This is a genomic window from Paraburkholderia sp. J67 (assembly GCF_905220265.1).
Taxonomy (GTDB): domain Bacteria; phylum Pseudomonadota; class Gammaproteobacteria; order Burkholderiales; family Burkholderiaceae; genus Paraburkholderia.
Map to the genome: position 1 here is coordinate 1 of NZ_CAJMZK010000008.1, position 230,686 is coordinate 230,686.

Here is a 230,686-nt window from a genome sequence, read left to right on the forward strand (position 1 = left end):
TAAACCGCGAAAACAAAGCAAAAAAAATCTCTCGACAGGAACCAAACACACAGATGAATAGAATCAAACCCCAAGGTGCCGAAAGCGCTCCAACCTCCCCACTACGCCGCGAGTGGCTTCGAAAAGCCGCGCTAGCGACGGGCGCCACAGCCCTGGGCAGCCTATCACTCGGTCTAACAACAACCCGCGCGCAAGCCGCCGACACATCGAAACCGCTGAAACTCTCCTGGAACGCCGGAGCGATCTGCACGGCCCCGGTGCCCGTAGCGCTGAGCCAGGGCATCTTCAGCAAGCACGGCCTAAACGTAGAGCTAATAAACTTCGCAGGCTCGACAGACCAACTGCTAGAAGCGATCGCCACAGGCAAATCGGACGCAGGCGTGGGCATGGCGCTGCGCTGGATCAAGCCACTGGAGCAGGGCTTCGACGTGAAGCTCACGGCGGGCATCCACGGCGGCTGCATGCGCCTGCTCGCCACGAAAAGCTCGGGCATCGTCGACCTGCCAGGCCTCAAGGGCCGCACAGTAGGCGTGAGCGACATGGCAAGCCCGGCCAAAAACTTCTTCGCGATCACCCTCAAGAAGCTGGGCATCGATCCCGACGCCGATGTGCGCTGGCGTCAGTACCCAGCCATTCTGCTAGGCGAAGCGCTCAAAAAGGGTGAGGTGCAGGCAATTGCCGATGGCGATCCAACCATCTGGACGCTGCGCGAATCGGACCATCTCCACGAGGTGTCAAACAATCTCTGCGGTGAATACGCGAACCGTGTGTGCTGCGTACTGGGCGTGCGCGGCTCGCTGGTGCGCAAGGACCGCGCGACCGCGCAGGCGTTGACTGCTGCGCTGCTCGAAGCCACCGAATGGACGGCGGACCATCCCGACGCCGCCGCCAAGGTCTTCTCGGCCTATGCGCCGAATGCCGATGTGGGTCAGCTAACCGCGATGCTCAAGAGCCACACGGATCGCCATCATCCGGTGGGCGACGCGTTTCGCAAGGAGATCGCGCTCTACGCCGACGATCTCAAGACCGTGGGCGTGGTCAACGCGAGTACGGACTCCAACCGCTTCGCGTCGCGCGTGTTCGCCGACGTGCTGGCCTAACTTGTGAAGACTGCCGCGCTCATCGAGAGTTCGAGCCAGCGCGGCAGCGAGCCTTATATCAAGCCGCCCGCAGCGCAGCGTCTTCCTTCGCGACGGCCGCCCGCACGAGCGGCAGCAATTCGCGGCCATAGGCGAGTGCATCTTCGAGCGGATCGAAGCCGCGTATCAGGAACGTGGACACACCCAGCTTGCGGTACTCGAGCAGCGCGTCGGCCACCTGCTGCGGCGTGCCGACGAGCGCGGTGGAATTGCCCGCCGCGCGCGTGAGCGCTGTGATACCGGTCCACAGTCGCGTGTCGACGACCTCGCCTTTGGCGGCCTCGGCAAGCAGTCGTTTCGATCCGGCATTCTGCGGGTCTTTCGGGCGGCGCGTGAAATTAGGTGAGCGTGCAACGATATCTTTCGCGCGTGCGAGGATCGACTCGGCGCGCGCCCAGGCGGCGTCTTCGGTCGGCGCGAGAATCGGTCGCAGCGAGAGGCTGAAGCGAATCTGCTGCGCCCGCCCGTGGATGGCCGCTGCCGCCCGTACGCGCGCGATCGTCTCGCGCACCGCGTCGAGCGATTCGCCCCACAGCGCGAACACATCGGCATGTTTGCCCGCCACGGCAATCGCCGCCTCCGACGAGCCGCCGAAATAGACAGGCAGATGCGGTTGTTGCAGCGGTCTGACCTGCGAGCGATGACCGGCGACGCGGTAGAACGCGCCCTCATGATCGAACGGCGTATCGCTGGTCCAGGCGCGCTTGACGACGTCGAGGTATTCGTCGGTACGGCGATAGCGGTCGTCGTGCGTGAGCCAGTCGCCGTCGCGTTGCTGGTCGATGTCGTCGCCGCCCGAGATGATGTGCACGGCGGCGCGGCCCGCGCTGAAGTGGTCGAGCGTCGCCAGTTGGCGTGCGGCCAGCGTCGGTGCAATGAAGCCGGGCCGATGCGCGAGCAGGATGCCCAGGCGCCGTGTCTGGTGCGCCACGAACGACGCGATTTGCAGGCCGTCGGGCGAGGCGCTCGAATGGGCGATCAGCACGCGATCGAAGCCGCCATATTCGTGTGCCTGCGCAACGGCCGCAATCCACGGTGGATTGACGGCCGCGCCTTCGGGCAAGTGAATTTCACTGGACTCCTGATGACTGACGTAGCCGATAAATTCAACGCTCATGGCATGGCTCCTCTATTGATCGCGGGCGGGGTGATCGGCGTGTGCCGTGAATGCGGCGAAGGCTGCGCGGCCCAGGTTGCCGAGCACGGTGTCGTTCTGCGGCGTATGGATGCGCGCGCACAGCACGTCGCGGTAGTGGCGCTCCAGCGCGTTGTCGCGGCTCAGGCCGGGGTTGCTGCTGGCTTCGAGCGCGATCTCCACCGCGTCGATCGCATGACGGCTCACCAGGTATTTGAGTGTCTGGGCTTCGTCAGCCGGGATGTTGCCGTTCGCGCCTGAGTCGAGCAGCACGCGGTTGGCGAGCAGCAGGGCGTCGATGCGGCCGACTGTCTGCTGGAACCGGTCGAGGCTCGCGAGCGGTGCGTCGAGGCCCGATGGCACGCGCTTCGCGGCCCACTCGACGAACCAGTCGCGCGCGGCGCGCGCCACGCCGTCGTAGATCGCGGGCAACAGGACGTTCATCCAGACCGCCGTGACCGGGTCCATGCCGTTGGCGGGACCTGGCGCTTGCAGATCGACGGCCTGTTCGAGCGGGACTTCGACGTTTTCGAAGATCACTTCGTGGCTGCCCGTCGCGCGCATGCCCAGATGATTCCACGGCGCGCCGAAGCGGATGCCGGGCGTGTCGCGATGCACGAGCCAGGTGCCTACGCGCGGCTGCGCTTCGTCGGTGCGGCCCCACACGGCGAACCAGGTGAGCCCGGGGCTCCCGGTCGAATAGAGCTTGCGGCCGTTGAGGATCCAGCGCTCGCCGTCGCGGCGGCCTATCGTTGCGGGCAGTCCGCCGCGCGAGGGAGAGCCGAGTTCCGGTTCGACACGCAAGGAGTTGATCAGCGCGCCGTGCTCGACGGCGTCGCGTGCGAGCCGTTCCTTGAGCGCGGTGGGCCAGTGCGGATTGGCCTGCAAGCGCAGGTGGTAGAGGCACTGCATGACGAAGATGAGCGCCGTGGAGGGTTCGCCGCGCGCGATCGCCCGCACCACACGCAGGCTTTGGGCGAGCGTGGCTTCGTGGCCGCCCAGTGCGCGCGGCACGGTCAGTGCGAGCAGTCCCGCGCGACGCAGGCGCGCGAGATTGTCGTGGGGGAAATGCGGGCCGGCGTCGAGCGCGGCGGCCCCTCGTGCAAAATCGGCGCTCAGTTCGTCGAGCCATGCGGCGGCGGCTGGCGAGTCGAGATCGGCGAGCGCCGCAATGGCGGCGGCATCGCGTTCGGTGTCCTGAATGTCCCGGCGGTCCTGGTGAGCGGCGGCGAGGAGGGTGTCGGGCGGTCGGTGGGTCATGGGCGTAGGTGTGGCGGTTCTGGGCAGCGGGATCAACGCGCGTCGGTCGGGAACTGCTTGTTGAAGCTCGGCGTGACGTCCAGGCGCGTGCGGATCACGTCCGCGCGGTGGTAGAGGTCGGCGGTGCGCTGCTGTTCGGCGATCAGCCCGTCGTCGATCGGCACCGGGTGCCATTGGCCGCGTTGATAGACCGTCGTGAGCACGTCGGCGGGCAGGCCGGTCACCTTCGACTGGATCGCCGCCACTTCGGCCGGGTGCGAAAGCGCCCAGCGCTGCGCGGCTGCGACGCGGCGCAGGAAATCGGCCAGCTCGGCATGTTTGTCGCGGATCGCCGTATCGGTAGCGGCTTCGAAGCTCAGGCCCGACGACAAGCCGACGCCGTTTGCGACGCTGCGCGTATGGTCGCGCGCTTCAGAGAGCGCGACGTAGGGGTCCCAGGTCGCCCAGGCGTCGACACTGCCGGAGGCGAGCGCGGCGCGCGCATCGGCGGGCTGCATGAAGGACCAGGTGACGTCGGTGAGCTTGAGGTTCGCACGCTCCAGCGTGGCGACGGCGAGATAGTGGCCGATCGAGCCGCGCGTCGTGGCGATGCGTTTGCCTTTGAGATCGGCGGCGCTGCGGATGGGGGAGGCGCCCGGCACCACGATGGCGAGATCAACCGGCGTGTAGCGTGTGGCCGACACGGCGCGAATCTTCGCGCCCGCTGCATAGGCGAAGATGAGCGGCGCGTCGCCGAGTCCGCCCACGTCGATGGCGCCCGCGTTGAGGGCCTCACCAAGCGGCTGCGCAGCCGGGAAGTTGAACCATTGGATCTCGTAGGGCACTTCCTTCAGTTGGCCCGAGGCTTCGAGAATACCGCGCGTCTGCAACTGCTGGTCGCCGACCTTGAGCGTGGCCGCGCTCACGCACAGCGGAAACACGCTGGCGAGCGCCAGCAGGGCGCGCGACAGATGCCGCAGACGCGACAATGGGGCGTGACGTGACGAAGAATGGACGGAGCGACGGCGCATGAAGAAATCCTTGATCGGGCAGAATCTGGCGATGCCGGGGGCGTGCATGCCCCGAGCGAAATAAACACGATAAGGAGCGCGCCACCATAAGGCAAACGCATTGTTCTTCCATGCAAATATGCATACGTGAAATAGCAATGCTTGAAGTCTGGACCGCAAAGACGCTAAGCTAGACGGCACTTTTGCTGCGCGAGACACGCTGCGGCGCATGGACCCACTCGCATGGAAATAGAACAACACTCATGAAACTCGACGAAATCGAAGCCTTCGTCGCCGTCGTGCGCAGCGCCTCGCTGAGCCAGGCGGCCGAGGGGCTCGACCTCACGCAGCCCGCCGTCACGCGGCGCATCCAGAATTTCGAGGAAGCGCTGGGCGTCGCGCTGCTCGACCGCAATACCAAGCCGCTGCGCACCACGCCGATGGGCCGCGCCGTGTACGACCAGTGCCGCGCGATCCTGCGCGAGATGGAGGCGCTACGTCAGCTCGTCAACGACGGTGCGCCGCTCGCGGGCGTGCTGCGCCTGGGCGTTGCGCAGACCGTCGCGGACATTGCGATGCTCGATGCGCTCCAGGCCTTGCGTCAGGCGCATCCAGAGTTGCAGGCGCGCGTCACGACCGGTTGGGGGGCGCCGCTGCTGCAGAAAGTGGAGGATGGGGAACTGGATGCTGCCGTCGCGCTGTTGCCGGCCAATCGCACGCTGCCGGAAACACTCGCGGGCGAGTCGCTCGGTTCGCTCAAGCTCGCGGTCGTCTCGAAGAAGGGACTGCTCAAGCGGCGCGCGCATACGCTGGCGGAATGCCAGTCGTACGGCTGGGTGCTTAATCCCGATGGCTGCGGTTTTCGGGCGGGTCTGCAACACGCGCTCGCGGCGCAAGGGCATTCGCTCAAGCTCAATCTGGAGACGCTCGGCAGCGAACTGCAACTGGGCCTTGTTGCCGATGGTGTCGGGCTGGGTCTGGTGCCGCAGCCGCTCGTCGCGGCGAGCGCCTGGGCCGAGGCGCTCGACATCGTGCAGGTGAGTGATTTCAAGCCGGAAATCGCGGTCTGGATCGTGCGCTCACGCGCTATCGGCAAGATGGAATCGGCGCTTGCCGTGCTTGCGCAAAGCGTCGCGCGCAGCTTCAAGGCGGTGCGGGTCGCGCGCGCGGCCTGAGCGGCGCGCGCCGTGCAGCTTCAAACCGCAGGTTCAGACCGTAAAGAAACCGTGCGTGCCGTCGCGGCCGAGTTGTTCGACGAGCCCGTATTCCCACTCGAGGTACGCGTTCATCGCTTCGCGGGCGTTGTCGGTGCCCTCGTAGGGACGGCGGTAGCGGTCGATGCGCGGTGAGGCGAGTTGAGCGTCCCCGTTCTCGATCGGCAGACCGGCGCGCTGCCATGCCGTTGTGCCGCCTTCTAGCACCTCGACCGGCTTGCCGGTGAGCGCAGCGATCTCGGGCGCGGCGAATGGCGCGAGCGCATTCGTCATGCAGACCGCCACGTAACGCTTTGCATCGGGCAGTGCGCGCAGATCGTCGAAACCCGCCGCGAGATGCGAGCGCAAGGTCCACCATGCACCTGGGATGTGCGCCTTGACGTGATTCGCGCTCGACGTGAAATCGAGTATCACCGTTCCGTGACCCGGCTCGGCGAGACGCGCGGCGAGTGCTTCGGGCGTGATGGCCGTAATCGTTGAAGCGGGCGCGGGTTTGGCGGTGCGCCACGGGCCGGTTTCGCTGAGCGCATCGGCGCTTGCGGCGTCCACGACGTAGACCTCGATGTTCATCTGTGCGAGCCATGATGCAGTCATGTTGGCCCGCACGCCGTCGTCGTCGAACAGGACGATGCGTGCGCCGCGCACCGGCGCGAACATCTCCGTTTCCTGCACGAGCTGACCGCCCGGCGCACCCTGGAAACCCGGCGCGTGGCCACGTTCGTATTCGGCGGGTGTACGCACATCGAAACGATAAGTAGTCCGTGATGTGTCGCTCGACCACAGCGCTGCTTCTTCCAGCGTCGTGCGGCGCACGCCCGCGCGTTCGGCCAGTGCGTGCGCTGCCTCGCGCGATTGCGCGAGCGTGGCAGGATCGCGTCCGGCTTCGGCATCGAATTGCCGCGCAGCGCCGTGTTCGAGCGACTGGCCCGCGAGCGTCCAGCCGATCGTGCCATTGCGCAGGGCCGCCACCGGATTCGGCAGCCCCGCATTGACGAGCGACTGCGTACCGATGATGCTGCGCGTGCGACCCGCGCAATTGACGATCACGCGTGTGGCCGGGTCCGGCGCGAGCGCGCGGGCGCGCAATGCCAGTTCCGCGCCCGGCACGCTGATGCTGCCGGGAATGTTCATGGTCTGGTATTCGTCGAAGCGGCGCGCGTCGAGCACCACGACGGGCGTGTCGCCCGCGAGCAGCGCTTCGACTTCTTCCGCGGACAAGGACGGCGTGTGCCGCTGGCCTTCGACCAGTTCGCCGAAGGCCTTGCTCGGCACGTTGACGTCGCGAAACACCTCGCCGCCCGCGCGAATCCAGCCCGCGAGACCGCCATCGAGCAGCGCGACATCGGTATAGCCGAGCGCGTCGAGCTTCACGGCCGCGCGCGCGGCGAAGCCTTCGCCATCGTCGAGCAGCACGATGGGCACATCGCGGCGCGGCAGCTTCGTCCAGGCATCGAGTTCGATCTTCGCGAGCGGCAGATTCGCGGCGAACAGCGGATGGCTTTGTGCGTGCGGGTCTTCTTCGCGCACATCGAGCAGCGCGATTTCGCGGCGGGCGAGCAGGGCGTCGCGCACGTCCTGATACGAGCGCGTGGGGAATGACTTCATGAGGCGATGGATTCCTTGCTGAGGTCCCAGAGATTCGGGAGAACGTCGTTCGAGTAGCCTGAAATAAAGGGCTTGGGCGCACCGTCCGAGGGATAGGTCGAGCGCTTGATGGCGCCGATGTTGCCGCCATACACGTGGATGCTGATCGAGACGCGGTCATCGTAGGCGTTGCGCACGCGATGGATATCGCCGATCGTGGGCGAGACCGCTTCCACCGCGCCGCGCCCGAGCCGCACTTCGGCGCCGTGCGCGCGCAAACTGCCGTCGGCGTGGCGCGTATAGGGCTGGGCGTATTCCGCGCCGCGCAGCACGCCGATGAGACCCCAGACCGTGTGGTCGTGCACGGGTGTCTGCTGGCCCGGCCCCCAGACGAAGCTGACGACCGAAAAGCGCTGGCGCGCGTCGGCATGCAGCAGATATTGCTGATAGCGCTCGGGGGAAGGCACCGCGTAGGCCTCGGGCAGCCAGTCGTCCTCGCTCACGAGTTCGCGCAATGCGTCGAGCCCATCGGCGATCAGTTCGGATTCCTTTGAAAATCCTTTCGGCTGACGTTCGACCAGTTCCGCGATGGTGCCGACAAAGCGGCGAAGTTTACGAATCGCCATCAGTCGAGCAGGTCCGGTTCGCTTGCGACGAGTCCTGCATAAAGGCTCTCGAATGCATGACGCGCCCCCCCGGGGCGTCCCACCTGGCCATGCGTGAGCGTCGCGATATCGTGCGGGATGCGCTGCGGCGTGCCTGCGGCCTCGGCGAGCAGTTGCGCGTGGCAGGCGTTGTCGAGCGCGATGTACCACCATGCGGCCGCTTCGACGCTCGGCCCCGCCGTGAGGATGCCGTGATTCTTCAGGATGACGGCCTTGCGTTCTCCGAGCGCCTGCGCGATTCGCGCGCCTTCGTCGGTATCGAGCACCACGCCGCGAAAGTCGTCGAACAGCGCATGGTCTTCGTAAAACGCGCACGAATCCTGGGTTAGCGGATCGAGCGTGCGGCCGAGCGTGGACCATGCCTTGCCATAGAGCGAATGCGTGTGCGCGGCGGCGACCACATCGGGATGCGCTTCGTGGATCGCCGCGTGAATCGCGAACGCGGCCTGATTCACGGGGCCTTCGCCCACGACGATCTCGCCGTGCCGGTTCACGAGCAGCAGATCGGACACGCGAATGCGCCCGAAATGCAGGCCCAGCGGATTGACCCAGAAGTGATCGTGCCACTCGGGGTCGCGCGCGGTGATATGGCCCGCCAGGCCCTGATCGAAGCCGTAGCGCGCGAACAGGCGGAACGCACCCGCGAGGCGCGCCTGGCGGTAGCGGCGCTCTTCGGCGAGCGTGCGCGCGGGCTCGGCTTCATCGTCGAACCAGAACTTGCGGACGGGCGCGTGGCGGAAGTCCGCACGCGGGGCATCGGTGAGGAGGGTCGCGCTCATGTCGCTCCTTGTTTGGGCTTGGCGTGGTTATGCTGCGGCGCGCACGCGGCTCGTCAGCTCACGCGTGGCGGGGATCAGCACGCGGCCATAATCGACGGCGTCTTCGAGCGGATCGAAGCCGCGGATCAGGAACGTGCTCACGCCGATCTCGTGGTATTCGGCGAGGGTTTGCGCGACCTGCTCGGGCGTGCCCACGAGTGCCGTGGAATTCGAGCGGCCGCCGATCTCCTTCGCGACCGCGGTCCACAAGCGGTCGTCGGCGCGCACGCCGTCACCGCCTGCGGCGAGCAGGCGGCGTGCGCCTTCGCTTTCGAGCGGGCCGCCCTTGTCGAGCCCCTGAGCCACGCGTAGACGGCGCGTTTCGTCGAGGATGTGTTCGGCGCGTTCCCACGCGGCTTTTTCGGTATCGGCGAGGATCGGCCGGAACGACACGGAGAAGCGCACGTTGCGGCCATGCTTCGCCGCTTCGGTGCGCACGCGGGCGATCAGATCGGCTACGCCCTGTTTCGATTCGCCCCACAGCGCATAGACGTCCGCGTGCTTGCCCGCGACTGCGAGCGCCGCTTCGGACGCGCCGCCAAAGTAGATCGGCACATGCGGCTGCTGGCGCGGCTTGACTTCCGAAAACGCCTGCTCGAAGCGGTAGAAGCGGCCCGTGTGATCGAACGGCTTGTCTTCGGTCCAGACGCGTTTGAGGACTTCGAGGTATTCGTCCGTGCGCGCGTAACGCTCGTCGTGGCTCAGAAAATCGCCGTCACGGCGCTGGTCGGTGTCGCTGCCGCCCGAGATGAAGTGCACGGCGAGGCGCCCGCCTGAGAAGTGATCGAGCGTGGCGATCTGGCGAGCGGCAAGCGTCGGCGACACGAAGCCAGGGCGGTGCGCGAGCATGAAGTGCACACGCGAGGTCACGCTCGCGGCGTAGGCGATGGTCAGGGTGGCATCGGGGCTGCTCGAGCTATGCGGCACGAGGATGCGGTCGAAGCCCGCGCGCTCATGCGCCTGCGCGAAGTCGCGGACGTAGTCGACGTCGATCGCGGGGCCAGCGGCGAGGTGCGTTTCCGACACCTTGCGCTGCTGGATCATCCCGATGAATTCGATGCTCATGCTGGCTCCTTGAAGGACGGCGCAGGCCGTCCCGCGAAACAGATTGGACGTGTCCGAGGGCGTCTCGGGTACGAGCAGACTAGCATCGCGCTATGCGAGACTTAAATATTGAATACGTATAAATATTCCACACAAGCATCATGTGAGGCGGCGCGCTCACCTTGGCCATCTGCGATGTTGCGGGTATTGACGCTGCTGCGTCGGATGGTGCGGCGCGACAATATCGGTGCGATCGTCGTGCGCGGCTTATGCCATGCACGGGGAGAATCCGGCGAGACCTGAATGCGGGGCCGGTACGCCTATCGGCGGTATAGGAGCGTTCAATTGGGGCGTGTCATCGGTAACGGCTATATTAGGGCGTTTTCCCCCACGCGAATGGAGTCCACATGAGTACGCCCATCGATACACCTACGCCCGATGAAGCCAAATGTCCGTTCCATGCCGCTACGAAGCCGGTCGCCGGCGGCGGCACCGCGAACCTCGACTGGTGGCCCAAACAGTTGCGCGTTGATCTGCTGAACCAGCATTCCAACCGCTCGAATCCGCTCGGCGAAAGCTTCGACTATCGCGCCGAATTCAAGAGGCTCGATTACAGCGCGCTCAAGGCCGACCTCAAGACGGTACTGACCGACTCGCAGGACTGGTGGCCGGCCGACTGGGGCAGCTACGCGGGCCTCTTTATCCGCATGGCGTGGCACAGCGCGGGCACGTACCGGATGATCGACGGCCGCGGCGGCGCCGGTCGCGGCCAGCAGCGCTTTGCGCCGCTCAATTCGTGGCCGGATAACGTCAGCCTCGACAAGGCGCGCCGCCTGCTATGGCCGGTCAAGCAGAAGTACGGCCAGAAGATTTCGTGGGCCGATCTGATCGTGCTCGCGGGTAACGTGGCGCTGGAGAACGCGGGTTTTCGCACCTTCGGTTTTGCCGCTGGCCGCGAGGATGTGTGGGAGCCGGACCAGGATGTGAACTGGGGCGACGAGAAAAAGTGGCTCACGCACCGCAACCCGGAGACCCTCGCGAAGAATCCGCTCTCGGCCACGGAAATGGGCCTGATCTACGTGAACCCGGAAGGCCCGGATGCGAGCGGCGACCCGGTGTCGGCGGCGCCGGCGATTCGCGCGACGTTTGGCAACATGGCGATGGACGACGAGGAAATCGTCGCGCTGATCGCGGGTGGTCATACGCTCGGCAAGACCCACGGCGCGGGCTCGGCCGAACACGTGGGCACGGACCCGGAAGCCTCGTCGCTGGAGACGCAAGGTCTTGGCTGGACCAGCAGCTACGGCCAGGGCGCGGGCGCCGATGCGATCACCTCCGGTCTGGAAGTGGTCTGGACGCAGACGCCGACCCAGTGGAGCAACCACTTCTTCGAGAATCTGTTCAAGTACGACTGGGTGCAAACGCGCAGCCCGGCGGGCGCGATCCAGTTCGAAGCGAAGGATGCACCGGAGATCATTCCCGATCCGTTCGACCCGTCGAAAAAGCGCAAGCCGACCATGCTGGTCACCGACCTCACGCTGCGCTTCGATCCGGCATTCGAAAAGATTTCGCGCCGCTTCCTCAACGATCCGCAGGCCTTTAGCGAAGCGTTCGCGCGCGCGTGGTTCAAGCTGACCCACCGCGATATGGGGCCGAAGGCGCGTTACCTGGGGCCGGAAGTGCCGTCGGAAGATCTGCTGTGGCAGGACCCGCTGCCCGCGGCGGTGCATCAGCCGAACGCGGCCGATATCGCCGATCTGAAAGCGAAGATTGCGGCATCGGGGCTTTCGGTTAGCGAACTGGTTTCGGTGGCGTGGGCATCGGCATCGACGTTCCGTGGCGGCGACAAGCGTGGCGGCGCCAATGGCGCGCGAATCGCGCTGGCACCGCAGAAGGACTGGGAAGTCAACAAGCTGGCGGTTAGCGTGCTGCCGAATCTGCAGGCGATCCAGCAGGCATCGGGCAAGGCCTCGCTCGCCGATGTGATCGTGCTGGCTGGCGTGGTCGGCGTCGAGCAGGCTGCTGCGGCGGCGGGTGTGAAGGTCGACGTGCCGTTCGCGGCGGGCCGCGTGGATGCCCGCCAGGATCAAACCGATGTCGAGTCGGTCGGCGTGCTCGAACCGCTTGCCGATGGCTTCCGCAACTATCGTCGCGTGCAGGACGGCCCGTCGACCGAAACCCAGTTGATCGACAAGGCACAACTGCTGACGCTGACCGCGCCGGAGTTGACTGTGCTGATCGGCGGTTTGCGCGCGCTGGGCGCCAATTTCGATGGCAGCCGCCACGGTGTGTTGACCGAACAGGTGGGCGTGCTGAGCAATGACTTCTTCGTGAACCTGCTCGATATGGGCACGGTCTGGAAGCCGACGGATGCATCGGCCGAAGTGTTCGAAGGGCGTGACCGCAAGAGCGGCGAAGTGAAGTACACGGGTACGCGTGCCGATCTGGTGTTCGGTTCGAACGCCGTGCTGCGTGCGCTGGCGGAGGTCTATGCCAGCGGCGATGCGAAGGAAAAGTTCGTCAAGGATTTCGTGGCGGCCTGGACGAAGGTGATGAATCTCGATCGTTTCGATTTGAGTTAAATCTGGGCCGGGGTTGGATTGTCATTCATGCCCCGGCCTCACGTTTAATACGCTTTATCACTCGCTTTTCGTCTTACCGTCATGCGGACCGATTGGCCTCTCCGGCCAGTCGGTCCATCTGTCTTGACGCGTCGCTTCATAGGTCGCATTCAGCGGATAGCGAATGCGATTCTCTTCTTTCGGCGTCTCGCCAATCACCATCAAGCGCACTTCCTCAGCGGTATTGTTCAGGAAGGTGTGGCAGATACCTGTGCCAGCGGGAAAGGCCACGGAATCGCCGGGTTTCAGGCGGTGCAGATGGCCGTCGATCCACGCGTCGGGCGTACCTTCCAGCACGTACACGAACTCTTCTTCCGCGCTTTCCGCATGCGGGTACGAGGTCCGGCGTCCCGGCAACAGTCGCACGTGATGAATGCCGATGCGTGTGAGGCCGAGCTTTTGGGCTAATGGGGCGTCTAAGCCCATCAGTTCAGTGTCGCCGTTGTAGTGACCGGCTTCGGTTTCCTCTAGCTCGGTCCAATGCTTGATAAAGCTGGGGCGTGGCATGGGGTGTCTCCGGTGGAAGTTGGGCTTCAGTATTGCACAGGCGGTTGCGTCTTCCGTCGGCCAACCGTATTGCTCCCCGTCACGAGTTTGTGATTCGCGCAATGTCTAACGAACAATTGTTGAAATCGAACTGGGACTGCCCGCGCGCAAGGGCGCTAATGGATAGCGCTGCCGCCAGTCATGCGCAATGCGTATCTGCCTGATGTCACCTTGGCGATAGTCAGAGTTTGACGTTTTTCAATGACACCGTTCACGAATGCGGAGTAGCCTGAAATCTCCGAAAAATATGAGGGAGTCGTGATGGCAGATATTTTTATAAGCGGAGAGCAAAGAACGTCCGCCGAGGTGCGTTTCATTGCATCGAGAGTCCACGATGCGTCACGCTAAATTACAGACCGTCTTATCTTTAATCTATTTTTTTCTTTGCTCAGTGTCGATCGCAAAAACGGATCCAGTATGTCTGAAGCATCTTGGTGGCGGAAGCGGTGATGATCAATGCTACCAAGACCTGATCAATGATTTAATTTTGGATAATCAGAGATTGTTCAAGAGCATACTCACAACGATTCCAAATGGAAATATTCATGAAAAATTGCTTGAAGAGTACATGAAATCTCAAGATCGAGGTATTCAATATTGCGAGTTGCAGAGAAACGCCGGTGCCAAATGGAAAGTGGAACACGATGGCTCAATGTTTCCGGCTCTCTATGCGCAATGTGTCTACGATATCAGGAAGAATCAGAATCAATTTCTAAATGACCTCGCAGAAATGGCGTACTGGTAAAAATGCCCCGCTCAGCGGTAATACCGTTCAGCTAGGCCCGAACGCTATTTTTGCTTTCTGGGCAGGAAGTCGTTGTAAACACCGAGTCGGGCTGTTAACTTTTCGGCGCCGTCCTGTCTTGTACCCATTGCACCGCCGCCGTCTCGGTGATGCGGATCATACGCGAGCCGATGCGGATTTCTTCCGGGCCTTCGCCACGCTTGCGCATCTGGAAATACGTCGTTTTCGTCAGACGGTAACGTTCACAAAACTCCGTCACCGATAGCGATAAAAGCGGGGCGATCGGTTCATCGTCCGTCGCCGTCTGATTGTCCATCATCGTTTGTTCTCCCTATAGCAGTTCGGTTTAGTGGGATGTCTGCGCAACGGTAGCGAGCAACCGGAACGCTTTGCCGTCGAACGTGTACCAATAAGTACCGTGGTCACTGCTTTCGTTGCGACTCCCCTGGACGGATAGCAGACAGCTATTCGCGCGATAGGATAGCGGCTCAGACACGTCTAGCGGCCAGTCCGAGACGGTGAACGGTAGAGATGTAACGTGACCGCTTTTCGTGTCTATCGCTGCCGCCATGACGCAACCGGACCCGCACCCCCATTGTGCAAGAATGTAACGACCGGCGAAATTGACGGGGCCGTTAGAGGCTTCGCGTATTGCACTACGGTACTTGCGCGACCGCGCGTCAAACGTCAGGCGCGGGGGGCGGTGGTGTGCCTGGAGTGTTGACGGGCAATCCTCGAACTTCGGCACTTGCTGCGCGTGGGCGACACCTGACGCCGCGCACAGGAAAAGAAAAGCAACGGCTAACGAAGGCTTGCGCATGGCATTAGTACCAAAGATGGCTTTTCCAGAAGTCGCGCGCACGGCGAGCGGTGTGATAGCGCCCGTAAATGTAGCGTATTCCGCCTTGGCATTCTTCTACTGGGTCACCGAATGAGGCCTCACCGTGCGGGTTTAATTCGTATTGCGCGTGGAGTAACTGGAACAGACCGCGCGCGGATGAGCCGTGGTTTCTGGCATTGACGATACCCGCCGATTCCTGGGCCATGATCCATAAAAGATCGTTGTAATCCGCCGACGAAACGCCTTCTTTTTGCATCGCTTCCCGAAGTGCGAATTGCGAATTCAATGGAACAACGCTGACGGATTTTTCTTGCCATTTTCCCTTTTGGGCATGGATGGGATGATGCGTACGCGCATGAACAACGATCATTGACTTATCTCCTGATTTTGATGGAGCTGCCAAACTATCGCGAAATGGCGATACGCAATCTGTTCCCTGTCAAACAAGACTTATCTTTTGCGTCCTGAATACGCCGCCTCTCAAGCCGTGCGATTGTTATGACCCGTCTACGTCGATCTATCAGAGCATCAAGCATCCGCTAACGTTCGATCCCGCGCGACACTACGCATGCGCAACCGGTCAGCACTTTACGGAAATCACGCGCGAGGAAGTGGACGATATCGCTGAGGCCATGCGGATTGCACGGCTCGCCTTCCTCACGGGGAACGTGTTGCAGCGCGCGCCACCGGGCGAGAGCGACGATTTGCGCGCGGTGCCTGAAAGGAGGAAGCTGTTTGGCACCTGTGCGTCGGCGCCGGGATACATGGCCGCCCATCAAGTGATCGAGGAATTTGAACGCGCGAGCAAGCGCGGCCAACTGCGGTTTGTTCCCAGCCCGGAAGACTTGCACGACTGCGTAAAGGCACTCCAGCAGAATCGGGCGAACCGGCACGCGCATGCCGCGCCATCCAGGGCGGCTTCGCTAGTGCTGATCGCGCAAGCGTTCCAGCGGGCCGCTATTGGTCGGCTGTTGTGTCAGTCGCGTAACGCCGCCAAGCCCCTCACTCCGCCCTGACATGCACCCCAACATCCACCTGATGCGCCCCCCCACCCAGAATCACCCCGCGCAGCAGCGACACATCGGTGTAATCACGGCCAATCGCCAGCGTCACATGCCCTTGATCGGCTAACACGTCATTGGTCGGATCGAGGTCGACCCAGCCCACCGACGGCACGAACAGCGACACCCACGCATGCGATGCATCCGCGCCGATCATCGGCGGCGCGCCTGCTGGCGGATCATTGCGCAGATAGCCGCTCACATAGCGCGCCGCGAGCCCGATCGAGCGCAGGCAGCCGATCATCACCTGCGCGAAATCCTGGCAGACCCCATGCCGCAACTCGAACGCCCGCGCAGCAGGCGTGTCGAAGGCCGTCGCGCTCGGCTGGTAGGTGAAGTCCGCATGAATGCGATGCATCAGATCGATCGCGCCTTCCAGCACACTCACGCCAGGTTCGAAGCTCTCGAGCCCGTAAGTCCGCAACGCAGGCAATAACGCGATATTTGGCGAAGCGAAACAAAATTCGGACTCCGCATGAAATGCACCGCCCACTTCGTAACGCAACGCATGCGCGACGCTTTCCCACGCAGGCGTCGCGGCCACATCGAGCGACGCGTAGCGCGGTGCGAGCAACACCGTCGTCTCGCTCGTCATTTGCAGATGATCGTGCGGCGCATCGAACGAGAAATACAGCACCTCGTTACCAAAAGCGTCACACCGGCTCGTCTGATAAGAAGGCGCGGGTTCGATCTCCGAGCGATGCGCGAGCACGCGCTGCCACGGCAATTCGAGCGGCTGGATCGTGGCGAGATGCTGCGCGGTCTCGACCGGCGTCGAATAGCGATAGGTCGTGCGGTGCGTCACCGCGAGGCGCGTGCCGCTCATGACCACACCTGCGCGGCGGGCGGCGTGGCGTGGCTGAACCAGCGCGCGCTGATTTCGTTCGAGGTCGCGGCCATGCGCGCGGCCAGGCTGTCGCACAAGGCGACGAGCGCGGGATAGCGGTCGTCGTCGCCGGGCTCGCAGAGCGTTTCCAGCGTGGGCAGCGCCTCGATGGGCGCGAGTTGCGAGGCGAACGGTTCGCGGCGCGGGCCGCCTGCGGCCTGGGCGATTTCGTCGAGGCGCGTGCGCAAGCGGTCGTACACGCCGTAGAGGCCGCGCGGATTGGTCGGGTCCGTCACGATCAGGTCGAGCAGGGCAGGCACTTCGAGGCGTCCAGGGTACAGCGAGCGATAGGTGAGGGTGCTGTCGAACAGTTGCAGCAGCACGTCGAAGCCCGCGGGCGTCGCGAGCGTGCGCTCCTGCGCGGCGATGCGCAGCATCGTGGCCATCGCGGCGACACGCTCGATGTGGCGGCCCGCGAACAGCAGGCGCCACGCTTCGTCGCGGGTCATGCGGTCGCCCTGGCAGCCGCTGATCGCGCTCAGTTGCGTCGTCAGCGCATCGAGCGCGCGGATCAGCGCCATGCGGTCGTAGGGCGTGGGCCGGCGCAGCGGCGTGGCGGCGTCCTGGCGGGTGGGCGACGGCGAGAGCGACAGCGCTTGCAGTGCGTCGCGGAAGTCGTTGCGCGAGGCCAGCACGTTGCGCCAATGATCGCTCGACAGCCTGCCGCGAATTTCGCCGCAGGCATACGCCTGGCTGGCAAGCGTCTGGCCGATGCTGGCCGTGCCCGCGCTTTCGTGCAGGTTGGCCACCAGCGCGCGCTCGAAGGCGTCGAGCCCGCGGCGCACTTCGCCTTCGGCTTTCGGCACGAGGCCGCTCGCGGCGGCCAGTTCGATGAAGGTGCCGGACAATTCGGCGGCGTCGCTGCCTTCGAGCGAGCCGAGAATCAGGCGGCACAGGCGCACGCCGTTCTCGGCGCGCTCGCCGTAGCGGCCGGCCCAGAACAGGTTTTCGGCGGCGCGACTCGGCACGCGGCGGCGCTCGCGGCGCAGGTCGCCCGGTTGCATCGGCCGGGGCAGCAGGGAGAAGGCCGTGCCGGGCTGGCTCGACAGCACCCAGGTGTCCACGCTGCTGCCGCCCGTTTGCATCGACACCGATTCCTGATGCTCGGCCGCGAGGCGCGTGAAGCCGCCGGGCAGCACGCGCCAGCCGCATTGCGGGTCGGCGATGGCGTAGACGCGCAGCACGGCGGGACGCGCGCCGAGCACGGCCGCGCCGCTCTCATAGCGCGGCGTGTAGCTGTAGCGCAGCGGCTGCTGGACCGTGAAGGCGTCGGGCAACTGTTCGATGCTCGCCTGCCAGTCGGCGAGCGATTGCGGACCGGCCGCGAGTCCGGGCGCCGAGCCGGTTTTGTCCTGCTGCGTGGCGGGCGCACGATGGCTGCGCGGCCAGGTCGGCACCAGCAGCCCTTCGCTCAATTGCGCCTGTGCGTCCTGCCAGGCGGCTTCCTCGCCGCACCACCAGGTCGGCACGCCCGGCAGCGCGAGCGGCTCGCCGAGCAGCGCTTGCGCCATCGCGGGCATGAAGCCGTGCAGCGCGGGCGATTCGGCGAAACCGGCTCCCGGCACGTTGGAGACCATGACGTTGCCCGCGCGCATCACCTGGAGCAGGCCCGGCACGCCGATGGTCGAATCGGCGCGCAACTCGACGGGGTCGCAGAACACGTCGTCGAGCCGTCGCAGCACGGCATGTACGCGCTCCAGGCCGCCCAGGGTCTTGAGGTACAGCATGTCGTTGCGCACGGTCAGATCCTTGCCCTCGACCAGCGTGAGGCCGAGGTAGCGGGCGAGGAAGACGTGCTCGAAATAGGTCTCGCTGAACGGTCCCGGCGTGAGCAGGACGATATGTGGCGACGCGCCGCTTTCATCGTCGCGCATCAGCGCCCGCGCGGCGGCCGCGAGCGTCGCGACGAGTTGCGAGTACGACGGCGCGAGCCGGTGCACGCGCATCGCGCGAAACGGCTCGGCGAACAGGCTTGAGACGATCAGCCGGTTTTCCAGCAGATAGCCGAGCCCGGAGGGCGCTTCCGTGCGGTGCGAGACCACCGTCCACTGGCCGGCGGGCGAGCGCGCGAGATCAAGCGCCACGATCTGTAGATACTGGCGGTCGGGCGGCACGAAGCCTTTCACAGCCCGCAGGTAGCCGGGGTGGCCGAACACCAGCGCGGGCGGCAGCAGGCCGCGAGCGAGCAGCGTTTGCGGCCCGTACACATCGGCGACGATCTCGTTGAGCAGGCGCGCGCGCTGCGCCACGCCGCGCTCGATCTGCGCCCATTCGTCCTCGCCGATGATGAGCGGCAGCAGGTCCAGCGACCACGGACGCGGCCCGCCGCGATCGGCGTAGACGTTGTAGGTGATGTCGTTTTCGCGGACCTGGCGCGCCACCGAGGCGACCGCGCCGTCCAGACCCGCCACGCCCGCCTTGTCGAGCAAGCCGAAGAACTGCTGCCACGGCTCGCGCAACACGCCGTCCGGCGCGCTCAGTTCGTCCCAGTGCCCGCTGCGCACCGGTAGGGTGCGCAGCGGCGCGCGCGCCTCTTCGTCGTGGGCGGCGGCGTCGAACGGCACATCGAACGGCAGGGTGGTCTGAGTCGGCAAAATGGTGTGGCGCGCCCGTCGTCGGGGCGCGTTCGCAGTGAGGCTGAGTGGTGAGCGGCGTGGGCGTCAGGGCTGCCGCAGATCCAGCGTGAACGGAAATTCGAGGCTGCGCTTCGGTTGGGCGGCGTCGACCTGGCCGGGCGTGTGCCCGGTCGTGAAGAAGCGCGACCGACGCCGGCTTTCGGCCTCGTAGGCGTTGACCGGGAAGGTCTCGTAACTGCGCCCGCCCGGATGGGCAACATGATACTGGCATCCGCCGATCGCGCGGCCACTCCAGGTGTCGACGATGTCGATCGTGAGCGGCGCATGCACGCCGATGGTCGGGTGCAGCGACGAAGACTGCTGCCATGCGCGATAGCGCACGCCCGCCACGCTCTCGCCCGCGCGGCCGGTGGGCTGGAGAGGCAGCGCGTGACCGTTCACGGTGACGAGATGGCGGCTCTCGTTGATGCCGAGCACGCTCACCTCGATCCTTTCCACCGACGAATCGACGAACCGCACCGTGGTGCCCGCCGAGCCTTCCTCGCCCATCACGTGCCACGGTTCGAGACCGTGACGCAGCGTGAGCGCGATGCCGCTCGTGTGCAACTCGCCGACCAGCGGGAAGCGGAACTCGAAGTGCGGCGCGAACCAGGCCGCGTCGAGCGCGAAGCCGGCTTCCGCCGTTTCGGCCAGCACGTCGTCGAAGTCCATGCGCACGAAGGTCGAGAGCATGAAGCGGTCGTGCAGCGCCGTGCCCCAGCGCGTGAGGCGCTGCGTGTAGGGCGTCTTCCAGAAGCGCGCGACGAGGGCGCGCAGCAGCAGTTGCTGCGCGAGGCTCATGCGTGCGTGCGGCGGCATTTCGAAGCCGCGCAATTCCAGCAGGCCGAGACGCCCGGTCGGGCCATCGGGCGAGTAGAGCTTGTCGATGCAGAACTCGGCGCGGTGCGTGTTGCCGGTCACGTCGATGAGGATGTTGCGCAGCGCGCGATCGATCAGCCAGGGCGGCACGCGCGCGCCGCTGTCGGCCTGTTGCGACGCGCCGTAGCCTTGCAGCAGATCGACCTGGCGCTGGATCTCGGCAAAGGCGATTTCGAGTTCGTAGACCTGATCGTTGCGCGCTTCGTCCACGCGCGGCGCCTGGCTGGTCGGGCCGATGAAGAGGCCCGAGAACAGATAGGACAGCGACGGATGGTTGTGCCAGTAGGCCACGAGGCTTGCGAGCAGATCGGGGCGGCGCAGGAAGGGGCTGTCGGCGGGCGTCGCGCCGCCGAGCACGAGGTGATTGCCTCCGCCGGTGCCGGTGTGGCGTCCGTCGAGCATGAACTTCTCGGTGGACAGCGCGGTCTCGTGCGCGGCCTGGTAGAGGAATTCGGTGCGCTCGACCAGTTCGCCCCAGTTCGCCGAGGGGTGGATGTTCACCTCGATCACGCCGGGGTCGGGCGTGACTTGCAGCGTCTTCAGGCGCGGATCGCGCGGCGGCGGATAGCCTTCGATCACCACGGGCAGCGCGAGATCGGCTGCGGTCGCTTCGACGGCCGCGAGCAGGTCGAGATAGTCGTCGAGTTCGGCGAGCGGCGGCATGAAGACGTGAAGCTGGCCCTGGGCCTTGCCGAAAGCAGCCGCCTCGGCTTGCGGGCCGGCGGCGCGCGCGGGGTCGCGTACCTCGACGCACAGCGCGGTGCGGTGGATCCACGCCGCCGATTCGCCGCGCGCGGGGAATCGGCTCGTGGCGCTCGCGGCATCGGCGTCGCCCGTGGCGAGGGCGGCGGCCGCAGCGGTCGCCGCGCTTGCAGCCTGTGCGGCGCCCTGTGCGGCGGTATCAGCCTGCACGCCTTCGCCGCGATATTGCATGCGCAATTCGGCGGCGCTGCGCAGCGGCGCCTGGGCGGCGAACGGATCGCGCGTGTGCTGCCACGGATAGTCGGCGGCGGAGACCCACGGCAGCGAGTCGAGCGGCAACCGGTAGCCCATCGGCGAATCGCCGGGGATCAGATACATGCGTTCGTCGCGGAAGAACCACGGGCCGCTCACCCAGCGCGGCCCTTGCAAGGCGGGCTGCGAGGACGGCTGTGAAGCCGTGGGCGCGAGCGGCAGCACGTAGCCCGTAACCGCGTCGAGGCCCGAGTCGAACACGCGGCGCAGGCGCAGGCGCTCCATCTCGTCCTCAAGGCGCGAGTCGAACGGGTCGACGTTCACCGGCAGGCGGCGTTCGCGCCACAGGTAGTACCAGGTGTCCTCGTAGCCGGTTTGCACATGCTTCGGGTCGACCGCGAGCTTCGTCGCGAGATGCGCGATGAAGCGCTGCGCGTCAGCGGCCGAGTGATGTGTGCTGCTGCGCTCGTCGGCGAAGAGTGACGGATCGTGCCAGCACGGCTCGCCGTCCGCGCGCCAGAACAGCGACAGTGCCCAGCGCGGCAATTGCTCGCCCGGATACCACTTCCCTTGGCCGATATGCAGGAAGCCGAGCGCGCCGTAGCGCGCGCGCAGCTTGTCCATCAGCGAGATGGCGTAGCGGCGTTTGGTCGGGCCGAGCGCGTCGGTGTTCCATTCGGGCGCGTCGCGGTCGCTGGCGGCCACGAAGGTCGGCTCGCCGCCCATCGTCAGGCGCACGTCCGCTGCGACCAGCGCGGCGTCCACCTGGTCGCCCATCGCCTGCATCCGCTCCCATTGCTCGTCGGTGTACGGCAGGGTCACGCGCGGCGTTTCCTGCACGCGCGTGATGGTCATGGAGTGCGAGAACTCGACCTCGCAATCGTCGAGCGAGCCCGAGATCGGCGCGGCGCTGCCCGGCTCCGGCGTGCAGGCGACGGGGATATGCCCTTCGCCCGCGAGCAGGCCCGAGGTGGGATCGAGGCCGATCCAGCCCGCGCCCGGCAGATAGACTTCGCACCAGGCGTGCAGGTCGGTGAAATCGGCTTCGGCGCCTTGCGGGCCGTCGATCGCCTTGACGTCGGGCGTGAGCTGGAGCAGGTAGCCCGAGACGAAACGCGCCGCCAGACCCAGTTGACGCAGCGTTTGCACCAGCAGCCAGCCGGTGTCGCGGCACGAGCCCGAACCCTTTTCCAGCGTCTCTTCGGGCGTCTGCACGCCCGGCTCCATGCGGATGAGGTAGCTGATGTCGTGTTGCAGCCGCTGGTTCAATTCGACGAGGAAGTCGATCGTGCGGCGCGGCGTGCGGTCGATCGACTCGACGAATTCCGCGAAGCGCGGCGTCGGCGCGCTGCGCACGAGATAGGGCGCGAGTTCGGTGGCAAGCTCGGGCGAGTAGGCGAACGGAAAGCGCTCGGCGCTCGGCTCCAGGAAGAAGTCGAACGGGTTGTAGACGGCCATCTCCGCCACCAGGTCGACCGTGACGCGGAACTCGCGCGTTGGCTCGGGGAAGGCGAGGCGGGCCTGATAGTTGGCGAACGGGTCCTGCTGCCAGTTCACAAAATGATCGGCGGGCTCCACGCGCATCGAGTACGAGAGGATGGGCGTGCGGCAATGCGGAGCGGGGCGCAGCCGCACCACGTGGGGTGCAAGATGCACGAGCCGGTCATAGCGATACTGCGTGACATGGTTTAACGCGACACGGATGGACACACCCGACTCCTCGTTCGACAGGGATGAAATGATTGGAAACGCGCAGGGCGCGTGTACATGATGCGCACGGCGCGAGTGGCGCGTATGACAGCGCGCGCATTTGCGTGGCGCGGCACGCGGCGTGCTTCTGCTGCTTGAGCGATTTGAGCGGCTTGAGCGATTTGTGCGATCGACTGGCTTTGCGCACCCACTACAGAAGCGACAGGAAAGCGGCCATGAAGACGTTTCACTGCGACCACTGCAATCAACTGGTGTTCTTCGAGAACGAGCGCTGCGAGCGCTGCAATTCCCGGCTCGGCTACGTGCCGCAAAGCGGCGACATGCACGCCTTCGAGGACGCGGGCGACGGACGCTGGCGCAGCCTGCATCCGCAGACGCCGGGCGCACTCTTTCGGCAATGTAACAACTACGCGCTGGAAAACGTCTGCAATGGCATGATCCCCGACGACGAGGCGCACGCGAACGACACGCTGTGCCGCGCCTGCCAGTTCACGCGCACGATCCCCAATCTCACGCGCGCGGAGAATCGCCTCTACTGGTATCGGCTGGAAACGTCCAAGCGGCGGCTGCTCTACACGCTGGGCGCGCTCGGCCTGCCGCTGGTCACGCGCGCCGAAGACCCCGAACACGGCTTGCAGTTCGAGTTCCTCGAAGACATGGCCGACGGCCAGGCGGTCCTGACCGGCCACGATCACGGCCTCATCACCATGAACATCGCCGAAGCGGACGACGCGCACCGCGAAACCACGCGCGTCTCGCTGCACGAGCCCTATCGCACCTTGCTCGGCCATTTCCGGCACGAGGTCGGCCATTACTATTTCGACCGTCTGGTGGCGGGCACGCGCTGGCTCGAACCGTTCCGGCAGTGTTTCGGCGACGAACGCGCCGACTATGCCGAGGCGCTCGCCACGCACTACGCCAACGGCCCCGCCCCGGACTGGGCCGAGCGCCACGTGAGCGCTTACGCATCGGTCCATCCGTGGGAAGACTGGGCGGAGACGTGGGCGCACTATCTGCATATCGTCGATACGGTGGACACGGCGGCGGCCTGCGGCCTCACGCTCTTGCCCGCGAGTCCCGACGAGCCGGTGCTTACCGATCAGACGCCAGTCGACGAAGCGAGCTTCGACAGCCTGATGGCACGCTGGTTTCCGCTGACCTATGCGCTCAACAGCCTGAACCGTAGCCTCGGCATGCCGGACGGCTACCCGTTCACGCTGGCTTCGCCCGTCATCGACAAATTGCGTTTTGTTCATCGCGTCATTTCGGCGGCGGCACGAGGCGCTGACGATGCGCTCGCCTCAGGCGGCGGCCGCGATCGGCTCGGGGATGGCGGGGCGCACGAGATCCCGGCCGACCCGCCGCGATAGATCGTTCACGCGCGCGATCAGCGCGCCCAGCCAGCTGCGCAGCTCGCCGGGCTGGGCGGCCGTGAGCCATTGCGCAAGCGGCGCCTGCCGCACCTCGTCGCACAGCTGTAGCGCGAGGCGCTCGGTCTGCACCGATTGCCCGTTGCGCAGGCGCACGGCGATGCGGCGGATTTCCTCCAGACTCGCGGCAAGCGAGCCGGGCCAGTCCTGGCACTGGATCAACAGCGCGGCGATGCGGGCGGGCGCGATGGCGTCGCGATAGACCTCGCGATAGGCGTCGAGTGCCGAGACGGCTTGCAGCAGCGCGTTCGCGCCGTGATAGTCGAAGCTTTTTCCGGCGCGAGGCGGCTCCAGCAGCTCGCAATGCGCTTCGAGCGTGCGCGCCATATGATCGGCGCGCTCCACGCAGGCGCCCAGGCGCAGGAATTCGGCGGTCTCGTTTTGCACCGGGGCGGCCAGTTGCACGCCGCGCGCGAGATGCAGGCGCTGCTTGACCCATTCGAAGAAGGCGTACGGATCGTGCTCGTGCAGACCATCCGCGAGCAGGCGCTGCACGTCGAGCCACGTGGCGTTGAGCGACTCCCACAGCTCGGCGCTCACGCAACTGCGCACCGCGCGCGCATTTTCGCGCGCAAAACGCAGGCTGCTGACGATCGACGAGGGATTCGCCATGTCGGCGCCCAGATACGCGATCAGTTCATTGCGCTCGATGCCGTGCTGCGGAAGTCCGTAGTGCTCTCGATAGTGATCGGTGAGACCCACGATCGACAGGATCGCGAGCCAGCCTTGCGCGCTGTCCTCGCCCGGCGCTTCGTGCGCCGGCAGCAACGAGCGCTGATACTGCGCGTCTAGCAGACGCGCGAGATGATCGGCACGCGCCGTGTGGCGGGTCATCCAGAACAGATGTTCGGCAGTGCGGCTCAGCATGAGGCCTCCGGTTTGGCGTGGGCGCGTGCGTGCAATGTGAAGCGGTTCGATCGTTCGGATTGCAGATTGATGTGTGGCATGCGGGCGGTTATCGCTCCAGCACCCAGGTATCTTTCGTCCCGCCACCCTGGGACGAATTGACGACCAGCGAACCTTCGCGCAGCGCAACGCGCGTGAGGCCACCCGGCACCATTCGCACTTCCTGACCCGACAGCACGAACGGCCGCAGATCGATGTGGCGTGGCGCGATGCCGCTTTCGACCCAGGTGGGGCAGGTGGACAGCGAGAGCGTGGGCTGGGCGATGTACTTGTCCGGGTTCGCCACGAGCGCCGCGCGGAAGTCTTCGATCTCCGCGCGCGTCGCCGCCGGCCCGATCAGCATGCCGTAGCCGCCCGCGCCGTGCGTTTCCTTGACGACCAGCTCCGGCAGATGATCGAGCACGTAGCGCAGATCGTCGGGCTTGCGGCACATCCACGTGGGCACGTTGTTCAGCAACGGCTCTTCGCCCAGATAGAAGCGCACCATGTCGGGCACGTAGGGGTAAATCGACTTGTCGTCGGCGACGCCGGTGCCTACTGCGTTGCAGAGCGTGACGTTGCCCTTGCGATAGACGTTCATCAGACCCGCCGCGCCGAGCGTCGAATCCGGGCGGAACGCGAGCGGGTCGAGGAAATCGTCGTCGACGCGCCGGTAGATGACGTCCACGCGCTGCGGGCCCTGGGTCGTGCGCATGTAGAGGTGATCGTTCTCGACGAACAGATCCTGGCCTTCGACCAGCTCGATGCCCATTTGCTGCGCGAGAAACGCGTGCTCGAAATAAGCCGAGTTGTACATGCCCGGCGTGAGCAGCACGACCGTGGGATTATCCGTTCCCGCGGGCGCGGCGGCGCGCAAGGTGTCGAGCAGCAGGTCGGGGTAGTGCGCGACGGGCGCGATGCGATTGCGCACGAACAGGTCGGGAAAGAGCCGCATCATCATCTTGCGGTTTTCCAGCATGTACGAGACGCCCGAGGGCACGCGCAAATTGTCTTCGAGCACGTAGAACTCGCCCTCGCCCGCGCGCACGATATCGATGCCGGCGATATGCGCGTAGATGTCGCGCGCAACGTTGACGCCCTGCATCTCCGGCCGATACTGCGCATTGCGAAGTATTTGCTCGGCGGGAATGATGCCGGCTCGCACGATCTCCTGATCGTGATAGATGTCGTGGATGAAGCGATTGAGCGCATTCACGCGCTGGCGCAGACCGCGTTCCAGCTTCGCCCATTCCTCGCGCTGGAAGATGCGCGGGATCACGTCGAAGGGAATGGTGCGCTCGGTGCCCGCGCCAGTCACATCCTTCTCGCCATACACGGCGAACGTGATACCCACGCGCCGAAAGATCGTATCGGCTTCCGCGCGCTTCTTGTGCATCTGATGCTCGCTCTGGGCGCGCATCCACGCGAAGAACTCTCGATAGTGCGCGCGCGGCTCGCCAGTATCGGCAAATGCCTTGGCCGCCACGCCCCGAACATCGAACTCCCCGTACTCGAACATCTCGTTGAAGAATGTTTGCGTCATATCCGTTCTTCCGTTCGCTGCTTCCGTCGACTGTGTCTGGCAGATTGTGCCCTGACCAGCGTTGGCTCGTTGCGCGCAAGCGTGCTGCTCTCGATCGGTGACGCCTGAATGTCGTCGACGCACGCCGTTGAATGGCGTTTTTATCTGCGTCAGCGGATTCGCCGGATCGGAACATCGGTGCGCGGCACGCGTCGCGAGGACGCGGCCGGCACGCACGCCGCAGCTTCTGCTACGCCGGGTGATCGGGCTAAATGGTGCAATGCAACTTCCGTGCCGATGCGCTCTAAGTGATGCTGTGCAGCGCGTTTTGCGTGCACACCGGCGCGGCGCCCGCTGTGCACGATGCGTGACGCATCGAAAGCGGGGCTCGCGCGGATGCTCAGCGCGTACGAGGCACTAAATCGAGGCGTAATCCGGCGGTGAGCGGTAGAGGGCGCGGGGCGCCATGCTCGATGATGGTGCGCGTGACCCGATCGGCCGCCGGGTGCTGGCGGCGTGGGAGATCACGTGCTTCATGACGGGGCGGTTTGCGATGGCGGCGGCGCTGGCATGGCGCGGCCGCGTGGGTCGACCGGCAGTCGACGCGGGCTGGGGGCGGTTCGGAATCGCGGATGAGTCCATATGCGACAAATAATCGAAGAAACGGCGCGATGGCTGGCGCCCAATGCGCGCAGCCGCTGGCGTCAGCGCGCGTTCTTGTTGTCTTCGTATATAAGGCCCGCCGAGCGTTTCAGGATGATGACAAGGGGGAGGTTTGTCTGGATTCTCGAACGCCGAGTTGATCGAAGCGTCGCCCTTGAGCGCCTCGCTGCGAAAGGGCGTATCAACCCTTGCACGGTGGTTATGTCCGAAGCATTTTTTCTCTGCATTTCGGATTTCCCTGATTCTTACCGTCCCTTTCTCCGTTGAGTATCTTCAGCCGATCTGGTCGGAGAGACGCCCACAACCGGATCCAAAAGCGGGATTCAAAAGCGCGGGCCCTGGATGGCCCGCGCTCAACTCACTGCTGCGTGGCATCCTGCGCGTTGAAACCGCCGCCCAGCGCTTTGGTCAGGGCGACGTCCTGGCTCATCCGCGCGCCGTCGATCAGCAGCAACGCGGTTTGTTCCGCGATCAACGGCAGGCGCGCCGCTTCGGCGATGACGCGACTCGCCAGCCCTTGCGCGTAGGCCGCGTCGGCGGCATCCAGCGCGAAGCGCGCCGCCTCCACCTTCTGGCTTTGCAACTGGCGCTCCTCGTCGAGCGTTTGCAGGCGATTGCCGCTCACTGCTACGTCACGCACCGCGTCCAGCACCGCCTGGTTGTATTGATCGATGAGGATGTTGCTCGCAGCGCGTGCGCCATGCAGATTCGCGTTGAGGCGCCCACCGTCGAAGATCGGCAGATACAGGCCCGGGATCAGGTTGATCTGCTGGCTGGCGCTGCGAAACAGTTTGCTGAGCTGAATCGTGTCGAGGCCGAAGAACGCCTTGATGTCGATGCTCGGATAGAACGCGGCCTTGGCCGCATCGATTTCGCTGAACGAGGATTGAACGTACCAGCGCATGGCTTGCAGATCCGGGCGGCGCGCAAGCAACTGGTAGGACAGTTCGTGGGGTAGGCCGGTAGCGGCCTGGGGCAGCGGCGTCGCGACGATGTCAGGCAAGCCGTCGGCGCCGGCGCCGAGCAGCGCGCGCAGCGTTTCGCGCGTCTGGGTAATCTGGCCTTTGGTCGAGGCGATCTGGCGGTCCACCGCCAACAATTGCCCGCGTGCGCCACGTAGCGAAACTTCGGCTTCGAGCCCGGTTTTGCGTTTGCCCTGATGCGCTTCGGCGGCGTACGCCAATACCGTACGCGACTGTTGCAACAGGTCCAGCAAGGCGTAGCTGGCCTGCATGCTGAAATAGAGCTGGGCGACGCCCGTGGAGAGTTCGAGCTCAACGGCCGAGGCTTCGGCGGTACGCGCATTCTTCGCGCCGATGGCCGCCTCGACCAGCGATCGCTGGCGGCCCCAGAGGTCGATGCTGAGGTCGGCAAACAGGCCGATCGTGCCTTCGGTGTACCACGGTCCCGTCAAGCCCAGCTTGGGGTAATTCAGCGCGTAGGGACCGAGAAAACCATCTGCCGAAGCACGCTGCCGATTGAGAAAGCCGAGCGCCGACACCTGGAGATTGGAACCCGCCTTGAGGAGTTCGACCTGGGAGCCCGACTGGGTCACGCGGGCCTGCGCCGCGGCAAACGTCGGCGAGTCCTTGAGCGCGCGCTCGATCAGCATGTCGAGTTGCGGGTCGCCATAACGTTTCCACCATTGGGCGTCCGGCCAGCCGTCGCGAGCGAGGTGGATGTCGCTTGCCAACTGGATTTGTTCGGGGGCGAGCTGGGCGACGGGGGGCGTGTCGTGGTGCATCAGCGCACAGCCTTGCAGCAGGGCTGCGAGGCAGGCCGCCGCGATGACAGGTGTCTTGTTCATTTCGTGATGCGCTTGGGTGTGTTGCGGGTTTCAGTGCGAAGGCCGTCTGTTTCGGTCGGGTTGGCGTCGTTGGTGTCCCAGCCAGGAAGCGCCGCCGCGTGAAGCGCGAGGCGCTGCATGTGCGCGACCAGCGCCGCCGCAGCGGGTTCTACGGTTTGCCGGGCCTGAGTGCTCAACTGCGCCTGTTCCCGCAAGGGTGGCTCGCCGTGCTGGGCAATGCGTTGTGCGTAGAGTTCGATCAGGTTGGCGGTTTCGTCCTTCAGGCGCTCGACGGCCGCATCGGTGGCGATGGCCGCGCCGACGTTGGGCCGCCCGTCTGGCAGGCCGCTTGCCAGCGTCTGCGCACGGACCAGGTCCTGGGCCACGAGCAGATCGCGGCTGGCGGCGAGGAGAGTGTCGGCCTGCTCGACCAGCTTTGCCAGCGCGCCGCGCCTGAACTGACGCTCGTAACGCACGCGCTCGACCTGCATGGTGCAATCGTTCAGTGTTGACCAGCACAGCATGTTCTGCCGGTCGTAGGCCAGCTGCGCCATCGGATCGTTGCGACGCACCGGCGCGCGCACGAGCGCCGCGATCGCCTGCATCAGCGAGGCGAGTTTGCTGCGGGCGTTGCCGCCTTCGCTTTCGGGCCACAGAAACGAGTAGACGAGCCAACAGATACCGACGCCCAGCATGATGCCGACCATGCGATCGCGTATTTCGGTGAGGTCCGTGCTGGGTCCGAAATGCTCGAGCAGCGCCAGCGAGAAGGTTGCCGCTCCCTGTGTGCCGATGTAGGCGAGGCGTTCAGAACCTGCGGCTACCCAGGCGCCCAGGCCGATGACCGGGATCATCGCGAGCAAGAGGCCGAAGATCGTATCGATGCGAGGCATGACGAGGAGAAAGACCAGCAGGGCGCAGAGGCTGCCCGCGAGCGCGCCGTAAAACCGCAACGTCATTTGCCGCACCGATGTGCCGAGTCCCGGCAATGCGACCATGCCGCTCGTGATCAGAATCGTGTGGATGCCGGGCCATTGAAGGACATTGAAGACGAAGTAGCCTGACAAGCCGCAGATGAGCACCTTCAGCGCGAAACGCACGTAAGCCGGATTGGTCAGGGCGTCGGGTGCGACCAGCGGTTCCTTGACGGGCGCAGGCTCTCGTTCGGTCACGCCTGCATTGTCGAAGTGACCGAGCGCTTGCAGGGTGTGATAGAGATCCTCGGCCTGCGACAGTGTTTGCAGGGCCGCGCGCTCCTGCGGCGCCGGCGCCCAGGCGAGCTGAAAGGGTGTCCCGTGGGTGATCGCCGCGTCGAGTGCCAGCAACGCTTCCTGCAAGCCTTGCAGCGCGCTGCGCAGGGCGGGAGAGGAATCAGGCAGCGTGGCGGGCAGGGTATTGCAGACGCGCTCGACGTGCGACACGGCGGCCACGCAGGATTGCAGATACAGGCGTGCCGTGGCGTCCTTCGCATTGCCCATGCTCGCGAAGGGAATCAGGTTCTGCAACGTGGTCGATTGTCTTTGTAGCGCCTGCACGGACAACGGTGCGGCGGCAAGCTCGCCGGCCGCGAGCCGGCGCAGACGCTCGATCGCCCGCCCGAGCTGCCGATGCGTTTCGTCCCGCAGCTGACGCAGCGGATTGGCCGAAGGAAAGAGCGTATTCACGAGCAGCGCAATGACGCTGCCATAGGTGATGGCCGCGATGGACCACAACACCTGCTTCACGAGGTATTCGGCTTGCCCGGTGAGGTCGGCGAACGACTGGGCGTAGAGAATCACCAGCGCCGGGCCGAGCAGGATCGCGCCCGCCTTCGACACGCGAACGCAGAACATGAAACTGAAGAACAGCACCGCCGAGGTGACGATGCGCAACAGCGGATAGTCGTAGGTGAAGTTCAGCAGGATGACTAACAGGACAACGGCGATCGTGTCCGCGATGGTGAGCGCGGCGAAGATCACGCGCGTCATGGCGACGTTGGCCTGGACCGTGAAGAAGATGGCGACCAGCGCCATCACGGTGTACGGAATCTGGAGCGTTTCGCCGATGATGATGGCAATGGCCGAAGCGAGCGTCAGGCGCAACGCGAACTGGCCGCGGCCGGGGAAGGGCGCCAGTTCCGCGGCGAGCGCGCGCAGCCGGGTCAAGGTGCGGTCTGCAAGCGGAGTAGTCATGCGCAGCGTCCTGACTCAATGCGAAGACTTCGCGGTGCCGGGTTCGAGCCTGACCACGGCCGAGGCGCCGACGCGGAACAGGTCGGGGTTCGGTGCATCCACGCGGATCTTGACCGGGAAGCGTTGGGCCACGCGCACCCAGTTCAGGCTGCGCTGGATGCGCGGCAAGCCTTCGAGCACGAGGCCGCCGTCGTCCGGCAGCACGCCATAGCCGATCGAGTCGACGTGACCGCGAAATATCTGCCCCGTGTCGGCCATCAGATAGACGGCGGCGGGCGTACCGGCGCGAATGCGGCCGAGTTCCGTTTCGCGGAAATTGGCGACGATGAACCAGTTGCGCGTGTCGATCAACGTGAAGACGGGTTTGAGCGGAGACGCGAACTGGCCGGCTTTCGTCTTCAGCGACACCACGCGTCCGTCGAACGGGGCGCGCACCGTCGTCATGTCCTTGCGGTATTCGGCCAGGGCGATATCGGCGAGCGCGACCTCGCGCTGGGCGACCAGGGCGTCGACGCCGGTCACGGCGGCCGACGCCTGCTGTGCCTGCATGCGCGCGGCCTCCAGTTCCGCTTCGGCAGAACGCTGGGCCGTGCGGGCGCGGTCGACCTCCTCAGCGGAGACGTAACCTTTGGAGAGCAACGGTTCGGTGCGTTTGAGCGTCTGGATCGATTGTGCGGCGGCGGCCTGCGCGCGCGAAACGGCGGCGCGTGCGGAGTCGGCGCCGTACTGCTGGGCCTTGACCGTTCGCTGCATCATCGCGATCTGGGTATCGAGTGCGGCCAATGACGCCCGTGCACGTGCGAGTTCGTCGTCGTAAGGGCGCGGATCGACCTGGAACAGGATGTCGCCCTGCTTGACGGCCTGACTGTCGCGCACCGCCATCCCGACGATGCGGCCGTTCACTTCCGATACGACGTCGACCGAATCGGCGTAGGCATAGGCGTCGTCGGTGCGTGGCGAGGCGTCCAGCTTCCAGAGTACGTAGACCAGCACGAGGAGCGTGACGAGCACGAGGAGTGCCGGGACGATCCGGCTGGCAATGGGATTCGGCTTGCTAGCCATGAGGTCGATCCGAGATTTCAGGAGTTGAAGATGAACAGCCAGACGAGCAGCGAGAACAGCGTGATCAATGCCGAATTGACGATGAGGGGCGGACCTAACAGGCGTTCGCGTTGCAGGTGGACCAGCACGCCGTGCACGATCAGGGTTAGCAACAGACCGCCCACCAGGCTGAACATCCAGTCGGGGAAAAAAGCCCCCAACACGCTGATGGATGGCGACGCCGAGCAGCCAGCCAGCGCGGTCAATGACAGGGTGGAGAGTACGCGCGCGGCGGCGCTGCGTCGGCGCACAAGCCATGCGCCTGCCGGATTGCCGATGGGTTGAAAGCCGTCTGGTTTATTGAGTCGGAATAATCGTTCGGCGTGCTTGATAGTGAGGAATCTCATGGATAAAGAAGCTGCGCGAGTCGGACTGCGTAGGGTGGTCGAGGCGGGCGGTATGTGGCGCGAATCCGCGCGAATAGCGTTTGCTGCGCGGACTGGTATGCGTAGCCAAATCAGGTTTCCGCTATGTTAAGGAGAATTTCACAAAGCGGTTCCGGCGACGACAAAAACCTAGACGTACCGCAAACAAATGAGCTCTCGCTTGATTGCGAGCGGTGAAGTCTCCAGAAAAGTGAGCACGTTCTGGCGGTGACTTCACTCCTCTTCCTCACAACTTCTATCGTGGCGGTAAGTCACGTAGCGGCCCATCGGCCCGGAATAAATGCATTGAAAGTGCGCGATATCCTGCGCGCAAGCAAGGTGCCGATCAACAGGATCCGGATAATGCCGCCTGCTTGGGACTCTGAAATCATATTCGTCGCTATGCGAGGAAACACAAAATGAAGCGAAACGTGAAAAGAAAATTAGGCATGCTCTTCATTGCCGCGATTGCATCGTCGGCTGCGCAGGCCGAGACGTCGCCGAAGCCCGTCGTGCCGGTCACGGCCGATAACTTCAATCGCGCGGAATCCGACCTGTATTTCGCCGAGAGCGTCAAGGAGTCCGGTGGCGTGGGCATGATTTTTCATCATCGCGATGTCATGCCGATCGACAAGCAGACCGTAATCCGCGCCAATCGGGATACGGCTTATTCATCGGGCGTTTTCGATCTGGACGCGGGGCCGGTGACGGTGACGCTGCCTGACACGCATGGGCGGTTCATGTCCATGATGGTCCTCAACGAAGACCAGTATTCGATCGAGACCGTGTATGCGCCGGGTGCTTATACGTACTCGAAGGACAAGGTGGGAACCCGCTATGTGATGCTGGGGCTGCGTACCTTCGTCAATCCGGATGATCCGAAAGATCTTGCGAAGGCGCACGCGCTGCAGGATGCCGTCAAGGTCACGCAGCATAGCCGCGGTACCTTCGAAGTGCCCAACTGGGACAAGGTCAGTGAGAAGAAGGTTCGCGACGCCTTGTTGGTGCTTGGGTCCACCATCGGCGACACGGAAGGGATGTTTGGTCCAAAGGGCGCGGTCGATCCGATCCGTCATCTGATCGGCACAGCGACGGGTTGGGGCGGGAATGCTCCGAAGGATGCAACCTATATTGCCGTCGTGCCGGCGCGCAATGACGGCAAGACGATATACCGACTCAACGTGAAGGACGTGCCCGTGGATGGTTTCTGGTCGATCAGCGTCTACGATCGCGACGGCTACTTCCAGAAGAACACGCTAGGCGCATACTCGCTCAATAACGTGACTGCGAAGAAAAGTGCGGGCGGTGCGGTCGATATCCAGTTCGGTGGCTGCGATAGCCATGTGGCGAATTGCTTGCCGATCACGCCGGGCTGGAATTACTGGGTTCGCCTCTATCGTCCGCATGAGTCGATTCTCAACGGCACCTGGAAATTTCCCGAGGCTCAGCCGAAAGACTGATTGAGCGGTGCGGTGACCGGTAGCGGCATCAGATGAAAGATGCGCGGAAAGCACGGCAGCGAGTTCCCTCGACTCGCCCCGTGCGTACCTGTGTACCGCGGGCGGTCTGATCTACGTATTCCAGATCACGGGGCGGCCCAGCCTCGACCACTCCTCGAAGCGCGGTGCAAGCAGTTCCTCCACCCGGCTACGCTTGACTTTCAAGGTTGGTGTAAGCGCACCGTTCTCGACGGACCACGGTGTTTCGCAGATAACGATGCACTGAAGTCTTTCGTGCGGATCGAGACTGGCGTTGATCTGCTCCAGGTGCGCGGCGAGCGACTGCGCCAGGGCATCGCGTCCGCCAGCGTGGCGCGATCCGTTGAGCGCCGTTTCAGTGAGCACCGCGAGCGCCAGCGGTTGATGCAGCATCGCGCCGGCCACAAGGCAGTTCTCCAGTGCGGGATGCGTCAACAAGCGATTCTCGATCGGTGCAGGCGCAACATACTTGCCCTTGGTTGTTTTGAAATTGTCTTTCACCCGGCCCACGATCTTCAGGTTGCCGTGGGTGTCGAGTTCGGCCTTGTCGCCGGTACGAAACCAGCCATCGTGGGTATAGGCGGCGCGGGTGAGTTCCGGGGCCTCGAAATAGCCGAGCATGAGCGAAGGCCCCCGCATCTGCACTTCGCCGGTTGCCGGATCCAGACGCACGTCCAGTTGTGGATAAGGCTTGCCCACCGTGCCTGGATAGAACTCGCCTGGAAGCGTCGAATGCGATGCGGCGGCGTTTTCGGACATTCCGTAGCCTTCGGTGATCAGCAGGCCCAGGCGGTTATACCAGCGCAGCAATTCCGGCAGGATGGGAGCCGTTCCGGACACAGCGAAACGAACCTCGGCGAGCCCGAGACCTTCCAGGATCTCCTTTTTAACCTTCTCACCGGCTTCGGGCGTGGCCAACAGGCGCTCCAGTTCGGCCGGCGCGATCTTCGCGCTCACGCCTTCCTGAAATTTCGCCCATAGACGCGGGACGGAAATGAAGATGGTCGGCTGCGCACGGCGCAAATCGGCGCCAAAGGTAGCAAGTGTGTCGCCGAAGTAGACGCGCGAGCCGCCCCACAGGGAGCCGAGTTCGACGAGCACGCGTTCGGCGAGATGTGCAAGAGGCAGATAGGACAGCATGCGATCCACGTCGCAATAGCGAATGCGCGTGCTGATCATGGAGACGGCCGCCGTCAGCGTCGCGAAGCTGTGCATCACACCTTTGGCTACGCCCGTCGTGCCCGATGTATAGACGATGGTGGCGAGATCGTCGGCGGAGCGTGTGCGTTCGCCTTCCATGGGCGCGGTGGTCGCCATGATCTCATCCCATTGCAGCGCCTCGATCGCGGGCGCGAGGGGCAGGGCGATGCGGGTGAGCCTGGCCGGGAGTGCCGGCTCGAAGCGCGCCCAGTCGTCGAGGCGGCCGACGAAGCACGCGACGGCACGCGAATGCGCAAGGATCTGGCCGGCGTTCTCACCGGTGTTGGCGGGAAAAAGTGGGACCGTGACATGACCCGCCATCCAGATGGCCAGGTCGGCGATGATCCAGTGCGCACTGTTCTTGCCGAGAATTGCGATGCGCGATCCGGCCGGCCATCCCTGTTGCGAGATCCAGGCTGCCATGCGCCGGGCTTGCGACGCCGCGTCGCGCCACGTGTAGTGAGTCACGCTGTCGCCCGAGGGTTGCGTCAGCCAGATCGTGTCAGGACGAGTGCGCTCGTGGTGATAGAGCTGTTGCAGCGGCAGCGCGTCAACGGAAGGTAAATTCAATCTTGTCTCCTCATAGGGCTGCGTTTTTTTGCCCTTTTTCCGGCGCTCCGCAAACATGGATGCCGTCGTTTTTCATGATGCTTGCTTCAAGCCCCACGTCAGGACTCATTGCACGATTTGCGCCTCCGGGAACGTCCACGTGGCCTTGACGATCTCCTCGCGCGGCCGATAGAGCCGGACGGTGTAGTTCCAGCCGTTCATGACAGGCAGGCAGTTCGAGGTCGTGCCGTCGCAGCCGCCGAACTGGATCGCGATGGAACCGTCATCGCTTTTCTTTGCCGTGATGTTATTGATCGAATAGGCATCGTAGGGGTTGAGCTGGAAATGCCCCTCGCCGTTATAGACGGTGACCGACCAGAAACCGTCGACCGGCACGTCCTTGACCGTGAGCCGGTAGCGAGTCGAGCCGTCGTTGCGCGGCGGCGTCACGTTGAGATAGATCGCATCCTTGTCGGGAATGCCACCCCACGCCGCGGCGGTGGCGATGAGATGGCGAACCGGGTCGACTTCCGCCGCGGTGCCGAACGCGTGGCGGAAATCCGGTAGCGTCGAGCCGAGGACGAGCAACGCGTCGTGAATCTTTTTCCGGCTCTCGCCATCCCATGCCTGCGTCTCGAATTGTCCGACGCTGGCCTGGTTCACCTGGATGGCGTCCTGTAACTGGTGAACCCGTTCGAGATCCTTGGGATCGGACGGATCCACCAGGGTGCGTACAGCCAGGATCGCGTAGCGGGTTCCTACCGACTGCCGCGTGAACGTGAACGTTCCCGGCGCGCTGACGACTTTCGGCACATAGTGGTCCTGGTTGATCACCTGCAATTCCATGAATCGCTTTGCGTCGGGCAGCGTGACGCTCAACGGCGCGGCGTCGAGGTCGAATACGCCTAGCGAGTACAACGTGTCGCGATTCGGCCGGGGGACGCCGGCCTCGCCAATGCGCGCGACGTTGCGGCTATGCACGAGTTTGCCAAACTTGCCTTGCTTGACATACGCCGCAAAGTACTTGTCGGACTCGGCCCTCGCGAAGTTGTCGACCGTCACGGCCGTCGCCTGAGGCGCAGCGGTTTGAGCATGCGCGTGGCTGGTGGCCAGAAACACAAATGCCAGAGCGGCGCCCGTCGATTTCATCCTCGTTTTCATGCTTGGATCTCAGGTTAAGGGGGTGATCGGCACGACAACTGCGTGGTGAGACTCGCGCTTGAGCTTTAACGCACCTGTTCGAGTGGCGGAAGCTTCCAGTCTCCGTCGTATGCTGCTGGCTTGGGCGCATAGAGGCGCACAGCCACGGAGAACTGCCCCTGCGGTGCCGGGAGCCAGTTCGATTCCTTGTCCTTCCCGGGGGATTCGGTCTGGATGTAAATGCTCAGCCCGCCGTCGGCGTCACGCTTCAACGACGGCAGCATCGGCGAATTGATGAGATAACGGTTCAACGGATTGGCGTATAGCAGGCTCGCCGGCATCTCGTACAGCGTGACTGACCAGAAGGCGTTGACCGGCGGCAGTTGCTCCTTCGCGAATCGCAGGACATAGTCGTGCGAGCCACCGTTGAGCGGCTTGCCGTCGCCACCGAGGATGTAGCCCGTGTAGACGGCTTCTTCCTGGTCCTGGCCGTAAATGCCGAATACCGTGCCGGCCATGCGATAGAGATAGTTGTTCTTCAGGGCCGCGCGCGATCCGAGTATCTGGCCCGCCGTGATCTCGTGGTGAGCGAACTTCTTGTGCACCGCGTCCAGTTCCGTCCACGCGTCGGCCATGCCCTCGCTGATAGCCTGCTGGACGTCGGCGGGGAATGCCTTGAAGTCGAAGGATTGTCCCGCACCAATATTCAGCTTCGCGAAGCGCTTCATCAACTCGACTTCGGTGGGATTGGTCGGACAGAAATGCAGAACGAAGTTTAGGACGTCGAAGAATTCAGGCGACGTGCGCTCCTGCTTGTTCGTGAGCGGCTTGATGAAATCGATGACGGGAGCGGCAGGCGGCGGCGTTTTCCCTTCGAATTGCGACAGCGTCTGGACCTTGTAGCCGGCCTGCACCTTCTTGACGTTGTCGATGTCGCCCGGGTTGAACAGTTGGGTGCGATAGAAAACGAAAGCAAACTGTGTTTCCGAGCGGATCCCTTTCTTGATGCCCGGTGGCGGCGTGCCGTGCCAGTCCGGGCCGGCAAGCAGGAAATTGCCTGCGCCGTTGCCGGTGGTACGGGTGCCGATGAAGGCGAAGTTGAACGTGTATTGATCGACAAACTGCACCGAATACCAGCGCTTCTCGTCGATTTCCGGCACGCTGATGACGAGCGGTTCCGCGCGCAGGTCGGCGCCGACATAGGAATAAGGCGTATCCGAATTAGGCGTCTGGATGGCCTTGTCCTCGGGCGTGTACAAGCGGGCGTTGTTGACCAGTGTGTTCCACGGCGCCTTGTATTCACGACCGGTCTTGTCGACGAAATAGGAGTGCTGGATGCGGTAGTTGTCGACGAGCGGATAGCCGTAGACGTAAGCATCGTGGGCAATGCTGCGGGCCTCGGCGGGGGGCAATGTTTGCGTCTTCCCCGGTCCAGAAAAGCTGAGCAGTGCCGCAGCGGCAATGCAAAAACGCAGAATGGATATTTTCATTTTCTACCTGCTGGAAAGAAACGTCGTCGGGGTGTCGTGCACATTCGGCATAAGCACACGGCATAAAGTAAGTGCACCGAAAAATCTGTCTGGCTGACCTGCCCAGGAAGCATAGCGCTTCAGCTTCATGGACCCATCCGACGCTGACGAACGAGAGGGCTTGTTCAGGGCAAGTGCGGGTTGCACGGGACTTGTGCTGGGCTGTTCGCTCTGGGGCGCCTTGTGGCCGTGGGCTCGTGGCCTTGTTGGCAATGGCAGGCAAGCGCAATGCTGGATTCAGGTTCATCGGCCAGTTTACCTGGCGCTTCGAGAACGTTCGAGGCGCCAGGATAAGTTTCCCTAAGTCGGTTTGACGTTCGTCAGCAGTATGTCTCGTTTGCAAGCCGTCGCGGCGTGCTGCGGCTCGCGGTGCTCGCACACTTCCGGCGAGATCAGAACAGGTGGCTGATCCCGACGGCGAACAGCGTTTGCGACGCTCCCGGTCCGTTCGCCGAATTCCCCGGCCAGGTCACGGTTGCGGTGCCGTTGTTCTTGATGTAGCCAACGCGGCTATAGAGCGAGGTCCTCTTGGAGATGTGGTGGTCCACGCCGATCTCATAGCCGATCGAATTGTCGTGCGCCCCCCGCACGCTGCGCTGGAGAACCGCCAGTTCGATCTCGTCCGCGGCGCTTGCCTGAATCGTCGCACCGAGTTCCATGTAGCTGAGCGAATGCGCGATCGAGGCGAGCGGTAGCGTCACGCGACCCGGTACGACGGTCACCATTGCGTTTGGCGATATGTCGGCGGGACGCGAATAGGTGTAGTTGAATTGCAGGTTGACGATGCCAAAGCGATAGGCGAGCGCCGCCGTATAGTGATCGGTTCCAACGAGGTCGAACGTCGTGGCCGGCAGCGGTTGCGGTGCGAGCTGCGCGGTTTCCTGTCCCCCATGCTGCTTGAGGTAGGCCAGTGCTGCGTACAAGCCGTAGCCCTGATACGAAACCGCGAGGTCGAGCATGTTGCCGGACTTCGTGGGGATAGGCTGCGACGAGGTCGTGGGAAAGCCGTACATCGCGTAGAGCTTGACGCCGCGCATGTTGGGCGACTGATAGAAGATCGTGTTGCTGATGCGGCCGGGCGCGTATTGCGTCGCCAGGCTATTGCGATCGGACGCCGCGGCAAGATCGAACGCCGACAACGGGGAGAGCACCTCATTGCCGCGGAACGGCTCGGCATAGTAGACGGCCCAGAAGCTCGGCTGGTACTGGCGTCCGAAGGTCAGCGAGCCATAGTCGTCATGCTTGAGGCCTACCCACGCCTGCCGGTAGAACAGCACGGAACTGTCGGCGACCAGACCGCCGTTATTGATGTTGAAGCCGGTCTCCAGATCGAAGACCGCCTTCAGCTTGCCGCCCAGTCCCTCCGTTCCCTTGAAGCCGATCATCGAGCCAGTGGAACCGCCACTGCGCTCGGCGAACGAGCCTTTGCCACCGTTATTCATGTACTGCACGAAGGTGTCCGCAACACCGTACAGCGTGACGCTGCTTTGTGCCGATGCAGCGCCGGCCGCCAGTATCAATGTCGCGCCGCAGATGCCTTGATTCACGAAACGCATACAAGTCTCCTCCTGGTCATTGTGTTTTTTTGCCCTGCGGTGTCGGCCATGCACGGGCGTCAGCGTGTGCCGCAGTCGATATCGAGCGTCAGGGCATTCAGATAGGCGTTCTCGACGACGTGCTGGACCAGCGCCGCGAACTCCGTGGGTTTGCCCATGCGGCGCGGGAACAACATCATGTTGACGATCGCTTCCGACACCTTGGGCGGCATGCCCGACGACATGCCCGATTCGAACAGTCCCGGTGCGATGGACACTACGCGGATGCCGTGCTCGGCGAGGTCGCGTGCAATTGGCAGCGTCATGCCGATCACCCCCGCCTTGCTGGCGCTGTAGGCGGCCTGACCCATCTGCCCCTGGCGGGCCGCGCCCGATGCCGTATTGATGATGACGCCGCGCTCCCCGGTGTCCTCCGGCTCGTTTGCGCTCATGGCGAGCGCCGCATGGCGAAGGACGTTGAAGGTGCCGGTCAGATTGACGCCGAGCACGCGGTTCCAGAGTTCGGTCGGAAAGATCTCTCCCTTCGAGAGGGTCTTGGACGGGCCCAGGATGCCCGCGCAATTGACGGCCACATGCAGGCGGCCGTGTTGCCGGACGACGCGCTCGATGCCGGCCTTGACGCTGGCCTCGTTGGACACGTCCACCGCGATGCCTTGCAGGTCGGGGCCCAGTGCATCGTCGAGCTTTGCCTGGTCGAGATCGAAGCCAACCACTTTCGCACCGGCGGCAGCGAGTGCCTTGCAGGTGGCGAGGCCGAGGCCCGAAGCCGCGCCGGTTACGACGACAATTTTCTCGGACAGATTCATGTTCGATTGCTCATTCGTTAAGTGATACTAATGATTGATGGCGGGGCGGGAAACGTCGTGGCTTGCCTGGCGATCAGACTGATCGCCAGTGACTCTTACGGTATTTGCCGCGCAATTCCCACGCGTCGTTCAGCGTCCGAGGATCGTGATGCAGGCCACGGCTTCTTCCACGCCGTAAAGACCGCCGCCGTTTTCCGCTACCGCGATGCGCGCGCCGTCCACCTGGCGTGCGCCGGCTTCCCCGCGCAACTGGGTCACGAGTTCGTGGATCTGGGCGAGGCCGGTAGCGCCGACCGGATGCCCCTTCGACTCGAGCCCGCCGGACGGATTGACGGGAATGCGTCCGCCAATCGTGGTGTCGCCGCGTTCGGAAAGCAGGCCACCTGCGCCGAATTCGCAAAAACCGAGGTTTTCGATCTGGACGATTTCGCCCATTGCGGTCGCGTCGTGGACTTCCGCCACCGAAACGTCCTTCGGGCCGACGCCCGCGATCTCATAGGCCCGGCGCGCCGCGCGTACGGTCACGTGCTGCTCCAGATCGGACGGCGCGCGGTCGGTGCCGGTCTGGATGACCGAGGCGAGCACACGGATCGCCCGCCGCGGGTCGATGTCGAGGCGCCTGAGCGCGTCGCCCGTGCAGACGATGGCCGCCGCCGCGCCGTCCGAGACCGGCGAGCACATGGGCACCGTGAACGGATAAGTGATCGGCGCGGCGGCGAGCACCTCTTCGATCGTGTACGCATTGCGGTATTGCGAAAGCGGATTGTGAACCGAGTGCTGATGGTTCTTGGCCGCGACGGCGGCGATCTGCCGCTGGGTCGTGCCGAAGCGCTTCATATGCGCCCGGCAGAAGGCCGCGTAGACGTCCATGAACACGCTGTACGGCTTAGGCGAGGTCGTGCCCGGCGGGATCGGCAGCCCTTCGCCGATCTGGCGCAGTTCGGCAAAAATCGCCTCGGCGCGCGACACGTCGAGCGCGCTGTCGAACACCGAAAACATGCGTTGCCGGTCTTCCGTGAACATCTTTTCCGCACCGATGGCGAGCGCGACGTCGCCCGCACCCGCGAGCAGATGGTTGACGGCGAGCACGAAGGCGCTGCTGCCGCTTGCGCAGGCATTCTCGACGTTGACGACGGGGATGCCGCCAATGCCCATGTCGCGCAGCGCGATCTCGCCGCGGATCATGTGCTGGCCGTCCATGTGCCCTTGCGAGGCATTGCCGTAGAAGGCGGCATCGACCGCTTCCTTCACGATGCCCGCGTCCTTGAGCGCCGCCTGCGTGGCGCCGCGCACCAGCGATTTGATGCTTTGGTCGAGCAGACGGCCAAACGGCGTCATGCCGATGCCCACTACATAAATGTCTTTCATGTAAATGTCCGGCGCTGATTGCCGTTCCGTGACTGGGTTGGTATGTAGCTTACTCATGAGTAGAAACTGTGTCTACGGGGAAGGTTTTTAGGTTTACCCCAGGGCTTTGACCTTGCCGTCGGACTTGAGAATCGTTTCGTTATGCTGACCGATTGCCGGAACCCCGGCGGTCGGCCCGGGATGTTCTCCGTCATCGAATACGAGTGGCTGGGCGACGTACCACGACTCGTTTCCATCGCATTCGGCGACGCGCTGGAACATGCCGCGCGCATGAAAGTGCGGATCCTTCGTCACCTCCTCAAGGCTGTTGACCGGCCCCCACGCCACACCGGCGCGGTCGAGCAGCGGGCCCCATTCGTCGCGCCCCCGCTTGAGGAGCGCGGCGGCAATCAGCGGGCGCAACTCTGGCTCTCTGACCGTGCGCTCCATGCTGCCGATGGCGGCAAGCGCCGGCAGTCCGAGCACTTCGCACAGCGGCGCCCAGAACCAGTCTTCGTGCGTGACTGACAGGGTGAGGAGACGACCGTCGGCGCAGGGGAACACACCGTAGGCCGGCTGCCCGTTGATCTGCGTCATGCCGAGTTCACCGCCGTTCATCAGCGGGCCAAGGAATACGCTCATCCACGAGACGAGGCCGTCCGTCATCGAGACATCCACATATTTCCCGCGCCCCGTGCGCACGCGTTCGAGCAGCGCCGCCAGGCAGCCGGTCACGGCGAACATGGCCGATGACAGATCGCCGATGGCGAGTTCGGGCGGCAGTTCGGGCTGGCCAGTGTGCGCCTGCCGGTGAAGCAGGCCGGCAATGGCCTGATAGGACAGATCGTGGGCGGGGCGGTCGCGATACGGACCCGTCTGACCGAAGCCGGTAATGGAAACGTACACCGCGCGCGGATTGATCCTGCTCACGTCTTCGTAACCGAAACCGAGCCGCGCCATCGTGCCCGGGCGGAAGCCCTCCATGAACACGTCCGCCGATTCGATGAGCTTGCGCAGGTCCGCGCGATCCGCGTCGAGCTTGAGATCGAGCGCCACCGATCGCTTGCCGCGGTTGAGCGCCGCGTGGAAATCGGCGAGCTGGCGGGCCGGATCGCCGCCGCGCGGGCGCTCCACGATGACCACGTCGGCGCCTAGATCGGCGAGCACGAGCGTGGCGTAGGGGCCGGGGTACTGCTCGGCCATCGTAACAATGCGGATTCCGGCGAGCGGCAGGCTCATGCTTGTCTCCTTTGGGTCAGATCAAGGGTAGGGTCTGGCCGTATGTTCGCACGATTCTACTTGTGAGTTAATAAAAAATCGCATGAGTAAATTCGATGTCGCATAGTGCGACAAGACGGATTCAGACTGGCCATAGGCTGGAGGAAAAGCATGGAAGACAGCAGCGTTATCACCGAGGTGCGCCACGGCGCGATGTGGATCACGTTGAACCGGCCGGCGGCCATGAATGCGATTTCACCGGACGTGGTGGCCGGTGTCGGGCGCGCACTCGACGAGGCCCTGGCGCGCGACGATGCACGTGTGATCGTGCTAACGGGGGCGGGGCGCGCATTCTGCGCGGGCGCGGATCTGAAGTTCGTGCGCGGCGAGACTCAAGGTCAGGCCCAGAGTCAGGCAAACGGCTCCGCGCAATTCCTCGGTGCGCTGCTGGCTTTGCTCAATCGTCTCGAACGGTTTCCACGACCGGTGATCGCTGCAGTCAATGGCCTGGCGCTCGCGGGCGGCCTCGAACTCGTGCTGTGCTGCGATCTCGTGCTTGCCACGCAGTCAGCGCGCTTTGGCGACGCGCACGCAAATTACGGACTCCTGCCGGGTGGCGGTGGGTCGGTGCGCCTGCCGCGCAGGATCGGCGCCGCGCGCGCCAAACATCTGATGTTTACGGGCGATTTTGTTGCCGCCGAAGCCATGGAAACCGCGGGGCTGGTGAATCAGGTCGTCGAAGATGGTCGGCTTGTCGAGGCCGTGGACGCGCTGGTCGCGAAGATCGCCGCGAAGAGTCCGCTTGGCATCAGCCGTATGAAAACCCTCGTCAACGACGGGCTTGAGCAGCCCGTGGAGGTCGCGCTACGTCAGGAACTCGTCATGACGGCGCTGCACGAGCACAGCGAAGACATTGCTGAAGGACTGGCCGCGTTTCAGGAAAAGCGCGCGCCGCGTTTTACGGGGCGCTGATTCCGGCAATCGGTGCGGGGCGACGGCGGGAAGGGAGCGCAGACGTTTGCGCCCCCGTGCGCGAATCAACGCGCGAGCGAGAGGCTGGTTGGATCAGCGGCGAGACCGCGAACCATGAACTGGATGAGCGCCTGGGACAACTCCTCGGGACTGCGATCGCCGTCGTGACTGAACCACTGCGGAATCCAGTTGATCGCGCCCATCAGCCATGCAACGGCGAGTCTGGGTTCGCAAGGGGAGATCGAGCCGTCTTCGATGCCCTCCTGAACGATCGTCCTCATGTGCTGATCGAACGCGCGCCGGCGCTGGCGGACGATGTCCTGGTGCTCGGGCAGCAGGTCGTCGAGCGGCGACACAAAGAGGCTAAGCACGGAATCGTCGGTGACCAGCAGGATGAACTTGCGCACGATCAGCACGACCTTCTCGAGCCCGGTCTTGCCGTGGTTGGCCTCGGTGAGCGCAACGTCGCCGAGATCCAGCGCCACGCTTTGCGTTTCGAACAGGAGCTCGCGCTTGCCCTTGACGTAGTAATAGAGCGCCGCCTTGGTGACGTTGAGCCGTTCCGCGACGTCGTCGAGCGACACGTTGTGATAGCCCTTTTCCTTGAAGGCGCGGCTGGCCTCCAGGATGAGCGCGGCCTTCTTGAGCTTCTGGAGTTCCTCGCGCGACGGCAGCGCGCTTTTCCAGCGCGTGGTCGACTCCTTCGGCTTGCGGGAAGTGCGGGGTTTCGTGGCAGGCGCGGTCATGGTCAGTCGTGCAGGAATTGGGTCAAAGGATGTTACCACGTAGTCGACAAGACTTCGGGGCATGGCGGAACGCGTATCGGTGGCGTGCGCGTTACGCCACTCAAGCCGTGGATCGAGGTCAGTTTGAGGCGGCTGTGCAAGGGAATAGCCGATTTGCGTCGCACGCTGTCAGAAATTAACTGTGTGGATTTTCTATTAACTCGTGAGTAGAATTTGTTAGATGCGAGCATGCACATCAGCGGTGTGCTCGACGGCAGTCCGACCCGACCATCGAAACAATCTGGAGACAAACATGGCAGACGCATCGAGCGCCTTTCTGAGCGAGCAACAAATTCTGATCCGCGATTCGGCACGGCGTGTCGCCGCCGAAGTGATCGCGCCGACCGCCGCCGAACGCGATCGCACCGCGGCGTGGCCGCGCGCGGAACTCAAGGCGCTCGCGAAGCTAGGCTTTCTCGGCATGCTGGTGCCCGAGGAGTATGGCGGCGCCGGCGCGAGCGTGACCGACTTCTGTCTCGCCCAGTACGAGTTCGCGGGCGCCGATGCGGGTCTCGCGACGATTCTTCACGTGCATAACTTTGCCGCGCTGTGCATCGCGCTTCACGGCACCGAAGAACAGAAACGCCGCTACCTGCCGGCCATGGCCAGCGGCGAGTCGATCGGCGCATTCCTGCTGACCGAGCCGCAGGCCGGGTCCGATACGGCGGCATTGCGCGCCACGGGCCGCCGCGACGGCGACCATTTCGTGCTCGATGGCACGAAGCAGTTCATTTCGAACGGCAACGAGGCCGGTGTCGGCCTCGCCTTCGTGGTGACCGACAAGGCGGCGGGCAAGCGCGGCGCCACCATGTTCATCGTCGATCCGAAGCAGCCGGGCTATGTCGTCACCGGTATCGAAAGCAAGATGGGCCAGCACACGGCGCACACGGCGCAGATTGCACTGGACGACTACCGCGCGCATGAGCGGGACATCCTCGGCAAGGAGGGCGACGGCTATCGCCTCGTCATGGGCGGGCTGTCCGATGGCCGGATCGGCATCGCCTTCATTGCGGCCGGCGTGGCGCGCGCGGCGCTGAACGCCGCCGTGGCCTATGCGAAAGACCGCGTTGCCTACGGCAAGCCGATCGCGGAACTGCAGGGCGTGAGCTTCGACCTGGCCGATATGGCCGCGCAGACCGACATCGCCTATCAGTACGCGCTGCACGCCGCGCGCCTGTGCGACGCCGGTATCGAGTGTATGAAGGAAGCCTCGATCGCCAAGCTGTATGCCACCGAAATCGCCGAAAAGGTCTGCTCGGACGCGATCCAGATTCACGGCGGCTACGGCTATCTGAGCGACTTTCCCGTTGAGCGCTACGCGCGGGATGTGCGGGTGTGCAAGATCTACGAAGGCACGAGCCACATCCAGAAGCTCATCATCGCTCGCAGTCTTTGACGGCTCGCGGCGCTGGCGGTTAGACAGCCAGCCGCAGTCCGACCGGTTCGACCGACACGGGACAGGAGACCTCCATGTATCAAACCCAGGCATTGCATCGCGCCGTGCAGCAGTATGGCGATCGCGTGGCCGTGCGCTTCGCGGGACGCGAGCGCACCTTCTGCGAACTGGCCGATCGGGTGGCGCGTCTCGCCGGCGCGTTGCAGCAACTGGGGATGCAGGCTGGCGATCGCGTCGCGATGCTGGCGCTGAATTCGGATCGCTATCTCGAGTTCCAGATGGCCGTGCCGTGGGGTGGCGGCGTGCTCAATCCCTGCAATATCCGCTGGTCGGCCGCCGAGTTGCTGTGCGCGCTCGACGATTCCGGCTCCACGCTGCTGCTCGTGGACGATGCGTTCGCCGTGCTTGGCGCGCAGTTGCGCCGCGACGCACAAACCGTGCGCGAGCTGATCTATTGCGGCGACGGTCCGGTGCCGGACGGTATGCACGCCTACGAGGCGCTGATCGCGGGCACGTTGCCCGTGGCCGATCGCTATCGGCGCGGCGAGGATCTGGCCGGCATCTTCTATACGGGTGGCACGATGGGCTTCCCAAAAGGCGTGATGCTGAGCCACACGAACCTGGGCGTCGCCGCGCTCACCGCCTGCGCGGCAGGACTCGCGCGCCCCGGCGCGATCTACCTGCACGCCGCGCCCATGTTCCATATCGCCGACATCGGACTCGCCGGGCCCCATTGGGTGCAAGGCAATGAGCACGTGATCCTGCCCGCGTTCGAGCCGGGCGCCGTACTCGACGCCATCGCCCGCTATGGCGTGACCCATACGGTGCTCGTGCCGACCATGATTCAACGCCTCGTCGAACATATCGAACGAGAGCCCCATTACGACGTAACGACGCTGGAAACCGCGATCTACGGCGCTGCGCCGATGGCGGCCTCGCTGCTCGCGCGCGCGAAGGCCGCGTTTCCCGCCACGCGATTCGTGCAGGTCTATGGCATGACGGAAGCGGGCCCGGTATCGATCGAAACCCCCACTGCGAGCGTGCCGGAACCACCGGACGCGGCCGGGCGGCCCTGCTACTGCGTGCAGGTGAAGATCGTCGACGCCAACGGCCAGGAAGTGCCGCGCAACACGCCAGGCGAGGTGGCGCTGTGTGGCCCGAACGTGATGCAAGGCTACTGGAACAAGCCGGAACAGACCGCGGCCGTCCTGCGCGACGGCTGGTATTTCACCGGCGACGGTGCCTGCATGGACGACGACGGCTTCCTCCACGTGATTGATCGTCTCAAGGACATGATCATCACGGGCGGCGAGAACGTTTATTCGGCCGAGGTGGAAAACGCCATCGCGTCGCATCCTGGCGTGGCCGTATCGGCGGTGATTGCCGTACCCGATGCGCGCTGGGGCGAGGCCGTGCACGCCGTCGTGGTGGTCATGGAAGGGGCGAAGGTGAGCGCCGCAGACATCATCGCCCACTGCAAGGCGCGCATTGCCGCCTACAAGTGTCCGCGCAGCGTGGAGTTCGTCGATGCGCTGCCCGTCTCGGGCGCCGGCAAGGTGCTCAAGATCCGGCTGCGCGAGCGTCACTGGAAAGATCGTTCGCGCAACGTGGCGTAACGATACCGATCAATCGAGACCCCAGGAGGAGATCACCATGAGTCGAGACGTCTTTGTCGCCGGAATCGGCATGATCCCGTTCACCAAGCCCGGCATGAGCGAGCCATATCCGCAGATGGGCGCGCAGGCCGCGCGCCTCGCCTTGCAGGATGCGGGCCTGAGCTATGCGCAGATCCAGCAGTGCTATGCCGGTTTTGTCTACGGCGATTCGACCGCCGGGCAACGCGCCATCTATGAAGTGGGCATGACCGGCATTCCGGTCATCAACGTCAACAACAACTGCTCGACCGGTTCGACCGCGCTGTATCTGGCCCGCCAGGCCGTGGCGAGCGGCGCGGCGGACTGTGTGCTCGCGTTCGGGTTCGAGCAGATGAATCCCGGCGCACTCGGCACGACCTACAAGGATCGCGCGTCGCCATTCGACCGCTTCGACGCGATCACCGACGAACTCGTGGATGCCCGCGACGTACCGCACGCGCTGCGCTACTTCGGTGGCGCCGGGCTCGCCCATATGAAGCAGTACGGAACAAAGCTCTCGACCTTCGCGAAGATCCGTGCGAAAGCGAGCCGTCATGCCGCGAACAACCCGCTGGCCGTGTTCCGCAACGTCGTCACGGAAGAGGACGTGCTGGCCGCACCAGTGATGTGGGAGGGCGTGATGACGAAACTCATGGCCTGCCCGCCGACCAGCGGCGCGGCGGCGGCGATCGTCTGCTCGGAGGACTTCGCGAAGCGCCACGGCCTGAACCGCCAGGTGCGCATCGCGGCGCAGGCCATGACGACTGATTTCGCTTCGACGTTCGAGGCGCGCGACATGCGCGAGATCGCTGGCGTCGGCATGACGAAGGCGGCCGCGCGACAGGTCTACGAAGCAGCGGGCGTGTCGCCGAAAGACATCGACGTGATCGAATTGCACGATTGTTTCGCTCACAACGAATTGCTTACCTACGAAGGGCTCGGTCTGTGCCCGGAAGGCGGCGCCGAACAATTCGTGCTCGACGGCGACAACACCTACGGCGGCAAATACGTGACGAATCCCTCGGGTGGGCTGCTATCGAAGGGGCATCCGCTGGGCGCGACCGGCATCGCCCAGTGCGTCGAGCTCGTCCAGCATTTGCGCGGCACCGCGCAGGCGCGCCAGGTGGAAGGCGCGCGGCTCGCGCTCCAGCACAACGTCGGCCTTGGCGGCGCCTGTGTGGTCACGCTCTACGAGCGCGTTTGATCCCGCGCGCTACAGCGGCGATACCCCTACCCAACATTCAGGAGACGTTCCGATGGACTTTCAACCCGATGCGGGCCTGGCCGCATTTCGCGAGTCGGTGCGCGCGTTCCTGCGCACGCATTTACCGCCCGATCTGGCCGACTCGCAACACGGTGTACGTTCGCCGCGCGCCGCGCTCGCGCGCTGGCAGGGCATCCTCAATGATCACGGCTGGGGCGCGCCTTACTGGGAGAAGGAACACGGCGGCACGGGCTGGACGCCGCAGCAACGTCTCGTGTTCGACGAGGAATGCGCCGCCGCGGGTGCACCGACACAGGACCTGTTCGGGCAGCGCCTGCTGGGGCCGGTCCTGAATCATTTCGCGTCGCCGCAGCAGAAGGCCGAGCATCTGCCTCACATCTTCGCCGGCACGAGGCTTTGGTGCCAGGGCTTCTCCGAGCCTGGTTCGGGCTCGGACCTCGCGTCGCTGCGCATGCAGGCGGTGCGCGATGGCGACGATTACATCGTCAACGGCCAGAAGATCTGGACGAGCTACGCGCACGAGGCGGACTGGATCTTCCTGCTCGTGCGCACCGATCCGGCCGTCAAGAAGCAGGCCGGCATCAGCTTCCTGCTTGTCGACATGAGGACGCCAGGCATCACGGTGCGCCCGATCATGACGATCGACGGCTGCCATCACCTGAACGAAACCTTCTTCGACAACGTGCGCGTGCCGGTGGCCAATTGCGTGGGCGGCGAGGGGGCGGGCTGGACCGTGACCCGTTTCCTGCTCAACAACGAGCATGCCGCGACGGCCGAATTGCCGGCTCTCGTTCGCTTCCAGAGGCAATTGCGCACGCTGGGGGCCACGCTTCGGGTCGAGGGGCAGCCGCTCATCCGCCAGACATCCTTCGCGCGGCGTCTCGCACGCCTCGAAGCCGAGCTTCAGGCCGTCGCCATGATGGTCCAACGGGTCGCGGTGCTGGAGCAGGACCATAGTCCTGCGGCCCACGTCCTCGGGTCGATGCTGAAGATTCGTGGTACTGAACTTCAACAGAAAATGGGTGACTTGCTGGTCGAAGCGCTGGGCGATTATGGCGCGATTGCCTACCCGGAAGCGCACGCCGATCAACACGAGCCGCTCCCGCATCCCATCGCGGGCATCGGGCCGGGCATCGCCAGCGAAATGCTCTTTCGCCGCGCCACGACGATCTACGGCGGCACGAGCGAAGTCCAGCGCGGCATCATCGCCAAGCTGATGTTTCAACTCTGACGCGGGACGCCAGCATGAATTTCACTCTCCTTGCCGAGCAGCAGATGCTGCAGGACAGCGTGCGCCGCTTCGTGACGAAGGCGTGCGGTTTCGAGGCCCGGGCCGCGCAGATCAAGCAGGGGCAGCACGCCTGCGCGCGCAACTGGGCTGCGTTCGCCGACAACGGCTGGTTGGCCGCGGCGCTGCCGGAGGCCTATGGCGGGTTGGGCGGATCGGTCCTCGATAACGTGCTGATCGGCTTCGAACTAGGGCGCGGGCTCGTGATCGATCCGTTCGCGGGGCAGGCCGTGCTCGCCGCGCAGACTCTCGCGGCGAGCGCCACCGACGCGCAGAAGGAAACCCTCCTGCCGCACCTGGCCGACGGTACGCTGCGCATCGCCCTGGCCTATAGCGAGCCCGAAGCGCGCGGCAACCCCGCCGTTGTGCGTACGCGGGCGACGCCGCAAGCGGGCGGCTACGCGCTGCGCGGACACAAGACGCTGGTGCTGGGCGCACCGGGCGCGCAGAGGTTGCTGGTGTCGGCTTGCGTCGACGGCGTTGGAAACGCCCCCGGCAGCATCGCGCTGTTTCTCGTCGACCCGGGCAGCGCGCGGCTCACCCAGCGCGCGCTGCCGCTACACGACGGCAGCTGGGCCGCAGACATCACACTCGACGGCGTGCAGGTGGGCGCCGATGCGCGCATCGGCTACGGCGGCGATAGCCTGCCGGCCCTGCGTCAAGGGCTCGCCCACGCCATCGCCGTGCAATGCGCCGAACTGGTTGGCGCGATGGAAGCCGCGATCGACATCACGTCGGACTACCTGAAGGTCCGCAAACAGTTCGGCGTGCCCATCGGCAGCTTCCAGGCATTGCAGCATCGCATGGCCGACATGGCGGCCGAAATGGAGCTCGCCCGTTCGATGCTGTTCGCGCTGCTCGCCGCCTTCGAAGCGCGCGATGCCGGCGATGCCGCCGCGCTGCAATTGAGTGCGTCGGCCGCCAAGGCGTTCGTGTGCCGGGCGGCGAAAAAAGTCTGCGGCGAGGCGATCCAGTTGCACGGCGGCATCGGCATGACCGAGGAGTGCGTGATCGGCCATTACTTCAAACGCGCAATCGTCGCCGACCTCGTTTTCGGCAGCAGCGACCAGCACGAAACGGTGTGCGCCGATGCGCTTCAACGCGTGCTCATTTGAATCGAGGGAAGGTCTGATGAAAATCTACGAATCGCCCGATGCCTTGAAACCCCTGAAGGGCGAACTCATCGGCGTGAGCGACTGGCTCCTGATCGAGCAGCCGCGCGTGAACCTGTTCGCCGACGCAACGAACGATCATCAATGGATACACGTCGACGTGGAGCGTGCCAGGACCGGTCCGTTCGGCGCGCCCATCGCGCACGGCTATCTGACGCTGAGCCTGTTGCCGGGCCTGGCCGCGTCGGCCTTCGAGGTTCGCGGCACCTCGGCGGGGGTGAACTACGGCCTCGACAAGGTGCGCTTTCCCGCGCCGGTGCCCGTAGGCAGCCGCATTCGCGGGCTGTTCCGGCTGCTCGACTGGGAAGCGCTCGGCAACGGCGCGGTGCAGATCAAGATCGAGATGACGATCGAGTGCGAAGGCGCATCGAAGCCGGCCTGCGTGGCCGAGCCGATCCTGCGTTTCTTTCGCTAACCACGCTACACCGCGACTGAACACACCAACACGAGGAGCGAGAGATGAACATTCGATTTGACGGAAAAGTGGCCATCGTCACGGGAGCCGGAGCGGGCCTCGGGCGTCAGCATGCGCTGGCCTTTGCCGCGCGTGGCGCGAAGGTGGTGATCAACGACTTCGGCGGCAGCCGCGAAGGCTCGGGCGGTTCCTCGGCAGCCGCGCTTGCGGTGGTCGAGGAAATCCGCGCGGCGGGTGGCACCGCGATTGCGAATGGCGCCAACGTCGCCGACTTCGGCCAGGTGCAGGACATGGTCGCGCAGACGATGGACGCATTCGGGCGTGTCGACATCCTCGTGAACAACGCCGGAATTCTGCGCGACAAGAGCTTCGCCAAAATGGACGTGGCCGATTTTCGCACGGTGCTCGACGTGCATCTGATGGGCTCGATGCATGGTTCGAAGGCGGTCTGGGACATCATGCGCGAGCAGAAGTACGGCCGCATCGTCATGACGACTTCGGCGGCCGGGCTGTATGGCAATTTCGGCCAGGCCAATTACGGCGCGGCGAAGATGGGACTGGTGGGCCTGATGAATGTGCTGCATCAGGAAGGGATCAAGAACAACATCAGGATCAACACGATCGCGCCCATCGCAGCCACGCGCATGACCGCCGAACTGCTGCCGCCCGAGGCGCTCGCCGCGATCCAGCCGGAACGGGTGACGCCCGGGGTGCTGTTCCTGTGCAGCGAGGCGGCGCCCTCGCGCGTCGTGCTCTCGGCAGGGGGAGGCGCGTTCGCAGCGGCAACGATGGTCGAAACGGCGCCTTGCCATTTCAGCGCGGACACGTTGACGCCCGAAGCCATCGCGAACCGTTTCGCGGAAATTTCGGACTGGAGCACGGCGTCGGCCTATGGCGAAGCCGGTCAGGAAGTGGGGCGGTTTATCGAAACGTCGCTCGGGGCGCTGCGCGGTTAAGCATTGTCACCGCTGTGTAAGCGCGGCGAATCCATCATTAAGGAGTCCATTGTGAAGGTATTGGTGGCGGTGAAACGGGTGGTCGATCCGAATCTGAAGGTTGGCGTGAAGTCGGACGGGACAGGCGTCGATATCGCCAATCTGAAGATGTCGATGAACCCGTTCGACGAGATCGCCGTGGAAGAGGCGGTGCGCTTGAAGGAAGCGGGCGTGGCGACGGAAGTGATCGCCGTCTCGTGTGGTGTTGCACAGGCACAGGAAACATTGCGCACGGCGCTGGCGATCGGTGCGGATCGCGCCGTGCTGATCGAGGCGAATGAGGATTTGCAGCCGTTGGCCGTCGCGAAGCTTTTAAAAGCGCTCGTCGATAGAGAGCAACCTTCGTTGATCATCCTCGGCAAGCAGGCCATCGACGACGATTCAAACCAGACCGGTCAAATGCTCGCTGCCCTAGCCGATCTACCGCAAGCCACGTTCGCATCGAAGATTACGGTGGCCGATGGCAAGGCCACGGTTGCGCGTGAAGTCGATGGCGGTGCGCAAACTTTGTCGCTCAAGCTGCCCGCCGTGGTCACGACGGATCTGCGCCTGAACGAGCCGCGCTACGTGACGTTGCCGAACATCATGAAGGCGAAGAAGAAGCCGCTGGATGTGCTCAACCCCTCGGATCTGGGTGTCGATGTCGCGCCGCGCCTGAAAACACTCAAAGTCTCGGAGCCGCCAAAACGCAGCGCAGGCGTGAAAGTCGCCGACGTCAACACGCTGGTCGAGAAGCTGAAGACCGAAGCCAAGGTGCTGTAAGGAGCGCTGCAAAAATGACGAATCTGGTAATCGCAGAACACGACAATCTGTCGATCAAGCCCGCAACGTTGAACACCGTTGCGGCTGCACACAAAATTGGCGGTGACGTTCACGTATTGGTCGCGGGCCACAATGCGCAAGCCGTGGCCGATGCAGCGGCGAAGATCGCGGGCGTCGCCAGGGTGTTGCTCGCCGACGCGCCGCAACTTGCGCAAGGTCTCGCGGAAAACGTCGAGGCCACGGTGTTGAGCATCGCGAAAGACTACTCGCACATCCTGGCTGCGGCCACGGCAGCGGGCAAGAACGTCACGCCGCGAATCGCCGCGAAGCTCGACGTCGCACAGATCAGCGACATCACCGCAGTCATCAGCGCCGATACCTTCGAGCGCCCGATCTACGCAGGCAACGCGATCGCCACGATTCAATCCGCCGATGCCGTCAAGGTCGTCACGGTACGCACGACCGCATTCGACGCGGTGGCGGCAGAAGGCGGCCGTGCAACGATCGAAAAGATCGACGCACCGGCAGACAGCGGCCTTTCGCAATTCGTTAGCCGTGAAGTCACGAAGCTCGACCGTCCGGAACTGACCAGCGCGAGGATTATCGTCTCGGGCGGTCGGGGTCTGGGCAATGGCGAGAACTACACCCGCGTGCTGGAGCCGCTGGCGGACAAGCTCAACGCCGCACTGGGTGCATCACGCGCGGCAGTCGATGCCGGCTATGTGCCGAACGACTACCAGGTGGGCCAGACCGGCAAGATCGTCGCGCCGCAACTGTATATCGCCGTGGGCATCTCGGGCGCTATCCAGCACCTGGCGGGCATGAAGGACTCGAAGGTGATCGTCGCGATCAACAAGGACGAAGAAGCACCGATTTTCAGCGTGGCCGATTACGGCCTTGTTGGCGATCTGTTCACCGTCGTGCCGTCAGTGACGGACATCGTTTGAGCCATCCTTTCGCATGACCACAAGGATTGCTGATTAAATTCTGAAGACAAGGAGTAAGCATGTCTGACTTGCAGGGAAAAGTCGCCATTGTCACGGGCGGGGCATCGGGCATTGGTCGCGCCACCGCGCAACTGTTTGCGCAAGCGGGCGCGCATGTCGTGATCGCCGACCTGGCGGAAGCCGAGGCGCGAACGGTCGCCCTCTCGATCGAGGAGCAGGGTGGTGAGGCATTGGCATTGCGTGTGGACGTCACCCGCGACGAGGACTGCGCGGGCATGGTGGCGGCCACGCTGGAGCGCTTCGGCCGCCTCGACATCGCCTTCAATAACGCCGGCATTTCCGGCACCGTCGCGCCGACCGACGCGCAGGGCCTCGAAAACTGGCGCAGGATCATCGATGTCAATCTGGGCGGCGTGTTCAACTGCATGGTGCACGAACTGAAAGCCATGAAGGAGCAAGGCGGCTCGATCGTGAATACCGCGTCGATCGCCGGCGTCATGGGTCTGGGCGGCCTCGCGCCTTACACCGCAGCCAAACATGGCGTGATCGGTTTGACGCGTGCGGCCGCGAAGGAATATGGCAAGCAGGGTATTCGCATCAATGCCGTGTGCCCGGGGCTCATTGCCACGCCCATGACCAACGCGGGGCACGATCCGCGCCTCGCGCGCGCGCAGGAGGCGGCGATGGCGAGCGCCATCATCCGCCGCGCCGCTCATCCCTCCGAAGTCGCGGAAATGGTGGTGTGGCTGGCCTCGGATCGCGCGTCGTTCGTCACGGGCGCGCACTATCTGGTCGATGGCGGTCTGACCGCCTAGTCGACAGCAATGCCGCCGGGTTCTGGCGCCCGGTGGCCGTCCCCGGTGGCCGTCATTACCCGCCTGCGCCACCCGCGCCGAATCGTCGGATTCGACGACGCCGCGCTGCACAACTCCCGCTAATCTGCTCAGCATGCCCGTCGCCGTATTGAAGCGGCGCCAAGCCATCACCAGAGGGGAGTCCCAGTGCAAGACGCCTATATCTACGACCACGTGCGCACGCCTCGCGGCAAAGGGCGCGCGGACGGCAGCCTTCACGAAATCACGCCGGTCCAGCTCGCGGCCCAGGCGCTCGCGGCCGTGCGCGATCGCAGCGGGTTCGATACCGAACTCGTCGACGATGTGATTCTCGGTTGTGTCGCGCCCATCGGCGAGCAGGGCGCGAATCTCGGCCGCGTGGCCGCGATTGCCGCCGACTACGCGCAGGCCGTGCCCGGCCAGCAGATCAACCGCTTCTGCGCGTCGGCGCTCGAAGCCGTCAACCTGGGCGCCTCGCTCGTGAGCAGCGGCCAGGCGCGCAGCGTGGTCGCGGGCGGCGTCGAATCGATGTCGCGTACACCCATCGGTGGCGACGGCGGCCCGTGGTACGCCGACCCGCAAACGGGCTGGAAATGCTATTACGCGCCGCAAGGCATCGGCGCAGACCTGATCGCCGCGCTCGACGGCTACAGCCGCGAGGATGTCGATGCTTTCGCCGTCGAAAGTCAGCGCCTCGCCGCGCAGGCCTGGGACGAGGGCCGCTTCGCGAAGTCGGTCGTGCCGGTGCGCGACGTGGCAGGCGAAATCGTGCTGGCGCGCGACGAACACATGCGTCCGGGCACGACGCTCGCCGATCTCGCGCGTCTGAAACCCGCTTTCACCGCGATGGGCAAGCAGGGCTTCGACGCCATCGCGCGCCAGCGCTATCCGCAGGTCGACACGATCGAGCACATCCACACCGGCGGCAACTCGTCGGGCATCGTCGACGGCGCAGCGGCCATGCTGATCGGCAGTGCTGAGTTTGGCAAGCAGACGGGCCTCGCGCCGCGCGGCCGCGTGATCGGTTTCCAGTCGATCGGCAGCGAGCCGACCATCATGCTCAGCGGCCCCGCGCCGTGCAGCAAGCGTCTGCTGGAGCGTCTGGGCCTGAGTTTCGACGATATCGATCTCTTCGAGGTCAACGAGGCGTTCGCTTCCGTCGTGATGCGCTTCATGCGCGAAACCGGCGTGGAGCGCGAGCGCATCAACGTGAACGGCGGCTCGATCGCGCTCGGCCATCCGCTGGGCGCGACGGGCGCGATGCTCGTCGGCACCGCGCTCGACGAACTCGAGCGGCGCGGCGGCAAGCGTGCGCTGATTACGTTGTGCGCGGCCGCCGGCATGGCGACCGCCACGGTCATCGAGCGGCTCTGAGCCACCGCAAACACGACGAAATAGAGACGACATCCATGCAGAATCTTGCCTATGAAGTGGATCGCGACGGCGTCGCGCTGCTCGGCATCGACGTGCCGGGCCGCACGTTGAACGTCCTCACCCCTGCGCTCCAGACCGAACTGGCCGACGCGATCGAGCGCATCGCCGCCGATCCCGCCGTCAAGGGCGCGGTGATTTTTTCGGCCAAGGCGCGCGGTTTCGTGGCGGGCGCGGACCTCAAGGACCTCGTGACGGCGTTCGACCGTGGCATCACGGTCGTAGAAGCGCGTAATGAAAGCCGTCGCTTGCAGGCCATCCTGCGGCGTATGGAGACGCTGGGCAAGCCGTTCGCGACCGCGCTCGGTGGTCTTGCGCTCGGCGGCGGTCTGGAGCTGGCGCTCGGCACGCATTACCGCGTGCTGGCGGACGATGTGGGCGCCGTGGTCGGACTGCCGGAAGTGTCCGTGGGCCTGCTGCCCGGCGGTGGCGGCACGCAGCGTCTGCCGCGCCTGATCGGCATTGCCGAAGCCTTGCCGATGCTGCTCGAAGGCAAGCCCGTCGATGCGAAACAGGCGCTTGCGCTCGGTATCGTGAACGAACTGGCGCCTGCCGCGCAGATCGTCGAGCGCGCCCGCGCCTGGGTGCTCGCGCATCCCGATGCCCAGCAGCCGTGGGACAAGCGCGGCTGGGCGCCGCGCGATGTGAAGGGCGCGCCGTACAACTCGGGCCCGTACACGGGCGCTATCGCACGCCTGCATGCGACGAACCACGAGAACTATCCGGCGCCGATTGCAATCCTTTCCGCGGTCGCCGAAGGCATGGCGGTAGGGATCGACGCGGGCCTGCGTATCGAGTCGAACTACTTCGGCAAGCTGCTCGCAGGTCCGGTCGCGCGCAACCTGATCCGCACGCAGTTCATCAACAAGCCGGCGGCGGAGAAGCTCGTGCGCCGCCCGGCGCAGATCGCGCCGTCGCGTGTAGAACGTCTGGCCGTACTTGGCGCGGGGATGATGGGACGCGGCATCGCCCGCGTTGCGGCCGAGGCGGGCATCGACGTGGTGCTGCTCGACGCGACTGAGGAGAGCGCAGTCCACGCACGCGCCGCGCTCGAAACGTCGTTCTCGACCGACGCGTCGCGCGGCCGCATTACCGGCGCGGCGGCCGAGGCCGCGCTGGCCCGGATTCGCGCGACGGCCGACTACGCGCTGCTCGCCGATGCCGATCTCGTCATCGAAGCCGTGTTCGAGGATCGCGCCATCAAGCGCGAGGTGATCGCCCGCGCCGCCGAGGTCATGCCGCGCACCGCGCTGCTGGCGAGCAATACGTCCACGCTGCCGATTACCGGACTGGCGGCGCGCTTCCCGCGTCCCGCGCAGTTCATCGGGCTGCACTTTTTCTCGCCGGTGCCGCGCATGCCGCTCGTCGAAGTGATTCGCGGCCGCGAAACCTCGGACGAAACGCTGGCGCGCGCGCTCGACTTCGTCAAGCAACTGCGCAAGACGCCGATCGTGGTCAACGACAGTCCCGGCTTCTTCACGAGCCGCGTGTTCGGCAGCTATGTGGACGAAGGCTTCCTGATGCTCAAGGAGGGCGTCGCGCCCGCGCTGATCGAGAACGCCGCGCGCGCAGCGGGCATGCCGGTCGGGCCGCTCGCCGTGGCCGACGAAGTCTCGCTGCCTTTGCAGTTGAAGGTCAACGAACAGGCCATCGCCGATGGACTCGACGAACGCTTCCAGCGCGGCGCGGCGATCGATCTCGTGAGCAAGATGGTGCGCGAACTCGGTCGTCCGGGTCGCCCCAATGGTTTCTACGAGTATCCGGCCGAAGGCGAGAAGCGGCTGTGGCCCGGTCTCGCGGAGCATTGGCCGGTGGCGGCGGCGCAACCCACGCTTGCCGAATTGCGCCTGCGTTTCCTGACGATCCAGGCGCTCGAAGCGGCGCGCTGCGTGGAGGAAGGTGTGATCGAGACCGCCGCCGATGCGGACCTTGGATCGACGCTCGGCATTGGCTACCCGACGTGGACGGGCGGCGTGCTTTCGTATATCGACACGCACGGTCTGCGCGCCTTTGTTTCAGACTGCGAACGATTTGCTGCGCACTACGGCAGCCGTTATGCACCCTCGGACTGGCTGCGCGAGCGTGCCGAGCGCAACGAAACGTTCCACTCCGTCCAGGCCGCCGCCTGACCTTGCCGGCAACGACACCATGAAAACACGTATCACCGAACTGCTGGGCATCCGCTACCCGATCATCCAGGGCGGCATGATGTGGGTGGGCCGCGCGGAGCTTGCGGCGGCCGTTTCGAACGCGGGCGGACTCGGCATCGTCACGGCGCTCACGCAGCCCACGCCCGAGGCGCTCGCCGATGAAATCGCGCGCTGTCGCGCGCTGACCGACCGGCCCTTCGGCGTGAACCTCACGATCCTGCCGTCGATCAATCCGCCGCCCTATGAGCGCTACCTCGACGTGATTCTCGAAGCGAACGTGCCGGTGCTGGAAACGGCGGGCAACAACCCGCGCCCGTTCATCGAGCGCGCCAAGGCAGCGGGCGTGAAGGTGATCCACAAGTGCGTCGCGGTGCGGCATGCCTTGTCGGCGGAACGTCATGGCGTCGATGCCGTGTCGATCGACGGTTTCGAATGCGCGGGCCATCCGGGCGAGGACGACATTCCCGGCCTCGTGCTGATTCCGGCCGCCGTGCGCAAGCTTAAGGTGCCTGTGATCGCCTCGGGCGGCATCGCCGATGGCCGGGGACTTGCGGCGGCGCTCGCGCTCGGCGCGGAAGGCGTGAACATGGGCACGCGTTTTTGCGCCACCCGCGAAGCGCCCATCCACGATTCGATCAAGGCGGCACTCGTCGGCGCGAGCGAGCGCGATACGCGGCTCATTTTCCGCTCGATGCAGAACACGGCGCGCGTGTTGCGCAACACGATCTCGGAAGAGGTGGTGAGCATGGAGCGCCGCCCCGGCGGCACCACGTTCGAGGAGATTCGGCCGCTGGTCGCCGGTACGCGTGGACGCGCGGCGCTCGAAGCGGGCGATGTGGATGGCGGCGTGATCACGGCGGGGCAGTGCGTCGGCCTGATCGACGACGTGCCGGGCTGTGCGGAACTGCTCGAACGCATGGTCGCCGAGGCGCGCGACTACATCGCCACGGCGGCGCAGCGCCTGGCGGCCTAAAACTGGCGTTCACGCAGAATTTCAGAGCATTCAGAGGAGAAAGCACCATCATGGATCAAGCGTATATCGTGGCAGCCGCCCGCACGGCGGGCGGTCGTCGCGGCGGTCGTCTGTCCGCCTGGCATCCCGCCGATCTCGCAGGCGAAGTGCTCAATGCGCTCGTTGCGCGCAGCGGCATCGACCCTGCCCTGATCGACGACGTGCTGCTGGGCTGCGTGAGCCAGATCGGCGAGCAGTCCACCAATGTCGCGCGCAATGCGGTGCTGGCCTCGCGCCTGCCCGAGAGCGTGCCCGCGACCACCATCGACCGCCAGTGCGGCTCGTCGCAGCAGGCGCTGCATTTCGCGGTGCAGGCGGTGCTGTCGGGCACGCAGGACGTCGTCGTGGCGGGCGGCGTGGAGAGCATGAGCCGCGTGCCGATCGCGCTGCCGCAGACGCTCGCGCGCGAACACGGCTACGGCGACTATACGAGCCCGCGCATGAGCGAGCGCTATCCGGGCGTGGTGTTCAGCCAGTTCGACGGCGCGGAGGCCATCGCGAAGAAGTACGGTCTCACGAAGGACACGCTCGATGCTTTCGCGCTGGAGAGCCATCGCAAAGCGGCGGCGGCCACGCGCGCGGGTCACTTCGACGCCGAGATCGTGCCGGTGCAGATCACGACCGCCGACGGCGAGGTCCAGCAACATACCGTCGACGAAGGCATCCGCTTCGAGGCGACGCTCGAAGGCATTGCAGGCGTGAAGCTGCTGCGCGAAGGCGGACGGGTCTCGGCTGCGAGTGCGAGCCAGATTTGCGACGGCGCCTCAGGCGTGCTGGTCGTCAACGAACGCGGCCTCAAGACGCTGGGCGTCGAGCCGCTCGCGCGCGTGCATCACATCGGCGTGGTGGGCCACGATCCCGTCGTCATGCTCGAAGCGCCGATTCCGGCCACGCGGCGCGCGTTGCAAAAGACCGGCCTCAAGATCGACGACATCGACCTGTTCGAAGTGAACGAGGCGTTCGCGCCCGTGCCGCTCGCCTGGCTCAAGGCGCTCGAAGCCGATCCCGCGCGCCTTAACGTGAGTGGCGGTGCGATTGCGCTGGGTCATCCGCTCGGTGCGACCGGTACGAAACTCATGACGACGCTGCTTCATGCGCTGCGCCGCGAAGGCAAACGCTTCGGATTGCAGACGGTGTGCGAAGGCGGTGGCCTCGCGAACGTCACGATCATCGAGCGCCTTTGAGGCGCTTAGGGGAAAAAGGACAAGACGTGAAACTCAATCAATCATTGAGCGCCGTGATTACGGGCGGCGCATCGGGGCTGGGCGCATCGACGGCGCGCGCACTTGCCGCACGCGGCGTCAAAGTCGCGCTGTTCGATTTGAACGAAGTGGCTGGCGAGGCGCTGGCGAAAGAGATCGGTGGCGCGTTCTACAAGGTGGACGTGACCTCGGAGGAGAGCGTCGAACGCGGCTTCGAAGCCGCCCGCGCGGCGCAGGGGCAGGAGCGCATTCTCGTGAACTGCGCGGGCACCGGCAACGCGATCAAGACCGCTTCGCGCGACCGCAACACGGGCGCTGTGCGTCATTTCCCGACCGCCGATTTCGAGCGCATCGTGCAGATCAACCTGATCGGAACGTTCCGCGTGCTCGCGCGCGCGGCGGCGGGCATGCTCACGTTGCCGCCGCTCGAAGACGGCGAGCGCGGCGTGATCGTCAACACGGCATCGGTCGCCGCGGAGGACGGCCAGATCGGCCAGGCCGCGTATTCGGCGTCGAAAGGCGGTGTCGTGGCGCTCACGCTGCCGGTTGCGCGCGATCTGTCCGGCGAGGGCATCCGCGTGAACACGATCATGCCCGGCATTTTCGACACGCCGTTGCTCAAGGGCTCGCCCGACCATGTGCTGGCGGCCTTGTCCGAGTCCGTGCCGTTTCCGAAGCGGCTCGGCCGCACGGAAGAGTTCGCGGCGCTCGCAGTCTCGATCGTCGAGAACGGCTATCTGAACGGCGCGTCCTTGCGGCTCGACGGCGCGATTCGCATGGCGCCGCGCTGAACGGAGACGCTGCTTTGGACTTCTCACTTTCTGCGCCATTGCTCGAACTCCAGGCGCGCACGCGTCGCTTCATCGCCGAGCGGATCATTCCGCGCGAGCAGGACCCGCGTCAGGATGCGCATGGTCCGCATGAAGCGCTGCGCGACGAACTCATCGCCGAGGCACGCGAATGGGGCCTGCTCACGCCGCACGCGAGCACCGAACTCGGCGGCCTTGGCCTTTCACACATCGCCAAGGCGGTGGTGTTCGAGGAGGCGGGCTACTCGCCGCTCGGACCCGTCGCACTCAACATCCACGCCCCCGACGAAGGCAATATCCATCTGCTCGAAGCCGTGGCCACACCGCAGCAGAAGGCGCGCTGGCTCAAGCCGCTGGTCGAGGGCCGCGCGCGCTCGTGCTTTTGCATGACCGAGCCGGACCCCGGCGCGGGCGCGGACCCGTCGATGCTGCGCACGACCGCGCGCGCGGACGGCGACGACTTCGTGATCGACGGCGTCAAATGGTTCATCACGGGGGCGCAAGGCGCACAGTTCGCGATCATCATGGCGCGCGACGAAAGCGGCGCGGCGACGATGTTCCTCGCCGACATGGACCAGCCCGGCATTCACGTCGAGCGGCTGATGGACGCGCTCGATTCGTGTTTCACGGGCGGCCATGCCGTCGTGCGTTTCGAGGGCTTGCGGGTTCCGGCCGCGAACGTGCTGGGCAAGCCAGGCGAGGGCTTTCGCTATGCGCAGGTGCGCCTCGCGCCCGCGCGGCTTACGCACTGCATGCGCTGGCTTGGCGCGGCAAGGCGCGCGCATGAGGTTGCTGTGGCCTATGCGAACCGCCGCCAGGCCTTCGGCAAAACGCTGATCGAACACGAAGGCGTGGGTTTCCAGCTTGCCGATAACGAAATCGACCTGCACTCCGCGCGTCTCGCCATCTGGCATTGCGCATGGGTGCTCGATCAGGGCGAGAAGGGGCGGCACGAATCGAGCGTCGCCAAGGTGCTCTGCTCGGAGGCGCTCTGGCGCGTTGTCGATCGCTGCGTGCAGGTGCTGGGCGGGCGCGGCGTGACGGGCGAGGCCATCGTCGCGCGCATCTTCAGCGACATGCGCGCGTTCCGCATTTACGACGGCCCGTCGGAGACGCATCGCTGGAGCATCGCCAATCGCATCGCGCGCCAGGCAACGGCGCTAGAAGCCTCGCGCGAAGGCGCATCGGCGGGAGGCGCGCGTCATGGCTGATCGCTTCGATTTGACGGGACGCCGCGTGCTCGTCACCGGCGCGTCGAGCGGACTGGGCGAGCACTTCGCCGCCATGTTCGCGCAAGCGGGCGCACAGGTGGTGGTGGCGGCGCGGCGCGAGGAGCGCTTGCACGCGCTCGTCGAGCGCATTGGCGTGACGGGCGGCAAGGCGCAGGCGCTCGAAATGGATGTGGCCAGCGCCGCTTCGGTCGCCGCCGCCTTTGGGACGCTCGACGAGACGGGCGGCGTCGATGTCGTCGTCAACAACGCGGGCGTCACGGTCGCCAAAAGCGCGCTCAAGCAAACGGAGTCCGACTGGGACACGGTGATCGACACCAACCTCAAGGGCGCCTGGCTCGTCGCGACCGAAGCGGCGCGCCGCTGGGTGGCGGCCGGACGCCCTGGCTCGATCGTCAATATCGCGTCGATCCTGGGCGAGCGTGTGGCGGGCGCGGTCGCGCCCTATGCGATCTCGAAGGCGGGCGTGCTTCAACTCACGAAAGCGCTTGCGCTCGAATTCGCGCGTCATGAGATTCGCGTGAATGCGCTCGCGCCCGGTTACGTGAGCACCGATCTGAACCGCGATTTCCTCGCGAGCGAAGCGGGCCAGCGCTTGCAGGGGCGCATTCCGCAAGGCCGCTTCTCCAACCCCGAGGATCTGGACGGCGCGCTGCTCCTGCTCGCCTCCGACGCGGGGCGCTCGATCACCGGCGCGGTGCTGGCCGTCGATGGCGGGCATCTGGTCAGCTCGCTCTGAACGGCACCCGAAACACAGGGAGAACACGATGGATTTCGACTTTACACAAGAGCAGACGCTATTGCGCCACGCCTTGCAGTCGTATTTGCAGGACCACTACACATTCGAGGCGCGGCGTCGTGCGATCCTGTCCGAAGCGGGCTGGCGTCGTGAGGTCTGGAAGACGCTCGGGCGCGATCTGGGCGTGCTGGGCGTTGCGTTGCCGGAGCGCGTGGGCGGCTTCGGCGGCGGCGCGGTCGAAACGATGATCGTGATGGAAGAGCTGGGTTCGGTGCTGTTCATCGAGCCGTTTCTGGAAACCTGCGTGATGGCCGCAGGCGCGCTTGCGCGCATCGGCGGTGAGGTTGCGGAGGATGCGCTTGGGCGCATCGCATCGGGCGAGGCCGTGTTCGCGTGTGGCTGGGAGGAAGTCGCGTCGGGCGGCAGGCTCGCTTTCATCGACACGCGTGCGCGCCGCAACGCGCAGGGCGGCTGGCGGCTCGACGGCGCGAAGCAGGTCGTGATGGCCGCGCCGTGGGCCACGCAACTGCTGGTCGCGGCGCGCACCTCGGGCGCGCGCGGCGACGCTGCGGGCCTCTCGCTCTTTCTCGTGGACAAGGACGCGGCGGGCGTCGCGGCACGCGACTACGCGACCATCGACGGCCGATGGGCTTCGGACCTCGTATTCGAAGGTGTCGACCTGAGCGCCCGCGCGTTGCTGGGAGCAGAGGGCGAGGCGCTGACGGTGCTCGAAGCGGTGCGCGACACGGCCATCGCGGCCGTTTGCGCCGAGGCCGTAGGCGTGCTCAAGCGGCTGCATGGCGACACGCTCGACTACACGCGCGAGCGCAAGCAGTTCGGCCAGCCGATTGCGCGCTTCCAGGCGTTGCAGCACCGCATGGTCGATATGTATCTGCAAGTGGAATTGGCGAATTCGGCGATGTATCTGGCGGCGCTCTCGCTAGACAAGCCGGTGGCGGACCGACAACGCGCGACCTCGGCCGCGAAAGTGACGATCTCAAAGGCTTGCCGCTTCGTCGGGCAGAACGCCGTGCAGTTGCACGGCGCGATGGGCATGACCGACGAACTCGCGCTCGGCCATTACTTCAAGCGCGCGACCGTCCTTGAAAGCGCATTTGGCGGCGTGGATCATCATCTCGCGCGCCATGCACGGGTGATGGCGGCGGCCTGAACACATTCTTCGTACAACCAGGCGCCGTTTCGCAAACGTAAGCGAAACGGCGCTTTCTCTTTATCGCGCGAACACCTCACGCTCATTCACGAAGAACAGCGGCGAATTCACGACATCGATGAAATTGCGCTCGTCGGCGACGAGACGGCGGCTGGCCGCGCGCCCCTCGCTCGATTCGCCCACCGCAAGCATCGTTTCCACATCGTCCCACCAGAGTTCGGCGATACCGTCGAAGGGCGCGGCCTCGATGCCTCTCGTAGCACCGATGCCAGCGAAACGTGGATCGATCAACGTATGCGACTGCACATAGCGGCGCATGCGCATTGCGTCGGCGAGCTCGCGCACGAGTGGCCCGTGCACATCGTGCCAATAGTCCTGAAACGCCTTGGGCGTGAGGTGGGGAAGGCGGCGCAGACAGAAGGTCAGTTTGAGCATCGTGTCCTCGTGAGTGGGGTTAGTCGAGCGTGCTGACACGCACGATCAGCTTGCCGTCGTGTTTGCCGGTGAAGAGCCGTCGCAACGCGTCAGGCGCGGCCTCCAGCCCATCGACGACGTGATCCTTCCACTGCACGCGGCCCTCATCGATCCAGCGCGCAAGATCGGCCATTGCGTCCTTCGCACGCGCAAGGTGGTCGATGACGACGAAGCCGCGTATCGTCAGACGGTTCATGAGCACGCGGCCGAAGTCGGTCGGCCCGGCGAGCGGCGCCTCGTCGTTGTAGCCCGAGATCAGACCGCAGACGGCCATGCGCCCGCCACGGTTCAGACGCTGGAACACGGCATCCATGATCGCGCCGCCAACGTTTTCGAAACTCACGTCCACGCCATCGGGGCACAGACGCGCGAGCGCGGCGCCGACGTCCTCGCGCTTGTAGTCGATCGCGCCGTCAAAGCCGAGCTGATCGGTCAGCCACGCGCATTTCGCGGGACCGCCCGCAATGCCGATGACGCGACAACCCTTGATCTTCGCAATCTGCCCGGCAACCGAGCCGACCGCGCCGGCCGCTGCCGATACCACGACGGTCTCGCCGGGCTGCGGCTGGCCGATGTCGAGCATGCCGGCATAAGCAGTGAGACCGGTGAGCCCTAGCACCGAGAGATACGCGCTCAGCGGCAGACCGCGCGCGGGCGTGAGCCGGCGGCAGGACGCGGCGCGCTCGACCGAATAACGCTGCCAGCCGCCGTGCGGCGGCATCACGAGATCGCCGGGCGCGAAACGAGCCGAGCGACTCGATTCGACGACGCCGATCACCGTGCCGCGCATCACCTCGCCCAGCCCCACGGGCGGCAAATATTGGTCACGCTCGCTCATCCAGAGCCGGTTGGTGGGGTCGATCGAGAGAAAGAGCGAGCGCACGAGGATTTCGTCGTCGGCGGGCGATGGCAAGGGCGTGTCGATCAGTTCGAGATCGTCGGCGCTGACACTTGCAGTGGGGCGACGGCGCAGAATCCATTGCTGGTTCGAACGCGGGTTGGGTGAGCCTGTCATGGCTTGGGTATCCGAAAGAAGACGCGCTGCGCGTCGCGCGCGCAGCGTGGCAGGAAGTTGGGCGAGGTCAGTTCAGATCGAGCGCTGCCTTGGCGAGGATGTTGCGCTGGATCTCGTTGGAGCCTGCGTAGATCGAACCCGCGCGATCATTCAGATAGCGCAGCGGCGCGGTGACGGCGGCGAGCGGACCGGCCTGTGTTCCGCTGGCATGCGGCAGCGTGACGGGGCCGCCGGGGCGCGCCGCGTGCGGCTGGTATGCATGGCCATAGGGACCGGCCGCTTCTAGCCAGAGCTCGGTGATGTGCTGATGAAGTTCGGTGCCGAGGATCTTCATGACGGAGGCACTCGCGCCTGGCGAGCCACCGGCCGAAATCGCCGACATCGTGCGCAACTCATAGACTTCGAGCGTTTCCACGCGCACGCTGGCCGCCGCGAGCTTTGCCGCGAATACGGGACAGTCGATCAGGCGCGGCGTGGATTCGCCGGGCACGCTATGGGCGAAAGTGCGCAGGCGGTCGAGCATCAGATGGAACTCGGGCGTATAGGCGACGCCGCCGCGCTCGAATTCGAGCAGATATTTCGCCACGGTCCAGCCATCGCCGAGCTTGCCGATGACATTGGCCTTGGGCACGCGCACGTTGTCGAAGAACACCTGGTTCTGGATGTGCTCGCCCGACGACATCACGATGGGCTGGACGCTGACGCCTGGGGTCGTCATGTCGATTAGCAGGAAGGTGATGCCGAGTTGGGGTTTGCTTTCGCGTGAAGTGCGGACGAGGCAGAAGATCCAGTTGGCGACGTTTGCGTGGGTCGCCCAGATTTTCGAGCCGTTGCAGATGAGGTCGTTGCCGTCTTCTGTGGCGCTCATTTGCATTGAGGCTAAGTCGGAGCCTGATTGTGGTTCGGAGTAGCCCTGGCACCAGAAGTGTTCGCCGCTTAGCATGCGAGGCAGGAAGTGGGCCTTTTGCTGCGGTGTGCCGAATTCGATTAGTGCGGGGGCGCACATCTGGATGCCCATCGGGGAGAGCGGCGGGGCGCCCGCTGCTACTCGCTCGCGAGAGAAGATGTAACGTTGGGAGGCGGTCCAGGCGCAGCCGCCGTGCTCTTTGGGCCATGCTGGTGCTGCCCAGCCTTTTTTCGCTAGTATGCGCTGCCAATTCATCGAGGCTTCGTGGTCCGCGTATACGCTCGTCATTAAGCGGCCCGCTTCTTTTAGGTCGTCAGTCAGGTTTTCTTTCAGGAAGGTGCGGACTTCCTCGCGGAAAGCTTCGTCCGCTTCGCTCCATTTCAGGTCCATTCTTTTTTCTCCTTTACTGCTTTTGGTTTTTTCGGTTGTGGGTCCCTTTTTTTGTGGTTCTTGCGGTGTTGGCATTTCCTTGTTTTCTTGTCGGTCTATTAGCGTCGCCCCTGTGCGGGGCAGCACCTACTTTTCTTTGCCGCGGCAAAGAAAAGTAGGCAAAAGAAAGCCGCTCAAACCGCTAGTGTGACGCAGTCCGCAAACCGCCTTTTAGGGGGAAAGGTATAGGAGCATCCGTCATATCGCACCACTAAACAAAGTGACAAAGCCATCATTCATCCGGGGGCGCTCCGCGCCCCGTGAGGCATAACAGCAAACCGAAGGTTTGCGAGCGCTCGCGCTAATGGCAAAAGCACGTTTGGTTTCCCTTGCAGACCCGTCCGCTGCGCGCGTAGCGGGCAGCGGGATGAATGAGCCCTTTGTCACTATGTTTGATGGTGCGAAAACACGGATGCTCCTATACCATTCCCCGCGTAAGGCTGGTTGTGAACTGCGTCACACTGGCGGTGTGAGCGGCTTTCTTTTGCCTACTTTTCTTTGCCGCGGCAAAGAAAAGTAGGTGCTGCCCCGCACAGGGGCGACGCTGGCAGACCGACAAGAAACCAAGGAAATGCCAACCCCGCAATAAGCCGCAAAAAAAGCGGATCAAAGCTCAAAAGCCGCCACCAAGTGCCACCAATAAAAGCGCCTGGTGCAACACAAACTTATTCAGCCTGCCAAACGGGCGCCCGTTTCTGGGCAAAAGCAACAGGCCCTTCACGCACATCATTAGACTTAAAGAGCGCGCGCACGGCGGGCAAGCGATTTTGCTGCCGATAGGCATCCTGAACAGAAGCACAATCGAGCCCATGCCGCAGCACCTCGATAGAGGCCCGCACAGACATAGGACTACAGGCAACAATCTCGGCGGCCCATCGCCTGGCGGCATCGAGCGCGCCGCCGGGCGCGGTGACTTCATTCACGAACCCAAGCGCGAGCCCTTCATCAGCTGAAACCCGCCGCCCGGTAAGAATGAGCCCCATAGCCTGCTTGAGCCCAATCTGCCGAGGCAACCGCAGCAGGCCTCCAGCCAGCGCAGCGAGCCCCACCTTAGGCTCAGGCAACGCAAAAGTAGCGTTCCCTGCAGCAACAATCAAATCGCACGCGAGCGCGATCTCGAACCCACCGCCCATGGCCACGCCATTAACCGCAGCAATCACAGGCTTGTTCAAATCGAACCGCGAGGTAAGCCCAGCAAAGCCGGTAAGCGGCGGCTCGATGCTTTCTCCGCGTGCCATAGCCTGCGCCGTAAACTTGAGATCATTGCCCGAGCAAAAGGCGCGCTCCCCAGCGCCAGTCAGAATCGCTACCCACTGCTGCGGGTCACGCGCAAAGTCGTCGAAGACTTCGGCCAATTCAGCATTCGCGGCCGGCGTGAGGGCATTCATCGAATCAGGTCGATTGATCGTCACAATCGTCACGTGACCTTCGCGCTCGACTTTGCAATAACGCAGTACTCGCGCCGCACGATCGCGCGCCTGTTCTCCAGCCTCCCAGATGGCATGCCCAAAGGTATCGGTGCGCACGTGGCCCACTTCGCCAACGGCATTGCGTTCGGTCGAAAGCAGCAAGGCCATCGACGCTTCGTCATCGGCGGCAACTTTCGCCATCAGGCGTTCGTCACCCGGCGTGCGCAGCACCACGATCCCGTGCAGGGGCCGCCCGTCGCGGCCGTAGAGGACGGTGTAGGTCTCGATGCGGGCAGGGCCCGCGTAGCCGTCGACCAGCGCGGGCACGCCAGCGCGTCCGGCTTCGGCCTCGGCCTGCACCGAATACGACGCCGCAAGCGGCTGCGGCGCAGGCCGCGCACTCACAACCAGCGCGTGATGCTTGTTGACGTAGCCGCCCTGGCCATAGAGCAGGCCAGGCTGTTCAGGCGCGGCGCGTAGCGCGCGCACCATCGCGCACACCGCGTGGCCCATGTAGTTGTTCAGCGGGCCGCCGAAGAACGTCAGACCGCCCGCCACGCTCGGCGCGTGCGTCGCCGCATCGAGGCCCAGCGCGCGCAGCGCCATCTTCGGCACCACTGGGAAGCAGCTATACAGTTCGATCGGACCGAATCGGCGCGCGTCGCCGCCCGCCAGTTCGACCGCGCGGCGCAACACCGCCGCCTGCGCGCTGCTGTGGTCGTAGGTGTCGCGTTGAAGGTAATCGGCCGCCTCGTTCGCCGCCGCGCCGCCCCAGATGTGGACGATGCGGTCTTCGGGCACGCCCGCCCGGCGTGCTTCGGCCAGGCTCGTGACGATCACCGCCGCCGACTGGTTCACCTGCGGATTGGCCACCATCAGCTTCGGATACGGCCAGTTGATCATGCGGTTGTTGTCGTCGATGGTCGCGATGGTCGCCGCATCGGGCGTCTTGCGCAGCCACGCGCCAGGGTTGTCGGCGGCGATGTCGGCGTAGCGCGCCCAGAGTTGTGCCGACTCGGCTTGCGCTTGCGCGGGCGTTTGGCCCCACGCGGCCTGCGTCGCCATTTCGTAGAGCGGATAGACCTGGGCCGGGTCCACCACGCCCAGCCGCTTGGCCATCGGGTTGATCGAGAAGTCGCCGGTCGGGAATGCAACCGCCGTCTCGCGCGGGGCGAGCGGTGTCCACGGCAGCGCGGTCTTGTCCTTGCGCGCGCGGGCGCGGGCGTTCATCGCTTCGCCACCGGCCACCGCCGCCGCGCGGATCTCGCCGCGCGCGATGCGCAGCGCGGCGTCGTGAATGGCGCGAATCGGCGATTCGCCGCCCATCGGGCCGTTGAAGCCGCAAGCCGCGTCGATGCCCAGGCGCTCGCACAACTGGCGCGCGGGATCTTCGTAGCGCCAAGTGATGAAGGCGACCAGATGCAGCGAGTCGAGCTTGTCGATCCAGCCGCCCCCCGCGTCGCGATCCGCGGCGCGCAAGGCCTCGGCGATCGAATCGAGCGGTTCGCGCGCGTCGGCGGGCTGTGCGGGCCGGTCGATGAACTCGCCGACACCGACGATCACGGGCGTGGTTTCTGCCGTATTCATGGTCGTATTCATTCGGATTCCTTCCATTCGGTCAGGCCATCCAGCGCTTCGACGCGCGCACCGTCTACCAGCAGCGGGTTGATTTCGAGCGAAACGAGATCGGGGCCGAGCGCCAGCGCGGCCTGGCCGATGGCGACGATCGCGCGCGCGAGCGCCTGACGGTCGGCCGCCGGCGCGCCGCGGAAGCCGTCGAGCAGCTTCGTGCCGCGCAGTTCCGCGAGCATGTCGAGCGCGTCCTGTTCGCCGATCGGCAAGAGGCGCAGGCTCGTGTCCTTGAGCGCCTCGACCCAGATGCCGCCCAGGCCCACGGCGATAGCCGGGCCCCATTGCGGATCGTTCATCGTGCCGACGAAGAGTTCCACGCCGCCCTGGCGCATCGGCGCGACGACGATGCCGTCGATACGCGCTGCGGGTGCGGCCTCGCGCACCCGCGCAAGCATGGTGTCGAAGGCGTTACGCACGGCCGCTTCGCCGCGCAGGTTCAGCGCCACGCCACCCACTTCGGTCTTGTGCGCGATGTCGGGCGAGGCGATCTTGAGTACGACGTTCGCCTCCAGTGCGAGCGCGATCGCGACGGCCTCGTCGGCGCTGCGCGCGAGCCGTGCGGGAATCACGGGCACGCCCGCCGTGGCGAGATAGTCGAGCACGTCGCGCTCACCGTTGGGGCGCGCCGCGTTCGTGGTGCCGGCAGCCGCAGGCACGTTGTCCGCCGCCGCCGCCGCGCGCCGCCGCCACGCGTGATGCGCTGCCAGATGTCCCAGCGCGCTCACGCCATGCCGCACGCCGCCGCCCGAATAGATCACGCCGGCCGAGTCGGTCATCTCGCGCGCTTCGCCGTTCACGGCGCTGAAGGTGTGGCTCATCATCACGCAGGGTTTGCCCGCCGCCTTGAAGCCTTCGCCGATATGGCGGATGAAGCTGCGCGCGAAACCGCGCGCGTCGTCCTTGAGCGGTGCGTCGAACACGAAGCCGAGCGCGCCCACCGACGCATCGCTCGCGAGCGCCGCGAGGGCAGTGGGGATCAGGTCGGGTTGCAGCATGGCCGCGCCGGTGATGTCGAGCGGATTGGCTGGTGTCGCGAAGGGCGGCAGTGCCTCGCGCAGGCGCTTGAGCGTGCCGTCGGCGAGCGTGGGGATCGCGATGCCTTCGGCGTCGGCCTGGTCGGTCATGATCTCGCACATGCCGCCCGACATTGCGGTCAGCGCGAGACCTTCGCACTCGACGGGGCCAAGGCGCGCAAACAGGTCCGCCGTCACGATCAGTTCTTCGAGCGAATGCACGCGCGAAAGGCCGAGCTTGCGGCACAGGGCATCGAAGATACGGTCGTCGCCGACGAGCGAGCCGGTATGCGCCTGGGCCGCGCGCGCGGTCGCCTCGCTGGTGCCCACCTTGAGCAGCACGACGGGTTTGCCCGCCGCAGTCGCGGCCTGCACGGCAGCGGCGAAGCGCGCCGGATCGCGCACGGATTCAAGAAAGAGCGCAATGGCGCGTGGCTCGGGCTGACGCGCGAGATAGTCGATGGCGTCGGCAATCGTGATGTCGGCCTCGTTGCCGGTCGAGATCATGTGCGTGACGCCCACGCGCTGCTGATAGGCGAATTGTTCGAGCTGGCTGGCGATGGCGCCGCTTTGCGACACGATGGCCACGCGCGCGTCGGCCATCGGGCGGCGCAGCGGCGTGGTCCAGATCGGTGCGCCCGCAACGAAATTGGCGAAGCCCAGACAGTTCGGCCCGAGAATGCGAATGCCTGCGCCCTTAGCCGCAGCGGCGACGGCGCGCTGGCGCTCGGCGCCGTTCTCGCCCAGCTCGGCAAAACCCGCCGAGAGAATCACGGCGCCGCCCACGCCTGCAGCTTCCAGGTCGGCGAATACGTCGATCATCTTCGCTTCCGGGACCATCAGCAGCGCGGCGTCGATGGGCGCACCCACGGCGGCGCAACTCGTCGCGGCCGGCGCGCCGAAGATCGTGCCGCCCTTCGGGTTGACGTAGTGGATGGATCCCTTGAAATCAAATCGTCGTAGATTATCGTTCGCGGCGATCGACCAGATCGAGCGTTCGGTCGCGCCGACGAGCGCGATGGAGCGGGGATTGAACAGGCGATCAATCGCCTGACGTTCTGCGGGGCTTTCGGGGGCGGCGGACAAAGACGTGTCTCCTTTGATTTGGCGGACTAAATTCACGTTATGCGCATAAAGTTAGTCTGCTTTTACGGTCTATTGGACCGTCTGGGGCGTCGAACGCCCCGCGGTCTGATGCTGGGTGAAGCCGTGTCACGCTCGGGTGCGATGCCCGTTAAATGCGGGTAAAACCGCGTCTCCTGGGTCGTGACTTTAGCCTAATGATATTAGATAATTAAAGCGCTGTGCAATCCCGCACACGCCAACAGGCGAGGAGACAAAGATGAGTTTCGGCGTGGACTACACGATGACGATCGGCGGCGAGCCGGTCGGCTCGACGCGCAAGATTGATGTGATCAATCCGGCCACGGAGCAGGTTTTTGCGTCGGTGCCCGACGCCACGGCGGAGGATCTCGATCGCGCGGTCGCGGCCGCGCAACGTGCGCTGCCGGGCTGGCGTGCGACGCCGTTCGCCGAGCGCGCGCAGGCGCTGCGCCGCGCGGCGGAGTTGCTCGAAGCCCACGCCGACGCGCTGGCGGAGCTGTTCACGAAAGAGCAGGGCCGTCCGTTCGAAGGCGCGAAGCAGGAGATTCTGGGCGCGGCGTTCTGGTTCAGGCTGACCGCGAAAATGAGCGTGCCCGTCGATGTCGTCGAAGACACGCCCGCGCGCCGCGTCGAAGTGCATCACGAGCCGCTGGGTGTGGTCTGCGCGATCGTGCCGTGGAATTTCCCGATCCTGCTCGCAGCCTGGAAGATCGCGCCCGCGCTGCTCACGGGCAACACGATGGTCCTCAAGCCGTCGCCGTTCACGCCGCTATGCACGCTGCGTCTGGGTGAGTTGCTGCGCGAGGCATTGCCGCCGGGCGTGCTCAACGTCATCACCGGCGGCGACGCGCTGGGGCCCATGATGACGAGCCACGCGGGCTTCGCGAAGATCTCGTTCACGGGTTCGACCGCAACGGGCAAACGCGTGATGGCCTCGGCCGCGCAGGACCTCAAGCGCATCACGCTGGAGCTGGGCGGCAACGACGCCGCGATCGTGTTCGGCGACGTGGATGTGGCGCAAGTGGCCGAGCAGATTTTCTTCGGCGCATTCCACAACACGGCGCAGGTGTGCGTGGCGACCAAGCGGCTCTTTATTCACGACTCGATTTACGACGAGATGCGCGACCGCTTGCATGCGCTCGCGAAGCAACTCAAGGTGGGTGACGGCGCGGACCCGCAAAGTGTGTTCGGGCCGTTGCAGAACGAGCCGCAGTACCGGCGCGTGCGCGCGCTGATCGACGAGGCGAGGGCTGATGGGCTCACGTTGCTCGACGGCGGCGCGGTCCCGGATCGGGGTTACTTCATTCCGCTGACGCTGGTCGATAACCCGCCCGATACGGCGCGTGTAGTTGCCGAAGAAGCGTTCGGCCCAGTGCTTCCGCTGCTGCGTTTTAGCGACGTCGATGAAGTGGTCGCGCGCGCGAACGACACGGAATACGGCCTGGCCGGTGCGGTCTGGAGCAAGGATGTGGATCTCGCGCTGGCGGTGGCGAAGCGGCTCGATACGGGCACGGTCTGGATCAACCAGAACCTTCAATCGACCCCGATGATTCCGCTCGCTGGCCACAAGCATTCGGGATTCGGCGTAGAAAACGGCCTCGCGGGCCTGCTCGAATATACGCAGCCCAAGTCGATCTTCATTCCCAAGCCGGTTTGATGGCGATGAATTAAGTCACCTGGCCCGCACACCGGACGGTCGAAATAACGACCGCTCCGGCTGAAGCCGCCCGCGCGCGAGCCGCGCGAGGCGGCTTTTTTTGCGTCTGAACCGAGCCCGCCGCGTCTTGCTGCGTGAAGCGAACATCGGGCAAACCATGCCCAACCGATCAAATCGTCAGTTTCGACGATGCGCCGGACAGCCGACTCAACGACACTTTCCCTCAACGGCAACACCCGTCCAGCAGATTCCGGGCAGCGTCGCCGTTCGATGCGCGCCATGCGGCGACTTCATCTGGCAGGGCGCACATTCTGGCAATTCGGAGTTCGAATCAAAAGAAAGCGGGAATCATCCCGACGCTGCGTCGATGACGCCGATAAAAGACAGTCCTGCGCACAAGACGCGGGCAGCCTATTCAGGAGACAGGTATGCAGTTTCGCGGAGAGTTTGCATCGGGCAGGCGAGCGAGTGCGGTATCGATTGCCGTGCTTTCGTTGTTTTCCTGGGCGGGCACGGCCCACGCATTCCAGTTCGATACCAACCCCGACTGGGAAGTCCACTGGGACAACACGATCGCATACAACCTGGGTATGCGTGCGCAGGGCATCAATCCGGCCATCGGCAACAATCCCCTGCTGAGCGAGTCGGAATACAAGTTCGCCCATGCGGGTGACATCGTCACGAACCGCGTGTCGGATCTGACCGAGTTCGATGCGGTGTTTCGCAACAACTTCGGCTTCCGTATCAGTGCTTCGCTGTGGAAGGACTTCGCGTACGGCGGTGGCGTCTCCAACAATCCGGGCGAGGCGATGACGGGCGTGCCGTATTCGGCGCTCAATTCGTACTACAACAACCGCTATAGCAGCTATACCGAACGCTATTACATGCAGGGCGCGGAACTGCTCGATGCGTTCGTCTTCAAGAATTTCGATATCGGCGGCCAGCCCGCGTCCATCAAGGTCGGTCGCCTGACGCAGTACTGGGGCAACGCGCTGATCTTCGGCACCCAGGGCATCAACTACGGTCAAAACGCCTCGGACGGCATCCAGGGCGCGGCCACGCCGGGCACCCAGGCCAAGCAGCTCGCCATTCCCCGCGCGCAGATCCTGTTCGAATCGCAGCTCAACCCGACCATGTCGGTGGCGGCGCAGTACTTCTTCGAATACATGCCGAGCCGCTTCCCCGAAGGCGGCACCTATCTCGGCACCAACGGCTTCGTGTTCAACGGCCCGAGCCTGCTGGAAGGCAGCATTCCGCGCGGCAGCGACATCATGCCGAACAACGGCTTCCACAACGACTACGGCCTGAAGTTCACCTGGTCGCCGAACTGGCTCTCCGGCGGCACGATGGGCTTCTATTACCGCAACCTCACGGAGACGGACCCGTGGGTGTTGCTGGGCGTCAATCCCGCCACGGGCGCGACCAACTATCACCTGGCGTACGCCTCGAACGTGCACCTCTTCGGCTTTAGTCTCGACAAGCAGGTTGGCGACTACAGCACGGGGCTCGAAATCTCGTATCGCCAGAATACGGCGCTCAATAGCGGGCTCGGGCCGCTGTCCACGGATCTGAGCGGCCGCGAAGGCGCGCGCGGCGACACGCTCAACGTGATCGGCAACGTGGTGGCGGGCCTCACGCGCTCGCCGCTGTGGCAAACCGGTACGGCAATGGCCGAAGTCGCGTTCACGCAGAAGACTGCTGTCACGAGCAACGCAGCGCTCTACAACGGCGTGGGCAATTCCGCCGAGTGCACGACGGGCAACAAGTGGAGCGGCTGCTCGACCAACAACTCGGTGGCGGTTGCGGTGAGCTTCGATCCGCAATGGTTGCAGGTGTTCCCGGGCGTCGATCTGGATATGCCGCTCTTCCTCGAGTACGGCGTGTGGGGCAACACGCCCAGCACCAACGGCACTTACCAGGGAGAACTGATCTACACGGCAGGTCTCCATGCGCTGATCCAGCAGAAGTACAACATCACGCTGCAATACAACGGCTATCACGCCCATACCAGTGGCGGCCTGACCAGCTTCGGTCCCGGCGGCGGCCTCTATTACGCAGGCGGCAACGGTCCTTATTTTTACAACGACAAGGGCTGGATTTCCCTGACCTTGTCGGCACAGTTCTAAACGGAGACATAGCATGCGCGTTCTTCAAAGCGTTGTGGCGGGCCTCGGGCTCACGCTTGCCTGCGGTGTGGCGACGGCGGCAGTTTCGTCGCAGGAAGCGGACGAGCTCGGCAAGTCGCTGACCCCCTGGGGGGCGGAGGTGGCCGGTAACGCCGACAAGACCATTCCGGCCTACGCCGGTGGATTGCCCGCTTCGACCGATCCGGCCGGATGGAAAAAAGGCTCGGGCCGATGGGATGTCGGTCCCTTCGATCAGGAAAAGCCGCTGTATTCGATCACGGCGGCGAACTATGAAACGTATTCGAAGCGTCTGACGCCGGGCACGGTTGCGATGCTCAAGAAGTACCCGGAATTCCGCGTCGATGTGTATCCCACGCACCGCAGCGTCTCCTACGACAAGTCGTGGCTCGCGCGCTGCAAGGACAACGCCGAGAGCGCGAAGCTCAGCGCCTCGGGCGACGCCGTGCAGGACGCCTATTCCTGCGTGCCGTTCCCGATCCCCAAGACGGGCACGGAGGTCATGTGGAACGCCGCGCTGCATAACACCTTCGGCGTGAGTTCGTCGCTGACGCTGTCGTTCTGGCTGGTGGACGCGGACAGCAACGTGACCGACATCGGCCACGTTGCGCTGAACTACGCGTATCCGTACCGCGACCCGTCGAAGAACGCGGGATCGACCGACTACTACACCTATGAACTCGCGCGCTGGCTGGGGCCGTCGTCGCAGGTCGGCACCAAGATTCTCACGGTGTTCCCGATGGACTGGGTCAAGAACCAGCAGCTTTCGTGGGTCTATACGCCGGGCACGCGCCGCACGCGTCTTGCGCCCGAGTTCTCGTACGACACGCCGATCGCCTCGAACGGCGGCGCGCTCAACTACGACGAACCGTATGGCTTCGCGGGCCAGCTCGACCGCTACAACTTCAAGCTGCTCGGCAAGAAGGAAATCTATATCCCCTACAACGCGGGCCGCATGATGTTCGCGTCGCCGGACAAGATGCTCGCCAAACGCGTGTTCAATCCGGATGTCTCGCGCTGGGAACTGCATCGCGTCTGGGTCGTGGATGCCACGCTCAAGGACGGCAAGCGTCATTCGCAACCGCACCGCACGTTCTACGTGGATGAGGACACCTGGGCGATCTCGGCGGTCGATGGCTTCGATCAGAGCAGCAACCTCGTGCGCGTGCAGTACGACCCGCTGTTCCCGGTCTGGGATGCGGGCACCACGGCGCAAGGCGTGCTGATCTACGACCTGAGCAAGGGCACGCTGTACATCAACAGCATGTCGCGTCCGACCGACTACGTGAAGTCTTCGGATTCGCTCGGCGACATGAACCAGTTCACGCCGGCGGCGCTCACATCGAGCGGCGTGCGTTAAGGCGCAAAAGCTGAATGCTGGACCGATGAAGTAGCACCGATGAAGTTGGACCGATAGATCGCGGCGGCGGGTTGGCAATCCACGCGGGCCATGCAGGACCGACGCGCGAGGGCGGCGCGCCCGCTCGCCGCCGCACGCCAGGGCGTTTTCCCATGAAAGACACAATGCGTTTCGCTTTGCTTCAAGCGCTGATGAGCCTGGCGGCGCTCGGCGTCGCGGCGGTGGCGCCCGCCGCGACGGCCACGGCCACCGCCACGCCGTCCGCGTTCCAGGACCCGCTCGCCGCGCCCGCCGTCAGGCTCTCCAGCCCGGCGTTGTTGCAGCAGCCCGTGATCGCGCTTGCACGCGTTGCCACGGGCAAGACGGTGCGCCTCGTCGCGGCCGGGCTGCGCGGCGTCATCCTGATTTCCGACGATGGCGGCGCGGCCTGGCATCAGGCACGCGTGCCGGTGCAGTCCGATCTCGTCTCGCTGGATTTCACGTCCTCGGGCCAGGGTTGGGCCGTGGGTCACGACGGTGTGATCCTGCACAGCGCCGACCGTGGCGACACCTGGACGCTGCAGTTCGATGGCCGCGCCGCGCAGCGCACGCTGCTGCCGTACTATCAGGCGCGCATCGACCACGGCGAGAAGCAGCTTGCGCCGTTCGCGGAGCAGGTCGCGCTCAATACCAAAGACGGCCCCACGTTGCCGTTCCTCGCAGTGCACTTCGACGACGACCGCGCGGGCTATGCGATCGGCTCGTTCGGCATGCTGGTCGCCACCGACGACGGCGGCAAGACCTGGCGCCCGTGGCTCGACCATATCGACAATCCCAACTTCCTCAATCTCAACGACATCCGCGAGATTGCCGGCGATCTCTACATCGCGGGCGAGCAGGGCGGCGTGTACCGCCTCGACCGCGCCGCGCAGCGCTTCGTCGCCATTTCGCCGCCGTACAAGGGCAGCTTCTTTCGCATCGCGGGCAACGAGCGCTTTCTGCTGGCGGTGGGCCTGAACGGCACCGCGTACCGCAGCAACGATCGTGGCGCGAGCTGGAGCCCCGTCGAAACCGGCGCGAAATCGAGCCTGACTTCGGCGGCGTTCTCCGCCGACGGCAAGACGCTCCTGCTCACGGCCGAGGGCGGCCAGTTGCTCTACAGCACCGACGACGCCCAGACCTTCCATGCATTGCGCGCGTCGCGCCCCATGCTGTTCGCCGATGCAGTGGCCGATGGCGATAACGACGACTTCGTGCTGGCGGGCTATCAGGGCATCGGCCGCCAACGTGTGACAGAACACCAGAAGTGAGGAATGCATGAACGCCCCCGAAAAATACCAGGCCGTGCCGCTGGCGTGCGAGACACCTGAATTCGACGTCGGCTCGGGCAACGTGGTCGAGCGGCTGATCTTCAACCATCGCCGCCTGATCCTGCTGCTGTGCGCGATCGTGACGCTCGTGCTCGGCACCCTCGCGCTCAAGACGACGATCAACGCGAGCTTCGAGCAAATGCTCCCGCAGTCGCAAAGCTATATCCGCAATTACCTGGCGAACCGGCTATCGCTTGCGAGCCTCGGCAACTCGATCCGTATCGACGTCGAGAACGTCAACGGCGATATCTACGATCCCGCCTACCTGCGAGTGCTGCAGCGCGTGCACGACGCGACCTACCTGATGCCGGGCGTGGATCGCCCGTTCATGAAGTCGCTGTGGGCGCCGGGCGTGCGCTGGACCGAGTTCACCGAGCAGGGCTTCAAGGGCGGCCCGGTGATGCCCGACGATTTCGACGGCTCGAGCGCCATGCGCCAGCGCCTGCACCAGAACGTGCAGCGCGCGGGCCTCGTGGGCAGCCTCGTGTCGAACGACGAGCGCTCCAGCTCCGTGTTCGTGCCGCTGCTCGACAAGGACCCGCAGACGCGCCAGCCGCTCGACTACGCGCAGATCGCGCGCTACCTCGACGAGAAAATCCGCGCGAACCAGAGCGCCACGGTGCGTATTCATGTGGTGGGCTTCGCGCAGGTGGTGGGCGACCTCATCAACGGCATGACGCAGGTGATGATGTACTTCGGCGTCGCGGCGCTGATGGTGGGCGTGGTGATCTTCTGGTACACGCGCTGCCTGCGCAGCACGCTGCTCGTGATCGCGTGCTCGATGATCGCCGTGGTCTGGCAACTGGGCCTCGTGCGCATGCTGGGCTTCGCGATCGATCCGTATTCGGTGCTGGTGCCGTTCCTCGTCTTCGCGATTGGCGTCTCGCATGGCGCGCAGAAGATGAACGGCATCATGCGCGACATCGGCGAGGGCACCGATAAATACGTGGCCGCGCGTCACACGTTCCGGCGTCTGTTCCTCGCGGGCTTTACGGCGCTGGTGGCCGACGCGGTGAGCTTCGCCGTGCTGGTGGTGATCGACATTCCGGTGATCCGCCACCTGGCGTTGACGGCGAGCCTGGGCGTGGCGGTGCTGGTGTTCACGAACCTCGTGCTGTTTCCCGTGCTGCTCTCGTACACTGGCGTGAGCCCGCGCGCCGTGCGCCGCGCGATGCGTGCGAGCGCGGCCGAAGGCTCGCGCGATGGCCTCGCGCGTCTCGCGTACTTCACGCGCCGTCCGTATGCGGCCGGGGCGCTCGTGATCGCGTTGTGCCTGGGCGCGGGTGCGTGGCTCGTGAGCCTGAACCTCAAGATCGGCGACCTCGACGCCGGGGCGCCCGAGTTCCGCGCCGACTCCACCTATAACCGCGACAGCGCGTTCTTCGCGAAGCAGTATGGGCTTTCGGGCGATCAGTTCGTCGTGATCGTGAAGACGCCTGCGGGCCTGGGCGGCACGTATCCCGCGCTGATCGAGCAGGACCGCCTCGCGCAGACACTGCGCGCGCTGCCCTTCGTGCAGAAGGTGTCGACGGCCTCGGAGATGGTGCGCTTTGGCACGGCGGGCAACTTCGAAGGCTCGCCCAAATGGCTGACGATCAATCGGGATCAGTCGGTGCTCACGCAAGCGGTCAACGCGGTCTCGGACTCGAACCCGGAACTCATCAACAAGGACTGGACCGTCACGCCCGTTATCGCTTACCTCACCGATCACAAGGCCGAAACGCTCGCACAGACCGTCGACGCCGTGGAGCGCTTCGCGGCCGAACACAATTCCTCGCAGATCCAGTTCCTGCTGGCGGCGGGCTCGGCCGGCATCGAGGCGGCCACCAACATCACCGTCGAAAAAGCCAATCGCCAGATGCTGCTGCTCGTCTACGCCTCGGTGATCGCGCTGTGCTTCATCACGTTCCGCAACTGGCGCGCCGTGATTGTCGCGATCATTCCGCTCGCGCTCACTTCGATCATGTGCGAGGCGCTCATGGTGATGCTCGGCATTGGCGTGAAGGTGTCGACGCTGCCGGTGATCGCACTGGGCGTGGGTATCGGCGTCGATTACGCGCTCTATTTGTTGAGCGTGCAACTTTCGTGGCAACGCGCCGGACTGCCGCTCGAAGAAGCCTATGCACGCGCCATCGGCTTTACTGGGCGAGTGGTCGCGCTGGTGGGCGTGACGCTCGCGGCGGGCGTGGTCACGTGGGCCTGGTCGCCCATCAAGTTCCAGGCCGACATGGGCATCCTGCTGACCTTCATGTTCCTCTGGAACATGCTGGGCGCGCTGATCCTGATTCCGGCGCTCTCGCACTTCCTGCTGCGGGCCGTGCCGGCCCGCCGCGCGGTCAATCTTGCGCACGTCTGAGGAGGCACAGCGATGATCGATACAAGAGGCGACCAGCGTAACGTCCTGACGGCCGATTACGTGATCGTGGGTGGCGGCAGCGCGGGCTGCGTGGTGGCGAGCCGTCTGAGCGAAGACCGGGGCGTGAGCGTGATCCTGATCGAGGCGGGTGGCGAGGCCGATTCGTTTCTCGTGCGCATGCCTGCGGGCATGTCGCGGCTGATCGGCAACGCGCGCTATGACTGGAAGTATCCGAGCGAAGCCGACCCGTCGATTGCGGGGCGCCGCTTCATCTGGTCGGGCGGCAAACTGCTCGGCGGCGGCAGCTCGATTAACGGGCAAGTCTATATTCGCGGCTCGCGTGGGGACTTCGACTACTGGGCTGACGTAGGCTGCACGGACTGGAACTTCGACGCTTGCCTGCCGTACTTCCGGCGTGCCGAAGATTTCGCGGGCGGCGCGAACGCATTTCACGGTCGCGGCGGGCCGCTGGCCGTTTCGCATCAGCGCGACCCGCATCCGCTTTCGCATGCGTTTGTCGCCGCGTGCGCTTCACAAGGCCTGCCGACACTCGACGACTATTGCGGCGGCGATCAATACGGCGCGTTCCTGTCGCTCGCGACGCAGCGAGATGGCTGGCGTTGCTCGACGGCGCATGGCTATCTCGCATCGGCGCGTCAGCGCGAGAACCTGCGCGTGCTGACCAACGGCATAGCCGAACGCATCGTGTTCGAAGGCAAGCGCGCAGCGGGCGTCGAACTCGTGCGCAACGGCGAACGGCTGCGCGTGAGTGCGCGCCGCGAAGTAATCGTGAGCGCGGGCGCGATGGGCTCGCCCGCCTTGCTGATGCGCTCGGGCGTGGGGCCGGCCGCGCAGTTGCGGCGCTTCGGCATCCACGTGGTCGCCGACCGCGCGCAGGTGGGCCAGAACCTTCAGGAGCACGTAGGCGTGGGCCTGAACAAGTTCGTCAACGTGCCGACCTACAACAGCCAGATGGCGCCGTGGCAGATCGCCGGGCACTTCGCAAACTATCTGCTGCGCAAGCGCGGCCCGATGGCGACGCCCGCCGTGCAGGCGATGGCCTGCGCAAAGACGCGTCCCGATCTCGACGAACCCGACGTGCAACTGCATTTCCTGCCGCTGAGCTACGACATCACCCCCGAGGTGGAATGCGCGGCGCTCGCGCAGATGACGCGCCAACCCACCGCGATGGTCACCGCCAACGTGTGCCATCCATTCAGTCGCGGCTCGGTGCAATTGCAGGGCCCCGACGCGAGCGCGCTGCCGCTCGTCTCGCATCAACTGCTTGGCGATGCGCGCGACGTGGACACCCTCGTGGGCGCGTGCAAGCTCATCGAGCGCCTGTTTGCCGCGCCGCCGTTGCGTCGCTTCGTAAGCGGCGAGCGCATGCCTGCGCCGCTTCCCGCGAGCGACGCCGTGTGGGCGCAGTTCGTGCGCGAACATGCGAACGTCTGCTACCACCCGGTCGGCACCTGCCGCATGGGCAGCGACGACGAAGCCGTGCTCGATCCCACACTCGCCGTGCGCGGCGTGAGTGGCTTGCGCGTGGTCGATGCCTCCGTGATGCCGCGCCTCCTGAGCGCCAATACCAACGCAGCGGCCGTGATGATCGGCGAGCGCGGCAGCGACTTCATTCGCGGCCGCACGCTCGCACGCGCCGCCACCCTGGAGCTTCAATGAACGACCGCCATGCACAGATCGTGCACGACACGCCGGCGATGATCGCGGCTGACCTCGAAGCGCGCCTCGCGCCCATGCGCGAAGCGTTTCTCGCGGACCAGCCCGTCTCGCTGGAAGTGCGCCGCGACCGCTTGCGTCGCGCGATTGCAATGACGCTGGCGCACGCGGATCGTATCGTCGCCGCCTCGCAGCGCGACTTCCCCAATCGCGCGCCGGAACTCGCGCGCCTGAACGAAGTGTTCATGCCGCTCGACGCCTTGCGCCGCGCCGAGCGCTCGGTCGCGCGCTGGATGAAACCCGAGCGGCGGCGCGCGCCTGCGCCGTTCTCGCTGTTCGGCGCGCGCGCGGCGATCGAGTATCAGCCACTGGGCGTCGTGGGCGTGATCTCGCCCTGGAACGGCGCGATCACGTTGCTGCTGTTGCCGCTTGCGACGATACTCGCCGCGGGTAACCGCGCGTTTTTGCGTCCGAGCGACCAGACGCCGCATAGCGCCGCCGCCATCGACGCCGCCGTGCGCGAGTATTTCGATCCCGACGAAGTCACGGTCGCACTCGGCGGCCCCGAGGTCTCCGTCGAATTCTCGAAGTTGCCGTTCGACCATCTGCTGTTCACGGGCAGCACATCGGTGGGTCGCGTGGTCGCCGAGGCCGCGGGCCGCAACCTCACGCCGGTCACGCTCGAACTGGGCGGCAAGTGCCCCGTCTACGTGATGCCTGACGCCGATACCGAGGAAGTGGGCAAGCGCCTCGCCTTCGGCAAGCTCATCAATGCGGGCCAGGGGTGTCTGTGTCCCGATACGGTCTACGCCTCGCCCGCTGTGGCCGAGAAAGTGCTGGCGGCGATGGATGCCGAAGTGCGTCGCCAGTCGCCGGGCGGCATCGGTGCGCCCGAAGTCTGCGGCATCTTCGGCGCGCGACAGTACGAGCGCCTGAGCGCGATTGTCGCCGACGCGCGCGCACTCGGCGCGCAGATCCGCACACTCGGCGTCGATATGGGTGCGCTCGCAACGATCGACGAACAGCACAAGATGGCGCCCGTCGTGATCGTCGATCCGCCCGAGACTGCACGCGCGAGCCGCGAGGAATTGTTCGGCCCGGTGATGGTGCTGCACACGCGCGACGACCTCGACACCGTGCTCACGCGGCAACGCCAGCGCGACAAGCCGCTCGGACTCTATGTGTTCTCGCGCAGCAGCGCGACCGTGCGCCATGTGCTCGACCGCAGCTTTTCGGGCGGCGTGACGATCAACGACACGATCATGCATCTGAGCGTGCCCGATTTGCCGTTCGGCGGCGTGGGGCATAGCGGCACGGGCGCGTATGGCTTCGGCATCGAAGGCTTCCGCCGCTTCAGCCACGCGCGCGCCGTGTATCGGCGCGCGGGACCGTACAGCCTCGTGCGCGCGATGCATCCGCCGTTCGGACGCCTCTACGACTTTGCCGTGCTGCGCAGCTTGCGGCGCCTCTCGCGGCAGTACGCGAAGGTCGCGCCGCGCCATACGGCTTGAGAACCGAAGACACCGACAAAACACCGACCCTATCAAGGAGGCAGAGATGCTGCCCGAACGAAAGCAGGACATCGAAGTAAGCGAAGCGGTCGCCACCCGGTTGATTCAGCATCTGCGTGACGACACGACCGATCTGGCGGAAAGCGACCTGTTCGTGCCGGCGTCGCACTTCACTTGCCCGCAGCGCCTGGCGGACGAAATCGCGCTGCTGAAGACGCTGCCGCTCGTGGTCGCGCACTGCTCCGAACTGGCGAACCCGGGCGACTTCATCACGCGCGACGTGCTTGGCATGTCGCTGCTCATCGTGCGCAAGAGCGACGGCACGGCGCAGGCCTACCTGAACATGTGCCGCCATCGCGGCGGGCGTGTGGAGACGCGCGAAGCGGGCAACAAGCGCGTATTCATGTGCCAGTACCACGGCTGGTCGTACGAGCGCGACGGTGGCCAGTTGCGCAACGTGCCCTACGAGGATTCGTTCGAGACGATCGAGCGCGGCTGCAACAGCCTGATTGCCTTTCCGACCCAGGAGCGCCACGGGCTGATCTTCGCGACGCTATCGCAAGTCCCGGCCGAGCCAGTCGACGCGTACCTCGGCGTAGAAGTCGACGCGCAGATGGCGCCGTGGCGCATGGACGATTCGGTGATCTGCATCGAAAAGACCTACACGCTCGACATCAACTGGAAACTGGTGATGGACGGCGCGAGCGACATCATCCACCCGCGCTTCCTGCATCCGGGCGGCGTGGGCAATTTGATCGAATCGAACGTCGGCGTGTTTCGCGACTATGGGCGACACGGCCAGCACTTTGGCGTGCGCTCGAAGCTCAAGACGCTCGTGAAATCGAACGCCGAGGTGAGCAGCGGCTCGCGCTACATCGCCTCGAACCTCATCATCTATCCGAACGCGATGATGATCGCTGCGCCCGAGCATATCGAATTCTGGACGGTGTGGCCGGTGCCCGGCAACCCGGCGCGCTCGACCGTGCATCTGCGCTTTCTGGTGCGCAAGGAAATCCTGAGTCCGGAGATCGAAGCGCGCGTGCATAAAAGCTGGGCCGTGCTCGAAAACGCGGCGACTCAGGAAGACTGGCCGATGGAATTGTGGATTCAGCAGAACGCTGCGGCGTGGCCCGACGCTAGCTATCGCTACGGACGCAGCGAAGTCGCCTGTGCGCATCTGCATCGGCAGCTCAGACGCGATCTGGATGGCGAATCGGCATAGACCGCGACATAAGGAATAGGGGAGATTCGATGTCTGGATATAACTTTCTCGAAGGTGTGCGCGTTATTGAAGTCGCGCAGTTGGGGCCGTCGAGCCTGGGCGGCTATCTGGCCGATATGGGCGCCGATGTCATCAAGGTGGAAGGGCGCGATGGCGATCCTGTGCGCTACAGCGGCACGCCTGCCATTGGCTCGCCCGATGGCCCGGGCTTGCTGCATCTGCGCTGGAACCGTGGCAAACGCAGCGTTGGCCTCAATCTGAAAAGCCCGGAGGGCGCGGCGCTATTTCGCCAGCTGGTCGCGAAGGCCGATATTGTTATTGAAGGCATGCGTGCTGGGGTGCTCGAACGGTTGGGTTTGGGTTTCGAGGCGCTGCGCGAGGTGAATCCGCGCATTGTGTTCTGTTCGATTTCGGGGCTGGGCAGCACGGGGCCCTATGCAGAGCTTGGTTCGCATGGGCCGTCGTTTGATGCCTTCGGCGGGCTTTCTTCGCTGAATCCTTATGGGCTTTCGCCCGAGGAGCGCAAGGCTACCGATTGGGCGCCTATCGGCATGCATGCCATGGGGTTGAATGCGGCGCTTGGGACGCTTGCCGCGCTGACTCGTGCGCAGCGCACTGGCGAAGGGGCGTATGTCGAAGTCTCTGGCGCGGAGTCGGCGGCGCACTGGTTGCCAGAGGGCATTAATAGCGTGCTCAATGCGGATTTGCTTCATGTGCGCGAAGGATTTCTTAATAGCCGCGGGAAGATGGCGGGCTGGCCGAGGTTGTGCGCGTATGCAACGCGGGACGGCAGGAAGGTCTTTTTTCAAGGGCTTTTTCCGAAGTTCTGGGCGCGGTTTTGTGATGTTGTCGGGCGGCAGGATCTTGCCGATATTTATGCGCAGATGGCCGATTCCGGTGAGGCCGATGAGCGTGCTTATGCCGAGCTAGTCACGCTATTTGCTTCGCGGGATTTTGATGACTGGATGACGGTTTTCAAGGAGCACGATATTCCTGGTGGGCCCGCTAATTCGCCGCAGACGCTTGCGGTGGATCCGCATTTTCTTGCGCGCGAGAATGTTTATGAGGTCGAGGTGGAAGGGGTTGGGAAGGTGAGGTTGGGGTCTACGCCAGTTAAGGCGCCTGGGCAGGATTTCTCGCCTGAGGCCGCGCCTGGGCTTTGGCAACATTCAGGGCAGGTTTTGATTGAGTTGCTCGGGCTCGATTTGAAGGATATTGAGCGCTTGCGGGCTTCTGATGCTGTTTATATGGGATAGATTTTTTTCGCGGTTTTTTGCTGGGTTGGCATTTCCTTGTTTTCTTGTCGGTCTATTAGCGTCGCCCCTGTGCGGGGCGGCACCTACTTTTCTTTGCCGCGGCAAAGAAAAGTAGGCAAAAGAAAGCCGCTCAAACCGCTAGTGTGACGAAGTCCACAAACAGCCGTTGAGGGGGAAAGGTATAGGAGCGTCTGCCATCTCGCACCATCAAACTTGGTGACAAGGCCCTCATTCATCCGGGGGCGCTGCGCGCCCCGTGGGGCATAACGGCAAACCGAAGGTTTGCCAGAACTCGCGAAAATGCCCTTAGCAAGCGGTTTCCCTTGCAGACCCGTCCGCTGCGCGCGAAGCGAGCAGCGGGATGAATGAGTCCTTTGTCACTCCGTTTTGTGGTGCGAGGTGACAAACGCACCTATACCTTTCCCCCTTAATGGCGGTTTGCCGACTTCGTCACACTAGCGGTTTGAGCGGCTTTCTTTTGCCTACTTTTCTTTGCCGCGGCAAAGAAAAGTAGGTGCTGCCCCGCACAGGGGCAACGCTAATAGACCGACAAGAAAACAAGAAAATGCCAACCCCGCAATAAACCAAGAAAAAATGGCGACGCAAGCCCAAAAAAAGCAACATCGTCGCAACCGACGATGACCAAAGCGTCCGGATGAAAGAACATAAAAGCATCGGCAACGCATACGCCCTCTGAAACGGCGCAGCCAAAAACCCAACCATCGACAGGAAACAAAAAAATGCCGCTTGCTTTTTCGCGCTCCTGGAGCGATGAGGATATCGAACTATACCGCGACAACGTAGAAAAATTCGTCGACCGCGAGGTAAAGGAAGGCGACGAATCGGCCCGCAAGCGCGGCCACGTAGGCCATGAAATCTGGCGCAAGGCCGGCGCCCTCGGCCTGCTATGCGCCGACATACCAGAAGCTTACGGCGGCGCCGGCGGCGACTTCCGCCACGAAGCGGTATTCCTCGAAGAACTCGCCTCCCGCGCGCTAACGGGCATGAACACGGGCGTCCACAGCATCGTAGCCCACTACATCCTGAACCACGGCACGCCCGAACAAAAAGACCGCTACCTGCCGCGCATGGCGCGAGGCGAACTGGTAGGCGCGATTGCGATGACCGAGCCCGGCGCGGGCTCCGACCTGCAGGGCGTGCGCACACGCGCCGTGCGCGATGGCGACCACTATGTAATCGACGGTTCGAAAACCTTCATCACCAACGGCCTGCTGGCCGGCATCGTCCTCGTAGTCGCGAAGACCGATCCGTCCCAGGGCGCACGCGGCATGTCGATCCTGATCGTCGAGACCGAAAACTGCGCGGGTTTTCGCGTGGGCCGTCTGCTCGACAAGATCGGCATGAAGGCGCAGGACACGGCGGAGCTGTTTTTCGACGGCGTGCGCGTGCCCGCTTCGCGCCTGCTAGGCGGTGTAGAGGGGCAGGGCTTCATCCAGATGATGTCCGATCTGCCGTATGAGCGGCTCATCATCGGTGTGAATGCGCTCGCGGCAATGGAAGGCGCGTGGCAGGCAACGCTCGATTACGTGCGCGATCGCAAGGCCTTCGGCCGCGCGGTCGTCGAATTCCAGAACACGCGTTTCAAGCTCGCCGAAATGGCCACCGAAATCACCGTGGGCCGCGCCTTCATCGACCGCTGTGTGGAGCAGCTCGTGCAAGGCAAGCTCGATACGGCCACGGCTTCGATGGCCAAGCTCTGGGCGTCGGAGGCGCAGGGGCGCGTGCTCGACGAATGTCTTCAGCTCTTTGGCGGCTATGGCTACATGAACGAATACATGGTCGCGCGGATGTACACCGATGCGCGCATCCAGCGCATCTTCGGCGGCACCAACGAGATCATGAAGGAAGTCATTTCGCGCGCTTTCTGAGGCGCTTTTTGCAGGTCTTTTCCTTTCGCAACGCCCGCACCGCACACGCTCATGGTCATGCTCATCGACACGTCGCCCCGTTTGCGCGCGCCCGCCGAACAGGTTTCCCAGCCCTGGCAGGCGCTCGCGCAGTATCTCGCGTCGCACGGCCACGCGCTCGCGCTCGATCCCGCGCCCCGGCAATTCAGCGGCGGCCTCGCGAATCTCAACTATCTGCTCGATATCGATGGTCGCGAAGCCGTCCTGCGACGCCCGCCGATGGGCACGCTGCCGCCCGGCGCCTACGACATGGGCCGAGAATTCGGCATCCTGCAACGGCTCTCCGCGGGCTTCGATCTCGTGCCGCAAGGGATTCATCTCTGCGAGGACGCGTCGGTGATGGGCGCGCCGTTCCAGATCATCGAGTATCGGCGCGGTTTCGCGGTGGGCGCGCAGTTGCCCGAGTCGCTGTGCGGTGTCGCGGAGGTTGGCCAGCGCCTCGCCAATGCGCTGATCGGCGTGCTCGTGCGGCTGCATCGGGTCGATCCGGCGGCGCTCGGGCTGGATACGTTGGGTCGTCCCGAGGGGTTTCTCGCGCGCAGTGTTGCGGGCTGGCGCAAGCGTGCCCATCTCGCCACCCAGGGGACCGAGACGCCGCTCATCGAGGAACTGGGCGCGTGGCTGGAGCGGCATCTCGTGCCGGATGGTCCGGCCACACTGCTGCACAACGACATGAAGCTCGACAACATTCTGTTCGACGGCGATACGCTCGCGCCAACGGCGGTGCTCGACTGGGACCAGGGCACGCGCGGCGACGGACTGTTCGATCTCGCCACGACGCTCAGCTACTGGACCGAGCCCGACGATCCGCCCGCGCTGCACGCGCTGCGCCAGATGCCGACCGCGAACGGCGGCTTTCCCTCGCGCGAGTGGGCTGCACAGACCTACGCGCGGGCGATGGGCCGCGATCTCTCGGACTTCCGTTTCTATCGCGTGCTCGCGATGTACAAGCTCGCGGTGATCTTCTATCAATTACATGACCGCTACCGGCGCGGAGCGACCAACGATGCGCGCTATGCCGCGTTCGGCACGCTCGCGGATGGTTTGCTCGACGCCGCGCATCTCGTCGCGCTTGGGCGGCTGTTTTGACAGCGCGTGAAGCCTGCGTCGGCCCGCGCGCCGACACGCCGCTCACGCGCCACGCGCTCGCTTATCCATGCGGCGAGCCGCCCGCCGTGGGGCAAGCCCGCGAGGTCGCCGCGGGCGTGCTCTGGGTGCGCCTCGCGCTGCCGTTCTCGCCGCATCACATCAACATCTGGGCGCTGCGCGATGGCCCCGGCTGGGCCGTGATCGACTCTGGCTATCCCGATCTCGCGACGCGCGCGGCCTGGACGCATCTGCTGCGCCCGGCGGGACCGCTGGCGCCCGGCGTAATCACGCGGCTGATCGCAACGCACATGCATCAGGACCACATCGGCATGGCGAACTGGTTCGCGCGCGAACACGGCGTCGCGCTGTGGATGACGCAAGGAGAGCATGCGGCGTCGCTCGACGCGGCGCGCGAGGCGCAGGGCGCGGTGCCTGAGGCGCATCTGGACTTCTATCGCCGTGCAGGCTGGACGGAACGCGCGCTCGTGCAGCATGCAACGCGCTATCCACGCTCCGAGGTCGCCGCGATGCACGCCTTGCCGGCCGATTACGTGCGGATCGCCGAGGACGAGACGCTGCGCGTCGGCGCTGACGAATGGCGTGTCGTCGTCGGCTCGGGGCATTCGCCGGAGCATGCCTGCTTCCATTGCCCTGCGCGCGGTCTGTTTCTATCGGGCGATCAGGTGCTGCCGCGCATCTCGTCCAACGTCTCCGTCTGGCCCGGTGCGCCCGACGCGGACCCGCTCGGCGCCTGGCTAGCCTCGCTCGATCATCTTGCCCGCACGGTCCCCGACGACGTACTCGTGCTGCCCGCCCACAACGAGCCGTTTCGCGGCCTGCACGCGCGGCTGGACGATCTGCGCGGCAAACGCGAGCGTGCATTAGGCCGTCTGCGCGCGCTGCTCGGCGAGCCGAAGCGGGCCGTCGATGTGTTCGGCGCGCTGTTCGCGCGGCCGGTCGATAACGAGGCGGGGCTGCTGCGCATGGCGACGGGCGAGAGCCTCGCTTATCTGAACTATCTGCGCCATCGCGGCGAAATCGAATCCAGCACGGACGCGCAGGGCGTGGCGTGGTATCGCCGCGTCTGAGCGCGTTCGCTTCACCGACCAAGGAATGGAAACCATGAGCCAGGACGAACTCCTCTGCGACCGCAGCACGCCGGGCGTCGCGGTGCTGACCCTCAACCGGCCCGAGCGCCTCAATGCGCTGAGCCAGCCGGCCGTGCGCCATCTGTGCCGCGTACTCGATGAACTCGCAACCGATGCGGCCGTGCGCGTGGTGGTGCTGACCGGTGCGGGGCGCGGTTTCTGCGCGGGCTGGGATCTCACGAGCCCGTTGACCGCCGCCGACGATAGCCCGCTGCCCGACCCGCCCGGCGTGAGCGGCTACTACGCGGGGCAGGAAGTGTTCGCCGGCATGATCCGGCGCGTGCGCGCGCTCGACAAGGTGGTGATCGCCGCCATCAACGGCGCGGCCGTGGGCGCGGGCTTCGCGCTGGGCCTTGCCGCCGATATCCGCGTGGCGAGCCGCCAGGCGTCGTTCCATGTGGGCGCGGTGCGCATTGGCCTGACCGCGGGCGAGTGCGGCATCAGCTATCACCTGCCGCGCCTGATCGGCGCGAGCCGCGCGTTCGAGGTCATGCTGAGCGGACGGCCGATCGGCGCGGAAGAAGCCGAGCGCATCGGCCTCGTGAGCGCGGCCGTGGACGGCGACGCGCTGCTCGGGCATGCACTGGAAATCGCCGCAGGCGTACTGCGCAACAGCCCGTACGCCACGCAGCACACCAAGCGCGTGATGTGGGCGAACCTCGAAGCAGGTTCGCTCGACGAGGCGCTCGAACTGGAAAACCGCGCCCAGGTGCTGGCGCTCATGACCGAGGATTTCCGCGAAGCCTCGGCGGCGTTTGCGCAAAAGCGGGCACCGGTATTTACGGGACGTTGAACGCGGGACGCTGAAAACGCGAACCAGCGCGCAGCCGCAAACGTAATCGTCGTATTCGACGATTGCGCGAAGCGGGGGGCCTTTGCTACGGTCTTACGCAAACAAAGGTTGCTGCGCGCGAATTGCGAATAAGTCAGAGGAATAGCTCGAGCCGAAACGGGCGAAGCTGTTCCCCGCGCTCAACCATAACCATTCCCTGCGATCACGATGTCCGCACCGGCATCGTCAGGGACACAGCAGCCATGCTGCACGAGGCCCGATTCGGCGCACGAGCGCTAACACGGGTCGACAGGAGAGAGACGTGACTGCAACCCTCATCGATACCTTCAAGTGGTGGGCGATCGAACGCGCCAACGTGCCTGCCATCGTCGTATCTTCCGATAGCGTGACTTACGCCGAACTGGACCGCTGGGCCGAGGCGATCGCCGCATGGCTCGAGCAGCAGGGCCTGCAGCGTGGCGACCGGGTGGCCGTGATCGGCACCAACAGCCTCGAATGGGCCGTGCTGGCCCAGGGCGTCATGCTGGCGGGCGGGATACTCGCGCCCGTGAATCCGCGCTTCACCGTGAGCGAAGCGTCATATATGGTGGCCGAGCGCTACCAGGCGCGCTTCGTCTTTCACGATGCCGAGCGCGCCACGCTCGCGGCTGCCGTGGCGAAGGATCTGCCCGGCGCGATGGTGCACGGCTTCGAGACCGTGCGCGCACTGCGCGCCGAAGCTGGCAACCCGGCGCAGAATAGCGCGCCGCTGCGCGGCATCGGACCCGACGACGACGTGGTGATTATCTCGACCAGCGGTTCTACGGGGCGTCCCAAGGGCGTCGTGTATACGCACCGGACGCTGTGCGGCTACATGGGCGATACCTGCATGGCGCGCCCGGCCGCGATCGATCGCGCGCGCGTGCTGATGTTTGCACCGCTGTGCACGTCGGCGGGTTATGTGCAGTTGACCCAGTACCTGGCCTATGGCGGCACCGTTTACCTCGAAGAAGCCTTCGATCCTCAGGCGGCGATTACGAAGATCATCCGCGAGAAAATGACGACGGTGATGGGCACGCCTATTTTCTTCGAGCGTATGGCGGCTTGCGAGGAGTTCAAGGACGCGGATCTCACCAGCATCCGCTATAGCCTCGTGGGCGGTGCGCCGGTTTCGCGGCAGTTGCTGCAGGCGTGGCTCGATAAGGGGGTGTTGCTGCGGCAGCTTTATGGGCAGACTGAAGCCGGTGGGCAGGCGACGTTCAATAGCGATGAAGGCGCGCTCGCGAGTCCCGAGAAGTGCGGGCGCGGGTCGCCCTATACGCGGATCGCGATTATTGATGAGCTGGGGCGGTTTTGTCCGCCTGATACGCCGGGCGAGATCGTTATTCGTGGGCCCGGTGTCATGGCGCGATACTGGAATGATGCTGAGGCTACTTCCAAGGCGCTTGTTGATGGGTGGTTACGGACGGGCGATCTTGGGAAGGTGGATGCTGATGGCTCGCTGACCATGCTCGATCGCATCAAGGACATTATTATTTCTGGTGGGCTCAATATCTCGGCGGCTGAAGTCGAGCGCGTGATTGCCGAGGTGCCCGGCGTGCGGGAAGTCGCTGTTATTGCGGCGTGTGATGCGAAGTTTGGGGAGACGCCGCTTGCTGTTATTAGCGCTGACGCTTCGGTGGTGGTCGAGCAGGTTGTTGCTCACTGCAATATGCATTTGAGTGGGTTTAAGGTGCCCAGGTATGTGGTTATTGGCACTGATCCTCTGCCGCGGCTTGCTACCGGGAAGCTCGCTAAACCTGCTTTGCGTGTGCAGTATGCTAATGCGCATCAGACGCTTGAGCGGGTTCGGTAGGCGTTATTTTTTGTTGGCCTTTCCTTGTTTTCTTGTCGGTCTATTAGCGTCGCCCCTGTGCGGGGCGGCACCTACTTTTCTTTGCCGCGGCAAAGAAAAGTAGGCAAAAGAAAGCCGCTCACACCGCCAGTGTGACGAAGTCGGCAAACCGCCGTTGAGGGGGAATGGTATAGGAGCATCCGTTACTTCGCACCACAAAACTTGGTGACAAGGCCGTCATACATCCGGGGACGCTACGCGCCCCGTGGGGCATAATGGCAAACCGCAGGTTTGCCAGGGCTTGCGAAAATGCCTTTAGTACAGGGGTTTCCCTTGCAGACCCAACCGCTGCGCGCGTAGCGGGCAGCGGGATGAATGAGTCCTTTGTCACTTCGTTTTGTGGTGCGAGGTGGCAGACGCCCCTATACCTTTCCCCCTAAACGGCGGTTTGCCGACTTCGTCACACTAGCGGTTTGAGCGGCTTTCTTTTGCCTACTTTTCTTTGCCGCGGCAAAGAAAAGTAGGTGCTGCCCCGCACAGGGGCGACGCTAATAGACCGATAACAAAACAAGGAAATGCCAACACAGAAAAAAACCACAAAGCGAAAAAAAACACAACCGCGTAGCGAACACTTATCGCACAGACCACTCCACAGGCAGATTCAGAAGCGCAAGCGCAAATCCCATCCGATGCTGAAGCTGCGCCCCAGCCTGCAGCGAAAAGCGAGGAATCCGCTGAGTCCACACTTCAGCGAGCACGCGCAGCTCAGCCCTGGCGAGAAAATGCCCGAGACACAAATGCGCCCCGCTTGAAAAAGTCAGATGCTCGCGCTTCTCGCGGTCAATATCGAACCGATTGGGATCATCGTTCTTGCGTTCATCACGTCCAGCGATAGGCAGCAAGTTAAGCACCATATCGCCCTTACGAAACTGCACCCCAAAACGCTCATAATCCTGAAGAACAAGCCGAGGTGTGCTAATCACGCCAAAACACCGCAACCCTTCATCGACAAACTTGGGAATCAAAGCGGGATCGGCAGCAAGCCGCGCCTGCAAAGCGGGATCCTGCGCGAGATGCCGCCAGGTAAAAGCCGTGACATTGGCGACCGTATCCATGCCCCCCAGGAAGAGCAAAAAGCACATATTCTGAATCTCTTCCAGGCGAACAGGGCGCCCGTCAATCTCGACATTCAGCAGATGGCTGATAAGGTCATTCCCAGGCTGCTCACGCTTGAGCTCGATGAACTCGGTCATCAGGCCAATAATGCGCGCGCTCAGCGCATGCAACTCGGCAGCCACATTGGTTTTGAAAAAATCATCCGAGAGCGCGCGGAACTCGCGCAGCCTATCGAGCGGCATCCCCATCAGTTCCATGAAGATCGACACCGGAAACACCGACGCAACGTCATGCACGAAATCGCACCGCCCTTGCTCGATCACATCGTCGATGAGTCGATTGGCCCAATAGCGGATCTTCTCGTCCATCTCCTTGACCGCTTTCGCCGAGAAATACGGCATCAACGCCTGGCGATAAGGAATGTTGTGCGGCGGATCGAGGCTCAGCGGCAGGAATACCGGTGGCGGGTCGATGCGCGGGATCTGCTGCTCGGATGACGAAAAATGCTCCGGGTCGCGCACGATTTCGGCAATGGCGTCGTAGCGCGTCACGATCCAGTGGCCGCCGTTGTGGCGCGTGTAGAAGATGTCCGGCGCGTCGCGGTGCAACTTTTCATAGTCGCTGTGAACGTTCGCCGTAATGCGCGCGTCGCCGACGATGTCGAAGTCGTAAAGCAGCGCGGCAGGTACGTGGTCTGGCAATGGCACAAGTGGGGTCGTCACGGTGGAACTCCGGCTTCGAGTCAGGGCAGGTGGCCCGGGTGATGGCTTGCCGGAAGTGAAGGATGGCGGCCCCGGCAAGTGCTGGCTTGCAATTGCGTGTTCGGTTGCATGGTCTGTTGCGACTCGCATATTAATCTACAAAGTATAGATTTATAAGGTCGGGTAAGCCCGCAGACGCTATACCCAAGGCACGTGCGACAAGCAATCAGGACGGTATCGACCGGTTTAAACCTATTGACATTAGGTTTATCGAAGCATAACCTGCGTCCATATCGACGAAGCGGGTATGGCCGGCGTTGCCGCACCCGCAAGACCCCATCGCAGGCAAGGAGGATTGCGTGACCAACCAGAACGAAACGGCAGTCGAGCCGGCACCGCTCGGTCTGACCGAGAGCCAGTGGGAAGCGATTTGCGCGCTCAGGCCGCACAGCGAGGCCGAGGTCCCGACGCGCGAGGACAAGCGGCCCACCTCGATCTATCTGAGCGACGATCATTTCGACCTGGAAATCCAGCAGCTTTTCAAGCGCGTGCCCGTGGTGGTCGCGCCGTCGTGCTATCTGCCGGAGCCGGGCATGTCGTTGCCGGTCGACAGCTACGGCGTGCCGATGGTCGTCACGCGTGACAGCAAGGGCGAGATCCGCGCGTTCCTGAATGCGTGCCGTCATCGCGGTTCCAAGCTCGTGGAAGGCAACGAGCCGGTCAAAAGCGGGCGGCTCTCCTGTCCGTATCACGCGTGGACTTATGCGATGGACGGCAAGCTGATCGGTCTGCCGCGCGCGGAGACGTTCCCGTCGATCAAGAAGTGCGATATGGGTCTGGTGCCGTTGCAGGCCTATGAATCGGGCGGTCTGATCTGGGTCGGCATGGACCCGAAGCAGCAGCCCCCCATGCTCGAAGCCTCTGAGCAGTTGGGCGCCGATCTCGACGCCCTCGGCCTCAAGGACATGCACGTCTACGGGCGTCGTCAATACGATCTCAAGGCCAACTGGAAATTCGTGATGGAGCCGTTCCTGGAGGCCTATCACATCCAGCGTCTGCACGCGAATTCCATCGCCTCGATGTTCGTGGATGTGCCGAGCGTCTATCGCCGCATCGGCCATCACCAGTGCCAGACGTCGGGCAAGGCGAACTTCGATCCGGAGATCCTCAAGGGGCCGGTCGACAATCTGCACAAGTTCGTCACGCACGCCTATCTCGTGTTCCCGAATACGGTCGTCATCACGAGCCCGTATTACTTCAGCGTGATGATCCTGATGCCGCGCGCGAAGGACCGCACGATCGTCGAGTACTACATGCTCACGCGCGGTCCGGCGGAGTCGGCCAAGGCCGAGGATCTGTTCCGCCGTTCGTTCGAGCTGATCCATGAGGTGTTCGGCGGCGAGGACTTCCGCGCGGCCGAGTTGCAGCAGGCCGCGATGTGCGCGGGCGGCATCGACGAGGTCTATTTCGGCGGCATGGAGGAGATGATCGGGCCGTTCCATCGCTCGATCGAATCGTTCCTCGGCTAGCGCCGCATAGCGATAACGGCCAGGCGCGAGACAGCGCCCCGGACCATAAAAAAGTTGGAGACACACTGATGCGCGAATTCGATTACGTGATCGTGGGGGCGGGCGCGGCGGGCTGCGTGCTGGCGCACCGGCTGTCCGCGACGCCCGGCGTCACCGTTGCGCTGCTGGAAGCGGGCGGCAGCGACAAGCATCCGTTCGTCCAGATGCCCAAGGGACTCGCGAAGGTGATGGGCGACCCGAAGCGTACCTGGCAATATCGCGCGGACCCCGAAGCCGCCACCGCGTTCCAGCCCGAGGTTTGGGCGCGCGGCCGTTTGCTGGGCGGTTCGTCCAGCGTGAACGGCATGATGTATGTGCGCGGCCAGCCCGCCGATTTCGACGACCTCGCGCGCATCAGCAGCGACGACTGGTCGTGGAGTCATATCGGCGCGGCCTATCGCGCGCTCGAAGCGCACGAACTGGGCGAGGCGGGCACGCGCGGCGGCAGCGGCGCGCTGCGCCTCACGCTCGCCGACCGCCGCACGCCGCTCACCGAGGCCATGATCGCCGCTGGCGCGGCGATGGGCCTCGCGCGCAAGGAGGACGTCAACGATCCCGACAACGCACCGTGCGTGGGCTACGCCTCGCGCACGATCTGGCGCGGGCGGCGGCAGAGCGCCTCGACCGCGTTTCTCGATCCCGTGGCGCATCGTCCGAACCTCCAGGTGATCAGCGACGCAACGGTCGATCGCATCCGCTTCGAAGGCCGTCGCGCGGTCTCGCTCGACGTGCTGGCCGACGGCGAGCGCACGGCGTTTCGTGCGCGCAAGGAGATCATTCTCGCGGCGGGCGCGATGGCTTCGCCTGGCATCCTGCAACGCTCGGGTGTCGGGGCCGCGGCGCAACTCGCGCAACTGGGCATCGAGGTCGTGCACGACAGCCCGGAAGTAGGCCGCAATCTGCGCGAGCATCGCGGCATCATGCAGCAATGGCGCCTCAAGGTGCCGATGTCCGACAACAGCGAATACGCAGGCCTGCCGCTCTTGCGCAACATGCTGCGCTATTACACGTCGCGCTCGGGCGCGATGGCGTCGGCGGCCTACGAGGTGGGCATGTGGCTCAAGTCGGACCCGGCGGTGCCGCGTCCCGACATCCAGTTTCTCGTGGCGCCGTTCAGCTTCGATTATTCGACCCAGCGCACTGCACTCGAAAAGCAGCCGGGCATGGGTATCGTCGGCTATCCGCTGCGGCCCACGTCGAGTGGCGAAATCCACATTCGCAATCGCGATCCGAATGCGCTGCCCGAACTCAAGCCGAACTACCGCGTCACGTCCGAGGACCGCGCGCTGATGGTGCGCACTGTGCAGCTCGCGCGCGAGTTTGCGCGCCAGGGACCGTTGCGCGATTTCATCGAGACGGAGACGTTTCCGGGGCTTGCGTGCGAGAGCGATGAGGCCATCATCGAGGCCTACGACAAGTTCGGCACCTGCGGCTATCACGCGGTCGGTAGTTGCCGCATGGGCAACGACGAGGCGTCGGTGGTCGATCCCGCGTTGCGCGTGCGGGGCGTCGAGGCGCTGCGGGTGGTCGATACGTCGATCTTCCCGCAGATTCCCTCGGGCAACACCAACGCACCGACGATGGCGATGGCCTGGCGTGCCGCCGATCTCATCGAGCGCGACGCCGCGCACTGACAGGTTGCGTGCACAACAAGGAGACTCAATGTGAAAGGCCTGGGAGCGGACCGCGCGTATTGGGACGCGCTGGAAAACGGCATCGTGAAGATGCAGCAGTGCGCGGGCTGCGCGAAATGGAACTGGCCGGCGGTGTGGCGTTGCGGCGAATGCGGGTCGTGGGAGCATCACTGGCGCGAAGTCGAACCGAAAGGCCGCATCTTTAGCTGGACGCGCACGTGGCACGACTTTGGCGCGCCGGCCGAACTGGGCTTGCCGTTCGTGAGCGTGGTGGTCGAGCTGGACGGTGTGGGCGGCAAGCGGCTGATCGGCACACTAGCCAATCAGGATGCCGAAGTGAAAATCGGTCAGGCGGTGAAGGGCGAAGTGCATCGCGTGAGCTTCGAAGGCGAGTCGATCCCGGCGCTGCGCTGGCATCTTGTCGAGGATTCTGCGGACCCCACCACGCAATTCGGAAAAGGAGACCCACGATGAGCCGCACGCCGTTTTGCAACGGAGTTTCGGTGGCGGGGATCGGGCTGCGCCAGTACAAGCGAGGCGCAGCGCCCGAGCCGGAGCAGGGCGTGCTGGTGCGCGCGATCCATGACGCCTGCGAGGACGCGGGCTTCGCGCCTGAGGATATCGACGGCTTCGTCGCGTATGGCGACGACCACAACGAACCCGTGCGCCTGATGTCCGACCTCGGCACGCATGAGTTGCGTTTTAGCACTCAGGTCTGGGGCGGCGGCGGTGGCGGGATTGCTGCGGCCTTCGGCGTCGCTGCGGCGGCGATTGCGACCGGTCAGGCCGAGTCGGTCGTCGTATTCCGCGCGCTCGTGCAGGGCAATAGCGGGCGCATGTCGGCGGCAGTGATGCGCCACCATCTGAACGATCACGTGATCGGCGGCGGTCTGCTCGCGCCCGCGCAGATTTGCGCGTTGCGCGCCCAGCGTCTCTTCGAGCATCACAAGGTGCCGCTGAGTGTTGCCGAGGAGCTGGTGCGCGCCTCGTATTACCACGGCTCGCGCAATCCTGAGGCCACCGCGTTCGGCAAGGATCTCGATCTCGACGTCTACCGCAACGGCCGCCGCATCGCCGAGCCGTTTCGTCTGTTCGACTGCTCGCGCGAGAACGATGGCGCGGGCGCGCTGCTCCTCACTTCAACGGCGCGTGCGAAGGATTTGCGCAAGAAGCCTATCCGTCTGCTTGGCGTGGCCAATGGAGCGTCCAAAGGCTGGGGCGACCTGGCCGAAAACGATCTGGACTACGAATCGGCAGGCTTCAGGCCGATTGCCCGGCGGTTGTGGCGTGACACCGGCCTCACGCCCGCCGACGTGGACGTCGTGCAGCTTTACGAAAACTTCAGCGCACAGGGCGTGGCCTCGCTGATCGATCATGGTTTCTGCAACTTCGAGAACGTGGCCGAGGTGATCCGCTTCGACAACCTGATTGCGCCGCACGGCAAGCTGCCCGTCAACACCTCGGGCGGCAACTTCGCGCACGGCTTCGTGCATGGCATCGGCACGGCGATCGAATCCGTGCGCGTGCTGCGCGGCGAGTCGGCCAATCCGGTGCCGGACGCGAAGATCTGTCTGCTGGCGGGCGGACCGGGCGCGCCGACGGTCAGCTCGGCGCTGTTCGGCACCGAGGATCTATGAGGACCGTGCCGTCATGACAGTGAACGACTGCGAATCGAAGGGAGCAGGCATGGAAGCAGGGCATTGCGTGATCGTCGGTGGCGGGCATGCCGTCGCGCAACTGACGGCGAGCCTGAGGCAGGAGGGCTGGACGGGACCGATCACGCTGGTGAGCGCCGAGACCGTGCTCCCCTATCATCGGCCGCCGTTGTCGAAGGCCTTCCTGTGCGGCAACGATAGCGACGACACGCTGCTGATCCGCCCGCGCGAGTTCTACGAGAAGCAGGCGATCGACGTGCGTCTGGGCGTGCGGGCGCAAGCGATCGATCGCAATGCGCGGCGCCTGACGCTCGACGATGGCACGACGCTCGCGTGGGACAAGCTCGTGCTGGCCACGGGCGCGCAAGTGCGCCGCCTGAATGCGCCGGGTGAGTCGCTCGCGAATGTGTTCTATCTGCGCGAGATCGCCGATGTGCATGCGCTGCGCGCGGCCGTCGTGCCTGGCGCGCGGGCGGTGATCGTGGGCGGCGGTTATATCGGCCTGGAAGTGGCGGCTTCGCTGCGCAAGTCCGGGTTGGAGGTCACCGTGCTCGAAGCGCAGCCGCGCGTATTGCAGCGCGTGACGGCGCCCGAGGTTTCGGCGTTCTATACGCGCGTGCACGAGGAAGAGGGCGTGCGACTTTTAACGAACGTCGCCATCGAGGCGATCGAAGGTGAAGGCCGCGTGCGCAGTGTGCTGTTGCGCGACGGGCGCAGGCTCGACGCCGATCTCGTGATCGTCGGCGTAGGCGTACTGCCCGCGACGACGCTGGCCGAACAGGTAGGCCTGAAGGTCGATAACGGCATCGTCGTGAATGAGCAAGCGCGCACGAGCGACCCCGATATCTACGCGATCGGCGATTGCACGCGCCATTTCAATCCGCTCTACGCGCGCTGGCTGCGGCTCGAATCGGTGCAGAACGCCAACGATCAGGCGCGCACCGCCGCGCTCGCGCTGTGCGGCAAGCCCGAGCCTTATCGTGCGCTGCCCTGGTTCTGGTCCGATCAGTTCGATCTGAAGTTGCAGATCGCGGGTTTGTCGGAAGGCTTCGACGATGTGGTGATGCGCGGCGACCCGCGCCAGGGACGCAGCTTCGCGGCGTTCTATTACCGCGAGGGGCGTCTGATCGCCGTGGACGCGATCAACCGGCCCAAGGAATTCATGTTGAGCAAGCGCTTTCTGGCCAGTCAGCAGTCGGCCGATCCGCAGCGAATCGCAGATGAATCCATCGATATCAAAGATTGTTTTGTGTTGTGACAGGGGACGAACATGCCGTTGATTACTTTTATTTCTCACGATGGCGCAAGCATCGAGGTCGAGGCGCAGACCGGTGCGAGTCTGATGCAGGTGGCGGTGGCGAATGGCGTGACGGGCATCATCGGCGAGTGTGGTGGCGTATGTAGTTGTGCGACCTGCCATTGCTATATGGACGCGCCCTGGGCCGAAAAAGTCGACGGCCCCGATAACCAGGAGCGCAACATGCTCGACTGCGTGCTCGATCCCGAGCCGGTCAGCCGCCTGAGTTGCCAGGTGAAGGTGAGCGATGCGCTGGATGGCGCGGTGATCCGCCTGCCGGCTTCGCAATACTGACGCGCGGGAGGCCAGTCAACATGAATGCGACCACGCCCTTCGCTGCCCCCAACTTCACGACGCGTCTGGATGGACGCGTGGCGCTCGTCACAGGCGCATCGAGCGGCCTCGGCCGCCGCTTCGCCCAGGTGCTCGCGAGCGAGGGCGCGGCCGTCGCGCTGGCGGGCCGGCGGCTCGACCGGCTCGAAGCGCTCGCGGCTGAGATTCGCGCGACGGGCGGCCGCGCGCTGCCGCTCGAACTGGACGTGCGCGACGCGCAATCGTTGCCTGCCGCGCTCGCGCGCGTGGAGGCCGAGTTCGGTGTCGTCGATATTCTCGTCAACAACGCGGGCGTGGCCGAGGGACGTTTCGCGACGGACCACACGCTCGACGAAATCGATTCGATCATCGACACCAATTTTCGCGCGCCTTTCGTGCTGGCTTCGGCGGTGGCGCGTGGGCTGATCGCCGCGCGCAAGCCGGGGCGTATCGTCAACGTGGCGTCGGTGGGCGCGTACCACTACACGGCGAGCAGCGGCGCGGCGCTCTATTGCGCCAGCAAGTCGGCCGTGATCCGCATGACCGAGGCGCTGGCGATGGAGTGGGCGCGTCACGGCATCAACGTCAACGCGATCGCGCCCGGCGTGTTCCGCACCGAGATGACGGCGGAGCATCTTGAGACCCACGGCGACGCCGTGCTCGCACGCATGCCGCGCAAGCGCGCGGGCGAGCCCGAGCAACTCGACGGCACGCTGCTTTACCTCGTTTCGCCCGCTTCGGAATTCGTGACGGGCATTTGCGTGCGCGTCGACGACGCGCAGTTCCCTCGTTGATGCCGCGCCTCAGTTGACCTTGCGCTCGCGCGTAGCCCAATACGCTTCGCGCAGCGGCTGCTTGAGGATCTTGCCGCTCGGCGAGAGCGCGAGTTGATCGACGAACGTCACACTGCGCGGGCATTTGTAGCGCGCAATCAGCGTGCGGCAATGCGCGATCACGGCTTGTTCGTCGAGTGTTTCGCTCGCGCGCAACGCGATAACGGCATGCACGCGTTCGCCCCATTGATCGTCGGGCACGCCGATCACCGCGCATAACGCAACCTGCGGCAACTGCGCGACGGCGTTTTCGACTTCCGCTGAATAGACGTTCTCGCCGCCCGTCACGATCATGTCTTTCAGACGATCCACGACGTAGAGGAAGCCGTCCTCGTCGACATAGCCCGCGTCGCCTGTATGCAGCCAGCCGTCGCGCAGAACCTCGGCGGTGCGCTCGGGCTGGTTCCAGTAGCCCGCCATCGTCATGGGCCCGCGCGCGACGATCTCGCCGACTGCATGCGTCGGCGCGGTCGTGCCATCCGGGGCGACGATGCGCACCTCGGCGATCGGCACGGGCCGACCCGCCGCACGCAGACGCGCGGCCGGTTGCGCGGGATCGTGGCACCACGGCGGCAGAACCGCCACGACCGGCGACAACTCGGTCATGCCGTAGAGCTGGCAGAAGCGCGTGTGCGGCAGACGCGCGAGCGCGGCCTTGAGCAGCGTCTCGTCGATGGGCGCGGCGCCGTAGAGCACGAGTTCGAGGCTCGACAAATCGTGCGCGGCAAACTGCGGATCTTCGATCAGGCGCTTGAGCATGGTCGGCACGAGGAAGGTCTCGCTCGCGCGCTCGCGTTCGATCAGAGTCAGCACGGTGGTTTCATCGAACGCGGGCACGAGCACCTGTGTGCACAGACGCATCATCAGTTGCAGCGTGAGGCCGAGACCGCCCACGTGAAAGAGCGGCGCGAGGTTCAGGCCGATGGCGTCGTCGGGGCGCGGCGCCGCGAAATTGCTCGACAACTGGCTCACGTACAGGTTTGCGTGCGTGAGCATCACGCCCTTGGGGCGACCCGTGGTGCCGCCCGTGTACATGATGGCGGCGAGATCGTCGCCGCCGCGCAGGGCGTCTTTCAGGGGCGCGGCCGTGCTCATGCGCGCCTCGATATCGTCGATGCCTCGCGGCCGCGCATCGTGCTCGCTCGCGCCAAACCGCAGCACCGTTTCGAGCGACGAAGAGAGGGCGCGCAGTTCGCTCACGAGCGGCAGGAACGGATCATCGACGAGCAGGATGCGCGTGTCGCAATCGTCGAGCGAGGTGGCCATCTCGCGCGCACTCCAGCGCGCGTTGACGGGATTCACCACGCCGCCCGCCCACCACGTGGCGTACAGATACTCCACATAACGATCCGAATTGAAGCCGAGCATGGCAACGCGCTCGCCGTTTTCCACGCCGAGTTCGCGCAGCACGCTGGCAAGCCGCACCACGCGCGCGACGAACGCGGCGAAGCTTTGACGCCGCTCGCCGCAGATCAGCGCGGTGGCGTCGGGTTTCTGGAGCAGGGCTTTGTGCAGGGGTTGGGTGAGATGCATATCGGGACTCCGCTGGATGGGCGCTTGCCGCCCGTGCCGATGATCGGTCCCCGCGCGCCAGCGCTCAATCGTCGGATTCGACGATGTTGTGACCAGGGGCCGACGCCTATCATCAACTGCACTATGGCGTGCGTTGCTGATTGCAGTCGTGCGTCTGGCGAAATTGAAAAATCATAGGGAGAGCGATGTGTTCGCGGGCGAAAGCATTCAAGTGAAGCCGATCGGCGATGGCCTCGTCGAGCTGAGTTTTCATCGGCCGGCCGAGACGATCAACAAGCTCGATCAGCGCACCCTCGACGAGTTTCGCGAGGCGAGCGCGATGATTGCGCGCGACGCGTCGGTGCGCGGCGTGCTCGTCACGAGCGCGAAGGACGTGTTTATCGTCGGCGCGGATATCGGCGAATTCAGCGCGCTGTTCCAGCGTCCCGCCGAGACGATCGCCGCGCACGTTCGGCGCAACAACGACGCGCTTGTCGCGTTCGAGGATCTCGCGGTGCCCACGGTGGCCGCGATCAATGGCTTCGCGCTGGGGGGCGGGCTCGAGCTGGCCCTGGCGTGCTCGCTGCGCGTGATGTCGACGAGTGCGCGCGTTGGCCTGCCCGAAGTCAGTTTGGGGCTTTTTCCTGGGCTCGGTGGCACGGTGCGGCTTGGACGCATCGCGGGGGCGCGCGTGGCCGTGGACTGGATTCGCACGGGCAAGCCCGCTGGCGCGGAGCAAGCGCGGGAAGCGGGCGTGGTCGATGGCGTGGCGGACCCCGCAGCCTTGCGCGACGCCGCGCTGGATCTGTTGCGCCGCGCGGCGGCGGGCGAGATCGACTGGCGCGCCGCGCAGCAGCGTAAACGCGATGCGATGGCGAGCGATGCGCTCGATGCATTCGATGCCGCGCTGGAGCAGGTGAGCGCCACCGCCTCGGCGCATCAGCCGGCCGCGTTGCGCGCCGCGCAGACGATGCGGCAAGGCGCGACGCTCACGCGTGACGCCGCGCTCGACCGCGAGGCGCGTGCTTTCGCCGAGGTCGCTAAAACGCAGGCTGCCTCGGCCCTCGTGCAGACGTTCATGAGCCAGCAGGCGCTCAAGAAGACCTTCAAGGCCTACGCCGCCAAGGCGCGCCCGGTGACGCGCGCGGCCGTGCTGGGCGCGGGCATCATGGGCGGCGGCATCGCCTATGCGAGCGCGCTGCGCGGCACGCCGCTGCGTCTGAAGGATATCGCGCAGGGCCAGCTCGATCTGGGCATGGGCGAGGCGCAGCGCCAGCTCGCGCGGCAGGTCAAGGCGGGTCGCCTTGCGCAGGACAAGGCCGATGCGGTGCTCGCGTCGATCACGCCGCAACTCGATTACACGGGCTTCGATGAAAGCGATCTCGTCATCGAGGCCGTCGTTGAGAACCTCGCCGTCAAGCGCAAGGTGCTCGTGGAGCTGGAGCAGCAGGTGCGCCCCGACGCGGTGATCGCGTCAAACACATCGAGCCTGCGTATCGACGATATTGCGACGCCGCTCGCGCGTCCCGAGAACTTCGTCGGGATGCACTTCTTCAATCCGGTGCCGGTGATGCCGCTCGTCGAGGTGATTCGCGGCGAACGCACAAGCGAAGCCGCCGTCGCATCCGCAGTGGGCTATGCGGTGGCGATGGGCAAGACGCCGATCGTCGTCAAGGACTGCCCGGGTTTTCTCGTCAATCGCATTCTCACGCCTTATATTCTTGCGTTCGTCGACCTGGTTGCCGAAGGCGTGGACTTCGAGCGCATCGACCGCGCGATGGAAGCGTTCGGCTGGCCGATGGGGCCCGCGTATCTCCAGGACGTCGTGGGCATGGACGTGGGCAGTCATGTGGTCGATGTGATTTCGGCGGGCTATCCCGAGCGCATGCGCCCTGACGATCGCAGCGCGCTGCGCCTGATGGTGGCGAACGGCCGCTACGGCCAGAAATCCGGTGCGGGTTTCTATCGCTATGAAAAGGATGAAGCGGGCAAGCTGCGCAAGCAGGTCGCGCCCGAGGCGCACGCGCTGCTCGCCCAGCAACGGGCCGCCTCGACGCGCATGATCGCGGATGCGGAAATCGTCGAACGCCTGATGTTGCCGATGATCGGCGAGGCCATTCACGCGCTGGCAGAAGGCGTGGTCGCCACCCCGGCGGAGCTCGATACGGCGCTGCTGCTGGGCCTGGGCTTCCCGGCGCATGTGGGCGGCGCGCTGAAGTACGCGGACTGGCTCGGGCTCGATGCGCTGCTCGCGCGCTTCGCGCACTATGCGCCGCTTGGCGAGGCGTATCGCGCCCCTGCGCTGCTGCGCGAGATGGCCGCGGCGCAACGGCTTTTCTATCCGGCGTAATTTCGCCGAAGCCAACCCGAACAGGCACGACATGACTGCATCACCGATTCTTTTCGAACGCGATGGCGACGTCGCAATCATCACGCTCAACGAGACCGCCAGGCTCAACGCGCTGAGCCTCGATCTGCAACACGCATTGCGCGTGCGTCTGGCGCAGATTCGCGACGACCGCTCGATTCGCGCGCTGCTGCTCACGGGTGCGGGCAAGGCGTTCAGCGTGGGCGCGGACCTCTCGACCGAAGGGCCGATGTCGCCGGGCACGCCGGGCCTCGGCCAGCGCACCGCCGATCTCATGCACGAGTTGTCCAACCGCATCGTGACCGACCTGCGCGCGTTGCCGGTGCCGGTGGTGGTCGCGCTCAATGGCGCGGCGGCGGGCGCGGGCGTGGGCATCGCGCTGGCGGCCGATATCGTCGTGGCGGCGCGCTCGGCGTACTTCTATCTGCCCTTCGTGCCGAAGCTGGGCTTGTTGCCGGACCTGGGCGCGACGTGGTTTCTCACGCGCCTGCTGGGCCGCGCGCGCGCGACTGCGCTGACCTTGCTGGGCGAGCGCCTGCCGGCGGCGACGGCGGCCGAGTGGGGGCTGATCTGGTCGTGCGTGGACGACGAGCGGTTGCGCGAGGACGCGCTCGCGCTCGCGCGACGCGTGGCGCGTCTGCCCGCAGCGCGGGCGCTCGAAGCGCGCCGCGCGTTCGATGCGGGTTTCGCCAATACGCTGGACGAGCAGTTGGACTATGAGACTTCACGCCAGCGCGAACTGCTTGAGCAGCCGGAATTCGCCGAGGGAGTGAGTGCGTTTCTGGAGCGGCGCGAGCCCGTGTTTGGCTCGCGTTGACGGTTCTCGTTGAACGCAGAGGGGCAGGCGCCCCTCATTTACGCGTCACGCGTCTTGTGCGCTGTCCGCCTCGGACACGGTGACGGCTTCGCCTTCGCTGCCACCTTCAGTCGCCTTGCGCGGCTTGCGGGCCGCGGTCTTGCGCGCGGGCTTTTTCTTCGCGGGGGCGTTCTTGCCGGTTGCATCCGTCGTATAGGCCGCGAAGCCGTCGATAAAGCGCCTTATCGTTTCGATGAAGAGCGCTTCGTCGTCGAGCGTGTTGGTGCGCATCGCCTCGGCCAGATGCGGGTAGCGGGCGTGATCGAACTGCGGCATCGGCTCGACGGCGCGCGCCCGGCAGGCCGCATCGAACAGCGCCGAGCCGAACGTCAGCTTTTCCAGCCCCTCGACGAAAATCATGTGCTGGTCGGGCGGCAGCGGATAGTCGCGAATCCAGTGGTCGTAGCTGCCCAGCAGCAAATGGCGCGGAAAGAACTGCAACAGCAGCGGCGCCGCGTTCGGATGCTGAAGGATGGAGCGGCGCGTCGCCACGCTCAGCGCGATCATGCGGTCGCGCCAGTCGCCTTCCGTTTCTGGCGGGATCTGCACATCGAGCAGCAGGAGTCTCGCCACCTCCGCGAGCAATGCGGTCTTGCTCTTGAAGTGGTAGTAGAGCGACGGCGCCTTGATGCCGATCCGATTCGCGACGAGTTCGAGACTGAACGCATCCAGCCCGCGAACGTCGATGACCCCGAGCGCGGCACGCGCGGCGCGTTCGGTCGAAATGATTGGCTTGGTCGGTCGTCCCACAAAAACTCCGCTTGATAGATAAAAGGGTCGCTTCCGGCGCGGCGCGCCCCGTGCGTAAGTGTGCCCGCCGCGGGCGCGCGTGCCAAGGGGCGGCGGCGTGTGCCGTCGCCCGCCGGACGGTTAAAGCGTCGCGACTGGCGCAGCCTTCTGCGCGGCCCGTGCCGCGGCAAAGGCCGGACGCGCGCAAAGCCGATCGCGGTAGGCCACTACGGCTGGCGGAAACTCGTTTTCCAGACCGAGGGCGCCGGCCAGCATCAGCGCATAGGCGACGCTGATATCGGCGCTCGTGAAGCGGCCGTCCGCCAGGTATTCGCGCTGCGCAAGCGCGCGATCGAGCACGGCGAGCTTGTCGATGAACTGCGCGCGGCAGTCGGCCGCCGCGCCCGGCTGGCGCTGCTCCGGCGGCAAGCGATGGGCGAAGCGGAACAGCGCCGCGAGCGGCACGGTCAGCGAGGCTTCGCCGAAATGCAGCCAGTTGAGCCAGTTGCCGTGCTCCGGGTGGCCCGGCGGCACCGCGAACGCACTGCCTGCCTCGCCAGCCGCGAGGTATTCGAGAATCGCGCCCGACTCGAACAGCGTGGTCTCGCCGTCCACGAGGCAGGGCACGGTGCCGGCCGGGTTGAGCGCCAGAAACTTCGGGGCGGTCTCCTTCGGCGGATAATCTAATTTTATAAGATTGTATTGTCTGCCCATTTCTTCGAGCAACCAAAGGCAGCGAAACGACCGTGCATCCTTGCAATGATAGAGATTAAGCATGTGTCTCCTCCCTGTTTGACGGGCCCTGTCGGGGTAAATACGCACTGCGATTTTATCTAATAGAATAAGATAATCGTTGTGAGGCGTCAAACGCCCGCGCGGCCCGGCCGCGGCTTTCCCCAGGTTTTTGCTCAACCCAGACAAGGCGGCCGCTAGATGGACACCATCGTTCCCACCCAGCCCAGATCAGCCGAGGGGCTGTCCACGTCGATGCGCTTTCTGGATGCGCTCAAGGTCAAGGTGATGCCGCCCACGGCGGGCGCCGTGCAGATTCCGCGTGAAGCGCTCTGCGAGCGTATTGGCGCTTCGTCGGCCAAGGTCGTGCTGGTGCGCGCGCCAGCGGGCTTCGGCAAGACTTCGTTGCTCACGCAGTGCTTCCGCATGCTGGAGGCGCACGGCGTCACTTGCGCCTGGCTCACGCTCGATCGTTCGGATAACGATGCATCGCGCTTTCATCACAACCTTACGAAAGCGGTGGCGCGGCTCGGCCTCGATGCGCGCGTCGATCCGATCAGCGCGCTCGGCGCGTGGCAAGGCCCGTTCGCGCTCTTTCTCGACGACCTCGAAACCGTGTACGAGCCCACCGTGCTCGGCTGGCTGCGCGAGGTGATCGATCAGTTGCCGCATGGCTGCCGGGTCGTGATCGGCTCGCGCAATCTGCCCGCGCTGGGTCTGGCGCGCCTGCGCGCACGCGGTCAGTTGTGCGAGATCGACACCGAGGACCTGCGCTTCGATCTGCGCGAGACCGATAGTTTCTTTGGCCAGCGCAGCGTCACACGCTTGTCGATCGACCTGCTCGACCAGTTGCGCCGCAAGACCGAGGGCTGGATCGCGGGCCTCTGGCTCGCGTCGATGGCGCTCGAACGCAGTCACGACGCGGCCGAATTCATCGAACGTTTCTCGGGTTCGGACGTGGGCGTGGCGGGCTATCTCGCCGAGGACGTGCTGGCGAGCCAGCCGGAGGATGTGCGCGACTTCCTGCTGCGCACGAGCATTCTGCGCCAGCTCGATGCGCCGACCTGCCAGGCGCTGTGTCCGCGCACCGACTGCGAACGCATGCTCGAACGCCTCGACGCGATGAATCTGTTCATCACGCCGCTCGCGGGCAAGACGCGTGCGTGGCGCTATCACAGCCTGTTCGCCGATTTTCTGCGCACGCAGCTCGTGCGCGAGCGGCCCGACGATGTGATGCGTCTGCATCTCGCCGCTTCGGGATGGTACGAATCGCAGGGGCGCATCGTGCAGGCGATCGATCACGCGATCGAAGGCGGCGACTTTCCGCAGGCCGTCACGCTGCTCGACAACTATGCGGAGCCGTATCTGGAACAGGGGCGCATGCGCATGCTCGCGCGCTGGTTCGCCGCGCTGCCGCCCGCGTTGCTCGACGAGCATCCGTTTCTTCAGGTCATGGCGCTGTGGGCGACCGGCTTTACGCAGGGGCCGTGGGTGACGATGCAGCGGCTCGAGACCTCGCGCTGCGCGACGAGCGACGATCCCGGCGTGCGCGCCAACGTCGCCGCGCTGCGCCCGCTATTGTTGGCCATGCAGGACCGCTATGAGGAGGCGCTGGAAGCGGGGCGCGGCGCGATGACGGCGCTGCCCACCGGCAAGCCGTTCGCGGACAGCTTGCTGCTGAACGTCACGGCGAATGTGCTGGTCACGCTCGGCGAGCAGCGCGAGGCTCAACGCCTGCTCGACGAGGCGCGCCGCGAGCAGGGCAGTAGTCCGTTCAATCGTATGTACATCGAATCGTCGGAGGGCTTGCTCGATTTATACGGCGGGCGCATGCGCCAGGCGAGCGCGCGCTTTCAGCTGGCGCTCGACGCCACGCGCCAGGCGAGCTATCCGCATTCGCACGGCAATGCCTGGGCCGGCGTGCTGTTCGCCTGCGCGCTCTATGAGGCGGACAAGCTCGAACAGGCCGATCGCCTGCTGAACGTGTACCTGCCGCTCGCGCGCGATATCGGCTTGCCCGATCACATGATCATGACGCACGTGGCCCGCTCGCGTATCGCGTTCGTGACGGGCGACGTGGAGAGCGCGCTATTGCTCCTGACCGAACTCGAATACGTCGGGCATCTGCGCCAGTTGCCGCGCGTGGTGGCGAGCGCCAAGCTCGAACGCGCTCGCGTGCTGCTGTTGCAGGGCAATGGCACGGCGTCGCTCGACGAGTTGCGGCGCGCCAACGACGAAGCGGTCTGGGAACGCGAGCGCGACCGTCGTTTGCCCGCGCACGATCTCGACTATTACGCGCTCGCGAGGCTGCGTTGGGAGCTGGCGTTCGGCGACGTGCACTCGGCGCTGCCGCTCATCGAGCGCGAAATGGCGGTGGCCGAAGCGGCGCAGCGTTATCGCCGTCTGCTCAAGCTGCGGCTGCTCCATGCGATCGGCTTGCAGCGCGCGGGCGATCTCGGCGCGGCCGTCAAGGAGGCCGATACCGTGCTGCGCACGGCGAGCGAAGAGGGCTTCGTGCGTCTCATCCTCGAAGAAGGCCCGGCCGTTGCGCCGCTGATCCAGTGCTATGAAGCGCTGTCGCGCGAACAGTCCGGCGCGCTGCGCAATCCGATTCTTTCGGAGTACGTGCAACGCCTGCTCAAGGTGCTCGGCCCCGCGCCCGAGATCGGCAACGGTGGCTTGCAGGAGCCGCTCACGCGCAGTGAGATCCGCGTGCTGCAATTGCTGGCGGAAGGCGATTCGAACACGGCTATCGCGAGCAAGCTTTTCGTATCGGACAGTACCGTGCGCACGCATCTGCGCAACATCAATGTGAAGCTCGGCGCGCATAGCCGCACGCAAGCCGTGGCTAACGCGCGGCGTCTGGGCATCATCCGCTAGGCGTCTAACGGGCATCGAGCGGAATATCGAGGGAGACAAGACCATGAGCGCAGATGAAGCGCGCACGATGCCGTATCGCGCGGCCTATGGCAGCGGCGTGTATGTGCGATCGCTGGCGATCCGCAGCCCTGCGCCCGGCCGCATCAACCTGGCGATGGAGGACCCGGTGCACGCGTTCGAGATCGACTTCGAGCATCGCGACGATCGCGTCACCGCAGTCCGTGGCGCATGGGTGCGCCAGCCGCTGAGTTCCTGCGCAGGCGCGCCCGGTGCGCTGGCCGATGCGATGGTGGGTTGCCGACTCAGCGACAACGTATTCGATATCGCCCGTCACACGGACGCCGCGACGCAGTGCACGCACATGTACGACATGTTCTGCCTCGCCGCGACGCATGCCCACGCCCGCCGCGCCGACTGCCGCTATGACGTGATCGTGCCCGACGCCCTGGATGGTCCGCGTCGCGCGACGCTCTCCTGTAATGGCGAAACGCTGCTGAGCTTCGCCATCGACGAAAACGAAACGATCGTCGAACCCGCCGCTTATGGCGGCATCGGCGTGCTGAAGGGTTTTATGGCGTGGGTGCGGGCGAACGTTCCCGTGCAGCAGCACGAGCATTACTTCATCATGCAGCGGGCGCTGTTCGTCGCGCGGAGCCAGCGCATCGACATCGAATCGATGATTGGCGAGCAGGCGCGGCATAGCGGGCCGGCAGCCGGGAGCTGCTTCGGTTCGCAGCCGCAGCGTTATGAAACGGCGTTGCGGGTGGGCGTGGTGAAGCGCTTTGATCGCGCGAGCGCGGACGATGCGCTGAGCTTCTTTTTCGAGCCGCGTTAAGCGGGCAGCAGGCTGCTTTCAGGAATCGGCCTTGCCGAGAAACGAGGCGAAGGTCGCGCGGCCGTCGGCCGGAGGCATGACGGTCGCGAGCGCGAGTTGTTCGGCGTGGAACTGTTCGTCGAGCGTGCGTCCGTGGCCTTCGTCGATCAGCTTCTTGACCCATTGCACGCCGAGCGGCGGCAGGGCCGCAATCGCGCACGCCTTCGCAAGCGCCGCATCCAGCAGTCCGGCGCGCGCGACGACGTCGTGATACAGGCCAATGCGCAAGCCTTCTTCCGCGTTCACGATGCGCCCCGTTATCAGGATCTCTTTCGCGCGTGCTGCGCCCACGAGTTGCGGCAGTTGCCACGCGCCCTCGGCGGCGTTGTGCAGGGTCGCCGCGACGCGGAATTCGGCTTCCGGGCAGGCGAGGCGAATGTCGGCCGCCATCGCATAGAGCGCGCCCACGCCATGCGCGAGTCCGTTGAGCGCTGCGATCACCGGCTTGGGATGACGCGCGAGCGCATGGATCACGGGGCAGCGGCGCAGCGCGGCGCCGAGCATCGCATCGGTATCCATCGCGGCCATCTCGCGAATGTCGTAGCCCGCGCTGAAGCCGCGCTCGCCCGCACCGGTCAGGACGATGGCGCGCACGCTTGCGTCGCTGGCGGCCGCGGCGAGTGCATCGGCCAGCGCCTGAGCGAGTTCGAGCGTGACGGCATTCAGCGCACGCGGACGATTGAGCGTCAGTTGCAGCACGCCGTCGTGCGGGCGCTCGATCAGCAGGGCGGGTTCGCTCATCGTCAAGCCTCCATGTAGTGACGCCAGGCGCGATGAAACACGCGATTGCCGACTTCGTTCAGGCCGAGCAGGACGGAGCCCGCATGCGGCATCTCCGCCGATGCCTGGATGCTGTCGCCCACGGGCACGTCCTCGTTGAGGATCGCCGCCGAGGCGATGTTCCAGTTTTTCTCCATGATGGCCTGGCCGCGTTCGTCGAGCGTTTTGTGCGGCGTGAGGATGCGCAGCATCGCGCGGCAGCGGCCCGGGTCCTTGACGTCCTGGTAGAGCGTCCAGTGCTCGATGTGATGCGGGTGCAGCACGAAGGTCGCATTCGGCGAGACGAGGTTGCCGAACACTGCATACTCGTCGAGCGACGACTGGCCCGGCGGCTCGTGGAGGATGCGCTCGATCGCGCGGCGCGGCGTGGCCGTGACGTGATGGTGGCCGAAGTCCTCGATCGCCATCATGTTCAGGTAGAAGTAGGGTTTGATGGTCGCGCCGTGTACGAACGACACGTGATAGCCGTCGAGCACGCCTTCGAGCATGATCTTCCAGTTCTGCGCCAGCTCGAAGGTCGCGTTGCGCCAGACGTGGTAACGCGCGAGTCCGTAATCCGCGAGCAGGGCGTCCATCTGCGGGTCCAGATGCGCGGCCACGTCGATGTGGCCGTCGGGATCTTCGACGATCCACACGAAGCCGTGGCGCTCTTCCACCGGCAATTGCACGAGGCGGCGCTCTTCGGCAGGGCAGGCGCCGAAGGTCTCGCCAAACGAGATCGCCTTGAGCGCGCCGTCGCCCGCATAGCTCCAGCCATGATAAGGACACACAAATAGATTGCGTCGGCCTGATTCCTGTTTGACCAGGGTCGCGCCGCGATGGCGGCAGGCGTTGATCATCGCCTTGACGCTGCCGTCCTTCTGGCGCGAGACGATCGCCTGGGTGCGGTTCAGTTGCACGGTGACGAAGTCGCCCGGTTCGGGAAGCTGCGAGCTGTGCAGCGCCATCATTGGCAGCTTCTCGAAGATCTTCGCGCGCTCGGCGGCGGCGATGTCCGTATCGGCGTAGATCGAGAGATCGTAGGGCAGCATGTCGGCGTTCTGGTCCGTCGTGCCGTTTCGCACATGCTCGAACAACCGTTGCGCAAAACGCCGGTTGCGTTCGGGGCTGAAGTACATGGAGTCGATCCTTGACATCGCGTGCAGCGCAGCGGGTTCAGGCTTCGGGTGCTGTCACTGCCTTGTCGTGCGCGGGCAGGTCGCTGGCGAACACGCGCGGCGCGTCGCGCAGCGCGTCGTAGAGTTGCGCGAACTTCGTGCGTTGCAGCTTGCCCGTCGAAGTGCGCGGCAGGCTCTCTGCGACGACGATGATTTCCTTCGGCGTCTTGTACGCGCCCAGCGCCGTGCGCGCCGCCTGCATCAGCGCGCGCGCGTCGAGACCATCGACGCCATGCACGACCGCCACCACGCGCTCGCCCCAACTCGCATCGGGCATGCCGAAGGCGACGATCTCGATCACGCCGGGCAGCGCGCTCATCGCGCGTTCGATTTCAGCCGGGTAGATGTTGACGCCGCCGCTGATGACCATGTTCTTCTTGCGGTCGGTGATCTGGATGTGACCCGACTCGTCGATACGGCCGAGGTCGCCGGTGCGATACCAGCCGTCCTGCCAGGCCTCGGCGGTGGCCGCTTCGTTGCCCCAGTAGCCCGAGAACATCTGCTCGCCGCGCAGGATCAACTCGCCGACCTCGCCGCTCGCGCAGGGCGCGCCCTGGGCATCGACGACACGCACCTCGACCGTTGGTAGCGGCACGCCGCAGGCCCAGGGCCTGGCAAGGGCATGCGCTTCGTTGGGCGTGGCGATTAACCCGCTGGCCTCCGTGCAGCCATAGACCTGGCGAATGCGCACACCCTTTTCGATGTAGCGCTGCAATAACGCTGGCGATACCGGTGCGCCGCCCGTAGCGGCCGAATTGAGCGAACCGAGATCGGCTGAGGCGAACTGGCGGGAGTCGGCCATGCGCTCCCAGAGAATCGGGACGCCTGTGATCGCCGTGATTCGCTCGCTCGTGATGGTCGCGAGCGCGCGCTCGGGATCGGCGGATTCCTCGATATAGATGCAGCCGCCTGCCAGATAGGTCGGCGAATAGACGGAGATGATGCCGCCCGTGAAGGCGAAGGGCGCGAGCAGCAGGACGCGCTCCGCCGAGGTGAAGCGGTTGGCCGCAATGGCGCTCATGCCCATCGCGCGTATCGCCCGATGGCTGAGCATCGCGCCTTTGGGCAGGCCCGTCGAGCCTGAGGTGAAGGTCACGACGGCGATATCGTCGGGGCGCGCCTCGATCGACGGTGGCCGGGCCTCGCCTGCGATCGCGTCGCCAAAGGCGATGGGCGCGGCATCGGTTTGCAGCGCGAACAGGTGCACGCCGCTGGCGCCGTGCGTGCGCGCCGCGACGGCTGGCGCGATGCGCTCGACATCGCGCGGCAGCGAAACGATCGCGCGACAGCCTACGTTAGCGACGATCTCGCGCAACTCGTTGTCGCCGTAGCGCGGGTTCAACGGCACCAGGATGGCCCCCGCTTTGAGGGCGGCGCACCAGACGACGACCCATTCCAGGCCGTTGGGGAGCAGGCAGCCGAGGCGATCGCCCTGAGCGATGCCGGCGCTCGCGAGGCTGGCGGCGAGCGCATTGGCCTGCCGGTCGAGCTCGGTCCACGTGAGGCGTTCGCCCCTGAAGACAGCCGCCGCTTCGTCGCCGCGCATGGCGGCCCAATAGGAACAGTAGTGGGCGAGATTCACGTTGTGTCTCCGGGGCGACGGCGTCGCCGGTTCATTGCAGCTTGCGTCCCGCGTGTGGGCGCGCTGTCTGGATGTCGAATACGTCGAATACGTCGCGTGGGCCTTGCCGCGGCCGAGTGCGTTAATTCTGGAGCAGTGGGGACAGGGCCGCTTCGTCGGTTTCGACGATTCGGCGGTTTGTGGGCGGCGGCGGGATCCATGCCTGCGTCGATAACTGCAAACTATAAAGCTCGCGTCAATACCAACGCGTCAGTGACGGACCCTATGCCACGATTAACGGTATTTATCCAGAAACTGCGTGGAGTATTCACCCCACGCTTCTTCGAACGCGGCCATCGTGACGAGGCCCGCGTTGCGTACCATCAGATGGTCGAGCCAGTTTGCCTTCCAGATGCCTTCGGGTGCGCGGTCATCCGCGCTGACCTCGCGCGCCAGGCGGCCTACTGGATCCTCGCGTTCAGTCTGGATTCGAATCCAGGTGTGGAATGACGTGATCATGGGTGGTTTCCAGTTCAGATTTGATTCGTACTGCAAGTTATTTTCGATTGGCAGACTACAAAAGCCTGTCGAGCAGCAGATGTTCGGCGCAATAGGCGCCACAAAAGATGAACAGACAGGCCATGCCCATTCCATAGTCGATATACAGGTGGATATGGCGCTCGATGTGCGCGGCAAGCAGGCTGTCTGGATGTACGGGAACGATTCCCCGTTTGTGTTCGGCGTGAGGCGTGGGCATGGTTGACTGATTTCGTGCGGGCGTCCGTACGCCGCGCGTAGCGTCCGACGATCAGCCTTCGTCGAACAGGGAGCGGGTTGCTGCCATTCCCGTCAACGAAACCAGGATGCCCGCAAAGAGTGCGCCAGTCAGCGCGAAGCGGTTGCCATGTTGTTCGATGCCCGTGGCAGCTTCATCGTGGGTCTGCATGGCGGCCACTCGCCCTCGATTCGCCTCGCCGTCACCGGCGATCGTGCTCACGCGTTCTTGCATCGACGACACGTCAATCAGGGAATAGGGGCTCATGGTTATCTCCAACAATATCGGCTGAACAGGATCAGAATACGGTCGCCGTCGCTGGCCTGATATCGCATAAATTCGAATTGCCGTACGTAGGGTCGGAACGTAGCCAATCATTCACGAGTCGGCGATTGATAGATAGTCAGGACTACCGTCCATTCCTAAGCCGAAGATCAAGAATTGTCAGAACCTCATTCATCCGTCAACGCAAGATTTTTGAGACCGTTAAGTCCGGTTTCAACGATGATGGGTGGTGTGTTGTGGTCTCGATCCGATTGGGGGGCATGCTCTCGATGCTTGCGCTTTTCAGTGCGTGCGCCGCAAGTCCGCACGATCACGCGATATCGAATCGTGGCGGTGCAGCCGATTCACCCGCGCCGTCCGCGAGCGCCACGGTCGAGGAGGCCGCGTTGAACCCGGTAGCCCAAACGGGCCGTTCCGCAGGCAAGGTGCTGGAATCCGGCGAAGCGTCGTGGTATGCGGCAAAGTTCCAGGGACGGCGAACGGCGAGCGGAGAGCGATTCGATAGCGCCGCGTTCACGGCAGCGCATCGGACCTTGCCGTTCGGCAGCTATGTCTGCGTCACCTCCGTGGCGACCGGAAAGTCGATTACGGTTCGCATTAACGATCGCGGCCCATTTGTGAAGGGACGCATCATCGATCTCTCTTATGCAGCGGCGCAGGCCCTGGGGTTGCCTCGCGCGCGCTCGAAGCGCGTGCAGATCGCCCGCACGGCGAAGATGCTCGACGCGCGACGCGTGCCGGACGGGGACGCCGCTTGACCCGCGCGTACGGCGGGTTGCGCCGCAGCGAGGCGGACGCGGCGAGCGTCGTTGTGCGAGGCATCGCGATTGCGGTGCTCGTTTTGCACAGCGCCGCCAACGCGTATGCCGTTCAATCTGCCGCCAACCCGAAGGCCGGCGATTCGCATAAAAGCACGCCCGTGCATTCGCCCCGCAAGCGTGTCGCATCGACTTCGCCGCCGAAGCGTCCCCATGCGAGCCGTCATGTCAAAAAGAAAAATCGGCAGCCGGATGTTTTCTACCACTGGTCGAGCAAACAACTGATGCTGGGCGGGGTCGATCCGTCCGGCCGCGATAGTCATGCTGGCTATCCTGGTCAGGCGCACGACGGGCATGAGGACGCGACGTCGGGCAGGGCGGCTGCCTCCGGCCAGGCGCTGCGTACGCCGCACGAGAACTGATCGACGGGTTGCAGCAGAAGGGGGCGGTCCGGCGCGTTTCGTCGACACGGCAAGCGCGCCGAATCGCCCTAAAGAATACGGACGGATTGCCGTTAAGGATTAACCAAACAGTTAATTTTGGCTATTTGCCCGACGTCTTCTCCGTCCCCTCGACCCGAAATGAAAGTTTCAACCAAGCTGATTCTTCTTGTCGGCACCGCGCTCGTCGGTGTCGTTTGCATTGCTGCGACGACCTTGTCGCAACTGAAACAGTCGCTCGTCGAAAGTCGACAGGAGCAGATCAACAACCTGCTGCTCAAGGCCGAGCATCTGGTGCTCTACTACCAGGCGCAGGAAGCCCAGGGCAAACTTTCGCGCGCCGACGCGCAGACGGCGGCGAAAGCGGCAATCACCGAACTGAATGCGGACAGCAAGAGCTATTTCTGGGTCACGACGACGGACAGCATCAACCTCGTGCATCCGAATCCGGCCCTGATCGGCACCAAGACGGGCGGCAATCGCACGACGATGGGCGATCTCACCGACACGCAGGCCTATGCGCAAGGGCTCGAAAGGCGCCATGTCGCGCTCGTGGACGTGCTGATCCACCGCTCGCCGGATAGTCCGCTCGAACCCAAGCTGCAAGGCGTGGTGGCGATCCCGGGCTGGCAATGGTGGATCGGCACGGGCTTCTTCTACGACGATATCGACGCTGCGTACTGGCGTGTCGCGCGCACCATGATCGTTATCGCGGTGCTCATTTTCGCGGCTGTGGGCACGATGGCGTGGTTCATGACGCGCAGCATCCGGCGCGCGCTCGGCGGTGAGCCGGCCGTTGCCGCGGAGCTGGCGGCGCAGATCGCAGCCGGCGACCTGACGACGCACGTGGCGCTCGCCGCCGACGATCATTCGAGCCTCATGCACGCCCTTCGCGAGATGCGGGGCAAGTTGCGCGATCTCGTGCAGGGCATCCAGCAATCGAGCGATTCGATTGCTACGGGCTCGTCGGAGATCGCGCATGGCAATGCCGATCTGTCGCAGCGTACCGAAGAGCAGGCAGCCTCGCTCGAAGAGACGGCGGCCAGCATGGAGCAACTCACGGCGACGGTGAAGCAGAACGCCGAAAACGCGCGGCAGGCGCGTCAGCTCGCCGTGCTCGCGTCGGACGCCACGGGGCGCGGCGGCCAGGCCGTCGACGAGGTGATCGAAACCATGCGCGGCATTGCCGACGAATCGAAGCGTATTGGCGAGATCATCGGCACGATCGAGAGCATCGCGTTCCAGACCAACATTCTCGCGCTCAATGCGGCTGTCGAAGCGGCGCGCGCGGGCGACGAGGGGCGCGGCTTCGCGGTCGTCGCCGGGGAAGTGCGCGCGCTCGCGCAGCGCAGCGCGTCGGCGGCGAAGGACATCAAGGCCTTGATTGGCTCGTCGGTGGAGCGCGTCGATACGGGTTCGGGCCAGGTCGCCGTGGCCGGCGAGCGCATGAAGGAAATCGTCCAGTCGATCATGCGCGTGAGCGACATCATGGGCGAGATCGAGGCGGCGTCGGTGGAGCAGAGCACTGGCATCGAGCAGGTGAATCTCGCGGTTTCGCAGATGGATACCGTGACGCAGCAGAACGCGGCGCTGGTTGAGCAGGCCGCGGCCGCTGCTGCCGCGCTCGATGAGCAGGCGAGCAAGTTGCGCTCGACCGTGGCCGTCTTCAGGGTTGCTGCGTAGCGGCGTGGGTGGGGGTGGCGCTCAGGTGGGGCGCCAGACGATGCGGGTCGCTCTATACTGACTCGCTCTCGCCCATCTCTGTTGCCCATGTCGTCCGATCCTAAGCCGCGAAGTTCGTCGGCGCACGCTGCCACGCGCAGCACGAATCCCGCTGACTATCAAGAGGCGCCCGGCCCGGCCTCGGTCATGGCGAAGGAATACGCGGACGGTTTCGAGGTCGGCGCACATCGGCATGCTCGCTCGCAGCTCATCTACGCGACGCGCGGCGTGATCGAAGTGATCGTCGGCGAGGCGCTGTGGCTCGTGCCGCCGCAGCGCGCGCTGTGGATGCCGGCCGGCACGCTGCATGCGATGCGTGCGCGTGGCGCGGTGTCGTTGCGCAGCCCGTATATTCGCGCCGAGTTCTGCCCGGCAGGCTTTCCTGCAACGCCGAGCGCCGTCAACGTGACGCCGCTCTTGCGCGAACTGATCGTGCGCGCCGCGACGATTCCACTCGACGACGAACCCACCGGGCGCGATGCCCTCGTCATTACGCATCTGCTTGCCGAAATCGACTGGGTGCCGGGCCATCCGCTACGTATGCCGGGCGGCGGCGACCGGCGCCTCAAGCGCATCTGCGATGCGCTGCTCAACACGCCCGGCGATGCACGTTCCCTGGATGCCTGGGCCGCCGAAGCGGGCGCCTCGACGCGCACGCTCGCGCGCCTCTTTATCGCCGAAACCGGTATGTCGTTCGTGCACTGGCGCCAGCTCGTGCGTGTCCAGCATGCGCTGCCGCTGCTCGCCAGCGGCAGGCCCGTCGCCGACGTGAGCCTCGCGCTCGGCTATGAAACGCCGGGCGCTTTCGCGGCGATGTTTCGCCGCGTGACGGGCTCGACACCGAGCGCGTATTTCAATTTGTCCGATCCGGCGTAGCCGATGTCCGGACCCACGGCGCGCCGCTCGTCGCCGTTGCGTATCGTCTATCCCACGCGCCGCATTCAAGCGCCGCGTGCCTCACAGGGGATAGGCAATGGAACGTCAAAACGTGGAGTTTCTTTCGGAAGGTGCGCGCCTGCGCGGCTGGTTCTACCTGCCTGCGCACCCGGCGCGTGAGGGCGGGCATCCGGCGATCGTGATGGCGCACGGATTCTCGGCGGTCAAGGAGCAGTATCTCGATCGTTACGCCGAGGTGTTCGCGAAGGCCGGCCTGGCCGTGCTCGTCTACGATCACCGCAATTTTGGCGAGAGTGAGGGACTGCCGCGTCAGGAGGTCGATCCGGCCTTGCAGAAGCGTGGTTATCGCGACGCGCTCAGCTATCTGTCGACGCGGCCCGAGGTGGACGCGACACGCCTGGGCATCTGGGGCACGAGTTTTAGCGGTGGCCACGTGCTGGAAGTGGCCGCGATCGATCGGCGGGTGAAGTGCGTGGTATCGCAGGTGCCGCAGATCAGCGGCTATCAATCGGCCTTGCGCCGCACACGCGCCGATCATGTGCCCTTGCTATTGAGCCGCTTCGAGGCGGATCGCGCGCGCCGTTTCGCTGGCGGTGCGCCCGCGATGCTGCCCGCGACGAGCGCCGATCCTGGCGGGCCATGTGCCATGGCGGGCGCGGATAGTCACGCGTTCTTTGCGGGCACGACGGCCTTCGCGCCGAACTGGCGTAACGAGGTGACGCTACGCAGCGCCGAGCTTTCGCGCGAAAACGAGCCAGGCGTGCATATCGCGCGCATCAGCCCGACGCCATTGCTGATGATCGTAGCCGACGCCGATACGCTGACCGCCACGGATTTGTGTCTACGTGCCTATAAGGACGCGCTGCAACCGAAACAACTGACGATGATCGCGGGCGGGCATTTTACGCCCTATGTCGAGCATTTCGAAACCACCAGCCGGAGCGCGGCGGAATGGTTTCAGTGCCATTTGAATTCCCATTCATGACATATAAGGATGGCTAATCAAATGCCTCGTTTATTTTCAGGAATGGACGGATTCATATCGGGCATTGTCGCGGACAGCGGGCGTTAATTGCGTTCGCGAATCCCCGGATCGCTCGATCAGAAAATCGTCGTAATCGCGATTGCGTATCCACGACGGAGCCCGCCCGCGTCCGGTCCATGTCGCGCCGCTCGCGGGATCACGGTATTTCACCGTTACGGGCTGCGTGTTATAGCTGCCGCGCCGATCGACGCGCAATTGATTCGGCACGAGGTTGAAAAAGTTCATCACCTGGCGAATGTGTTCGATGGCCGCATGCTGCTCTGCCTGCCACGCAATCGAGATCTGTTTGTCGAGCCGCGCAAGCTGCTCTCGCAGATTTTTAACCCTGCTCCCCATATTCGTCTGCATCCGCTGATCGAGTTATTCGATACGAGGCGCGATAAAACGTGCGCACTCTCGATATTCTGACTTTCAAGCCCTGAAGGCTATGTGAAATGCATGTGTAATAATATCACCTGAAATTTAAATATCAACTGATATGTGAAACATGGCTCAGTCCTCACCCTCCCGTCGTCTCACGCGTGAAGCGAGCCGCTTGCGCACGCGCGCCGATCTGCTTGCCGCTGCGAAGCTTCTGTTCGTGGAGAAAGGTTTTGGCGCGACTTCGCTGCGCGATATTGCGGCGCAAGCCGGATACACGCAGGGCGCGTTCTATTCGAATTTCGCCGACAAGGAAGCGCTTTTCATCGAGTTGATGCAGTCGCGCGCGAGTGCGCAACTCGGCGAGGTGGCGCAGATGCTCGGTGATCCGGCGCTCACGCAGCAGGCCATGCTCGGCGCGCTCGATGCCTGGTCGAAGCGGATCGACGACGAACCGGAATGGGCCGTGCTGGGGATCGAATTCGAGTTGCAGGCGGGGCGCAGCGTGGCGCTCGCGAACGCATCGCGGGCGCTCTGGAGTGCGCATCGCGACGGCTTCGCACGCTGCATCGAACTGGTCTTCGCGCGGCTCGATCTGGTGCCGCCTGAGGCGCCGCCCATGCTGGCGGCGTCATTCATGGCGCTCTCGCATGGGCTGGCTTTGCAGCGCCCGATATTGGGCGAAGTGCCGGCGGGTCAGGCCATCATGGTGTTTCTGCGCGGACTGATCGCGGCTGCGAAGCCCGTCACGCGCGCAAAGAAAAGCCGTGGTTGAAGGGTGTTTTCGCGTATCGCCGCGATTGCACACTCACCGTTACCGCGCCAGGCGTTCCTGAAGAGATTCAATGAAGCGCCTGATTTCGTCGAGCGCATCAAGACCCATGCGCCAATGAACGGGCCGCACAGAGAGGGCTTTTTGGGAGGCTCAGAAAAGTTTTACACCGACTATCCGACGCTGGGCGAACCAGCACGCGCTAAGGGCGGATCACGCCGCCTGGTCGCGATGGATATTTGCCAGGTCTAAAGGTCTAAAGGCGTACAGGGATTGGAGTGTGTCTCGGGGGCTCAGGCGGCTTCGGCGCGCTCGGGTTTCACGGAGGCCAGGCGGCTTCCGGCGAAGGGGTCATTGCGCCAGTCGACCGTGGCACGGGTGGGGGCGGCTTTCGTCGGCGCTTCTGCGATGGCGAAATGTTCGAGCGACTGGCCCGCGCTGGTCGCTTGCACGACCCACAGCGGCGGTACGCCTTCGCCATCCCATGTGTGACCCATAGCGTCGCGGAATCGCGCCGCTTGCAACTGCGCCTGGTCTTTTGCTATTGAGGCGGCCAGCGCTTCCGGGCTGATGCCAAATTCGGCCATCCGCCGTTGCAGATAGGCCACGATGCTGTCACGCTTTCTTTCATCCATTTCAATATTCTCGGCACTTCAGATAATCGGCGAGCAGGATACTGCAAATCGCGTTCCGTCAGAATAGCACGCACAAGCCCGCACTTTCCGCCAAGTCGTTAGTGGGTGTAACGGGGCGTAGCGTAATCGACGTATTTGCCTGCTGACGCAGGCGCGCTGGGGACTTGCCGCGCGGTGCGGCGACAGACTCGATATTATCCGTGATTTTTGGCAAAATGTCGCATTGATTACCGATCATGAGAGACATTTTGTCTAAATCGATATGAAGCCAGCCGACCTTTCCTATGCGCTGGCGCGCCTTGGCTGGACACAGGTGACGTTCGCTGAATATTCGGGTTATGACCGACGCACAATCGGTCGATGGATTGGCGGTGAATCGCCTATTCCGCAGCTGGTCGAACGACACCTCGACCTGCTTCTCGCTATCCGCGATCGGCTGCCGTGAGCGGCCCGCCGCGCACCGTGCGCAATCTGGCGCACGTCAGGCGAGCCGCCCAGACGGACGGCCGCGCCCGCTAATGCGTTTTAGCGCATGCCGCCGCTGGCGACGATATGCTCGCCCGTCAGCCACTTCGCGTCGTCCGATGCGAGGAAAACCACCGCCGAGGCAATATCGTCCGGCTGGCCGATGCGGCCAAGCGGCGTCTGGCTGACTGCCATCGCTTCGAAATCCGAGCCGATCACCCCTGCCGTGTGCGTCCCTTCGGTCGCCACGACGCCAGGGTTGATCGCGTTCACGCGGATCTTCCTCGGTCCGAGTTCGCGCGCCAGCACGCCGGTGATCGCGTCGACTGCGCCTTTCGTGCCGCTATACACGGCGGTTGCCGCAGGCGTAGCGGTCGTCACGACCGAGCTGACATTGACGATGCTTGCGCCTTCGCCAAGGTGTTTGACGGCCGCCTGCGTCGTGAGCAGCACGCCGAGCACGTTGATATCGAATTGCCGGCGGTATTGCTCTTCGGTGAATTCCTCGATGGGCGCGAATTCGTAGACGCCCGAGTTGTTCACGAGAATGTCGAGTCGACCATAAGTTTCGATGGCCGCGCCGACGATACCTTGCGCGTCGGCGGCCTTCGACACATCGCCGCCAACGGCAACCGCTTTGCCTCCGGCGCTGGCGATCGCGGCCACGACCGCGTCGGCACCGGCCTTGCTGCTCGCGTAATTGACGACTACCGAGGCCCCTTCGGCCGCGAGTGCTTTTGCAATGGCGGCGCCGATACCTTTCGACCCGCCCGTGACAACCGCGACTTTTCCTGCAAGCTTGCCCATGATGTTTTCTCTCAACGTAAGTGGGTTGCCCCATGCATCGATTGGAACCGGCGTCTGCGTCAAGCCATCGCCGACCGTCAACAGGAATGTAGAGATTCGGGCCTGTGCGATAAAGCGGCCGGACACGAATTGACTGGCAGGATCAGCCGAACAATTGGCGCAGGCGGATGCGATCTTGCGCAGAGATCGACGAGGACCGCTTACGCAGAAGCCGCGCCAAACGCGAGCCGCGCGCGAATCTGATCGAGCAGCCACACCGCCCGGGATGAAAGCGGCCATTCGGCCCGATGAACGAGCCACAAGGTATCGACCACCGGCGTCCCGCACTCGATCACGCGGATCGCCTGCGCGTTGGCGAACGCCTCGCGCGCATGGCGCGGGATCACCGTAAAGCCCAGGCCGCGCGCGACCGGTTCGAGGATCAGCGAGATCTGGTTGCTAAAGCCGCGCAGCGGCAAGCCACGCAGGCCTGGATTGCCGGGGAAATGGCGGGCCAGCAGCCGCGTGGCCATCGCCCGTCCGTCCGGATGATCGATAAAGCCGAGCCGCTCCAGATCCGCCCAGCTCGCTACGTTCTCGCCGGCCGGTACGACGAGTTCCAGCGGTTCTTCGGCAAAGGGTTCGGCGGCCAGGCGCGGATCGTCGGGCCGCAGCGTGACGAGGCCGAGTTCATAGCGCTTGTCGAGCACCGCTTCGCGCGTTTCCGTATCGGGCGCGAAGCGATGGCGGATCACGAGCCCTCGATGAGCCTGCTGCAAATCCAGCAGCAACGGATAGAGCGCCAGTCCCACACTGCCGGGCGTAATGAGGCTGACTTCGCCGCTATCGACAGTGGAATCGGTCAATTGCCGCTGTAGGCGTTTGTGCGCCTGCTCGACTTCGTTGCAGTAATCGAGCAAGGCGACGCCGGCCGGCATCAGTTCGATTTGCCGTCCGCGCCGGATCAGCAAAGGGCCGAGTTGACCTTCGAGGTGCTGCACATGCTGGCTCACGGCCGCCTGTGTCAGTCCCAGCTGGTTGGCCGCGCGCGTGAAGCCGCCCAGCTCGGCCACGGCGGCGAACGAGCGTAGCCATTGAGGATTGAGCATAACGATTTCTTATCAAAGCGATAAGGAAGCATTAGAGCAGATATTGCATTGCAGGCGCTACGCTTGGGGGATCAACCTTTCAGGAGTGCACTGCCATGCTCACTATGCCCCGACCCTATCCGCGCAGCTTTTCCCACATCGGTCTTTCCGTGACCGATCTCGACGCCGCCGTGCGCTTCTATAGCGAAGTCATGGGCTGGTATCTGATCATGCCGCCGACCACGATCACCGAGGACGACAGCGCGATCGGCGTGATGTGCACGGATGTGTTCGGCGCGGGTTGGGGATCGTTTCGCATCGCCCATCTGTCCACGGGAGACCGCATCGGCGTGGAGATCTTCGAATTCCGCAACGCGCAGAAGCCGGAGAACAACTTCGAATACTGGAAAACGGGCGTGTTTCACTTCTGCGTCCAGGACCCGGACGTGGAAGGGCTGGCGGCAAAGATCGTCGCGGCGGGCGGCAAGCAGCGCATGCCGGTGCGCGAGTACTTCCCGGGCGAGAAGCCGTATCGCATGGTCTACATGGAAGATCCGTTCGGCAACATCGTGGAGATCTACAGCCATAGCTACGAGCTGACCTATTCGGCGGGAGCCTACCAATCGTGACCGGCGCTGCCATGCATGACGCGATGCACCGCGCCTGGACCTGGCACGGGAGTGCCGATCCCCTCGACCTGAAGCTGGTGCGCGTTCCCACCCCGGCTCCCGCGGCCGGTCAGGTGCTGGTGCGCAATGCCGCGATCGGATTGAACCCGGTTGACTGGAAAGTGCTCGGCGGCGCGCTGGTGGACTGGCAGGCTGGCCATGTGCCGGGCGTCGATGGCGCGGGCGAAGTGGTCGCGCTGGGCGCGGGCGTATCGGCCGACTGGCTGGGCCGCCGCGTGGTCTGGCACACCAGCCTGCATCGCCACGGCAGCTTCGCGGAGCACACGCCCGTGGACGCGCGCGCGCTGCTGCGCCTGCCGGACGCGCTCGATTACGAAACGGCCGCGAGCTTTCCGTGTCCGGCGCTCACGGCCTGGCTCGCGATCGACAAGGTGCCGGTCAAGCCGGGCCAGCCGCTGCTCGTGAGCGGTGCGGGTGGTGCGGTCGGCCAGTACCTGATCCAGTTGGCGGTTGCACGCGGCTTCGTCGTGACCGCGATGGCCAATGCGCGGCATCGGGAGCGCCTGCTGGCGCTCGGCGCCGCCGATTGCATCGACGGGCCACTGGCCGATTCCGCAGCATGGAGCGGCGGCCAGCGCTATTTCGCGGTGATCGATACGGTCAGCGGCGATCACGCCGCTCGCATGGCCGATGCGCTGCGGGCCAACGGTCATCTCGTCTGCGTGCAGGACCGTGTGGCGCAGTGGCCGTGCGAGCCGTTCGGGCGGACCTTGTCGATGCATGAAGTGGCGTTGGGCGCACTCCACCAGCACGGCGACGACGATGCGTGGGCGCAATTGCGCAGCGAAGGCGAGCAGATGCTGGCGGCTGTTGCCGAAGGGCGTCTGGAGCCGCAGGCGCGGGTCGTGCGCGGCTTCGACGCGCTGGCGGAGCTGCTGGACGCTTTGCGTAGCCGGAATTTCGCCGGCAAGCCGGTTGTGCGGATCGCGTAGAGGTATCGCAGACCCGGCGAATCCATGTGGCGCTTGCGACGGAACAAAATACTGTATAAATTAACAGTATGTGTATACGTCCAGTAGGAGGATCACATGGAATCGCTCATCCGCATTGTGAACGACGAGGATCGGCAGGCTTTTGAATGGCTGCTCGTGAACGTGGGTGTCAAACGCGTGGAGGCTGCCTTGCAGCGGCTGGCGGTCGGCGGCAGGCGGCCGTTCGTGTCCGCGCTGTGCCGCTATCTGGGCGCGTGGCCTCCGGTCCAGCGTTCCCTGTGGGCGCACGGTTCTGAACACACTGCGGTTGGGGATCTCCATCTCGCGCAGATCCGCCAGGTCCTCGCACAAGGCAACGCCGCGAAAGCCCGTACACGCTGATTGTTGGTGCTGCGCCCTGAAAGCACCGGTTGCTTTCAGGGCGCCTCGCGATCACGTGATCACGCGAGTTTGCCGAGCATCGCGCCAAATTCGTCCTTGTTGAACGCACGCAGCGTCTGCGTGCGCACATTGCCTTGCGCGCCCAGCGCGAGGCCAAACGCCATGAAGCTCGCTTCGTCAGCGGCTTCGATGATCGTGACGATGTCGTATTGACCCATCGTCCAGTAGATCTGCTTCATTTCGCAGCCGTGCGCTTTGGCCAGTTCCGCCGCCTGGCCGGCGCGCTGAGGGCTGTTCTTGATCGTGCGGATGCCTTGATCCGTGAATTGCGTGAGTACCACATAAGTCGGCATGTTGGTTCTCCGTGTCAAACGGCGTGGCGATTACGTCTGGGGAGTGGGCCGGATATTCTGGTTGCGACAGAAGAGATTGTCCGGGTCGTAGCGCGTCTTCACGGCAATCAGCCGTTGCATGTTCGGACCGTAAGCGGCCTCCACACGCGCCTGTTCGTCTTCGGTCAGGAAATTCACATACACGCTGCCTAGCGCAAAGGGCGCCGATGCCTCGAAGAAGTCACGCGCCCAGGCAATGCAGCGGGCGTCGTCGGCGGCATCGTCCCAGCGGCCGTGCACGTTCATCACGTATAGCGCGTCGCGATTCGGATAAGCCGTGGCGTCCGGCGCCACGCGCTGCGTCGCGCCGCCAATCTGACCAAAGAAAATCTCGCATTGCGGCGAGGGCAATGTGTCGATCGCGGCGGTCAAGGTGTCGATGAGGCCGTCCGGCAATTCGGCGAGGTTGTGCGACTTCCAGTAATTGCGCGCGCCCGGGGTGAGCAGGGGATCGAACATCTTTTGCCACGCCACATAAGGCATCGGGCCGAGATGCTCGCCGTAGGGTTTGCCAAAGCGCCGCACGACTTCGACGGCCGCAGGCCCGTTTTCAAGCGGACCCGTGTAGCAGATCGCGAACGCGATGATGGGCTTGCCATGCACCTCGGGCGGCAGGAACGGCAAGGGCGGCGCGAGGCGCGACACGCTCCACACGGTCAGGTCTTCGGGCATCGTCGCCGAGGCTTCGCGGTAGCGAGCCAACGCTTCTTTCGCGTCCGCAAACGGCAGCACGACCAGGCCGCCATACACGTTGGGGCCTAGCGGATGCACCTCGAATTCGAACATCGTCACGACGCCGAAGTTGCCGCCGCCGCCGCGAATCGCCCAGAAGAGATCCTCGTTCGCTTTGGCGCTCACATGCAGCAGATTGCCGTCGGCGGTGACGACGTCGGCCGCGACCAGGTTATCGACCGTCATGCCGAAGCGGCGGCTCAGCCAGCCGAAGCCGCCGCCCAGCGTGAGGCCCGCGACGCCGGTCGTCGAATTGATGCCGAGCGGCGTGGCCAGAGCGAAGGCCTGCGCTTCGTGATCGAAGTCGCCGAGCGTTGCGCCCGGCTCGACATACGCGCGGCGCGTCGAGGGTTCGACGCGCACGGATTTCATCGGCGAGAGATCGATGACGAGACCGTCCTCGCAGATCGCGCTGCCCGCGATATTGTGGCCCCCGCCGCGCACGGCGAGCGTCAGTCCGTGTGTGCGGGCGAAAGACACCGCCTGGCGCACATCGGCACTCCCCTGGCAACGTACGATGAGCGCGGGGCGGCGATCGATCATGGCGTTCCAGATCTGGCGCGCGGTGTCGTAGCCCGCGTCCTGCGCTTGCAGCACGGTGCCGCGTAGCGCGCCTTTCAATGTTTCAATGGATTCACTCGACAGGTGGGTCATTGGGCACCTCACATTCTTCAAATTCTGTACATCGCGAAAAGCCGTACGCCGCAAGCGACATCGGGCCAAGCGTGGCGCAGGTACATACGCGAGACGCGGCAAAGACATCCCGCTGGGAAAGCAGGGAGAAAGTGCTTTCTGGAAGGCAGCTTTCGCGCAGCAGCGAGGCGAAGCCGCAGTGATCCGGACGTGGCGCAAATATCGAAGCCGTCGGCTTTTTATCCGGGCGACAAGGCGGTAGCCGGGAATGATTAGATAACCTGAATACTTGTGATGAATACCCGGTCGAGCCAGACGCCGCGATGAATCTGATGCATTTGATGAGGGGCGCGGTGCCGTCTCCTGATTACTATAGCAAGCAATATGCAGGCTACCTATACTTTGTTCGCACGCGCGCGAATGACTTCGCGCGTGCATTTAACTGGCTAATGAGGAGTAAGGAGGAGTCGGATCATGACTCGAAAATACATTGACTGTAGAGAGTTTCCCAGCGAAATGAACTGCTCCGTGGCGATCTCGGCAGACTCCGAAAAGGAGCTTCTGGAGGCGGCCGTGCAGCACGCGGTCAGCGTTCATCGGCATGTGGATACACCGGAATTGCGCACGCAACTGACGGGGATTTTTCACGACGGCACGCCACCGATCGACTCGCCGCGCAAGGGCTAGTTCCCCGTCGCAAGCGGCGCGCGCCGCATCCTTGAATCGCAGACTTCGCAGACGGGCAAGGCCAGATTGCCCTTTGCGAACTCGTCCCGGTTTTCACCCAATGCCTTGAATTCGCGGCGTCCTCGTCCAGGGCGCCGCCGACCGTCGCTGCCTGCTCAAGGCCCGGCGCGCGTGCCCACGCGCCGGGTGATAACCAAAACTTGGTGCCCCAAAAAAAAGTGACTTGGTGGTTCTTTTTGACGCCCGAATACTCGCTTCAACCCGGCCAGCGCCTTGGCCGACGTGGTGGCGCCGAGCGGCGTCTCTCTACTGAACCCGCTATCGAGCGAGCGATTCATGACCAACCTCACCTTGCCGTCCACCCAACCTGTCGACGCCACAGCCTCAGCCAGCAGGCAGCCGCGGCACTGGCGCACGATCGCCGCCTGCTCGATCGGCAATGCGCTCGAAATGTACGACTTCACGGTCTATAGCTACTTCGCGATGTTGATCGGCAAGCTGTTTTTCCCGGCGGGCAGCGCGTACGGTTCGTTGCTGATGGCTGTCGGCACTTTTGGCATCGGCTTCGTGATGCGGCCGCTCGGCGCATTCGTGATCGGCAGCTTCGCCGACCGGCGCGGCCGCAAGGCGGCGATGACGCTCACGATCGCGCTGATGGTCGTCGGCACGTTGTGTCTGGCCGGTGCGCCGACCTACGCGATGGCCGGATCGCTCGGCACCTGCATCGTGGTGGCGGGCCGCATGTTGCAGGGTTTCTCGCTGGGCGGCGAAATCGGCGCGTCGACGGCCATGCTGATGGAGTCCGGCGGGTTCGGCAGCCGGGGGTTCCGCATCGGCTGGCAGGGCGCGAGCCAGGGCTGTGCGGCGCTGCTCGGCGCGGCGAGTGGGGCGGTGCTTTATGCGGTCCTCACGCCGGCCGCGCTGGAGTCATGGGGCTGGCGCCTGCCGTTTCTGCTCGGGCTGCTGATCGCACCCGTGGGTCTTTATATCCGCACGCATCTGGACGAGACGCTCGACCACGCAGCCGCCGAATCCCGCCCGCTGTCCGTGCTGTTCTCGCAGCACGCGAGCAAGATCGCACGCGGCGTGCTGTCGATCGCGGCCGGTACGGTCGGCATGTATCTCATCGTGTTCTTCATGCCCACTTACCTGGTGCGCGTGGTGCATCTGCCGGCGTCGCTCTCGTTGATGGCGGGTTGCGTGTCTGGCGCGACGCTGGCGGTCATGTGTCTCGTCTCCGGACTGATCGCCGACCGCATGGCTGCGCGCAAGCCTATGGCGCTGGCGTCCGTCGTGATGACGACCGTCTTTATCTATCCGGCGATCTGGCTGATGAACGCGCATCCCGGCGTGCCGCTGGCGCTGGCGATCATCGCGCTGGCCACGGCGATTAGCGGCATCGGCGGCGCGCAGCTTCTGCTGTTGCTCATGGAGATGTTCCCGGCTGGCGTGCGGGCCAGCGGTCTTTCGGTGATCTACAGCATCGGCGTGGCGCTGTTCGGCGGCTCGGCGCAACTCGTCGTGACCTGGTTGCTCGCCAGGACGGGTAATCCGATGTCGCTCGCGCTCTACATGATCGTGTGCGGGATCGTGAGCGCGTGCGCCATGTTCAGTCTGCCGGACGTGCGCAGGCGCACTTCATAACAAGGCGGGCGGGCGCCGTTGCAACGCAAACGCCAACGCCCACGCCGACTCTCGCAGCACCGTTCAAGGATTCGATCGTCATTGCCGCCGCGCTTGCCACAAGCGCGATGGCGGGGCACGTCACGTCCATCGAATCCGCATTCAAAAAACACATCAATTCGATACGCAAGCGGAGATCCTCAATGAAAAGTTCTGTGCGCACGCTGTTCGCCGCGCTATCCACGCTTCCCTGCCTGCACGCCTTCGCCGAGGTGTCGCCGGGCGCGCCGTCGGACGCATCGGCGAGCGTCTATGCAACCGGCTCGCAAATGCAGGCGATCTTCGGTTACTGGGGCGCGGGTCTCGGGCCGCAGACCCTCGGCGTCGCGCCGCAGCGCTCGTTCGTGACGCTCTACGGCACGCTGGACATGGGCGTGAACTACACGAAGGATGGCCCGGACAGCATCACGCGCCTGCAATCGGGGGGCGCGCTGACGTCGAAGTTCGGCATCTACGGCCAGGAATATCTGGGCAATCAGTGGACCGCGCTGTTCCGGCTTGAAAACGGCTTCATGGGCAATACCGGCGCGCAGCAGGATTCGTCCTCCATGTTCAATCGCGCCTCCTATGTGGGCATGCAAAACCCACAGTACGGACAACTGACTTTAGGCCGTCAATACACCTCGGGCGGCGCGGCGGCACTGGGCGCCGATCCGTTTCTGGGCGTCGCGCACGAATCGGTTTATAGCTATCTGCTCGGCACGTCCGATCTGGGCGTGGGTGCGAATAGCGATGCGCTCGGCCGTCTGCCCAACACGATCCGTTATATCTCGCCGCGTCTCGGGCCGCTCGGCGTGGATCTGAGCTATTCGTTCAAGCAGGATCAGACCGAAGGACCGGCCGTGCATCAACGCTCGGCGATGGTCTCGTATGTGGACCGGCGCGCCGTGATCTCCGTGGCATTCGGCCAGAGCTGGTGCGATCCCGCGATGAGCGGCAGTTGCAGCACTACGAGCACGGTCCAGCCCACCAAGCGCACCGATTCGTATCTCGCCAGCGTGATTGTCGATCTCGGTCCGTTCATCGCGCAAGGCGCGTATATCCGCTATGTGCCGCAAGCGGAAAATAGTGCGATCGCCAGTCTCTATCTGGTCGGCCTGCAAAAGTGGTGGGGCGTCGATCTGCTGCGCGCCTCGGCGGCGTATCGCGATACCACGATCTCGGGCGACTACGCCTATGGCGGCACGCTCGGCATCGACCACTTCATCTCGAAGCGCACCTCGCTCTATGGCCGTGTCGGCGTGATCCGCAACGGTCCGGAATCGAGCGTCACCTACAACTACGACAGCGGTTCGCCTGCTCCCGAGCCGGGGCGCACCGTGTCGAGCATCACGCTGGGCATCAACCATCAATTCTGATGTGCGGCTCGTCTCGCACATCGCGTTCGCAGCACCCATTACGTTCATCACGGAGATATGCATGTCCCTCGATCTGGTCACCGATTTCATCGAAAGCAGCAAGGCACGCTACCTGCAACTGTCCGACGACATCTGGCAATACGCCGAGCTGGGCTATCACGAGCAGCAGTCCTCAGCCGCGCATATCGCCGCGCTGAAGGCCGAGGGGTTCGCCGTGCGCGAAGGCGTGGCAGGCATTCCCACGGCGTTCGTGGCCGAAGCGGGATCGGGCGGTCCCGTGATTGCGATCCTGGGCGAATTCGACGCGCTTTCCGGGCTCAGCCAGGAGAGCCTCGCGCTCACGTGCTGTCCGTCGAGCGAAATCGTCAACGGCAACGGGCATGGCTGCGGCCATCACCTGCTTGGCACTGGCGCGCATCTGGCGGCCGTGGCGATCAAGAATGCGCTGGAGCGCGAAGGCATCGAAGGCACCGTGCGCTTTTACGGCTGTCCTGCGGAAGAAGGCGGCTGGGGCAAGACCTATATGACGCGCGCGGGTTTGTTCGACGATGTTTCGGCGGCCATTACCTGGCACCCCGGCATCGCCAACACGATCATGAATCTCGAAAGCCTCGCGGTTAAACAGGCGTATTTCCGCTTCAAGGGCATTTCCGCGCATGCGGGCGCTTCGCCGCATCTCGGGCGTAGCGCGCTAGATGCGCTCGAACTCATGAACATCGGCACGAATTTTCTGCGCGAACACATGATTCCCGATGCGCGCGTGCACTATGCGATCACCGATGCTGGCGGCGTCGCGCCCAACGTCGTGCAGCCGAACGCAAGCGCGCTCTATATGATCCGCGCGCCGCGCAATCGTGACGTCCAGCAACTGTACGAGCGCGTGTGCAATATCGCGCGCGGCGCGTCGCTGATGACCGATTGCGAGCTGGAAATCGAGGTGCATTCGGCGTGCTCGAATCTGATGCGCAATCACACGCTCAACGAACTGATGCAGGCGAAGCTCAAGGAGCTGGGCGCGCCGATCTATACGCAGGATGAAATGGCCTTCGCCACTTCGATGCATGGCACCACGCGCCCGGACGAAGTCGAGATGGCAGGTCGCATGTTGCAGGCTGCGTGGCGCGAGCCCAAGGCGCTGTTCGACGGCATCGACGCGCTCGACAACGCGCGCCCGTCGCAGATGCACGGTTCGACCGATGTGGCCGACGTGAGCTGGGTCACGCCCACCGTGCAATGCATGACGGCCTGCTTCGCGTTCGGCACCTCGCCGCATTCGTGGCAGTGGGTCGCGCAGGGCAAGAGCGCGATCGCGCACAAGGGCATGGTGCTGGCGGCCAAGACGATGGCGGCCTCGGCGCTCGAACTGTTCACGAATCCGCTGCTGCTGGCGGCGGCGCGCACGGAACTGGCGGAACGTCTCGCCCAGGAACCGTATGTGTGCCCGATCCCCGACGGCGTCGAACCGCCGTTGCCGAACCCGGCACGTTGATTCGATGCCCACAGCCAAGCGGTTCCTGCCGGGATATTGATCGGCTATGCTGCCACTTCTGGATCCGAAATCGAGGGTGGCGGTGAAGCTCAGACAACTCGACGCGCTGCGCGCGGTCGCCGAGGCCGGCAGTCTGCACGAGGCCGCGCGCCGCCTGTTCCTCACGCAGCCCGCGATCAGCCGCTCGATCCGCGAGCTTGAGGTCGAACTCGGCATGCAGTTGCTGACGCGGGCCGCGAGCGGCGCGACCTTGACGCCGTTCGCCCAGCAGGTGCTTAAGCGCGTGATGGCCGTGCACCGCGAAATCGAGCGCATCGAAGAAGACGCGCGCGCGGCGCGTGGCGAACTCGGCGGCCAGCTTACGCTCGCGGTCACGCCGCCCGCCTCGACGCGCGCGCTCGCCGACTCGCTGAGCGAACTGGCGGCCGCGCGCCCAGGCGTCAAGCTTCAGGTGATCGAAGCCCGCGCCGAAAACATCGCCGACGGGCTGCGCGACGGCACCATCGACATCGGCGTCTTCACGCAATACTGCGAGCCGAAGAACGAGTTGTTCGAGTGGATCAAGCTCTATGAACTCGACGTGCTGCTGACGATTCCCGCGTCCTATACGGGCAGCGAGACGCTGACCGTCGAGCAGATTCACGCACTGCAGTGGCTCTCGCTCGATTCGCCAAGCGACACGTCGAGCTTCATGGCGACCCTCTTTGGCCAGTACGGCATGCCGATCCCCGAGCGCACCCTGCGTTGCTCCGCGATGACGCTCTATCTGGATCTGTCCGCGCAGATCGAGGCCGTGTCGATCTGGACGGCGCTCGCGAAGCCGTTGATCCTCCAGCGCGTGAAAGCGGGCACGCTCAAGCTGCTCGATCTCGTCGAGCCGATGCCGCGCATCGGCATGTATCTCGCGTATTCCAGCGAGGACCTGCTGACCGCGACGGCGCAGCAATTCGTGAGACTGCTGCGCTCGAAGCTCGAAGGCGACGAGGCGCAGCGCTGGCCCGCGGGCATGGCGTATAGCGGCGCGGACAAAGGGGTTCGCTGAGCGCCCGGTCGACGCTTGCGTCGTTACGTGGCGCGCCTCACGCATTGATCGATCGTGCCAAACGGCGCGCGGCCGTTGCCATCGCGCGCGCTCATGGTGACGCGGTCATCAAAGCGCATGAACGCCGTTTGCGCCCCGCCGCGATCCAGCATTTCGATCACGCGGCGCTCGGCGATACAGGCTGAACCGGCTTCCCGGCTTTCGTTGGACACCGTCCCGGAGCCGACGATCGTGCCTGCCGAAAGCCGCCGCGTGCGCGCCGCATGCGCGACGAGCGTGCCGAAGTCGAAGTTCATCTCATCGCCGCGCGGCGCGCCGAACCATGCGCCATTCCATTCGACGTGCAGCGCGAGCTTCACGCGTCCTTCGTGCCACGCGTCGCCCAGCTCATCCGGCGTCACCGCCACGGGCGCGAAGCTCGTCGATGGCTTCGCTTGCAGGAAGCCGAAGCCGGTGCGCATCTCGCGCGGCCCCAGCGCACGCAGGCTCCAGTCGTTCAATTGCACGAGCAGGCGGATATGGCCGAGCGCCGCGCGCGCGTCGACGGCCATCGGCACCGCGCCGGTGATCACGCCGAACTCGCCTTCGAAGTCGATGCCGTGCGCTTCGTCGGGCAAGGGCACGTCGTCGGTCGGACCGAGAAAGTCGTCGCTTGCGCCCTGGTACATGACGGGAATCGTGTCGAAGTCGGGAATCGGCTCGGTGTTGAACGCACGCTCCATCAATCGCCCGTGATTGAGGAACGCCGAGGCATCGCACCATTGCGGGCTGCGCGGCAAGGGCGCGGCACACGTGCGTGGATCGAAGGCGAAGTCGCTTAAAGCATGGCCCGCGTTCAAGTCCTCGTAGCGCGCGGCCAGCCGCGGCGCAACGCTGTCCCATCGCTCTAGCGCATCGAGCAACGTAGGCGCGATGTCATGCGCTGACACGGCCCGCGAAAGATCGCGCGAGACGATCAACAGTTCGCCATCGCGGCAGGCGCTTTTACGAGTGGCGAACTTCATGGCGCGACCTCCTCGACGATGGCGACCGCGCGCGTCCAGCCCGCCGAGGCCTTGCGGATCTTGTGCGGAAAACAACTGATCGTGAAGCCGTGCGGCGGCAGCGCTTCGAGGTTGTGCAACTTCTCCAGATGGCAGTAGCCGATCTCGCGACCCGCCTTATGGCCTTCCCAGATCAGCGAGGTGTCGCCGTTTTCCGCGACGCGCTGCGCCGTGTGGGAGAACGGGGCGTCCCAGCTCCAGGCGTCGGTGCCGGTCAGGCGCACGCCGCGCTCGAGCAGATAGAGCGTCGCTTCGCGGCCCATGCCGCAGCCCGCGCCCACGTAGTCGTTGTGCCCGTAGCGCGAGCCCGCGCGCGTGTTGACCACGACGATATCGAGCGGCTCCAGCGTGTGGCCGATGCGCGCGAGTTCGGCTTCGACATCGGCGGCGGTGGCGACATAGCCATCGGGAAAATGCCGGAAATCGAGCTTCACGCCCGACTGGAAGCACCATTCGAGCGGCACTTCGTCGATGGTGATCGACGGGCGCGGCTCGCCAAAGCGCGCGTCCATCGTCGAATGGAAATGCCACGGCGCGTCCAGATGTGTGCCGCTGTGCGTCGTGAGCGTGACCCATTCGGCGGCGGCGGCCTCGCCGTCGGGGTAGTCTTCGGCGCGGGTGCCGGGCAGCATCGCCATGAATTCGGGCAGCGTGTCGGCGTGGGTCTGGTAGGTGATCTTCGGCGCGAGTGGCGGCGGATCGGAGAGGACGTCGTTTTCGAGGTAGATCGAGAGGTCGATGAAGCGGCGCACGGGTTTCATGAGGCGTGTCCTGAGGATTCGATTGAACGGGGAATGCGCGCGAAACAGCAGCAGGCGAGCGCGCCGACCACGAGCGCCGCGCAGCCGAGGCTGCCATAGCCGAAGTGCTTGACGAGCACGCCACCGAGCAGCGGCCCGGCGGCGGCGCGGCCGCTTGCGTCGAGCCGCGCGAGCAGGCCGAAGGCGTAGGTATGGCAGAAGATCATCACGGCGGGAAATACGGCGGTCGCGGCCGCGTAGGGCGCGAAGCCGCTGCCGAACGCGATCGTGAGGGCGAGTGCGGCCTGAGCGAGCGGCCCGCCGAGCACGACGGCGCGTGCGTTCAGACGGCGCTGCGTGAGCGCGGCGAGCGGCGCGGGCAGCAGATTGACGAGCCCGAGCGCGATCAGCACCGCGGTCACCGCCGCAGGCCCGAAGCCGCGTTCCACGCCGATACGCGCGACGAAGCTCGCGAGCATCGCCTGCGTTAGCGCCATGCAACTCACGCCCGCGATCGCTAACCATACGGGCGAGGCGAGGCGCGGCTTCGCGGCAGTCGGTGCAGCCGCCAGCGTGATCGGCACGGACGGAAACGCGAGCGCACTGATCAGCGCCGCGACCGCCATCACCGCCGCGACGATCACGAAGAATGCCCGCGCACCATGCGCCGCGACCGCGAGCGGCGTGAGACCGAGAAACGCGATCGAGAATGCGCCGAGCGCAAAGCCCGCGAACGCGAACAGCCGGTGCGGATTGGCGCTGCGGCCAATCGTGCCGTGCGCGATGCTGAGGCTGCACCCGACGGCGAGTCCCGCGAGCAGATGGAGCGAGGCCATCGTGGCATAGGCGTGCGCCGCGCCCGCGCCGTAGAACGCGCCAGCGGCGAGTGCGAAGCCTGCCGTCACGAGCGCGCGCGCGGGCAGGCGCGCGGACAGCCGCAACAGCAGCGGCGAGCACACCGCGCTGCTCGCGACCACGCCCGCGAGAAACAGCGTGGGCAGCGCGCCCGCGTGCTGGGCATCCAGGCCCAGGCCGCCGATCAGCGTGGCGACCCACACGGGCAGCGCGACGAGATCGACCATGCCTGCGCAGTGCGCGGCCATCAGTGCGACGAACGCGGTGCGGCCAAAGCCGGCCTGGGTTTTCAGTGTGGCGGGTGTAGCGAGCCCCGGCGTGAGCGCGGCGTCGTGATCCATGACGGGCCTCCGCTCAGATCGCTTGCGCGAGATAGTGATGCGTCTCGTGCATGATGCGCGCGTGCTCGGCGCGGTCGCCGTTGGCGATCTCGATCTCGCCCAGACGCCCCGAATTCTCGACCACCACGCGGCAACGTTCGAAACGGCGCGCCTCGAAGGCCGCGAGCGCATCGGCGGCGCTGGCGTGGCGCGCCAGTTCCTCGGCGAGCACGATGCCGTCCTCGATGCCGATGCCTGCGCCCGAGGCCATATGCGGCGTGGTCGCGTGCACGGCGTCGCCGACCAGCACGACGCGCCCGCGCGACCACGGCTGCTGCATCAGCAGGCTTTCGAGCGGGCGATAGATCACGCTTGATTGCGCGCCGATCTGCGCGCGCACCGCTTGCAGTACCGGCGCGCCGAAGCCCGCCAGCAGGTCGCGCAGCATCTCGGGTGCGAGGGCGGCGTCGATATGAGCGCGCGTGGGGCGATCCTCGGTCACGAACAGGTACATCTCGTCGGCGGACACGGGGTTGAGGCCCGCCTTCACCTTGTGGCCGAGCCACATCGACGCGCACTCGATCTCCTGCGGACGCGGCAGCACCGCGCGCCACACGCCCTGGCCGGTGTAGCGCGGCGCGGGCGCGTCGGCGAAGGTCGCGGCGCGCACTTTCGAATAGAGGCCGTCCGCGCCCACTACGAGGTCGTAGCGCGACGTGCTGCCGTCGCTGAGCGTGACGGTCACGTGATCGGCCTGGGTGTCCAGGCGTTCGAACGTGCAGCCGAGTTTGACGTTCACGCCCGCCGCGCGCGTGGCTTGCGCGAGGATTTCGGCCAGCACGGGGCGCATGATCGCGCCGCCGCCCGGCACGTCGTCGCCTGCCACGCGCGGTGTGGGCAATGTGCCGAGCGGCGTGCCGTCGGGCGCGAACAGCTTGACGCCGTCGCCTGCGTGGCCACGCGCGAGGAACGCATCGAGCACGCCCACGGTGCGCAGCGCGCGCAGCGTCGGCCCGCCGATGCTGATGCCCGCGCCATACGAGCGCCAGCCCGCGTCGATCTCGACGAGATCGACCTCGAAGCCGCGCTTCGTGCATTCGATGGCGGTCGTCATGCCGGAAAATCCGCCACCCACGACGAGAATGCGGCGTATTGGCTGGTTCATGGTGATGTCTCCTGGTTTTGCAGTTTTGTTTCGCTGTTTTATTCGGCGATGTTGCGGTTTTCGCTGAGCGCTTTAGTCGGTTCGATCGCCTCGTCGCACAGGAACACGCGCCCCAGTGCGTCGATATGCAGCGCGAGCGGCGTGAGTCGCTGACCGAGGCACGGCCCTTTCACGCACACGCCGCTTTCGATGTCGAACAGCGCGCCGTGTGCATGGCAGACGATGCGCGTGCCGGCCGCGTCCAGCCATGCGTCCTTGCGCCAGGCCATCGGCGTGTCGCCGTAATGCGGGCAGGCGTCGCGCCACGCGCGCACGCCGCTCGCGTGCCGCACGACAAAGAGCGTCGCGCGCCCGGTGCCGTGCGGGTCGAAGCCGCGCGAACACGGCACGGGTAGCGCCGCGAGATCGGTCAGAAAGATCACGTTCGCGTTCTTTCTCAGGTGGCGCGGGAACTCAGCGCGCAGCGGGCGGCGGGCCGCCCGGCGCCCACTTCTCGCGATGCTGGAGCAGGAAGAGTTGCGAGGCGTCCGCGCCCATCGGGGCCGAGCGCGCCTGCCACTGATCGTCGTGCAGGTCCATGTCGGCGTCGTACTCCACGTGGCAGCCGAGCGGGCTGTTGAAATACCAGAACCAGTTCGAGCCGAAGCGATGACGGCCCGGCCCCCAGAACGACTGGTAGCCCTTTTCGACGAAGCGCGTGCCTGCCTGCACGACTTCGCTCGGGCCACCCATGTGGAAGGTGAAGTGCTCGCAGCCCTTCATGAATGGCGGCGTCTCGATCAGGAACAGCGTGTGATGGTCGAGCGTGCCGGCAGGACGCAGGAAGGGGCCGACGCCCGCGAAGCGGTCGGTGCAGCGAAAACCCAGCCGCTCGACGTAGAACGCCTCGGCGCGCGCGGCGTCCGGCACGAAGTAGACGACGTGCGAGAGCGTGCGCGGCGTGAGCGCGGCGTCGTCGTTCGCGGCCACCACGTTGGGCGCGCGCTGGGCGGGCGCGCCGGGAGCGTTGATGGGCTCGGCGGGGAGGTCGAGCGGGCGGCGCACACTGATCTGGAAGCCGAGCGTGAAACCCATGTCGTCGGTGCTTTCGAGCGAGCCGTCGGCGAGCGTGCGCACTTCGCGGTCACGGCGCAATTCCGTGGCGATCTGTTCGAGCGTGGCCGCGTCGGCCACGCCGTAAATCGTCTTGCGCAGCAGGCTCGCGGTGCCGAGCGAGGGCGGCAGGCGTGCGTCGTCGGCGCGTCGGATCTCGATGGCGGTGCCGTCGAGCGCCTCGAAGCGCCCGCCTGCGCTCGCGCCATCGGTGTCGCTGGCGACCGGACGCAAGCCGTAGTCGACGAGATATTGACTGCACGCGGCGACATCGTCCACGCCAAACACGAGACAATCGGGGCCGATGATATTCATTCTGGAATCCTTTGTATTGAGTGTTGTCAGCGGCGTATCAGCGCTTCGTTTGGCCGCCGAGCGTTTCGGCGACCCAGTCGGCGATGTAGTGGCCCGCGTTGATCGAGTTGTCGAAGCTCGCGTGCTGTGCGCCGCCTTCGCGATCGGTGAAGATTTTCAGTTCACGCTTCGGGCTGTGGATGAGTTGCTCATAGGTGCGATGCGCCCACGCGAGCGGGATCTGCGTATCCTTTTCGCCGTGCGTGACGAGGAACGGCACGCGAATGCGATCGAGCACGCCGTCGAGATGCACGTCCTGCGCGATGCGCATGAAGTCGTCGATATCCTTTGCGCCCCACACCCAGCACACGTGCTTCCAGTAGTGCGGCACGGGGAAATCGCCTTCGCGTTGCAGGCGCTTGCTCTGCACGTCGCGCCAGTCGTGATTCGCTCCCCACACCACGCCGCACGCGAAGCGCGGCTCGAAGGCCACGGCGCGCGGGCAGTAGTAGCCGCCGAGCGACACGCCTTCCATGCCGATGCGTTGCGGGTCCACGTCGTCGCGCGTTTCGAGCCAGTCGACGATACGGCTCGCCCAGCGCTCGCTGTCGTAGACGGCGGTGAGGCCGTGCAGGCGCAACGCTTCGCCGGTGCCCGGCTGATCGACGATCAGCGAGGACACGCCGCGCTCGGCGAGCCAGGCGGGCAGGCCCACGAAGTACTTCATCTCCTTGGTGGAGTCGAGGCCGTTCACCTGCACGAGCAGCGGCGCGCGGGCCGGGGCGTTCTTCGCGCGCACATAAAGACCCGAAAGATGGCCGTCGCCATAGGGAATCTCCACGCGTTCGCAGTCGTCGCCCGCGAGCGCGATGCCTTTCGCGAATACATCGAGTTCGCGCCGATAAAGCTCGATCCGGCCAGGCGCATCGTGCGCCTGCATGCGTTCGCTCGTGAGCAGATAGACGCTCGCGCGCTTGTACTTCGCGCCCGCCGAAAGCAGACGCCCGCGCGCTTCGTCTTCCTGCGCGAGTTCGCAGAGCTGGTCGGCCATCGCGACCCAGGTCTCGCGGAACGCGCGTGTGCCTTCGGCATCGGGCTGCTTCGACGCTTCCAGCAGCGGTGCGCACATCGACTCGATTTCGCCCAGGCGCGCGCCCATTTCGATGGCGAGATCGACCGAGAGATTCCAGACGTAATTGGTGGGGAAATAACGGAACATGTCTTCAACGATTCCTTGCTGACGGTTGAAACGGGGCGGCGCGATGTCGTGCGTGACAGGTCGGGCTTTACATCAGCGGGATCGCGATGTTGAGCCAGACGTTGTTGCTCTTCGACGTATTCGCCGCGTAAATACCTTGCTGATAGTTCAGATTGATCTTCACGGGACCGGCGTCGTAGACGATCGACGGCCCGAAGCCGAAGCTGCGCGCGCGATAGCCCGCTTCCACGGTCGCGCCGTTCTGCGTGTCGTTGCTGTACTGGTTCAGATACGAGCCGACCACGCCCAGCTTCCAGTGCCCGAGGTGCCAGCCCGCTTCGAACTCGCCGAGATACGCGTCGCCCGAGGTGTAGTTCGTCGTCGAGTTGCGCTGGTTGATCAGGAAGCGGTTCGAGAAACCGATGTCGAGGCCGCCGGGCCGGTCGTAACGCACCGCGAACACGGGTTGCAGGGACGTGTAGCCCACGGCGACGCTCGCCTTGGTCGCGCTGTACGAGCCGGTTTCGAGCGCGAGGTCGAGGCCGGTCGCGAACGAGAGTTCGCGCGTGGGCCGCCAGTCGACGATCAAGGGCGACACCGTGATGTTCGAGAGACCGTTCTGCGTCGAATGCTGGCCCGCCACCGTGGTATGCAGCGACACCACCGGAATCACGAGTTGCGAATAGAAGCGCGCGCCGTAGAACTCGAACGGATACGAGGCGAGCAGACGCGTGACGGACGTCGCAACCGACGAATGGAACGGCACGGGCAGCTTGTCGCCGTTATTGCCGTAAAGCCCGTTCGAAAAGCTGTAGTTGAACTGCTGCAACACGAACAGGCCCGGAAACGGCGGCATGGACGCAATGTTGTCCCCGGTCGCGCTCGCGGGATACGGCGAGACGCCACCTTCGAAAGCCTGCGCGTGGTGCGCGAGCGTGGCGAATACCAGCGCCGTGGCGGCGCGTTTGAAATGGCCTTGCATGGTGTCTCCTGCGCGATCGTCTGAATCGCGTCGTGGTTTTTGTTGTGGGTGCGGCTAGGTTAAGATGCGCCGATCTATGTGAAAAATGGATTCGATCCATTCGGCGTATCGATTTGCTGAATACATGGGGAATACCCGGATCAGCACGCATAAGCACAACCAAAACATCCGGAGACGAGACACGTGCGCTTCAACAAGCTGGATCTCAATCTGCTGGTCGCGCTCGATGCGCTGCTCAGCGAGCGCAGCATCAGCCGCGCGGCGGAGCGCGTGCATCTGAGCCAGTCGGCCATGAGCAATGCGCTCGCGCGTCTGCGCGAGTACTTCGACGATGAATTGCTGGTGCAGGTGGGCCGCAAGATGGAGCCGACGCCGCGTGCGGAGGGCCTGGCCGATGCGGTGCGCGACGTGCTCGTGCGCGTGGAGGCCACGATCTCGACGCAGCCCGCCTTCGTGCCAGCCGAATCGACGCGCGAATTCCGTCTGCTGGTGTCTGACTACACGCTCACGACGCTGATGCCGCACGTGCTCGCGCGCGTCTATGCGCAAGCGCCGAATATCCGCATCGATCTTCGTCCGCAGGTCGCGCATCCCGAGCGTGCGCTCGAACGCGCCGACGCCGACCTGCTGATCATTCCGCGCGACTATTGCTCGACGGATCACCCGTCCGAGACCCTGCTCGACGAGCAGTTCTGTTGCGTGCTATGGGAAGGCGCGACGCTCGCGCATGCCACGCTCACGCGCGAGGCGTATCTGGAGGCGGGTCATATCGTGGTATTGCCGGGGCAGGGCCAGCCCGCGCTCGAAGACTGGTTCGTGAAGCGTCTGGGCGTGTCGCGGCGCGTGGAGGTGACGACGTTCAGCTTCGCGGCGGCCGCTCAACTGGTGGTGGGCACGCAGCGTATCGCCACGGTGCACAGGCGGCTTGCCCTGCTCGCGCAGCGTCACGAGCCGATTGCGATTCACGATGTGCCGCTGCATATGCCGGCGATGCATCAGGCCGTGCAGTGGCATCGGCATCGCAGCGCGGATGAGGGCTTGAGCTGGCTGCGCGGCATCTTGCGCGAAGCGGTCGAGGCGATGGATCGCGCGGTGGGCGGTCCAGGACAGCGCGTGGAGGACAGTGTTGCGCCGCCGCGCAAAGCGCGGCGGGCTAAAGCACGATCAAAGATGGATTAAGGAGAACCTGCTCAGTTTTTCAGGCGGTAGCCGGTCTTGAAGATCCACGCGGTGATCGCGAGGAATATGCCGAGAAAGGCTGCAGTCATGCCAAGGCTCACGCCTACGTCGACATCCGCGAGTCCATAGAAGCTCCAGCGAAAGCCGCTGATCAGATAGACGATGGGGTTGAGCAGGGTGATAACGCGCCACGCGGGCGGCAGCATGTCGACCGAGTAGAAGCTGCCGCCAAGGAACGTCAACGGCGTGATGATCAGCAGCGGCACGATTTGCAGCTTCTCGAAGTTGTCCGCCCAGATGCCGATGATGAAGCCGAGCAGGCTGAACGTGACCGCCGTGAGCAGCAGGAACAGCACCATCCAGACGGGATGCTGGATCTGGATCGGCACAAAGAGCGCCGCGGTGGCGAGAATGATGAGCCCGAGGATGATCGACTTGGTTGCGGCCGCACCCACATAGCTGATCACGATTTCGACATAGGACACCGGCGCCGAGAGCAGCTCGTAGATCGTGCCCGTGAAGCGCGGGAAGTAGATGCCGAACGACGCGTTCGAAATGCTCTGCGAGAGCAGCGACAGCATGATCAGGCCTGGCACGATGAACGCGCCGTAACTGACACCGTTGACTTCCTGAATGCGCGACCCGATTGCGGAGCCGAAGACGATGAAGTAGAGCGACGTCGAAATCACCGGCGCGATAATGCTCTGCATGAGCGTGCGCCGGGTGCGCGCCATTTCGAAACGATAGATGGCGCGAATGGCGTGGAGATTCATCGGGAAGTCACCTGTCCTTTGCTCTTTTCTTTGTCCGGTTCGGCGACCGGTTGTGCGGCGGGGTCCTTGTGCACGAGGCTCACGAAGATGTCCTCCAGCGAACTCTGGCTCGTTTTCAGGTCCTTGAAGCCAATGCCCGCCTCGCCGAGGTCCTTGAGCAGCGTGACGATGTCGTTGTCTTCGCTGTCACTGTCATAGGTATAGGCGAGTTCGGCGCCGTTGTTGGCCAGCTCCAGGCGCCAGTGGGCCAGTGCCGCGGGAATGGCGCTCAAGGGCGCTTCGAGCTGCAAGGTCAGCTGCTTGCGGCCGAGCTTGCGCATGAGCTCGTCCTTGTGCTCGACGAGCATGATCTCGCCGGCGTTGATGACGCCGATGCGGTCGGCCATCTCTTCCGCTTCGTCGATGTAATGGGTCGTCAGGATGATCGTCACGCCGTTGGCCTTGAGCCCGCGCACGAGATCCCACATGTCGCGGCGCAGTTCCACGTCCACGCCGGCGGTCGGTTCGTCGAGAAAGAGGACTTGCGGCTCGTGCGAAAGCGCCTTGGCGATCAGCACGCGGCGCTTCATGCCGCCCGAGAGCGTGATGATCTTGTTGTTGCGCTTCTCCCATAGCGACAGGTCGCGCAGCACGCGCTCGATATAGGCGGGGTTGGCTGGCTTGCCGAACAGTCCACGGCTGAACGAGACGGTGGCCCAGACGGTTTCGAACGCGTCCGTGGTCAGCTCCTGGGGCACGAGGCCGATCAGCGAGCGCGCGGCGCGGTAGTCCGTGACGATATCGTGACCGGCGACGCGCACGCTGCCTTCGCTCGCATTGACGATGCCGCAGATGATGCTGATCAGCGTCGTCTTGCCCGCGCCATTGGGCCCCAATAGCGCGAAAATCTCACCGCGCTGGATGTCCAGGTTGATGTGCTTGAGCGCGCGGAAGCCCGACGCATAAGCTTTCGAGAGGTTCTCGATGGAGAGGATCGTTTGCATGTGCGTGACATTACCAGAAGCCGGGATAATGCACCGGGCCGCTCATCGGGCGGTCGGGCGGTCAGCATGACGCTTCAGATGCCCGATGGGGGGCGCTCAGGCGCGGGGGGCGAACGCCTGCTCGAGCGTGGTCCTGAATGCGCCGAATAATTGCTCAGTCATGCCTGGCGTTTCGGCATCGAGCAGGAGCAGCCGATGACCGCCGCCGAGCATCTGGTTGAGCATGGGCGGCCAGGCCTCGCCCGGCGAGAGGGCCGCCATGATCTGCGGGCGCAGCGCAGGGGTGACCAGCGACGCCATATCGCGAGCCAGCAGCGCGGCCCCGGCGATATCGGGATCGAAGTCCCAGGCTTCGAGCAGGTCCTGCGCGTCGCCGTCATACAGGCGCTCGTGATTACCGGCTTGCGCATACCTGGCGAGCAGAAAGCGCAGATCGGTGGCATCGCGGGCATGTTGCGTGTGCCGGTCTCGCCACGCGATGATCTTCAGCATCGCAAGGGCAGGCAATGAGGCGACGAGCACGACGAGACCGGCGGCCAGCTCGACTTCCACGGCGGCTTGCAGTGCTTCTTCGAAACCCGCGACGTTCATGCGGAATGCGCCATCGGGCGGCCAGCCTATTTCACGCTCTCCGTGTTCCTCCACGCCCCCGAACGGCACGATATCGAGCCACGTCCTGCTGTCGATCTCCGCGCCGATATAGTTCAAACGCTGCGCTTCTTCGCCTTGCTCGAACCGCCCGGTTGCGACCAGCGCGGCGCGCAATGCCTGGTGGCCTTCCCAACTGCCGATGCTCACGCCGATATCGACATCGAGCGTGGCCCGCGACTGCTCGATGCCGAAGCGGTGCGTGGTGAGAATGTCGCGCGCCGTGGCGCCGCCGACGAACCATTGCGCGCCCGCGGCATCCGCCGCCCGGGCCACTTCGCGCAACACGGCAACGGACAGATCGGGAAACGGGCGGTTATCCAGCAGCTTGATCGGCATGGTCGAGGTATTGGTTACGAATCAGGCGGGCGGTCTCCAGGTTGCGCGAATCGGCGCTGGCAACGAGATCGGCGTAGACAAGCGCGGGGTAGATGAGGTCGTCCGCGAGACCGGCGGTCGGTTCCAGCTTCACCGGCGCGGTCAGGATCTCGACGTTGCCGGCCGGATCGGGCCGCAGCCGCGCGCGCGTCATCAGTTCCCTGGGCAGGCCTTTTTCGCTGTACACCGTGATCATTTCGGGTTTCAGATACTGCGTCATGCGGGCCGCGGCCGGTTCGCCACCGAACATCCACGCGGCGTGGCCAGAGGGCATTGCACGCCACCAGTCCGGCTCCGCCGCACGGTAGCGGCCGAGTTGTTGCGCCTGGCGTAGCAGCGAGGGATACAGCGTCACCCACTCGTCGAGCAGGCGGCCATAGTCGGCGATCGCCATCGAACCATCGGAGCGCTGGATCAGGTCTCTGCGCTGCAACAAGGTTTGCAGCGTGGACTGGGCCGTGCCCAGACTGACCTTGGCGAAGTCTGCAATCTCGCGCCGTCCCTGGTCGAGCAGCGCTGGCTTGACCAGCAGCGCCAGGATGACTTGCAGCGAGCGCCGGGACCACAGACCGCGCCGGGCGTGGCCAGCGACCGTTGCGCGCGGGCGGCCGGAAATCAGGATGAGGTTGCTCTGCTCGCGCAGGAAGGCGTTGCCGGATGCGTCGATGGCGTCGATGCCCAGCGCACGGCAGGCGTCGACGAGGGCCGGCGTGAGGTATGACGTGACGAGCAGAAACCCATTCGAATCCTGCATGCGGTCCGTGGCGGTCGCGGCTGCGAGCCGCTCCTGACGGTCGATGGACGGCACCACCCGCGCGAGCCGGCTGATGCGAGGCGCCAGCTCGAAGGCGACGACGCCATCGTAGTCCGTGCCGGGGGGCGGCGCGCTCACCCGCGTTTCGATGCCCGCGACTGCGCTGAATGCCTGTGCGGCCGCTTCGATCAGCGGATGGGGCTCAACCGGTGAGGGGCTCATCGACGACTCCGTTCATTTTTTTCCAGTGTACGCGCGGCGTGAACACATTTAAATATTGAACGAAGCGTTTGTTCAAAAGTTTGTTCAAAAAAACAACAACGTTCACGCGCCGTGAACGTTGCAAAAAATTGAACAAATGGAATGGAGCTGCGCCGCCTGCCCGTGGCGCCGATCAGCACTCGCCTTTCTTGGCGTGGCCGGGCGGGCAGTGCCAGCCCTTGTCGTGATGGTGGTGATGCTTTTCCCAGTCATCGCGTTCCCAGTAGCGATGCCCGTCCCAATAGCGGTCACCGTGCCATCCGGGTGTGACGACCACGGCGGGCGGCGGGGGCGGGGCGACCACCACGGGCGCGCCGACGTTGATGCCCACACTGACATCCGTCGCGTGGGCGGCGCCGGCCAGGCTCATTGCGGTGGCGGCGATCGCCAGGTACGCGAGTGCGTGTTGCTTCATGAAACGGTCTCCGAGAGTCATCAAGCCCACGAACGTATCAGAAATTCCAGAAAAGGAAATGATGATGAGGCCGCGCATGCGTTGTCGTGCTGGACCGGGCCTTCCTCGGCGCAAGCTCTGCACGGCTATCGATGACGCGCGCGCGTAGCGCCATGTCATAGAAGGCGCCGACCATCGGCAACGCACTATGCGCGCCTTCGCCCCAGTAGTCGTTGCGCAAGGTGACGCGCGCGTCGTCGAATCCCACCCATGCGCCCGCCACCAGTTGCGGGTGCATCAGGATAAACCAGCTATCCGTGTTGTCCTGCGTGGTCCCGGTCTTGCCGGCCACGTCGGCGTGAATGCCGAAGCGGCTTCGGATGTCCGTGCCGGTGCCGCGATCGACCACGTCGCGCATGGCGTCGATCAACTTCAGCGTGGCAGCGGCTGGCAGCGCCGGTTCCGGCTGCGCGGCGGGGAATTCGGCGAGTACCTTGCCATCGCGGTCCTCGATGCGGGTGACCATGCGCGGTTCGATGTAAGCGCCATGATTCGCGATGGTGGCATAGGCCGAGACCATTTCCTTGAGCGTGACGGGGCTCGTCCCCAGCGCCAGCGATGGCACGGCATCGAGCGGACTTTCGCGCACGCCCATCTTGCGCGCGAGATCCGCAACCTTGGCCGGGCCTTCCCGCTCCATGAGCTGGGCCGTCACCCGGTTACGGGAATAGGCCAGCGCATCGCGCAGCGATACGGGCCGGCCGCTGGGCGGCTCGGGGTCGCTCGGTCGCCAGACCGCATCGCCTTTGGTTGCAATGGCAACGTTTCGATCGACGATCGTGTCGCCCGGTTGTGCGCCGTCGGCGAAGGCCGCGCCGTAGACAAACGCCTTGAAGGTCGAGCCGGGCTGACGCCGGGCCTGCTGCACGTGATCGAACGGTTCGTCGCGGAAATCGCGGCTGCCGACCCACGCCTTGATGTCGCCATTGCGCGGGTCGAGCGCGAGGAAGCCCGCCTGAATCTGCGTCTTGCTATGGCAAAGCGAGTCGACGAACGACGCGTCCATTGCCAGTTTCCTGATCGCGGCGGGATCGGACAGGCCCGTATCGCGCGCGGTGTGATACTCGGTCGTTTGACGGATGAATGACTGGAACAGGTCGTTGCCAGGCCAGCAACCCGTGCGCGTGTTCCACGCGTTGTTGGCGATCCATTGCAACTGGTTCGTCTGCCAGGCGACGGCCTGCGTGGCCATCGCCTGAAGGCGGGAGTCGATCGTCGTGTGCACGACGAGCCCGTCCGCATAGAGGTTGTAGCCGTTATGGTCAGCCCAGGTCACCAGCCAGCGCCGCAATTGCGCCGTGAAATGCGGGGCATTGCCGACCGGCTCGGTCTGGGGCTCGAAATCGACGGTGACGGGTTGGCGCTTGAGCCAGGCAAATTGCTGCGGCGTGAGCTTGCCGAACTTCACCATCTGCGCCAGCACGGTGTTGCGGCGCTCGAGCGCGCGTGCGGGATTGAGCACGGGGTTGTAGGCGCTATTGGCCTTGAGCATGCCGACCAGCGTGGCGCTTTCGAGGACGTTGAGCTGGGCCGCCGATTTTCCGAAGTAGGTGCGCGCGGCCATCTCGACGCCATACGCGTTGTAGAGGAACGGCACCGTGTTCAGATAGGTTTCGAGAATCTGCGGCTTGCTGTAGACGTATTCGATCTTGAGCGCGGTGATCGCTTCCTTGAGCTTGCGTGTCAGGGTCGGCGCGCGGCCGATTTCGTCCGGATAGAGGTTGCGCGCGAGCTGCTGCGTGATCGTCGAGCCGCCTTGTCTCGCGCCGGAAAAATTGTGGAAGGCCGCCGACGCGAGGCGCGCCGGGTCGATGCCGTGATGGTCGTAGAAGCGGTGATCCTCCGTGGCGACGAGCGCCTGCACGACATACGGCGATATCTGGTCGAGCGGCACCCATTCGCGATTCACGGGCTTGAACTCCGCGAGCAGCTTGCCGTCGGCGGAGACAACCAGGGCGGGGCGGTCGATGCGCGCCTTGCGAATGTCGCCCACGCGCGGTGTGAACGGAATGAGCGCGAGCGTCCAGGCGAGCAGCAGCGCAGGCACCGCGGCAAGCGTCAGCGCGACGCCCCGTCGCGTCGGATGGCGAAGCCCATGCAGTGCGATGCCGACGAGGCTGCGGACCTTCGTACCGGCGTTGGCCGCCAACCCCCTCAGATGTGCGAGCCACCGACTGCAAAGTCGACGAAAGTGCGATACGTACGGGCGGGTCACGGCGGCTGCGAGAAAAATGAAAGGCGCGATCCTATCAAACGCCCGAGGCGCCTTCAGCGCCAATACCGCGCTGTGAGTCCTTTGCTAACAGACGATTACACTTGTTTCGATTTGGCCGCCGGAATGAGGCTTTTTCGCGTATTTTCAGGGGCTATTCATCTGATGAAAAACGCTCGCCGGATCGCCCCGTTTCCCATCCAGCCGGTGCCGGGAAACGGCGTAGCACCGGCTGAAATCGAGCAAGCCTCAGGCGCGCGCGTCAGTGTTGACCGAACATCAGGCTCCAGACGGTGATGTTGGGCACGTTGTCGTCAACCGCCGCAAACTGCACGACGCCGTTGCGCAGTTGCGAGAACGCCAGACCGAACGCGCCACCCTGCGCCGGATCAACCGAAAGCTGGGCCACGAAGCGCCCTTGCGGCGTGAATTCCGTGATCTCGCTCGGCTGCTTCGGGTCGCCGTTGATGGCGTCGCCATTGGCGGTGAAGAGATGGCCGTTGGGACCCAGCGCGAGCGCAAGCGGTCCATGCAAGTGCGCATTGTCGGCATAGATCAGCACGCCCTTGCCGGCATCGCTTTGCGAACTGCCCGCGCCGAACACGGCGAAGATCGCGTTATCGACGGTCGATGCGACATAGAGCACATCGCGCTGCGGGTCGTACGCGAGCCCGGTCGGGCCTACGACCAGCGCCGACGGGTCGCCGCGGAACGGATAGCCGGAGGCGATGCGCGTGCTGCGCAGCAAATGGATGCCGTTACCGTCCATTGAAACGTCCAGACGCACGACCGTACCGCTGAGCACGTTCGAGACGAAGATCTTCGCGCTAGCGCCCTGATCGAAGATCGTCAGGTCCCAGGGACCGTTGAGGCCGGCGTTGGCACTGGTCCATTGCGCGACGACGTTGCCGGTGCGGTTCAGTACCAGCAGGGAGCCGGACTTGATGGTCGCGAACGTTCCATCGGAAGTCGGTACGTTGCCGACCAGCACGAAGCCCGCACTGAGCACGCCCAGCGCAGTCGTGAGGCCCAGTCCCTTCGCCCCCTGGAAGAACACGGCGGGATTGCCGTTCGGCACGATCTTGACGATCGTCGTGCCCGTGCCTTGCAGGTTCTTCGCATTGTTGAAATTGGACACCAGCAGATCACCGGCGGCGATCGTGCCGAACGAAGGGAAGCCCTGCGGCACGAAGGCCACGCCATACGGATTGACATCGCCGTTCGTGGGCACGGTCGACGAGGTGACGGCGGGGGGCGGCAGCAGGGGCGTATCGTCGGCGAGGGCGGGCGCGGTGGCCGCAAACAGGAAGCACGCGCCGCACGATATCGCGAACATCAGGCTGGCCCATGCAGCGGGACGCCTGCGGGCGACGGACAGAGGCCGGTGTCGACCGGTTTCGGGCGCGTGTGTAGCGAGACGACTCATGGCGATTCTCCATGACAGACGCGGCTGCGAGCAGGGATGAGCCGGCCGCGCACAGGTTGCGTCCTTCGCTGCGCGACAGGCTCACGCACCCGCGCGCGGGCCGGCATATCAATGCGCAGCACCGACGCTATCGGGAGACCGCTTCGTGCAGGAGGGCCAAAGAGAAGTGGATAGCCGCAGTGGGATTGGATGGAGTGGCGAGAAGGGCACACGCTGATGGGTAAACGAGCGGCCCGCGCGGGTTATTCCGCGAGCGTGATGAAGAAGATGACGGGGCGTTCACGCGCTAGTCTGCCGCGGCCTCCCGCCTATCGCCATGCGCTGCCCACCTGGATGTAGAACGCGTTTTGCCCCGGCCCGTGGGCGATGTCGATCCCCATCGTCATACCGAGCTTACGTGCGATCAGGTAGCGAAATCCGGTGCCGAATCCGAAAGCCGTTGGCGCGTCCGAGAATGCATGCACGCCGCCATAGGCGCGGCCGACGCCGCCAAATCCGAGCACCGACCATCTTGGCGTGACGTAATAACGCAATTCGATTTCGCCGGTTAGCTGGTTTCGATCCTGAAACTTCGCCTGGGATACGCCGCGCAAATCCACATAAGGCTGCAAGAAGAAGGGGATATCGCCCTGCGAGAAACCGGCGTCGGCCCGCAGGCCCAACACCCACTTCGATGAAAGTGAAATCCAGTGATAGCCTTTGGCGGTTTGCGTATCGAAAGCACGATCGCTACCGAATCCGCCGCGCGCAAAATCGGCTTCGAATTCCGCGTAGGTGCCGTTGCGGGGATAAAACATGTTGTCGCGCGTGTCGTAATCGACCACGATGCCGCCTTTGCCGATTTTCAGATCGCGCCCGAAGTCGCGGATCCCGTCCGGAATGACCGGTGAATCGAATCGTGTCGTCGTATCGAAGAAGGTGTAGCGAGGGCCGACGTACCACGGGCTATCGGCCAGCCTGAAAAGCACCTGCTGGATCGTCCCGATTCCGCTCAACTGGTACGCATTCGCATTGCCGCTCGGCCCGTAATAGTTCAGATGCAGATCGAGTTTGGCAAGCCCGCCGAGGTAGCGAATGTGATCGTCGTCCCACGTATGGAAGTGCAGGAGGCCCGCCACCCAGCTATGTGTTCCCGTCACGAGCCCGCCGACACCCGTGATGTTGGGCGGTGTCATGCGGCCATTTGGCGTCGGGTTATCGCTTTTGCTGTCGTCGTCGACCGCCTTTTCGTCATGCGCCGAAGCGGGTCGTACAGGCGCGCTGAAATAGAGCAGCGCCAGCCCGAAGCCGTAGCCGATCGCGGGCTCCGTAATGATGGTCGGCACCGGCAACACCCCTTTGTGGTGAAGCAGGAAATCGCTCATGTCGAGTTGGCCGTCGGTGGGATCGAAGAGCGATGAACGCAGACCGTCACCGGCGGCGCAGGCGGTCATGCTGGCGCTCGACAGGGTAGCCAGCAGCGTGACCAGCGGACCGAGGCGCCAGTTTCGGCGAGAAACGCACGTGCGCGAGAAGTGCATGCGGTGTCCCCGAAATCGTTGTTTCCAGACCGAGCCTCAGTGTCACGGTAATGGCGGGTGCAACGCTATAGGGACTCGGGGCAATTCACGCTGCATCGAGCATAAATTGCGCAATGCGCGTTCGTGGAATGCTATGGCACAGGACGGCCGCTTGCGGCAGGGAACACAAGATTTAACTCAACGGCACCGGGCTCACGCGTCCTTGAGTTGATCCAGCAAGTTCTGAAGCCGTCGGACCTGGGCAGGCACGATCAGCGGCGTCGACGCCATGCGCTGGACGCGTTCGAGCCAATAGCGTCGACCGAACACGGCGATGTTGTCGTCGAAGGCAACGGCGATCTCGACATGCGTAATGGCGTCATCGAGATTTTTCGCTGAATAAGGATTTTCTCCCTGTGCGCCGCTTTTAGCGTCCGGGCGTGTCATTACACGCTTTGTATTTTGATTAATGCCCTTCGGCTGCTGAACGATTTGTTGTTCTAGTGTGGTTATCATTATTTTTGCCTTACGGTCGAATATATGCGCGATGCCCGCGAATGGCGGATGCATTGCGACCCCGTGGTTTATTTGATTCGAGCGTTCTGGCTTGCTTCCCGGCCTCGAATAACCGGTACTAAGCAACCATCACGCCAGCCTTCCTCGGCCCCGTGGCAGTGGGAGCTGGCGGCGTGTGAGCGGGCGGCGCAGGACGATTCCGTCCGCGTGAATGACGCGGAGTGGACGATTTCGACCACTCCGGTGGGATCGATCGGCGAGCGCCTATCCGTGCAACTAGCGTCAGTGCAACTAACGGCCTACGTCGAACCCCTCGACGTTCTGTCCGAGCGAGGCTTCGCCGCGCAACTCGGCTAGCAAGGCGATCGCGTCTGCAATGCGGATGGTCGAATCGGCGCTTTGGTCTCGCAGCCCGCGCGCGAGCGTGTCGATTGCCTCGGTGACGCGACCCGTGGCGCGCAGGAGGTCGGCGAGATAGCGCGCGGCGTCCACGCGCGCGGGCACCGACCCGAACGCCAGGGCCGTCGAAAGCGCGGTGCGCAGTCCCTGTTCGGCGGACGTCAGATCGCCGAGCGCCCACTGTGCCCGCGCGCGGGTGAGCAGCAGTTCGCCGAGATGGGCCCGCTCCTGGCGGGCGAGGGTTTCATCGACGGCGGCGGCCAGCATCGTTTCGCATTGCTGCGCGTGGCCGGAGCGCAGCAGCAACTCGCCGTGCAGCCACATCTTGAAGGAATGGAACAGCGCGCCGCCGTTGCAGAGCATGTGATTGTCGTAACCGTCGAGCATGACGGCTTCGGCCTCGACGTTCAGGCCTTGCGCGCTGAGATGGGCGCCGCGGAATATCTGGCCCATACCGCGATAGAACGCGAAGCCGTTGGCGATCGACACGGATTCGAGTTCGCTCGCGAGTGGCCCGAGCCGGGCCTGATCGCCAAAGAGGCAGGCCAGCCACGCGGCGCCCTGAAGATTGACGGCGTGCGCGAGCGCGTGCGTTCCCGGCTCGCCGGCGCGCAGGATCAGCATTTCCATCGCGCGCCGGGCCTGCCCGAATTCGCCGATCTGATAGGCCGCCAGGCCTTCGAATGTCAACGCGAGACTCGCCAGATCGATCCCTTGCGAACCCGTGCGGACATCGTCTCGCGTGACGCCCCGCAAATTGCCCCGCGCGAGACAGGCGAGGGCTTCTTCGCTGTCGCCGAGCCAGTAGAGCGTGTTGGCCATGGCGACGTGCGCTTCGTCGAGCGACACGCGGTCCCCGCTGTTCTGGGCGCGTTGCAGCATCTCCTGTGCGCTCGCGCGCGCCTGCTTGAGTTGAAGCGTCGTCAACTGGGTGGTCCAGATGCCGAACTGGATTGCCACGATTTCGCCGGGCTCGCAAATCCCGGCGCCGATCTCCAGCGCCGCCGCATAGCAGGCCGTGGCCTCTGCGTACAGCCAGCCGTGCACGCTGCGCAGGCTCATGCCGAGCAGCCGGTAGGCGTCGAACTGCACGCGGCGCGCGGTGGCCTCGTCGCCGCTGGTTTGCAGCACATCGACGCAACGCCTCAGATGGGGAATGGCCTCGGCAAAGCGTGATGCGTCGATCAGCGCGCGCGCATGTTCGAGACTCTTGTGGGCTTCACGATGGTGCTCCTCGCGCGACTTCAGGCGGCGCTCGATCGTCTTGCGCCCGACACCCAGCAAACTGGCGGCGGCGCTCTTGTTCCCCGCGGTGCGCTCCAGCGCACGATCGATGAGGAGGTCTTCGGCGGCGGCGAGTTTGTCGCGTCCTTCGAGTTGCAGCAGCATGTCCGCGAGCGCCGCGCGCGACGCCGACCCGGTCGTTTCGCTGACGAGAAACGGCTCGAGGGTGTCTTCGTCGATTAGCGGCTTTTCGGCGAGCACACTCAACTGGCTGATCAGGTTGCGCAATTGCCGGATATGACCCGGCCAGCTATGCCGGCCCAGACGCCGGATGGCGGCCGGCGAAAACTCGATGCGGCGCTCCTGCTGCGACGCGAAATGGGCGGCGAGCGCCGGCAGATCCTCGACGCGCTGGTCGAGCCCGGGCACGGCCAGCACGAACACCGCGAGGCGGTAAAACAGGTCTTCGCGAAACAGGCCCTGTTGCGCCAGTTCGCGCAGATTGCGGTGAGTCGAGGCCACCACGCGTCCTTCGAAGCGCAGACTCGACGAGGCGCCGACCGGGCGAAACGTCCGCGTCTCCAGTGCGCGCAGCAGCTTGGGTTGCAGCGCGAGCGGCAGCTCGCCGATCTCGTCGAGCAGCAGCGTGCCTTTGCCGACCTGCTGCAAGAGCCCCGGACGACTCTCGCCTGCGCCGGTGAATGCGCCTTTGACGTGCCCGAACAGTTCGGCTTCGACGAGATGTTCGGGAATCGCGCCACAATTCACGTCGACGAACGGCTGGTCGTGGCGCAGGCTGCGCGTGTGGACGCGGCGCGCGACCAGTTCCTTGCCCGACCCGGTCGGCCCGAGGATGAGCAACGCGTGATCGGTGGGCGCGACGCGATCGATCATCCGCACCAGTTGACGAAAGGCCGGCGCTTCGCCGATGAACGCGTCGTCGTCCGCATTGGCTCCGGAAATGGGAGCGAAGGGGGAAGTGCTCATGGCCTCGTGGGCTCCAGATAGACGCGTGGCATTGTCATTGTGATTGCCCCGGCGACGACGATCGGTGACGGCGTGCCGATCCCGTGCTTCGTGGCACCCTCGGAATATCGTTTTATTCGCGGAACGCCGGCTAGTGTACTGGCAGCGCTCGCCGGAAAGGAATATCGGCCCGCCGCGTGGACTGCTGCGGCGGTGGCGAGTCTGCTGCGACGTCAGGATTGCCGGTTCGGCATGCGGGCGGAGACCGCACACGTTGACGCCGCGCGGGGGGGGGCGGTCTCAGTCGAGCACGTCGGGCAACACCATCGAGACGGCGAGTGCGCCGTCGATCACCTCGCGTTCGATATGCCGCGCGAAGAACGAGCGGGCTCGGCGGGCTGGCTCGGCCTCGGCGGCTTGCAGTTGCGCGCGCAGGCCGGCGCGCTGTTGGCGCGTGGCGCGCAGCAACGCGCCAACCGATTGCGCAAGCGAGGTGAGACTGGCGCGGTCTGCCGCGTCCAGCGCCGCATCGACGCCTTCCAGCGGCGACACCACGCCCACCAGCTTGCGCAAACGCAGCATCAACACGCTCGCGTGCGTCACGCGGTGATTCGCATTGAGCGATTCGAGCCGCGTGGCGGAGATCACCGCTTCGAGCGCATCGACCGCGAGACACGCCTCGCGGCGTAACGCGGCAAGGGCGCGCGCGTCCTGGTCGGCATCGCGGTTCGCCGCTTCGTCCCGGTCGTGGTCATGGGCATGGGCATGCCCGCGCAATACAGCCTGCACGTAGTCGCTCACGCAGGCGAGCGCGCGCGCCGCGGCGGGCGCGAGCTTGTGCTGCTCCCATTCGGGCCACGCGAGAAAACTCGCCGCCACGCCCACGGCGACACCCGCGAGGCTATTGAGCACCCGCGATACCGCCAGATCCCAAGGCTCGCCGACGGGCGTGCCCAGATGCGCGACCAGCACGAAATGCGAGGTCAGAAACAGGATGTACGAGACGTAGCTCACGGTGCGCGCCGCGAGCGTGCCAGTGGCGAGCGGCAGGATCGCGATGGCGAGCAGGATCGGACTGTGAATCAGCAGCGCCAACGCCGACGCCAGCACCGCCCCGAGCATCGTGCCGCCGATGCGCAGGCTCGACACCCGCACGGTTTGCGAGAACGTCGGCTGCACGATGAACATCGTCGTGAGCGCGAGCCAGTAACCTTGCTCGGCGCTGCGCCAGCGCGCGAGCGCCACCGCGAGCATGGCCGCGATCGCGAGGCGCGCGGCGTAGCGGGCGAACACGCCTTGCGTGCGTACCTGTTCGATCACGGCTGCGAAGGCCGCGCGCCACGGCTGGCTTGCGCCGCTGCCCGCGTTCGTGCCGGTGTCGGCGGCGCGCGCGGCGCTGTGCGTGCTGGCGTCCGCTGCGGCAACCAGGGTCGCCAGGCGCGCGTTCAAGGTCATGAACGCCGAGCGCCAGGCGCGTGCGTCGTGAGCGGTGGTTTCGGCATCGGCCATATTGTCCGTTCCACCCGTCTCGCGAGCGAGTTGCGCGTGCTCGACAAACGGACGCAAGCGGGCGGTCGTCAGGTCCGCATCGGGCATCGTGGCCCGGCGCACGTCGAGCGCGCACGCGTCGATGGCTTCGGCCAGGCGTTCGAGCGCCGCGCGGATCAATTCGAGCGTGGCGGCTTCGGCGGCGGCTTGCGGTGCGCGGCGACGGCTGTGCAGCAGGCTTTCGATGCCCGCGAGCAACGCCATCGCCTGTTCGGCATCGGCCAGCCAGCGGCGGCAGGCGGGCGCGACTTCGCCCGGGGCGCCCTGGATCGCGGCGCTCATCGCATCGAGCGCGGTGCGTAGCTCCGCGCGGCTCGCCGGCGCGCCGTGGCGGCTGTCGGGCGCCTGGGCGAGCTTGCCGACGTAGGAGCCCAGTGCGTACAGCCAGGCAAACGTCGCGGCGCGCACGCGGGTTTCGGCGCTGTATTGCCAGAGCGCGAGATTGCAGGCGGTGGCCCAGATGCCGCCGCCGAGGAAGAACAAGGCGTAGTCGAGCGCGGCTCGCGCGCCGTGGACCGGAAAGGCCGCGCAGACCGCAAAGGCGGTGGCCGCCAGCAGGCCGCGCAGACCGGGCAGGGCGCCGCGACAGCGCACCAGTGCGCCCAGCCAGGCAGCGAGGCCCGCCAACACGACCGCAAGACCGGGCACCGCGCCCGCGCCAATCGCGCAACCCGCCGCGAGCGCACCGAACACCGCGAACAACAGGCCTTGCTCGATGCGCTGACGGGGCCGCGTGCCGGAGTCGTCGCACAGACAGGTCCAGAACGCGGCAATCGCCGACCAGCACAGCAGCGGCGCGTGCCAGGCCGCCGCGAGCACGGCGGGCGCGGCGCAGATCAGCCCGCCGCGCAGCGATTCGGCGAACGGCAGCCGATGACGGCCATGAGAGATGGAGCGCAGGAGCGACGCTCGCCCGGCCATTGAAAAGATCATGCGCGGCCTTGTGAGATCAGCGCACGGCGTGCGGTGCGCGCGACCTTGCGCAGACGGGAAAGCATGGCATCGCGCCTGGTCATGATGGGTTCCTCTTGATGTGCTTCGGGTAGCCGTTGCGTGGGTTGGCTTCGGCGTTCCGGGGCGCTCGCCTTGCTTGCGCCCGTCGCTTGTCCGATGCGTGTCCGATGTGTCGAGCGGATTGTAGAGCACCGCGCGCGGCGACGCCGCGACCGCTTTGCCCGCAGCGTTGATCGCTACGCGATAGCACCGGGGATGCAGTTCGAGCGGCAGACGGGTGGCGCGGGGGCACGAGCGTCGCGCATTCAGGCGAGCCAGCCGAACGGCGCGACGCCGGGAAAGCCCGCTTCGGGAAAGCGGGCGGTCAGATGGGGCTATTCCAGCACGGCAAGCAGGCTCGTCGTGTCGCTTGAGCGCGAGGCTCAGGTTGGGCGGACCTGTGTGCCTCAATCAAGGCTGGCTGGCCGAGCGCACGACATGCACGGGAACAGACTTGTACGAAGGCGTGCCGCTTTCCTTGTCGAAGTAGTCGAGCGGCACCAGCACATTGGCTTCCGGGTAATAGGCGGCGACCGAACCTTTGGCGATGCTGTAGACGATGGCCGTGATGTTCTTCAACTGCAACACGCGGCCGGGCGTGACCGTTTCGATATCGACGAGGTCCCCGTGCTCGATGCCATGAGTGGCCATGTCGTCCGCGTTCATGAAGAGCACGTCGCGCCGTCCGAACACGCCCCGGTACCGGTCGTCCATCGCGTAGATCGTTGTGTTGTACTGATCGTGGCTGCGAATCGTGATGAGTCTCAGCACGTTCTCGGCGCCCAGCACGTCCGCATCCTCCTTGACGCCGTCGTAGACCGAAAAAACGGCCTTGCCGGATGGCGTGGGCCACTCGCGCACGGTGGGCGGAAGCGGCAACCGGAAGCCGCCCGGCACGCAGATGCGACGGTTGAAGTCCTCGAAGCCGGGCACGGTGCGCTCGATCAGATCGCGGATCTTGCCGTAGTCCGCGACCAGATTCATCCAGTCGAGTTTCGAGTCCGGCAGGGTGGCGCGCGCCATGCCCGCCACGATCGCTGGTTCTGAGCGTAGCAGGTCGGACGCCGGTTTCAGCTTGCCGGACGACGCATGGACCATCGACATCGAGTCCTCTACCGTGATCGACTGGCGCCCACTCGTCTGGATATCGAGCTCCGTGCGGCCAAGGCAGGGGAACAGATACGTTTCCTTCGAGACGAGCAGATGCGTGCGGTTGAGTTTCGTGCCGATGTGCACGGCCAGATCGAGTGCAGCCATTGCGGGAAACGCGCGCCCGGAGTCGGGCAGCGCCACCGCGAAATTGCCGCCCAGGCAGAGCAGCGCCCGAGCCTTGCCTTCGATCATCGCCTGCATGGCCTGCACCGCGTCGTGACCGTGACCGGCAGGCGGCTTGAACCCGCAGGCCTCCTCGATCAGCTTGAGGAACGCCGCCGAGGGCTTTTCGGTAATGCCGACGGTGCGGTTGCCCTGCACGTTGGAGTGGCCCCGCAGCGGACAGATGCCCGCGCCCGGCTTGCCGAAGTTGCCGCGCATCAGCAACAGGTCGGCGATCAGGCGCACGTTGGCGGTGCCTTTGTTGTGCTGGGTGATGCCCATGCCGTAGGTCACGATCGTCGCGCTGGATTTTGCGTAGGCGATCGCCACGTGTTCGAGGTCGGGCCGTGTCAGGCCGCTCGCTTTTTCGATGTCGTCCCAGGACGTCGCTTCGAGATCGGCCGCGCACGCAGCGAATCCCTCGGTGTGCGTGGCGATGAAGTCCTGGTCGAGCACGCCGCCTTGCTCCGCTTCCATCTGGAGCAGCGCCTTCATGACGCCCTTGAGCGCGGCAGCGTCGCCGCCGGCATCGACCTGGAAATACGTGGACGCGATGCGCGTCGAGCCGAAGGTCGCCATCTCGAGCATGCTCTGCGGATCGGCGAAACGTTCGAGCGCCCGTTCGCGCAAGGGATTGAAGACGATGATCGGCACGTTGCGGCGGGACGCTTCGTGCAGCGTGCCCATCATGCGGGGATGGTTCGTGCCCGGATTGTGGCCAATCGAGATGATGAGTTCGGTCGCGTCGAAGTCGTCGAGGGATACCGTGCCTTTGCCAATGCCGATCGACTGCGGCAGGCCGACGCTGGTCGGCTCATGGCACATGTTCGAGCAATCGGGGAAATTGTTGGTGCCATATTCGCGTGCGAACAATTGATAGAGGAACGCGGCCTCGTTGGACGCGCGGCCCGAGGTATAGAACTCCACCTGGTCGGGCGCAAGCGTGCGCAAAACCTCGCCGATGCGCGCGAAGGCGTCTTCCCAGCCGACGGGGCGCAAGGTGTCGGTGGCCCGGTCGTACACCATCGGGTGCGTGAGCCGGCCCATGTCTTCGAGTTCATAGTCGGTCTTCTGGAGCAACGACGTGACGGTATTCGCGGCGAGGAACTCGGGCGTGACGCGCTTGGTGGTCGCCTCCCACGTGACCGCCTTCGCGCCGTTTTCACAGAACTGGAAAGTCGAACGGTGCTCCTTGTCAGGCCACGCGCAGCCGGGACAGTCGAAGCCATCGGGCTGGTTGGTCCGCAGCAGGGTGAGGGGCGCTTCGATGCTTTCCATCTGATCGTGAATCGCCTGGGCCGTCGCCTTGAGCGCGCCCCAACCGCCTGCGGGACCGGTGTAGGGATGAACGCCTGGCACATCACGTAGTTTCGTCATGGAAAACTCCTGAGGATGTCCTCTGATGCCAAAATTTATTCTAGATATTCAAATTAACGAGGCAAGAGATAAATGAATAAAATCCAGTTGCTGGATTTCGTCATGTTTTCAAAAATACATTGGCGTTGTGCTTAATTGAATATATCGACTTTGCGGGTTTTTCTCGATCGATGCACGGTGAATCGCCCCCAGAGGCCGGCCTGGCGGGATTTTTCGCCCCCGCGAACTGCGCGATCGCGGTCACGTGGAGTAATCTGCTGAGTCGCTAGCTTGATTGATTGGGTTAATGCCGAATCGTCAGTGGAAAAACGTTTGACTGATTGCACGGTTTTCTGCCGATTAATGTCGCGCTTATGTCCGTTATCGAATTGCCTGCTTGTGAATGGCGGCGCGAGATGGGCTGTGGATGGCAACCCTGTGCGTGTAATGCCTTTCATTTCATAACTTGCTGAGACCTGCGGATACCCGGCAGCGCGCTCTCGACGCTTGCGACCGCCGCCAAAACGAAGCGGCATGGGTGGGTGGACATGCGCTGGCTTGCGAATAGTTCAGATCAAATATGCGTGATGGCATGTAGTCACGTTACAATCCCTACACTGTTCCGCATCTATTTAAATGTTTCCCTTATGTCGAAACGGGCGGACAGGACTTTGCCGAGGTCCGGGGAAGCAATCGGCGCGCAATAACAATAATCTTGAGAAATCGGTGATATTCATATGGCCGTTGAACTAGATCTGCGGCGGGACGTCCGCATACCGATGTTGTTCGCGCCGCTGCTGCTCAACAAGGACGGCAGGGCGCTCGCCCAAGTCGCCGACCTGAGCATGCACGGTGCACTGCTGCACGCGAGGCGCGGGTTGTTCGCTCGCGGCGAGACGGTTTCGGGATGGTTGCAGTCATCCGCTGTGGACAGCGATGACGAAATCGTCCTGGCCGTGGCGCTCGACGTGCGCTGGATCGCGGACGACCACGAACGCGGCTGGAGTTGCGTCGGTTGTGAAATGCATCCTCTGGATTCCCGTTCCAAGGCGCGCCTGCGCCATCTCATTGCGAAAGCCGCGCCGTAACTGACCGTGAATTGCCTATCGGCGATGACGGGGCGGCCGCAAGCACGCCGTTAGCAACTTGAAGGACCGCTCATTCTGCGAGACGTGATGGTTGCGGTTTCGTGATTTTACATAATCTTAATTATCGCATTTGTGATTGTAGCGGCTGTATCCTAATGTCGTACCTGGGCAAAGTACAGATGTCGTACCCCGGCCCGATTTGAGGTGCACGCTTGCCGGCCAAAGCCGGCCCGTCGCCAATGTCGGCTCGAACGACTGTTTGGCGGCAGTTGGAGAGATCGCTCGAGACCGCGGTTGTGTCCCGGCTTCGACTAGCAATCGTCACTAGAGGCGACCGCCGTACATCTGCTCGCACAAACCCACGCTGGCCCCCAGCTTCCTCGACAACTCTGAGGCGCTTCGCAGCATCTGCGCCGCGACATCGCCGGACGTGCGCGTCGCATCGAGCCGCGACGCCGGACCCGAGAGCGTCAGCGCCGCCATAAATTTGTCGCCAGATCCGAAGATCGGCGCTGCAAAAGCCGCCGTATGCTGGTCGCGTGCGCCGGACGTGAAAAGCGGCAACTCCGGCGTCGTATCGAACACCGCTTCGCCCAATCCCCAGAACCTCAGTACCAGACTGATCGCCGTGTCGTCGAGCGGAAACACAGTGCCGGGAAGCCGCGTCTCGCGCAGCCCTTCCGATGGCTCAGCGCGAAACAGGCAAAGCCGTTGCGCATGGTCGATGACGTAGTACGACGCGCTCTCTTTCGTCGATGTCGCGAGCGCATGCAGCGCCGGCTCGACCACCGAGGACAGATGAAACGACTGCTCGTAGAGCTTGCCCAGATAGAGCACGCGCGGCCCAAGCGAATACGAGCCGCTATCCGAGCGGATCACGTAGTTCATTCGCTCCAGCGAATTCATCAGCCGGTACACGGTCGTCTTGTGCATCCCCGACGCTTGCGACAGCGCGGCGAGCGACAGCGATTCCGCGCCCGGCTTGAAGATGTCGAGCAGCGATAGCGCCTTCTCGACCGACTGCACCCCGTCGTTCCCCATCATCTCCTCCATTTTTCCGTTCTGCGATTGTACATCGTACAACTTCGCGATCTCATTGTTTTACCATGTACAACGCAGTTGTACATGGCGGAGGGTAAACCTGAATGGCAAGCCAATCCTATACGCCGTTATAGTGATTTCACTTTGTACACCATCGTTGTACTAGGTACAACGCAACAAGAGAGGTTGATTGAACATGAGCGCATCTCCCAACGTCACGCCGTCCATCGTCCGTGAAATCACGCGCGTCTCGCCCGAACTCGTGCAGGCCGCAGCGCAATTCCAGGCGGCTATTCTTGCCGACGTCGCGGGCCGTCGCGGCACGCTGCACGGACGCGTCAAGCCTGTTGCCCCCGGCATGAAGGTGGCCGGCCCGGCCATCACCGTCGAAGTGCGGCAAGGCGACAATCTGGCGATCCACGCAGCGCTGGCCATCGCCCAGCCCGGCGACGTCATCGTTGTCGACGGCAAGGGCGATCTGGCGTGCGCGCTCATCGGCGAAATCATGAGTACACAGGCGCAGGAATCTGGCCTTGGCGGTCTGGTGCTCGACGCCGCCGTACGCGACTCTGCCGAACTGGCACGGAACGGCTTTCCGGTGTTTGCCGCGGGCCTCAATCCGTGCGGTCCGACCAAGAGCGTGGCTGGGCGCGTCAATTTTCAGATTTCCGCCGGTGGCGCGACGATCAACCCGGGCGACCTGATCGTCGGCGATGCCGACGGCGTCGTGGTGATTGCGCGCGACGACGTCGAGCGCATTCTCGTGCTGGCGCAGAAGAAGGTCGATGCCGAAACCGCGCGCATCGCCGCCATCCGCAAGCGCGAAGCCCTGCGTCCGGCATGGCTCGACAAGGAACTGCGCGCCGTGGGCATGCTGGCCGAAGGCGAGGTTCTGTAATGAACGTCGCAACACAAAAGCCGGTTCTCATCGTGACCGGCACCGATCTCGCGTCTGAAGCGCTCGACATGCTGCGCGATTTCGATGTCGTGTATGCCGGCCGCACGCCGACCGAAAGCGACCTCATTGCACTCTGCTCCACGCATCAGCCCACGGCCATCATCGTGCGCTACGGCAAAGTCAACGCAGCCGTGATGGACGCCTGCGGCGGCCATCTTCAGGTCATTTCGAAGCACGGCAGCGGTATCGACGTGATCGACCAGAAAGCCGCCGCCGAGCGCGGCATCGCAGTTCGCGCAGCCGTGGGCGCCAACGCGGCCGCAGTCGCCGAACACACTTGGGCGCTGATTCTCGCGTGTGCAAATTCGGTTCCGCAACTCGACGTGCGTATGCGTGCGGGGCACTGGGACAAGTCCACGCACAAGTCGCTCGAACTCGCAGGCCGCACCATCGGGCTCGTCGGGCTGGGCGCGATCGGCCGGCGCGTGGCCGCAGCGGCGCAGGCTTTCGATATGCGGGTTCTTGCATTCGACCCGTATGCCAAAGAAGCGCCCGCAGGCGTCACGCTGGTCGGCCTCGACGAACTGTTTTCGTCCGCCGACATCGTCTCGCTGCACTGCCCGCTGACCGATGAAAACCGCCACATGATCAACGCGCAAACGCTCGGCACCTTCAAACCAGGCGCCATTCTCGTGAATACCGCGCGTGGCGGCCTGATCGACGAACCCGCGCTCGCTCAAGCGCTGTCGAGCGGCAAGCTGCTCGCCGCGGGCCTCGACAGTTTCGACGTCGAACCGATGCCCTCGCCTCACGTTTTCCAGGGCATTCCGAACGTGATCCTGTCGCCGCACATCGGCGGTGTCAGCGACGCGGCCTACGTGAACATGGGCAAAGGCGCCGCCGCCAATGTGATCGACGTCATCGATTCGCATGCGCGCAGCGCTGCGTACTCCTAAGCGCAATTGCAGGATCGATATGTTCTATCTCAAGCAGCCGGAAGTCCGCCACGCCGACGTGTTCACGCGCATGCCCGAACATTTCCGCAAGGCGCACGTGCAAACGGACTGGTCCCGTGCGAATCGTGGCGGCCAGCCGACCGACTCCTTCCTCGAAGGCCCGGTCTGGAGTCCTGCGGGGCATCTGTATGTGACCGACATTCCGCACGGCCGCGTGTTTCGTATTTCGTCCGATGGTGCCTGGGAACTCGTCGTCGAATACGACGGCGAGCCGAACGGCATGAAGCTCATCGATGACGGTCATCTGCTCATCACGGATTACCGCAACGGCCTGATGTTGCTCGACATCGCGCGTGGCGTCGTCACGCCGTATCTCGAACGCCGCAACACCGAGCGCTTTCGCGGCGTCAACGACCTGACCTTCGATTCGAAGGGCAATCTGTATTTCACGGATCAGGGTCAAACGGGTCTGCACGATCCGACCGGCCGCGTCTACCGGCTCTCGCCCGATGGCAAGCTGGACATGCTGCTCGGCAACTGCCCGAGCCCGAATGGTCTCGTGCTGTCGCCCGACGAAAAAGTGCTGTACGTCGCGATGACGCGCGGCAACTGCGTGTGGCGCGTGCCGTTGCAGGCCGATGGTTCAGTCAGCAAGGTGGGCCAGTTTTTCACGTCGTATGGTCCGAGCGGCCCGGACGGTTTGACCATCGACAGCGCAGGACGCCTGTTCGTCGCCAACCCCGGTCTGGGCCGCGCGTGGGTGCTCAATCACCTCGCCGAGCCCGAACTCGTATTGCTCAGCCCGGCGGGCGCATCGCTGACGAACCTGTGTTTCGGCGACCCGGACATGAAGACACTGTTCATGACCGAGTCCGTGACCGGCACCGTGCTCAAGGCCGAACTGGATATTGCCGGGCCGCTGCCCAACCGGGCAAAAGCCACGCGCTGACGCGCAACGTCAAACCACGACAGGGCCGGCAGCGCGCGCATACGCCTGCCGGCCACAAGACAGCAAGTTGCATCCGACCGAGATGCAACGCAGGAGCGCACATGCAGATTTCCCAGCCCGTCAGCACGGCGAATGCGCCTGCTGTACTCCGCACGCACGAACCGGCCGGCACGCCCATGTCGGCAGATCAATTCGCCGCAAGCGAACGCACGCTCGAAAAAGCGTTCCGCCGCATCCTGCCGTTCATTTTCATCTGCTACGTCATCAGCTATCTGGACCGCACCAACGTCGGCTTCGCCGCGCTGACGATGAACAAGGATCTCGGCCTCACCGCGCAGCAATTCGGGCTGGGCGCGGGACTGTTCTTTATCGGCTATTTCCTGTTTGAAATCCCCAGCAATCTGATCATGCAGAAGGTGGGCGCGCGCATGTGGATCGCCCGCATCATGATCACCTGGGGTGTGATTTCGATGGCGACGGCCTTTGTTGCGGGCCCGAAGAGTTTCGCCGCTGCGCGCTTCATGCTGGGTGTTGCCGAAGCCGGTTTTACGCCGGGCATCTACCTCTATTTCACGCAATGGTTTCCGGGCAAGTGGCGCGCGAAAGTGACCGCCGCGTTTCTCGTCGGCATTCCGGTGGCGAACATGATTGGCTCGCCGGTATCGGGCGCGCTGCTTGAACTCGGCGGGCTGCATGGGTTGCGCAGTTGGCAGTGGCTGCTGCTCATCGAAGGGCTGCCCGCGATTGCGCTGGGCGTCGCCTGCCTTTTCATTCTCGCCGATCGCCCGGAAAAAGCACGCTGGCTGAGCCGCGAGGAAAAGAACGTGCTCGCGCAGCGTCTCGCGCTGGAGCAGCGCAGCATCGCGGGCAAACACGGCTCCAGCCTGCGCGACGCCATGACCAACTGGCGCGTGTTCGTGCTCGCACTCGTCAACTTCTGCGGCATCGTCGGCTCGATCGGCGTGGGCCTCTGGATGCCGCAGATCATCAAGCAATTTGGCGTCGACCATGCGGTGATTGGCTGGCTAACGGCAATTCCTTATGCGATTGGCGCCGTGGTGATGCTCGTGTGGGCGCGCTTTGCGAATCGCTCGACGCATCGCATTCCGTATGTGGCGGGCGCGCTTTTCATCGCTGCCGTCGCACTCGCGATCAGCACGATGTTCGATACGCCGCTGCCCAAACTCATTGCTCTGTGCTTCACGGTGAGCGGCATTCTCGCGTTTCAGGCAACTTACTGGGCCATTCCATCAGGATTCCTTACTGGACGCGCTGCAGCAGGCGGCATCGCGCTGATCGTTTCCATCGGCAATCTGGGCGGCTTTGTCGGACCGTCGATGATTGGTGCGATCAAGGATCTCTCGGGCGGCTTTACCGCCGCGCTGCTCGCCGTGGCCGCTGTGCTGCTGGCTGGCGCGCTGATGATCGCGTGGCTTGGCGACCCCAGCGCTGGCGTGGGAGAAGAGCCGCACCCCTGAACCCGCTTCACGCCGTATCACATCACGTTTTATCGCTGTCACTTCTCGCCAATACAAACATAAACACATCAACGGAGACACCATGCAGGAACGCGTTTTCCAATCGTCGAATACCATCAAGCGCATGTCGAGCGCAACGGTCACGGCAGCGGCCGCCACGGCTACACTCGCCCTCGCGCCGCACGTCGCTCACGCTCAAAGCAGCGTCACCCTCTATGGCATCGTCGATGTGGGCATCGAACATATCAACAACACACAGAGCGGCGGTGCGCTCACGCGTGAAGCGTCCGGCAATCTTTCAGGTTCGCGTTGGGGTCTTAAAGGCGTCGAAGATCTCGGCGGCGGTCTGAAGGCGATTTTCACCCTTGAAAATGGCTTCAACGTCAACGACGGCACGAGCGCGCAATCGACTAAAGGACTCGGATCGAATGCGTCGACCACTTCGCGCCTGTTTGGACGTCAGGCATGGGTCGGCCTCTCGGCGCGCGGTCAAACCCTCTCGTTCGGCCGCCAGAATTCGGTGCTCTACGATCAGGCCGTCGTGTTCGATCCGATGGGTGCGTCCTCGCGCTACTCCACGCTTTCCGTCGACTACGCCATGGCGGGCCGAATCGACAACGCCGCAAAATACGTCGGCGTGCTCGGCCCCGTGACCGTTGCTGCGATGTACAGCACGCGCTACGACACCGGCTACGGCAGCGAAGTGGCAGGCGCCGAACTGACCGGTCGTTATTTTGGCGGCTCGCTCACGTACGCGGGCGGCCCGTTCGCCGCGAGTCTGTCGTACGAGCAGCGCAACAGCAACACCGTGGCGACCAACACCGGCACGGAACGGCGCGCGACTGCCGCCGCAACCTATGTGATCGGCGGCTTCAAGGCGTTTGCGGGCTATCGCTATCTGCAGGCTTCGCGCGCATTCCTGCCCGCCAGCCCGATCCTCGTCGCGAATAGCGGCTCGCAATCGAGCTCGGCGAATCTCTACTGGGCCGGCGCGAACTACATGTTCACGCCCGCATTCTTCGTCACGGCAGCGGCTTACTACCAGGACGTTCACTCGACTGGTGCGGATCCGTGGATGGGCGTTCTCAGCGCGGATTATCTGCTTTCCAAAAGCACCGACATCTACGCCACCGCCGCATTCGCGCGCAACAAAGGCGGATCGGCGCTGGGCGTGAACGGCTATGGTACGGTCGCCGCAAACTACGACCAGACGGGCTTTGTGATCGGCATGCGCAAGAAGTTCTGAGCGGAACCACCATGCAGATCGTCCACGCCCCGCACCTTCCCGTCCGCGACGACTGGCTCGCACTGCGTGAAGAAACCGCCTTGCAGCCCGACCTGCCGATTGTCGACGCGCATCATCATCTGTGGGACCGGCAAACGGGCCGCTATCTCGCCGATGAACTGCGCAGCGACATCGAAGGCAATGGCGGCCATCGCATCGTCTCCACGGTGTACGTGCAGTGCCGCTCGATGCTGCGCGCCAACGGTCCCGAAGCGATGAAGCCCGTCGGCGAAGCTGAATTCGCCAACGGCGTCGCGGCGATGTTTGCGAGCGGCGCTTATGGATCGACGCGCGCCTGCGAAGCGATTGTCGGCGGCGCCGATCTTTCGCTGGGCGGCGAAGTCGCGCCCGTAATCGAATCCATGCTCGCCACAACAGGCTCACGCCTGCGCGGCATGCGCAATCCGCTGGCATGGCACGCAAGCGAAGCGGTGCGCTCGAGTCCGGTCGTGCCGCCGCACGACCTGATGGAACGCGAGTCGTTTCGCGCGGGCGTGAGAACGCTCGCGCGCTATGGCCTCGTGCTCGACGTCTGGGTCTATCACACGCAACTCGACGCGCTTTACGCACTCGCAGCCAGCGCGCCCGAAGTGACGATCGTGATCGACCACTTCGGCGGGCCGCTTGGCGTGGGTCCGCACGCAGGCCAAAGCGCGCAGACGCGCGCGGCGTGGACAGACTCGCTGAGGCGCCTCGCCAGCCTGCCCAATACGCGGATGAAGCTGGGCGGCGCGGGCATGGGCGTATTCGGCTTCGATTTCGCCACGCAGGCGCTGCCGCCATCGTCCGAAACATTGGCCAGGGCGTGGGCGCCGCTCGTCGAAACCTGCGTCGAACTTTTCGGCGCGCAGCGCTGCATGTTCGAAAGCAATTTCCCCGTCGATAAGGGCGTGACTGGCTACACGGTGCTCTGGAACGCCTTCAAACGCATCGCAAGCGGCGTATCGCACGACGAGCGCGCCGCGCTTTTCAGCCGTACCGCAGCCACGACCTACGGACTCGATCTCCCCGGAGAGAACACGTGAAGTCAGACATTCTCAACGCCGATAGCGGCATGGCCGAGCGCGCGTCAACGCAGCCCCAGGCCCAAACACGCATCACGCGCCCCGAATGGCGCGCGCTGTCACTCGCCGGTCTCGGCTGGACCTTCGAAAGCTACGACTCCTTTCTGCTTTCGCTCCTGCTGCCGACACTCGCCTTGCAATTCGGCCTCACGAAAGCGGAACTCGGACTATTCACCAGCATCACGGCCGCCGGGCAGATCATCGGCGGCATTTTGTTCGGCTATGTCTCAGACCGGCTCGGACGTGTGCGCACGGCGCTGCTGTGCATCGGCATTTACTCTCTGTTTTCAGGGCTGCTTGCATTCGCGCCCAACGAACACTGGTTCGCTGCGGCGCGACTGTGCGGCGCGCTCGGCATGGGCGGCATGTGGACGGCGGGCGCGTCGCTGGTGGCGGAAACCTGGCACGCAAGCCGACGCGGCAAAGGCGGCGCACTGATGCAAATGGGTCTGCCCATTGGCGCGATCATCGCGATCACGATCTCGGGCGTCGTCAGCGGCATCAACGGCGGCCTCGTTCACGACGGCTGGCGCGTGCTGTTCCTGATCGGCGCGCTGCCTTTTTTCATCCTGTTCTGGGTCGCACGCAAGACGCCCGAATCGCCGATCTGGCTCGAACGCAAGGCTGCATTGCAGCGTGCCGGCACACGCGCCAGTATCGCGAGCGCACAGAACAAAACGAAGCTCAACGTGCGCGGCCTGCTCACGGCCTTCACATTCATTTTCTTCCTGCAATACCTCTACTGGGGCGTGTTCACCTGGACACCGACCTTCCTCGTGACCGTGAAGCATCTCGACTTCGTGCATAGCCTCAAGTTCGTGCTCGCACTCCAGTTCGGCGCGATCACGGGTTTCCTGCTGTTCTCGGCGCTGGTCGATCGCCTTGGTCGGCGGCCGATGTTCATCGCCTATCTGCTGGTGGGCGCGGCAGCCGTAGGTGTCTATATCGTCAGCGCGAACGCGTGGCTGCTGATGACGGCGATCTTTCTCACGGGCTTCGGCGTGAACGGGATCTTCGCGGGTGCGGGGCCGTTTCTCGCGGAGATCATCGGCGATACGGCTTCGCGCGGCTTTCTTATGGGCCTCGCCTATAACGGCGGTCGGCTCGGCGGCTTTATCGCGCCGCTCGTGATCGGCGCACTGGCTTCGACCTCGGGCGGCTTCACGATGGGCCTCGCCACCACAATCGTCGCGTTTATCGCCGCGGCAATCGTCGTGCTGTTCGCACCGGAAACGCGCGGCAAGGCGCTGGCATGAGCGCGACGCAAGACAACGCGCCGCGTGCGGGAAAGAGCGGCGGCCTGCCCGGGCGGCTCTTTCCCGCACTCGCCGAACCGGCTCTGCGCCGCTATGCGTGCGGCCAGGTGGTGTCGGTACTCGGCAGCTGGACGCAGAACATCACGCTCAACCTGCTCGTCTATCACCTCACGGGCATGGCCTCGGTGCTCGCGCTGCTGAACTTCCTGCTGTACGGGCCGCAGCTCGTCGTCGCGCCGCTCGCGGGCTCGCGGATCCGCTCGGGCAACGCACGGCGCGCCACGCTCTGCGTGCTCGCGACTTCCACGCTGCTCACGCTGAGCCTGCTCACGCTCTGGATACTCGGGCTGCTCAGCGTGAAGCTGATCCTGCTGCACGCGCTCGCGATCGGCATTTCGAGCGCGATCGAAACACCAGCGCGGCAGATGCTGCTGGTGACGAGCCTGCGCGATCCGCGCCTGACCTCGAACGCCGTCGCCATGAACACCACCGTGTACAACGTCGGCCGTATGGTGGGGCCCAGCATTGCGGGCTTTGTCTATCCGGCATTCGGCCCCGGCGCATCGTTCGGCATCTATGTCTGCGCGCTGGCCGTCATGGCGCTGTGTGTGCGCTCGATGCCAACCGGCGGCGCAGCGCGCCCGTCGCGCGGCGACAGCAGCCTGCGCGACGCCGTGGGTTACGTGATGTCCGACGCGTTTTCCGCGCGCTATCTGCCCATGCTCGCCTGCATGGGGCTGTTCGCCGCCAGCTATCAGACGCTCGTGCCGCTGCTCGCCGACCACGCCTTTCACGACGCCGCCCACTACACCGGCCTCTTCTTCGCCGCGGCCGGCGGTGGCTCGCTGAGCGCGGCGATCCTGCTTTCTTCGGCATGGGGACCGAAGGCGAGCGCGCGCTGCATCGCACTCGGCCCGTGGAGCGCCGTGACCGCGCTGCTCGTGCTCGCGTTGACACACGCCGTCGCGCTGTCGATTCCGGCCTTCTGTCTGCTCGGCTTCAGCCTCACCTTTTCGGCGACGTCCACCAACGCGACGATCCAGCAGCGCTGCCCCGAGCACGTGCGCGGCGGGCTCGTCGGCATGTACGGCATGGCCTACAACGGCACGATGCCGTTCGGCTATCTGCTCGCGGGTACCGCTTCCGAAGCGCTCGGCGTGCGCAGCACGTTCAGCGCCATGGCGCTCGTGCTGGCCGCCTGCGCTATCGCCATCAACGTTTTCCATCACATCAGACAGCGTCGCTCTGGCGCACAATAAACGCAGGAGACATTCATGCACATGCAATCCCGGCCCGACGCCGCCGCGCTCGAACAGCGCACCCTCCGCAAGGTGGTCTGGCGTATCGTGCCCTTTCTTATGATCTGTTATCTGCTCGCGTTCATCGACCGCGGCAACGTCGGTATGGCGTCCTTGCAGATGAACCACGACCTTGGCCTCACCGCGCGCGTGTTCGGCTTCGGCAGCAGTCTGTTCTTCGTGTCGTACTTCTTCTTCGAAGTGCCGAGCAATATGGCGCTGCAACGCTACGGCGCACGTCTGTGGATCGCCCGCATCATGATTACGTGGGGCCTGATCTCGGCGGCGACGGCGCTCGTCAGCACGCCGACGGCCTTCTACGTGCTGCGCTTTCTGCTCGGCGCGGCGGAAGCCGGCTTCTTCCCTGGCGTGCTGCTGTATCTCTCGTACTGGGTGCCTGCGCGCTATCGCGCACGCATCGTCGCGACCTTCATGGTGGCGATTCCAGCCGCGAGCTTTATCGGCTCGCCCATTTCGGCGGCGCTGCTGCAGATGGACGGCTTTGCCGGGCTGCGCGGCTGGCAATGGTTGTTTCTCCTTGAAGGGATTCCGACCGTGCTGCTCGGCTTTGTATGCCTCGCGCTGCTGACCAACAAACCCGATGAAGCGCGCTGGCTCGATGACGAAGAACGTGCATGGCTCAAAGCGGAAATCGCCGGTGAAGCCCGTGCGCCCGCAAAGGTTGCGTCGATGCCGCTCATGAAGCTGTTCCGCAATCGTTATGTGCTGTGTCTCGCGCTGGTCGATGTCTGCGCCTCGGGTGCGGGCAGCACGCTGGCCGTGTGGCAGCCGCAACTGCTCAAGTCGTATGGGCTGAGCGTGATGGAGACCGGCCTGCTCAATTCGGTGCCTTATGCGCTGGCATCGGTGCTGATGGTCTGGTGGGGCCGCCGTTCGGACCGTCGCCAGGAACGCCGCTGGCATACCGTGATTCCGATGCTCTTCATCGGGCTGGGCCTGTTCGGCACTTCGCTCAGCGGCTCGCTTGTCCCGACCATGACGATGCTGTGCGCGGTGCTCGTAGGGGCCTACGCGTTCAAGGGGCCGTTCTGGGCGCTTGCCTCCAGCATGTTGTCGAACACGACGGCCGCAGCCGGCCTCGCAACCATCAACGCGATTGCCAACCTGCTGGGCGGCGGCCTGATGGTGAACGTCTACGGCTGGGTCAAGGAAACCACGGGCAGCTATGCGCTTGCGCTGATGCCGCTGGGCATCCTGACGCTCGTAAGTGTCGTCACGTTGCTGCTGCTGAGCCGCACGGGCCGCCGCGTCCACAACGAAGTCGGGGTGGCGTGAGATGAAACAATTTGATCGCCGCGCCTTTCTCGGCGCGCTGGGCGCGCTCGGTGCAGGTACGCTCGCAGCAGCGCTGCCACAGCGTGCGCTCGCCCTGGAAACCTGGTCCACCGGCAGCGAAGCGCCCGCGTTTCGCCTGCCCGAAGGCGCCGTGGACTGCCACATGCATATCTACGACGACCGCTTTCCCAGCGCGCCCGGCACGCAACTGCGCCCGCCCAACGCGAGCGTTGCGCAGTATCGCGCCTTGCAGGAGCGGTTGGGCATGCGTCGCAACGTGTGCGTGACGCCCTCGACCTATGGCACCGACAACCACTGTCTGCTCGATGCGCTGGCGCAATTTGGCGCAAACGCGCGTGGCGTGGCCGTCGTCGATACCTCGGTCAGCGACGCCGATCTGGCGCAGATGAACCGTGCGGGCGTGCGCGCGATCCGCTTCAATCTCAGCTATCCGGGCGCGACCACCATCGATATGCTCGCGCCGCTGGCCGCGCGCATCGCGCCGCTCGGCTGGCATATCGAGCTGGTAGTGCAAGGAGCAAAGCTGCCTGCGCTGGAAAAGCCTCTGAATGCGCTGCCCTGCCCGCTGGTGCTCGACCATATCGCGCATATCCCTCAACCGGACGGGCTCGATTCCGAAGCGATGAAAACCGCGCGACGGCTGGTCGAGGGCGGCAAAACCTGGGTCACGCTCTCGGGTCCGTATGTCGATACAAAACTGGGCGCGCCCGCTTACGCCGATATCGCGCCCGTAGCAAAGGCGTTCATCGCCATGGCGCCCGAGCGCATGCTCTGGGGCACGGACTGGCCGCACCCAACGGAAAAAACCACCAAGCCCAACGATGCCGCGCTGCTCGACGTCATCGCCTCCTGGATCGGGCGCGCCGACTGGCAGCAAATGATCTTCGCGGACAATCCGGCGCGCCTCTATGGCTTCACAGTCTAGCTGTTGAAAGCGCGCACGCCAGATCATGAGCGCTGACACGGCTGTCCCGGCACCACAACCTGCCGCCCCTGTGAATCCGGCGGCTCCCCTCGCGCACAGAGCGCGCCCTCGCTGCCGCCGGGGTCGCCCCACTCGGCGAACTGCTGCTCGTCAGTCATTGCCGACGACGCCGGTCGTAGCCGGTAGGCGGGTTCGGGACTACCGGCGCGCAACTCAAGCGCGCGGCCGATCGGGGATGCGGCAAGACAGTCCCACTCTAAGTATGAGCGGCTGTGTTGGACCCGCGTGTAATGCGCAAGGCAGCCATCGACTCGCGCTTTTCCACCAGAAAATCAATAAGCGCTCTTACCTTCGCCGGCATCTGCGCGCGTGTTGGCGCATAGACATAAAAACCGGCGAAGGGCTTGCACCATGTCCCCAGCACGCGCTTCAGCGCCCCCGAATCCAGATGCGACTGCACGGCAATGTCGATGTGCTGGATCAGCCCAACGCCCTGTAGTGCCGCGCGGATCATCCCGTCGTCATCGTTGGTCGTAACGCTTCCTCTCGGTTCCACCATGAAACTATGGCCCGGCTCCTCTGGCGACGTGAACTCCCAGGGATGGATCGCACCGCTGACCTGCCGATAGCGTAGACAGTTGTGTCGAACCAGATCGCCCGGCGTCGCGGGCTCGCCGTAACGCTCGAAATAGGTTGGCGTGCCCACCACGGCCATTTCCAGCGGCGGCGTCACAGGAACCGCAATCATGTGCGGAGCAAGGCTCTCGCCGATGCGGATGCCAACGTCACAGCCGTCCGCGACGATGTTCGCGAGTGCGTCGTCCATCACCATTTCCAGCCCCAGCTTAGGAAAGCGGGCGCTGAACTCCTCCAGATGCGGCTCTATGAGGGTTTTGGCCGCGACGCGCGATGTATTCATACGAATCAAACCGGAAGGCTCATCACGCTCCTCGTGCAACGCATCAACCGTCTTTTCTAGCGCAATGAGCGCCGGGTACCAAACCTCGTAGAGCCGCCGCCCCTCCTCGGTCAACGACATATCGCGAGTCGTTCGATAAAGCAGTTTGACGTTTAGCCGCCGCTCAAGCGCCTTCACGTTTTGCGAGAGATTTGCACGTGATACGCCCATCTCCGCGGCGGCTTTCGTGAAACTACGGTGATGCGCAACGTGCGCAAACCACGCGAGCGAAGGGAGCAAGGACGGGTCCATCCGGGTTCCATTGTCAATTTAACAATACAACTGTAGTCCAGATTGCGAGCTTTCGTAATTCCAGACCACTATCTATATTCAGGTCGTTGTCTCGCGGTTTAAACGTTTCCAACTCTGTGAACCCAACCGCCTCAGCTAAACGGAATCATCATGAAAAGCGTCAAGATCAAGCATTTGTATTGGGATATCGCCGCCAACGTTTACTTCCCGCCAGATTTCAACGAAAGCACAAAGTATCCTGCCATCATCAGCGCTCACCCGATCGGCAGTTGCAAAGAACAAACCTCTGGCAATGTCTACGGCGAAGCGCTGGCCAAGGAAGGCTTTGTCGTCATCGCGTTCGACGCCAGCTTCCAGGGCGATAGCGGCGGTGAGCCGCGCTATACGGAAGATCCGACGCTGCGCGTCGAAGATTTCCGCGTCGTCTGCGACTACCTTGTGACACTCCCCTACGTCGATGAAGACCGCATCGGCGTGCTGGGAATCTGCGGAGGCGGTGGCTATTCGATCAACGCTGCCATGACCGAGCGCCGTATCAAAGCAGTGGGTACGGTGACGGGAGCCAACTACGGCCGTCTGATGCGCGAAGGCTTCAGCAACTACAACCCCATTGCCGCACTCGAGGCGATGGCCAGACAACGTACGGCGGAAGCACGTGGCGCGGCACTCCGCGTGGACGATCTGTTGCCGCCGTCGCCGGAGGCCGCCAAAGAAGCCGGTCTGACCGAGGTTGACGTTTTTGGCGCCACCGAATACTACCGGTCGGATCGTGGCCGCGCGTCGAATGGCGTCAACCGCGCGCTCTTTTCGCACCAGGCTGTCGCGGTGGGTTGGGACGCGTTCCACCTCTGCGAAACGCTCCTCACCCAGCCGCTCATGGTGGTGGTGGGTGACAAGGTCGGGGCCTTCGGTGCCTATCGGGATGGCTGCGAAATCATTGGTCGCGCCGCTTCGAAGACGAAGGAACTGGTCGTCGTCGAAGGCTGGTCGCATTACGACCTGTACGACAAGCCCGAGCCTGTCGGCAAAGCGCTGGCCAGGCTGATTCCGTTCTACAAGGAAAACCTGTAATCGCACTACCGCGATTACGACGGGGATCCTCTGCGCCAGGGACGTTACGCAATCCCTGGCGTCTTGCCAACATTGTTATCGCAGCACGCTCGCAGCCTCCGGCGCGCAGACCGTATTGCCACACAGATCTAGCATAGGCTCGCGCACTCTCGCGGAGCTTGCTTCTTGAATCGGGAAAAACATCATGAAAAAGGTACTCGTCCTTGGTGCCAGCGGACAGATAGCGCGCTGGGCCGTACGAATGCTCGGCGAGCAAACGGATGTCAAGCAAACCCTGCTGATTCGCGACCCCAAAAAACTGAGCGGAAACGAGCCTGCAAACGCCAGCGTCGTGATCGGCGATGTACTGGACAAGAAAATTTTGCATCGCGTTATGGAAGGACAGGACGTGGTGTATGCCAATCTGGCCGGTGACGTGGATACCCAGACCGAGCGCATTCTGGCCGCCATGAAGGCCACGAACGTCCGCCGGCTGATCTTCATCAACTCTCTCGGGATCTATGATGAGGTGCCTGGAAATTTCGGCGAATGGAATCGGCAAGAGATCGGCGAGTATCTGCCTCCGTATCGCAGGTCTGCCGACCTGATCGAAGCTTCGGACCTGGATTACACGATTCTCCGCGCAGCCTGGCTACAGGACAACGATGAGGTGAACTACGAGATCACCGCACGCGACCAGCCGTTCAAGGGGACCGAGGTATCGCGCAAGAGTGTCGCGGCGCTGGTCGTAGAACTCGTTGAACACCCCGACAAGCTGGTGCGCGCCAACGTTGGCGTCAACAAGCCGGGCACCGACGCCGACAAACCCGCTTTCGTCTGAAATGCCATTCCGGAAAACTCGATATGAACGTTGTCATTTTTGGCGCCTCGGGAATGGTGGGACAAGGGGTATTGCGTGAATGCCTGCAGGCCTGCGATGTGGAATCGATCCTCGTCGTCGGACGCAACGCATTGGCCATGCAGCACCCCAAGATAAGGGAACTCGTGCGCCCGAATCTGTTCGAGTATGCCGATGCCGAGGAGCAACTTCAAGGCTACGACGCGTGCTTTTTCTGTCTCGGCGTATCGACAAACGACACCGACGAATCCGGCTTCATCAGAATCAACCACGATCTGCCCGTGGCAGCCGGACTTGCGCTGGCGCGACGCAATCCACAAATGGCTTTCGTCTATGTATCCGGCGGCGGCACTGATGCGACTGAACGCGGTCCCGTAATGTGGGCACGTGTAAAAGGAAAAACCGAAAACGCTCTGCGAAGCATGGGGTTTCGGGCTGTCTATCTGTTTCGCCCCGGATTCATCCTTCCGATGAATGGCGAACAATCGAAAACCCGGCTATTGCGGCTTCTTTATAAATATCTGCGTTGGGTCTTCATCGTGTCACGAAGACTATTCCCTGGCAAAATCCTCGACACCGTTGGTATGGGACAGGCCATGTTGCAGGTGGCGCGTCATGGAATTGATGTCGCGGTACTCGAAAGCGCTGACATTTATCGGCTCGCTTCAGCAGCACGTTCCACAACAACGGGATCGCCGCGTCATTTCGATCGAGGCTAGTGGTCGGTCAGTTGGGCAACGAACGCCTTTGTGGCCGCTGTCAACGGGTCGCCATTGCGAGTGCCGATGCAAAGTCGGCGCAACGCCCATGGTTCGTCCAATGCGACAAGCGTCACCTTGTTGAGATCCTCCACCGGCAGCATGCTCTCCGGCTGAATCATCACACCCAGACCGGCCTTGACGAGGCTACGCGCGGCCTCGATTGTGTTGACCCGGTACTTTACGTTGAGCTCGCGACCCAGTTCGACCGCCGCGTTGTTCAGTTGAGTCATCATGGATGTCGTCGACGAAATGCCGACAATATTCTGCTCCAGCAGATCTCGCGTCGTCACGCTCGCGCGGCTAGCCAGGCTATGTCCGAGCGGTACGACGGCGACGAGGCGGTCGGTTCGATACTCGATGATCTCAAACGCCGTTCTGTCGATATCGTCGGTTGCGTAGAACATTGCCACGTCCGCCTTGCCAGTGGTAACCGCTCCAATCACATTCGTATTGGCATCTTCTAGTAGCTCAATATCGACGAGTGGAAAGTCTCGCGTGAATTCCGCTATTTCCCGCGCGAGAAATTGCACGATGATCGTGCTCGTAGAACTGATACGGATATGGCCACGCACGCCCTCGGTGAACTCGGCAACCTCCCGGCGCATTACCTCGAGATTCTCGAACATCACGCGCACATGACGGGCGAGCACTTCGCCTGCCGGACTGGGCACCATGCCGCCTGGCGTGCGCTCGAACAGATCGATACCGGCTGTCTCTTCGAGATCCTGGATCCGTCTCGTAGCGGCGGACGGCGTGATGTTTTCCCTCACCGCTGCGCGACGCATCTGCTGCTCCTCCACGACAGTGAGAAACAACCGCAACGTAAACAGATCGACACGTCTGGTCAGATTGTGAAGACTGAAGCCCGCCATACTCCTCCCTACCTTTTTCGTCCGGCAACATTGCGGGCGCGAAAGATAGAGACTAAGCCGAGGGTAGTCGGGCGTCAACCGCGAAACCCGTACCTGTCGATCACAGGTTCAGATGACCTTCAACGCCTGCAACCGCCCGATTTCACCTTCGTCCAGGCCCAACCACTCATGCAGTACGTTCGAGTTGTGTTCACCGAGTTTCGGCGGAGTTTTCGACTCCGGTTCAGGCACATCCGACATTTTGACCGGATTGCCCGCCACCTTAATGTGCCCCCACACCGGGTCGTCGATCGTCATGAGCATTTTCCGGGCGGCAACATGAGGACATTCAAACAGATCCGGGACATCGTTCACGTTCGAGCACGGCACGCCGCCGGCGCGCAGTATTGCAAGCGCCGACTCGCGGGATCGATCAGCCAGCCACGCGTCGATCTCGACATTCAGGGCGTCCAGATGCTGCTTGCGCAACATGCCATCTGCGAATCTCGGGTCACTCGTCAGATCAGCCCGGCCGATCACATCCGCGAATCGCTTCCAGATGTGCTCGCCCAGCACGGCAATGACGATATAACCATCTTTCGCACGATAGGTTCCAAACGGCGCCGTGACAGCATGGACGCCAGGCGGCGACGTCTGCTTCGTCGCGGAATACATGGCGACCGAGATCTCGTTGAGAACCAGCGAAGCGTCGTACATCGAAATGTCGATCTTCTTGCCTGTCCCCGTCGTCTGCCGATGAAAAAGCGCCAGCACAACGCCATAGAGCGCCAGAATTCCACACTCGATATCGGCAAGCGAAAAGCCGAGATAGGTCGGCCTGTCGCCGGTGCGTTCGGGACGATACATCAGCCCGCTCATCGCCTGACCCACGATGTCGAACGCCGGGACGTCGCCATACGGACTGGACAATATGTCGTCGTGTCCGAAACCGGAAATCGCACCGTAGATCAGTCGCGGATTAATCCTGCTCAACTCCGCATAGCCAATCCCGAGCCTGTCCATGACATTCGGACGCAGATTTTCGATCACGACGTCGGCTTGCGCCGCGAGTTGCTTGAAGAGGCGCTGCCCCTCGGCGTGCTTGAGGTCGAGCGTGACGCTTTTCTTGTTCCTGTTCGTGCGCAGAAACGCGAGGCCGTTCGGCTTGCCGTCGACGTCCGCTTTTACCGGGCTTGTGCTCCGCGCAAAATCGCCGCCCTCCCGCGCCTCGATCTTGACAACTTCGGCGCCCGCATCCGCAAGCCACATAGAAGCAAACGGTGCAGCGATGAAATTTTCTACAGTCAGTACCCTTATGCCTTCCAACGGACGCCCAGCGCCGATCTTCGCTCCGACACGTGCACCCTGAAATGCCTCATCCATCTCGTCTCCTTATCGATCTTCTCTTGAACATCTTTTCTGTGCAGGGCCAATGCTAGGTGCGCCGACGGTCACGTTCAAATGCTGATTCGCGAAACCGGCGTTGCAAAATCGCGAACGCAAAAAACGCCTGATTCGAAAAAGATCAACAGGCGATTCGAAAAACGGCACTCGAATTAAGACTCTCCGCTGCCTAAGATTGGGCATCCAGCCAGGCGACGTTGCATTGAGCTTGTACAAGCGCCGCCGGCGTTTTTCCACGATTTGAAGGCATATTCCGATGAGCAGTCTTGCAGGAAAAGTAGCCGTAGTGACGGGTGGGACCGGCGGGATCGGCAAAGGGATCGCGTTGCAGCTTGCCGCTCGCGGGGCGACTGTCGTGATCAGTGGACGAAATGCCGCAAAGGCAGAAGTCGTCCTTGGCGAACTACGTCAGGCAGGCGGCAAAGCAGATTTTCTGGCCGGCGATGTTCGATCGAAGGCTGACATGGACGCGCTGGCCTCGGAAACGGCACGCCGTTATGGTGGCATCGACATTGTCGTCGCCAATGCGGGGGGCAATGACGACGAGGCTCGTTCTCCCGACGTGCGTGGCCCATTCGCCAATATCGACCTCGCACGTGTAGCCGCGTTGGTCGCGGAAAACACGGCTGCCAAACTCCTGCCCGTGCAAGCCGTGTTGCCATTCATGCGTCCGCGTGGCGGCGGTAGCGTGATCTTTGTCACGTCGGAAGGTGGCCGTGTACCGACACCGGGCCAAACCGCCGTCTCGACGTTTGCGGGGGGACTGATCCGGGCGAGTAAGGTCATCGCCAAGGAACTCGCACAGGACAGGATCAGGGTGAATTGCGTGTGCGTGACGGTCGTGCGCGATAGTCCGTCGTGGGACGCCGTGTTCGGTGCCGACAGCAAGGTTTCTGCGCAGCATCGAAAACAATACGAAAAAGTCGTCGCTGGCTGCCCGCTTGGCGTTGCCGCGCCAGCCGATATCGGTCAGGTCATAGCCTTCCTGGCATCCGACGAGTCTGCTTACCTCACAGGCGCAACGCTTAGTCCGACAGGCGGACTCACCATTCATTGAATATGTCGCCCGGCGCGTGCTGAAACGCACGCGCCAGTTCAAGTAAAGTTGGAGAAAACATAATGCGTGGCATGGTGTTCCAGGGAGATTGCAAGGTCGATGTTCTCGATTTTGAGGACCCTACGCCTGGTTACGGAGAAGCCATCATCGAAATGAAGGCGTCTGGAATGTGCGGAACCGACCTTCACTATTACCGTCACGGAATGGCGGATTCTCTGGCCATGCTCGGCATGCGCGATCGCATGGACTCCGAACAGATTATTGGCGGACATGAGCCATGCGGCGTCATTGCTACGCTGGGCCCGGGTGTCGATCCGAAGGCGTTCCGCGAAGGCGACCGCGTCATGGTGTTTCACTATTCCGGGTGTAGTTGCTGCGACCATTGCCGCACCGGCTGGACTCAGCTTTGCGACCACGGATCGCGCATCTATGGCGTCCTGAGTCACGGCGGACACGCCAACTATATGAAGTTACCCGTATCGTCGCTGGTACATCTACCGCAAGAGTTGTCGTTTAAGGCGGGCGCGGCCATTGCATGCGGAACCGGCACAGCATACGGTTCTCTGTTGCGCCTGGGCATCAGCGCCCGCGACACTTTGGCGGTATATGGTCTTGGCCCCGTTGGTCTTTCGACAGCTCAACTCGCAGCCGCCATGGGTATCGAAGTGATCGGCGTCGACATCAACCCTGGACGCGTCCAACGTTCCAAGGAATTCGGCGTCACGCACGGCATCGACGCGAGCCAGGTGGATCCGGTTGAGGAAATCCTCAAGCTGACTGGCGGGAAAGGCGTCTCTTGTGCAGTCGAGTGCGCGGGAGCTGAACTTCCCCGCACTCAGGCCATTCGCGGTACGAAAGTCTGGGGACGTGTCGTACTCGTCGCCGTCGGCGGAAACCTCACGGTAGACGTGATGAAAGATCTGATCGGGAAGCAGAGAACGCTGATCGGATCATTTACTTTCTCCGAAGTCGGGATGAAAGACTGTGCCCACTTCATCGCCGACCACGGCGTCGAAGTGGACAAACTCTTCACCGATGAATGGCGACTTGAGCAAGCTGGTGAGGCCTATGCTCACTTCAATCAACAAGCAAGTGGCAAAGGCGTCATCGTCTTTTGACGACACCTGTACCGGTGTTGTCCCGAATCTGGATAGTGCCCTTTTGTGAGGGCGATGGAGAATTTAATGACCAAGAGAACGATCGAACTTAAACATCCTCGAGAGTTCTATATTGGCGGAAAATGGGTGGCACCGTCCACCTCCGGCACGTTCGACGTACTCGATTGTTCGACGGAAGAAGTCGTTGCAACCGTGGCAAAAGCCGAGTCGGCAGATATGCAGCACGCTATCCGCGCAGCACGCGAAGCCTTCGATAAAGGGCCGTGGCCGCGAATGACGCCGCAGGAGCGCGCTGTCTATCTCGAGAGATTCGCGGAACGCCTTGAGGCGCTCAATGACGAATTTGCCCGCGTATGGTCGATTGAGACGGGAATCGTCTATAAGGTTGCCCAACCACGCCTTGGACTATTTATCAGCGGTGCATTTCGCCAGTACGCCGCGATGGCATCGACCTTCTCGTTCGTCGAGGAACATCGATCGGTTACCGGAAATGCGGGCTATCGCGTCTACGAACCCGTTGGCGTCGTGGGCGAAATCATCCCGTGGAACGGCCCTGCCGGTTTGATGGCCTATAAGACGGCGCCAGCGCTGCTAGCAGGCTGTACGCTGGTCATCAAATCGTCGCCCGAAGCCCCCTGCTCGGCCTATCGGTTCGCCGAGATTTGCGAGGAGATCGGCTTGCCGCCTGGCGTGGTCAATGTCCTGACCGCTGATCGCGACGTGTCCGAGGAATTGGTCCGGCATCCCGACGTGGACAAGATCACGTTCACTGGATCGACAGGCGCAGGTCGCCGGATCGCTTCCATCGCTGGCGATCGCGTGGCGCGCGTCACGCTCGAACTGGGTGGCAAATCGCCCGCCGTCATTCTCGATGATTACGACATCGAGACCGCAGCGAATGTGCTCGGGCCGTCCTATTTCGGCTACAACACCGGACAGATCTGCCACAGCCTGACGCGCGTAATCGTTCCCCGTGCGAAACACGACGCAATGGTCGAAGCGTTGTCAGTGGCCGCCAGACGGATTGTAGTGGGCGATCCGTTCGCACCGGAGACGACGTCCGGCCCGCTCGCGACTGCACGGCAACGAGAAACGGTCGAGCGTTTCGTCGCCAAGGGCATCGCGGAAGGCGCAACGCTGGCAACCGGCGGAAAACGGCCAGCCGGTCTGGAGCGCGGGTTCTTCTTCGCACCGACGGTGTTCGGCAACGTGGACAATCGTTCGACGATCGCGCAGGACGAAATCTTCGGCCCGGTGCTGAGCGTCATTCCCGCCGACGACGAAGCCAGCGCAATTCAGATGGCGAACGACACGCCGTTCGGACTGAATGCGGCAGTTTTCACAAACGATAGCGCCCGCGCGCTGGACGTCGCGCGGCAGATCCGCGCGGGTACGGTCGGCCACAATGGACCGCGCACTGACTTCTCGATTGGCTTTGGCGGTTTCAAGCAGTCGGGCATTGGGCGCGAGGGTGGCGTTGAAGGCCTGACGGCCTTTATGGAGTCGAAAACCATTGTCATGGCTTGACCGCCTGTGTGTGCGATATGGTCAAACGATATCAAGCGCATCGTCGCGCACGGGGAACCACCCGGGAGCCGTCTTGATCGCCTCCCAGAGTTTCTCAGGAATACGAATCTCTTGTGGTTCGCGGGAAAAATCCAGCGCGATATCGATGGCCTTGTTGCTTCGCATCCGGCTGAGTTCCACCCAATCCGGCGTCGTGGCCAGACCACGCCCGACCGCCACGAGTGGCAGACCGCCCGCCAGGGCCTTGCGTGCCTGCTCCGGCTGGCCGATGCCGCCCGCTGCGATCAGCGGCACACGCTGACCAACACGCTCGACGATCTGTTCGATCGTGGTCTGATCGCCCTCATAGTCCTGCGGCTTGCCGGCAAGCAGGTCGTAAAGCGAAACGTGCAGGTAGTCGATGCCCGTTTCGATCAGACGATCCATCAACGCGCACGCCTCGCCGATGCGTAGTGCCCCTTCGCCAGACTCTTCCGGAGAAAGGCGATAGCCCACGAGGAAGGGACGTTCCGCATGTGCGGCGACAACACGCCTGACTTCCCGCACCACTTCCACCGGAAAGCGCATGCGGTTTTCCAGTGATCCGCCCCAGATGTCGGTGCGCTGGTTATATAGCGGAGAGAGAAAGTTCTGAATCAGGAATCCGTGCGCGCCGTGAAGTTCCACACCGTCGAACCCCGCTTCGATGGCGCGCCGCGTAGCTTCGCCAAACGCGCGAATCACCTCCAGTATTTCGTCATGGTCTAGCGCCCGGCTGTAGTGCTGGCCGTCGTTGAATGGACCGGGTAGCGCTTTCGTCGCGCTGGCGCTCACCATTTCTCCACCGGGAATCAAGCTTCGCACGGCCTTGTTACCCGCGTGAAAAATCTGCAATACCGCGGGCGCACCGCCGCTTTTAGCGGCCTGTGCAAGCTGGCTCAAACCTGGAATGAAACGATCATCGTAGGCCGCAAATTCATGCGTGAAGCCAACGCCGTTTTCCATGACATGCGTGCAGCCGGTCAGCACCAGCCCGACACCACCGGCTCGGGCACGATACCAGGCGAGTTCCTGATCGGAGACCGTCGCGTCCGCGTTCGACGACCAGGTCGTCATCGGCGCCATGACAAGGCGGTTGCGTAACGTCATGCCGTTGGGAAAGGAAAATGCCTCGAACAAGGGATCGGTTGTCTGAATCATGGGCTGCATTTACATCAAATAGGGTTTGTCGCCGTCGCATAAGGCAGCGTGACGAGATAGTCGATGGCAAAGCGGATATCCGACACACGAATCGACGGATCTTCGATAAAGCGCGGCGACCCGCCACTTGCGCCCTGGAAGCTGGCATCGAAGGCAACGACGACGAATCCTTCCCGCGCAAGCGCTGCACCGTAGACGTTGCCGGCGGTCTGCTCCTTGCAGCTGCCGATCGGGTGCGTGCTGACGATGGCGGGATACTGCCTGGTCTCGTCGAAATCGGGCGGCAAATAGATGTCGGCCGCCGTCTCCCATCCCAGGTTCCTGTAGCTAACGGTGCGAACGTTACTGGCGTTCATGACGGGTTCCTGGTTCTCAATGACCGAGCGTGCGCTGGAAGAACGGCGCGAGTACGGAAACGGCCTCGTCGACATACTGCGGCACGTCGTACAGCGACATATGGTTCGCGCCTTCGACAACGTGAAGCTGTTTGTCCTTGCTCGCGGCGCGGGTGAGCAGGTCGTCGCTCATCCACTTGCTACCGGCCACACTACCCGCCACGATCTGAAGCGGCTGGGTCAGGAACGCTTCGGCCTTGTTGTAGGCGTCATAGGTGACGATCTGGTTGAGGCTGCGGGCCGTCATGAAGCCAGGTGCATTGGGATGCTCGCAGCGCGGCGTGTGGTAGTACTCCCACGCTTCGCGCAGTTCAGCATTCGGCGCGTCTTCCTCGCGCATCGGCGCGAGCGGCAGCGTGGCCAGCTGCGCGTTGACGGCGTCGCTCGTGCGCGCCTGCGAACCGGCGCCGATGTACGCAATCGCGTCCGCGTCCGCAACCGTGTTCTCCCAGCCGTTGCGGAACATCTGGCCGATATTGACAGCGCTGACGGTGCCCACGGCCTTGATGCGGCGGTCGTTGATCGCGGCGTTCGCGGTATAGCCGCCGCCTGCGCAGATACCCATTGCGCCGATCTTCTCGGCGTCGACATACGGCAGCGTCACCAGATAGTCGATCACGGCGCTGATGTCTTCGGTGCGGATGTACGGGTTTTCGAGTTGACGCGGCTCGCCCGTGCTCGCGCCCTGATACGACGCGTCGAAAGCAATCGCCACCAGGCCGTTTTCCGCGAGCTTGCGCGCATACAGGCCAGCGGTCTGCTCCTTCACACCGCCGCCCGGATGCGCGACCACCACGGCCGCATACTTGCGGCTGGCGTCGAAACCTTCCGGCAGATGGATATCGGCAGCCATCGTCACGCCCTGGCCGTTGAGGTTCTTGAAGGTCACGCTTTGCATGATCGGTTTGCTCCTGTGTGGGTAAGTCCGTTGCAATGGAGTTCATCATAGGCGCGTCTTTGGATAGGAAAAACCGCCTTTCAAACACATCAGTGTTAAGCTAGACTTGACAATATGACGATTGAGACCTCCCTCCTGCCCGCGCTCGCCTCGTTTGTAAACATTGCCCGTCATCGCAGCTTCACCCGCGCGGCGACGGAAATGGAGGTGTCCCGTGCGGCGCTCTCGCAGCAACTCAAGGCGCTTGAACAGCAGCTCAACGTCCGTCTGCTGCACCGCACGACACGCGACATGTCGCTCACGGAAGAAGGACAGCGCCTGTTCGATACTCTCGCGCCCGCGCTCGCGACGATCGAACGCGCCGTGGCCGAGCTTGGCGAAGCCCATTCGGAACCGGCCGGGCAGATCCGCGTGAGCACCTCACGCATTGCCGCGCGCCTGCTGCTGGAGCCGCACATGGCTGGTTTCCTCGCACGCTATCCGAAGCTGCGTCTCGAACTCGTGATGAACGACGGCTTTTCGAACATCGTGGCGGAAGGCCTGGACGCCGGCATTCGTCTTGGCGAGAGTCTCGACGAGCATATGGTGGCCGTGCCGGTTACGCCCATGCTGGAGATGGCCATCGTCGGCTCGCCGGAATACTTCGCTCGTCACGGCACGCCGGAAACCCCGGCCGATCTCATGCGTCACAACTGCCTCTCCTATCGCTTTACGTCGAGCGGCACAATCGACCGCTGGTCGTTCACCACACCGGGCACCGAGGCCCAGACGGTGGTGTACGAACCGCAGGGCAACGCTATCTTCAACGACGACGACAGCATGCTGCGCGCGGCAATACAGGGCGTCGGACTCGTGCAGCATATCGACCTGTGCGTACGACATCAGCTCGCCAATGGGTCGCTGGTGCGCGTACTCAAACCGTGGTGCCGCCCCTTTCCGGGTTTCTATCTCTACATCCCCTCGCGCGCGCAAATTCCCGCAAAAACACGTGCGCTAATGGACTTTCTGGTCGCGCAACGCGAACAACTCGAACGGGAGCATGAGTCGCTCTGAATCGCGTGCAACAGCGCTGAATGCGTCTCCCCAATATAGGCGAATCAACCCGACTCGAATCGCTTTCCTGAGCGGCTACCAAAGTACGGAACGCGCGCATCGCACGCATTGCGCCCGCCGATAACGGCGGGTTCAATGCATGTTGATCCGTTCAAATCCGTTTTGGAATTCCGCATGCGATACGAAGAATTCGAGTACCTCCGGTTCGATCCCCAGCCCGACGGCGTCATGCTCGTCACGCTGAATCGCCCCGACTTCATGAATGCCACGAACAACCGGATGCATTGGGAACTCACCCAGGTCTGGGGTGTGCTCAACGACGATCCGCAGGTCAAGGCAGCAGTTATCACTGGAGCGGGTGATCGCGCGTTCTCCGCGGGCGGCGATCTGGCCGTCGTGGAGGAAATGTCGAACAGTCACGAAGCCACCATGCGCGTGATGAAAGAAGCCTCCGACATCGTCTACAACATGCTGGCCTGCGATAAGCCCATCATCTCGGCGATCAACGGCACGGCCGTGGGCGCGGGCCTCGCCGTAGCGCTGCTCGCAGATGTGAGCGTGATGGCGGAGGACGCCCGTCTGACCGACGGCCATACGCGCCTGGGCGTCTCCGCGGGCGACCACGCCGCGATTGTCTGGCCGCTGCTGTGCGGCATGGCCAAGTCAAAGTACTACCTGATGACGGCCGATTTCATCGACGGCAAGGAAGCGGAGCGCATCGGCCTCGTCACGTTCTGCGCACCTCGCGTAGAAGTCCTGACGAAATCGCTTGGCATCGCGGCCAATCTCGCGCGCGGCAGCCAGACCGCCATTCGGGCGACCAAAAAGTCGCTCAACAACTGGATGCGCCTCGCCGGACCGATTTTCGACAACTCCCTCGCGATGGAAATGCTGTGTTTCCTTGGAGAGGACGTCAAGGAGGGCCTGGCCGCGCTACGCGGCAAACGCCAGCCCGATTTTCCGTCCGCTCGCTTGCCTTCATAGCGCGCGGACAGATTGCCCGACGCGCCATCCCGCGCGTTTTTACCTAACTAATAATAGTTAATGACATGAGACAACTCACCCTGTTGCTGGACGGTATGACGCATACCGAAGGCGCGCGCTGGCACGACGGACGCTTCTGGTTCAGCGATCTGTACTCCGAACGGGTTTGCTCGATCCTGGAGGACGGCAGCGACCTGCGCACCGAAATGCACGTCCCGGAGTGCCCTTCCGGCATCGGCTGGCTACCCGATGGCCGCCTGCTCGCTGTCTCCATGCACGATCGCAAGCTGTTGCGGCGCGAGCACGATGGCACCGTCCTGGTCCATGCCGATCTATTCCCTCATCTGGAGTTCGAACCGAACGACATGGTCGTGGACGCGCAGGGCCGCGCGTGGGTGGGCAATCTCGGCTTCGATGTCATGAAGCTGGCGCCCCGCCGCCCGGCCCGGCTGGCGCGCGTCGATCCGGATGGCACGGTCACCGTGGTCAGCGAAGGGCTGCATTTCCCCAACGGCCCGACCGTAATCGACCACCGCACGCTCGTGGTCGCCGAATCGTTCGGCAACCGCCTCTCGGCCTTCGATATCCAGCCTGATGGTTCGCTATCGGCACGCCGGGACTGGGCGCGTTTCGGCCCGGTGCCGCAAAACGACGATGTGATCCAGTCGATGGCCGAAATCACCGTCGCGGCGGACGGCATCTCGCAGGTCGATGCCGAAGGCGCGATCTGGGTCGCGGATTTCACCAAGGCGCGCGTGCTGCGCGTGGCACCCGGTGGCGACATTCTCGAAACGATCGAGACCGGCGATCGCAACTGCTACGCCTGTGCCCTGGGCGGCGCGGACGGACGCACGCTGTTCCTGTGCGTCACGCCCGCCGATTTCAACCCGGACGTGCGCCGCGCCAACCCGCTGAGCGCCGTGCTGTCCACTCGGGTCGACGTTGCCGTCGCCTGAGCGCATTGCCCATTCACGTGGAGATTTCATGACGGATTCATCCAACCCGGCTCAAGCCGCCCGCGCCAAGGCGCTCGCCTGGATCCAGCAAGGCGGCAAGCGCCTGCTCATCGGCGGACAGTGGATCGACGCGGCATCGGGCAAGACCTTCGAGGTCATCAACCCGGCGACCGAAGAATTGCTCTGCCATGTGGCCGAAGCCGACAGCGCCGACGTCGATGCCGCTGTGGTCGCCGCGCGCAAGGCCTTCGAGGCGCCGTCGTGGGCCGCGCTATCACCGCATGCGCGCACCCGCGCGCTGCTCAAGATCGCCGACAAGATCGAGCAGCACATCGACGAGCTAGCCGCGATCGAATCGCTCGATAACGGCATGCCGCTATGGTTCGCCCAGGGCGCGGTGACGGCCACGGTCGACATCTTCCGCTACTACGCGGGCTGGTGTTCGAAGGTGCTGGGCACCACGATCCCCTCCGACGGCAGCACGCTCATCTATACGCTGCGCGAACCGCTGGGCGTGTGCGGCCAGATCATTCCGTGGAACGTGCCAATCCTGATGGCGGCCATCAAGTTCGCCAACGCGCTGTGCTGCGGCAACACGGTGATTCTCAAGCCCGCCGAACTGGCGTGCCTGACCTCGATCCGTCTCGCGGAGCTGATCCAGGAAACCGACCTGCCGCCCGGCGTCATCAACGTGCTGCCCGGTTTTGGCGCGACGGCGGGCGCCGCGCTCGCCCAGCACCTGGACGTGGACAAGATCGCGTTCACGGGCTCCACGGCCATCGGCAAGCAGATCGTGCGCGATGCCACGTCGAACCTGAAGAAAGTGACGCTGGAACTCGGGGGCAAAGCGCCCAACGTGGTCTTCGCCGACGCCGACATCGAAAAGGCCGTGCAGAGCGCCGTCAAAACCTTCTGCGGCAACTCGGGCCAGGTGTGCTCGGCGGGCACGCGCCTGTTCGTGCAGGAAAGCATCCACGACCAGGTGTCGGAGCGCGTGGCGCAACTGGCGGCCACATGGAAGGCCGGCGACCCGTTCGCCGCCGATACGAAGCTCGGGCCGTTGATCTCGGCGAAACAACGCGAGCGCGTCTGGTCGTATATCGGCGCGGGCCAGGAAGGCGGCGCATCATTGCGCCTGGGCGGGAACGCATGGAGCGGCGCGGGCTACTTCGTCGAACCCACGGTATTCGACAACGTGCGCAACGGCATGCGCATCGCGCAGGAAGAGATCTTCGGCCCGGTGCTCTCGATCATCCCGTTCAAGGACGAGGACGACGCCGTGCTGCAAGGCAACGACACGAGCTACGGCCTGTCCGCCGCTGTCTGGACACGCGACGTGTCGCGCGCTCACAAGGTCGTGCGCGCGCTGAAGGCCGGGCGTCTGTGGATCAACACGTTTGGCGAGTCCGATCCGGCGATGGCGTTCGGCGGCTACAAGCAATCGGGCTGGGGACGCGAGTTCGGTCAGGAATCGATCGAGGCCTACACGCAGACGAAATCGATCATGGTCCGCATGTGATCGCGGCCTCCCAAAACACACATCAAGGAGACACGCCGTGGATTTGAGCACGCCTGCGTTCGTACAAGGCGCCAAAAAACTGTTGATCGGCGGGCAATGGGTCGAACCTGGTTCGGGCCAATACATCGAAGCCATCAACCCCGCCACGGGCGAGCGCTTATGCCAGATCGCCCGTGGCGATGCCCAGGATGTCGATCGCGCCGTGGCCGCTGCACGCCGCGCCTTTGAAGGGCCGTGGAGCCGCTTCACGGCACACGAGCGGCGCAAGCTGCTCCTGCGCGTGCACGACGTCATCCTCGACAACTTCGACGAGCTGGCGCTGATCGAAACGCTCGACATGGGCGCGCCGCTCGCGCGCACGCGCGGCTACAAGGAATGGCTCTCACAGCTTTTGCAGTTCTATGCCTCGCAGACGGGCGCGGGCTCGGTGGCCGCCAGCCCGCTGTCCATCGCGCCTAATTTCACGGCGCTCAAGCACCTGATGCCGGTAGGCGTGGTCGGCGGCATCATCCCGTGGAATGGTCCGTTGATGGGCCTGTGGTGGATCTACGGCCCGGCGCTCGCCACCGGCTGCACCGCCGTGCTCAAGCCCGCCGAGGATGCGTCATTGTCCTCGCTGCGCGTGTCCGAACTGATGATAGAAGCCGGTGTACCCGACGGTGTGATCAACGTCGTCACCGGCTATGGCAAGGATGTGGGCGAAGCGCTGGCCGGGCACATGGGCGTGGACCGCGTGGCCTTCACGGGTTCGGTGGGCACGGCGCAGGCGATCGTGCGGGCGTCAGCTGGCAACCTTAAACGGCTGCAACTCGAACTGGGCGGCAAGTCGCCCGACATCGTGTTCGCCGATGCCGATCTCGACAAGGCGGTGCCGGGCGCGTCGATGGGCGTGTTCACCAACACGGGCCAGGTCTGCGTAGCGGGCACCCGCATTCTCGTGCAGCGCGCCGTACACGACGAATTCGTGCAGCGCATGGCCGCGTTCGCCAAAACCATCAAGATCGGCGACGGCCGCGAGCCGGGCACCCAGATCGGCCCGCTGATCTCGCAGCGCCAGCTTGAACGCGTCATGCACTACATGGACATCGGCGGGAAGGAAGCCGAACTGGTGCACGGCGGTCGCCGCCTTGGTGGCGAACTGAGCAACGGTTTTTTTGTCGAGCCCACGGTCTTTGCCAACGTGCGCAACAACATGACCATCGCGCAGGAGGAAATCTTCGGCCCGGTGGCGTCGGTGATTCCGTTCGACTCCGTGGAGGACGCGCTGCAACTCGCCAACGACACGCCGTATGGCCTCGCAGGCGGTGTGTGGACGCGTGACCTCTCCACCGCGCACAGAGTCTCGCAGGGCATCCGCTCGGGCACGGTCTGGGTCAATTGCTATGGCGTGATCGATCCCGCCGTGGGTTTCGGCGGCACGAAGATGAGCGGCTATGGCTGGAAAGGCGGCAAGGAGCACGTGGAAAGCTTCCTCTACCCCAAGGCCACTTACATCAATCTGGATTGACTGGACTGCCGATAGACGCGCGGCCCCAGCGCCGCGCATTCCAGTCACGAGAACAAATCAGGAGACACACATGAAAGGCATCGTTTTCAGGGGCGACAAGAAACTCGACATCCTCGATTTCGAGGACCCCACGCCCGGCCCGCTCGACGCGGTCATCGAGATGAAGGCCTCGGGCATGTGCGGCAGCGATCTGCACTTCTATCGCCACAAGCCCGCCGACGTCATCAGATCGCTGGGCTTCAAGGACCTGGCGTCGCGCGGCATGTCGGAGGACACGCCGATCATCGGCGGCCATGAGCCTTGCGGCCAGATCGTCGCGCTTGGCGCGGCGGTCGACGCGCGCGCCTTCAAGGTGGGCGATCGCGTCGCGGTGTTCCACTACGAAGGCTGCCAGCACTGCGACCATTGCCGCACCGGCTGGACGCAGATGTGCAGCCACGGCGCGGATATTCACGGTGTCATCAAGCACGGCGGCCACGCTCACTACATGCGCGTGCCCATCACTTCGCTCGTCCACTTGCCCGATGAGGTTTCGTACGCCACGGGTGCCGCCGTTTCCTGCGGCACCGGCACGGCCTGGGGCGCATTGCTGCGCCTGAACATCAGCGCGCGCGACACGCTGGCCGTATTCGGGCTGGGACCGGTCGGGCTCTCGGCGGTGCAACTGGCCGCGGCGATGGGTGTGGAAGTCATTGGCGTCGATATTTCCGCCGACCGCGTCGAACGGGCCAAAGCCTTCGGCGCGGCGCATGTTGTGGACGGCAGCAAGGAAGATCCGATCGAAGCCATTCTCAAGCTGACCGGCGGCCTGGGCGCGACGTGCGCGATGGATTGTGCGGGCGGCGACATCCCGAAGCAGCAAGCGGTACGCTGTACGCGCCCGTGGGGACGCATCGCACTCGTGGCCGTAGGCGGCAATCTCAACGTGGACGGCATGAAGGACGTGATCGGCAAGCAGCGCACGATCATCGGCTCGTACACGATGTCCGAAGTCAGCATGAAGGATTGCGTCCATTTCGTGGCCGATCACGGCGTGGACGTGGACAAGCTGTTTACCGACCGCTGGAAGCTGGAGCAAGCCGACGAAGCCTATCGTCTGTTCGACGGACAGGCGGGCGGCAAAGGCGTGTTCCTGTTCTGAGTTTCCGAACTCCCCAATCGCATCGAGAAAACAAGGAGACACGCGTGACTACCGCGCACGAAACCTTATCTACCATTCCGGCCAACTGCCCGCCGCTTGAGCAGGAAGTCGTTCGCTTCATTCAGGAACTGAAATACGAGCATCTCGACGCCGGCGCACGCGCCGGTTTGAATCGACTGCTGCGCGACCAGATCGCCTTGCAGATCGGCATATCGAAGATGCCCTGGTCGGAGCAACTGCTCAAATACGCCGCTGCACAGCAGCGGCCGGGCAAGAGCCGCGTGAGCGCCTCTGCCGTGACGATGAGCGCTGCTGATGCCGCGTTCGTCAACGGCTCCTATGGCCACGGCTTCGAATACGACGACGCTCATGGCCCCAGCTACAGCCATCCGGGTAGCTGCGTGATCCCGGCGGCGCTCGCGATTGGCGAGGAACTGGGCTCGTCGCTCGAAGACGTCCTCACGGCGATGGTCGCCGGTTACGAGGTCTACGCACGCCTGGGCGTGCTGGCCCAACCCGATCTGTTGCAGCGCGGCTTTCATCCGCACGGCACGCTCTCGAACTTCGGCGCGGCCGCCGTTGCCGCCAAACTGCGCGGCTTCGATGCGGAAACTACGCTGCACGCGCTGGCCATTGCGTTGAGCCACGTCTCGGGCACCACCGAGTACACCTCCACCGGCGGCTCCATCAAGCGCATCCATGCAGGCATCGGCACACGCAACGGCATGCAGGCGGCCGACATGGCGCGTGCGGGCATCACCGGCCCGCGCGCATTCCTGAGCGGCAACAAGGGATTTTTCCGCACCTTCCTGCAACGCACGGCGGGTGATACGCCCGAGCAACGCTTTGCGCCCGATCAGCCGTTCGAGGTGAGCACGGTCTGGCTCAAGGCTTATTGCGCGTGCTATTGCACGCATGCCTATATCGACGCGCTGCGCCCGTTCGCCACGCGCCGCGACGAGATTGCCGACGTGCATCTGAAGATCACGCCGCACTTCAACGTCGTGGTCGGGACGGCCAATGCCAACGCCTATGAGCCGAAGAACATCGAGCACGTGCAGTTCAGCCTGCCCATCCAGGCTGCCTTCGCCTTGCTCGACAAGGGCAACGGCTTCCTGATCCACCGTGACTATCTGGCAGGGAACGTCGATATGGCGCCCGTCATCGCGATGGCGCGCAGTATTCGCATCAGCGAAGAGCCCGCCCTGGAAAAGCAGTACCCCGGCCGGTTCGTGGCCGACGTGACCGTGACGTTCAAGGACGGCCACGCGGAACATGTGTTCGTCGAAGATCCGATCGGAACCGACCGTAATCCAATGCCCGAGCAGGAACAGGACGCCAAGTTCATGGAACTGACCCGCGACATTCTGGGTGAAGGGCGCGCCCAGAAACTGCTGGCGACGCTGCGCACACTCGCCCCCGCGATGCAGACTGCCCAACTGACTCAGATGTGGGCGATGTAACGACAAACGGCTGGCGGGTCAGGAGCATCCTGCCCGCCAGCCGTTTTTTCCTGAGCCCCCGCTTTACATGCCCGAGTAATTCGGACCACCCCCGCCTTCAGGCGTGACCCACACGATATTCTGCGAAGGGTCCTTGATATCGCAGGTCTTGCAATGCACGCAGTTCTGCGCATTGATCTGCAGTCGCTGCCCTCCTTCCTCGCCCTCCGCCACGAATTCATACACCCCCGCCGGACAATAACGCGCTTCCGGCCCGGCGTAGCGCGCCAGATTGAGCTGCGTGGGCAGGCTCGCGTCCTTGAGCGTCAGATGCGCGGGCTGATTCTCTTCATGATTCGTATTGCTGACGAATACGCTGGAAAGGCGATCGAAGGTGAGCTTGCCATCCGGTTTGGGATAGACGATGGGTTTGCATTCTCGCGCGGGCTTGAGATACGCGTGATCGGGCTTGTGACGGCGTAGCGTCCACGGCATGCGGCCGCGCAGCACGAGTTGCTCGAAGCCGTTCATCAACGTGCCGGTCTTCAGGCCATATCTGAACCAGTTCTTGAAGTTGCGGTCCTTCTTCAATTCGGCGTATAGCCAACTTGCCTCGAAGGCTTCAGGATAGGCCGACAGCTCGTCATGCCGACGCCCCGCCACCACCGCGGCATAAGCGGCTTCGCCCGCCAGCATGCCGGTCTTGATGGCGGCGTGACTGCCCTTGATGCGGCTGACGTTGAGAAAGCCCGCATCGCAGCCCACCAGCGCGCCACCCGGAAAGACGAACTTGGGCAACGCGCCGATACCGCTCGCGTTGATAGCCCGCGCACCGTACGACAAGCGCCGCGCGGTGATTTCGCCCTTGTCGTTCTCGAAGCAGCGGCGAATGCGGGGATGCGTTTTCCAGCGCTGGAATTCTTCGAACGGACTCAGCCAGGGATTGCTGTAGCCGAGCCCCGTCACGAAGCCCACGGCGACGCGGTTGCCGTCCAGGTGATAGAGGAAGCCGCCGCCATAGGTCGCGTTGTCCATCGGCCAGCCGGCGGTATGCATGACCTGCCCCGGCCGATGCTGCGCCGGATCGATCTCCCACAACTCCTTGATGCCGATCCCGAAGCTCTGCGGATCGCGCCCCGCGTCGAGCCGGAAGCGCTCGATCAACTGCTTGCCGAGGTGGCCGCGCGCCCCCTCGGCAAAGATGGTGTAGCGCGCATGCAGTTCCATGCCCATCTGGAGATTCGCGGTGGGCTCGCCATCCTTGCCGATACCCATGTTGCCCGTTGCCACGCCCTTGACCGAGCCGTCGTCGTTGTAGAGCACTTCGGCAGCGGCGAAGCCGGGAAAAATCTCGACGCCGAGCGACTCGGCTTGCTGCGCCAGCCATCGGGTCAATGCGCCGAGGCTGATGATGTAATTGCCGTCGTTGTGCGCAAAGGGCGGCAGCAGCAGATTGGGCACGCGCCAGGACGACTGCTCGCCCAGAAACACATACGCGTCTTCGGTGACGGGCTGGTTCAGCGGCGCGCCAAGCGCCTTCCAGTCGGGAAACAGCTCGCTGAGCGCGCCCGGGTCCATGATCGCGCCGGAGAGAATGTGCGCGCCGGGCTCCGAGCCTTTCTCGAGCACCACCACGGATACGTCCTGGCCGTTTTCGGCGGCAAGCTGCTTGATGCGAATCGCCGTAGCGAGGCCGCCGGGGCCGGCCCCGACGATCGACACGTCGTACTCCATGGATTCACGAGGGCCGAACTGGGCCAGAAGGTCTTTACTGTTCATTGCTTTCTACTCATGTGGGACTGTCGTGCTTTGTCGATGGCACGCTTAATTTCACGCTCAAGCCAGCCAGGATCAAATGACGTTGCGCTGCCGCAGTCCGGCGATGGCCTGGGCGTCGTAGCCGACACCGGCCAGAATTTCATCAGTGTGTTCGCCCGTCAGCGGGGCGCGCGTGCGGATCTCGGGCGGCGTGCGCGACAGCGAGACAGGCGTGGCGAAAATCGGCACCTTTTTCGGCGCGCCGGGGTAGTCCATCCAGTGAATGAGGTTCGCGGCTTCGATGGTCTTGTCCTGCAATGCCTCGCGCGGCGAATTGACGGGACCGGCGGGAATGCGCGCGCGTTCGAGTTGCGCCAGTGCTTCCGCCTGCGAAAGATCCCGGCACCATGCCGACATCACTTCGCTCAGAAACTCGCCGTGCTCGCCGCGCAGCCGGTCGTCGGCAAAGCGTGGATCGTCGAGCAGTTCGGGGCGGCCTACGAGTTGCGTCCAGCGTTTGAACATGGGCCGCCCGATCACCTGGGTGATGAACCAGCCGTCCTTCGCCTTGAAGATATCCGAGGGCGCATAGCTGGACGCGCGGTTGAGCGTGGCAGCGCGGTCGAGGCCCAGCAGCGCTTCCTCGATCAGCGCGCCGCTGGCCATGTTCAGGCCCGTGCACAGCAGCGATGCGCTCACTTCCTGCCCCATGCCGCTGCGCTGGCGCTCGTAAAGCGCGAGCATGGTGCCGAGCGCGCAGGAAAAGGCGGTGGCGAAGTCCACCACAGGCACCATCGCCTTTTGCGGCTGATCCGGCGTACCCGCGATATGCACCGCGCCGCTGAGCGCCTGGCCCACACCGTCGAAGCCTGGCCGGTCTCGCACCGCCTCGCTGTTGCCAAACGCGTTGGCGGCCACGAGGATGACATCGGGCTTGATGCGGCACAGGCTCTCGTAGTCGAGCCCGAGGCTCGCGAGCGTGCGCGGCGGCATGTTGGCGATCACCACGTCGGCGTCGGCCACCAGCCTGCGCACGATCGCGCGTCCTTCCTCGCTGTCGAGATCCAGCGTCATGGAGCGCTTGTTGCGGTTGACCTGCAAAAACAGCGCGCCCTCGCCCTGCTCCGTGACGGGGACGATGAAGCGGTCTTCGCCGCCGCCCACGCGGTCGATGCGGATCACCTCGGCGCCATAGTCCGCCAGCAGCGCCGAACAGTACGGCCCGGCGATAAATCGGCCGAAGTCGAGAACCTTGATTCCTTCAAGCACTTTCATTGTTGTCTCGCGTGAAGACCGGCCCGACCCTGAAGTCAATGACCGATCGCATTGAATTCCGATTGCAGTTCATGCGCCATCGCCAGCAGTCGCGGCCCCAGTTCGCGTTCCACGCGCGCACGGCTCATGACGCGGCTCGCGCCGATGCAGACCAGCACAAACGGCGCATTCCCCTCCAGCAGAACGGAAGCCGCCAGGATGCCCAGCTCCGGCTCCCATTCGCCGATCGCGGTGCAATAGCCCGTCTCGCCAACCTGCGCGATGCCCTCCAGGACGCGGCGACGAAGCCTCGCCCAATCGCGTGGCGTACGCCGTTCGACGTTCTCGAGCAGATAGCTGCGCTCCAGTTCGGGAAGCGCGGCGAGCAGCGACCAGCCCATCGGCGAAAGCGCCATGCCAACCCGCATGCCCACATGGAGCGGCAGCATGACCGGCGACGACAGACTGCGCCGGCATTCGAGCACCACGAGATCCAGGCGGTCGCGCACGGCAAGACACACATGCAACCCGTGCTGGTGCGCAAACGCCGCCATGCGCTGCGCGGCCAGGCCCTGAATAGCCGAATGCGCGATGGCCGCATAGCCGAGGCCCAGCACGGCGGCGCACAGCCGGTACTTGCGCTGCGTGCCGTCGTAGCGCAGATAACCGAGGCTAGCGAGCGACTGGGTGATACGCGACACAGTGGAGGGCGGCAGCCCCGTGCGTTGCGCGAGCTGCCCGTTGCCCAGCCAGCGCTCCTGCGGCCCAAAGGCCGCAATCAACGCGAGCGCACGCACCAGCGGCGTGACCACCTTGGCCCCAGTTGCGGGGCGCAACGCAACGGTCAGCCGCTCCACGGGCGCATGGGGCAGCGCGATCTGCACCTCGGTCAGCGGATGGCCGGCGCTCATGACCTGCTCTGCGTCAGGCCGAAGGCGCCGCGGCGCGCACTTCGTCGAGCGCGGTGGGATTGTCGAGCGAGGACAGATCGCCCGGCGGCAAACCGCAGTACACGCTGCGGATCACGCGGCGCATGATCTTGGAGCTGCGCGTCTTCGGCAACTGGTCGACCACATGCACGCGGCCGGGCCGGAACGGACGGCCAAGGCGCTTGTCCACGTGACTGGCGACAGCGGCCTCCAGATCCGGGCGGGCGCCCGACAAGCCGGGTTTCGGCACCACGAAGACGACGAGCTTCTGCCCCTTCTGCTCGTCCGCCACGCCGATGGCCGCTGCCTCGGCCACGTCCGGCAGCTCGAGCACCACCTCCTCGACCTCGGCCGGGCCAAGGCGCTTGCCCGCAACCTTGAGCGTGTCGTCGGAGCGTCCCATCATGAAGTAGTTGCCATCGGCCGTGCGCAGCGCCAGGTCGCCATGCACCCAGACGCCTGGAATGGTCTGCCAGTAGGTTTCCAGATAGCGTTCGTCATCGCGCCAGAACGACTGCGTCATGCCGACGAAGGGCGCGCGAATCGCCAGTTCGCCCACTGCGCCGGTCACACTGTTGCCCGACGTATCGACCACATCCACCGCCACGCCGGGCGAAACCGTGTTGAAGCCGCTGGGCGGAATCGGCCGGATCGGCACGCTCGCCAGCAACGCGCCCGATGCCTCGGTCCCGCCGGTGTAGTTGATGACGGGCGCCGTGCCGTCGCCGAAGCGTTGCAGGAACCAGTTGAAGTGCTCCGGCGCGATGCCCTCGCCTGCTGTGATGAGCAGGCGGACGGTGGAGCGCTCGCCCTGCAGCGCCTGCGCCTCGTGGCTCGCCATGCCGCGGATCAACGTGGGCGCGGAGCCGAAGTGAGTGACCTTGTGACGCTCGACCACGCGGGACATGCGCGACCAGTCGGGATAGTCGGGCGCGCCGTCGTAGCACACCAATGTTGCCCCACGCAGCAGCGCGCAGCCCAGCACGAGGGTGCCGGCGATCCAGCCCATATCGGCGGGCCAGCAGTACACATCGCCGGGATGCACGTCGAAATGGATCAGCGAATCGTGCGCGATCTTGATCGGGAAGCTGCCGTGCGTGTGCACGACGCCCTTGGGCTTGCCCGTCGTGCCTGAGGTGTAGATCACCATGAACGGCGTGTCGGGCGTGACGGAAACGGCCTCAGTGCCCTGGCCGCGCGCGGCGCTCGCCGTGTCCTGCCAGTCGAGGTCGCGCGGGTCGGCCGCATGCTGGGCGACTTCCCCCTCGGCGCGCTTCCAGATGACGTGCTCGACCAGCGGCAACTGACGCCACGCGTCGCGCAGCGCGCCCTCCACATCGACCCGCTTCGTGCGGCGCGAAAAACCCGTGGACGCGATGACCATGCGCGCCTCGGCGGCCGCCAGGCGGGCCACGATCGCATCGACGCCAAAGCCGCTGAAGAGCGGCACGACCAGCGCGCCCAGATGCACGATCGCCAGCAGGGAGACCGTGGCCTCGATACCGTTTTCCATCAGCAGGCCAATCCGATCGCCGCGCTTGAGCCCACGCTGCGCGAGGCCCGCCGCGAAGTCGCGCACGCGCGTCTCCAGCTCCGCGTAGGTCAGCGCGCTGACGCTGCCGTCTTCGCGCTCGGCCACAACCGCCTTTTGTTGCGCCGTGGCGGGATGGCGGGCCCAAGCATAGATCGTGTTGACCCAGTTGAGCCGTCCGCCCGGGAACCAGCTGGGAAACTGCGGCCCGCGCGACAGGTCCACGTAGCCCGTGGGCGGCTCGTCCCAGACGAACGCGCACTCGCGCATGACGGTAGTCCAGTAACGCTCGGGCTCGTCGATCGACACGCGCATCAGTGCTTCATACGAGGGCACGTCCAGCGCCCGCATCAGCTTCACGATGCCGGCGTTCTGGAGTTCGCGCTCGCCCGGTTGCCACACGTGGCTTGATTCAGGATTGCTCATGATCTGTATTCCGTCTTCGAAGTCTTATACGGCGCGCTCGACGATCATCGCGATGCCCTGGCCGCCGCCGATGCACATCGTCTCCAGCCCATAGCGCGCCTTGCGGCGCTGCATCTCGTGCAACAGCGTGGTCATGATGCGCACACCCGTGGCGCCCACCGGATGGCCCAGCGAAATCCCCGAGCCGTTGACGTTCAGGCGATCTTCCAGCGCCTCCATCGAACTGCCCCAGCCCGAAACGCAGGCCAGCGCCTGGCAGGCGAAGGCTTCGTTGAGTTCGATCAGGTCCATCTGGTCGAACGTCAGCCCCGTGCGGGCGAGCAACTTCTGCACCGCCGGCACCGGCCCGATACCCATGCGCGCCGGGTCGCAGCCCGCCGCGGCCCAGCCGACCAGCCAGCCCATCGGCGTCAAGCCCAGTTCTTCGAGCTTGTCTTCCGCGACGATCAGGCAGGCGGCGGCCGCGTCGTTCTGCTGGCAGGCGTTGCCCGCCGTGACCACGCCGTCCTTCATGACGGGTTTGAGCCTCGCGAGGCTCTCTACCGTCGTCTCGCCGCGCACACCTTCGTCCTTGCTCACGATCACGGCGTCGCCCTTGCGCTGCGGCACCGCCACGGACACGAGTTCCGCGTCCAGCTTGCCCGCCGCCTGAGCCGCCGCCGCACGCTGATGGCTGCGCGCGGCAAAGCGGTCGGACGCTTCGCGCGAAATGCCATATTCGCGCGCCAGCGTCTCCGCGGTCTCGATCATGCCGCTGATGCGGCCAAAACGCTCCTCCGGCTGCGAGCGCTCGCGGCCGCGATCCAGGCGGTCATGAAATTTGACCGAGCCCGCGCGTTTGCCCCAGCGCATATCGGTGGTGTAGTACTCGACGTTGCTCATGCTTTCCACGCCGCCTGCCAGCACGACGTCGGCCGCGCCGGTCTGCACCATCATGGCCGCCGTGGCGAGCGCCTGCACGCCGCCGCCGCAACGCCGATCGAGCTGCATACCTGCCACCTCGATCGGCAAGCCGGCCTGCAACGCGACCCAGCGGCCCGTGCACGGCGTTTCTCCGCTGGCATAACTCTGGGCGAAGACGACGTCGTCGATTCGCGCTGCGTCGATGCCCGTGCGCGCCACGATCGCGCGCGCCACGGTTGCGCCCAACTCCTCGACGGGAACGCCCTTCAACGCCCCGCCGAATGCGCCCACGGGCGTGCGCAGCGGGGAGACGATGGCTGCTCGTTTCATTTGAATTGCCTCTTGAATCACTGAAGAGTTTCGAAGCCAGCGTCGGTTTGCCCTGCGCTGGCCGTTGTCATGAATGTTTGTCTTGAACGTCGATGCGCGTTCGCGATCAGCCGTAGCGGCCGCCCGTGACGTGCAACACCTCGCCGCTGATGAAGCCTGCGCGCTCGCTGGCGAGGAACGCGACGGCGTCGGCGATATCATCGGGACGTCCCACGCGCTTGATCGGCTGCGCGGCCACGGCGCGCTCCTTGATGGTTTCGTAGGTCGGCAGCGCCTGCACCATTTCCGTTTCCATGAAGCCCGGCGCCACGCAGTTCGCCGTGATGCCGTAGCGTCCTTCTTCCATCGAAAGCGCCTTCGCCATGCCGATCAACCCGGCCTTCGCGGCGGAGTAATTCGCCTGCGTCGGGTTGCCAAGATGCGCGCGCGAACTGATGTTGATGAGACGCCCCCAGCCCTGCTCGATGAAATGCGGCATGACCGCTTTCGCAGCCAGAAAAGCACCCTTGAGCATGACCGTCATGACGAAGTCCCAGTCGTCCTCGCTCATCTTGACGAGGTACTTGTCGCGCGGCGCGCCGGCGTTGTTGACCAGAATATGCACGCCGCCGAAATGCGCCACGGTTTCATCGACGAGACGCTGCACGTCGGCGGCCTGCGTGATATCGCCCACTACGCAGTGCGCGGCCAGGCCTTCGTCTCGCAGCGATTTCGCGGTGGCCTGCGCGAGTTCCGCATTGATATCGGTGATAACGACGCTCGCGCCTTCCTGTGCGAGCCTGCGCGCCGTGGCGGCGCCCAGTCCGCGTGCCGAACCGGTGACAATCGCCACCTTGCCGCTCAAACCCAGATCCATTTTCCAGACTCCTAACTATTGTGATGTTCAGGTCAGATCGACCCGCGCGTTGTTCAAAACGATCACGCCGCGCTCAAGCGCCGTGACGCGCAGCGACACCGTGCTGCCACGCACCCACATCTCGGTGCGCAGCGTGTCGCCGGGCCACGCCGGCGCCGTGAAGCGCACGCGCATGCCGGTGAAATGCGTGTCGTCGTAAGCCAGCACCGCGCGCAGCACGGCATGCGCCGCCACGCCCATGAGCGCCATGCCGTGCAGGATCGGGCGAGCGAAACCCGCCGCCGCAGCCACGGCCGGATCGGCATGCAAGGGATTCAGGTCGCCGCTCAAGCGGTAAATCAAGGCGAGTTGGGCGGGCGTGGCCAGATCGCACACGAAATCGGGCGCGCCCTCGGGCGTCGCGTGCGGTGCGGGCGGCGCGCCCGCGCTGCCGCCTTCGCCAAAGCCGCCGTCACCGCGCAGCAGGCTCAACTGCGTCACGGTGGCAAGCAACTGGCCCGTTTCGGCATCGGCGATGTCGCGCGTTTGCTGCAGGAAAGCGCCTTTGCCCTCCCCTTTGTCCCACAGGCCGGTGATGCGGGTCGCGCCCTTAACGCGGCCGCTGGCAGGCAGCGGCGCATGGAGGCGGATTTCCTGCTCGGCATGCAAAAGCTTTTGCCAGGTGATGCCGGTATCGGGCTCGCGTGCCCAGAAACCCGGATAAGCCAGCACGTTTGCCATCGTCGGCACGGCGCGCAGCGACTCGCCGTCCTTGCCCTCGTAGACATAGCGCAATTGCCCGGCGTCGAGAGGATCGGTGCCCAGGCCCAGACCCAACGCGTAGAGCTGGGTATCGCGCCGGGAAAACGCGTGTTCGACGACAGGAAACGGACGTGCCAGAAGTTGGGCGGGATTGAGCGACGTGGTGGGCATGGCAGGCATGACGGTGTTGAGGATTAGCCCCCACGATGAAACCGGCCGCTTTCCCGGTCAACGGGTTTGCACCGAGCGTTCCGTACCTTGGCACGACGCACGGGCGCCAACGTAGGTGCCGCATCGCGAACGCCTCTTGCCTGGCGCAGCGACGCCATTCCATTTCCCGGAACAGGCGGCGCAAAGGCGTTGCCTCGCTCGCATGGCTGACGCAGCATGGGCCATCTTCATTCATCGATTGAACAGCCGACATGATTCGCGATCAGGAAACGCTCAACGGATTACTCGACACCATCGCCCGCTTCGTGCGCGAACGCCTCGTACCCAACGAGGAGCGCGTGGCCGAAACCGACGAAATCCCCGCCGACATCGTGGCCGACATGAAGGCGATGGGCTTGTTCGGCCTCACCATTCCCGAGCGCTTCGGCGGCCTCGAACTCACGATGGAAGAAGAGGTGCTGGCCGTCTTCGAACTGTGCCGCGCTTCACCGGTATTCCGCTCGCTGCTGGGCACGACGGTGGGCATCGGCTCGCAGGGGATTCTGTTCGACGGCACGCCCGAGCAGCAGGAGAAATACCTGCCGCGCCTTGCGACCGGCGAGTTGATCGCCTCGTTCGCGTTGACCGAACCGGAGTCTGGCTCCGACGCGGCGTCCCTGCGCACCACCGCGATCAGGGACGGCGACCACTACGTGGTCAATGGCACCAAACGCTTCATTACCAACGCGCCGCAAGCGGGCATCTTCACGCTGATGGCACGCACCAACCCGGAAGAAAAGGGATCGGGCGGCATCTCCGCATTTATTGTCGATGCCAGCACGCCCGGCATCGGCTTTGGCAAACGCGACAAGAAGATGGGACAGAAAGGCGCGCATACCTGCGACGTGATCTTCGACAACGTGCGCGTGCCCGCCGCAAACCTGATTGGCGGCAAGGAAGGCCAGGGCTTCAAGACCGCGATGAAAGTGCTGGACAAAGGCCGCATCCACATCGCCGCCGTGTGCGTGGCGGTGGCCGAACGCATGCTGTCGATGGCGCTGTCCTACGCGATGGAGCGCAAGCAGTTCGGCGAGCGCATTGCTGACTTCCAGCTGGTGCAGGCAATGCTGGCAGACAGCCGCGCGGAAATCTACGCGGCGCGCAGCATGGTGCTGGACGCCGCGCGGCGTCGCGACGACAAGCTGCCCGTGAGCACCGAAGCATCCTGCGCCAAGCTGTTCGCGTCGGAAATGTGCGGTCGCGTGGCCGACCGAGCGGTGCAGATTTTCGGCGGCGCGGGCTACATGGCCGAATACGGCATCGAGCGCTTTTACCGTGACGTGCGCCTCTTCCGCATTTACGAAGGCACAACGCAGATCCAGCAGATCGTGATCGCTCGCAACATGATCCGCGAGGCGCAGTAACCCTGTCCGGACATTGCGCCGTCTCGCGAAACAGGCGGCGATCGCGCCCTTACAGCTATCGCCGCCCCTGCGTCCGACACAAAGGAGTAAACCCCAATCGACATGGCAAGGTGCGAGAATTCTAATGATCGTTAGTTTGGTGACTGTGCTCGCCATGCGCTTCCCAGAGACAGATCATGTATTGCTCGAATTCTTCTGATGTTCCTTCCATGACCGAAACTCGTGCGGATAAACACGGCCCGGTCGTGACGCCCTTTGCGCGCGCACTGGCCATGCTGAGTGCGTTTACGCCCGTCGAGCGCTGGCTCTGCAATAGCGATCTCTCGGAGCGCACTGGCATTCCGGCTTCGACGGTGACGCGACTGACCCGCACGCTGGTCGCTGCGGGCTATCTTTGCTGCGATAGCGGCAAAAGGCGTTTCCGCCTCGGGCCGTCGGCGTTGGCGCTGGGGTACCGCGCCGCTGCCGACATCGAGATCCACGAAGTCGCCCATCAACGCATGCACCTGTTCGCCGAGCGCCATCAGGTGCATGTTCATCTCTGCGCCCGCAACCGGCTCGATGTGGTCGTGATCGACAGTTGCTGCACCAGCACCATTCCGGCCTCGTTGCAACCAGCGATCGGCACGCGGTTGGCGCTTGCGTCGACGGCGGCGGGCTGGGCGTTGCTCGCCAGTCTCCCCGATGGCGAGCGCGACTATCTGCTCAGAAGCGCCGCACTGCAACCTTCGCGCGACCGCAGCGCGAGCATGAACCGCCGCCCCAGCGAAGCCATTGGCCAGGTGCGCGAAGAAGGCTTCTGCGTCGCGCTCGGGCAGTCGGGGCAACCCATGACGATGGTGGCCGCCCCGGTTCAATTGCCCGGCGAGTCGCCGCTGGCGGTCAGTTGCATGGGGCCATCCATGCTCGTCGGCCGGGCGCGCAGCGAGCGCGAACTGGGCCCGGCGCTGGTGCGCATGGCGCAGGAAATCCAGCATTCGAGGGCCTTGTCATGAACGCGCGCACTCGCCATTCAAGCGACAACCCGACGCTGATGACCGTGGAACGCGGGCTGGAAGTCCTACGCGCGTTTCGCTCGAGTCGCGCGCCGCTGAGCAATGCCGAACTGGTCCGGCGCACCGGGCTTTCCAAAGCCACGGTTTCGCGCTTGACGTCCACCTTGATCCAGTCCGGTTTCCTGCGGCTCGTTCCGGGCAGGCGCGAATTCGAACTCTCGATCGGCGCGCTGGGAATCGGCCATGCTTATCTGGCGACCAACGAGCTTCTCCAGTCGGCGCAACCGCTCATGCAGGAGCTGGCCGACCGCCTGGATGTTTCGGTCGCGTTGGGTATCCAGGATGGCATCGACATGCTGTATGTCGATTACCGGGTGAGCCGCAAGGTCGCTACGCTGCGGCTGGGCATAGGCTCCGTATTGCCCATGAGCACCACATCGATAGGCAGAGCGTATTTGTGGGGTCTGCCCGAAGATGCGCGCGAGCCCCTGATCGAGGAGCACAAGCGACGTGCCGGAGCGCAAGGCGAGGCGCTGGAGCACGCCATCCGCGCATCGTTTTCCGAACTCGAATCCACTGGCACATGCGCCGTATTGGGCGGCTTCCAGCGCAGCACGTTTGGCGTGGCGCTGCCCGTGCGGCTGGGCCGCGACCGCACGCTCATGAGCCTTAGCTGCGGTAAGGCGGATGTCGATTTCAATCTGGAAGCCGAGCGCGATCGTATCGCTCCAGTGCTCAGGGATACGGCTGGACGTCTGGAAGCTCACCTGGCGCACTGCGATAGCGGTCTCTAACTGAGTCGGACACGCCGCTTACTGAAGCGGCGTGCAGCGCTTGCGAGATACAGCGCGAGTCAAGTCCCGGCAAAACCGCGCACGCCCGCCTCCAGCGATGGCGACTGCATCCGGTAGCAGTGCTGGATCCAGCGTTCGTAGCGCAAACCATCGGCAAGCGGCAGTTCCATCGAACGGCGCGCCATCTGCTTCATGTAGGCGAGCGCAAGCGCGTCGGCCTGAGCGATTTCCCTGGCCAGTTCCAGCGTGGCCGCTTCCAGGTGCGCAGCAGGCACGGCCTGCACGGCGAGACCGAGCGCGAGCGCTTCGCTGCCCGTCATGCGCCGGCCCGTCACCAGATAGAACATGGCGCGCTGCAACCCCAACCTGCGCGGCAAGCGCTGCGAACTGCCGCCGCTTGGCAGCAGATTGCGGCGAATATGTTCGTCGCCGAGTTGCGCAGCTTCGTCGACGATCGCCAGATCGCAAGCCAGCATCAGCTCGAACCCTCCCGCCACGGCGTAACCGTTGACGCTGGCCAGCACAATCTGAGGGGCGGCCTCAAGGCGCTCGTAGGTGTCCTGCATCAGGTCCTGATGGCGCATGTGCGCGGCTCGATCGTCCAGCACGCCGCTCGCGAGCCACTTGAGGTCGTTGCCCGCACAGAAGGCGCGGCCACTGCCGCGCATCACCAGCACCTTGACCTTGCTTGCCGCCGCTGCGCAATCGCGCACCGCCTCGTTCAAGGCCTGCAAGGTGGGCCCGTCGAGCGCGTTCATGCGCTCGGGCCGCTCCAGCGTGAGGCGGCGCACCTGCGGTGCGGGTTCGTCGATCGACACGGTCATGGCGCTGCCCTCCTTGTCGGGTGACGCGCCGCGCTCACGCGAAGCGCGCGAGGTCGTCGACGCCCGCACGCGTGGTGCGGAACTGGTTGACCGGATGCTCGACTTCGGCGTAACCGAACGAAATGCCGCAGATCATCTGCTGCGTATCGGGAATGTCGAAATACTCACGCACGAAATGCGCGTGGCGAGCCAGCGCGCCTTGCGGCGTAGTCGCCACGCCGTGCGCATGAGCCGCCAGCAGGAATGCGGAAATGAAGCCGCCCGCATCCACGAGTGCATACGGTCCCAGCGCGACCGGCACCGTGACGATGGCCACGTGCGGCGCGTCGAACATGCGGAAGTTGCGCAATGCCTGCTCGGTGCTGCGCTCGGTGTCCTTCGGCCCGATGCCCAGGGACGAATACAGCGCGATGCCCGCGCCGCGCCGGCGCTCGCCGTAGATGCCGTCGTAGCGCGGCGGAAACGGCAAATCGGATTCGTTTTCCGGGTGGCTGCGCGCGCGCGCCATCAGCGCTGCGCGAAATCTTTCGGTGCTTTCAAGTGTTTCCGTGATGACCAGTTGCCACGGTTGCACATTGCACCACGAGGCCGAACGGCCCGCCATGCTGACAATGCTGCGGATCAGCGCGGCGTCCAATGCCTTGTTCTGATAGGCGCGGCAAGTGAAGCGGCCGTCCGTCAAGCGGTCGAATGCCGCGAGATCAGGAGTATGCGATGTCATTTTGGAGGAATCCTTATCTATTCGGGACACGGTGCGTTCAGATGAACGTGCCCTGTGCGCGCCAGGCTTCGATACGCTCGTCGGGCAGCCAGGCCTGCAATGCGGCGATGGCGTTGTCGGTGTTCAGTGGCGCGGGGGCGTCGGGCCGTGCAGCAGGCGTGCGTGAAAAGCGCGGGCCAGGCGCCGGATGCGTCACGCCGTCCAGATCGACAAAGGTGCCGCGCGCCTGGAGGTGCGGATGCAATGGCGCTTCGTCGAAGTCGAGCACGGGCGCAAGACACACATCCAGTTCGCCGAGTTCCCGCGCCCATTCGTCTCGCGTGCGCTCCCTGAAGCGGGCGGCCAGCACCTGCTTGGCCTCGGGCCAGCGCTCGCGGTTCATCGGGTCCTGCAAGAGCGGATGATCCTGCAAGCCAAGCTTGTCGAGCAGGAGCTTGTAGAACTTGCTCTCGATCGGCCCGATGCTGATGTACTTGCTGTCCGCGCAGGCATACACCTCGTAAAACGGCGCGCCGGTATCGAGCAGATTGGTGCCGCGCTCCTTGCTGAGCATGCCCGCCGCGTGCAGGCCCATGGTGACCGTCATGATCGACGCGACGCCGTCTACCATCGCCGCATCCACCACCTGGCCCTGCCCGCTGCCGCGCGCTTCCAGAATGCCCGCGAGCAGCCCGAACGCCAGATACAACGAACCGCCCGCATAGTCGCCCAGGACATTGAGCGGCGGCGTGGGCGCCTGTCCGGCCCGGCCCATGGCGTGCAGAGCGCCCGTGATCGAGATGTAGTTCAGATCGTGCCCGGCCACTTGGGACAGCGGGCCGTCCTGGCCCCAACCGGTCACGCGGCCGTAGACTAGACGCGCATTGCGCGCCAGGCACGTGTCGGGCCCAAGACCCAGACGCTCCATGACGCCGGGGCGAAAGCCTTCGATCAGCGCATCGGCGTCGGCAATCAACTCCATCACCATCTCGACAGCGGCGGGATCTTTCAGGTCGACGCGAATGGATTTGCGATTACGCAGGCCCAGATCGAACTGCACGGGGCGCGGCGCGCCCAGGCCCGAGGGTTCCTTGCGGTCAACCCGGATCACCGTGGCGCCCAGGTCGGCCAGGAACATGGCGGCGAGCGGCCCCGGACCAATGCCCGCAATTTCGACGATCTTGATGCCCGCGAGCGGGCCCTTGCGGGATGGCGCAGCAGGCATCATCAAATCACTCCTTCGTCACGCAATTGCTGCAAACGCTGCTCCGGTAATTTGAGCAGGCTGCGATAGATTTCGTCATTGGACTCGCCCAGCTCCTGCGCGGGCTGATCGAACTGCGCCGGCGTTTTCGAGAACTTGATCGGCAGCCCCATGCCCATGGCGTCGACATCGGCGAGCCCCGGATGCTCGAGCTTCACCACCGCGCCGCGGGCCTGCAGCACCGGGTCCTTGAGCACGTCGAGCGGCGAGCGCACCGCAGCGGCCGGCACGCCGCGCTTTTCCTGCAATTCGCGCACGACTTCCTCCGTGCTGCGCTCGCGCGTCCAGGCCTCGATGATGGCGTTGATTTCGGCCGCATGGTTCATGCGCGGGCCACGGGTGGCGTAGCGCTCGTCCGTCGCCATGTCGGGCCGGCCCACGGCTTCCATCAGGTTGCGGAACCACTCGGGCTGAAAGGCCACCATCGCCACGTTGCCGTCACGCGTGCTATACACACCGAACGGCACGAGACGATCATGGAAGTTGCCCGATCGCTTGGGATAGCCATGGCCGATGAACACGTCGAAATGCTCTTCGGCCACCATCGAAGAAAGACAATCGAGCATGGAAACCTGCACGCATTGTCCTTCGCCCGTTCTGCCCCGATGGATCAGCGCGGCAAGAATTCCGTTGACGGCGTAGAGCGGCGCGACCAGATCGGCCATCGGCAGGCCCGAGCGCGTGGGCGGGCCGTCGGCGAAACCGGTCACGTCCATGATGCCGGACAGCGCCTGCACGATGATGTCCATGCCTTTGAGGTTCGGGTACGGACTGGGCTCGCCGAAAGCCTTGATGGACGCGTAGACGATCCGCGGGTTGACTTCGCGCACGCTGTCGTAGTCCACGCCCAGGCGCGCCGTGACGCCTTCGCTGGCGTTCTCGATCACGACGTCGGACTCGCGCACGAGATCCATGAACAGCGCGCGGCCCTGCTCCGATTTCAGATCGAGCGTGATGCTTTTCTTGTTGCGCGCGCGATTGAGGATCGTGAGCGACACCTCGTCCTCGCGCCGCACGCCGAAGTGAATCCCTTCCTTGCCCACATACGGCGGATTATTGCGCGCGATATCGCCGCCGCCAGGCGACTCGATCCGGATCACTTCGGCGCCCATGCCACCTAGCAGGAGCGACCCATACGGCCCGGCGAGCGCGACGGTCAAGTCGAGAACGCGGATACCTTCCAACGGTCTTGTTGCGGACATGCTTGTCTCCTCTCGGCCCGGGTTCGCGTGCCGCCCCGGGGCCTGCGCGTTAGCGCGATGCTCAATGCTGTGTCTAGTATGACTTCGGCAAGCCAAGCTTGCGCTCGGCGATATTCGACAGAATCAGTTGCGGCGTCACGGGCGCGATGTAGCCAATCCACGCTTCGCGCATGAAGCGCTCGACGTGATACTCCTTCGCGTAACCAAAGCCGCCGTGCGTGAGAATCGACGTCTGGCAGGCGTTCATGCACGCTTCGGACGCCAGCAGCTTCGCGGCATTGGCTTCGGAGCCGCAGGGCAAGCCTTTGTCGTAGAGGTCGGCGGCGGCAAAAATCATATGATTCGCCGCTTCCAGTTCCGCCCAGTTGCGTGCCAGCGGATGCTGAACGCCCTGATTCTGGCCAATCGGACGGCCGAACACGACGCGCTCCTTCGCATACTGCGTCGCCAGTTTGAGCACGGCGCGACCGATGCCGACCTGCTCTACCGCCACCAGTACACGCTCGGCATTCATGCCGTGGAAGATGTAGCTCAGCCCCTTGCCTTCCTCGCCGATCAATTCGTCTTTAGATACCGGTAGATCGTCGATGAAGAGTTCGTTCGTATCGACGGCGGCACGGCCCAGCTTGTCGATCTCGCGAATGTCGACATAGTTGCGATCGAGCTTCGTGTAGAACAGGCTCAGCCCTTCGCTGTGCTTCTTGACCTGGTCGATCGGCGTGGTGCGCGCGAGAATCAGCATGTGATCCGCGACCTGCGCCGTCGAGATAAACACCTTCTTGCCTGAGAGCAGATAGTTGCCGTCCGCCTGCTTTTTCGCCACCACCTTGAGCTTCGTGGTGTCGAGCCCGGTATCCGGCTCCGTGACCGCGAAGCACGCCTTATGCTCGCCGCGCGAAAAAGGCGGCAGCCACGCCTGCTTCTGCGCTTCGGTGCCGAAATGCACGACCGGTTGCAAGCCGAAGATATTCATGTGAATGGTGGACGCAGCCGCCTGGCCGCCACATTCGGCCACCGTGCGCATGAACAGCGCCGCCTCCGTCACGCCCAGGTTGGCACCGCCCACTTCTTCCGGCATGCAGATACCGAGCCACCCGCCACTCGCGACGGCTTCGAAGAACTCGTGCGGAAACTCGTGGTTCTTGTCCTTGTTGCGCCAGTATTCGAGCGGGAAGTCCGAGCAGATTTTTTGCGCGGCATCGACAATGGCATGCTGATCGGCACTCAGTTGGTAGTCCATATCTTCACTCTTTATGAACGTATGCAATCAGGCCGCTTGTGCGGGACGCAGCATCATCAGGCCGGTGCGTACCGCCGTGCACACGATTTCGTCACGCTGGTTCTTCGCCACGTGCTTGAAGGTGACGATACCCGAATCCGTACGGCTCTTCGACAGACGTGTTTCAAGAATCTCGGTTTCGACGCGAATCGTGTCGCCGTGGAACGTCGGCTTGGGGAAAGCGATTTCGCCGAAACCCAGATTGCCTAGCGTAGTGCCGAGCGTCGTTTCGTATACCGTGATACCCGCCACGAGCGCCAGCAAAAACATGCTGTTGACAAGACGCTGACCGTAAAAGGTGTTCTTGCTGTATTCCGCGTCGATATGCAGCGGCGCGCAGTTATAGGTCATCGCCGAAAACAGGATGTTGTCGGTCTCGGTCACCGTGCGGCGGATCGCGTGCTCAATCACCATGCCCGGTTCAAATTGTTCGAAATAAAGGCCTGCCATTTTGTCTGTCTCCTGTGTGAGCCCGCGTCGGCGCTTGAGCGCCTCACGCTGGCTTCGATTAAGTCGCGGTGCGCAATCAGCCGTTGAATGACTGCGCAAGTTCGATGATTTCGCGCGCAGTCTTCGCGTGAGCAATGTCGATGTGCTCGCCGTCGTAGATGCACGAGGCGCGGCCTTCGGCCTGAGCCTTGTCCAGGGCGTCGATCATCCCCTGATAGAACGCCACTTCTTCCTCGCCGGGGCTATAGGCCCGGTTGACGATCTCCACGTTGGACGGGTGCAGCACCAGTTCGCCGCTCATGCCCAGTTGACGGTCGTTGGCCGCCGACACTTTCAGTCCGTCGAGATCGTGCACCTGCTGCCACACGCCGCCGATCGGCAATTTGCCCGCGGCGCGCGCCGCCATGACAACACGCGATTTGAGGTATTGGGTTTCGCGACCATTGAGTGACCAGACTGTCTTGAGTGCACGGGCCACATCGGCGTTTTTCGCGGTCGCGCCCACGATTGCCGGCACACGATCGTGTTGCGCGATTTCGTAGGCCAGTTGAAGCGAACGGGCGGTCTCCAGCAGCGGGATCACCTTCGTGTGCCCCACTTCGACACCCGCGCGATATTCGGCCTCGGCCAGCATCGACGCAACCGTATGGATGTCTTCAGGACCACAGGGCTTGGAGATCACGATGCCCTCGACCACCGGACTGACGATAGCGAGGATGTCGTCGAAGTCGTAGAGATGGGCGCTGCGGTTGATACGCACCCAGATTCGCTGCTTCTGCTCGGCCAGCCAGCCAAGCTTCGACTTGACGATCTCGCGCGCCTCGACCTTCTGCGCGGGCGGCACGCTGTCTTCCAGATCCAGGATCAGCGCATCGGCCCGGGAGGTGATGGACTTTTCGATCCACGTGGGCTTGTTGCCCGGAACAAAAAGGAAGGAACGTATGGGTTTCATCTGCGTCGTCATGTCTATCTCGGCCTGTCGGTGAATTCAAGTGTCAGGTTTTACCTAACAACTGGTAGTTAGTTTCGACGTAAGCGAAACGGCTGTCATTGGGGGTTTACACCAACACATCGAATCAGCCGCGGATGCTGCGCCGCGCCAACCCGGCGCGTTTTTCACGGCTTATGGATAACACTCATGGAACATCACCTCCCTGCGCACCACACTACCGAACAAACATTAGGTAGTTAAATCGCATGATCATTGATCGAGCAAATTGGAGGCGAGATGAAGAACCCCGCACAAGACATACCGACGCAAACCGCCGATAGCACCGATCCGGTGCTATCGATACCCCACCGGGTTCGGGTCGCACACGACAGCAAACTAGCCTGGTACATTCTGGCGGTGCTGACCCTCACCTATTCGCTCGCTTACATCGACCGTCAAATCCTCAACCTGCTGGTCGAGCCGATCAAGCATTCGTTGGCGATCTCGGACACGCAATTGAGTCTGGTTCAAGGTATTGCATTCATTGCCGCCTACCTGGTCGCGTCGCCGTTATTCGGACGGCTGGTCGATCTGACCAACCGTCGCAATCTGCTCGTCGTGTGCATCTGTCTTTGGTGCGTATTCACGGCGTTGTGCGGGAGGGCCGATACGTTCGAAGGGCTGTTCATCGCGCGCCTGGGCGTGGGCGCCAGTGAAGCCTGTGTCTTTCCCCTCGCGCTCTCCGTTATCGCCGACTGCTTTTCAGCTAAAAAAATGGCGCGTGCGATGAGCTTTTTCGTGCTCGGGCCGATGCTGGGCGGCGGCCTTTCGCTCGTGGCCGGCGGCTTCGTGATCCAGTTTGCGCACACGCTTCATCAGCAGTTCCCTATCCTCGCGCAATTCCAGACGTGGCAGCTCGCGTTTGTACTGGTTGGATTGCCGGGCATACTCTTCGCGCTGCTCGTGCTGGCTACGGTCCGCGAACCGGTGCGCAGCAGTGTCAAGAGCGAACGAGTCGACGAGCGACATTTCACGACCGGCGATTCGGCCAATTGGCTCTGGCAGCGAAGGGGGTTTTATGTGCGGATATTGCTCGGTGTCGGCATGCTGGCGATCGTTGTGCTCGGCATGCCCGCGTGGATGCCAACTTATCTGATTCGCGCACACGGCATGCCCGCAGCCGCAGTGGGGTTCCGCTTCGGCTTGCTGGTCGTTGGCTTCGGCATAGCCGGCGCGCTTAGCGGACCGTGGGTCGCACGCCAGCTAGAGCGGCGCGGCTATACCGATGCGCCGCTGCGCACCGCAGCTTTCGCGATGATTCCCATGATGCTGTGCTGCGCGGCCATCCCCTTTGCCCCCGGCACGTCGGGCGCGCTCGCGGCAGCCGCGGGCACCGTGTTTTTCTTCAGCCTGCCCACCGGTTGTATGAGCGCGGCGCTGCAACTGGTCGCGCCAAGCCGCATGCGTGGCACCGTCGGCGCGATCTATTCGTTCGTTGCGCAATTGATCGGTTTTGGCGCTGGCCCAACGCTGATCGCCATGTTGACCGATCATGTATTTGGCAATCCTAAGATGGTCGGCCAGTCGATTGCCATTGTGTGCTCGATCGCGTCGGTGCTTGCGGCGTGGCTGCTCTTTACCGCGCTGCCGCACTATCGCCGGCTGCTGGCTGAAGCCATCTAAAGGTCCCAGGCGCGCCTGGCGGATAGACAGACGTCGCGCCATGCAATGCGCGACGTCAACGATGCAGGTTCAGGAGGACGCGCTCAGTTCTTTCTTGCGGGAGCGCCGCGGCCGGGTCGCCGGTGCGGCGCCCTCGAAGAACATCGTGATGAACTGGTCGGCGATCTTGTCGAGCGATCCCTTCTTGGGATCGAACCAGGTTTGCACTGAATTGATGAAACCAAGAACGAAGACGCGGCTGAGCGCGATATCGATATCTTCGCGCAGATAGCCTTCCGTGCGAAGGTCGTCGAAAACCGTCGTCCACAACTGCTGGTGCCGCTCGCGTCGCTTGATCTGGCGCTCGCGCACGCTGTCCGGCAACTGGGTCAACAGGCGATTATGGGCCAGGGCGTAATCGCCAAACTTGATCAGCGCGCTCATCTGCCCAACCAGCGCCGCCTTGAAGCGGTCCACGGCATTCGCATCGGCGGGCAAGCCTTCGAAGTGTTCGTTGATGTGCTGGACGATGCTCTGCGCACCATGCTCCATGACCACGTCAACGAGTTCTTCCTTCGACGAAAAGTGATAGTAGATACTCGCGGCCTCGATACCGGCCTGATCCGCGATGACGCGCATTGTCGTGGCCGTATACCCCTGCGTTGCAAACAGCCGGGCCGCCAGCCGCAACAGCGTTTCTCGGGTATCTGCACTGGGATTTACATTTCGCTTTCGCACGTCTGTTTATCAGCTTTGCGCTGTCCTGTTCTTCGCTGCCGCCCGGTTGTGCGCCGCACAGCCGGTTTTTCGATTGCAAGGTTACCGTATTTTTTCTGCCCGGAACAGACGCGTTTTCACAGTACGGAACGCCACGCGAGGGTCCATTGACACGTGCGTTCCGGTGCGCAAAGTTCGATACCGTTGCCCCAGGTTGCGCGTCGACTAAATCGGCGGCGAGTCGGGCGTAGTCGAAAAATGATGCTGACGAATGCGCCATTCGCCGCCTTGCATCGTGATGGTAAGCGTCGTGCGCAGACGCGAATGCGAAAGCGTGCCGCCCGACAGCGCGAAAGAGAATTCGCCATAGCCCTGAGCCAGAAAGCAATCTTCTGCGAGCCAGATGAACGCCTGATCGACGAGTTTGAGCGTGGCCGATTCGATCACGCCTTCGTACGAAGCAAAATAGTCGCGAATCGCGCCAGCGCCCACAGAGTGCCCCGGTCGCCCGCCGAAGAATAGCGCGTCGCAGGTGTACACGCTCGTCAAACGATCCGTGTCCCACTGCGCCGCAGCGGCATTCCAGTTTGCCTCGATCGTGGCAAGCGCACGACGGGCGTCGTCGGTGGTCAGGAGCATCGGGATTTTTCCTTGTCAGTCAGCACGGCAAGCCGCCGCCATCGCATGATCTTGGCATCTTTCGCGCCCGATCCTAACATCCGTTAGCTCTCGTGCAAATAGATCTCCAGGGATTAATACGTATGGCGATTCATCGCATTTATCACAAAACTAACAATAGTTAGATTAACGCCAATCGATTGACGCGCACGCTCCTGGATTCCGCCATGCCCGAGACCATCGTTGAACAGCTCGCCCGATTCACCCATGAATCCCGGTTCGAACACTTGCCCGCCCATGTCATTGAAGAATGCAAACGCATCCTGCTCGATTCGATTGGCTGCGCGGTGGCCGCAACGGGCGAGCCGAAAGGCCGCATCGGCATTGACTATGCACGCGCGATGGGCGGCAACGGCGACGCAACGATCATGGGCACGAACACGAGAGCCTCGATTTTCGGCGCGGCATTCGCAAACGGTGAGCTGATCAACGCGCTCGACATGGACGCAGTCGTTCCGCCTGGCCATGTCACCCCTTATGTGCTGCCCGGCGCACTAGCCATCGCGGAAACGCGAAATGCGCCCGGCACGTCGCTGATCGAAGCGATTGCCTTGTCGCATGAAATGTCTTACCGGCTAGGCAAGGCGATGGATTATCTGCGCGACACGCGCGATGGCAAAGTCTCGCCGCCGCCCGTCTACGGATACAGCAGCACGGTTTTCGGCGCGACGGCGGCGATTATCAAGCTCAAGGCGCAGCCACCCGCCGTGCTCATCAACGCACTTGGCATTGCCGGCTGCATCTCGCCTGTGAATTCGCAGGTCGCCTGGTTCCAGCACGCGCCCAGTTCGACGATCAAATACCTGCTAGCCGGCGCACTCGTCCAGACAGCGATGACGGCCGCGCATATGGCGGAATTCGGTCATCGCGGCGACAGCCAGATTCTGGACGACCGCGAGTATGGCTTTCCTCGCTTCATCGGCACGCGCCGCTGGGAGCCCGAGCGCATCACGGCGAATCTCGGCAGCGATTGGCGCTTTCCCGCCGAGCAGGCCTATAAGCCTTATCCGCACTGCCGCATCCTCCATGCACTGCTCGACTGCCTTACGGAGATCGTCGAAACACACGACATCGCGCCTGCCGAGATCGACGGGATCAAGGCGTGGGTCGAAGGCTTCGTGGAGCAGCCGGTCTGGCTCAACCGTGAGATTGCCCACGTACACGATGCGCAGTTCAGCATTGCGCACGGCCTCGCACTCGGCGCACACCGTGTACCGCCGGGCAAAGCATGGCAGGACCCGGACCTGGTGTTCAGCGCATCGGTGATGAATCTGATGGACAAGGTCACACACGAAGCCCATCCGAACTATGTCGAACTGCTGAGCGGTCATGCGGCCAGCCGCCCCGCAAAAATCGAGGTCCAGGCGCGCGGCAAGACGTTCGTCGGGGAACGGCGCTATCCCAAGGGCAGTCCCTCGCCCGAGCCTGCCAGCTATCTGACTAACGAAGAGCTCGCCAGCAAATTTCGCCGCAACGCCGAAGACGTGCTGTCCACCGCACGCATCGACGACGTGATCGACATGGTCTGGAACCTGGAAAAGCTCGACAGCGTTGCATCACTCATGCACTTGCTCGGCCAGGATAGCAGACAAGCGGGTTGACCCATCCACATTTTCCACCACACCAAACCAGGAGACACATAGCGTGAACGCTGAATACAACAAAACAGGAACCCGTGACTGGATGATGCATTCGCCTATCAAGGGGCTCACCGCGCTCGTCGTGGGCGCGGGCAGCGGCATGGGCGAAGCGAGCGCGAAAGCCTTTGCGGCGAACGGCGGCGCGGTGGTCGTAGCCGATCTGCGTGCGGCAGAAGCCGAACGCGTTGCAGCCGACATTACGCGCGAGGGCGGTCTGGCGATTGCGGTCGCACTCGATGTCTCCCGCCAGGCGGACATCGATGCCGCCATAGCAAAAACGACGCAGAAGTTCGGCAAGCTCGACGTCGTCATCAATACGGCCGCGCTCGTGCGCTCCGGAATGCTCGAAAGCGTCTCGCTGGAGGACTGGCGCACGGGCTTCCAGGTGAATGTGGACGGCGCACTCATGGTCGCGCGCAGCGCGCTGCCGTGGCTCAAACAAAGCCCGCATGCTGCCATCGTGAACACCGCCTCGCTGGCCGGCGTACACGGCTATTCACAAGGCGGCGCTTACGGGCCCAGCAAAGCCGCGCTCATCACGCTGAGTCGCCAGATGGCGCACGAATGGGCGGCCTACGGTGTGCGCGTGAACGTCGTTCTGCCTGGCGTCATCGATACGCCGATGGCACGCGGTTCGGTGCCGCAGGAGATCCTCGACCAGCTTGCAAACATGCTGCCGATGAGCCGCGTTGGCCAACCCGAAGAAGTGGCGGACCTGATCGTCTATCTCGCGTCTCCCGCCGCGGGCTATATCACGGCCCAGGCAATCGCCTGTGACGGCGGCATGTCGCACATGATGTTCGCGAAGCCGATGGGGAAATAACACTGCGTTCCGTGCGATTCATTCGTTGTCACCATTCAGTCTATCTGGAGTCCAAATCGTGATGATTCGCATGGCTACGAAGACACCGATACTCCGGCAAGCAGTCTATTTCACACGTCAGCGCACTGGTGAATCTGAGTACGCAACGCGTGCGCCGTGCGCGGCGAATCTTCTGAGGTGGTTAGCGAAGCGGGTGCGCAGGCCTTTCTGCGCTTATGCCCGCACGCAGAATACGCGAATTTGCGCCACGCCGGGCATACCACTGCTGGCGCGAGCAACAACGTATTCGGCAACACGGTGCTGCGCTTTCTTCCAGGACATATCAACGCCACTTGCCAGATGTCTTGGCGCGCCATGTTTCCCGCGTGCGGCGGCGGGTTGACGGTCTGAACCGCAGCCCGCCCATTCAAGCCAGGTTACGCCGTCGCTTCGTTGCGCGGCCGGTCCAGCAGCTGCCGGATCAGCGCTGAAGCAAGAGGATTCTGTTCGCGGCCACGGGCGGTGGCAATATGAATGTGCCGCACAGCCCACGGCTCGGCCAGCTCCAGCACGGTGACGCGCCCGAACAACTCGTGACTGACCAGACATTCGGGCTGAATGGTCACACCCAGCCCGGCTTCGACCAGACTCACGGCTACGCCCGCACTGCTGACCGTGTAGGGCGGTTCGAACTCGCCGCCCAGGCGCCGCGCTGCGACGCGCAACGCGCTTTGCATGGCATTGACGGCAATGACGTGCTCGGGCAGCAGGTCGGCGAACGAAACGCTCGCGCGCGTACTCAGGTGGTGTCCATTGGGCACGACGGCAATCAGGCGATCGGTGCGATAAGGCGTGACGTCTACGCCGCCAAGATCGAGTTCGTGCGAGGCCGCGAACACGCCGACATCGGCCTCGCCGCGCGCGACGGATTGCACGATATCGGCGTTCTCCAGTTCGTGAACCACGAGATCGACCAATGGGTATTCGCGCTTGAAATCGCCCAGCTCGCGCGCGACGAAGGGCACGATGATCGTGCGTGCCGACGCGATCGCCAGCTCGCCGCGCATGCCTTCGGTGAAAGACGCGACTTCGGCGCGCATATCGTCGAGGTTTTCGAAAATGCGCCTGATGTAGCGCACGAGTACGGCGCCGGCCGGGCTTGGCACGACGCCTTTCGGGCCGCGCTCCAGCAGCTTGATACCGGCAATGTCTTCAAGATCCTGGATGCGCTTGGTCGCCGTGGACGCCGCGATGTTCTCGCGAATGGCGGCGAGGCCAATCTGCTGCTCTTCCACCGCCGAAACAAATAGCTTCAGCGTGAACAGGTCGACCTGCCGGATCAGATGCAGCCGGTTGAAGGTGCTCATGTCTCCTCTCTTGCCCGCCTTTTATTACCCCGCTTTGCGAACTTGCACGGGGCGATGCGGTTATCGTACACCGTCTTGCCCCGGCTCCGCGCTTAGGGCCATGCCTGTTCCGGCATCGGCTGCGGCGTTTGAGTACGCGCTGAATGTGCTGTCAATGCTGCAAATTCAGCAGGCGTTCGAGCTGATCGTTGTCCGCGCCGATCTCGCGCGCGGCATGCAGCGGCGGCGGACGCTTGCCGTCGAACGAAAGCGGCAGGCCGACGAGACCGATCTCGTCATCGGATGGCGTTTCGATGATGCCGAGCGCGCGCGTCTGCTCGTGCCGGACCACCTCGGCCGTCGTCTGGATCGGCGCCACCGGAATGCCGCCCGCCTGCAACCGCGCCTGCCAGGCCGCACGCGTGTCCGTCGCAAGACGCTCGCCGATCAGCCGGTCGATCTCCCCGCGATTTTTCAGGCGCGTGGCATTGGTCGCGAACCGATCGTCACCGGCCCATTCCGGGTGGTCGAGCGCCGAACAGAGCTTCGCGAACAACGCGTCGTTCGCCGCGCTGATGATCAGATGACCGTCCGCCGCCGCATAGGCCCGATGCGGAACGATAAAGGCCACGCCCGAGCCGTGGCGACCACCCTCCTCGCCATCTGCGCTGTAGTTCGCGATGCCGACCGACATCCACGCAATCGCCGTCTCCAGCAACGAAGCTTGCACGGTCGCGCCGCAATGCTTGACCTGACGGCGATACAGCGCGGCAAGAATGCCGACCACCGCCCACATGCCGGTGCCGAAGTCCACGATCGACACCCCGGCGCGCACGGGCGCCTGCTCCTCCTCGCCGGTGATGCTCATGATCCCCGAGAACGCCTGCATGAGCGGATCGTAACCAGGCAGCGTGTTCATGGGGCCTGCATGGCCGAACGCGCCCACTTCGCAGTAGACCAGCTCGGGCTTGGTGACGCGCAGGCTGTCCGCATCGAGCCCGTATGCAGCGCTGGAGCCGGGCCGCAGATTGTGGATGAACACGTCCGCGTGCTCGGCGATCAGTTGATGCAGCGTCGCGAGCTGATCCTGGTCCTTGATGTCGAGGCAGATCGTGCGCTTGCCGCGATTGAGCGCGTGATAAGCCGCGCCGCTGCCTTTCCACTTGCTCGGCCCCCAGCCGCGCGCCGAATCGCCCGCCGGACGCTCGATTTTCCAGACTTCCGCGCCCAGCGCCGCGAGTATGCGCCCGCTAAACGGCGCCGACGCACTGTCGCTCAACTCCACGACCACGACGCCCGCCAATGGCAAATCACGCAACATGGTTGTTCTCCCTTGAATGGACCCGGCTCTCGCTTGGCTCCGTGGAGCGCGTCCATGCGCCGCCCGATCGGATCATCGCGTCGATTTCATCGGCGCCGTAGCCGTACTCCGCCAGCAACTGCGCCGTCTGTTCGCCCAGGCGCGGCGCCGGATAGCGCATCGCCGGCGTGCTTTCGCTCCATTGCTGAGGAATCCCGATCGTTCGGATAAGGCCTTCCGAAGGATGTTCCTGCTCGGCGAAGAAACCGACCGCCTTCATGTGGGGATCGTCGAGCAGCGTCTGCGGTGTATTCATTTCGATGACGGGTATGTCCGCCTCGCTCAGCAGCTCAACCCATTCGGCCGAGGTCTTCGTTTCGAAGACTTCCGCGAGAAACGCGTACAGATACGCGATATGCTCGGTACGCGCGCCGATGGTAGAGAAATGTGGATCGTCGGCCATTTCCGCATGACCGGACAGCACGAAAAAGCGCCGCCAGTGGTGATCGGCATACACATTGACGCCGATATAGCCGTCGCGTGTGCGATAAGGCCGGCGATCGGGATTCATCATGCGCGCATAGCCCCAGTCGCCAAGGGGCGGCACAAACGTATGACCGTAAAGATGATCGCCCAGCACGAAATGCGCGAACGTTTCCAGCATCGGCACGAATACCTGCTGGCCCACACCACTCTTCTCCCGACGGTACAGCGCCATCGCCACCGCGTTGCTGGTGGCCATGCCAACGACGCGATCCGCGATCGCCGTCGCCACGTAGTCGGGCGGCCCGACTTGCGGCTTTGCAGGACCGGCATGCCCACCGCCGCCTGGATCAGATCGTCGTAGGCGGGGCGTGCCGCATAGGGACCGTTCTGGCCAAAGCCGAACGCGCCGCAGTAGATGATGCGCGGGTTGAGACGCCGCACGTCTTCGTACGCGATACCGAGCTTCGCCATCGTGTGCGGGCGCATGCTGTACAGCAGCACGTCGGCCTGCTCCACCATGCGCCTGAGCGCGCCGATGCCGTCCGGATGCTTGAGATCGAGCACGAGGCTGCGCTTGTTGCGATTCAGATGCAGGAAAATGGGCCCCATGCCGGGATGGCGCGACGGCCCGATGTTGCGCGTCGTGTCGCCCTCGCGCGACTCGATCTTGCAGACGTCGGCGCCCATGTCGGCCAGCAGCAAGGAAGCGTACGGCCCCATGAAATTGGACGTCAGGTCGAGAATGCGAACGCCCTCAAGCGGTCCGGCCATGACGCCTCCCGCTGCGGCATACGGCTTGAATAGGTATCACGGTGTCTCCTCCGTCTTTGCGACTATGCCGGCACGTGGCCGGCTCACTACCGAATCTTTACTGGTCGGTCGGCACGAACAGCGGCAATCGCTGCTCGCCGCGCTGCGCGAATCGCACTTCCACGCGCTGACCGATCGAGATGGCATGCGGCTCGGCATCGATCTGCGAGAACAGGAAATAGCCTTCGTCCATCTGGATGAAGCCGACCGTGTACGGGACGATGCCCGCCCACACCGGCGTCGGGCCGCGCATGATCGTGCTGTACGACCATACCGCGCCGCGCCCGCCCGACTGCCGCCAGTCGAGCGATCGCGACCCGCAGTGCGTGCAGAACGAGTGCGCGGGCCACACCGCCTGCGCGCATTCGTTGCAGTGCTGAAACGTCAGCCGGTCTTCCGCCAGCGCCGACCAGTAGGGCTCGGCGTCCGGCAAACGGTAAGGCTGTGGCCAGCTATTGAGTGAATGGGTATCTGTCATGGGATGCTCTCAATCGGATTTCACTTCGCGGACGACAACAGCAGCACCGCGCCCGCCGCCAGCATCCCGCCCGCGCCCTGCACGAGGACGGTCTGCGGACGCTGCGCGGGCGCGAGCCCCAACGGGTCACCGCGCAACTGGCGAACGGCCTCGACGATACTGTCCATGTTGCACGAGATACCTGGCTGTCCAAACGATAGCCAGCCGCCGTTGGTGTCGGTTGGCAGATCGCCGTCCACGCCGGTTCGGCCTTCGCGATAGAGGTCGATGCCACGCCCCTTCTTTGCAAAGCCCAGATCCTCCATCACCATCGGGCCCATGTGCGCGAAGTTGACCGAAATCTGCGCCATGTCGACATCGTCAGGACCGAGGCCCGACATCGCGTAGGCCTGACGCGCCGCTTCCGCCGTCGCCGTGGTGGTCAGATTGGGAAACGCGCCGAGGCTGTCGAACCGGCACTCGCGCATGTTCATGCGGTCGGTCAGGTATTCGTGCGTGGTCGCCGATCCATAGCCCATCAGGTACACCGGATTGCGCGCGGCGCGCGCGTTTTCCGGCGAGGTGACGACGAGCGCGCCGCCCGTGCCGCCGCCCCACGTCGAGCACATCCAGCGCCGCAGCGGCGTCGCCACATATGGCGACGAGAGCACCTTGTCGCGGTCGATCTCGCCGAACTTCGCTTTCGCCGCATGCGGATGGTGACGTCCCCAACGCTGATTCGCGACCGCGACATCGGCAAGATCCGCCTCCGTGATGCCGAATTCGTGGAAATAGCGATGGGCCGCCTGTGCGTAGAGCGCGGGAATCGTCGGACCATAGGGAATCTCGAACTGCGGGTCGGCGTCGGCCTCCGCGCCCATCGCGACCGCGTCGACGAACAACTCGGTCGCGTCGCTTTGCAGGCACAGCACGTACTCGGCGCGGCCCGCGGCGATCATCTGCGACGCAATCGCCAACGTCGAGGTCAAACCCGCGCCGTGCATCGTCAACTCGCTCGTGAGCGTCACCGGCATCTGCATGTGCGAGATGAAGATGTTGCTCCACTGCGAACGCTTGTCGGCCCACGGCGAGCGGCCCGTGAACACTGCATCCACCTGGTCCTTGCGAATGCCCGCGTCGGCGAGCGCGTTGAGCGTCGCTTCGGCCGCCAGTTGCAGCGGGTCTTTCCTGTTCGCGAGCGAGGCATAGGCATCGCCCATGCCAATGATCGCCGCTACCGGTTGGGGACTCATGCCGACGCTCCTCAGACCTTGAAGTCGGGCTGCGCTTCGGCGATCAGCGCATCGAGGTCAGCGCGACGACGCAGCATCAGCAGGCTCCATTCGCTGCGCTGCACGACTTCGCCGCGCTGGTTGTACGCCTGGATCAGCATCGTGCCCACGCCGAACTTGTCGTCTTTTTCCTTCTTCGCGATCACTTCGGCGCTGGCGTACACCGTGTCGCCGATCTTCACCGGATTCAGGAAGCGCATCTTGTCCACGCCGTAGTTCGCCTGGATAGCCGGGCCGAATTGCAGCAGGCCCGAGATCAGCGAGAACGTCAGCATGCCCTGCACGATACGCTCGCCCCAGCGGGTCTTTTCGGCGTATTCCTTGTTCGAGTGAATCTCGATCCAGTTGCCGGTGAACATGCAGAACGTCACCACGTCGCTTTCGGTCACCGTGCGGCCGGGCGAGCGGAACTTCTGCCCGACTTCCAGTTCGTCCAGCGGGATGTTGATGCTGTTGTTGACTACGCTCATTGCCAGTTTTCCTGAATATTCCTTGAGCGAGACGGCACCGCCTGGCCGTCTCGTGTTTGTCTTTCGATGCTGGATAGCGCGCTTACTGACGCATCGACTTCGCGATGATCGTGCGCTGGATCTGCGAGGTGCCGCCGCCGATGGTCGACTGGATGCTCTCGCGCAGATAACGCTCCATGTCGGCTTCCGGCAGGTTGGCGTAGCCGCCCAGGATCTGCATGCCAGCAAGCGCGCATTCCTTCAGCGTTTCCGATCCGTACAGCTTCGCCATGGACACTTCGCGACTGCACGGCACATGGTTCGCGGCCATCTGCGCGGCGCGGTAGCAAAGCAGGCGCGCGGCGTCGACCTTGGTCTGGCAGTCGGCCAGCATGTGGCGAATCACCTGGAAGTCAAACAGCTGGTGATCGAACTGGATGCGCTCGTGCGCATAGCGCGAAGCCGTTGCGACGGCTTGCTGGGCGTTACCCGTGTAGGCAGCAGCCACGGCGCAGCGTTCGAGTTCAAGGTGTTCAGTGATGATCTTCCAGCCCTGACCTTCCTCGCCCAGCAGCGCGTCGCCCGGCACACGCACTTCGTCGAGGAAGATTTCGGTCGTGCCGGTGGCATGGCGGGACAGCGTCGGCAGCTTGTTGATCACCATGCCCGGCGTGTCGTTCGGGATCAGCAGCACGGAGAGGCCCTTGTGCTTGTCGTCCGTGCTGGTGCGCACCAGCATCGCGATCACGGTGTCCTTCGCGGCCGCGCCGCTGCACCAGAGCTTCTGGCCGCTGACGATCCAGTCGCCGTTGCTGTCACGACGTGCGCGCGTCTTCGTATTGGCCGCGTCCGAGCCCGCATCGGGTTCCGAGATCGACACCGAGAAGCGGATCTTGCCGTCGATGAACGGCTGCACATACTTCGCTTTCTGCTGGGGCGTGCCGAACTTGGTGATGTTCATCGCCGTGAAAGTCGGCACGAGCACCGAACACGCGAAGTCGAAGCCGAATTTGCCGAGACCTTCGGCCATCAGCGAGTAGTCGAAAATATCGCCGCCCGAGCCGCCCTCTTCTTCCGGAATCAGGATGCCCAGCCACCCTTGCTTCGCGATCTGCTCGTAAGCCTCGTACGGATAGTCGCGATTCATGTCGCACTTGCGCACGTACTCGACGGTGATCTCGTTATCCATGAACCGGTTGACGGTGTCGAGCCACATCGTCTGCGATTCGTCCAGAAAGTTCGCTTGCATTTGTCTTCGCTCCAGTTGACGTGTTTGCCTCGTTCTTCTGCCGGGCATCACTGTTTGTAGATTAGGGCCATGCCTTTCTCGATCCAACTGGTCAATTCCGAAGCCATGATTCGAATTTCCCGAAGACCGATATATCGATTTGGTTACCTAATCAATTCGACACCATGTATTCGTGACACGCGAATACATGGATACCTCATTCGATAACCCGTGATGCACGCAGCGCGTCGAGTTCCCCGGCGCTGAATCCCCAATCCAGCAACGCCTCTGTCGTGTGCTCGCCGGGCTTTGCGGGCGGGCGCTGAACAGCGCCGGGCGTGCGACTGAAGCGCGGCGCGGGAGCGGGCTGCACGATGCCATCGCGTTCGACGAACGTGTCACGCGCGCGTAGGTGAGGATGAGCCGGTGCTTCCGTCATCGATAGCACGGGAGAGATGCACACCTCGCGGCCCTCGGCCAGTGCGCACCATTCGTCTCGCGTGCGCGTGCGGAAGATTGCGGCG

197 protein-coding genes and 1 pseudogene (1 of these 198 cut by a window edge) are annotated in these 230,686 nt (G+C 64.2%); 98 read left to right on the top strand and 100 right to left on the bottom strand.

The window, feature by feature from the left end; genetic code table 11:
- Positions 1-53: 53 nt before the first annotated feature.
- Positions 54-1,100, top strand: a complete 1,047-nt coding sequence (locus tag U5782_RS16725) for an ABC transporter substrate-binding protein (RefSeq protein WP_322045228.1) — start codon at positions 54-56, stop codon at positions 1,098-1,100.
- Positions 1,101-1,158: 58 nt separating this feature from the next.
- On the opposite strand, the gene U5782_RS16730 is transcribed toward U5782_RS16725, so the two are convergent.
- The 3 genes from U5782_RS16730 to U5782_RS16740 are packed head-to-tail and all read right to left on the bottom strand — an operon-like array spanning position 1,159 to position 4,544.
- On the bottom strand, positions 1,159-2,256 hold the full coding sequence (locus U5782_RS16730; RefSeq protein ID WP_322044970.1) for an LLM class flavin-dependent oxidoreductase: 1,098 nt from the start codon (positions 2,254-2,256) through the stop codon (positions 1,159-1,161).
- Positions 2,257-2,268: 12 nt separating this feature from the next.
- Positions 2,269-3,534: an acyl-CoA dehydrogenase family protein gene (locus tag U5782_RS16735; protein WP_322044971.1), complete on the bottom strand. Its 1,266-nt coding sequence runs from the start codon at positions 3,532-3,534 to the stop codon at positions 2,269-2,271.
- 32 nt (positions 3,535-3,566) lie between these two features.
- Positions 3,567-4,544 (bottom strand): ABC transporter substrate-binding protein, encoded by a 978-nt coding sequence (locus U5782_RS16740; protein ID WP_322044972.1) that lies wholly within the window; start codon positions 4,542-4,544, stop codon positions 3,567-3,569.
- 242 nt (positions 4,545-4,786) lie between these two features.
- On the opposite strand from U5782_RS16740, the gene U5782_RS16745 reads away from it, so the two are divergent.
- A complete protein-coding gene (locus U5782_RS16745; protein WP_322044973.1) occupies positions 4,787-5,698 on the top strand; it encodes a LysR family transcriptional regulator in 912 nt (303 codons plus the stop codon).
- A gap of 33 nt (positions 5,699-5,731) precedes the next feature.
- Here U5782_RS16745 and U5782_RS16750 read toward each other — a convergent pair whose 3' ends face one another.
- Genes U5782_RS16750 through U5782_RS16765 form a run of 4 tightly spaced genes read right to left on the bottom strand, consistent with a single transcriptional unit; the run spans position 5,732 to position 9,869 of the window.
- The gene (locus U5782_RS16750) at positions 5,732-7,342 is read right to left on the bottom strand and encodes a rhodanese-related sulfurtransferase (protein ID WP_322044974.1); all 1,611 of its coding nucleotides are present in this window, start codon (positions 7,340-7,342) and stop codon (positions 5,732-5,734) included.
- Positions 7,339-7,947, bottom strand: a complete 609-nt coding sequence (locus U5782_RS16755; protein ID WP_322044975.1) for a cysteine dioxygenase — start codon at positions 7,945-7,947, stop codon at positions 7,339-7,341. Before U5782_RS16755 ends, U5782_RS16750 begins: the two co-directional genes overlap by 4 nt.
- Entirely contained in the window at positions 7,947-8,765 is an 819-nt protein-coding gene (locus U5782_RS16760) for a class II aldolase/adducin family protein (RefSeq protein ID WP_322044976.1), read from the bottom strand. Before U5782_RS16760 ends, U5782_RS16755 begins: the two co-directional genes overlap by 1 nt.
- A gap of 27 nt (positions 8,766-8,792) precedes the next feature.
- The gene (locus tag U5782_RS16765) at positions 8,793-9,869 is read right to left on the bottom strand and encodes an LLM class flavin-dependent oxidoreductase (RefSeq protein ID WP_322044977.1); all 1,077 of its coding nucleotides are present in this window, start codon (positions 9,867-9,869) and stop codon (positions 8,793-8,795) included.
- 386 nt (positions 9,870-10,255) lie between these two features.
- Here U5782_RS16765 and katG point away from each other — a divergent pair, with 386 nt between their 5' ends.
- Positions 10,256-12,430 carry a catalase/peroxidase HPI gene (katG, locus tag U5782_RS16770; protein WP_322044978.1) on the top strand — a complete coding sequence of 725 codons (2,175 nt, stop codon included), beginning with the start codon at positions 10,256-10,258 and terminating at the stop codon, positions 12,428-12,430.
- A gap of 57 nt (positions 12,431-12,487) precedes the next feature.
- Here katG and U5782_RS16775 read toward each other — a convergent pair whose 3' ends face one another.
- Positions 12,488-12,976, bottom strand: coding sequence for a cupin domain-containing protein (locus U5782_RS16775; protein WP_322044979.1), 489 nt, complete (start codon positions 12,974-12,976; stop codon positions 12,488-12,490).
- Positions 12,977-13,349: 373 nt separating this feature from the next.
- Here U5782_RS16775 and U5782_RS16780 point away from each other — a divergent pair, with 373 nt between their 5' ends.
- On the top strand, positions 13,350-13,760 hold the full coding sequence (locus U5782_RS16780) for a hypothetical protein (RefSeq protein WP_322044980.1): 411 nt from the start codon (positions 13,350-13,352) through the stop codon (positions 13,758-13,760).
- 94 nt (positions 13,761-13,854) lie between these two features.
- Here the strand turns inward: U5782_RS16780 and U5782_RS16785 are convergent, their stop codons facing one another.
- Together U5782_RS16785 and U5782_RS16790 are read right to left on the bottom strand one after the other, a co-directional pair.
- Positions 13,855-14,079, bottom strand: coding sequence for a hypothetical protein (locus tag U5782_RS16785; RefSeq protein ID WP_322044981.1), 225 nt, complete (start codon positions 14,077-14,079; stop codon positions 13,855-13,857).
- A gap of 505 nt (positions 14,080-14,584) precedes the next feature.
- Entirely contained in the window at positions 14,585-14,971 is a 387-nt protein-coding gene (locus U5782_RS16790) for a transglycosylase SLT domain-containing protein (RefSeq protein ID WP_322044982.1), read from the bottom strand.
- A 241-nt stretch (positions 14,972-15,212) separates the two neighbouring features.
- Here U5782_RS16790 and U5782_RS16795 point away from each other — a divergent pair, with 241 nt between their 5' ends.
- Positions 15,213-15,617 (top strand): hypothetical protein, encoded by a 405-nt coding sequence (locus tag U5782_RS16795; RefSeq protein ID WP_322044983.1) that lies wholly within the window; start codon positions 15,213-15,215, stop codon positions 15,615-15,617.
- On the opposite strand, the gene U5782_RS16800 is transcribed toward U5782_RS16795, so the two are convergent.
- The 3 genes from U5782_RS16800 to U5782_RS16810 all read right to left on the bottom strand — a co-directional run bounded on the left by U5782_RS16800 (position 15,604) and on the right by U5782_RS16810 (position 22,706).
- A complete protein-coding gene (locus U5782_RS16800) occupies positions 15,604-16,488 on the bottom strand; it encodes a transglutaminase family protein (RefSeq protein WP_322044984.1) in 885 nt (294 codons plus the stop codon). The two genes, U5782_RS16795 and U5782_RS16800, sit on opposite strands and share 14 nt — an antisense overlap.
- Positions 16,485-19,142, bottom strand: a complete 2,658-nt coding sequence (locus U5782_RS16805; RefSeq protein WP_322044985.1) for a circularly permuted type 2 ATP-grasp protein — start codon at positions 19,140-19,142, stop codon at positions 16,485-16,487. The genes U5782_RS16800 and U5782_RS16805 overlap by 4 nt, the downstream gene beginning before the upstream one ends.
- A 66-nt stretch (positions 19,143-19,208) precedes the next feature.
- Complete coding sequence (locus U5782_RS16810) at positions 19,209-22,706, bottom strand: transglutaminase family protein (RefSeq protein WP_322044986.1); 3,498 nt, start codon at positions 22,704-22,706, stop codon at positions 19,209-19,211.
- Positions 22,707-22,921: 215 nt separating this feature from the next.
- Here U5782_RS16810 and U5782_RS16815 point away from each other — a divergent pair, with 215 nt between their 5' ends.
- Positions 22,922-24,076 carry a putative zinc-binding metallopeptidase gene (locus U5782_RS16815; protein WP_322044987.1) on the top strand — a complete coding sequence of 385 codons (1,155 nt, stop codon included), beginning with the start codon at positions 22,922-22,924 and terminating at the stop codon, positions 24,074-24,076.
- On the opposite strand, the gene U5782_RS16820 is transcribed toward U5782_RS16815, so the two are convergent.
- The 6 genes from U5782_RS16820 to U5782_RS16845 form a co-directional block, all read right to left on the bottom strand.
- The gene (locus tag U5782_RS16820) at positions 24,008-25,003 is read right to left on the bottom strand and encodes an alpha-E domain-containing protein (protein ID WP_322044988.1); all 996 of its coding nucleotides are present in this window, start codon (positions 25,001-25,003) and stop codon (positions 24,008-24,010) included. The genes U5782_RS16815 and U5782_RS16820 overlap by 69 nt on opposite strands.
- Positions 25,004-25,091: 88 nt before the next feature.
- A complete protein-coding gene (locus U5782_RS16825; RefSeq protein ID WP_322044989.1) occupies positions 25,092-26,564 on the bottom strand; it encodes a circularly permuted type 2 ATP-grasp protein in 1,473 nt (490 codons plus the stop codon).
- Positions 26,565-27,564: 1,000 nt separating this feature from the next.
- A complete protein-coding gene (locus tag U5782_RS16830; protein WP_322044990.1) occupies positions 27,565-29,013 on the bottom strand; it encodes an MdtP family multidrug efflux transporter outer membrane subunit in 1,449 nt (482 codons plus the stop codon).
- Positions 29,010-31,163 carry an FUSC family protein gene (locus tag U5782_RS16835; RefSeq protein WP_322044991.1) on the bottom strand — a complete coding sequence of 718 codons (2,154 nt, stop codon included), beginning with the start codon at positions 31,161-31,163 and terminating at the stop codon, positions 29,010-29,012. The genes U5782_RS16830 and U5782_RS16835 overlap by 4 nt, the downstream gene beginning before the upstream one ends.
- 15 nt (positions 31,164-31,178) lie before the next feature.
- Positions 31,179-32,225: a multidrug transporter subunit MdtN gene (gene mdtN, locus U5782_RS16840; RefSeq protein ID WP_322044992.1), complete on the bottom strand. Its 1,047-nt coding sequence runs from the start codon at positions 32,223-32,225 to the stop codon at positions 31,179-31,181.
- Between the two features lie 17 nt (positions 32,226-32,242).
- Positions 32,243-32,611: a YtcA family lipoprotein gene (locus tag U5782_RS16845; RefSeq protein ID WP_322044993.1), complete on the bottom strand. Its 369-nt coding sequence runs from the start codon at positions 32,609-32,611 to the stop codon at positions 32,243-32,245.
- Between the two features lie 467 nt (positions 32,612-33,078).
- Between U5782_RS16845 and U5782_RS16850 the strand changes: the two genes are divergently transcribed.
- Complete coding sequence (locus U5782_RS16850; RefSeq protein WP_322044994.1) at positions 33,079-34,089, top strand: DUF1254 domain-containing protein; 1,011 nt, start codon at positions 33,079-33,081, stop codon at positions 34,087-34,089.
- A gap of 111 nt (positions 34,090-34,200) precedes the next feature.
- On the opposite strand, the gene U5782_RS16855 is transcribed toward U5782_RS16850, so the two are convergent.
- The 7 genes from U5782_RS16855 to U5782_RS16885 all read right to left on the bottom strand — a co-directional run bounded on the left by U5782_RS16855 (position 34,201) and on the right by U5782_RS16885 (position 43,473).
- Positions 34,201-35,934 (bottom strand): AMP-binding protein, encoded by a 1,734-nt coding sequence (locus tag U5782_RS16855; protein WP_322044995.1) that lies wholly within the window; start codon positions 35,932-35,934, stop codon positions 34,201-34,203.
- 48 nt (positions 35,935-35,982) lie between these two features.
- On the bottom strand, positions 35,983-37,017 hold the full coding sequence (locus U5782_RS16860; protein WP_322044996.1) for a DUF1214 domain-containing protein: 1,035 nt from the start codon (positions 37,015-37,017) through the stop codon (positions 35,983-35,985).
- Between the two features lie 65 nt (positions 37,018-37,082).
- Positions 37,083-38,486, bottom strand: a complete 1,404-nt coding sequence (locus tag U5782_RS16865) for a DUF1254 domain-containing protein (protein ID WP_322044997.1) — start codon at positions 38,484-38,486, stop codon at positions 37,083-37,085.
- A 431-nt stretch (positions 38,487-38,917) separates the two neighbouring features.
- Positions 38,918-40,081 carry a porin gene (locus U5782_RS16870; RefSeq protein WP_322044998.1) on the bottom strand — a complete coding sequence of 388 codons (1,164 nt, stop codon included), beginning with the start codon at positions 40,079-40,081 and terminating at the stop codon, positions 38,918-38,920.
- Between the two features lie 59 nt (positions 40,082-40,140).
- Entirely contained in the window at positions 40,141-40,887 is a 747-nt protein-coding gene (locus tag U5782_RS16875) for an SDR family NAD(P)-dependent oxidoreductase (protein WP_322044999.1), read from the bottom strand.
- 129 nt (positions 40,888-41,016) lie between these two features.
- On the bottom strand, positions 41,017-42,255 hold the full coding sequence (locus U5782_RS16880) for a thiolase family protein (RefSeq protein ID WP_322045000.1): 1,239 nt from the start codon (positions 42,253-42,255) through the stop codon (positions 41,017-41,019).
- A gap of 93 nt (positions 42,256-42,348) precedes the next feature.
- Complete coding sequence (locus U5782_RS16885) at positions 42,349-43,473, bottom strand: CaiB/BaiF CoA-transferase family protein (RefSeq protein ID WP_322045001.1); 1,125 nt, start codon at positions 43,471-43,473, stop codon at positions 42,349-42,351.
- Between the two features lie 150 nt (positions 43,474-43,623).
- Between U5782_RS16885 and U5782_RS16890 the strand changes: the two genes are divergently transcribed.
- A complete protein-coding gene (locus U5782_RS16890; RefSeq protein ID WP_322045002.1) occupies positions 43,624-44,424 on the top strand; it encodes an enoyl-CoA hydratase/isomerase family protein in 801 nt (266 codons plus the stop codon).
- Positions 44,425-44,489: 65 nt separating this feature from the next.
- Here U5782_RS16890 and U5782_RS16895 read toward each other — a convergent pair whose 3' ends face one another.
- Positions 44,490-45,170 (bottom strand): TetR/AcrR family transcriptional regulator, encoded by a 681-nt coding sequence (locus U5782_RS16895; protein WP_322045003.1) that lies wholly within the window; start codon positions 45,168-45,170, stop codon positions 44,490-44,492.
- A gap of 292 nt (positions 45,171-45,462) precedes the next feature.
- Between U5782_RS16895 and U5782_RS16900 the strand changes: the two genes are divergently transcribed.
- The 18 genes from U5782_RS16900 (at position 45,463) to U5782_RS16985 (ending at position 65,619) form a co-directional block, all read left to right on the top strand.
- Entirely contained in the window at positions 45,463-46,605 is a 1,143-nt protein-coding gene (locus U5782_RS16900; RefSeq protein WP_322045004.1) for an acyl-CoA dehydrogenase family protein, read from the top strand.
- Between the two features lie 74 nt (positions 46,606-46,679).
- Positions 46,680-48,221 (top strand): long-chain fatty acid--CoA ligase, encoded by a 1,542-nt coding sequence (locus U5782_RS16905; protein ID WP_322045005.1) that lies wholly within the window; start codon positions 46,680-46,682, stop codon positions 48,219-48,221.
- A gap of 37 nt (positions 48,222-48,258) precedes the next feature.
- Complete coding sequence (locus U5782_RS16910) at positions 48,259-49,443, top strand: lipid-transfer protein (protein ID WP_322045006.1); 1,185 nt, start codon at positions 48,259-48,261, stop codon at positions 49,441-49,443.
- Between the two features lie 52 nt (positions 49,444-49,495).
- Positions 49,496-50,695, top strand: a complete 1,200-nt coding sequence (locus U5782_RS16915; protein WP_322045007.1) for an acyl-CoA dehydrogenase family protein — start codon at positions 49,496-49,498, stop codon at positions 50,693-50,695.
- 14 nt (positions 50,696-50,709) lie between these two features.
- Positions 50,710-51,867, top strand: a complete 1,158-nt coding sequence (locus tag U5782_RS16920; protein ID WP_322045008.1) for an acyl-CoA dehydrogenase family protein — start codon at positions 50,710-50,712, stop codon at positions 51,865-51,867.
- Between the two features lie 16 nt (positions 51,868-51,883).
- Positions 51,884-52,339: a MaoC family dehydratase gene (locus tag U5782_RS16925; protein ID WP_322045009.1), complete on the top strand. Its 456-nt coding sequence runs from the start codon at positions 51,884-51,886 to the stop codon at positions 52,337-52,339.
- Between the two features lie 44 nt (positions 52,340-52,383).
- Positions 52,384-53,295: an SDR family NAD(P)-dependent oxidoreductase gene (locus U5782_RS16930; protein WP_322045010.1), complete on the top strand. Its 912-nt coding sequence runs from the start codon at positions 52,384-52,386 to the stop codon at positions 53,293-53,295.
- Between the two features lie 51 nt (positions 53,296-53,346).
- Complete coding sequence (locus U5782_RS16935) at positions 53,347-54,096, top strand: electron transfer flavoprotein subunit beta/FixA family protein (RefSeq protein ID WP_322045011.1); 750 nt, start codon at positions 53,347-53,349, stop codon at positions 54,094-54,096.
- A 14-nt stretch (positions 54,097-54,110) separates the two neighbouring features.
- Positions 54,111-55,043: an electron transfer flavoprotein subunit alpha/FixB family protein gene (locus U5782_RS16940; RefSeq protein ID WP_322045012.1), complete on the top strand. Its 933-nt coding sequence runs from the start codon at positions 54,111-54,113 to the stop codon at positions 55,041-55,043.
- Between the two features lie 59 nt (positions 55,044-55,102).
- The gene (locus tag U5782_RS16945; RefSeq protein WP_322045013.1) at positions 55,103-55,858 is read left to right on the top strand and encodes an SDR family NAD(P)-dependent oxidoreductase; all 756 of its coding nucleotides are present in this window, start codon (positions 55,103-55,105) and stop codon (positions 55,856-55,858) included.
- A 186-nt stretch (positions 55,859-56,044) separates the two neighbouring features.
- The gene (locus U5782_RS16950; RefSeq protein WP_322045014.1) at positions 56,045-57,250 is read left to right on the top strand and encodes an acetyl-CoA C-acetyltransferase; all 1,206 of its coding nucleotides are present in this window, start codon (positions 56,045-56,047) and stop codon (positions 57,248-57,250) included.
- Between the two features lie 35 nt (positions 57,251-57,285).
- Positions 57,286-59,436 (top strand): 3-hydroxyacyl-CoA dehydrogenase NAD-binding domain-containing protein, encoded by a 2,151-nt coding sequence (locus U5782_RS16955; protein WP_322045015.1) that lies wholly within the window; start codon positions 57,286-57,288, stop codon positions 59,434-59,436.
- A gap of 19 nt (positions 59,437-59,455) precedes the next feature.
- Positions 59,456-60,430 carry a nitronate monooxygenase family protein gene (locus tag U5782_RS16960; protein ID WP_322045016.1) on the top strand — a complete coding sequence of 325 codons (975 nt, stop codon included), beginning with the start codon at positions 59,456-59,458 and terminating at the stop codon, positions 60,428-60,430.
- Positions 60,431-60,480: 50 nt separating this feature from the next.
- Positions 60,481-61,653 (top strand): acetyl-CoA C-acetyltransferase, encoded by a 1,173-nt coding sequence (locus U5782_RS16965; RefSeq protein WP_322045017.1) that lies wholly within the window; start codon positions 60,481-60,483, stop codon positions 61,651-61,653.
- Positions 61,654-61,679: 26 nt separating this feature from the next.
- The gene (locus U5782_RS16970) at positions 61,680-62,462 is read left to right on the top strand and encodes an SDR family NAD(P)-dependent oxidoreductase (protein WP_322045018.1); all 783 of its coding nucleotides are present in this window, start codon (positions 61,680-61,682) and stop codon (positions 62,460-62,462) included.
- Between the two features lie 14 nt (positions 62,463-62,476).
- Positions 62,477-63,691, top strand: coding sequence for an acyl-CoA dehydrogenase family protein (locus tag U5782_RS16975; protein ID WP_322045019.1), 1,215 nt, complete (start codon positions 62,477-62,479; stop codon positions 63,689-63,691).
- Positions 63,684-64,448, top strand: coding sequence for a glucose 1-dehydrogenase (locus tag U5782_RS16980; RefSeq protein ID WP_322045020.1), 765 nt, complete (start codon positions 63,684-63,686; stop codon positions 64,446-64,448). Before U5782_RS16975 ends, U5782_RS16980 begins: the two co-directional genes overlap by 8 nt.
- Positions 64,449-64,476: 28 nt before the next feature.
- Entirely contained in the window at positions 64,477-65,619 is a 1,143-nt protein-coding gene (locus U5782_RS16985; protein ID WP_322045021.1) for an acyl-CoA dehydrogenase family protein, read from the top strand.
- A gap of 60 nt (positions 65,620-65,679) precedes the next feature.
- Here U5782_RS16985 and U5782_RS16990 read toward each other — a convergent pair whose 3' ends face one another.
- From U5782_RS16990 to U5782_RS17010, 5 genes are all read right to left on the bottom strand, one after another.
- Positions 65,680-66,054 carry an EthD domain-containing protein gene (locus U5782_RS16990; protein WP_322045022.1) on the bottom strand — a complete coding sequence of 125 codons (375 nt, stop codon included), beginning with the start codon at positions 66,052-66,054 and terminating at the stop codon, positions 65,680-65,682.
- 19 nt (positions 66,055-66,073) lie between these two features.
- Positions 66,074-67,108: an NADP-dependent oxidoreductase gene (locus U5782_RS16995; protein ID WP_322045023.1), complete on the bottom strand. Its 1,035-nt coding sequence runs from the start codon at positions 67,106-67,108 to the stop codon at positions 66,074-66,076.
- A 67-nt stretch (positions 67,109-67,175) separates the two neighbouring features.
- On the bottom strand, positions 67,176-68,480 hold the full coding sequence (locus tag U5782_RS17000; RefSeq protein WP_322045024.1) for an acyl-CoA dehydrogenase family protein: 1,305 nt from the start codon (positions 68,478-68,480) through the stop codon (positions 67,176-67,178).
- Between the two features lie 629 nt (positions 68,481-69,109).
- Complete coding sequence (locus U5782_RS17005; protein WP_322045025.1) at positions 69,110-71,452, bottom strand: enoyl-CoA hydratase-related protein; 2,343 nt, start codon at positions 71,450-71,452, stop codon at positions 69,110-69,112.
- Positions 71,449-73,584 carry an acetate--CoA ligase family protein gene (locus U5782_RS17010; RefSeq protein ID WP_322045026.1) on the bottom strand — a complete coding sequence of 712 codons (2,136 nt, stop codon included), beginning with the start codon at positions 73,582-73,584 and terminating at the stop codon, positions 71,449-71,451. The genes U5782_RS17005 and U5782_RS17010 overlap by 4 nt, the downstream gene beginning before the upstream one ends.
- A gap of 256 nt (positions 73,585-73,840) precedes the next feature.
- Here U5782_RS17010 and U5782_RS17015 point away from each other — a divergent pair, with 256 nt between their 5' ends.
- The 14 genes from U5782_RS17015 to U5782_RS17080 all read left to right on the top strand — a co-directional run bounded on the left by U5782_RS17015 (position 73,841) and on the right by U5782_RS17080 (position 94,926).
- Positions 73,841-75,259 carry an aldehyde dehydrogenase family protein gene (locus U5782_RS17015; protein ID WP_322045027.1) on the top strand — a complete coding sequence of 473 codons (1,419 nt, stop codon included), beginning with the start codon at positions 73,841-73,843 and terminating at the stop codon, positions 75,257-75,259.
- A 428-nt stretch (positions 75,260-75,687) separates the two neighbouring features.
- Positions 75,688-77,385 carry a DUF1302 domain-containing protein gene (locus U5782_RS17020; RefSeq protein WP_322045028.1) on the top strand — a complete coding sequence of 566 codons (1,698 nt, stop codon included), beginning with the start codon at positions 75,688-75,690 and terminating at the stop codon, positions 77,383-77,385.
- A gap of 13 nt (positions 77,386-77,398) precedes the next feature.
- Positions 77,399-78,763: a DUF1329 domain-containing protein gene (locus U5782_RS17025; RefSeq protein WP_322045029.1), complete on the top strand. Its 1,365-nt coding sequence runs from the start codon at positions 77,399-77,401 to the stop codon at positions 78,761-78,763.
- Between the two features lie 152 nt (positions 78,764-78,915).
- Entirely contained in the window at positions 78,916-80,052 is a 1,137-nt protein-coding gene (locus U5782_RS17030; RefSeq protein ID WP_322045030.1) for a WD40/YVTN/BNR-like repeat-containing protein, read from the top strand.
- A 7-nt stretch (positions 80,053-80,059) separates the two neighbouring features.
- Positions 80,060-82,468 (top strand): efflux RND transporter permease subunit, encoded by a 2,409-nt coding sequence (locus U5782_RS17035; protein ID WP_322045031.1) that lies wholly within the window; start codon positions 80,060-80,062, stop codon positions 82,466-82,468.
- A gap of 12 nt (positions 82,469-82,480) precedes the next feature.
- On the top strand, positions 82,481-84,148 hold the full coding sequence (locus tag U5782_RS17040) for a GMC family oxidoreductase (protein WP_322045032.1): 1,668 nt from the start codon (positions 82,481-82,483) through the stop codon (positions 84,146-84,148).
- Positions 84,145-85,656, top strand: a complete 1,512-nt coding sequence (locus tag U5782_RS17045) for an aldehyde dehydrogenase family protein (RefSeq protein ID WP_322045033.1) — start codon at positions 84,145-84,147, stop codon at positions 85,654-85,656. The genes U5782_RS17040 and U5782_RS17045 overlap by 4 nt, the downstream gene beginning before the upstream one ends.
- A gap of 46 nt (positions 85,657-85,702) precedes the next feature.
- Positions 85,703-86,878, top strand: a complete 1,176-nt coding sequence (locus U5782_RS17050) for an aromatic ring-hydroxylating oxygenase subunit alpha (protein ID WP_322045034.1) — start codon at positions 85,703-85,705, stop codon at positions 86,876-86,878.
- 29 nt (positions 86,879-86,907) lie between these two features.
- The gene (locus tag U5782_RS17055) at positions 86,908-88,134 is read left to right on the top strand and encodes a CoA transferase (RefSeq protein ID WP_322045035.1); all 1,227 of its coding nucleotides are present in this window, start codon (positions 86,908-86,910) and stop codon (positions 88,132-88,134) included.
- A gap of 740 nt (positions 88,135-88,874) precedes the next feature.
- Positions 88,875-90,023 (top strand): acyl-CoA dehydrogenase family protein, encoded by a 1,149-nt coding sequence (locus U5782_RS17060; RefSeq protein WP_322045036.1) that lies wholly within the window; start codon positions 88,875-88,877, stop codon positions 90,021-90,023.
- Positions 90,024-90,074: 51 nt separating this feature from the next.
- Positions 90,075-91,151, top strand: a complete 1,077-nt coding sequence (locus U5782_RS17065; protein WP_322045037.1) for a phosphotransferase family protein — start codon at positions 90,075-90,077, stop codon at positions 91,149-91,151.
- On the top strand, positions 91,148-92,239 hold the full coding sequence (locus U5782_RS17070; RefSeq protein ID WP_322045038.1) for an MBL fold metallo-hydrolase: 1,092 nt from the start codon (positions 91,148-91,150) through the stop codon (positions 92,237-92,239). Before U5782_RS17065 ends, U5782_RS17070 begins: the two co-directional genes overlap by 4 nt.
- Before the next feature lie 34 nt (positions 92,240-92,273).
- Positions 92,274-93,092, top strand: coding sequence for an enoyl-CoA hydratase/isomerase family protein (locus tag U5782_RS17075; RefSeq protein WP_322045039.1), 819 nt, complete (start codon positions 92,274-92,276; stop codon positions 93,090-93,092).
- A gap of 301 nt (positions 93,093-93,393) precedes the next feature.
- Positions 93,394-94,926 (top strand): class I adenylate-forming enzyme family protein, encoded by a 1,533-nt coding sequence (locus U5782_RS17080; protein ID WP_322045040.1) that lies wholly within the window; start codon positions 93,394-93,396, stop codon positions 94,924-94,926.
- 611 nt (positions 94,927-95,537) lie between these two features.
- On the opposite strand, the gene U5782_RS17085 is transcribed toward U5782_RS17080, so the two are convergent.
- Complete coding sequence (locus tag U5782_RS17085) at positions 95,538-96,743, bottom strand: cytochrome P450 (protein WP_322045041.1); 1,206 nt, start codon at positions 96,741-96,743, stop codon at positions 95,538-95,540.
- A 338-nt stretch (positions 96,744-97,081) separates the two neighbouring features.
- On the opposite strand from U5782_RS17085, the gene U5782_RS17090 reads away from it, so the two are divergent.
- The 7 genes from U5782_RS17090 to U5782_RS17120 all read left to right on the top strand — a co-directional run bounded on the left by U5782_RS17090 (position 97,082) and on the right by U5782_RS17120 (position 103,982).
- Entirely contained in the window at positions 97,082-98,251 is a 1,170-nt protein-coding gene (locus U5782_RS17090; RefSeq protein WP_322045042.1) for an aromatic ring-hydroxylating dioxygenase subunit alpha, read from the top strand.
- Between the two features lie 68 nt (positions 98,252-98,319).
- Positions 98,320-99,924, top strand: a complete 1,605-nt coding sequence (locus tag U5782_RS17095; protein WP_322045043.1) for a GMC family oxidoreductase — start codon at positions 98,320-98,322, stop codon at positions 99,922-99,924.
- A 30-nt stretch (positions 99,925-99,954) separates the two neighbouring features.
- Positions 99,955-100,398 carry a Zn-ribbon domain-containing OB-fold protein gene (locus tag U5782_RS17100; RefSeq protein ID WP_322045044.1) on the top strand — a complete coding sequence of 148 codons (444 nt, stop codon included), beginning with the start codon at positions 99,955-99,957 and terminating at the stop codon, positions 100,396-100,398.
- Complete coding sequence (locus U5782_RS17105; RefSeq protein ID WP_322045045.1) at positions 100,395-101,561, top strand: thiolase C-terminal domain-containing protein; 1,167 nt, start codon at positions 100,395-100,397, stop codon at positions 101,559-101,561. The genes U5782_RS17100 and U5782_RS17105 overlap by 4 nt, the downstream gene beginning before the upstream one ends.
- 13 nt (positions 101,562-101,574) lie before the next feature.
- On the top strand, positions 101,575-102,837 hold the full coding sequence (locus tag U5782_RS17110) for an NAD(P)/FAD-dependent oxidoreductase (RefSeq protein WP_322045046.1): 1,263 nt from the start codon (positions 101,575-101,577) through the stop codon (positions 102,835-102,837).
- A gap of 12 nt (positions 102,838-102,849) precedes the next feature.
- Positions 102,850-103,170 (top strand): 2Fe-2S iron-sulfur cluster-binding protein, encoded by a 321-nt coding sequence (locus tag U5782_RS17115; RefSeq protein ID WP_322045047.1) that lies wholly within the window; start codon positions 102,850-102,852, stop codon positions 103,168-103,170.
- 20 nt (positions 103,171-103,190) lie between these two features.
- A complete protein-coding gene (locus U5782_RS17120) occupies positions 103,191-103,982 on the top strand; it encodes an SDR family NAD(P)-dependent oxidoreductase (protein WP_322045048.1) in 792 nt (263 codons plus the stop codon).
- Positions 103,983-103,991: 9 nt separating this feature from the next.
- Here U5782_RS17120 and U5782_RS17125 read toward each other — a convergent pair whose 3' ends face one another.
- Entirely contained in the window at positions 103,992-105,554 is a 1,563-nt protein-coding gene (locus U5782_RS17125) for a long-chain fatty acid--CoA ligase (protein ID WP_322045049.1), read from the bottom strand.
- A gap of 163 nt (positions 105,555-105,717) precedes the next feature.
- On the opposite strand from U5782_RS17125, the gene fadB reads away from it, so the two are divergent.
- Together fadB and U5782_RS17135 are read left to right on the top strand one after the other, a co-directional pair.
- Positions 105,718-107,883 carry a fatty acid oxidation complex subunit alpha FadB gene (fadB, locus tag U5782_RS17130; RefSeq protein ID WP_322045050.1) on the top strand — a complete coding sequence of 722 codons (2,166 nt, stop codon included), beginning with the start codon at positions 105,718-105,720 and terminating at the stop codon, positions 107,881-107,883.
- A gap of 31 nt (positions 107,884-107,914) precedes the next feature.
- Positions 107,915-108,718 carry an enoyl-CoA hydratase-related protein gene (locus tag U5782_RS17135; protein WP_322045051.1) on the top strand — a complete coding sequence of 268 codons (804 nt, stop codon included), beginning with the start codon at positions 107,915-107,917 and terminating at the stop codon, positions 108,716-108,718.
- A gap of 45 nt (positions 108,719-108,763) precedes the next feature.
- Here U5782_RS17135 and U5782_RS17140 read toward each other — a convergent pair whose 3' ends face one another.
- Positions 108,764-109,507 (bottom strand): helix-turn-helix domain-containing protein, encoded by a 744-nt coding sequence (locus U5782_RS17140; protein WP_322045052.1) that lies wholly within the window; start codon positions 109,505-109,507, stop codon positions 108,764-108,766.
- A gap of 120 nt (positions 109,508-109,627) precedes the next feature.
- Complete coding sequence (locus tag U5782_RS17145; RefSeq protein ID WP_322045053.1) at positions 109,628-110,263, bottom strand: glutathione S-transferase family protein; 636 nt, start codon at positions 110,261-110,263, stop codon at positions 109,628-109,630.
- A gap of 156 nt (positions 110,264-110,419) precedes the next feature.
- Between U5782_RS17145 and U5782_RS17150 the strand changes: the two genes are divergently transcribed.
- Together U5782_RS17150 and U5782_RS17155 are read left to right on the top strand one after the other, a co-directional pair.
- Positions 110,420-113,098, top strand: a complete 2,679-nt coding sequence (locus tag U5782_RS17150) for a LuxR C-terminal-related transcriptional regulator (protein ID WP_322045054.1) — start codon at positions 110,420-110,422, stop codon at positions 113,096-113,098.
- A gap of 43 nt (positions 113,099-113,141) precedes the next feature.
- On the top strand, positions 113,142-113,933 hold the full coding sequence (locus U5782_RS17155) for a hypothetical protein (protein ID WP_322045055.1): 792 nt from the start codon (positions 113,142-113,144) through the stop codon (positions 113,931-113,933).
- 18 nt (positions 113,934-113,951) lie between these two features.
- Here the strand turns inward: U5782_RS17155 and U5782_RS17160 are convergent, their stop codons facing one another.
- The 6 genes from U5782_RS17160 to U5782_RS17185 form a co-directional block, all read right to left on the bottom strand.
- Positions 113,952-114,713, bottom strand: a complete 762-nt coding sequence (locus U5782_RS17160; RefSeq protein WP_322045056.1) for an enoyl-CoA hydratase/isomerase family protein — start codon at positions 114,711-114,713, stop codon at positions 113,952-113,954.
- Positions 114,714-114,715: 2 nt separating this feature from the next.
- Positions 114,716-115,870 carry an aromatic ring-hydroxylating dioxygenase subunit alpha gene (locus U5782_RS17165; RefSeq protein WP_322045057.1) on the bottom strand — a complete coding sequence of 385 codons (1,155 nt, stop codon included), beginning with the start codon at positions 115,868-115,870 and terminating at the stop codon, positions 114,716-114,718.
- A 37-nt stretch (positions 115,871-115,907) separates the two neighbouring features.
- Positions 115,908-117,491: a class I adenylate-forming enzyme family protein gene (locus U5782_RS17170; protein WP_322045058.1), complete on the bottom strand. Its 1,584-nt coding sequence runs from the start codon at positions 117,489-117,491 to the stop codon at positions 115,908-115,910.
- A 273-nt stretch (positions 117,492-117,764) separates the two neighbouring features.
- Positions 117,765-117,989 carry a YozE family protein gene (locus U5782_RS17175; RefSeq protein ID WP_322045059.1) on the bottom strand — a complete coding sequence of 75 codons (225 nt, stop codon included), beginning with the start codon at positions 117,987-117,989 and terminating at the stop codon, positions 117,765-117,767.
- Between the two features lie 55 nt (positions 117,990-118,044).
- Positions 118,045-118,227 (bottom strand): hypothetical protein, encoded by a 183-nt coding sequence (locus U5782_RS17180; protein WP_322045060.1) that lies wholly within the window; start codon positions 118,225-118,227, stop codon positions 118,045-118,047.
- Between the two features lie 51 nt (positions 118,228-118,278).
- Positions 118,279-118,512: a hypothetical protein gene (locus U5782_RS17185; RefSeq protein WP_322045061.1), complete on the bottom strand. Its 234-nt coding sequence runs from the start codon at positions 118,510-118,512 to the stop codon at positions 118,279-118,281.
- 125 nt (positions 118,513-118,637) lie between these two features.
- Between U5782_RS17185 and U5782_RS17190 the strand changes: the two genes are divergently transcribed.
- The 5 genes from U5782_RS17190 to U5782_RS17210 all read left to right on the top strand — a co-directional run bounded on the left by U5782_RS17190 (position 118,638) and on the right by U5782_RS17210 (position 123,332).
- Positions 118,638-119,288, top strand: a complete 651-nt coding sequence (locus U5782_RS17190; RefSeq protein ID WP_322045062.1) for a septal ring lytic transglycosylase RlpA family protein — start codon at positions 118,638-118,640, stop codon at positions 119,286-119,288.
- Positions 119,285-119,710 (top strand): hypothetical protein, encoded by a 426-nt coding sequence (locus U5782_RS17195; protein ID WP_322045063.1) that lies wholly within the window; start codon positions 119,285-119,287, stop codon positions 119,708-119,710. The genes U5782_RS17190 and U5782_RS17195 overlap by 4 nt, the downstream gene beginning before the upstream one ends.
- 159 nt (positions 119,711-119,869) lie before the next feature.
- Entirely contained in the window at positions 119,870-121,411 is a 1,542-nt protein-coding gene (locus tag U5782_RS17200; protein ID WP_322045064.1) for a methyl-accepting chemotaxis protein, read from the top strand.
- An 87-nt stretch (positions 121,412-121,498) separates the two neighbouring features.
- Entirely contained in the window at positions 121,499-122,326 is an 828-nt protein-coding gene (locus U5782_RS17205) for a helix-turn-helix transcriptional regulator (RefSeq protein ID WP_322045065.1), read from the top strand.
- Between the two features lie 97 nt (positions 122,327-122,423).
- The gene (locus U5782_RS17210) at positions 122,424-123,332 is read left to right on the top strand and encodes an alpha/beta hydrolase (RefSeq protein WP_322045066.1); all 909 of its coding nucleotides are present in this window, start codon (positions 122,424-122,426) and stop codon (positions 123,330-123,332) included.
- Between the two features lie 36 nt (positions 123,333-123,368).
- Here the strand turns inward: U5782_RS17210 and U5782_RS17215 are convergent, their stop codons facing one another.
- Positions 123,369-123,740 (bottom strand): H-NS histone family protein, encoded by a 372-nt coding sequence (locus U5782_RS17215; protein WP_322045067.1) that lies wholly within the window; start codon positions 123,738-123,740, stop codon positions 123,369-123,371.
- Between the two features lie 139 nt (positions 123,741-123,879).
- Here U5782_RS17215 and U5782_RS17220 point away from each other — a divergent pair, with 139 nt between their 5' ends.
- Together U5782_RS17220 and U5782_RS17225 are read left to right on the top strand one after the other, a co-directional pair.
- Positions 123,880-124,527, top strand: coding sequence for a helix-turn-helix domain-containing protein (locus U5782_RS17220; RefSeq protein WP_322045068.1), 648 nt, complete (start codon positions 123,880-123,882; stop codon positions 124,525-124,527).
- A 3-nt stretch (positions 124,528-124,530) separates the two neighbouring features.
- On the top strand, positions 124,531-124,776 hold the full coding sequence (locus U5782_RS17225) for a hypothetical protein (protein ID WP_322045069.1): 246 nt from the start codon (positions 124,531-124,533) through the stop codon (positions 124,774-124,776).
- Between the two features lie 41 nt (positions 124,777-124,817).
- Here the strand turns inward: U5782_RS17225 and U5782_RS17230 are convergent, their stop codons facing one another.
- On the bottom strand, positions 124,818-125,159 hold the full coding sequence (locus tag U5782_RS17230; protein ID WP_322045070.1) for an H-NS family nucleoid-associated regulatory protein: 342 nt from the start codon (positions 125,157-125,159) through the stop codon (positions 124,818-124,820).
- A 262-nt stretch (positions 125,160-125,421) separates the two neighbouring features.
- Here U5782_RS17230 and U5782_RS17235 point away from each other — a divergent pair, with 262 nt between their 5' ends.
- Positions 125,422-125,604, top strand: a complete 183-nt coding sequence (locus U5782_RS17235) for a transcriptional regulator (RefSeq protein ID WP_322045071.1) — start codon at positions 125,422-125,424, stop codon at positions 125,602-125,604.
- Between the two features lie 80 nt (positions 125,605-125,684).
- On the opposite strand, the gene U5782_RS17240 is transcribed toward U5782_RS17235, so the two are convergent.
- Both U5782_RS17240 and U5782_RS17245 read right to left on the bottom strand, forming a co-directional pair.
- Positions 125,685-126,431, bottom strand: a complete 747-nt coding sequence (locus U5782_RS17240) for a glucose 1-dehydrogenase (protein WP_322045072.1) — start codon at positions 126,429-126,431, stop codon at positions 125,685-125,687.
- Positions 126,432-126,631: 200 nt separating this feature from the next.
- The gene (locus tag U5782_RS17245) at positions 126,632-127,519 is read right to left on the bottom strand and encodes a LysR family transcriptional regulator (RefSeq protein ID WP_322045073.1); all 888 of its coding nucleotides are present in this window, start codon (positions 127,517-127,519) and stop codon (positions 126,632-126,634) included.
- Between the two features lie 95 nt (positions 127,520-127,614).
- Between U5782_RS17245 and U5782_RS17250 the strand changes: the two genes are divergently transcribed.
- The 3 genes from U5782_RS17250 (at position 127,615) to U5782_RS17260 (ending at position 129,500) form a co-directional block, all read left to right on the top strand.
- The gene (locus tag U5782_RS17250) at positions 127,615-128,127 is read left to right on the top strand and encodes a lactoylglutathione lyase family protein (protein ID WP_322045074.1); all 513 of its coding nucleotides are present in this window, start codon (positions 127,615-127,617) and stop codon (positions 128,125-128,127) included.
- Positions 128,124-129,119 carry a zinc-binding dehydrogenase gene (locus U5782_RS17255; protein ID WP_322045075.1) on the top strand — a complete coding sequence of 332 codons (996 nt, stop codon included), beginning with the start codon at positions 128,124-128,126 and terminating at the stop codon, positions 129,117-129,119. The genes U5782_RS17250 and U5782_RS17255 overlap by 4 nt, the downstream gene beginning before the upstream one ends.
- 96 nt (positions 129,120-129,215) lie before the next feature.
- Positions 129,216-129,500 carry a hypothetical protein gene (locus U5782_RS17260; protein WP_322045076.1) on the top strand — a complete coding sequence of 95 codons (285 nt, stop codon included), beginning with the start codon at positions 129,216-129,218 and terminating at the stop codon, positions 129,498-129,500.
- Positions 129,501-129,559: 59 nt separating this feature from the next.
- Here U5782_RS17260 and U5782_RS17265 read toward each other — a convergent pair whose 3' ends face one another.
- Positions 129,560-129,853: a GYD domain-containing protein gene (locus tag U5782_RS17265; RefSeq protein ID WP_322045077.1), complete on the bottom strand. Its 294-nt coding sequence runs from the start codon at positions 129,851-129,853 to the stop codon at positions 129,560-129,562.
- 30 nt (positions 129,854-129,883) lie between these two features.
- A complete protein-coding gene (locus U5782_RS17270) occupies positions 129,884-131,278 on the bottom strand; it encodes an FAD-binding oxidoreductase (protein WP_322045078.1) in 1,395 nt (464 codons plus the stop codon).
- Between the two features lie 453 nt (positions 131,279-131,731).
- On the opposite strand from U5782_RS17270, the gene U5782_RS17275 reads away from it, so the two are divergent.
- On the top strand, positions 131,732-131,944 hold the full coding sequence (locus tag U5782_RS17275) for a DUF1059 domain-containing protein (RefSeq protein ID WP_322045079.1): 213 nt from the start codon (positions 131,732-131,734) through the stop codon (positions 131,942-131,944).
- Between the two features lie 155 nt (positions 131,945-132,099).
- On the opposite strand, the gene U5782_RS17280 is transcribed toward U5782_RS17275, so the two are convergent.
- Positions 132,100-132,282 (bottom strand): hypothetical protein, encoded by a 183-nt coding sequence (locus U5782_RS17280; protein WP_322045080.1) that lies wholly within the window; start codon positions 132,280-132,282, stop codon positions 132,100-132,102.
- Here U5782_RS17280 and U5782_RS17285 point away from each other — a divergent pair.
- The 4 genes from U5782_RS17285 to U5782_RS17300 all read left to right on the top strand — a co-directional run bounded on the left by U5782_RS17285 (position 132,281) and on the right by U5782_RS17300 (position 137,516).
- Positions 132,281-133,588, top strand: coding sequence for an MFS transporter (locus tag U5782_RS17285; protein WP_322045081.1), 1,308 nt, complete (start codon positions 132,281-132,283; stop codon positions 133,586-133,588). The two genes, U5782_RS17280 and U5782_RS17285, sit on opposite strands and share 2 nt — an antisense overlap.
- A 182-nt stretch (positions 133,589-133,770) precedes the next feature.
- Positions 133,771-134,985 (top strand): porin, encoded by a 1,215-nt coding sequence (locus U5782_RS17290; protein ID WP_322045082.1) that lies wholly within the window; start codon positions 133,771-133,773, stop codon positions 134,983-134,985.
- 61 nt (positions 134,986-135,046) lie between these two features.
- Positions 135,047-136,474, top strand: coding sequence for a M20 family metallopeptidase (locus tag U5782_RS17295; protein WP_322045083.1), 1,428 nt, complete (start codon positions 135,047-135,049; stop codon positions 136,472-136,474).
- Between the two features lie 82 nt (positions 136,475-136,556).
- Positions 136,557-137,516 carry a LysR family transcriptional regulator gene (locus tag U5782_RS17300; protein WP_322045084.1) on the top strand — a complete coding sequence of 320 codons (960 nt, stop codon included), beginning with the start codon at positions 136,557-136,559 and terminating at the stop codon, positions 137,514-137,516.
- A gap of 23 nt (positions 137,517-137,539) precedes the next feature.
- Here U5782_RS17300 and U5782_RS17305 read toward each other — a convergent pair whose 3' ends face one another.
- The 8 genes from U5782_RS17305 to U5782_RS17340 form a co-directional block, all read right to left on the bottom strand.
- Complete coding sequence (locus tag U5782_RS17305) at positions 137,540-138,520, bottom strand: fumarylacetoacetate hydrolase family protein (RefSeq protein WP_322045085.1); 981 nt, start codon at positions 138,518-138,520, stop codon at positions 137,540-137,542.
- Positions 138,517-139,320 (bottom strand): cyclase family protein, encoded by an 804-nt coding sequence (locus U5782_RS17310; protein WP_322045086.1) that lies wholly within the window; start codon positions 139,318-139,320, stop codon positions 138,517-138,519. Before U5782_RS17310 ends, U5782_RS17305 begins: the two co-directional genes overlap by 4 nt.
- Positions 139,317-140,495 carry an MFS transporter gene (locus tag U5782_RS17315; protein ID WP_415914349.1) on the bottom strand — a complete coding sequence of 393 codons (1,179 nt, stop codon included), beginning with the start codon at positions 140,493-140,495 and terminating at the stop codon, positions 139,317-139,319. The genes U5782_RS17310 and U5782_RS17315 overlap by 4 nt, the downstream gene beginning before the upstream one ends.
- Positions 140,496-140,508: 13 nt before the next feature.
- The gene (locus tag U5782_RS17320) at positions 140,509-141,639 is read right to left on the bottom strand and encodes an FAD-dependent oxidoreductase (RefSeq protein ID WP_322045087.1); all 1,131 of its coding nucleotides are present in this window, start codon (positions 141,637-141,639) and stop codon (positions 140,509-140,511) included.
- Positions 141,640-141,677: 38 nt separating this feature from the next.
- Positions 141,678-142,061 carry a Rieske (2Fe-2S) protein gene (locus tag U5782_RS17325; protein WP_322045088.1) on the bottom strand — a complete coding sequence of 128 codons (384 nt, stop codon included), beginning with the start codon at positions 142,059-142,061 and terminating at the stop codon, positions 141,678-141,680.
- Between the two features lie 31 nt (positions 142,062-142,092).
- Positions 142,093-143,046 (bottom strand): VOC family protein, encoded by a 954-nt coding sequence (locus U5782_RS17330; RefSeq protein WP_322045089.1) that lies wholly within the window; start codon positions 143,044-143,046, stop codon positions 142,093-142,095.
- A 37-nt stretch (positions 143,047-143,083) separates the two neighbouring features.
- Positions 143,084-144,244 carry an alpha/beta hydrolase family protein gene (locus U5782_RS17335; protein ID WP_322045090.1) on the bottom strand — a complete coding sequence of 387 codons (1,161 nt, stop codon included), beginning with the start codon at positions 144,242-144,244 and terminating at the stop codon, positions 143,084-143,086.
- 67 nt (positions 144,245-144,311) lie between these two features.
- Positions 144,312-145,205, bottom strand: coding sequence for a transporter (locus U5782_RS17340; RefSeq protein WP_322045091.1), 894 nt, complete (start codon positions 145,203-145,205; stop codon positions 144,312-144,314).
- Between the two features lie 183 nt (positions 145,206-145,388).
- On the opposite strand from U5782_RS17340, the gene U5782_RS17345 reads away from it, so the two are divergent.
- Positions 145,389-146,384 carry a LysR family transcriptional regulator gene (locus tag U5782_RS17345; RefSeq protein ID WP_322045092.1) on the top strand — a complete coding sequence of 332 codons (996 nt, stop codon included), beginning with the start codon at positions 145,389-145,391 and terminating at the stop codon, positions 146,382-146,384.
- Positions 146,385-146,395: 11 nt separating this feature from the next.
- Here the strand turns inward: U5782_RS17345 and U5782_RS17350 are convergent, their stop codons facing one another.
- The 12 genes from U5782_RS17350 to U5782_RS17405 all read right to left on the bottom strand — a co-directional run bounded on the left by U5782_RS17350 (position 146,396) and on the right by U5782_RS17405 (position 164,109).
- Positions 146,396-147,157: an ABC transporter permease gene (locus U5782_RS17350; RefSeq protein ID WP_322045093.1), complete on the bottom strand. Its 762-nt coding sequence runs from the start codon at positions 147,155-147,157 to the stop codon at positions 146,396-146,398.
- On the bottom strand, positions 147,154-148,140 hold the full coding sequence (locus U5782_RS17355) for an ABC transporter ATP-binding protein (protein ID WP_322045094.1): 987 nt from the start codon (positions 148,138-148,140) through the stop codon (positions 147,154-147,156). The genes U5782_RS17350 and U5782_RS17355 overlap by 4 nt, the downstream gene beginning before the upstream one ends.
- 96 nt (positions 148,141-148,236) lie before the next feature.
- Positions 148,237-149,127, bottom strand: coding sequence for a nucleotidyl transferase AbiEii/AbiGii toxin family protein (locus U5782_RS17360; RefSeq protein WP_322045095.1), 891 nt, complete (start codon positions 149,125-149,127; stop codon positions 148,237-148,239).
- Positions 149,105-150,142, bottom strand: coding sequence for a type IV toxin-antitoxin system AbiEi family antitoxin (locus U5782_RS17365; protein ID WP_322045096.1), 1,038 nt, complete (start codon positions 150,140-150,142; stop codon positions 149,105-149,107). Before U5782_RS17365 ends, U5782_RS17360 begins: the two co-directional genes overlap by 23 nt.
- Positions 150,143-150,314: 172 nt before the next feature.
- Positions 150,315-150,596: a hypothetical protein gene (locus U5782_RS17370; RefSeq protein WP_322045097.1), complete on the bottom strand. Its 282-nt coding sequence runs from the start codon at positions 150,594-150,596 to the stop codon at positions 150,315-150,317.
- Between the two features lie 37 nt (positions 150,597-150,633).
- On the bottom strand, positions 150,634-152,850 hold the full coding sequence (locus U5782_RS17375) for a penicillin-binding protein 1A (RefSeq protein ID WP_415914350.1): 2,217 nt from the start codon (positions 152,848-152,850) through the stop codon (positions 150,634-150,636).
- A gap of 259 nt (positions 152,851-153,109) precedes the next feature.
- Entirely contained in the window at positions 153,110-154,273 is a 1,164-nt protein-coding gene (locus U5782_RS17380) for a hypothetical protein (protein WP_322045099.1), read from the bottom strand.
- 308 nt (positions 154,274-154,581) lie between these two features.
- Positions 154,582-155,706: a BamA/TamA family outer membrane protein gene (locus U5782_RS17385; protein WP_322045100.1), complete on the bottom strand. Its 1,125-nt coding sequence runs from the start codon at positions 155,704-155,706 to the stop codon at positions 154,582-154,584.
- Between the two features lie 279 nt (positions 155,707-155,985).
- A complete protein-coding gene (locus tag U5782_RS17390; protein WP_322045101.1) occupies positions 155,986-156,342 on the bottom strand; it encodes a hypothetical protein in 357 nt (118 codons plus the stop codon).
- A 237-nt stretch (positions 156,343-156,579) separates the two neighbouring features.
- Positions 156,580-158,898: a sigma-54 dependent transcriptional regulator gene (locus U5782_RS17395; protein ID WP_322045102.1), complete on the bottom strand. Its 2,319-nt coding sequence runs from the start codon at positions 158,896-158,898 to the stop codon at positions 156,580-156,582.
- A gap of 279 nt (positions 158,899-159,177) precedes the next feature.
- On the bottom strand, positions 159,178-161,358 hold the full coding sequence (locus U5782_RS17400; RefSeq protein ID WP_322045103.1) for an FUSC family protein: 2,181 nt from the start codon (positions 161,356-161,358) through the stop codon (positions 159,178-159,180).
- Between the two features lie 471 nt (positions 161,359-161,829).
- Positions 161,830-164,109, bottom strand: coding sequence for an FdhF/YdeP family oxidoreductase (locus tag U5782_RS17405; RefSeq protein ID WP_322045104.1), 2,280 nt, complete (start codon positions 164,107-164,109; stop codon positions 161,830-161,832).
- 716 nt (positions 164,110-164,825) lie between these two features.
- Here U5782_RS17405 and U5782_RS17410 point away from each other — a divergent pair.
- Entirely contained in the window at positions 164,826-165,176 is a 351-nt protein-coding gene (locus U5782_RS17410; protein ID WP_322045105.1) for a PilZ domain-containing protein, read from the top strand.
- A gap of 324 nt (positions 165,177-165,500) precedes the next feature.
- Here the strand turns inward: U5782_RS17410 and U5782_RS17415 are convergent, their stop codons facing one another.
- Complete coding sequence (locus U5782_RS17415) at positions 165,501-166,217, bottom strand: IclR family transcriptional regulator (protein WP_322045230.1); 717 nt, start codon at positions 166,215-166,217, stop codon at positions 165,501-165,503.
- Between the two features lie 196 nt (positions 166,218-166,413).
- Here U5782_RS17415 and U5782_RS17420 point away from each other — a divergent pair, with 196 nt between their 5' ends.
- The 10 genes from U5782_RS17420 to U5782_RS17465 all read left to right on the top strand — a co-directional run bounded on the left by U5782_RS17420 (position 166,414) and on the right by U5782_RS17465 (position 177,643).
- Positions 166,414-167,115, top strand: coding sequence for an RraA family protein (locus U5782_RS17420; protein ID WP_322045106.1), 702 nt, complete (start codon positions 166,414-166,416; stop codon positions 167,113-167,115).
- Positions 167,115-168,071 (top strand): hydroxyacid dehydrogenase, encoded by a 957-nt coding sequence (locus tag U5782_RS17425; protein ID WP_322045107.1) that lies wholly within the window; start codon positions 167,115-167,117, stop codon positions 168,069-168,071. Before U5782_RS17420 ends, U5782_RS17425 begins: the two co-directional genes overlap by 1 nt.
- A gap of 19 nt (positions 168,072-168,090) precedes the next feature.
- Positions 168,091-169,020 carry an SMP-30/gluconolactonase/LRE family protein gene (locus tag U5782_RS17430; RefSeq protein WP_322045108.1) on the top strand — a complete coding sequence of 310 codons (930 nt, stop codon included), beginning with the start codon at positions 168,091-168,093 and terminating at the stop codon, positions 169,018-169,020.
- A 107-nt stretch (positions 169,021-169,127) separates the two neighbouring features.
- Positions 169,128-170,498, top strand: coding sequence for an MFS transporter (locus U5782_RS17435; protein WP_415914358.1), 1,371 nt, complete (start codon positions 169,128-169,130; stop codon positions 170,496-170,498).
- 124 nt (positions 170,499-170,622) lie between these two features.
- Positions 170,623-171,744, top strand: coding sequence for a porin (locus U5782_RS17440; RefSeq protein ID WP_322045231.1), 1,122 nt, complete (start codon positions 170,623-170,625; stop codon positions 171,742-171,744).
- Between the two features lie 11 nt (positions 171,745-171,755).
- Positions 171,756-172,808: an amidohydrolase family protein gene (locus U5782_RS17445; RefSeq protein ID WP_322045110.1), complete on the top strand. Its 1,053-nt coding sequence runs from the start codon at positions 171,756-171,758 to the stop codon at positions 172,806-172,808.
- A gap of 29 nt (positions 172,809-172,837) precedes the next feature.
- Positions 172,838-174,103 carry an MFS transporter gene (locus U5782_RS17450; RefSeq protein ID WP_322045232.1) on the top strand — a complete coding sequence of 422 codons (1,266 nt, stop codon included), beginning with the start codon at positions 172,838-172,840 and terminating at the stop codon, positions 174,101-174,103.
- A complete protein-coding gene (locus tag U5782_RS17455; RefSeq protein WP_322045111.1) occupies positions 174,100-175,362 on the top strand; it encodes an MFS transporter in 1,263 nt (420 codons plus the stop codon). The genes U5782_RS17450 and U5782_RS17455 overlap by 4 nt, the downstream gene beginning before the upstream one ends.
- A 21-nt stretch (positions 175,363-175,383) precedes the next feature.
- The gene (locus tag U5782_RS17460; protein ID WP_322045233.1) at positions 175,384-176,697 is read left to right on the top strand and encodes an MFS transporter; all 1,314 of its coding nucleotides are present in this window, start codon (positions 175,384-175,386) and stop codon (positions 176,695-176,697) included.
- 1 nt (position 176,698) lies between these two features.
- A complete protein-coding gene (locus U5782_RS17465) occupies positions 176,699-177,643 on the top strand; it encodes an amidohydrolase family protein (protein WP_322045112.1) in 945 nt (314 codons plus the stop codon).
- A 256-nt stretch (positions 177,644-177,899) separates the two neighbouring features.
- Here the strand turns inward: U5782_RS17465 and U5782_RS17470 are convergent, their stop codons facing one another.
- On the bottom strand, positions 177,900-178,853 hold the full coding sequence (locus U5782_RS17470) for a LysR family transcriptional regulator (protein ID WP_322045113.1): 954 nt from the start codon (positions 178,851-178,853) through the stop codon (positions 177,900-177,902).
- Between the two features lie 150 nt (positions 178,854-179,003).
- On the opposite strand from U5782_RS17470, the gene U5782_RS17475 reads away from it, so the two are divergent.
- The 3 genes from U5782_RS17475 (at position 179,004) to U5782_RS17485 (ending at position 181,481) form a co-directional block, all read left to right on the top strand.
- Entirely contained in the window at positions 179,004-179,924 is a 921-nt protein-coding gene (locus U5782_RS17475) for an alpha/beta hydrolase (protein ID WP_322045114.1), read from the top strand.
- Between the two features lie 184 nt (positions 179,925-180,108).
- On the top strand, positions 180,109-180,744 hold the full coding sequence (locus U5782_RS17480) for an SDR family oxidoreductase (RefSeq protein WP_322045115.1): 636 nt from the start codon (positions 180,109-180,111) through the stop codon (positions 180,742-180,744).
- A 23-nt stretch (positions 180,745-180,767) separates the two neighbouring features.
- Positions 180,768-181,481: an NAD(P)H-binding protein gene (locus U5782_RS17485; RefSeq protein WP_322045116.1), complete on the top strand. Its 714-nt coding sequence runs from the start codon at positions 180,768-180,770 to the stop codon at positions 181,479-181,481.
- Here U5782_RS17485 and U5782_RS17490 read toward each other — a convergent pair.
- Together U5782_RS17490 and U5782_RS17495 are read right to left on the bottom strand one after the other, a co-directional pair.
- On the bottom strand, positions 181,478-182,395 hold the full coding sequence (locus U5782_RS17490) for a LysR family transcriptional regulator (RefSeq protein ID WP_322045117.1): 918 nt from the start codon (positions 182,393-182,395) through the stop codon (positions 181,478-181,480). The genes U5782_RS17485 and U5782_RS17490 overlap by 4 nt on opposite strands.
- Before the next feature lie 108 nt (positions 182,396-182,503).
- The gene (locus tag U5782_RS17495; RefSeq protein ID WP_322045118.1) at positions 182,504-183,757 is read right to left on the bottom strand and encodes a CoA transferase; all 1,254 of its coding nucleotides are present in this window, start codon (positions 183,755-183,757) and stop codon (positions 182,504-182,506) included.
- 277 nt (positions 183,758-184,034) lie between these two features.
- Between U5782_RS17495 and U5782_RS17500 the strand changes: the two genes are divergently transcribed.
- From U5782_RS17500 to U5782_RS17510, 3 genes are all read left to right on the top strand, one after another.
- A complete protein-coding gene (locus tag U5782_RS17500) occupies positions 184,035-184,835 on the top strand; it encodes an SDR family NAD(P)-dependent oxidoreductase (protein WP_322045119.1) in 801 nt (266 codons plus the stop codon).
- Between the two features lie 62 nt (positions 184,836-184,897).
- Positions 184,898-185,953 (top strand): zinc-binding dehydrogenase, encoded by a 1,056-nt coding sequence (locus U5782_RS17505; RefSeq protein WP_322045120.1) that lies wholly within the window; start codon positions 184,898-184,900, stop codon positions 185,951-185,953.
- Positions 185,954-186,019: 66 nt separating this feature from the next.
- Positions 186,020-187,480, top strand: coding sequence for an aldehyde dehydrogenase (locus U5782_RS17510; protein ID WP_322045121.1), 1,461 nt, complete (start codon positions 186,020-186,022; stop codon positions 187,478-187,480).
- A 21-nt stretch (positions 187,481-187,501) separates the two neighbouring features.
- On the opposite strand, the gene U5782_RS17515 is transcribed toward U5782_RS17510, so the two are convergent.
- From U5782_RS17515 to U5782_RS17525, 3 genes are read right to left on the bottom strand one after another with little or no spacing between them, the layout of a single operon-like run.
- Positions 187,502-188,659 (bottom strand): NADH-dependent flavin oxidoreductase, encoded by a 1,158-nt coding sequence (locus U5782_RS17515; protein WP_322045122.1) that lies wholly within the window; start codon positions 188,657-188,659, stop codon positions 187,502-187,504.
- Positions 188,660-188,673: 14 nt separating this feature from the next.
- A complete protein-coding gene (locus tag U5782_RS17520; protein ID WP_415914351.1) occupies positions 188,674-189,015 on the bottom strand; it encodes an alpha/beta hydrolase in 342 nt (113 codons plus the stop codon).
- Between the two features lie 16 nt (positions 189,016-189,031).
- The gene (locus U5782_RS17525; protein ID WP_322045123.1) at positions 189,032-189,952 is read right to left on the bottom strand and encodes an alpha/beta hydrolase; all 921 of its coding nucleotides are present in this window, start codon (positions 189,950-189,952) and stop codon (positions 189,032-189,034) included.
- A 114-nt stretch (positions 189,953-190,066) separates the two neighbouring features.
- On the opposite strand from U5782_RS17525, the gene U5782_RS17530 reads away from it, so the two are divergent.
- The 7 genes from U5782_RS17530 (at position 190,067) to U5782_RS17560 (ending at position 198,575) form a co-directional block, all read left to right on the top strand.
- Entirely contained in the window at positions 190,067-191,005 is a 939-nt protein-coding gene (locus U5782_RS17530; RefSeq protein WP_415914352.1) for a LysR family transcriptional regulator, read from the top strand.
- 174 nt (positions 191,006-191,179) lie between these two features.
- Complete coding sequence (locus U5782_RS17535) at positions 191,180-191,989, top strand: enoyl-CoA hydratase/isomerase family protein (RefSeq protein ID WP_322045125.1); 810 nt, start codon at positions 191,180-191,182, stop codon at positions 191,987-191,989.
- A gap of 65 nt (positions 191,990-192,054) precedes the next feature.
- On the top strand, positions 192,055-192,945 hold the full coding sequence (locus U5782_RS17540) for an SMP-30/gluconolactonase/LRE family protein (RefSeq protein ID WP_322045126.1): 891 nt from the start codon (positions 192,055-192,057) through the stop codon (positions 192,943-192,945).
- 28 nt (positions 192,946-192,973) lie between these two features.
- On the top strand, positions 192,974-194,464 hold the full coding sequence (locus tag U5782_RS17545) for an aldehyde dehydrogenase family protein (RefSeq protein ID WP_322045127.1): 1,491 nt from the start codon (positions 192,974-192,976) through the stop codon (positions 194,462-194,464).
- A gap of 37 nt (positions 194,465-194,501) precedes the next feature.
- Entirely contained in the window at positions 194,502-195,971 is a 1,470-nt protein-coding gene (locus U5782_RS17550) for an aldehyde dehydrogenase family protein (RefSeq protein ID WP_322045128.1), read from the top strand.
- 70 nt (positions 195,972-196,041) lie between these two features.
- Positions 196,042-197,112, top strand: a complete 1,071-nt coding sequence (locus U5782_RS17555; protein ID WP_322045129.1) for a zinc-binding dehydrogenase — start codon at positions 196,042-196,044, stop codon at positions 197,110-197,112.
- 44 nt (positions 197,113-197,156) lie between these two features.
- Positions 197,157-198,575 carry an MmgE/PrpD family protein gene (locus U5782_RS17560; protein ID WP_322045130.1) on the top strand — a complete coding sequence of 473 codons (1,419 nt, stop codon included), beginning with the start codon at positions 197,157-197,159 and terminating at the stop codon, positions 198,573-198,575.
- A 63-nt stretch (positions 198,576-198,638) separates the two neighbouring features.
- On the opposite strand, the gene U5782_RS17565 is transcribed toward U5782_RS17560, so the two are convergent.
- The 7 genes from U5782_RS17565 to U5782_RS17595 all read right to left on the bottom strand — a co-directional run bounded on the left by U5782_RS17565 (position 198,639) and on the right by U5782_RS17595 (position 207,462).
- Positions 198,639-200,333, bottom strand: a complete 1,695-nt coding sequence (locus tag U5782_RS17565; protein WP_322045131.1) for an electron transfer flavoprotein-ubiquinone oxidoreductase — start codon at positions 200,331-200,333, stop codon at positions 198,639-198,641.
- 72 nt (positions 200,334-200,405) lie between these two features.
- On the bottom strand, positions 200,406-201,587 hold the full coding sequence (locus U5782_RS17570; RefSeq protein WP_322045132.1) for a CoA transferase: 1,182 nt from the start codon (positions 201,585-201,587) through the stop codon (positions 200,406-200,408).
- 35 nt (positions 201,588-201,622) lie between these two features.
- Entirely contained in the window at positions 201,623-202,477 is an 855-nt protein-coding gene (locus tag U5782_RS17575) for an IclR family transcriptional regulator (protein ID WP_322045133.1), read from the bottom strand.
- Positions 202,478-202,490: 13 nt separating this feature from the next.
- Complete coding sequence (locus tag U5782_RS17580; protein WP_415914353.1) at positions 202,491-204,452, bottom strand: AMP-binding protein; 1,962 nt, start codon at positions 204,450-204,452, stop codon at positions 202,491-202,493.
- Between the two features lie 24 nt (positions 204,453-204,476).
- Positions 204,477-205,685, bottom strand: coding sequence for an acetyl-CoA C-acetyltransferase (locus tag U5782_RS17585; protein ID WP_322045134.1), 1,209 nt, complete (start codon positions 205,683-205,685; stop codon positions 204,477-204,479).
- A gap of 106 nt (positions 205,686-205,791) precedes the next feature.
- Positions 205,792-206,541 (bottom strand): 3-oxoacyl-ACP reductase FabG, encoded by a 750-nt coding sequence (locus U5782_RS17590; RefSeq protein WP_322045135.1) that lies wholly within the window; start codon positions 206,539-206,541, stop codon positions 205,792-205,794.
- A gap of 27 nt (positions 206,542-206,568) precedes the next feature.
- Positions 206,569-207,462, bottom strand: a complete 894-nt coding sequence (locus tag U5782_RS17595; RefSeq protein WP_415914354.1) for a MaoC/PaaZ C-terminal domain-containing protein — start codon at positions 207,460-207,462, stop codon at positions 206,569-206,571.
- Positions 207,463-207,704: 242 nt separating this feature from the next.
- Here U5782_RS17595 and U5782_RS17600 point away from each other — a divergent pair, with 242 nt between their 5' ends.
- The 3 genes from U5782_RS17600 (at position 207,705) to U5782_RS17610 (ending at position 210,645) form a co-directional block, all read left to right on the top strand.
- The gene (locus tag U5782_RS17600) at positions 207,705-208,856 is read left to right on the top strand and encodes an acyl-CoA dehydrogenase family protein (protein WP_322045136.1); all 1,152 of its coding nucleotides are present in this window, start codon (positions 207,705-207,707) and stop codon (positions 208,854-208,856) included.
- 209 nt (positions 208,857-209,065) lie between these two features.
- Positions 209,066-209,851 (top strand): IclR family transcriptional regulator, encoded by a 786-nt coding sequence (locus tag U5782_RS17605; RefSeq protein WP_322045137.1) that lies wholly within the window; start codon positions 209,066-209,068, stop codon positions 209,849-209,851.
- A gap of 38 nt (positions 209,852-209,889) precedes the next feature.
- A complete protein-coding gene (locus U5782_RS17610; protein WP_322045138.1) occupies positions 209,890-210,645 on the top strand; it encodes an IclR family transcriptional regulator in 756 nt (251 codons plus the stop codon).
- 59 nt (positions 210,646-210,704) lie between these two features.
- On the opposite strand, the gene U5782_RS17615 is transcribed toward U5782_RS17610, so the two are convergent.
- The 7 genes from U5782_RS17615 to U5782_RS17645 all read right to left on the bottom strand — a co-directional run bounded on the left by U5782_RS17615 (position 210,705) and on the right by U5782_RS17645 (position 217,328).
- Positions 210,705-211,469 (bottom strand): enoyl-CoA hydratase/isomerase family protein, encoded by a 765-nt coding sequence (locus tag U5782_RS17615; protein ID WP_322045139.1) that lies wholly within the window; start codon positions 211,467-211,469, stop codon positions 210,705-210,707.
- A gap of 34 nt (positions 211,470-211,503) precedes the next feature.
- Positions 211,504-212,190 carry a nitroreductase family protein gene (locus tag U5782_RS17620; protein ID WP_322045140.1) on the bottom strand — a complete coding sequence of 229 codons (687 nt, stop codon included), beginning with the start codon at positions 212,188-212,190 and terminating at the stop codon, positions 211,504-211,506.
- A 37-nt stretch (positions 212,191-212,227) separates the two neighbouring features.
- Entirely contained in the window at positions 212,228-213,394 is a 1,167-nt protein-coding gene (locus tag U5782_RS17625) for a CaiB/BaiF CoA-transferase family protein (protein WP_322045236.1), read from the bottom strand.
- Between the two features lie 2 nt (positions 213,395-213,396).
- A complete protein-coding gene (locus tag U5782_RS17630; protein ID WP_322045141.1) occupies positions 213,397-214,635 on the bottom strand; it encodes a CaiB/BaiF CoA-transferase family protein in 1,239 nt (412 codons plus the stop codon).
- Between the two features lie 73 nt (positions 214,636-214,708).
- A complete protein-coding gene (locus U5782_RS17635; RefSeq protein ID WP_322045142.1) occupies positions 214,709-215,875 on the bottom strand; it encodes an acyl-CoA dehydrogenase family protein in 1,167 nt (388 codons plus the stop codon).
- A gap of 27 nt (positions 215,876-215,902) precedes the next feature.
- Complete coding sequence (locus tag U5782_RS17640) at positions 215,903-216,364, bottom strand: MaoC family dehydratase (RefSeq protein ID WP_321839035.1); 462 nt, start codon at positions 216,362-216,364, stop codon at positions 215,903-215,905.
- Between the two features lie 76 nt (positions 216,365-216,440).
- On the bottom strand, positions 216,441-217,328 hold the full coding sequence (locus U5782_RS17645; RefSeq protein WP_322045143.1) for a CoA ester lyase: 888 nt from the start codon (positions 217,326-217,328) through the stop codon (positions 216,441-216,443).
- Between the two features lie 264 nt (positions 217,329-217,592).
- Between U5782_RS17645 and U5782_RS17650 the strand changes: the two genes are divergently transcribed.
- Complete coding sequence (locus U5782_RS17650) at positions 217,593-218,978, top strand: MFS transporter (RefSeq protein WP_322045144.1); 1,386 nt, start codon at positions 217,593-217,595, stop codon at positions 218,976-218,978.
- 69 nt (positions 218,979-219,047) lie between these two features.
- Here the strand turns inward: U5782_RS17650 and U5782_RS17655 are convergent, their stop codons facing one another.
- Together U5782_RS17655 and U5782_RS17660 are read right to left on the bottom strand one after the other, a co-directional pair.
- The gene (locus U5782_RS17655; RefSeq protein ID WP_322045237.1) at positions 219,048-219,650 is read right to left on the bottom strand and encodes a TetR/AcrR family transcriptional regulator; all 603 of its coding nucleotides are present in this window, start codon (positions 219,648-219,650) and stop codon (positions 219,048-219,050) included.
- A 249-nt stretch (positions 219,651-219,899) separates the two neighbouring features.
- Positions 219,900-220,313 (bottom strand): YybH family protein, encoded by a 414-nt coding sequence (locus tag U5782_RS17660; protein WP_322045145.1) that lies wholly within the window; start codon positions 220,311-220,313, stop codon positions 219,900-219,902.
- A gap of 206 nt (positions 220,314-220,519) precedes the next feature.
- Between U5782_RS17660 and U5782_RS17665 the strand changes: the two genes are divergently transcribed.
- Positions 220,520-221,953, top strand: a complete 1,434-nt coding sequence (locus tag U5782_RS17665) for an MmgE/PrpD family protein (protein ID WP_322045146.1) — start codon at positions 220,520-220,522, stop codon at positions 221,951-221,953.
- Between the two features lie 82 nt (positions 221,954-222,035).
- Positions 222,036-222,815, top strand: coding sequence for an SDR family oxidoreductase (locus U5782_RS17670; protein WP_322045147.1), 780 nt, complete (start codon positions 222,036-222,038; stop codon positions 222,813-222,815).
- Positions 222,816-223,231: 416 nt separating this feature from the next.
- Here U5782_RS17670 and U5782_RS17675 read toward each other — a convergent pair whose 3' ends face one another.
- The 8 genes and pseudogenes from U5782_RS17675 to U5782_RS17710 all read right to left on the bottom strand — a co-directional run.
- On the bottom strand, positions 223,232-224,161 hold the full coding sequence (locus U5782_RS17675; protein ID WP_322045148.1) for a LysR family transcriptional regulator: 930 nt from the start codon (positions 224,159-224,161) through the stop codon (positions 223,232-223,234).
- 151 nt (positions 224,162-224,312) lie between these two features.
- Entirely contained in the window at positions 224,313-225,461 is a 1,149-nt protein-coding gene (locus U5782_RS17680) for a CoA transferase (protein WP_322045149.1), read from the bottom strand.
- Positions 225,451-226,697: pseudogene (locus U5782_RS17685) on the bottom strand (CaiB/BaiF CoA transferase family protein). Before U5782_RS17685 ends, U5782_RS17680 begins: the two are co-directional and overlap by 11 nt.
- Positions 226,698-226,794: 97 nt before the next feature.
- Complete coding sequence (locus U5782_RS17690; protein ID WP_322045150.1) at positions 226,795-227,214, bottom strand: Zn-ribbon domain-containing OB-fold protein; 420 nt, start codon at positions 227,212-227,214, stop codon at positions 226,795-226,797.
- Positions 227,215-227,234: 20 nt separating this feature from the next.
- Positions 227,235-228,446 carry a thiolase family protein gene (locus tag U5782_RS17695; RefSeq protein WP_322045151.1) on the bottom strand — a complete coding sequence of 404 codons (1,212 nt, stop codon included), beginning with the start codon at positions 228,444-228,446 and terminating at the stop codon, positions 227,235-227,237.
- An 11-nt stretch (positions 228,447-228,457) separates the two neighbouring features.
- Positions 228,458-228,955 (bottom strand): MaoC/PaaZ C-terminal domain-containing protein, encoded by a 498-nt coding sequence (locus tag U5782_RS17700; RefSeq protein WP_322045152.1) that lies wholly within the window; start codon positions 228,953-228,955, stop codon positions 228,458-228,460.
- Between the two features lie 82 nt (positions 228,956-229,037).
- Complete coding sequence (locus U5782_RS17705) at positions 229,038-230,183, bottom strand: acyl-CoA dehydrogenase family protein (protein ID WP_322045153.1); 1,146 nt, start codon at positions 230,181-230,183, stop codon at positions 229,038-229,040.
- A 196-nt stretch (positions 230,184-230,379) separates the two neighbouring features.
- Positions 230,380-230,686, bottom strand: the end of a protein-coding gene (locus tag U5782_RS17710; RefSeq protein WP_322045154.1) for a CaiB/BaiF CoA-transferase family protein. It continues 848 nt past the right edge of the window; 307 of the gene's 1,155 nt are visible here — the last part of the coding sequence; its start codon lies off the right edge, out of view; its stop codon occupies positions 230,380-230,382.

Bases quoted from the DNA above. Each gene is read 5' to 3' on its own strand.
- U5782_RS16725 (WP_322045228.1), top strand. From the start codon at position 54: ATGAATAGAATCAAACCCCAAGGTGCCGAAAGCGCTCCAACCTCCCCA.
- U5782_RS16730 (WP_322044970.1), bottom strand. From the start codon at position 2,256: ATGAGCGTTGAATTTATCGGCTACGTCAGTCATCAGGAGTCCAGTGAA.
- U5782_RS16735 (WP_322044971.1), bottom strand. From the start codon at position 3,534: ATGACCCACCGACCGCCCGACACCCTCCTCGCCGCCGCTCACCAGGAC.
- U5782_RS16740 (WP_322044972.1), bottom strand. From the start codon at position 4,544: ATGCGCCGTCGCTCCGTCCATTCTTCGTCACGTCACGCCCCATTGTCG.
- U5782_RS16745 (WP_322044973.1), top strand. From the start codon at position 4,787: ATGAAACTCGACGAAATCGAAGCCTTCGTCGCCGTCGTGCGCAGCGCC.
- U5782_RS16750 (WP_322044974.1), bottom strand. From the start codon at position 7,342: ATGAAGTCATTCCCCACGCGCTCGTATCAGGACGTGCGCGACGCCCTG.
- U5782_RS16755 (WP_322044975.1), bottom strand. From the start codon at position 7,947: ATGGCGATTCGTAAACTTCGCCGCTTTGTCGGCACCATCGCGGAACTG.
- U5782_RS16760 (WP_322044976.1), bottom strand. From the start codon at position 8,765: ATGAGCGCGACCCTCCTCACCGATGCCCCGCGTGCGGACTTCCGCCAC.
- U5782_RS16765 (WP_322044977.1), bottom strand. From the start codon at position 9,869: ATGAGCATCGAATTCATCGGGATGATCCAGCAGCGCAAGGTGTCGGAA.
- katG (WP_322044978.1), top strand. From the start codon at position 10,256: ATGAGTACGCCCATCGATACACCTACGCCCGATGAAGCCAAATGTCCG.
- U5782_RS16775 (WP_322044979.1), bottom strand. From the start codon at position 12,976: ATGCCACGCCCCAGCTTTATCAAGCATTGGACCGAGCTAGAGGAAACC.
- U5782_RS16780 (WP_322044980.1), top strand. From the start codon at position 13,350: ATGCGTCACGCTAAATTACAGACCGTCTTATCTTTAATCTATTTTTTT.
- U5782_RS16785 (WP_322044981.1), bottom strand. From the start codon at position 14,079: ATGATGGACAATCAGACGGCGACGGACGATGAACCGATCGCCCCGCTT.
- U5782_RS16790 (WP_322044982.1), bottom strand. From the start codon at position 14,971: ATGATCGTTGTTCATGCGCGTACGCATCATCCCATCCATGCCCAAAAG.
- U5782_RS16800 (WP_322044984.1), bottom strand. From the start codon at position 16,488: ATGAGCGGCACGCGCCTCGCGGTGACGCACCGCACGACCTATCGCTAT.
- U5782_RS16815 (WP_322044987.1), top strand. From the start codon at position 22,922: ATGAAGACGTTTCACTGCGACCACTGCAATCAACTGGTGTTCTTCGAG.
- U5782_RS16820 (WP_322044988.1), bottom strand. From the start codon at position 25,003: ATGCTGAGCCGCACTGCCGAACATCTGTTCTGGATGACCCGCCACACG.
- U5782_RS16825 (WP_322044989.1), bottom strand. From the start codon at position 26,564: ATGACGCAAACATTCTTCAACGAGATGTTCGAGTACGGGGAGTTCGAT.
- U5782_RS16830 (WP_322044990.1), bottom strand. From the start codon at position 29,013: ATGAACAAGACACCTGTCATCGCGGCGGCCTGCCTCGCAGCCCTGCTG.
- U5782_RS16835 (WP_322044991.1), bottom strand. From the start codon at position 31,163: ATGACTACTCCGCTTGCAGACCGCACCTTGACCCGGCTGCGCGCGCTC.
- mdtN (WP_322044992.1), bottom strand. From the start codon at position 32,225: ATGGCTAGCAAGCCGAATCCCATTGCCAGCCGGATCGTCCCGGCACTC.
- U5782_RS16845 (WP_322044993.1), bottom strand. From the start codon at position 32,611: ATGAGATTCCTCACTATCAAGCACGCCGAACGATTATTCCGACTCAAT.
- U5782_RS16850 (WP_322044994.1), top strand. From the start codon at position 33,079: ATGCTCTTCATTGCCGCGATTGCATCGTCGGCTGCGCAGGCCGAGACG.
- U5782_RS16855 (WP_322044995.1), bottom strand. From the start codon at position 35,934: ATGTTTGCGGAGCGCCGGAAAAAGGGCAAAAAAACGCAGCCCTATGAG.
- U5782_RS16860 (WP_322044996.1), bottom strand. From the start codon at position 37,017: ATGAAAACGAGGATGAAATCGACGGGCGCCGCTCTGGCATTTGTGTTT.
- U5782_RS16865 (WP_322044997.1), bottom strand. From the start codon at position 38,486: ATGAAAATATCCATTCTGCGTTTTTGCATTGCCGCTGCGGCACTGCTC.
- U5782_RS16870 (WP_322044998.1), bottom strand. From the start codon at position 40,081: ATGCGTTTCGTGAATCAAGGCATCTGCGGCGCGACATTGATACTGGCG.
- U5782_RS16875 (WP_322044999.1), bottom strand. From the start codon at position 40,887: ATGAATCTGTCCGAGAAAATTGTCGTCGTAACCGGCGCGGCTTCGGGC.
- U5782_RS16880 (WP_322045000.1), bottom strand. From the start codon at position 42,255: ATGAAAGACATTTATGTAGTGGGCATCGGCATGACGCCGTTTGGCCGT.
- U5782_RS16885 (WP_322045001.1), bottom strand. From the start codon at position 43,473: ATGAGCCTGCCGCTCGCCGGAATCCGCATTGTTACGATGGCCGAGCAG.
- U5782_RS16890 (WP_322045002.1), top strand. From the start codon at position 43,624: ATGGAAGACAGCAGCGTTATCACCGAGGTGCGCCACGGCGCGATGTGG.
- U5782_RS16895 (WP_322045003.1), bottom strand. From the start codon at position 45,170: ATGACCGCGCCTGCCACGAAACCCCGCACTTCCCGCAAGCCGAAGGAG.
- U5782_RS16900 (WP_322045004.1), top strand. From the start codon at position 45,463: ATGGCAGACGCATCGAGCGCCTTTCTGAGCGAGCAACAAATTCTGATC.
- U5782_RS16905 (WP_322045005.1), top strand. From the start codon at position 46,680: ATGTATCAAACCCAGGCATTGCATCGCGCCGTGCAGCAGTATGGCGAT.
- U5782_RS16910 (WP_322045006.1), top strand. From the start codon at position 48,259: ATGAGTCGAGACGTCTTTGTCGCCGGAATCGGCATGATCCCGTTCACC.
- U5782_RS16915 (WP_322045007.1), top strand. From the start codon at position 49,496: ATGGACTTTCAACCCGATGCGGGCCTGGCCGCATTTCGCGAGTCGGTG.
- U5782_RS16920 (WP_322045008.1), top strand. From the start codon at position 50,710: ATGAATTTCACTCTCCTTGCCGAGCAGCAGATGCTGCAGGACAGCGTG.
- U5782_RS16925 (WP_322045009.1), top strand. From the start codon at position 51,884: ATGAAAATCTACGAATCGCCCGATGCCTTGAAACCCCTGAAGGGCGAA.
- U5782_RS16930 (WP_322045010.1), top strand. From the start codon at position 52,384: ATGAACATTCGATTTGACGGAAAAGTGGCCATCGTCACGGGAGCCGGA.
- U5782_RS16940 (WP_322045012.1), top strand. From the start codon at position 54,111: ATGACGAATCTGGTAATCGCAGAACACGACAATCTGTCGATCAAGCCC.
- U5782_RS16945 (WP_322045013.1), top strand. From the start codon at position 55,103: ATGTCTGACTTGCAGGGAAAAGTCGCCATTGTCACGGGCGGGGCATCG.
- U5782_RS16955 (WP_322045015.1), top strand. From the start codon at position 57,286: ATGCAGAATCTTGCCTATGAAGTGGATCGCGACGGCGTCGCGCTGCTC.
- U5782_RS16960 (WP_322045016.1), top strand. From the start codon at position 59,456: ATGAAAACACGTATCACCGAACTGCTGGGCATCCGCTACCCGATCATC.
- U5782_RS16965 (WP_322045017.1), top strand. From the start codon at position 60,481: ATGGATCAAGCGTATATCGTGGCAGCCGCCCGCACGGCGGGCGGTCGT.
- U5782_RS16980 (WP_322045020.1), top strand. From the start codon at position 63,684: ATGGCTGATCGCTTCGATTTGACGGGACGCCGCGTGCTCGTCACCGGC.
- U5782_RS16985 (WP_322045021.1), top strand. From the start codon at position 64,477: ATGGATTTCGACTTTACACAAGAGCAGACGCTATTGCGCCACGCCTTG.
- U5782_RS16990 (WP_322045022.1), bottom strand. From the start codon at position 66,054: ATGCTCAAACTGACCTTCTGTCTGCGCCGCCTTCCCCACCTCACGCCC.
- U5782_RS16995 (WP_322045023.1), bottom strand. From the start codon at position 67,108: ATGACAGGCTCACCCAACCCGCGTTCGAACCAGCAATGGATTCTGCGC.
- U5782_RS17000 (WP_322045024.1), bottom strand. From the start codon at position 68,480: ATGCCAACACCGCAAGAACCACAAAAAAAGGGACCCACAACCGAAAAA.
- U5782_RS17005 (WP_322045025.1), bottom strand. From the start codon at position 71,452: ATGAATACGACCATGAATACGGCAGAAACCACGCCCGTGATCGTCGGT.
- U5782_RS17015 (WP_322045027.1), top strand. From the start codon at position 73,841: ATGAGTTTCGGCGTGGACTACACGATGACGATCGGCGGCGAGCCGGTC.
- U5782_RS17020 (WP_322045028.1), top strand. From the start codon at position 75,688: ATGCAGTTTCGCGGAGAGTTTGCATCGGGCAGGCGAGCGAGTGCGGTA.
- U5782_RS17025 (WP_322045029.1), top strand. From the start codon at position 77,399: ATGCGCGTTCTTCAAAGCGTTGTGGCGGGCCTCGGGCTCACGCTTGCC.
- U5782_RS17030 (WP_322045030.1), top strand. From the start codon at position 78,916: ATGAAAGACACAATGCGTTTCGCTTTGCTTCAAGCGCTGATGAGCCTG.
- U5782_RS17035 (WP_322045031.1), top strand. From the start codon at position 80,060: ATGAACGCCCCCGAAAAATACCAGGCCGTGCCGCTGGCGTGCGAGACA.
- U5782_RS17040 (WP_322045032.1), top strand. From the start codon at position 82,481: ATGATCGATACAAGAGGCGACCAGCGTAACGTCCTGACGGCCGATTAC.
- U5782_RS17045 (WP_322045033.1), top strand. From the start codon at position 84,145: ATGAACGACCGCCATGCACAGATCGTGCACGACACGCCGGCGATGATC.
- U5782_RS17050 (WP_322045034.1), top strand. From the start codon at position 85,703: ATGCTGCCCGAACGAAAGCAGGACATCGAAGTAAGCGAAGCGGTCGCC.
- U5782_RS17055 (WP_322045035.1), top strand. From the start codon at position 86,908: ATGTCTGGATATAACTTTCTCGAAGGTGTGCGCGTTATTGAAGTCGCG.
- U5782_RS17060 (WP_322045036.1), top strand. From the start codon at position 88,875: ATGCCGCTTGCTTTTTCGCGCTCCTGGAGCGATGAGGATATCGAACTA.
- U5782_RS17065 (WP_322045037.1), top strand. From the start codon at position 90,075: ATGGTCATGCTCATCGACACGTCGCCCCGTTTGCGCGCGCCCGCCGAA.
- U5782_RS17075 (WP_322045039.1), top strand. From the start codon at position 92,274: ATGAGCCAGGACGAACTCCTCTGCGACCGCAGCACGCCGGGCGTCGCG.
- U5782_RS17095 (WP_322045043.1), top strand. From the start codon at position 98,320: ATGCGCGAATTCGATTACGTGATCGTGGGGGCGGGCGCGGCGGGCTGC.
- U5782_RS17105 (WP_322045045.1), top strand. From the start codon at position 100,395: ATGAGCCGCACGCCGTTTTGCAACGGAGTTTCGGTGGCGGGGATCGGG.
- U5782_RS17110 (WP_322045046.1), top strand. From the start codon at position 101,575: ATGACAGTGAACGACTGCGAATCGAAGGGAGCAGGCATGGAAGCAGGG.
- U5782_RS17115 (WP_322045047.1), top strand. From the start codon at position 102,850: ATGCCGTTGATTACTTTTATTTCTCACGATGGCGCAAGCATCGAGGTC.
- U5782_RS17120 (WP_322045048.1), top strand. From the start codon at position 103,191: ATGAATGCGACCACGCCCTTCGCTGCCCCCAACTTCACGACGCGTCTG.
- U5782_RS17125 (WP_322045049.1), bottom strand. From the start codon at position 105,554: ATGCATCTCACCCAACCCCTGCACAAAGCCCTGCTCCAGAAACCCGAC.
- U5782_RS17135 (WP_322045051.1), top strand. From the start codon at position 107,915: ATGACTGCATCACCGATTCTTTTCGAACGCGATGGCGACGTCGCAATC.
- U5782_RS17145 (WP_322045053.1), bottom strand. From the start codon at position 110,263: ATGCTTAATCTCTATCATTGCAAGGATGCACGGTCGTTTCGCTGCCTT.
- U5782_RS17150 (WP_322045054.1), top strand. From the start codon at position 110,420: ATGGACACCATCGTTCCCACCCAGCCCAGATCAGCCGAGGGGCTGTCC.
- U5782_RS17155 (WP_322045055.1), top strand. From the start codon at position 113,142: ATGAGCGCAGATGAAGCGCGCACGATGCCGTATCGCGCGGCCTATGGC.
- U5782_RS17160 (WP_322045056.1), bottom strand. From the start codon at position 114,713: ATGAGCGAACCCGCCCTGCTGATCGAGCGCCCGCACGACGGCGTGCTG.
- U5782_RS17165 (WP_322045057.1), bottom strand. From the start codon at position 115,870: ATGTACTTCAGCCCCGAACGCAACCGGCGTTTTGCGCAACGGTTGTTC.
- U5782_RS17175 (WP_322045059.1), bottom strand. From the start codon at position 117,989: ATGATCACGTCATTCCACACCTGGATTCGAATCCAGACTGAACGCGAG.
- U5782_RS17180 (WP_322045060.1), bottom strand. From the start codon at position 118,227: ATGCCCACGCCTCACGCCGAACACAAACGGGGAATCGTTCCCGTACAT.
- U5782_RS17185 (WP_322045061.1), bottom strand. From the start codon at position 118,512: ATGAGCCCCTATTCCCTGATTGACGTGTCGTCGATGCAAGAACGCGTG.
- U5782_RS17200 (WP_322045064.1), top strand. From the start codon at position 119,870: ATGAAAGTTTCAACCAAGCTGATTCTTCTTGTCGGCACCGCGCTCGTC.
- U5782_RS17205 (WP_322045065.1), top strand. From the start codon at position 121,499: ATGTCGTCCGATCCTAAGCCGCGAAGTTCGTCGGCGCACGCTGCCACG.
- U5782_RS17210 (WP_322045066.1), top strand. From the start codon at position 122,424: ATGGAACGTCAAAACGTGGAGTTTCTTTCGGAAGGTGCGCGCCTGCGC.
- U5782_RS17215 (WP_322045067.1), bottom strand. From the start codon at position 123,740: ATGCAGACGAATATGGGGAGCAGGGTTAAAAATCTGCGAGAGCAGCTT.
- U5782_RS17220 (WP_322045068.1), top strand. From the start codon at position 123,880: ATGGCTCAGTCCTCACCCTCCCGTCGTCTCACGCGTGAAGCGAGCCGC.
- U5782_RS17230 (WP_322045070.1), bottom strand. From the start codon at position 125,159: ATGGATGAAAGAAAGCGTGACAGCATCGTGGCCTATCTGCAACGGCGG.
- U5782_RS17235 (WP_322045071.1), top strand. From the start codon at position 125,422: ATGAAGCCAGCCGACCTTTCCTATGCGCTGGCGCGCCTTGGCTGGACA.
- U5782_RS17240 (WP_322045072.1), bottom strand. From the start codon at position 126,431: ATGGGCAAGCTTGCAGGAAAAGTCGCGGTTGTCACGGGCGGGTCGAAA.
- U5782_RS17245 (WP_322045073.1), bottom strand. From the start codon at position 127,519: ATGCTCAATCCTCAATGGCTACGCTCGTTCGCCGCCGTGGCCGAGCTG.
- U5782_RS17250 (WP_322045074.1), top strand. From the start codon at position 127,615: ATGCTCACTATGCCCCGACCCTATCCGCGCAGCTTTTCCCACATCGGT.
- U5782_RS17260 (WP_322045076.1), top strand. From the start codon at position 129,216: ATGGAATCGCTCATCCGCATTGTGAACGACGAGGATCGGCAGGCTTTT.
- U5782_RS17265 (WP_322045077.1), bottom strand. From the start codon at position 129,853: ATGCCGACTTATGTGGTACTCACGCAATTCACGGATCAAGGCATCCGC.
- U5782_RS17270 (WP_322045078.1), bottom strand. From the start codon at position 131,278: ATGACCCACCTGTCGAGTGAATCCATTGAAACATTGAAAGGCGCGCTA.
- U5782_RS17275 (WP_322045079.1), top strand. From the start codon at position 131,732: ATGACTCGAAAATACATTGACTGTAGAGAGTTTCCCAGCGAAATGAAC.
- U5782_RS17285 (WP_322045081.1), top strand. From the start codon at position 132,281: ATGACCAACCTCACCTTGCCGTCCACCCAACCTGTCGACGCCACAGCC.
- U5782_RS17280 (WP_322045080.1), bottom strand. From the start codon at position 132,282: ATGAATCGCTCGCTCGATAGCGGGTTCAGTAGAGAGACGCCGCTCGGC.
- U5782_RS17290 (WP_322045082.1), top strand. From the start codon at position 133,771: ATGAAAAGTTCTGTGCGCACGCTGTTCGCCGCGCTATCCACGCTTCCC.
- U5782_RS17295 (WP_322045083.1), top strand. From the start codon at position 135,047: ATGTCCCTCGATCTGGTCACCGATTTCATCGAAAGCAGCAAGGCACGC.
- U5782_RS17305 (WP_322045085.1), bottom strand. From the start codon at position 138,520: ATGAAGTTCGCCACTCGTAAAAGCGCCTGCCGCGATGGCGAACTGTTG.
- U5782_RS17310 (WP_322045086.1), bottom strand. From the start codon at position 139,320: ATGAAACCCGTGCGCCGCTTCATCGACCTCTCGATCTACCTCGAAAAC.
- U5782_RS17315 (WP_415914349.1), bottom strand. From the start codon at position 140,495: ATGGATCACGACGCCGCGCTCACGCCGGGGCTCGCTACACCCGCCACA.
- U5782_RS17320 (WP_322045087.1), bottom strand. From the start codon at position 141,639: ATGAACCAGCCAATACGCCGCATTCTCGTCGTGGGTGGCGGATTTTCC.
- U5782_RS17330 (WP_322045089.1), bottom strand. From the start codon at position 143,046: ATGAATATCATCGGCCCCGATTGTCTCGTGTTTGGCGTGGACGATGTC.
- U5782_RS17335 (WP_322045090.1), bottom strand. From the start codon at position 144,244: ATGTTCCGTTATTTCCCCACCAATTACGTCTGGAATCTCTCGGTCGAT.
- U5782_RS17340 (WP_322045091.1), bottom strand. From the start codon at position 145,205: ATGCAAGGCCATTTCAAACGCGCCGCCACGGCGCTGGTATTCGCCACG.
- U5782_RS17350 (WP_322045093.1), bottom strand. From the start codon at position 147,157: ATGAATCTCCACGCCATTCGCGCCATCTATCGTTTCGAAATGGCGCGC.
- U5782_RS17355 (WP_322045094.1), bottom strand. From the start codon at position 148,140: ATGCAAACGATCCTCTCCATCGAGAACCTCTCGAAAGCTTATGCGTCG.
- U5782_RS17360 (WP_322045095.1), bottom strand. From the start codon at position 149,127: ATGCCGATCAAGCTGCTGGATAACCGCCCGTTTCCCGATCTGTCCGTT.
- U5782_RS17365 (WP_322045096.1), bottom strand. From the start codon at position 150,142: ATGAGCCCCTCACCGGTTGAGCCCCATCCGCTGATCGAAGCGGCCGCA.
- U5782_RS17370 (WP_322045097.1), bottom strand. From the start codon at position 150,596: ATGAAGCAACACGCACTCGCGTACCTGGCGATCGCCGCCACCGCAATG.
- U5782_RS17380 (WP_322045099.1), bottom strand. From the start codon at position 154,273: ATGAGTCGTCTCGCTACACACGCGCCCGAAACCGGTCGACACCGGCCT.
- U5782_RS17385 (WP_322045100.1), bottom strand. From the start codon at position 155,706: ATGACCGCCTGCGCCGCCGGTGACGGTCTGCGTTCATCGCTCTTCGAT.
- U5782_RS17390 (WP_322045101.1), bottom strand. From the start codon at position 156,342: ATGCATCCGCCATTCGCGGGCATCGCGCATATATTCGACCGTAAGGCA.
- U5782_RS17395 (WP_322045102.1), bottom strand. From the start codon at position 158,898: ATGAGCACTTCCCCCTTCGCTCCCATTTCCGGAGCCAATGCGGACGAC.
- U5782_RS17400 (WP_322045103.1), bottom strand. From the start codon at position 161,358: ATGATCTTTTCAATGGCCGGGCGAGCGTCGCTCCTGCGCTCCATCTCT.
- U5782_RS17405 (WP_322045104.1), bottom strand. From the start codon at position 164,109: ATGACGAAACTACGTGATGTGCCAGGCGTTCATCCCTACACCGGTCCC.
- U5782_RS17410 (WP_322045105.1), top strand. From the start codon at position 164,826: ATGGCCGTTGAACTAGATCTGCGGCGGGACGTCCGCATACCGATGTTG.
- U5782_RS17415 (WP_322045230.1), bottom strand. From the start codon at position 166,217: ATGGGGAACGACGGGGTGCAGTCGGTCGAGAAGGCGCTATCGCTGCTC.
- U5782_RS17420 (WP_322045106.1), top strand. From the start codon at position 166,414: ATGAGCGCATCTCCCAACGTCACGCCGTCCATCGTCCGTGAAATCACG.
- U5782_RS17425 (WP_322045107.1), top strand. From the start codon at position 167,115: ATGAACGTCGCAACACAAAAGCCGGTTCTCATCGTGACCGGCACCGAT.
- U5782_RS17430 (WP_322045108.1), top strand. From the start codon at position 168,091: ATGTTCTATCTCAAGCAGCCGGAAGTCCGCCACGCCGACGTGTTCACG.
- U5782_RS17440 (WP_322045231.1), top strand. From the start codon at position 170,623: ATGTCGAGCGCAACGGTCACGGCAGCGGCCGCCACGGCTACACTCGCC.
- U5782_RS17445 (WP_322045110.1), top strand. From the start codon at position 171,756: ATGCAGATCGTCCACGCCCCGCACCTTCCCGTCCGCGACGACTGGCTC.
- U5782_RS17450 (WP_322045232.1), top strand. From the start codon at position 172,838: ATGGCCGAGCGCGCGTCAACGCAGCCCCAGGCCCAAACACGCATCACG.
- U5782_RS17455 (WP_322045111.1), top strand. From the start codon at position 174,100: ATGAGCGCGACGCAAGACAACGCGCCGCGTGCGGGAAAGAGCGGCGGC.
- U5782_RS17460 (WP_322045233.1), top strand. From the start codon at position 175,384: ATGCAATCCCGGCCCGACGCCGCCGCGCTCGAACAGCGCACCCTCCGC.
- U5782_RS17465 (WP_322045112.1), top strand. From the start codon at position 176,699: ATGAAACAATTTGATCGCCGCGCCTTTCTCGGCGCGCTGGGCGCGCTC.
- U5782_RS17470 (WP_322045113.1), bottom strand. From the start codon at position 178,853: ATGGACCCGTCCTTGCTCCCTTCGCTCGCGTGGTTTGCGCACGTTGCG.
- U5782_RS17475 (WP_322045114.1), top strand. From the start codon at position 179,004: ATGAAAAGCGTCAAGATCAAGCATTTGTATTGGGATATCGCCGCCAAC.
- U5782_RS17480 (WP_322045115.1), top strand. From the start codon at position 180,109: ATGAAAAAGGTACTCGTCCTTGGTGCCAGCGGACAGATAGCGCGCTGG.
- U5782_RS17485 (WP_322045116.1), top strand. From the start codon at position 180,768: ATGAACGTTGTCATTTTTGGCGCCTCGGGAATGGTGGGACAAGGGGTA.
- U5782_RS17490 (WP_322045117.1), bottom strand. From the start codon at position 182,395: ATGGCGGGCTTCAGTCTTCACAATCTGACCAGACGTGTCGATCTGTTT.
- U5782_RS17495 (WP_322045118.1), bottom strand. From the start codon at position 183,757: ATGGATGAGGCATTTCAGGGTGCACGTGTCGGAGCGAAGATCGGCGCT.
- U5782_RS17500 (WP_322045119.1), top strand. From the start codon at position 184,035: ATGAGCAGTCTTGCAGGAAAAGTAGCCGTAGTGACGGGTGGGACCGGC.
- U5782_RS17505 (WP_322045120.1), top strand. From the start codon at position 184,898: ATGCGTGGCATGGTGTTCCAGGGAGATTGCAAGGTCGATGTTCTCGAT.
- U5782_RS17510 (WP_322045121.1), top strand. From the start codon at position 186,020: ATGACCAAGAGAACGATCGAACTTAAACATCCTCGAGAGTTCTATATT.
- U5782_RS17515 (WP_322045122.1), bottom strand. From the start codon at position 188,659: ATGATTCAGACAACCGATCCCTTGTTCGAGGCATTTTCCTTTCCCAAC.
- U5782_RS17520 (WP_415914351.1), bottom strand. From the start codon at position 189,015: ATGAACGCCAGTAACGTTCGCACCGTTAGCTACAGGAACCTGGGATGG.
- U5782_RS17525 (WP_322045123.1), bottom strand. From the start codon at position 189,952: ATGCAAAGCGTGACCTTCAAGAACCTCAACGGCCAGGGCGTGACGATG.
- U5782_RS17530 (WP_415914352.1), top strand. From the start codon at position 190,067: ATGACGATTGAGACCTCCCTCCTGCCCGCGCTCGCCTCGTTTGTAAAC.
- U5782_RS17535 (WP_322045125.1), top strand. From the start codon at position 191,180: ATGCGATACGAAGAATTCGAGTACCTCCGGTTCGATCCCCAGCCCGAC.
- U5782_RS17540 (WP_322045126.1), top strand. From the start codon at position 192,055: ATGAGACAACTCACCCTGTTGCTGGACGGTATGACGCATACCGAAGGC.
- U5782_RS17545 (WP_322045127.1), top strand. From the start codon at position 192,974: ATGACGGATTCATCCAACCCGGCTCAAGCCGCCCGCGCCAAGGCGCTC.
- U5782_RS17555 (WP_322045129.1), top strand. From the start codon at position 196,042: ATGAAAGGCATCGTTTTCAGGGGCGACAAGAAACTCGACATCCTCGAT.
- U5782_RS17565 (WP_322045131.1), bottom strand. From the start codon at position 200,333: ATGAACAGTAAAGACCTTCTGGCCCAGTTCGGCCCTCGTGAATCCATG.
- U5782_RS17570 (WP_322045132.1), bottom strand. From the start codon at position 201,587: ATGAAAGTGCTTGAAGGAATCAAGGTTCTCGACTTCGGCCGATTTATC.
- U5782_RS17575 (WP_322045133.1), bottom strand. From the start codon at position 202,477: ATGAGCGCCGGCCATCCGCTGACCGAGGTGCAGATCGCGCTGCCCCAT.
- U5782_RS17580 (WP_415914353.1), bottom strand. From the start codon at position 204,452: ATGAGCAATCCTGAATCAAGCCACGTGTGGCAACCGGGCGAGCGCGAA.
- U5782_RS17585 (WP_322045134.1), bottom strand. From the start codon at position 205,685: ATGAAACGAGCAGCCATCGTCTCCCCGCTGCGCACGCCCGTGGGCGCA.
- U5782_RS17590 (WP_322045135.1), bottom strand. From the start codon at position 206,541: ATGGATCTGGGTTTGAGCGGCAAGGTGGCGATTGTCACCGGTTCGGCA.
- U5782_RS17595 (WP_415914354.1), bottom strand. From the start codon at position 207,462: ATGCCTGCCATGCCCACCACGTCGCTCAATCCCGCCCAACTTCTGGCA.
- U5782_RS17600 (WP_322045136.1), top strand. From the start codon at position 207,705: ATGATTCGCGATCAGGAAACGCTCAACGGATTACTCGACACCATCGCC.
- U5782_RS17605 (WP_322045137.1), top strand. From the start codon at position 209,066: ATGACCGAAACTCGTGCGGATAAACACGGCCCGGTCGTGACGCCCTTT.
- U5782_RS17610 (WP_322045138.1), top strand. From the start codon at position 209,890: ATGACCGTGGAACGCGGGCTGGAAGTCCTACGCGCGTTTCGCTCGAGT.
- U5782_RS17615 (WP_322045139.1), bottom strand. From the start codon at position 211,469: ATGACCGTGTCGATCGACGAACCCGCACCGCAGGTGCGCCGCCTCACG.
- U5782_RS17620 (WP_322045140.1), bottom strand. From the start codon at position 212,190: ATGACATCGCATACTCCTGATCTCGCGGCATTCGACCGCTTGACGGAC.
- U5782_RS17625 (WP_322045236.1), bottom strand. From the start codon at position 213,394: ATGCCTGCTGCGCCATCCCGCAAGGGCCCGCTCGCGGGCATCAAGATC.
- U5782_RS17630 (WP_322045141.1), bottom strand. From the start codon at position 214,635: ATGTCCGCAACAAGACCGTTGGAAGGTATCCGCGTTCTCGACTTGACC.
- U5782_RS17635 (WP_322045142.1), bottom strand. From the start codon at position 215,875: ATGGACTACCAACTGAGTGCCGATCAGCATGCCATTGTCGATGCCGCG.
- U5782_RS17640 (WP_321839035.1), bottom strand. From the start codon at position 216,364: ATGGCAGGCCTTTATTTCGAACAATTTGAACCGGGCATGGTGATTGAG.
- U5782_RS17645 (WP_322045143.1), bottom strand. From the start codon at position 217,328: ATGACGACGCAGATGAAACCCATACGTTCCTTCCTTTTTGTTCCGGGC.
- U5782_RS17650 (WP_322045144.1), top strand. From the start codon at position 217,593: ATGAAGAACCCCGCACAAGACATACCGACGCAAACCGCCGATAGCACC.
- U5782_RS17660 (WP_322045145.1), bottom strand. From the start codon at position 220,313: ATGCTCCTGACCACCGACGACGCCCGTCGTGCGCTTGCCACGATCGAG.
- U5782_RS17665 (WP_322045146.1), top strand. From the start codon at position 220,520: ATGCCCGAGACCATCGTTGAACAGCTCGCCCGATTCACCCATGAATCC.
- U5782_RS17670 (WP_322045147.1), top strand. From the start codon at position 222,036: ATGATGCATTCGCCTATCAAGGGGCTCACCGCGCTCGTCGTGGGCGCG.
- U5782_RS17675 (WP_322045148.1), bottom strand. From the start codon at position 224,161: ATGAGCACCTTCAACCGGCTGCATCTGATCCGGCAGGTCGACCTGTTC.
- U5782_RS17680 (WP_322045149.1), bottom strand. From the start codon at position 225,461: ATGTTGCGTGATTTGCCATTGGCGGGCGTCGTGGTCGTGGAGTTGAGC.
- U5782_RS17690 (WP_322045150.1), bottom strand. From the start codon at position 227,214: ATGACAGATACCCATTCACTCAATAGCTGGCCACAGCCTTACCGTTTG.
- U5782_RS17695 (WP_322045151.1), bottom strand. From the start codon at position 228,446: ATGAGTCCCCAACCGGTAGCGGCGATCATTGGCATGGGCGATGCCTAT.
- U5782_RS17700 (WP_322045152.1), bottom strand. From the start codon at position 228,955: ATGAGCGTAGTCAACAACAGCATCAACATCCCGCTGGACGAACTGGAA.
- U5782_RS17705 (WP_322045153.1), bottom strand. From the start codon at position 230,183: ATGCAAGCGAACTTTCTGGACGAATCGCAGACGATGTGGCTCGACACC.